The organism is Bacillus cereus group sp. BfR-BA-01350, assembly GCF_022663775.1.
Lineage (GTDB): Bacteria > Bacillota > Bacilli > Bacillales > Bacillaceae_G > Bacillus_A > Bacillus_A paranthracis.
In genome coordinates this window covers 1-199889 of sequence record NZ_JAKUGD010000010.1, presented here as the reverse complement: position 1 = coordinate 199889, position 199889 = coordinate 1, and the positions used below count along the sequence as shown (strand labels likewise).

Genomic DNA, 199889 nt, shown 5'->3' with positions numbered 1-199889 from the left:
ATAAGAGCAAGCTCTTAATCCATTCGCTCGACTTGCATGTATTAGGCACGCCGCCAGCGTTCATCCTGAGCCAGGATCAAACTCTCCAATAAAGTTAGTTTGTCTAGCATCATAAAATAAAAATTGACGTTTCACGTTGTTTGTTTCGTTCAGTTTTCAAAGAACTTGTCCGCCGCTCAGAAGCGACTTCATCATATTAACATCTTCATTTTTCGATGTCAACTAAGTTTTAAAATTTCTTTTTTGTCGTTTTCTGCGTTTCCGCATCAGCGACGTTTATTAATATACCATCATGGTTTTTAAATAACAAGTGTTTTTTATAAAAAATAAAAAAAATTATCTATCCTACTTTCTTCTATAGTAAAACCTTTTATTCTCTCTACTGAAAATAAGTATTTTGATTGTATACCAATACACTCTAATTAACCAAACTGCCTTTCATAATCCCTCCCACCTTTTCATTCTCTTCTACATTAAAGTCCACATTTAAAAAGAAAATAGCTTCGCCACTTCCTAATAATGCGCACATGTTGATTTTTTGTCCCTCCACACAAATCATTACTAATTGAAAGAACCGGTTGTTGGCAGATAGCTCCACCCCAACCGAATTCGAGGTGAGAATTTTATCGTCCGACCAACGGCGGGATAGATAACGAAATTCCAACGAAACATCAACTTAAGATTATTGTTAGAATTTTTTTACATTTAATTAATGAAAAATATCCATTTTTTGTTATATAGTAGAAAGGACGTACTCAACTACAAATAAACCAATGGAGGAATTACTTTATGGATAGGTTAACGAAGTTTTCATTAAAAAACCGCGCCGCTGTTATCATCATGGTTTTTCTCATTTCCATACTCGGTGTTTATTCCGGCTCTAAATTACCTATGGAATTTTTACCTAGCATCGATAATCCCGCAGTCACCGTCACAACTTTATCTCCAGGACTCGACGCTGAAGCAATGACAAAAGAAGTAACCGATCCCCTTGAAAAACAATTTCGCAACTTAGAACACATCGACAACATCACCTCTTCTACTCACGAAGGATTATCACGCATCGATATCGCGTATACATCCAAAGCAAATATGAAAGATGCCGCACGTGAAGTTGAAAAGGCCATTAATACAATTAAATTACCTAAAGATGCAACGAAACCGATAGTTAGCCAATTAAATACTTCTATGATTCCACTCGCTCAAATTGCAATCCAAAAGCAAAACGGATTTTCAAAAGCAGATGAAAAACAAATCGAAAAGGAAATCGTACCACAACTCGAAAGCATTGATGGCGTTGCCAACGTTATGTTTTTTGGAAAATCAACTTCCGAATTATCTATTATACTAGACCCAAACCAATTAAAAGATAAAAACGTAACAACGGAACAAATATTAAAGGTTTTACAAGGAAAAGAAACTTCCACTCCAGCTGGAGCTGTTACCGTTAATAAAGAAGAATATAACCTTCGTGTCATCGGGGATATAAAAAATGTAGATGACATTAAAAACATCACTGTTGCACCTCAAGTTAAATTACAAGATGTTTCTCAAATTGAACTTAAACAACACTACGATACAATCTCACATATAAACGGCGAAGAAGGCACTGGATTAATCATCATGAAAGAGCCAAGTAAAAATGCAGTTGCAACCGGAAAAGAAATCGATAAAAAAATTAAAGATATAAGTAAACAATATAAAGATCAGTTTTCTATTAAACTTTTAGCATCAACTCATGAGCAAGTTGAAAATGCTGTTACTAGTATGGGAAAAGAAGTAATCCTTGGAGCAATTGCGGCAACTCTAATTATCTTAATCTTTTTACGTAACTTCCGAACGACGCTCATTGCTGTTGTCAGTATTCCATTATCTATTTTATTAACACTCTTTTTACTACACCAATCTAACATCACACTTAACACTCTAACACTTGGTGGTTTAGCCGTTGCAGTTGGACGTCTCGTCGATGATAGCATCGTTGTCATTGAGAATATTTTCCGCCGGTTACAAAAGGAATCTTTCTCTAAAGATATTATTCTCGATGCAACGAAAGAGGTCGCCGTCGCAATTACTTCTTCCACCTTAACAACGGTCGCTGTTTTTTTACCTATCGGCCTCGTATCAGGAGTAATCGGAAAATTAATGTTACCTATGGTATTAGCGGTCGTATATTCTATACTATCGTCCTTAATCGTTGCACTAACAGTTGTTCCACTTATGGCTTTTTTACTACTCAAAAAAACAAAACACAAAAAGCCAAGTTCTTCACCACGATATGCGGCTACATTAAAGTGGGCTCTTTCGCATAAATTCATTATTCTACTTACTTCTTTTTTATTATTCGCAGGATCGATTGCTGCCTATGTATTACTACCGAAAGCGAATATAAAATCTGAAGACGACACAATGTTATCTATTAATATGACTTTCCCAGCTGATTACGCTCCTGAAACACAAAAACAAAAAGCCTTTGATTTCGAAAAGAAGCTACTTTCTAATTCAGATGTAACGGATGTTATTTTACGAATGGGATCTAGCGCAGAAGATGCACAATGGGGGCAAACGACCAAAAATAATCTCGCAAGTATATTGGTAGTCTTTAAAAAAGGTTCTGATATTGATCAGTATATTAAAGAGTTAAAGAAAGAACATAAAACTTTTGAACCCGCTGAACTTGATTATATAAAAATGAGTTATTCAAGCTCTGGCGGCGGCAATAATTTGCAATTCAACGTAACAGCCACTAACGAAACGAATTTAAAAGAGGCTGCTACTATCGTCGAAACAAAACTAAAAGATATGGATGATCTTTCTAAAGTAAAAACGAATTTAGAAGACTCTAAGAAAGAATGGCAAATCCATGTTGATCAAACAAAGGCCGAACAACTAGGATTAACACCAGAATTAGCAGCTCAACAAGTAGCATTCCTTATGAAGAAATCACCTATTGGTGAAGTTTCAATCAATAACGAAAAAACTACTATTATGATAGAACATAAAAAAGAAAGCATTACTAAACAAGAAGACATTTTAAACACAAACATACTATCACCTATTAATGGACCAATTCCTTTAAAAGACATTGCAACTATTTCAGAAAAGCAACTTCAAACAGAAATCTTCCATAAAGATGGAAAAGAAACCATTCAAATTACCGCAGAAGCTTCAAATGAAGATTTAAGTAAGGTAAGCGCAGAAGTGAACAAAGCGATAGCCGACTTAGATTTACCTAGCGGAGCCAAAGTAAACATCTCAGGCGCCACTGAATCTATGCAAGAGAACTTCACAGATTTATTCAAGATTATGGGGATTGCAATCGGGATTGTATATTTAATTATGGTTATTACCTTCGGGCAGGCGCGTGCTCCTTTTGCAATCTTGTTCTCCTTGCCATTAGCTGCTGTCGGCGGTATTTTAGGATTAATCATTTCAGGAACACCAGTTGATGTAAATTCCTTGATCGGCGCATTAATGTTAATCGGGATTGTCGTTACAAACGCTATCGTATTAATAGAAAGAGTACAACAAAACCGGGAACACGGTATGGAAACGAGAGAGGCCTTACTTGAAGCAGGTTCCACTAGATTACGCCCAATTATTATGACAGCTATTACAACAATCGTCGCTATGCTACCACTCCTATTTGGTCAATCACAAGCAGGAAGTATGGTATCGAAAAGTTTGGCAGTCGTTGTCATCGGCGGTTTAGCAGTCTCAACTGTCCTTACATTAGTAGTCGTTCCTGTAATGTATGAACTATTAGATAAAATCGGGAGAAAAAGACGCTCTCGTAGAAAAATAAATACTTCTACAGAAACACCTGATATTTAAACGAAAAAGCGTTATCTTCACGAATGAAGATAACGCTTTTTCTCTACCTACTCATATAATCCATCATTTTTTCTGCATATCGCTCTAGAGGTTCACTAGAATTCACAATAAGATATTCACTATTTAGAGGTCTTTTACTACCATTTAACCACTTTTTAAAAGCTACTTCCGACTCTACCTTTTCAATTTGACTGATCAGACGCTTACGTGTTTGTAGTCTCATATTAATCTCTTCCATATCATTCAGATAACACTCAATATATTTATATTTCACACCATGTTTATTAGACAGCTTAATTCCTTTTTCAACCATCCCTTCATATAGACATGGACTATCCAATATCACACTATGTCCTTGTTCTAAATATGAATCAATCAATGCCCATTCAGCATCATACGCAAGTCCACCAATAATCGTTGATTCAATACCTTTCACTTCTAGTGATCTTAACAATGCTGATTTCAAAACGTCATGATCTACAATTATAGCACCTGTTAACTCCCCTATATACTTAGAAACTGTAGATTTTCCCGATCCTGGAAAACCTGACATTTGCAGAAAAAACAAATTAAACCCACTCCCTCATTTTCATCTTTTTATCCCACTATTTGTGAGCAGTAAAACCCCACTGTTTAAAATTTCACTTTACCTATATAACGAATTACAAATTCAACAATTGCTATACCTTTTCCTTCTATATTAAAATACAAAAAGAACCCCCTACTTATAAGTAGAGAGTTCCCCTTTACAGCTTATGCAGCTTTTACCTTCTTCGTCGTTTTACTTTTTCTTTTCGCTCCTGTAAAACGTTTGTGCAATATAGATGCTACTAATCGTGAAATAACATTGAATAGTAATACCATAATAATTAATACAGCTGCAGATTTTGTCGCAATTAACTTCGCATCTGGGATAATCCCTTCAGAATTTAACTTCCAAATGTGAACCGCTAACGTTTCAGCTGGTCTAAATGGATTTAAAGGATGAGCAGGACTTGAGAAGTCCGCTGCTGAATTTAAAATTGGAGATGTTAAACCCGCTGTATAAATTAATGCCGCCGCTTCACCAAATATACGACCTGCCGCTAAAATAACGCCTGTAATAATTTGCGGTAATGACGACGGAATAATAATACGAGTGATCGTTTGCCACTTTGTTGCACCTAATCCAAGACTCGCCTCTTTCACATTAGAAGGAACCTCTGAAATCGCATTTTCACAAACACGAGTTAAACCTGGCAAGTTTAAAATTGTTAAAGCAAGGGCACCACCCATTACTGTGTATCCCCATCCTGTCATTGTAACGAACACTAACAAACCGAATAAACCAACAACAATAGAAGGTAAAGATGCCATTGTCTCAATACATAAACGAACAAAGTTTAAAAAACGTCCTTGTTTTGCATACTCTGCTAAATATATTCCAGCGCCTAATCCAAGTGGAATAGATATAATAAGCGTTATAACAAGCATATAGAATGAATTGAATAACTGCGGACCAATCCCACCACCAGCTCTTGTATTGCTTGGTTCTCCAAACAGGAAATTAGGATCCCAAAAACCCCATCCCTTTTGTAAAATCTCAAATACTAAGAACACTAGTAAAGCTACAACTAAAGCCGCAACCGCATAAAAGATACCTGTCCAAACTTTATTTACCGTCCTTGCATTCATTATTATCGCTCACCTCTTTGCCCAATTGCTCGAATAACTAAAATAAACAGGAATGAAATAACAAGTAAAATCATTGCTAAAGTCCATAGCGCATTGTTCCAAGCAGTTCCGTTTAATGTATTTGTCATATCCATTGTCAAAATACCAGTTAACGTTGCTGTCGGGCTATATATTCCTTCTGGTAATTTAACCGTATTCCCAATTACCATTTGAACCGCTAACGCTTCACCAAAAGCACGCGCTAAACCTAAAACAACACCTGTTAAAATCCCTTTTTTCGCAGCAGGAACAATTACTCGACTAATCGCTTGCCATTTCGTTGATCCTAAACCATAAGAAGCTTCTAAATAATCAAATGGAACAGAGCGTATTGCATCAGAAGCGATACTAGCAATAGTAGGCAAAATCATTATACTTAATACAACAATACCTGCAATTAAACTAAAGCCCACTCCTCCAAACGAATCACGTAATAGCGGTACTAAGATTGTAACCCCTAATAATCCGTATACAACCGAAGGAATACCAACTAATAATTCTAAAACAGGCTTCAATACTTTATTTCCAAACTTCGGCGAAATTAAATTCATGAATATAGCAAGAGCTATAGCAATTGGCGCACTAATAATAACCGCACCTAACGAAACCACCGTTGAACCTACAATAAAAATTACAGCCCCGAAAGTTCCCTCATCAGCATTTGGACTCCATTTTGTCGATGTTAACATTTCAGTAAACGAGATACCACTTTGCGTAAAAGATTGAATTCCTTTACCGCAAATAAACGCAATAATAGCTAATGTAACTAAAACAATAAAAATACCACAAAACGTAACAAGTGATCTTCCTATATATTCACTTTTCACGTAATTAATTTGTTTTTTCCCCTTCATCACAGGACAGACCCCACTTCATAAATTGAAATGAACAGGACTGGCCTTGCAGCCAGCCCCATAAATTTTATTACTTATTTAATTTAGACATTGGAATATAACCCATATCTTCTACTTGCTTTTCAAAATCTTTACCTTTTACATAGTCAATGTAAGCTTTTGTTGCTTCTTTTGCCTCACCTTTCGTTACCATGTACTCGTAAGACCAGAATGGATATTTACCAGACGCAATGTTTTCAACTTTTGGTTCAGCACCATCAATTTTCACTGTTTGTAGCGCACCTTTTTTCTCGCCAACCATGTAAGACATTGCTAAATAACTCACTGAACCTGGAGTAGAGTTAATCGCTTGTTCTACTGCACCGTTAGAATCTTGTGTAGTACCAGTTCCATCATTAATTTTCGCGTCTTTCATAATTGTTTTTTCAAATGTAGCACGTGTACCAGAAGAAGCTGGACGGTTAATTACGTTAATTTTTTCATCTTTCCCGCCTACCTCTTTCCAGTTTGTTACTTTTCCAGTGAAGATATCTTGTACTTGTTGTACTGTTAAATTATCAACTTTTACATCTTTATTTACGACAAGTGCGAATGCAATACCCGCTACCTTGTTATCTACTAATTCTTTCGCCTTATCAGCATCTTTTATTTTATCTGCAGATGGAACATCTGAGTTACCAATTTGGACCGCACCAGAAGCTACTTGGTTAATTCCAGTTCCACTACCGCCACCTTGCACTTGAATAGAAACGTTTGAATTTTTCTCCATAAATTTCTTTCCAGCTTCCTCTGCAAGAGGTTGAAGTGCTGTAGATCCTGCAGCTGCTATCGTACCTGACAATTCTTGTTTTGCATTATCGCTTCCTTTAGCATCTTTACCTGACGTCTCTTCTGCTTTTCCACATCCCACTAATGAACCCGCTACCACTAAAGCTGCTAAAGAAAATTTAATACCCTTTTTCATAACCATGTCTTGTACCCCCATTTGGATTATCACTTTTCACATTTATCTACTTCTTTCGAACACAAATTCATTGTAGGACAATAATATTATGTGAGTGTTAAGCAATTTTTAATTTTAAGTAAATGACGATAATACCCCTTAAAAACTAGGAATCCCAACATTTATAGCTGAAAAACCCAACAAAACCCACACTAATTAGGCTACAATGTAAATTTATTCTTAATAATGTAAATTCAATGTAAATATTTTTCACTCTTTTTTCCTTTTAGTTAAAGTTACATTTACAATTCCGTTGTATTTTGTTACTTTTACGCGCCTAATTTATGTACATTACACAGAATTTCAGTAATATTTTTTAGTACAACTAAATAAATTGGAACAATTCTAAAAATAAATGAATATTTTTAAAGTACCAATTGACAGCATCATCCAATGTAGTCTACTATATTACTAACAAAAAGTTTACCTAAGGAAACTTTTTAAACTTAAACTAACAATATAGAGATGAGGTAACTTTTATGGTATCGGCTAATATAAAACCACTTTCCGAATTTAAGACTGGAGAGTTTGTACAAATTGAGAAGATACAATTAGAAGGAACTATGAAACGACGCTTATTAGATTTAGGATTCATCCCAGGCGCAACAATTAAAGTATTACAACGCAGCCCACTTGGAGATCCGGTCGCTTATCAAGTAAGCAACACAACTATCGCACTACGCAAGGAAGAAAGTTCCCTTATTTTCGGGGTATTAATAGGAGATGATTTCAGATGAGCAAACATCGCATTGCTTTAGCTGGCAACCCAAATACCGGGAAAAGTACATTATTTAATACTTTAACAGGTTTAAAACAACATACTGGAAACTGGACGGGAAAAACTGTTTTAAAAGCTGAAGGAGAATATGAACATAACGGTAGTAAATATACATTAATAGATTTACCTGGGACTTACTCACTATATTCAAATTCTGCGGATGAAGAAGTAGCAAGGGATTATATTATATTTGAAAAACCAGAAGTAACTGTAGTTGTTGTAGATGCAACAGCAATGGAAAGAAATTTAAATTTAGCACTTCAAGTGATGGAAATGACGAGTAACGTAGTCATTTGTATTAACTTAATTGATGAAGCTGAGAAAAAAGGCATCGTTATCGATGAAAAAAAATTAGCAAAATCACTTGGTGTACCTGTAGTTAAGATTTCCGCTCGTAACCGAGTAGGCATCGGTCATTTACTAAATGTCATTGCTAAAGTAGCAAATAAAAAGCTAATTCCAGCACCAATTAAGGTTACTTATAGTGAAAAAATCGAAAATATGATTCGAGAATTAGAACCACAAATTTATAAAGTATTCGGTGATACGCATCCAGCACGTTGGATTGCATTACGTATATTAGATGGAGATAAAAATTTCTTAACTGCACTTGAAAAACATCATAACGAACCACTTGTAAGGGAGGTCGTAATCAATGGAATCTCACTCAGCCAGTAAAGCTCTTCCATTAGACTACATTATTCAACACGCTCAAACACTTTCAAAAGAAGATATACGAGATGATATTGTCGGAGATATTTATCGAACATCTGCAAGCATCTGTAAAGAATCTGTTCAATATACAAATACGGATAAATTATATCGTTCTGAAAAACTAGATAAAATTTTCACATCTCCAATATGGGGATTCCCAATTATGCTCGGTATTTTATCTATCATTTTTTATCTTACAATCGCTGGTGCTAACGTACCATCTGATATGATTGCTGAGTTTTTCGGATGGGCCGAAGGATATTTAACTTCTTGGTTCCAAGCAGCACACGCACCCGAATGGTTACATGGCATTTTAATACTTGGTTTATTCCGTGGTATCGGCGCTGTTATTAGCGTTATGTTACCACCTATGGCCATCTTTTTCCCTATGTTCGCACTATTAGAAAACTATGGATACTTACCACGCGTTGCGTTTAATATGGACCGCTTATTCAAACGCTCTGGTGCACACGGTAAACAATCTTTAACAATGGCAATGGGCTTTGGTTGTAACGCTGCAGCTATTATGTCAACACGTATTATTGAATCACCACGTGAACGTATGCTTGCAATCTTAACAAATAACTTCGTACCTTGTAACGGTCGCTGGCCTATGTTAATTTTAATGGCCTCATTATTTATGGCTGCTGGTTATACAGGTAGTATGCAAACACTTGTTACTGCCGGCGTTGTAGTTGGAATGGTTGTAATTGGTATCATTATGACATTAACTGTTTCTTGGGTACTATCCAAAACAGCTTTAAAAGGCGTTCCAACCCACTACACACTTGAGTTACCGCCGTACCGTAAGCCAAAGGTTTGGAATACAATTGTACGCGCAACACTCGATAAATCAGTTTATGTTTTAAAACGAGCTGTTGTTGTAGCTGCCCCTGCGGCTGCATTAACTTGGTTACTAGCCAATATTTTCATCGGTGACACAAGCTTACTTATGTATTTTGTAAATTTTCTAGATCCATTTGCTAAAATGTTAGGACTTGACGGCTTTATTCTAGCTGCGTTTATTCTTGGACTACCAGCGAATGAAATTGTTATCCCGATTTTATTAATGTCTTACTTATCAACCGGAGCTTTAACTGAAATAGATGATTTTAATCAAATTAAAAATTTATTCTTAGAAAATGGTTGGACTTGGTTAACAGCGTTAAACACAATGTTGTTCTCACTTCTTCATTTCCCATGCGGAACAACACTGGTTAACATATATAAAGAAACAAAAAGTGCAAAATGGACATTCTTATCGTTTGCAATCCCTACCGTTATCGCCATTGTTGTGACATTCCTCTCTACACAATTGGTACATTGGTTAGGGCTTGTATAAAGTAAAGCATACATAGAAGGTATCCCCCTTCACATATGCTTTGCACGAAAGAAACCTGAAATCATTCAGGTTTCTTTTTTTGCACATCAGCATTCCAAGGCTGCGCTCCATACGTTGTGAGTTTCTTATGAATAAAGTATATAGCGCCTGGAAGAATCGCCATTAATATTGTGCAACTAATTCCCAATCCAGTAAACAACTTCCATCACCTTACTTCACTTTCTTTGGTAATGCTGAACCTGAATGTTCAATTGTTGGATCAACGTGAACATTAATTTCAGCATTACTAAAATAATTCTGGCCTTGATCCCAATTCTTACTAACTTTCTTCCACTCTTTATAATTATGCCTCTTATATACCTCTCCTAATTCCAATACATCTACCTTATATTTTTTTTGAACAAGCTGTATAGACTTTTCAATACGCTTCTTCATCTCCTTTGAAATCTCTTTCTTTAAAAACTTTTCATTCATCACTTGTTTTGGTTCATTAAAATGTAACTCAGCTAATATGCCTTCTGTGGACAAATGAATATCAAACTTCGGTTTTGTAGCATTTTCAGTAGACACTCGGATCTTTCGGCGCAACTTATGAATTTCATATGTAATGAGCTGATTCTTTTTACGAACAGTAAAGAAACCTCCAATTTTTTTACCTATTACATAGTTCATTCCTAATGTTTGTTCTCCATTCAAAGTTCCAACGCACTTATTATCCTTTCCACGGATCAATGCCGCTCCTTCCATTTGTACGCCTTGTTTAGTTAACCCTAAGAGAGGTAATGCAAAACTTCGATCTGCAATCATTTTCCCTTGTACTTCACCAATTCTCGCCGCCTCAATCATTTGAGCGTTTTTCGGAGGATGTTCAGCTAACATATCAATGTACTGCGCCGGTAAGTTTTCAGGTTTTGCACTCTATTTTAAAATAGATTCTGCATTTTTCTTGGAAACGAACAAACGAATATTTCTTCTCATTTCATGGTCACGAAAATATACATCTAACGTATTTTGCAAAACATACGGATTTGCTAGTAATTCATCCGAAAAAATAATGACTTGTATATGCGGAAAAAATAATGTTCGACTAATTTTTTTAGCAATTATTCTTATTTGCTCAAAGACGCTATCTGCTTTCGCACTTACGTTAATATAATTTTCACTATCTCCATCGCCCTGTCCACCTTGTTGTGCTAACTTACTGGGAAGTACCATCTGATACGTCCCTTTCATAATCGGATTTGATTTCTTTTTCTTCACAATATCGTAAGCTGCGCCTACTACAAAGCCTCTTTCTTCTATTTCTTCTAGTTCAGAGCACCCACTTATAGATCCAACTAAAACCATAACCATTATCATTTTAAGAAGGTGTTTCATTTCTACCATTCCTTCTTTTCATTTTATATACAATAAAAACTAGCAAAGGAGCTAATACGACAAATCCCATATCTATCCACGCTAAATACGTTCCGTAACTTGATAACGTATTTAAATTACCCGGGAGCATATTCAGCATAAAAATCAGAGGCGCGCTCCCGAAAATAAAAATATGTTTCTTCACTTTCGGAAACATGGCACAAAATAATAAAGAGGCGACGTCATAATACATTGCTGTCGTGTTATAAATAGTAATAATCCAAGTCGTAAAAAAAATCGCGTCGAACCTTTCTAAAAATCCTCCACCAATTTCAATTTCTTTCCCTAATTCAATTGTCGGATATGTCAATCCACGTGTTGTCATATACGTAAAAACACTAATACAAGTTACATAAATTAAAATGTATGACAACACGTTTACCATCACAGCTTTTGCAACTGCCATCGGTGCTTTTTTCGCCGTCTTATCATTCAACAACACAGCATAAAACAGAGCTACCTCAAATCCAATAAATGTGAATATAGAATTTTTAACCCCAACAGCGTATTGACTTACTTCCGTTTGGAAAGCTGGAAACAAATTGTTTATTTCCATTAAATTTATATTTAATAAAGAAAGAAGCACTATTGCAATTAAAACAATAGGTAAGAACATAACATTTAATCGTAATAAAGCTGCTCTCGACCCTGCTATTCCATAGATAACAACTAATAAGAAGAAGAAAGATAGGAGCTGTACCGGCGTATCACTAAATAAATACGTTTGCGAAATAATTGCAATCATCCGCGATTCATATGCTGTCAAAGCCGCAAACGTCAATACTAAAATGCTACTAATTGTATATGCAACAGGCTTCGTCAAATGTATGCTTGTATATTGAACAAAGTTTTGTTTTGGAAATAAAATAGCCACCCTCGTTACAAACCAACCTAAAACTGCACATATCAATCCACCCAAAAGCAAAATAATCCAACCATCTGAAAATAATGTTTGGTTTGCAATATCCCTTGGCATAGATAATGCGCCTATACCAATAATGGTCGATGATACCGCAAACCCAATTTCCCGAGATCCAATTTCTTCATCGCCATACTCAAATGGTTTCAATTATTCTCGCTCCTTTGGACGTACTGTAGAATCTTTCGTTTGTAAATATTCCGGTCTCTCTTTCAACATTGATTTTGGCATGCGAATAAACTCTTCTTTCCAATCTTTATAAAATGCGGGTGCAATTGGAGTTGTATACGGTACACCAACACTTGTTAAATTTGTAATATGAACAGCAAGCGCAATAAGAGCTAGAATGATTCCATACAAACCAAAAGCAGTTGCTGCTAAAACGAAGACGAAAAGTAAAATCCGAAACGTAATTGTGATGCTATACACCGGAAGTGAAAATGTAGCAATAGCTGTAACCGCAATAATGATAACTAAAAATGGATTTACAATTCCTGCATTCACCGCTGCCTCTCCAATTACAAGACCACCTACAATCCCAATTGTTTGTCCCATCGGTTTCGGCAACCTAATTCCTGCTTCTCGTATTAACTCCATCGTTAATGCCATCATTAACGTTTCAATATAGGCAGGAAACGGAACACCTTCTCTTGCTCCAGCAATCGAATAAGCCAATTTAGAAGGAATAAGTCCTTGGTGATATGAGACGAGCGCTACATACATCGCCGGCATTAAAATTGCAACTATACCAGAACCCATCCGCAAAATTCTTAATAACGTTCCGATCACCCAGCGTTCATAATGATCTTCCACAGATTGAAAAATATCGACAAATACTAGCGGAGCTATAAGCGCAAACGGGGATCCATCCACCAAAATAGCTGCCTTTCCTTTCGCTAATGAGGCCACAATATTATCAGGCCTTTCCGTATTCAAAAACTGCGGAAACGGCGACAAATTATTATCTTGAATTAATTGCTCAATTGTACCCGTCTCAAAAACAACATCTGTCACTATGGATTGAAGACGCCGATCTAGCTCTTTTACAATGTAAGGATTAATAATGTCTTCTATATATACTAAAGTCACTTCTTTTTGGGATCTCTTTCCCATAATATAAGATTGAAATCTCAGCTTTGGGTCACGTAAACTACGGCGAATTAACATTTTATTCACGTTAATATCTTCATTTAATCCTATCCTCGGTCCACGTATTAAATCTTCTGTTACTGGCGGTTCTAAACTTCTTTTTTCCCAAGCTCTACTATTAATCACGATAGCAGTTTGAATATTATCAATTAATATAACTGTATCTCCCGCTAAAATCGCATTTATAATATCCGGAAATGTTGTCTTCTTACCAACTTCTGCAATAGAAATAAAGCGATCTAATAATGTTTGAACAACAGCTTCGTCTTTTTGTATCTCTTCATATTGAAGCGTACGAACTACATATTTATAAACGTTATCCTTATCTGTTAACCCACATAAAAAGACAACAGCACAACGTGTAAAACTACCAGCAAGGGCAACTTCCCTAATTGTCAAATCATTAGGCGAACCTAACTCATCTCTAATTTCTTTCATAACTTCAAATAAGTTACCTTTTAGCTCTAACAAATCCCCCACCTAACTTCCTTTTCAACAAGTTTTTAGTTAGATTCCGCTAATAGAAGAAAATATATACAAAAAAAGAGCTATCTCTTTTCAAAGATAGCTCTAGCATACGAATTACTTTTCTACTATTATATTGTCTTTCTTTATAGATACATTTTTGGTGAATCCGCTAACGATAAACATCACAATCATATTCATTAACAGCGCGACTATACCTACATTTAAATCTTTTATATATTGAGGGAAACCCGGAAACATCGTAGCTATAGTTGAACCAGATAAAGTAATATACGCAACCACTAATAACCCAATCCCCATCCCGGCAATTGCTCCTTGCTTCGTAATAGTCTGACGTGGAAACAAACTACATACAAGTGCCGGGAAAAGTTGTGTCACTATACTATATCCCATTAAAAGAAGTGCTCCTATCGTTTCTCCACCTTTAAAAGTAAACAAAACAGCTACAAGCGTTACTACAGGAACAAATAATTTCGCTACTTTTGCCACTTGTCGATCCGAGGCAGATGGGACCATTGTTCGGTAAATATTTTTCGCTAATAATGTAGAAGCGGCCATGACAAGCATAGAACCTGGAACTAATGCCGTTAAAACTCCAGCACTACCAATAATCCCAATAAACCAAGGATCAAAAGTTTGAAGAGCCAGACGGAATAACGAAAGGTCTACATCCCCTCCCTTTAATCCAGGAACTTGCAAAATAGCTGCGAACCCTGCAAAGAACACGAAAAGTAAAACTAAAGAGTACAGTGGCATAATGGCCGCATTTTTACGAAATACTTTTTCATTTTTTGCAGAGAAAGCAGAGGCAAATGTATGGGGCCACATATAGAAACCGAGAGCTGTTAATATAATAGTAGAAACAAACCAAGAAATGCTCATTCCTTCATCAGGTAAAGATAAAAATCCTGGTTTTGCTGCTTCTACAGCTTCAAACATCGGCTGAAATCCTCCGTAATAATGGTACGGTAAATATATACCTAAAAACATAACGATAAACAGGATCATAATATCCTTCAAAGCGGCCGTCCAAGCAGAGCCGTGTATACCTGAAACCATTACATATATCGTTATAACAATTGCGCCAATCCACACTGCGATAACTGGTGATACCCTTCCGTAAGACGCTTCCGAAACGATAATTCCTAATCCTTTTAACTGTAAAACAAGGTATGGGATAATCGAAATAACCCCAATGATAGAAACGATAAGGCCAAGTGCCTGACTCTTATATTTCTTCACAAAAAAATCTGGCTGTGAAACTAGATTATGCTCTTTTGCATACTTCCAAACTGGTGGTAATAAAAAATAAGATAAAATATAAGCTAACGCACCATAACCTAAAATATAAAAAGTAGGTGCTCCTTTACTATATGCCCATCCACTTCCACCTAAAAATGTGAATGTCGTATAAATTTCACCTGCCATAAGAAGAAAAACAAAAATAGTACCAAAGCCTCTTCCTCCAACTGACCATTGCTCTAAATTCATATCTTTTCCATGTTGCGCCCGAATTCCCAAAAATAGTGCGAGAAACAAAAATAAAATAATGATAAGTAATGCGGTCATTTTACATCCCCCTTATTAGCAGGATCAAATACGTATACAATCCCCATACAAAGAGATGTAATAAGCACTGATAATAATATCCAAAATAATAAAAATGGCATCCCTAATATGTAAGGAGTAACTGAATTAGCAAATACGGGGCCAACAACTAAACAAAAAACTGGAATAAGCGCTAATACGTGTATTTTCTTCATCTCATTCTCCTTTACTTATGAAATTCATAATCGATGATACAAAGACTTGCACGCCAATTGGTAATGCATCTTCATCAATCGTAAAACGAGGGTGATGGTGAGGATATATAATTCCTTTCTCTTTATTTCCTGCTCCGATAAAAAAGAATGTCCCTGGTGCTGTTTGTAAAAACGCTGAAAAATCTTCTCCAGCCATCGTCGGCTGTAAACGAGTAACTCGTTCCCTTCCATAAAGCTGTAATGCTGTTTGCTCAATAATCTCTGTCACTTCATAATCATTTACTACTGGACGATATCCATATTCATAAGAAAAAGTATATTTCGCTCCATAAGCTTCCGTCACATGCTTTACAATCTGTTCAATCCTTTTCTCTGTTTCTTCTCGCAACTCATGTCTTAAACTCCGCACTGTCCCTTCAATCTCCGCTTGTTCTGGAATCACATTATGAGTTGTCCCAGCGTGAAATTGCGTAACAGATACTACAAGAGAATCTAACGGATTCGTGAGACGAGATACAATTTGCTGAAGTTGTGAAACGACTTGTGTGCCGATGGCAATACTATCAACCGTTTCATGAGGGATTCCAGCATGTCCACCTTTTCCTTCTATTATAATTTTAAAAACATCTGGAGCAGCCATTGCGGGACCATAAATTACACCTACTTTCCCAACCTCTAATGACGCCCAAAGGTGGGCACCAATAATATAATCCACACCTTCCATTACACCTGCTGCGACCATTTCCTCTGCACCGCCTGGAAAGTTTTCTTCAGCATGTTGGAATAGAAAACGAATCTCCCCTTTAATCTTCTCTCTTGCTTCTACTAACTTATGTACGACTCCAAGTAATATCGCTATATGTCCATCATGGCCACATGCATGCATTACACCTGGATATGCAGAAATAAAATCAAACTCATTTTCTTCATGAATAGGGAGAGCATCCATGTCAGCACGAACCGCAATGGTTTTACCTGGCTGCTTACCAATTAATCTTGCCATTACACTATATTTCGTAGGTCTTGACACTTCTAAATGTGGAATTTTCCGAAGTATGTCGAACACAAACTGTGATGTTTTTTCTTCTTGAAAAGATAACTCTGGATACTTATGAAAATGCCTTCTCCACTCAATCAATTGATTTTTTGATACAACTAGTTCCTTCGCTACATCCATTTCTCTTCTCCCCTTCTTCACCAAGTTAAATGTTATTATAACGTGAATTGTTAACTTTTAAAAGAATCTTCTGAATTTTCTATTATAAATATTTAAAAATAAAAAGCCATCGAAATGATGACTTTTTCATTATTATAAAATAGTAATCGCTTGTTTCCCCATTTGCTCCCACGCTTTCTCAAACTCTGCTCGTGGAACAGCGAAACTCGGATTATTTTTTAGAGGATCATTTACATATACAAAGTTTTGATCGTATCCAACTACTACTACACTATGCTCAAAATATGTAATTTTCACTTCACCAGAACTTGTATTCCATGTTTCAAACCTACTTTCAGCTAGCGGCTTAAACGTCGTATTAATAATAACCCATACTGGAGAACCAGAACTAATTACCTTATATAAATCATTCACGTCTCTATCTGTTAGATTAATTACTTTTTCAGAAACATATTTTTCCGCTAAATTAAAGATTGGTTTATTGTATACACCATATCCTGGTTCAGCTTTCGTATAAATATTTCCAACAAATCCCTCATACGGATTTCCACGCAAACCATTTTGTTCAAATGGAACTCGATGAATTTCACTAGCAAGTTGCATCTTATCTACTTGCACACCTTTATATTGTAGCAACATAGCTAAGCTTGTCACTTCACATCCACGAGGTAATTCTGGTAACTGCTTTATAAACGGAACATTTTCAATCATAGCCGCTTCTTTCATTTCAGATAGAAAATCTAAGCGTAGCACTTGTGCCTTTTGTATAATCTTATCTTTCCCTATAAAAAACGCTGCAGCAAATATAATTCCAAAAACAAAAAGATATTTTAACTTTTTCATTTTAAACAAAACTCCATTAATTATTATTTTACAGACATACCTCTTACCATTGTACCTTTCTTCTTGCTAGTTTGCTAGAAAGATTCTGTGAATTATTGTTCATAACTACGTCGTTATAAAATTCTAATTATTTTTAATAAAAAGAAAAAACAATATACTTTTTAGCAACATTTTGCTAAAATCAAAATTATTAACATGGTGAAGATGTCACCTTGTTAACAAAACCATTCTTAGAGTATTTAGTCATAGTTCGTTTTTTTACATACTCCATTCATTTCATAGCAAATAAACTGAGTATGTGTCACATCCCCCACTAATGATTAAAAACTCAGAATGAAAACCAGTTAATACATATAAGAAAATAACGGGGTGAGGGGCATATGAATCAACAAGTAGAACAAACAGATTTAAAACGTACAATGAAAAGTAGACACCTATTTATGATTGCACTTGGTGGTGTTATCGGAACTGGCCTATTTATGGGATCTGGTCAAATCGTCCATAACGCCGGCCCTGGTGGTGCTATTCTTGCATTTTTAGTCGGTGGATTTGTTATGTATTTAACGATGTTATGTCTTGGTGAATTATCCGTAGCTATGCCAGAAGCAGGTTCATTCCAAAGCTATGCAAGCAAATTTATTTCACCTGGTTTTGGTTTTGTTATCGGTTGGATGTATTGGTTAAATTGGGCTGTTACAGTTGGAGTAGAGTTAACAACTGTAAGTATTTTAATGAAACGATGGTTTCCAGACGTTTCTTCGTGGATTTGGTGTGTTACATTTGCGGCAGCACTCTTTCTTGTAAACGCTTTATCAGCAAAAGCATATGCAGAAGCAGAATTTTGGTTCGCAAGTGTAAAAGTCGCAACTATTGTTGTTTTCATCGTACTCGGTGGTGCAGTTATGTTCGGTTTACTCGACTTTAACGGAAAACCAGCTCCAATGCTTCACAATTTCACTGAGAATGGCGGCCTATTTCCAAATGGTGCATTAGCTGTTCTTCTTACGATGATTACAGTAAATTACTCCTTCCAAGGAACAGAATTAATCGGAATTGCTTCAGGAGAAAGTGAAAATCCTGAAAAAACAATTCCTAAAGCAATCAAAAATACCATTTGGCGCACACTATTCTTCTTCGTCCTAGCAATATCAGTTGTTGTAGGTTTACTCCCGTGGCAAGAAGCTAATCTAGTCGAAAGTCCATTTGTACTTGTATTTGATGTAGCTGGTGTTCCATATGCAGCAGACATTATGAACTTTGTTATTATTACAGCTGTATTATCCGTAGCCAATTCTGGTCTATACGCAAATTCGCGTATGCTTTGGGCGATGGCAAAACAAGGAATGGCAAGTCCAGCATTTACGAAATTAACTAAAAAAGGTGTACCACTAAACGCATTGATTTTCAGTCTAATCTTTGCAAGTCTATCCCTATTAACAAGTGTATTTGCAGCAGATACTGTCTTTTTAGTTTTAACATCTATCGCAGCAATGGCTGCTGTTGTCGTTTGGATGTCAATTGCGGCTTCACAGTTTTTCTTCCGTAGAAACTTCGTGAAAAACGGTGGTGACATAAATGATTTAAAATATCGCACACCACTTTATCCGCTCGTTCCAATCGTAGCGTTCTCACTCAATTTTATTACATTTGTTAGTTTAGCTTTCATTCCAGATCAGAGAATCGCTCTTTATTGCGGCATTCCATTTATGGTCATTTGTTACATTTTATATCAAGTGAAATATAAAAAAATTGTCACATTTGAACAACAACAGACTATTTCACAAGAAATAAACTAAATATACGAAATATTCAGCTATCTTTCTTATGATAAGATAGCTTTTTTCTATTTCTTGGGTATCCTGGTATAACTTTATTTATCTTAAAATTTTCACAATCGCATTTTTCTCTGGAAAATAGTTTACAATGTAATCAAGTTACAAATGATATTCACCTTAAAAAGTGTGCATTTGTGTCTATTTTTTAACAATATCTCAAAAACTATTGCCTTCTATAAATTAATAGGTTTATATTGTTTTATTGGCATAGTTTCAATCCAAGGAGAAAGGAGATTTTCAATCGTGCAACTAAAGAAAGCGTTTTGGAAGTTGGCTTCGCTTCTTCCGTTATCATTACTTCTGTTCCTCGGTGGCTGTGATAAAAAACTCGCAGTATTAAATCCGCAAGGACCTGTTGCAAAAGCACAGTATGATTTAATTGTTTGGTCATTCTTGCTTATGTCATTAATTATCGCAATTGTATTCATCTTGTTTACAGTCATCTTGATTCGTTATCGTGAAAAACCAGAGAATATGGACTATGAGCCACCTGAACAACACGGTAACACATTATTAGAAATCATTTGGACGCTTGTTCCTGTTATTATCGTTATCGCATTATCGATTCCAACAGTAAAAGCAACTTATGCTTCGGAAGAGGTTCCGAAAGAGTCCAAACATATTAAACCAGTGGAGATTTATGTTACATCTGCAAACTGGAAATGGTTATTCAGTTACCCAGAGGAAAAAATTGAAACCGTTAACTATTTAAACATCCCAGCTGGTGTACCAATTCAATTCAAACTGACTTCTGTCGGCCCAATGAATGCTTTCTGGGTACCAGAACTTGGTGGTATGAAGTACACAATGGATGGCATGATTATGGACCTTTATTTACAAGCTGATAAACCAGGTTCTTACCTAGGTCGTAGCGCGAACTTCTCTGGTGAAGGATTTACTCACATGGAGTTCGAAGTTGAAGCGAAAACTAAAGAGAAATATGACAAGTGGGTTAAAGAAGTACAACAAACTGCTCCTAAACTAACAGAAGATAAGTACAACGAAATTGTTAAACCTGGTGTAGTTGGTCGTATGACATTCTCTAGCCATCACTTAAGTTATGTAGATCCAAAATCACTTGAATATTGTGATTACAACTACTACAAAAACAAAAAATAATAGCTATAATTCCAACAGATTGGAGTGAACACAGTGAAGCTTGATGAATTCTTTGTCACAGGTGACCCGATTATTTACGGTGCAGACGCTTCTATCGTTCTTGTGACATTAGCAATCATTTTCGTACTAACTAAGTATAAAAAATGGAAATGGCTTTGGGACGAATGGTTAACAACTGTTGACCATAAAAAGATTGGGGCCATGTATATTATCTCTGCGGTTATTATGTTATTCCGTGGTGGTATGGACGGTTTAATGATCCGTGCACAGTTAACATTCCCTGAAACAACTTATTTAAACGCTGAACACTATAACGGAATCTTCACAACACATGGTACAGTTATGATTCTTTTCATGGCGATGCCATTCGTTATGGGATTAATGAACCTTGTAGTACCATTACAAATTGGTGCTCGTGACGTTGCATATCCGTTCTTAAATGCTTTAAGTTTCTGGTTATTCTTTGTCGGAGCAATGTTATTCAACATCGCTTTCGTAATCGGTGGTTCTCCAGACGCTGGGTGGACTTCTTACTTCCCAATGGCAGGTACAGAGTTTACTTCTGGTGTAGGAAATAACTACTACGCAATTGCATTACAGATTTCAGGTCTCGGTACGTTAATGACAGGTATTAACTTCCTTGTTACTATCTTAAAAATGCGTACACCTGGTATGACTTTAATGAGAATGCCAATGTTTACTTGGTCAATCTTAATTACAACGATTATCATTATTTTCGCGTTCCCAGTATTAACAGTTGCTCTTGCATTAATGACATTTGACCGTCTATTCGATGCTCACTTCTTTACGATGGCGAGCGGCGGTATGCCAATGTTATGGGCCAACCTATTCTGGGTATGGGGTCACCCTGAAGTATATATCGTTATTTTACCGGCATTCGGTATTTTCTCTGAAATCATTAGTACATTCTCACGTAAACGTCTATTCGGTTACAGTGCGATGGTATACTCAATGGTTGCAATTTCTTTACTAAGTTTCGTCGTATGGCTTCACCACTTCTTCACGATGGGTGCAGGTCCAGCGGTTAACTCATTCTTCTCGATTTCGACAATGGCGATTTCGATTCCAACCGGGGTTAAGATCTTTAACTGGTTGTTTACACTGTATAAAGGACGTATTCGTTTTACAGTTCCAATGCTTTGGTCATTGGCATTTATTCCAAACTTCGTAGTCGGTGGGGTTACAGGGGTTATGCTTGGTATGGCAGCAGCTGATTATCAGTATCATAACAGCTACTTCCTAATCGCTCACTTCCACTACGTATTAATCGCAGGTACAGTATTCGCTATGCTTGCTGGATTCACATTCTGGTATCCAAAAATGACTGGTCATATGTTAAATGAACGCCTAGGTAAATGGACATTCTGGATCTTTATGAGCGGATTCAACATCTGTTTCTTCCCAATGTACTTCTTAGGTTTAGACGGTATGACTCGTCGTATGTACACTTACTCTGAAAGTCTTGGATGGGGATGGCTAAACCAAATCGCATCTGTTGGTGCGGTAATGATGGGTATCGGCTTCCTACTTCTTTGCTACAACGTAATTTGGAGTGCTCGTCACGGTGAACGTGACACAACTGGAGATCCATGGGACGGCCGTACACTTGAATGGGCAACTCAATCTCCTGTACAACATTACAACTTCGCGAAACTTCCTGAAATCAAAGAAGCTGATGCTTTCTGGTACATGAAAAAACGCGGAGAAACAGTTACACCAGCAGCAGAAGACATCAAACCAATTCACATGCCAAGTAACTCTGGTGTGCCTATTATTGCGTCTGGATTCTTCGGTCTTGCAGGTTTCGCATTAGTATTTAGCTGGTTCTGGCTTGCAGCAATCGGCGGCATTGGTATTTTAGCTTGCTTAATCTATCGTTCATTCGATTACGATGAAGGTTACTATATTAGTGTTGATGAAATTAAAAAATCAGAACATGTAGCATGAGAGGTGAAATGATATGGCGGCTTTAGATAAAAGCTTACCTTTGGAATATCAATCCGAACAAAGCAGATTGAATATCCTAGGATTCTGGATTTTTCTTGGGGCTGAAATTATGCTGTTCGCAACACTTTTCGCCTCTTATCTAGTACTTGCTGGTCGTACGGCAGATGGCCCAACACCAGCACAACTGTTTGAACTTAAAACGCTTTTAATTCAAACATTATTACTTTTAACAAGTAGTTTCACATGTGGTATCGTGATTCACGAAATGCGTAAGCACAACCAAAAAGCAATGCTTGGATGGTTCGTCCTTACATTACTTTTAGGTGCAGGCTTCCTATTCTTCGAGATTGAAGAGTTCATTATGTATATTGGTGAAGGCGCAACAATTCAAACAAGTGCTTTCCTATCTGGATTCTTCGTTCTTCTTGGAACACACGGAGCCCACGTAACAGGCGGTATCATTTGGGCAATTTGTGTTATTATCCAAATTTTAAAACGAGGTTTAACACCAGTTACAGCTCGTAAAGTATTCATTATCAGCTTATACTGGCATTTCCTTGATTTAGTTTGGGTCTTTATTTACACACTAGTTTACTTGAACGGGATGGTGGCGTAAATGGGTCAAAATAACAATCAAGCAAACGGGCATGCGCATAGCGGATTCCCTTGGTCACACGTTTTCGGATTTATTTTATCGCTTGCACTAACGTTTCTAGCGTTATACGTGGCACTTTATACAAACCTGCCACTATCAACGATCTTAACTACCATTATCATAATGGCTGTTGCGCAAGCGTTGTTACAATTAATTATGTTCATGCATTTAAAAGAAGGAGAAGGAAGAGTTCAAGTTCTTACTATGATTTACAGTTTCTTCGTTGCAACTGCAACAGTTGGTTTAACTGTATGGATCTTCTTCTCAATGTAATGTACATGAAAAAGACTGCTGAGATTCCTCAGCAGTCTTTTTTTATTCCCTCCCCTATTACATCCACATTACGGAATTAACAACAGAATCATGAAAAATATACTTATTATGACAAATGTTAAGAAAACTCTTTCTTTATGAAATCGAATCCATATGCGTTGCTTTTCTACCTATTATATGGCTAAATAAGTACTATATTTATTTGAAGGGAGAGAACGCAATGGAACATCACACTTCTGTTCTATCACTTATGGTTGTCGTTGCAATCGCGTTTTTCGTTCCCCTTTTGTTACAACGCTTTAAATTAAAAGCACTTCCTGTCGTCGTTGCAGAAATCATCGCAGGAATCTTTGTAGGTAAAAGTGGGTTTAATATTATTGAGCCAGATATGTGGCTTCAAGTCTTATCGACACTAGGATTTATCTTTCTTATGTTTTTAAGCGGTTTAGAAATTGATTTTTCTATCTTTAAACAAAAAGGGAAAAAGAATACGACAAACGAACCAAACACATTCCAAGCAGCAAGTGTTATCTTCTTATTTATTTTCATCTTATCTTATGCCCTATCATTACTATTCGTATGGTTAGGATTTGTAGATAATGCAATGTTTATGACTTTAATTATTTCAACAATTTCTTTAGGTGTTGTCGTACCAACATTAAAAGAAAATAACTTAGGAAAAACCGCAATCGGACAAATCATTTTATTAGTCGCTGTTATTGCCGATTTAGTCACAATGATTTTACTCGCTGTATTCGTCGGATTAAATTCTGAAAGCGGCCAAAGCATGTGGCTCCTTCTTCTTCTATTCGGCGCTGGTATTGTTATTTACTTCGTTGCAAAACGTTTTAAAAACATTCCATACTTAGATAGCTTAAAAGCTGGTAGTGTACAAATTGATACAAGAGCTGTTTTTGCACTCATCTTAATATTAGTTGGGTTATCTGAATCCGTTGGAGCCGAAAATATTTTAGGTGCCTTCTTAGCAGGTGTACTCGTATCATTATTATCACCAAATGAAGATATGGTTGAAAAACTGGATTCTATCGGATACGGTTTCTTCATTCCTATTTTCTTCGTAATGGTTGGTGTAAATTTAGAGGTCTGGTCTATTTTCAAAGAACCTTCTAGCATGCTCATGATCCCAATTTTAATTGTAGGACTCTTTATTTCAAAACTGATACCATCACTCGTCTTACGAAAATGGTATCCACGTAATATCGTACTAGGAAGTGCCATCTTATTAACATCGACACTTTCTTTAGTTATTGCAGCTGCACAAATTGGTGAAAAACTAGGAATCATTAGTCCAAGTTTATCTGCCTCCCTTATTTTAAGCGCAGTTATTACTTGTATTTTCGCACCTATATTCTTTAAAAAGATGTTCCCAAAAGTGGAAACACCAAAACCAAAAGTCTCAATTATTGGTGCGAGCAGAATTACCCTTCCGTTATCACTTGATTTAAAACGAGAAGATTATGACGTAACACTATATATGATGCGTCAAAATAAAATAAATGATGAGGAAGCGAAATCGCACGACTTCCCTATTGTGAAATTAGATGACATCACAATTGCATCATTAACTGAACAAACAGCATTTCATGCAGACCGCGTTGTTGTTGCAACAAGTGATGATGAACAAAACTTATTATTAGCAGAACATGCAAAAGAACTAGGTGTTGAACATGTTATTGCAAGTGTAGAAGATCCGCTTCTACAAGAAAAAGCAACACAAGAACATATCGCCGTATTCTCAACCATTAACTCTACACGTATTCTATTACGTGCATTAATTGATAAACCGAGTCTCGTTCGCTTAATTACAACAGCAAACGAAACAGTCCGTGAAGTTGAACTACGAAGCAATAAATATAACGGCGTTGCACTTCGTCGCCTTCCGTTTCTAGGTGATGTACTAGTCATTCAAATTTATCGTGGGAATAAAGCATTAATCCCGCATGGTGATACAAGACTACAACACGGTGACACATTACTTGTAACAGGCTCAAAGGAACATATCGATACACTAAAAAGCATATTAGAATAGAAAAATGCCCCTTACATAATTAAGGGGCATTTTTTTTCATTCCATATGGTAAAATGTTACTATCACATATTATGAGGATGGATTACATTATGTCTATTATAACTTTAGCTCTCTTATTATTAGCAGAAATACTCGTTGCCATTATTCTCATCGGTGTTAGTATTGAAATTTGTAGTTACGGATGGAAAAAATCAAATGGAATAAAATACTCTTGCCTCTTACTTTCACTCCTTCTCGGAACCGCTAGTATACTCGGACTTTTCGCCGCACCTGCCTATTTCTTTATACAATTAACAGAAAAAGCCTTATAAGAAAGGATGTTAATATGATTACCGTGAAAAATATTGATGGATCTGAAACTTACGTATTACGTCAAAAAATTTTGCGCCCAAGTCAAACATTAGCAGATTGTAAATACCCTTCTGACTATGAAACAGATACCTTTCACTTAGGCGCATTTATAAACGATCAACTTATTAGTATCGCTTCTTTCTCAAAGGAAATGCATCCCGACTTACAAGCAGGTATGCATTATCGTCTACGAGGAATGGCCACATTGCCTGAGTTTCGAAACAACCACGCTGGAAGCTCCTTAATTCAGAAAGCAGAACAAATCTTACAAGAGCGTCAAGCAGATATGCTATGGTGTAATGGCCGAATTACTGTAGCTGACTATTACAAGCGTTTAGGCTTCCAAGAACATGGTGAAATCTTTGAAATTGAACCAATTGGCCTTCATAAAGTACTGTATAAAAAAATATAAGAAAAGCTTTCCGCAATACGGGAAAGCTTTTCTTATATTTCAATCTACACTTTTTATCTTTTTCATATATATGTATATAAACAGACTAGGAATTAAAAAACAAGCAAACATAATAAGTCCTGTCATACTAATTTCCTTTATCGAAATATCTGGTGTGACAACGATACAAATAGCTAAAATCCCAATAACAATACTTACAGGAATTAATAATAGTTTCATGAAATAGCTACGTGATACTCCCCCTGTATGCTCATACACTTCCACTGAATTTTTCAGATTTAAAAAGTTAATAACTACAATCCCACCCATAAATACCATTAATAAATCCGAAACACTTTCATATCCTGCATCTTGCAAAACGTAGCGATAAAAAACAATACCTAGTATGACGATATTTTGTAAGATGAAAACGAGTCTAATATGTTTTAACCCCTCAATCATTAAGCTTTCATCTTTCACGATTCTCATCCCTTCACTCCTTTTCCTCCCAAAATAAATCATTCAAAGTTTTATCTACTGCATAACAAATTTTCAAACATAAATCTAAAGATGGGTTGTATTTCCCCTTCTCAATTAAACTAATCGTTTGCCTTGTAACGCCTACTTTTTCTGCTAATTGTTGCTGTGTTAAATCTAACTGAACACGCGCGACTTTTATTTTACTTACAGCCATTCATGTTCCCCCTCCATCCATATTGTAACATATATATTCCATTAAGTAATTTATATTTTGCGTGACTGATTATAGTTTCACTTTATTATACACAAAAAAGGAGCCCCTCATAAGAAGCCCCCTCTCCTATATTATAAGAATAAATGACATCCAAATAAAATTGTAAATAAGTAGAGTAACGGATGTACCTCCATCCCTTTCCCTTTCACAATTTTTAAGACTGGATACACTAAAAATCCAATTGCAATTCCATTCGCAATACTAGACGTTAACGGAATACCAACGAAAATTAAAAATGCTGGTAATGCATCTTCAAATTCATTCCAATTAATATCACGAATACTTTGTGCCATTAAACTACCTACAATAATTAATGAAGGAGCTGTAATAGCGGCTACACTTGATAAAGAAGCAATAACAGGGCTAAAGAATGCCGTTATAATCGTTAGGCCGACTACTACAATACCTGTTAATCCCGTTTTACCACCTGCAGCAATACCAGCTGAAGATTCAATCGTCGCTGCTGTTGGGCTTGTTCCAAAGATAGAGCCTGTAGTCCCACCAATTGCATCTGCAATAAATGCCTTACCAAAACGTTTCTCAGTATTATCCGTAATTAAACCCGCTTGTTTAATTAATCCAAGTAATGCACCTGTCGTATCAAATAAAAGTACAAGTAGAAATGAAAACACAACACCATATAAGCCGTACTCAATTACATCTGAAAAGGCATTGATTGGGTTTGAAACGATAATACCCTCTGGTAAATGAGGCATCGCAACAATTTTATCCGTGAACTTCAGTTGCCCTGTAAAGAAGGCGATAACTCCTGTCACAATCATACTAATAAATAATGCACCGCTCACACGCAATGCCATTAATACCGCCGCTAATATTAAACCAATTAGAGTTAAAATAACGGCTGGAGAATGAAAATCACCAATCGTAACTAAGTTAGATGGATGATCAACAATAATTCCAGATAGACGTAATCCAATAAAAGCAATAAATAACCCAATTCCACCTGCAATTGCATGTTTTAAACTGTCAGGAATTGCGACGATTAGCTTTTGCCTAAATGAAGTGAAAGATAATAAAAGAAAAATAATCCCTGTTACAAATACCGCTGAAAAGGCAATTACATATGTAATCCCTTCTGCTTTCTGTACAACAGAATACGCAAAGTATGCGTTCATCCCCATAGCTGGAGCAATAACAATTGGATAATTAGCAAAAATTGCCATACCAATTGTTCCAACAACAGTTGCAATAATTGTTGCTGTAAACGCTTGGTCAAATGGTACACCTGCATCAGATAATATTTTCGGATTGATGACAAGAATATACGCAAATGTAAAAAAAGTTGTGATGCCAGCTAAAAACTCTTGCTTCACAGAAGTGTTATATTTTTGTAATTGAAACATGCTTATGTACCCTTCCTACACCTGAATTATTATCACACATTCTCTTCTTACTAGTATGCGAGAAAATATAATACTTAATCTTAACAATCAATAAAAAGAAGAGTCAATATATTCTCTAATAGTTCGAATTTTAAGTTTAAGTCTGACAAGTCTAGATGTAGTACAGTTCATTATGATTATTTTTGTAGCATAACAGATAGAAATGTTTTATAATTTGAAATAGTTAAATATTTAGTAAACGCATTCAAACATCGTTCACTCTACAAGGGGGATTCTTCTTATGCAACACTCAAACAAATCTGGAACTTTAAACCGCGGTTTAAAAGAACGACATATTACTTTAATGTCACTCGGTTCAGCTATTGGCGTTGGACTATTTTTAGGATCTGCTTCTGCTATTAAACTAGCTGGGCCCTCTATTTTACTAGGATATATGATTGCTGGACTCGTTATTTTTTTCATTATGCGAGCGCTCGGAGAAATGGCAATTGAACAACCTGTTGCCGGCTCTTTTAGTAAATATGCATATGATTATCTCGGACCGCTAGCTGGTTATATTACAGGTTGGAACTACTGGTTCTTATGGGTTGTTACTTGCATGGCTGAAATTACAGCAGCTGGAATTTACATGCAGTACTGGTTCCCAGATATTCCGCGTTGGACTTGGGCATTACTCGCTCTATTATTAATGAGTGCTTTCAACTTCTTATCCGTAAAAGTATTTGGAGAACTTGAATTTTGGTTTGCTCTCATTAAAATTGTCACAATTATCTGTATGATAGTAGTTGGAGCTGGTATTATTTTATTCGGATTTGGAAACGGTGGTATCGCTACTGGCATTTCAAACCTTTGGTCACATGGTGGCTGGTTTCCAAATGGATTTTCTGGGTTACTACTCTCCATGCAAATGGTATTATTCGCTTATTTAGGCGTTGAATTAATCGGTGTTACAGCTGGTGAAGCTCAAAACCCGAAAAAAACACTCGCAAAAGCAATCGATAACGTATTTTGGAGAATATTACTGTTCTACGTTGGAGCTCTATTCGTTATGATGGCAATTTATCCATGGAACGAACTGGGTGAGAAAGGAAGTCCATTCGTATTAACATTTCAACAAATCGGTATTGCAAAAGCAGCAGGGATTATTAACTTTGTCGTATTAACAGCAGCCCTTTCATCTTGTAATGGTGGTTTATTTAGTACAGGCCGTATGCTGTATACATTGGCTCAGCAGAAGAAAGCACCTGAAAGATTCGGTCGTTTAAATAAAAATGGCATTCCAAGTCAAGGAATTGTAGCAACTGCGATCGTTTTACTCATTGGCGTTATATTAAACTATCTCGTACCTGCAAAAGTATTTACATGGCTCACTAGTATTTCCACTTTCGGCGCGATTTGGACTTGGGGAATCATATTAGTCGCTCAAATTAAATTCCGTAAAAGTTTGCCAACGCAAAACAGACAAAAGTTATCGTATAAAATGCCCTTATACCCATTAAGTTCATATTTCTCACTTGCTTTCCTTGTACTAGTATTAGGTATAATGGCGTATTCAGAAGATACACGAATCGCATTAATCGTCGGTCCTATTTGGCTTATCGGCTTAGCTATCGTGTACTACATGAAAGGGTTTCATAAGATTGATGAAACACCTAATTCAAAAATTAGTTAAACAAAACATCCCTTCCTTATTACTTGGAAGGGATGTTTTTATATCTATATAAATATTTCTCAACAAAATTCACGGTATTTTTACAAATTTTTAATATTTTTTATGTTTTCCGTCTTTATTTTTACAGAAAAATAAATTACATTATTAAAGCACATATATTTATTATTAGGGGGATTCTTCTATGAAGAATAAAAAATGGATTACATTTTCTTTAGCAACAGCAATTACACTAAGTATAGGGGCTTCGTTCATACCATCTACTTATGCCGAAAGCTCTGTAGACCCAGCTCCTGAAATTGCTGCAAAAGTTGTAAATCAAAACAATGGGAAGAAAGTATTATTCGATAATACACACGGTCAAACGGCTGGGACAGCTGACTGGGTTATTGATGGTGGCTTTTCTGATTTCGGAAATGGTATCGCTCAAAACGGCTATCATGTAAAAGAACTACGTAAATCAACACCAATTACATACGAAGATTTAAAAGACTACAATGTGTTTATCGTTCCAGAGGCAAATATTCCTTACAAAAAATCTGAGCAAGATGCTATGTTACAATACGTGAAAAATGGCGGTAGTATTTTCTTCATTGCCGATCATTATAATGCAGATCGTAATAAAAATCGCTGGGACTCTTCTGAAGTATTTAACGGATATAGACGCGGTGCTTGGGATAATCCAGCAAAAGGAATGTCTAACGAAGAAGCCAATTCACAAGCTATGCAAGGAGTAGAAAGCTCTGATTGGCTATCTGACAACTTCGGTATTCGCTTCCGCTATAATGCAATTGGCGATGTTGCAGCTAAAAATATTGTGTCGCCTGAACAATCATTCGGAATTACAGAAGGGGTTTCATCTGTAGCAATGCATGCTGGTTCTACTTTAGCAATTACAAATCCAAAACTAGCAAAAGGACTTGTTTATCTTCCAGAAAACCCGTCAAAATGGAATAACGCTGTTGATAGCGGTGTTTATAACGGCGGTGGTGTTGCAGAAGGTCCTTATGCTGCTATCGCAAAAGTCGGACTTGGAAAAGCTGCCTTTATCGGTGATTCTTCTCCTGTTGAAGATGCTACGCCAAAATACGTTCGTGAAGATTCTGGTCAAACAAAGAAAACTTACGATGGATATAAAGAAGAAAACGATGCTATTTTACTAGAAAACATCGTAAATTGGCTATCGAATAAAGAAACATTTACAAGTTTAGACCAAGTAAATGGTTTACAACTTGATTTACCTACCACTTTACAAACATTTGAACAACCAAGCTTATCAACTGAGCCACAACCTGAACCTTGGAGTGCGCCAAATGCAGGTTATCAATGGTTTAATACAAATACTTTTAAACCTGGTTCATATGGCTATAACGGTGCAGTAACAGCAAATGACTACGTAGTTACACACCCTAGCACTCTACCAAACAATGAAGTGTTCCAAATCAAAATTCAAGTAAATAACTTATTACCAAACACAACATACGATAATTATTCTTTAGGTATCTTCACTACTGGCGGTACACAAGTAGCAAAAGTTCAAAATACAAATGGTACTTGGCCATCTACTTTCGGATATAGCAGTGCTTTTTCTTTCACAACAAACAGCTTAGGTTCTGCTGAAAAAATTGTGAACGTACAAATCAATCCAAATACAACTGGACAAGCAACACTTCGTCTACGCCAAAATACGACAGCGAAATATAGTGAGACTGTAACGATTAATAAGAAATAATGAAAAAGGCAATCCGGATATGGATTGCCTTCTTTTCACTTCTCTTCTTTTGAGAAAAACATTCTTGAAATAACGATACCTATACTACCTACGATTAAGAATAAAACTGCCCTAATCATCATCGATACTTCTGGTAAGTCTAGAAGAAATAGCTTCCCTATCGTTACGACTAACACGACTAATCCAGCATACAATATTTCATTCATATTTTTATTTCGTCCAAACCACACTGCAAATAACGCATATACCATCCATAATAATGATACAGATACGCTTATTATACTTCCATCTGTGGACAAAACTTCACCGATTCTAGTAATTGTAATAAATACAATCACCATAAACCAATAGAGTACTATAGAATACACATACTTGCCAAAGCTCGCTAATACTTCTTTCGCTTGTCTCATGCAATAATAGAGCGTGCCAATTAAAATAAGATGAGCAACAAAGCCTGCCGAAATAAATTGATCAAACGGGCTAAAAATCGTCTGTATCATTCCAATTGCGTAAACCGTCGCACTAACATACAATTTTATCTGTTGTTTTACTTTAATAGAAGTCACCATACCGAGGAAGCCTTGTAATAATAGTACAATCGCTGCATTCACTAAACTATACTCATATAAAATCGCTAAACTAAAGGCCCCCATTGCGAAACCAAATAAAAGATTGGTAAATGTAGAATGTCTATTCTTCCTATATTCAAACACGAACATAATAGCGTGCACGAGTGCACTTATCATTAATCCCCATGTTGTAAATTCGTGTATTTTTGAAATGGCTAATATAAAGAAGACTGCATTCGCACTAAATATCGCCAAGCGTGGCTCTACTATAAAACTTCTCTCCGTAAACATATGCCAAAATAATAGTAAGTGAATTAAACCATAAACTACTGTTAACTGGACTTGCAAATCCTCTACTAACATTGACATAACAGCAAAGAAGACAAAAAGAACAATAGCAGCAACAACATAAGAAATCATATATAAATACTGATAACGATTTTTCAACGCATACCATAATAAGCTGAGCGTTAGTATCGTCTCATATCCAAAGAAAATATACGGATTAGGAGTCGTACTATTTAATAAGAACGGCACGAAGAAAGCTCCTACCGCTACAAAGATAGTAAGATATTCCGATTGATACCTCTTCGCTATATAAATACCTAAAATGACCCATGCGATATTACATAGAAACGCGACACTCGCTGGAATAAATCCATATAAATAATGTGCCGCAAATGTCGTTAAAACTATACCTGTAATGCTTCCTCCTGCTAGTACTAACCCTAATGCTTGCCGCTCGCGTTTAATTTGAATATCCCCTATATAATAAAAACCGATTGATAGGACAATACCAAACACAATTCGTATTGCTGGTGTTAATAATCCCGCATCTACCCCTGCTTTAAATAACCAAATTACTCCAAGCAACATAATACCGACAAATATGCGCGGTAACCACGTTTGGCAAAACTTAATAATATTAAATGGTTCTCGTTTAAAAGCGGATATATCCACTTGTTTTACCTCACGTTCTTGAACAGGTTCTTTTATTGTAACTACTTCTTCTTTTTGTTTTTCTTCCGTCACCGTTTCAATATATTCTTTCTTTTCCTTACTAACATGTTGCTTAGCATTTTCTGCTTCTATTTCTCTTTGTTTTGCTTTCAATTCCAAAAGTGCTTCTTGAATCGTTTCAATTGCCGTTTCGAGTGCTTCTATTTTCTTATTCAAATCCTCTTTCATGAGCTCCCTCCTCATCATCCGTTCGAAACCTATATATTACCAATTACCTTTATCATACTCTTAGTCTATTCATTTTCAATACTATTTTTCCAAAAAAGAAAGGTGTTTTCCGAAATCGGAAAACACCTTTTACCTATTTATTCTTATTTATAACAATACTCACGATAACACCAATACAAGCACCTATAATAGCTGGAACAATCCATCCTACACCTTCTGTATAAAACGGAATGTACTTTAATACTGATGTCCATTGATTCAACATTACATTTTTATTGAAAATATCAACTGCACTAAACACCGCTACAATTCCAACAGTTACTGTATATACGTATGCATACTTTCCAATATACTTATGGAATAACCCTAAAATAATAAGCGTTAGTGCAACTGGATAAATAAATCCAAGAATTGGTACTGATACTTTTAAAATTTGTGTTAATCCTAAATTAGCTAAAATCATACTAACAAAACTTAAGATAAATGCCCACACTTTATACGCTACTTTTGGAAATGCACTTGCGAAAAATTGACTACACGATGTAACAAGTCCGATTGAAACACATAAACATGCGATTGTAAAAATAAGTCCTAATAAAACGACTCCGCCTTGTCCAAATAATGTAGTCATCACTTGTGCTAACACTTGCGCGCCATTATCAAATGTCCCCAATGAACCACTCATTGAACCGATATATCCAAGTATGACATAAATAATAGATAATAATAGTCCTGCACCAATTCCAGCAATACTCATATATTTCGCTAAACCTTTATCATCTTCAATACCTTTTGCACGAAGAGCATTTGCAATCACAATCCCAAAAATTAAAGCTGCTAATGCATCCATCGTTAAATATCCATCTAAAAACCCTTGGAACATAGGCGCTTGTCCATAATTTCCAGCAGCCTCTTTCACACTACCTATTGATGTAAACATGCTTTTTATAAAGATAAGAGCAATCATACCTAATAATAACGGTGTTAAAACTTTTCCGAACAACCCCATTAATTTAGACGGTGATAAACTTAACCAGTACACAATACTAAAGAAAATAACTGTGTAACATAATAAGACTACGCTACCCGCTTCTGGAAATAGTTGACCCGGTCCCATTTCAAAAGCTAGACTTCCTGCACGCGGAATACCAAGGCCTGGTCCAATAAATACATACACGATACACGGAAAAATAATGGCGAATGAAGAATGAACTCTACCCGCTAGCGTTTGAAAACTTCCTGCTTTTGCAATCGCAATAACTCCCAATATCGGAAGACCTGTTGCTGATATAATAAACCCTACTAATGAAATCCACACATGTTCTCCTGCTTCATACCCAAGGAAAGGTGGAAATATAAGATTCCCCGCTCCAAAGAACATCGAGAATAACATAAGACTAATAAGTAAAATTTCTTTTTTTTGTAACAATTTCATTTCTTTCTCCTTCTTTAATTTCATCTTTTATGAAATCAATTTCACATATAAAAAAGTGCAATAAACCGCTTCTTTACAAGGAAAACATAGTCCATAGTCTAACATAAAAGAAACACTCATTCTATAGCTATATCCCTTTTCCAATTTCTTCTGAAAAATCAACCTTTATTGACTTATAATAGTTAATAAAGTAAAATATTAAATGTACAAAATTATTAACTTTGTTTTTGTTTGTGTCAGGAGGAAAATAACATGGAATCAGCGATACAACTAGAAAGAGAACAACAAAGAAAAAAGAAACATCCTCCAGGTTTATACTTACTCTTCTTTACAGAAATGTGGGAAAGATTTAGTTACTATGGATTACGAGGATTATTAACATTATATTTAACGACAGCTTTAGTAAGCGGTGGTCTTGGGTTTAGTCCTGCATGGGCACTCTCCATTTACGGATTTTATACTGGAGCCTGTTATTTCACACCAATGATTGGTGGATACTTAACAGACCGTTTTCTAGGTAGACGAAAAGCGATCACAATTGGTGGTATAACAATGGCAATCGGTAACCTTACACTATTTGCCTTGCAAAACCAAGTCGGCCTATACCTCGGATTAGCGCTTATTATTATCGGTAATGGATTCTTCAAACCGAACATCTCTACACTGGTTGGGGAATTATACGAAGAGAACGATCCAAAACGTGATAGTGCATTTACCATCTTCTATATGGGTATTAACGTTGGGTCATTTTTAGCTCCACTCGTTTGCGGATTTTTATCAGAAAATTTATTCAAAACAACGGTTGATGGCGTTGTACATTACGGATTCCGTTACGGATTCTTAGCCGCTTCAATCGGAATGATCATTGGACAAATTTTATTTACAACACTATCCAACCGCTTCCTTGGTGATATCGGTAAAAAACCAACTCGCGATTTACAAACAACAGATGGACAACCATCAGTAGGAGATACACCTTTAACAAAAAAAGAAAAACAACGTACTGCAGTTATCGTCATTTTAACATGCTTCGTTGTCTTCTTCTGGGCTGGCTTTGAACAAGCTGGTAGTTCATTAACATTATATACAAACAAATTTGTAGACCGCTCTGTGTTCGGATGGGAAGTTCCAACATCTTGGTTCCAATCGGTCAATCCATTATTTATTATTTTACTTGCTCCAGTTATTTCGGCATTATGGGCAAAACTTGCAACTCGCAAGCGTGGAGATTTAAAAATCCCAACTAAAATGGGACTTGGTATGATCTTGCTCGGTATCGGTTATATCATTCTCGTTATTGCTACATTAAAAACAGGTAGTGATGAACATAACATTACAGAAAAAGCAAACTTACTATTTATCGTCTTTACGTATCTTTTCCATACGTTAGGTGAGCTATTCTTATCACCTGTTGGACTATCAATGGTTAGTGCGCTTGCCCCAGTAAAACTTGCTTCTTTATTAATGGGAGTATGGTTAGCAAGCTCAGGAATCGCTAACATTTTAGGTGGACAACTTGCAAGCTTCACAACTTCACTTGGATATGCTGAAGTATTTACAGTAATTGGCGCTGTAGCAATTGTATTAGGCTGTGTTTTATTACTAATTTCTAAGAAGTTAGTGAAATGGATGGATTAAAAAAGATGAGGGGAAGTCCCTCATCTTTTTTATGCATTCTTACCTTTTTCTATCGCTTGTTCGTACAGATTTTTATGTTCTTTATATTCACTTGGCACAAAATTCTTATAGAAGAATGCAAGCCAACTGTCTCCTTTTTTATATCCTTCTTCTCTAATTTCTGCTGCTTTTTTATTTGATTTAAATCCTTCAATAAACCATTTCTTTAACGATTCATTTTTTTCATATTTAGCAGGAACTTTCAAATCATAGTTTTCAAATGCATACTTATAGCCAGCCTTTTCTACTGCTTTTTTTGTAGATTTATAACCCTTTTCATAAGCTGTTTCATACGCCTTCACGTACACATCTTTCTCTCTATTTCCAGGGTTCTTTCCGGCTAATTCCTTACCTGCCTTTTCCCCTAGTTCAGCTTGCTCTTTTTCAATTTTTTCTGTTCTTTCTTTATTCCCTACTTGGAAACCTTCTGCAAAATTCGGCTTAAACTCTGGAGCAATTTGACTATCTTCCATCGTCTCTTGTGCTAAACCTTGCTCTTTTCCTTTTTCAAAATGCGTTTTCTTCTGCTCTTCTAAAGACCAAGATGCAGCATAAGCAGTTTTGAATGCTTCTTTATATGTATCTGATTTCCCAGCTAAATGTGATTCCGCATCATTTTTTCCTGCTTTAAAATCAGTCTCTCCACTTTTTTGTCCCTCAAACTGCCCTTTTTCCATATCAGCTTGACGCTGTGCTTCCTCTCGTTTACGTGCCTCTTCTGCTTTTCTTTGCTCTTCCGCTACACGCTGTCTTTCTTCTTCAGCTTTACGCTGCGCCTCTGCGGCACGTTGTTTTTCAGCTTCAGCATTGCGCTGCGCTTCCGCTTGTCTTTCAGCTTCTACAGCACCATTATTATTTTGACTAGGAGCTGGACTTATTGCACCACTACTAGAAGCTGGCTTATTGTGATAATGATATTCCCCGTACTGCAATCCCCATTTTTCACAATTTGTACGACACGTATGTCCCCCATTAGCATCTGTACGTCCTGGATGCGCATAGGCTGAAATTGGAGCTACCAATAACGCTACACTTGTTGTTAAAAGAAGTTTCTTCACCTGTTGTTTCACTCTTGTTCCTCCCAAAACCTTGAATTCTAACTTTATTATACATAAATAGAAAAATACTTAAATACCAACTAAAATATTCTATTATTTCTCAACATTAGTAAAAAAGAAGGTCAACTCTTTAGAGAGTTGACCTTCTTTTTTATTTCTTCGCCTTTGTTCCTACTAAATCACCAGCAACAACATAACGTTTAGAATTATCTTTTACAGATACACATGTAATAAGCGTTATCTCATCTTTCCCATGATCTTCAACAACCTCCCATTTATCAGGAGTTACTTCAGATACACCAGTAACCGCATATTCATATTCGTTTTCATTATCATACAAATAAATTTTATCGCCTTTTTTTAGAGACGCTATATCACTAAATAAAACACCTTTTTTAGACATGTTATGTCCTGCTAATGCATAATTCCCTTTTCCCATTACTTGATTTTCTTTTACTGTTGCTGCACCTGATAATAGGTTTTTCTCAGTAGAAGACTTTAAAACAGGAAGTTCTAATGAAACACTCGGAATCGAAATACGACCAATTACTTGTTTCTTATCTAAAGATGCGTTCGCTACTTCTGCCAAGTCTGGTTGATTAATTTTTGAAGCATCTACAAATTCCGTCTCATGTTTTTCATAATCCATTTTTTGAACAGCCTGTACATTTTCAGTCTGTTTCTTTTCAGCTTGATATCCATCATAAAATGGTTTGCCGATTAATACACCACCTACAACAAATAGGAGGATTGCTACTATACTATAAATTCTTTGCTTATTCATATACAATTCCTTTCCGTTACAAAATCTTACTCTATTTAAAATGATAAGATAATATTGCTATATGTACAAGTGTAAGCTGAAAAGAAACCTTCTTGCTGATGCAAGAAGGTTTCTTTTTAAGCGATTTTATTTCGATATAAAGATACGTGGAAAATTGTCATTTGAATAAAGAAAATACTAAATGCAATATATATTGGATATGCAGGAACATATAGATTAGCAATTGGAGAAAGCGTTAAAAAACCAACCGCACAAGGCAACACGTACCATAGTGACATAAATGTAGTACGACAAGCCTTTTCTGTAATCGCCTTTTCCCGCTCGTCTTCTTGAGGAAATAACAGTGGAAACATCCAATATGATAGCTCTTTATATTTTTTCTTTTGAATTTTATAAAGAACAGTCGATACAATACCAAATATTAAAAGCAATCCTATTGGCATTAAACTCACCGAAACTTCAAATGGTACCCTCTTCGTTTGAATAAAATTAGCAACTTCGATAGTAAAATAATACAACTCAATAAATGCCCAACCTGCTAATACCATTAAGAGTACATTCAACATATAGGAAAATACAAGTCTATTCATCCTCTTCCCCCTCCTTATTTAAAACAAACACATCTTCCATCTTGAGCTCGAACACATCGCAAATCGTAAGCGCTAATAACAATGAAGGAACATAATCCCCTTTTTCAATTGCCGCGATTGTTTGTCTCGTCACTCCAACCTTTTCTGCTAATACACTTTGCGAAAAATTAAATCGAGCTCTTAATTCCTTCACTCTATTTAAAATGGTCAAATTTACCACCTCTCACCATCATTGTATGCTATCCTTAACAAAATGTAAACTCAACTTAACATTGTTTTTATAAAAAATCCAACTCTACGTATTGTAAAGTTGGATTACGTGTTAGTTTAAAATTGTAACTTTAACGATTTTTCTTCCCCATTGACTAGAAGACCCTTTATCAGGCATTAACACATCAATTCTGTTACCTTTAATCGCTCCACCAGTATCTGCTGCAATTGCGACTCCATAACCTTCAACATTTACAGTTTTACCTAATGGAATAACTTTTGGATCTACAGCAATTAATTTCATTCCTGGATTTGCAGTTAAATTATAGTGTCCCCATGCAGAGAATACTTGTTGACCTGGTGCATAACCATTTTCCGCTGGATCAGCTGTATAAGCTGTAGCTTCTACATAAATTTCTTTCCCACCAGCAGTTGGCTTAGGAGATGGTTCAGGTTGTGGAGGTTCTACCTTCGAATTATTATTAGTAACTGGTTCAGCTGGTTTATCAGCTGGTTTACTAGCTTTTGCTTGCTTTTGCTTTTCAGCAATTTCCGCTTGCGCTTTCGCTAAAGCTTCTTGCTCAGCCTTTGCAGCTGCCTCCGCTTTTGCACGCTCTTCTGCTGCAATTCTTGCTGCTTCTTGCTCACGAGCAATCGTTTCTTGTACTGCCTTCATGTTTGATTCGATTTTAGCCTTTTCTTCTGCAGCTAAATTAAGTTGGCTTGCAACCTGATTATATTTAGCTTGAACTGTTTGTAAGTTAGCTTGACGCTTTTTCAAGTTATCTTGCAAATCAGCTTGTGCTTTTGCTAATTTTTGTTTGTCTACTACTAAAGATGCTTCTTTTTCGTCAATTGTTTTCTTGTCTGCTTCAATTTGACGAAGATCTTGTTCCTGTAGACGTAAAATTTCTTTATCAGCTTCTAAAATAGTAGAAACTGCGTTCATACGTTGTAAGAAATCTGCAAAGTTTTTTGACTCTACTACAACTTCTACTACTAAACTTGTATTTGAACTGTTTTGAACAGAAACCATACGTTTTCTCATAATATCTTTACGAGCAAGGACTTTATCCTCTAAAACGACAATTTCTTCCTTTTTTTGCTCAATCTGCTTATGTGTTTCATCAATTTTACGTTGAATAGCAGCTTGATCCTCTTTATTTTTTGCAATTGTATTATTTAAATTATGTAGTTCGTTTTCGATACCTTGAATTTCTTTACTAACAGCTTGCTTCTCTTGCTCTTTCTTTTGCATTTCTGCATCGTTTTGCTGCAATTGCTGTTGCATGTTGTTAAGTTTCTCGTCGTTTGACTCTGCTTTAACAGCGACTGTACTAGAAAGACCTATAATTCCTGCTAATACTAGACTACTGATTCGCTTAAAATAGTTCATAATCCGACTCCCTTCTTATACAGTTATACATGATTTATTTTACAGTTTGTTTACAATACCATTAAATACAGTTTATTTTTCATGACGAAAAAAAGGGAATTATGCATAAAATGTAATAGATTCTTAAATATTTAACAATTCCTATATTTAAAAATTATAAAAGATGCTAAAATCCAAATATAGAGAAAATATAACTTCTAAAGGCGGTTGAAATAAATATATGTTTACTCAAAAGAAATCACTCCAACATAAAATTGATCAATTAGAAAGTCGTATACAAGAACTAGAAGCAGAATTAAAACAAAAGGATATCGAACAACAAGAGACTATTTCTTCTATCCACGATCGTGTACAAAGCGTTGTTCAAGAGCATCAACTTGTAAATAACCAGCACAATACACTTCAAAATTTAGTTCAACAATTAAGCTCATGTTTCGAAAATGTTTCAACGCGTACGACACATTCCAATGAATTAAATAATGAAATGTTACAAAAAGAACAAAGCTTAATTCAATCTATTGAAGAAATCATTGACTGCTCTAATGAAGGAAAAGAATCTGTTCACCGTTTACTTATTGTAATTAACAAATTAGGCGAACAATCTCAACGTACGTCTAATAGTATGAATCATTTAAGTGAACGCTCAAAAGAAATTGAGCAAATTGTAGAAGTCATCCAAAACATTGCAGCACAAACAAATTTACTTGCTTTAAATGCAAGCATTGAAGCTGCACGTGCTGGTGAACACGGTAAAGGATTCGCTGTCGTTGCCAATGAAGTAAGAAAATTAGCTGAAAGTACAGCTGAAAGTACAAAAAACATTGGCAACTTAACGAAAAAAATTCAAGAAGAAATTGAAAAAGCATACGATAATACAAAAGATAATTTGCATTTAGTCGATGAAGGTGTAGAAATGAGTGCCGATACAAACGCTAGAATTGAAAATATTTTAATTATGATTCAAACGTTACAAAACGGTGCTACTAATGTTATTAAAGCTATTGAAAACCAAAAGTCTTGTAATGATGATATATTACGAGAATTCGCTACTACACAACAAATGTTCCAAAAGTTAAATACTACTATTATGAATCACATTCATGATGCTGAGAAAGTCGATGTTCAATTAACGAAAAGTCTTGAAGAAACAGCAGTTTCTCATTAATAATAAAAATCCCTTATACTGCTATAAGGGATTTTTATTATATTTCGAATATTTATTTCTTCTCAATATTCATCCGTATCTTTGTTATAATGGACAAGTTGTTTCTTTCGACTATTAAACAAGGAGGTTATTATGGAACAATTTTACTACATTTTAAAATATTTAATTCTTGGTCTGTTCCAAGGACTAACAGAACCGATTCCGATTTCTTCAAGTGGTCACCTCGTTTTAGCACAGCATTTGCTAGGACTAAAAATCGAAGGGTTTAGCTTTGAACTACTTGTTAATTCAGCTTCATTATTAGCTGTATTACTTATTTATAGAAATGATTTAATTCGTCTAACGAAGAATGGTCTATCTTATATATTTACAAGAGCAGAAGATGCAAAATCAGATTTCTTCTTTATTATTTATCTTGTTATTGCGACCATTCCAGCAGGTGTTATTGGTGTTTTATTTAAAGATTACATCGATCAATACTTAAAAGGTGTGAAAATGGTTGGGATTTCCCTTCTTATTACCGCTGTCGGTCTTTGGATTATTAGAAACTTGCGTGGACGTAAAAATGATGGCGACCTTTCTATGAAAGACGCAATTATTGTCGGCCTAGCACAAGCTTGCGCACTAATTCCTGGAATAAGCCGATCCGGTGCAACAATCGTAGCAGCGATGTTACTTGGTATGAAGCAAGAAACGGCTCTTCGTTTCTCATTCTTACTATATATCCCTGTTAGCTTAGGTGGTTTATTACTAAGTATTACAGACATTGCAAAAGATCCAAACCTAGATACACTATTCGTACCATATATCGTTGCATTTATCGCAACATTTATCATGACGTATATTTCATTAAAATGGTTTATGAACATTATGGCAAAAGGAAATTTAAAATATTTCTCTTTCTATTGCATTATCGTAGGTGTACTTACTCTTATTTTCTTATAAGGTGAAACTTACAAATCAAAAAGCGAGTCATTCTATTACACTAGAACGACTCGTTTTTTGATGCATATACTTTCTTTTCTTGACAATACAAACGAATAACATGTTTATTTTGTTGAAATACATCATGCGTTAGGCGGATAATAATAAAATTTCGTTTTATTTGATCATCATGAACAAAAATCTGTTCTCCCTCTTGAAAACGCCATGCACTTTCAAAAGTTGTAATATGATCCCCACTTACAGAAAAAAGCTCATATCGCATATTTTGTACCCTCTCTCAACTTATAATAATCATAATATCATTATATTAAATTTAGTATAACTTAATTCCGTTGAAATTTGTAATTTTTTCTATTTCGAAATATTTTAATTTTGTTTTACGCTTCTTTTAACGTTATAATGATAAACGAATTTTCATTGAAAGGAGCTACATTTTGACTGCATATATATTTCCAATAAAAACAGCATTTATTTTATTTCCTATTTTAGCAATGTTCCTCTTAATACCTTTTTTAATATTTAACTACCGAAAGTACGGTTATTTAAATAAATGGCGTTCATTTATTTTGTACTCATTATTACTTTACTTATTAAATGCCTATTTTCTTGTGATTTTGCCGTTACCACAAACATATGATACTTGTAGCCTACAACCGGCTAATACACAACACATGCAACTATCACCATTTTATTTCATACAAGAAATTAGTAATCATACTTCGGCAATTTTAACGAAACCAGCTACTTATTTCTACCTATTAAAAGAATCTGCGTTTTTACAAATAGCATTTAACGTTCTATTAACCGTTCCATTCGGTATTTACTTACGGTATTATTTCCGACGTAGTTTCTTACAAACAATTTGTATTTCTTTTTGTCTTTCACTCTTTTTCGAGCTAACACAAGTGACTGGACTATACGGTATATACAATTGTGCGTACCGCTTATTTGATATAGACGATCTGTTTTTAAATACATTAGGCGGCGTAATCGGCTTTATCATTGCACCAATTTTTACGTACTTCCTTCCGAAAGCAAGCGAATTAGATAGTCATATTGATTTGGAAACGAAACCAGTCGGATTCGTTCGTCGCTTTATCGCGATGCAAATTGATTGGATTTTCTTATCCATCGTTGTACCTGTCATTAAAAACAAAGGAAATTCTTTCTTTGTTTCTAATATTCAATCTTACACGAACATATACGAACTCATTTTCATAACGTGTTCGATCTTTATTTACTTTATTATCATTCCATACTTTACGAATGGAAAGACAATCGGTAAAGCATTGCTTCGTATTTACGTGAAAGGACAATCAGATCGTATTACGTTGAAGGAACTATTCATCCGTTATGGTATATTCTATTTCGTTTTAGGTGGAATCAATTATATTCTTTCTAGTAGCTCTATCTTAAATCTTAAAGAGCCTTTAGTATTAGTAGTTATATTATTATTCCAACTCGTAATTAACGGTCTATTTATTATTCATGTTTTATTACATGTATTTAGTCGTGATAAGTTACTATTTTACGAGCGAATTAGTCAAACAAGAAATGCGATCATACTAAAAAAAGCTGACAAGTAATACTTTGTCAGCTTTTTTTCATAATCGTAAATAACTTTTCTGTGTAAGGATTTGAAAACATTTCTGCTTCATCTAATAATTTCCTCACCTTTAGAAACGAATGCAATTCTGGATATATATTTTGTAATTTTTCATACGTTAACGTATGCATTTTCCCCCAATGCGGGCGTCCTTCATACTTTAGAAAAATTTTCTCCACCTCACCAAAATAAGCAGCATACTTCATACCTTTATACATATGAACAGCTATATACGCAGAATCTCTTCCATACGCTGGACTGAGCCATATGTCATCCCTTTTCACATAACGGCATTCAATTGGGAAGTGTACTTTATACTTTTTCTTTTCAATAAGATTTGAAATTTCTTCTACAACGGCCTGCATATACTTTGAAGGAACACTATACTCCATTTCATAAAATGGAACCGCACGCGATGTAGCAAATACTTCATAACTCGGACCAATTATTTTTGTATTCGGTACAGCTTTAGCAGATAATCGACTTACTCCTTTACTTATAGAAGGAAACCATTTACATCCTTTAGATAACAAAGAAAACATCTTATTTTCTAGTAACTCTACCTTTAGTTTATGCCATTTCAAATCACTTTTTTTACCCGTTGTTTCGTTTGTAACTTTCACTTGCACTTCATCTGAATAAGGAAAAACAAAAAATTCAAAGTGGCGATTCTTCTTATATTCTTCTAGCTTGTTCATTACAGTAGATAATGACTGTTTTTCACTTTTATAAACGAGTGAATAGGCTGGAATAACCTTCAGTTTTATTTTTACAATGATACCTAACATTCCAAGCGACAACTGAAAAGCTCTCCAATATTGTACATTCTCCGTTTCCGAACAAACTATACTCTCACCTGTAGATAAAACTGCCGTAATCTCTATAACTTGTGTTGATAAACTTCCAAAGGTAATACCCGTTCCATGCGTCCCCGTACTAATTGCTCCTGCAATAGATTGCGAATCAATATCCCCTAAATTTTCTTGCGCATAACCTTTTTCCTCAAGTAACTTCCCTAGCTCATGTAACTTTGTTCCTGCCCATACTTCGGCAACCATCTTCTCTGCATCAACATTCACAATACCTTTCAATTCATCTAAAGAGACTAAAATTTCTTCCGTCTGCACAAGAGGGGTAAACGAGTGTCCTGAACCGACAACGCGAATTTTCTTCCCTTCTTTTCGTGCAAGCTCTATAACTTCTACTACATCTTGTATACTTTCTGGATACATCGTATAATGCGGTGTTCCTTCTACATTCCCTGTCCAATTTCTCCATTTTTGTCCCTTTATAGAAAGCATTGGCCATCCCCCCGATATGTTGAATACTCCCCAATAATCTCTCCTTCTTTCACACGATATAAAAACGGAAACCGCTCACATAATTCTCCAGCTTTACTATGGCGAAACAAGATACAATCTCCTATCTCTACTCGTTCCTCACCGTTATAGAAAATCGGTGTTTGCACTTCACCAGCGCCTTCTAAAGCTAATAGTTTTGCACCACCCGGCCTCCAAATCTCAGGTTCTTTATCTTTCCCAATTGCGCCTGAGGCAATATATCCGCCACCTAGACAAGTGTAAATTGTTGGGGCTGGTTTACGCACAACTGGTAAAGCAAATCCGACAGCCGGATGAAATTGCACCTCTTTATAATAATCAAACAGCTTCGGGGCATAAAAAGCCGAACCTATTGTAATCTCTGAAACTGAATGATCTTGCTCAGTTGTTTTTATACTTCCTGTGCCTCCCCCATTTACAAACCTTAGTTCAATACCTAGATTTTGTATTTCTTTTACGATATGTCCTCTTCTTTCTTTAACTTCTAACACTGATTTCTTTTTTAAATATGAAATCACTTTACTTTTCGCTCGTTGATTCGGTATGTGATCTCCTACCCCAGCAATTTGGGCTTCATATCCCATTACACCATCTAGTATTAAAAATGATGATTCTTTCAACCTTTTTACTATTTTCAAAGCACCTTGCACATCTTTTACCGGTGATCTTTTGACCCCAAAATGGAACTTAAAAAAAAGACTACTCATATCAATATCTAAGCAAACACGAAAACATCCTTTAGACTTCTCAGCAATTTTTTCTAAATAAACAATATGATCTTCACAATCCACCATACAAGTTATAATGAGCCCTTGCTTTGTTAGCAAACTTATTTCATGTAACGCTCTTTCATCATAAGCAGGATATCCGAGCAATAAATCATTGAATCCTTGTTCAATTAAAAACAAAGCTTCCCTAGGTGAAAAACACATGATACCTTGAAATCGATCACTTGCAGCCAAAATCTTTTGCATAACCGGAACAGAACGTAACGATTTACTCGCTATACGAATCTTCTTATTGCCACTTAATTCTATAATCAATTGAATATTTCTATCTAAAGCTACTTCATCCAAAAATGCACACGGTAATGGAACTTCTTTAAAAATTCCTCGATCCACATTTTTTCTCTCCTCTTCTCTATATGTCTTATACATATTGGAAAGAAAGTTGGAATCTCCTCTACAAAATAAAAAAGTTTCTTCCTATTTAAGAAGAAACTTTTTTAGGACTACTTCATAGAAATAGTTGCTGCTACTGGATAATGATCAGAATAATCATCATACGTATATTTTTTGAGCCATGATGTAACAGTCCACTGTGGAGATTTCGGTTGTAACACTTTATTCTCTACAAATGACGGGTTCGCATGGTCTTTACTTGCAATAATATAATCTAAATACTCGGCAGGGCTATCAGGGAAATTATATTTTGCAATACTGTTTGTCGTTGCCTCCCAAGTTGCTGTATGTCCTGTATAAGATGGAATAGAAGCGTGCAATGTTTTGAACATTGATGCGTATTCTGAGTCACTATTGTTCTCAGCATTTATTTTATTCACATTCATATCACCACCAAATAGGACGTACTCGTCATTTGGTATATTTTTATTTTTAATAAAATCTTGAATTTCTTTTAACTGGTTTGTACGTACAGATGCAGGTGAAGTTTTTCCGCACATACTATCTTCAGCCTGCAAATGCGTCCCAATTACATGAACGAAACGATCATTTTTCTTAATTTTCGTGTATACAAATCCTTTATTCGATAAATTATCCGGCCCGCATCCATTTGCAAATACATATTGAACCTTTTCAACGATCGGCCATTTGCTCACAATTGCAACGCCCCCATCTTCAGGAGTTGAAGATGAATAACTACCTAACGTTTTATCCCATTCATTTCCGTTACTACGACCTAATACAGCTGTTTGATTTGGGTATTCTTTCTTCAAATTTCCTAAAAGGCGATCTGAAGCACTATTATCAAACACTTCATTTAATATGACAATGTCTTGATTCTTAATATAATCTGCCGCCCCAATTAAATCAGCACGCTCACTTTGTCCCCAATTCGGATATAAGTTAGTTGATAGCATGTACACGTTATGCGTCATCACTTTCAAAGTGTTGTTTTGATCTGTAGACGTATCTGCTTGAGCTGAAGATCCTCCATATAAAACTCCTAAACCAATCCCAAAGCTAAGTACACCTTTTAGCAATTTACCTTTCACGTTCCATACCTCCATGTGTATATTAATAAAAAGGTCAAATACTCTATTGTGAGATTTGACCTTTTTTAAATCCTTAACGATCTCCGTACGTATCAAACCAAAGCTGAATGTATCCAGCAGTAACACGTTGGGCATCCATTAATCGCTTACCTGTCATCGGTGTAACTTCAGCACGCCATTTATCTGCATATTCTTGTGACACAGCTGCTTTTACGAACCAATCTTTCGTATTATCATTTACAATTCCAGAGTAATCTTGTTTCGCCACTACTGCCGCTCCATGGATCCAATCTTCTGGATTTGTACCTTTCCAATTCCAATATCCATTTCCATCCGTTACTTTATAATTATCTTTTATCGTATCTACAAAGTTTTCATATTTAGAATGGAATCCTTGTGGATACGAAAGATTTGTAAAGTTTGCTGCATGCATCGGTTGGTTTACATCTCCTAAATAATGAAGAGATAATCCTAAATAGAAGAATGCTTGTTTCATATCTTTATTTTTATATGATTCACCAGCTAATTTAAAATATTTAGCTCCAGTTTCTTTTGCCTGCTTTGCAAATGGAATATATGTTTTTCCATTGTCTGGATCATAGAAATGTGAAGCAAATGTGCTATTATCATAATAAGGATTTTCATAGTCAGCAGCATAAATACCGTTCTCTAACTCCGTACGCCATTCATTTAATTGTGCAACTCGATCTTGTTTTACAAGTGTTGTATTGCGAGACATAATATCAATCGCACGGTTTACAATCCATAAATGAGAATTTACACCTTCTTTATGTTTATCTTCAGCAGACCAGCGGTGAACTATTTTTATTTTACTTCCCCCATCGTTTTCATGAGCAAATGCAACGCTTTGTAACGGAGCTACTACTGTAATAGCTGCTGCTAAAGCAAGTACTTTCTTTTTCATCTGAAATCCTCCATTTTATAATCGAATTATTGTAAACTTTTTGTTAGGATCCTATGATGTCGTCCGGTTAACCTATGACTAGAATATCCCACCTTTCACGAAATTTCTATCACTAAATTAAAATATGCAGATTTTCATATCATTATAACTTTATACACAGTGAATATAATGAATGAATACACTTTCATTTTAATAAACTATTATTAAGGCTTATCTAAACTAATGTAAAAAAAGAGTAAAGCATCCACATGCTTTACTCTTTTTTTCTATTCGATAATATACTCGGCAGTTGTACATTAACTGCCAACTTATGAATAAATCCAAATACTAATCCAATCCCAATAAATATGTATAAGATTGTAAATATCTTTCCAAAGTCAGTTTGCGGACTAAAATTAGCATCACCGACAGTCGTCAACGTAACCACACTAAAATATAAAGCGTCAAGAGGACGTAATCCTTCAACTGTACTATAAAAAATCGTACCAGATGTTAATGTTAAAAATGTTAATACGAATAATACTTGAAATTCTTTATCTTTCCACGCTCGTAAACAAGCTTTTAGCATCCGTTTCAATGTCAACATAAATGAAAGCATTAGACTTCCCCTTCCAAACAAAATACCTGTAGTTACAGGAAAGTCTATCACCTTTCTGTATAGAAAAAAAGTAGCCCTCTTCTATTTCTAGAAAAGAGCTACTTTTTACTATTCTATATTATTTAGGTGAAACAAGAATTTTCACTTGTGTTTTATCTTTTACAAGTGCTTCAAATCCTTCTTCAACAACTTGATCCACTGTGATTTTTTTCGTAATTAATTTCTCTGCTTGAATTTGACCAGAGCTAATTAATTTAATAACAGCTGGGAAGATATGACGGTATCCTAAAATACCAACCACTTCTTTTTCTTTTAGTACAAGATTGTTTGGAGTAATTGTTGCGTCTTTTTCCCATACACTAACAATTACAGTTTGTCCTTCGAAACTTGTACTTTCAATCGCTTGACGAAGTACTACTTCAACGCCTGTTACTTCAAAGCTCACATTTACACCTAAACCATTTGTTAAGTTACGAATTTCTGCTAATACATCTTGAGTAGCTGGATTTAATACGTAATCCGCACCTGCTAATTTTGCTAACTCTTGACGCTCTTTAGAAAGTTCAACTGCAATAACAGGAGTTGCTCCTGCTGCTTTAGCTGCTTGGATAACAAGAAGTCCAATTGGACCACAACCAAATACTGCTACTGCTTCCCCTTCTTTTAATTTACTTTGACGTACTGCATGAACCGCTACTGCTGCTGGTTCTACAAGAGCACCTTGTTCATACGTCATTTCATCTGGAATATGGTGAACCATATCTTCTGGTACTACTGTATATTCAGAGAAACCGCCGCCTTCTCCGCCAAGACCGTGGAAAACAAGTTGTTCACAAACATTGTAATGTCCATGTTTACAAGCTTCACATTTACCACAAGAATAAATTGGTTCTACAACGACGCGGTCTCCCACTTTATGAGATGTAACACCTTCACCGATTTCAACTACCTCACCGCTAAACTCATGACCTAAAATAACCGGTGCTTTTACATGTGTTAATGGATGCTCTTCTGTCGGAATAAAAATAGGTCCTGCTAAATATTCATGCAGGTCTGTCCCGCAGATACCACACCATTTAACTTTAATCTTAACTGCTCCTGGTTTTACAGTTGGTTCTGGTACTTCTTCTACTCTTACATCACGTTGATTATGCCAAAGTAATGCTTTCATTTTATACATCCCTCTCTATGTATATACTTAACCTGGTGAAGTTTACAAATCTATTATAATACTTCTATCCATATATTTCAAAAAAACAATCTCATTTCCACTAAATTTTAACAAATAACGTTCAATATTTTGTCACTTTGTACTTTTTTCCACATCTGTTAATTCAATTTCATTGCGGTTGAAATTAGCATTATGCCATAATAGCATAGGAGAGGTGAATATCGCTTGAAATATTTTATTTACTTTATTGTTATCGTAGCGTTTCTAGATACATTTTCACAATTACCTATTATGAGTACGTTCGCTCAAAGTCTTGGAGGATCCCCTCTTATTATTGGGCTAGTTGTCGGCATGTACTCATTTGCTAATATGATCGGTAATATTATTGCTGGCGCTGCTGTCGATAAATTTGGTGCAAAAAAAATACTTTATATAAGCATGGGACTTACGAGTTTCATAGTCTTGTTATACACTGTTGTTCAAAGTGGTGAACAACTATTAGTTGTGCGCTTTATGCATGGCTTTAGTGACGGATTTTTAATTCCTGCTGCCTTTACGTTTTTATCAAAACAAACAAATGTAGCAAAGCAAGGTAAGGCAATGGCTCTATCTGGGGCTGCAGTTGGAACAGCGGCAATTGTAGGACCTGCTTTCAGTGGGATTATGAAAGCAACTGCCGGTATAGAGTGGGTGTTCATTACCATTTCTATTTTAATGGTTCTTGGTACAATCGTATCTCTCTTCTTCTTACCAAATAACGTATCAAGAAAAGATACTTCAAGAACACAAATGATGAACAAAGAAGATATGTTTGAACTATTGAAATCAGAACCTTTATTACAGGCATATATTGGTGCTTTCACACTCATGTTTTCACAAGGAATTGTCACGTATATGTTACCAGTGAAAGTTGAGGCATTGGCACTTAAAGCATCTACAACAGGCATGATGTTAAGTGTATTCGGCATTACCGCTATCCTCTTCTTCTTACTGCCAACAAATCGTATTTACGATCGATTTAATCGTTCAAAACTAATGTTAATTGGTATTGCAGTAATGGCATTAGCATTATCTTTACTTGGATTATTCGCAACAAAAGGCATGCTCTTTATCGTTATGATGATTTATGGCATTGGATTCGCTATCCTTTTCCCATCGATAAACGCATTACTGGTTGAAAATACGACAGATGATAAACGTGGAAAAGCATTCGGATTGTTTTATGCTTTCTTCTCATTAGGAGTTGTTGCTGGATCCTTTACAGTTGGAGCAATCGGGGCATCCCCTAGCGTCAGCTTCGTTATTGGAACTGCATTCTTATTAACATTTGCCGGTATGATTTACGTAAGAAGCAAAGTAAAAGGCAAAGACAAAATAAAAAAGACAATGATAGGATAATTCCATCATTGTCTTTTTTTAATGATAAACTTCTATTCAACTTTTAACTTTCAATAAGCCGTATTTAATAAACAAAATGGCATTATATTTTTCATAGAGATAATACAATGGATAACAAAACAAGAAGAAAATAAGTACAGTTGGTACATCGTCTATAATAGAAAAATACTTTACTAATAATTCCTTAATACTCTCTCCAATTATAATAAACAGTGGGATTATACAAATTGCTGCTAATATTAAGCACGGTGTGATCCTCATTTCTTTTAGCCTCACTTTACAATGTGGACACCTGAATGAAAAAGGATGCGGGAGATCCATAATATGTTGCGCAGTAATATTCCCTTCACACTGTGGACATTCAATTACTTCTTTCATTTTACTCACTCCTTTCTATTCATAAAAAGAGCACTATCCAAGTAGCGCTCTTTTATTGCCGAATATATTACTTTTGTGTATAGCCAAGTAACAATGTAAATAAATTAAACTGTAAAGGCAATACTACATTTCTTCTTTTACAAAAAAAGTGTATCAATACCAACGATACTTCGACAATTTCCTCGGAAATATTTCCTTTCCCTACATAATTTGATACACTACATATAAACAGACACTTGTATTACATAAGCTAAAATAATAACTTACTGTACAAATTCAAAAGCACATTCTTCATATGAAGAATGTGCTTTTCTGTTATTAACGTTTAATCCAAACAGCGCCTGCTGATTTATCCTCTGCCTGTCCAACAACTTGGAATTTAAGTCCAAGATTCGGAACTTTTCTTCCTGCGTCTGCAATTTGTTTGTTACTATATACTTTTGAATCATCAAAAGTTGTAACGCCTTGTAATCCAGAATAGTTAAACTGTCCACGTGTTAATGAATTTACACTCCATGCTGGTGTTTGATCAAATGAAAATGCTGCGTCTGCAATTTGCATACCTGTATTACCGTAAGTTGGTTTTCCGTTTAAATTGCCAACAAGTGCCTCTGGATGCGAATCTACAACACCAAGGAATCCTTCACCTGGATGCACCCCAACCCAGTTATCTTTAAAGCTATCATCTGCATACCAAACGACAAGACCTGTATTATACACTGGACCTTTTCCTGCTTTTAATCCATTATCTGACCCTGCATAATTTCTCCACTCTAAGTAGTAATAATGAGCTTTTTTCTCTGTCCCATCAGAAACAACAAAACCATTTACATTCATTTTAGCTGTTCCTTCTGCATCATCAGAAAATACTACTTGTCCATCAACTGTTACATTTACATTGTCCATCGCAAAACCTTTATATGTTACAGCCGGATCTGTAATATAGTCGAATTGTAGTTTCACTTTTTTCCCTTTAAATTGACTTAAATCATATGATTTATCAATCCATTTTCCATCTGTTGTATCTTTATCTCCTTGGACTACTTTTTCTCCAAGTCTATCAATTAATGTTTTCGTTCCATCTTCTGTTACTGCATGAACTTCAACAAAATCGCACTCTGCTTCTAACTCATAATTTGCTTTATAATCAAACTTTGCATTTGTTCCTTTTGTTAAATCAAAGAACGGTGTTTCTAATGTTGTATGCATATCATCGCCTCTTGTACTATAATATGCATGCTTTCCAAACTCCGGTTTAATCGTTTCAACACTTTTGCCTGGTAAGTTAACACGTACAACGCCTGGACGATTTGATTTCGTAACACTTTGATCAATATATGTAGGAACTCCTACACCACGCTTAATTTTATCATAATCTACTTCTAAAATTTTTGCCCAGTTGCCCCCCATATTCTTTTGTAAGAAATCTTTATTTTGTGGTGAAAAACTAGTTGGCTCTGTTCCTGCAATTTTCCCTGTCCAACTACCTCCACTCATTAATGACCAAGCTTCGACAGGTGAACCAGTTCCAGTATATTTCGTATCATATTCATCTGGTAAGCCAAGATCATGTCCAAATTCATGCGCAAATACACCTACTGCTCCATCTTCTGGTTCAATTGTGTAATCATGTGCTGCTACTTTGCCACCAAAGTAATCTACCTTTGATTTTGTCCCTTCAATTGCTACTGGATCTATTGCTAATTTTGAACGATGTGACCAAATAGCATCATCGCCTAATTTACCACCACCAGCTTCTTGACCAACACCAGCATGGATTACCATTAAATGATCAATTACACCGTCAGGTTCATTTTGATTTCCATCACTATTTGTATCATATCTATCAAACTGATCAAATTGAGATAAATCTAAACCTTTCTCAGCAGCTGCATGTAAAGCTTCTTTCACTAAATCACGTGCGCCTTTTGGACCTTTGTTATCATGACCACTGCTACCATCAGCACCGTAGTCAGATGCTTTTCCTGGAACAGTTAACCATTCTGTTACATATCCATCAGTCGTATAACTACCGCCAGACTGCTCTTCATAATATTGTTTAAACGTTTTTACTTTTGAACCATCAAATAATGTGTACGGCTCATTACCAAATAACATCTTTTGATAATGCTCTCTACTAAAGTCATTCGAATACATATACCCTGGTGTTTGATCGATATTATTATGTTTATAATCACTAAATTCAACGAGTAATACTAATACTTTATCCGTTCGAACAGACCCCTTATATGGCGCTTGCTTTGCTTTAGATGTTGGAACTTGTCCATTCAATTGTTTTTTATTTGGTTCAGGCTTTTGCTCAGAGCTAACATTTTTTTCAGGTTTCTTTACTTTCTCCTTTTCTTTCATTTTTTTCTCTTTTACTTTTTTCACGAAATCAGATGCCTCTTTAGCAGTATCCGCTGGAAGAATTTCTTTATTTGCCTGATCTCCTTGTTTCTTTTCAATATATTTCTCTACAGCCTTTTTCGTCTCTTCTTTAGAAGATGCTGGATTAATTGTTCCTCTTTCTTTCAGCGCTTCCGCTAGACGATCTTCTTGAATTAAATTGTAATCAATTGGTGTTGTAGACACATTTTCTTTCTCTTTTGCTGGCGTTTCTGCATACGCTAATGGAGCACTCATTACAGATGTACATCCGATAATTGCCGCAATTGCTAATGACGATAACACTTTAAGTGGCGCTTTTCTTCTCATTCTATTTCTCTCCTTTTATAAAACTTAAAATTCAGATAAGGTGAAACTTAAATCAGTGGGGGTTTTCTTCATCCCCCACTGATTATTAGTTGAACCAATCGGACTTTTATGGGCAGTTGATCCCTCACCTAACTTTTTTGCTTTCGCTGAATTTTGAGGTGGGGGTCTTACTGCCCATTAAAGTGGGATAAATAAGTGCATTTAAATCAAAAGCTCTACTTTCTGCCCTCCCTATATAAAAAGGCATAATTCTATAAACATTAAGCTTTCTGTTATAGAATCATGCCCTCCAGTTTTCTGGTCAGACTCTCTATCTGTCTATATCAAAATATGAAAAATAAAGAGTGATTTGTATATATTAAATAGTTTATATAACAAATTTAAAAGACAATATGCAAAATTGCATGAAAATTCTTTTAAATGCAAAAAAAGAATCCTAGTCACTTAAACTAGGATTCTTGATTTTCTATTATTTCTCTTGTGTTTTTTCCCAATCAGCTAAGAATTTCTCAATTCCTTGATCTGTTAGTGGGTGCTTCACTAATGAAGCAATTACGTTTGCTGGGATTGTTGCAATATGTGCACCATTTAATGCTGCGTCAGTTACGTGAACGCTGTGACGTACAGATGCTGCGATAATTTCTGTTTCGATGCCATGAATTGCAAAGATTTCTGCGATTTGGCGAATTAAGTCCATACCGTTATGACCGATATCATCTAAGCGACCTAAGAATGGTGAAACATATGTTGCACCAGCACGAGCTGCAAGTAATGCTTGAACTGCTGAGAACACTAATGTAACGTTTGTACGAATTCCTAAGTCAGAGAACGCTTTTACTGCTTTTAAACCTTCTGTCGTCATTGGAACTTTTACAACAACGTTTGGAGCAATTTTCGCTAACTCTTTTCCTTCTTCGATCATTTTATCTGCTTCTAAGCTAATTACTTCTGCACTTACAGGTCCTTCTACAACGTTGCAAATTTCACGAATGCGCTCGTGGAAGTCTACGCCTTCTTTTGCTACAAGTGATGGATTTGTCGTTACTCCAGCTAATACGCCTAATGCATTTGCCTCTTTAATTTCGTTAATGTTTGCTGTATCAATAAAGAATTTCATTTGTTATTCTTCCTTCCTAATTTTCATTTTATATTTATTTGTTTTTCTTAATAAGCTCTAATTCAATCGGAATAGATTTGTCCACTTTTTTACCTTGCGTGATCTCTTTTGCTGTTTGCATCGCCTTCTCTCCGATTAATTCCGGTTTTTGAGCAACTGTTGCAGCCATACGCCCATCGTTAACCGCTTTCACAGCATCTTCAGTTGCATCAAATCCAACCACCACTACATCTGTTTTTCCAGCAGACTTCAATGCTTCAAGTGCACCTAATGCCATTTCGTCGTTGTGCGCAAACACGGCTTTAATGTCGCTATTCGCTTGCAAAATGTTTTCCATAACAGATAATCCTTTCGCTCTATCAAAATCAGCCGCTTGTTTAGCAACTACTTTTAAAGACTTATCAGCTACGTTATGGAATCCTTTCCCGCGCTCGCGAGCAGCAGAAGAACCAGGGATTCCTTCTAACTCAGCAACGTTTGCTCCTTCGCCGACTAATTCACGAATGTAATCACTAGCCATTTGACCACCTTCAATGTTATTAGAGGCAATGTGAGAAACAACTTTACCTGAATTTGCAACGCGGTCTACTGTAATAACAGGGACATTCGCTGCATTTGCCGCACTTACTGCTGAAGCAACAGCATCTGAATCGGTTGGATTAATAACAACTACATCGACACCTTTTTGAATTAAATCTTCAACATCATTTGTTTGCTTTGCTGCATCATTTTGTGCATCAACAGCAATCAATTCAATACCACTATCTTTCGCTTTCTTTTCTGCACCTTTTTTCAAAGTTACAAAGAAGGGATTATTTAAAGTTGAAACAGAGAATCCAACTTTAATAGTTTTATTTCGACCTTTATCGCTAGAATCCTTTGCCCATTCTGGTGGTTCCATTGAACAACCAGCAGTAATGACCATAATACATGCAACGAGTATAAGTAACCATTTCTTCATGAACTGTCCCTCCATTACGCTTCTTTTCGGCGATCAATTAATACAGCTAGTAAGATTACAAGTCCTTTTACAACTTGTTGGAAGAAAGAAGATACACCTAATAAATTTAAACCGTTATTTAGTACACCGATAATAAGTACACCGATGAATGTACCAACAATCCATCCTCTTCCCCCAGAAAGACTAGTTCCACCTAATACAACTGCTGCAATTGCATCTAATTCGTAAGAAGTACCTGCAGTCGGCTGTGCAGAATCTAGTCGTGATGTTAAGACAATACCTGCAAGCGCTGCCAAAATTCCGGAAAGACCGTAAATCATTACTTTAATTCTCGTAACATTAATACCTGATAATGCTGCTGCTTCTTCATTTCCACCAATTGCAAATGTACGGCGACCAAATGTCGTTTTCTTCAAAATGAAGTACAGCACTGCGAAAGCGATCATCATTGTAACAGCTGGTACTGGAATACCAAGAAAATAACCGCGGCCAAACATTTGGAACATTAAATGATCACCAAGACCAGTGATCGGACGTCCGTCCATATAAACAAGCGTCAACCCGCGAAAAATAGTCATTGTTGCTAAAGTCGCAATAAATGGAGCTACTTTTCCCTTCGCTATGATGATACCGTTTACAATTCCCATTACAAGACCAGCTAATAATCCAACTGCCATCGCAAGGAACGGGTCCATGCCACTTGCCATCATTCCAGCAACAAGTGCACTTGATAATGCTAAAATAGAACCTACCGATAAGTCAATACCCCCTGTTAAAATTACAAAGGTCATTCCGAATGCAATAAGCGCATTAATCGATACTTGACGCAGTATATTAAATAAATTTGGAATTTCAATAAACGCTGGATTTAAAGCCGTAATTACTACAATAATTAGCGCTAGTCCAATTAAAGACCCAAGTTGTTGTAATACATTCCCCTTCTTAGCCATCCTTACTCTCCCCCTGTAGCTAGTGCCATAATAGACTCTTGCGATGCCTCATCTTTCTCTAAAATGCCGCCGACTTTTCCTTCATGAATAACAAGAACGCGATCACTCATCCCTAAAACTTCTGGAAGCTCAGATGATACCATAATAACGGCATCTCCTTCTTCGGTAAGCTTATTCATAATAGAGTAAATTTCTTTTTTCGCTCCAACATCAACACCCCTTGTTGGCTCATCTAAAATGAGTAATTGCGGGTGGATACCTAACCATTTTGCAATAACAACCTTTTGCTGATTTCCACCAGAAAGAGATTTCACAGCTTGCTCTCCACTAGATGCTTTCACATTAAGAAGTTTCATCATGTCCGCTGTAAACTGTTGTTCTAGTTCGTTACTTAAGACGCTTCCCTTTGAAAGACTTTCTAAATTCGGTAAAGCTAAATTTTCTCGAATTGAGAAATCTAGCACTAACCCTTCAGATTTTCTATCCTCTGTAATGAATGCGATTCTTTGTCTAATCGCATCTATCGGACTATCAATCTTTACTTCTTGCCCATTTATCAAAATTTGGCCAGAATCTAAAGGTTCGTATCCAAATATCGCTTTCATAATATCTGTACGGCCAGCTCCCATCAAGCCAGCTACACCAAGGATTTCACCTTTTCTAACTTGAAACGAAACATTTTCAAACTTCCCTTTTTTCGTTCCATTACGCATTTCAAAAATCACATCGCCAATTTGACTATTTCGTTCTGGGTAACGTTCACCAATGCTGCGCCCCACCATCATACTCACTACCTCATCAAACGATGTTTCCGGAATGGATCTCTTTCCGACGTATTCCCCATCACGTAAAATCGTAATGGCATCGCATATTGAAAAGATTTCTTCCATTCGGTGTGAGATATAAACGAACGAAACGCCTTCTTTACGTAATTTATTAATGACGGTAAACAACGTTTCAATTTCACGATCTGTTAATGCAGCTGTAGGTTCATCCATAATAATAACGCTCGCGTTTGTCATTAGGGCTTTTGCAATTTCGATAATTTGCTGTTGTCCAACCGATAACTCTCCTGCCAACATAGCGCCTTTTACATGTAATCCTAACTCCGCTAGTTGCTGCTGCGCAATCGCGTTCATTTGACGCGTACGTAAAATACCTGTCTTTCCATACATTAACTCTTTACCGAGAAACATATTTTCAGCTACTGTTAAATTCGGTAATATGTTCAATTCTTGATGTATAAATGCAATACCGTACTCTTCAGCTTCTTTCGCATTTTTAAAAGTTCGTTCTTGTCCATCAATCGTGATCGTTCCACCATCTCTTTTGTATACACCTGTTAAAATCTTCATGAGCGTTGATTTACCCGCTCCATTTTCCCCCATCAATGCATGGACTTCTCCTGTTTCAATCATAAACTGTGCATTTTTCAAAACAGGATTGCCATTGAACGCCTTTGAAATATTTTTCATTTCAATACGCATTCCCATCACTTCCCTTTATTAAAAAATCACGCCTGCATGTAAAATTACATTAGCATAAGGCGTAGCCTCACCTGTACGAATAATAGCTTTCGCTTTCTTTGTATGCTCTTTAAATTGTTCATGAGATACATATTCAAACACTGGTTCTATTAATTTTAGTTCAATTTCTTTATTTATTTCCGCATTGTTGTTAATGACTTCTTCTGCTAACGTCACTTTTTCAATTGCCATATCATCCGCTACCACTTGCAATACATCTAAAAAGCTAGGTTTTCCTATTTCAACAGCTAGATCAATTCTCTTTACTCCGTCAGGAATTGGTAAACCGCAATCAGCGATTACAATCGTATCCGTATGCCCAAGTGAAGCAAGCACTGCTGCAATCTCACTGTTTAATACGCCGTGCTTTTTCATCCGACAATCACCTGCACTTCACGTACTCTATCTCTCGTTGGCATACCGCCTTGCGCCCCGAGCTTCGTTACAGAAAGACCACCAGCAATATTCGCAAAACGAATTGCTTTTTGAAGTGTTTCTCCTTCAGAAAGCGCAACTGCTAATGCACCATTAAATGTATCACCAGCTCCAGTCGTATCTACTACATCAACAGCAATGCTAGGAACACGTACAATCTCCGTACCATTATGGAAACGTACACCGTTAGAACCTTCTGTCATCAATAGTTTATTTGGATATTTAGCCAGTAAATCTTCAATTGGCGATGTGAAATCATCTAATACGATGCGGCACTCATGTTCATTTGGTGTAATATAAGTTGCCTTTTCTAAAATATCTTCTGATAACACTTGTGCTGGTGCTGGATTTAACATAACCGGGATTTTGTGTTCCTCACAAATAGCCAATACATATTTTACTGTTTCAAGCGGAATCTCTAGTTGAAGCACAACCATATCAGCTTTTATAAGAAGATCTTTTGAACGATTTACAACCGACTCATTTACAAGAGCATTCGCCCCTTGTACGACAACAATACTGTTATCCTCTTCTGCTAAAACGATATGAGCAATTCCTGTCGCCGCATCTGTAACCGGTACCACATAGTCGATAAAAACGCGTTCGTTCTCTAAATTTTTCTTCACTACAGTTCCATAATTATCGTCTCCTACCGCTCCAACCATCGCTACATTTGCGCCTAATCTAGCTGCAGCAACTGCCTGGTTAGCTCCTTTTCCTCCTGGAATTGTATGAAATGCTTCACCAATTACTGTTTCTCCTGCTTTCGGACGTTTTTTTGAAACGGCCACTAAGTCCATTGAAATACTACCTACTACTGCAATATTTGGCATCTATTTCATCTCCTTACTTCGTTGTATTTCGTTCTATAATTTCAATCGGTAAACGATAGTGTTTCTCTTCTAATACGTTTCCTTCCATCTGCTCTAACAACAGTTCTGTTGCAACTTTCCCCATTTCATAAATTGGCTGTGCAACAGTTGTAATAGATGGATACATCATTTCTGTTAAAGAAATTCCATCGAATCCGATAATTTGTAAATCATCCGGAATAGAAATCCCCTTTTGAAGCGCAGCCTTTACGATACCTATTGCAATTAAATCATTCCCAGCAACAATTCCATCAATATGCGGGTATTCTTCTAATAGTTCCACCGCTACACGCTCACTATTAGCTGGATCAAATGTACTCTCTGCAATCATATAAGAAAGATTATTTTGTGTAATAACGTCTACAAAACCTTCAAAACGTTCATTAGCCGTGCTTACGTCACGCGGTCCACGAATATGTGCAATATGTTTACAGCCCTTATCTATTAATAACTGTGTCGCTCCCTGACTTCCCGCATAGTTATCTGCATACACAGCAGGTATACGCTCATTAAACATACGGTCAATTGCAACGACTGGTACTGACAAGTTCATGTAATTCACACTATTTTGTGGATTTGTCGCTACAATAAATCCATCTACATTATTTTGCCTAAGTACATCAATATATTGCTTTTCTTTCTCTAAACTTTCATCAGAGTTACAAAGTACAACTGTATACCCTTGCTTATGCGCTACATCTTCTACGGCACGTGCAACTTCTGGAAAGAATGGATTCACGATATTTGGAACAACTAAGCCAATTAAACGAGATTTTTTATTATACAGTGAACGCGCTACTGTACTAGGCTTATAGTCTAGCATCTCAATCGCTCGTTCTACTTTCTTTAACGTATCTTCATGAACATATCCATTTTTATTTAACACTCTGGAAACGGTCGCAACAGATACTCCCGCTAATTTTGCAACGTCTTTAATCGTACTCATTCTCTTCTCTCTCCATTTCATGTAACCGTTTACAGAAAATAATATAACGTATTTCTAGAAATACGTCAATCATTTCTCACGAAAAAGCTTTTAAGGTTATACTCAAAAAAGCATCGCCATAAGGCGATGCTTTTTCATTACGAATAGGATACAGTTTGTTCTTTTTCCTCTGCAGCTGGCTCTTCAGCATCCTTTTTACGATCTGACAGTTTAATCTTCTGTAAGAAAATCGTAAAGATAGCACCCACTACAATGAATACTAATCCTGTTAAGAATACAGTATGAAGAGAGTCTACTAAAGAGTTTTTCAAAATTGGTACAATGCTGTTAGCGAATGCTTCTGGCATTTGTTTTAATGCCTCTGGGCTAAATAGCATTGAATATAAGCCTTGCGGATCTGTATGAATCATATCTTTAAATTTCGTTACCATTTGTCCCGCTTCTTTCGGGAACGTATCTAATACAGGTACTAAATTTTTTGTTAATGTTGTACCTGAAGTGTTATTCATAATTGATCCTAAAATTGTAATACCAAATGTTCCACCGATTTGACGGAAGAACTGACTTGATGATGTTACGACACCAAGATCTTTTTTCGGGAAGCTTTCTTGTAACGCTAACGTTAATGTTGGCATTACAAGACCCATTCCTAAACCGATAACCATCATATAAGAAGTAGCAGTCAATTTAGTTGTGTGCATATCCATCGTTGTTAATAACCAGAATCCTCCAGCCATTATAAGCATTCCTGTAATAATTTGTGGTTTTACACCCACTTTTAATACAAGTTGCCCGCCGATAATACTCATCACAATCATTGTAATCATCATTGGCGTCATGATCGTTCCTGATTCAGCAGCACTTACTCCTACAATTCCTTGCATGAAGAATGGGACGAACATAATCGCACCGAACATTCCAATACTCATAAAGAATCCAATCGCATTTAGTAATGTAAATATACGATTTTTAAAGAAATGCATCGGTAAAATGGGTTCTTCTGCTTTCGTTTCAACGATAACAAAGCTAACTATACCAATTAGAGCTAATGCAAATAACCCGATAATTTGCCAAGAATCCCATGCGTAATCTTTTCCACCAAACGTTAATGCAAGTAATAAACTTACAACACCGAGAATCATCGTAAAGATCCCAGCGATATCAATTTTAATTGGTCCTGTTTGTTTATGTGATTTTAATCCCATTGCAATAAAGATTGTTGCTAAAATACCAACTGGTAAGTTAATGTAGAATACCCATCTCCAGTTTACTGCGTCTACAATCCAACCACCCACTTGTGGCCCAATTACAGAAGCAAGACCGTATAACGCACCAAAAATACCTTGCCATTTCGCACGTTCTTTCCCCGTGAACATATCTCCAATAATAATCATAGCCATCGGCATCATAATACCGCCGCCAAGACCTTGAATACCACGGAAAATAATTAATTCTGTCATACCATTTGCCATACCACATAATGCTGAGCCAACCATAAAGATAACTAGCCCTGTTATATATACGTTACGACGGCCAAGTAAATCCGCTAATTTACCTGCGATTGGTACAACTGTCGTTGATGTTAACATATAAGCTGTTGTTAACCACGTCATTAAGCTTAATCCGCCTAGTTCACCGACGATACGCGGCATTGCTGTACCAACGATTGTTCCATCTAAGGCAGCAAATAGCATCGCAATGATTAAACCGATTAACAACAACTTTCTATTTATATTTTCTTGTTGCTCCATGTAATCTCCTCAATTCCTCTTAGTTATTCTCTTTTTTCTCTTGTGTCCCGCAAATAATTGTTTCTAACTTCTCAAAGAGGCGTAACAAATCTTCTCTTTCTTGTAATTCTAAATGTGAGAAATATTTTGCAATGTGCTCATTACGAGCGGTCATTGCCTCTTCTACTCTAGCTTTCCCCTTTTTTGTTAACTCAATGACGACAACACGACGGTCCTCTTTGTCGTGATAACGCTCTACAAGCTCTTGGTCAATTAAGCGATCGATCATCACTGTAATTGCACTAGGCTTTACATACATCTTTTTTGCTAATTTTGTCGCCCTTGAAGCTCCATAATGATCTAAAATCTTTAAAATATAAAACTGCGGTGGTGTAAGTCCTGTTGCTTGCATTTGTTCTAATAACTCTGTCTGCATTTTCTTTCCAATCGAAAAGGCAAGAGCTTGAATTTTATCGATATGCGTCATATCATTTGGCATGTTATCCACCTCTTATTTAAACAATAAAATATTTAATGTATTTAAATATTAATCCGACGAACAAAATCCGTCAACACTTTTTATCCGTAAAAACGTTTACATTTTTGTCACAAAGTTGTATAATTTTCGACGAAGTTAATATTGACAGTCACGGAGAATCGGAGTACACGGCTATGAATCATAAAAAAGGAAACTTTTTTATATTTCATGGCCTTTTTATATTCTCTCTGGCTTACGACACTTCGAATTAATTTGGGGAGGATTTTCATTTTATGTTTTTTACACAATTCTTTAAACCTGCGCCCCACGCGGAACGCTTACCAGCTGACCGCGTTGATAGTGAATACCGTAAACTACGTTTACAAGTATTCTTAGGTATCTTCATCGGCTATGCAGGTTATTACTTTGTTCGAAAAAACTTTTCACTAGCAATGCCATACTTAATTGAACAAGGCTTTAGTAAAGGGGAACTTGGGGTTATCCTTTCAGCAGTTTCTATCGCTTACGGATTAAGTAAATTTCTTATGGGTATCGTATCCGATCGTTGTAATCCTCGCTACTTTTTAGCAGCTGGGCTATTTTTATCAGGTATCATTAATATTATTTTCGGCTCATTTTCTTTCATTACAACGAGCATTATACTTATGTTTGTACTTCAGTTTTTAAACGGATGGGTGCAAGGTATGGGATGGCCTCCTTGTGGGCGTACGATGGTTCACTGGTTCTCTATTAGTGAACGTGGTACAAAAATGTCTATTTGGAACGTCGCTCATAATGTCGGCGGTGCACTTATGCCTTCCCTTGTAACATTAGGGTTATATTTCTTTGCAAATGACTGGAAAAGTATTTTTTACTTCCCAGGTATTCTTTCAATTTTAGTTGGTATTTATGTATTAATTACGATGAGAGATACACCTCAATCTTGCGGATTACCTTCTATTGAAGAACATACTGGAGAATATCCACCAGATGAAAAAGTACAAGATCGCGAACGCGAACTTTCGGTAAAAGAAATTTTATTTAAATACGTATTAAACAATAAATTTTTATGGTACATCGCGATTGCAAACGTTTTTGTTTATTTCGTACGTTACGGTGTTGTAGACTGGGCTCCTACTTATTTAGTAGAAGAAAAAAGCTTTACTCATAGTAGTTCACGTACAGCCTATGCTCTATATGAATGGGCTGGTATTCCAGGTACACTTCTTTGCGGCTGGATGAGTGATAAACTATTTAAAGGACGCCGCGCACCTGCTGGTATTTTATTTATGGTTGGTGTATTTATCGCCGTTCTTGTGTACTGGCTAAACCCTCCTGGTAATCCAATGGTTGATAGTATCGCACTTGTTGCAATTGGATTTTTAATTTACGGACCTGTTATGTTAATTGGTCTACACGCTCTTGACTTAGCACCAAAGAAAGCGGCTGGAACTGCAGCTGGATTAACTGGCTTCTTCGGTTACTTAGGCGGAGCTGCTTTCGCTAGTGCCGCTATGGGCTTTATCGTAGATGCATTCGGATGGGATGGCGGATTCATCTTATTACTTGCATCTTGTGTACTTGCAATGTTCTTCCTTGCTCTTACTTTAAAGACAGGATCTCCAAAACAAAAGCAAGCTTAAGCACTAATATTATTCTTATCAAAAAAAGAGAGACTGTTCTTTCCAGAACGTCTCTCTTTTTTCTACATATAATACTTTTTTCTTACAAAAGATTTATTTCCCTCTCTTATACATGTTAGCGTTTTCAAAGCGCTTCAACTACTTATATACATGCATCCAATCTCTATATAAAAAGATTTTTGAATATTTTATCAACTTATGCTTGTCAAACATTGTCAATTTATATTAAAATAACAACAACATACAAAATATTTAGTCTTTTCAGAAAGATGGAGGGATAGCCATGAAGAATCCACTTCTTCGCATTGAAAACTTACAGACTTCCTTTCGCATACAAGATCAATATCATGCCGCAGTTGATGATGTTTCGTTAACTGTCCATGAAAATGAAATTGTCGCGATAGTTGGTGAATCAGGTTGCGGAAAAAGTGCACTTGCCCTTTCCATTATGCGACTGCATAATGAAGCAAATACAAAATTACAAGGGCAGCTTAACTATAGAGATAAGGATTTACTAACGATGTCAGCCGCAGAGATGAATAAAGTACGCGGATCAAACATCGGTATGATTTTCCAAGAACCTCTTACAGCACTCGATCCTCTTATGACAGTTGGAAAACAAATCGAAGAAAATTTAGACTACCACACAAGCCTTTCAAAAGTTGAAAAGAAAGAACGCACCTTAGAACTACTTCATCAAGTTGGTATTCCAAAACCAGAACTTACATATAAACAATACCCACACGAATTATCTGGCGGAATGAGACAAAGAATTGTTATCGCAATTGCAATTGCTTGTAACCCAGCACTTATTATTGCAGATGAGCCAACAACGGCTCTTGACGTAACCATCCAAGCACAAATTTTAGACTTACTAAAATCTATTCAAGAACAAACGAAAATGGGCATTATTTTAATTACTCACGATTTAAGTGTTGTCGCAGAAACAGCTGATCGTATCGTCGTTATGTACGCTGGACAAGTTGTAGAAACAGGAAAAGTTGAAGAGATTTTTAACAACCCTCTTCACCCATATACTCGTTCTCTATTAAACTCCATTCCATCTGCGTATGCTGAAAAAGAAAAATTGCATGTAATTCAAGGGGTGGTTCCTTCGTTAGCGAAGATGCCTCGCACAGGTTGCCGCTTCCAAGCTCGAATTCCATGGATTAGACCTGATCAGCACGAGGAAAATCCAATTTTACATGAAGTAAAACCAGACCACTGGGTGCGTTGTACTTGCTACAAGCATTTCAACTTCCAAGATAAGAAAGGAGATGACGTAACTCATGGCACTGCTTAAAGTAGAGGATTTAAAAGTACATTTCCCAATTAAAGGTGGTTTCTTCGGTCGCACATTAGATTACGTGCGCGCTGTCGATGGTGTAAGTTTTGAATTACAACCGGGTGAAACATACGGGATTGTTGGTGAATCAGGAAGTGGTAAATCAACAACGGGTAAAGCAATTATGCATTTAACGAAAGCAACAGAGGGTAGCATTCATTTTAATAATAGAGATTTAACAAAGTTAAGTCGCTCTGAGTTACGTGAACAACGAAAAGATATTCAAATGATTTTCCAAGACCCATATTCATCATTAAATCCGAAGAAACGTGTTCTCGACATTATTGCTGAGCCTCTTCGAAATTTTGAGAAGTTCTCACCTGATGAAGAACGTAGAGCAGTTCAAGAATATCTTGATAAAGTTGGTCTAAATCCAGAGTCTATTTATAAATATCCACATGAATTTTCCGGTGGTCAAAGGCAGCGGATTGGTATTGCACGAGCTCTTACTTTAAAACCGAAGCTTATTATTGCGGATGAGCCAGTATCTGCGCTTGACGTCTCTGTACAGGCACAAGTATTAAACTTCTTGCAAGATTTACAAGCTGAGCTCGGACTAACATACTTGTTCATTAGTCATGATTTAGGTGTAATTCGTCATATGTGTGACCGTATCGGTGTTATGTACCGGGGACGCATTGTCGAAGAAGCAACTAGTACAGAAATTTATAATAATCCGCAACATATTTATACGAAGCGCCTAATATCAGCAATTCCTGATATTCGTCCTGAAAACAGAGAGAGACAGCGCAAGCTCCGTCAACAAGTAAGCTCTGAATACGAGAAATCATACGAAAATTATTTCAATGAAAACGGTCGGGCTTATGACTTAAAAGCAATCTCGCCAACGCATCGGGTGGCATTACCATAAGGGAGTGATAAAACATGTGGAAGTTTATATTACGGAGATTTTTAGTAATGATCCCGCAATTATTCGTGTTAAGTGTACTAGTCTTTTTACTAGCTAAAGCGATGCCCGGCGATGCATTAACAGGCAGAGCAATGAATCCGAAAGCGGATCCAAAGGTGATTGAAGAACAACGTGAAAAGCTTGGATTAAATGACCCAGTTACAACACAATATGTTCGCTGGATTAAAAATGCAGTGCAAGGTGACTTCGGTATTTCCTATGCACATAAAATGAAAGTAACTGATTTAATTGGAGAACGACTTGGAAATACAGTATCTTTAGCACTTGTTATTCTTATTCTTACTTATTTAATTGCCATACCACTGGGAGTTATAAGTGGGCGTTGGAACGATACATGGGCTGATCGACTCATTACCATTTACAACTATCTAGGTTTTGCTACACCACTATTTATATTTGCATTAATTATGCTCTTCCTATTCGGATTTAAGTTTGCAATATTCCCAACTGGTGGTAGCGTAGATCCTCAAGTTGCAACAGGTACATTCGCTTACTATTTAAGCAAATTAAATCACATGCTACTACCAGCTTTATCTGGCGCACTTATTGCAACAGTTGGTACTGTACAATATTTACGAAGCGAAATTATTGATACGAAACATAAAGATTTTGTACGTACAGTACGAGCAAAAGGTGTTCCAGAATCAAAAATCTATTCTAGACATATTTTACGAAATTCATTCTTACCAATTGCAGCCTTCTTAGGTTATGAAATTACAGGATTGGTTGGCGGTGCCATCTTCTTAGAAAGTATTTTTAGCTATCCAGGAATTGGACAACTATTTATACAATCTATCTCTCAACGCGATTTTAGTGTAATAACTGCACTCGTTATGTTTACTGGATTTGCAACGTTACTTGGAACTCTCCTTTCAGATATTATTCTAAGCATCGTCGATCCACGTATTCGTATTGATTAAAGAAAGGAGCAGACGTTATGTTAGCAAACCCTGAAAAACAAACTGAAGTTGTTCATTACGAAAAAAGCCCTTCTGGTTTCTCTATTATGTGGCGAGAACTTCGTAAAGATAAATTAGCAATGTTTTCACTTGTTTTCCTAGCAATCTTATTACTAGCGGTCTATGCAACATCTTTTATTATGAAACAAGAAGATATTGTACGAGTTGATTTATTCGCTATTTATGCTCCTCCCTCTGCTGAACATTGGTTAGGAACAGATTATGGAGGACGCGATATTTTCGGCCAACTTATTATTGGTACACGTAACTCTTTTACAATTGGATTAGCAATTACTATTCTTTCTTGTTTAATTGGCCTTTCAATTGGATTAATTGCTGGTTATTTTGGAGGAGCAATTGATAATATGATTATGCGCGTTATCGACTTCGTTATGGTTTTACCATTTTTAATGCTTGTAATTGTATTTATTACACTTGTTCCTACATTCAATATCTTTACTTTCATTTTAATTATGAGCGTGTTCTTATGGACAGGAAAAGCAAGATTAATTCGCTCAAAAGTATTAACTGAAAAAGAACTCGATTATGTCTCTGCATCAAAAACATTAGGAACACCAAACTGGAAGATCATTCTTTTCCAAGTACTACCTAACTTAAGTTCCATTATCATTGTTAGCGTTACATTAAACCTTGCTGGAAACATCGGTATTGAATCTGGGCTAACTTTCTTAGGATTTGGTCTACCAGAAAGTACCCCAAGCCTTGGCACACTTGTTAGTTATGCTAGAAATCCAGATGTATTACAAGAAAAATGGTGGATTTGGTTACCCGCATCAGTCATGATTTTAACATTGATGCTGTGTATAAATTTTATTGGTCAAGCGCTACGCCGTTCGGCCGACGCAAGACAAAGAAAAGGATAAGGGGTGGAAGAAATGACAAATAAGCCAAAGTTTTTCAAAGTATTAAGTACACTTGCAGTTTCAACATTACTACTTTCAGCATGTGGGGGCAGTGGTGGTAGTGAAAAAACGAGTAGCACAAAAAAAGTAGATACAAATAAATTTAGTACAAATGTTAAAAATGATAAAAAGGAAGTTAAAGATGGTTCATTAACATATGGTCTTGTTTCTAACACACCATTTGAAGGACTTTTGAACTTTGCTGTATATGAAGGAGATCCTGATAACCAAGTCATTACCATTTTCGATGAATCTTTATTATCAAATGACGAAAACTGGGAATATACGAATGATGGCGCTGCTACATATGAAATTTCTAAAGATAAAAAGACAATTACATTAAAAATTAAAGATAATGTAAAATGGCATGATGGAAACCCTGTTACCGCTGAGGATTTAGAATACTCTTATCTGGTGATTGGTAGCAAACAATATGCTGGTTCTCGCTATGATTCTCAAATGCAAATGATTGAAGGTATGGAAGATTATCATAATGGAAAAGCCGAAAAAATTTCAGGTATAAAAGTAACGGATCCAAAAACAATTTCGATTACGTTTAAAGAACCAAATCCTTCAGTGAAAACTGGGCTTTGGACATACCCTCTTCATAAGAAATACTTAGGAGATGTACCAATCGATAAATTAGCAGAATCTGATAAAATTCGTAAAAATCCAATTGGTTTCGGACCTTTTAAAGTGAAGAAAATTACTCCTGGAGAATCCGTTGAATTCGAACGTTTTGATGACTATTATGGCGGAAAACCAAAACTGAAAAGCATGGTTTTAAAAGTTGTTAACCCTTCTGTTGTTAACGCGTCCTTAAAAAATGGTGATATTGACATTGCTGAAGTAAGTGCAGATCAATATCCAAATGTAAGTAAATTAAAAAATGCACAATTAGTCGGTAAAACCGATTTATACTATAGTTATATCGGCTTTAAATTAGGCCATATGGATAAAGAAAAAGAAGAAGTAGTAATGGATAAGGATAAATTTAAAGATGTTCGTGTACGTCAAGCGATGGCGTATGCTATTGATCGAAAAGAAATTGGTGAAAAATTATATCATGGCCTACGTTATCCAGCTAACTCACCAATTCCACCATCTCTACCAAAATATCATAACAATAAAATTGGTGCCTATGATAAAGATGTAGAGAAAGCTAAAAAGTTATTAGATGAAGCTGGCTATAAAGATACGAACGGAGATGGATTCCGTGAAGATCCAAATGGTAAAGAATTTAAAGCTAATTTCTTATCAATGAGTGGTAGCGATGTAAGTGAACCACTTGCAAAATTCTTTATTCAATCTTGGAAAGACATCGGCCTAAAAGTAGAACTTCTTGATGGTCGCTTACACGAATTCAACTCATTCTACGATATGATTAAAAAAGATGATCCAAAGGTTGACCTTTTCGCTGCCGCTTGGGGAACTGCATCTGATCCAGACCCTTCTGGTATTTGGGCTAAAAACGCACCGTTCAATTACACACGTTGGGCTACTGACAAAAACACAGAATTATTAAAACAGGGTATTTCTAAAGAAGCTGCTGATGAAAAATACCGTAAAGATGTATACGATAAATGGCAAAAATTAGTTCACGATGAAGTACCATTAATTCCACTTCATTATAAATTTGACTTAAAAGGTGTAAATAATCGCGTAAAAGATTATAAATACACACCAGAAGATCAATACAAGTGGGGTAAAGTTAGCGTAACAAGCGATAAAGCAGAAACAGAAAAATAATAAAATAGCTCCTGGCACTGAGATACATGCCAGGAGCTATTTTTTATTTACAATCCTTCTCTTACTATTTATAACAACCAATTCCTTCCCCACTCTAAGATTAAAAGATTTGATGAATCATCTTTATTACAACAGCTAACGTAACAGACGCAGCAAATCCTCCTAAACAAATAAGACCGACACCTTGGCTATATGATAAATTTTGAAGTGCTTTCATCTTTTTCATCCTCCCTATCTCCCCTTCGTTATTTTTATTTTACCAACGGAATAATTTTTATAACATCGATTTTCCTAACAACAAACTTACAAATTTGTAAGTTAATATTTTCTAAAACTTATGTATCTATTATGTCCACACTCTCCCCTTTTATACGTCAAAAAAGACCTTGAATTATATCAAGGCCCTGCTTACACTACAGAATATCTCACTCAATTTATTTGATAATCATCACTGGACATTTCACACGCTTTGCTATTTTATGACTCACACTACCAAGCACCATCTCTTGCAGTGTATTTAGCCCTCTACTCCCAGCAATAACAAGATCTATATCTCCTGTATTTACATATTGAACAATCGTATCTCCTGGATCGCCATGTAATATCGTAATTTTATAAGAAATGTTCTCTTTCTTTAATAAACCTTCAATCTCTTTTAATTTATCTTTTCGACTAGCTGATACTGTTTCTAAATCTGTCTGACCTTGTATAATATCTGACTTTGCCGTTCTATTATCTACTACGTACACAACTTCAACATTTGTTTCTTCGTTAAATTTTGCAATATGTGTCGCGTGCTCTGCTGCTCGAAGCGCATGTTCAGAACCATCACATGCTAATATAATTTGTTTATACATATGCTGAATCCCCTTTTCGTTATCCTACCCGTATTATATAATAAAGCCCCCTAAAAAGGAGGCTTCTAACTAGCAATTCTTTTATTATACGTAGCTAAATTTGTAACAAGTTTTGCGCTACGTTCATTTAATCCTGTTATACTTACTTTCACACCACTTTGTTCATACTTCATGATAACTTTATCAATTGATGCCACTGCTGAATCATCCCATACATGTGCGTGAGTAAAGTTCATCTCAATTTCTTTCACATCTTCATTAAATGAAAAAGCATTTATAAAATCTGCCGTAGATGCAAAGAAAAGTTGACCGTGAATTTCGTATATTTTCTTATTTTCAATATATAAATGTTTCACGTGAATCTTTGCCATATTGAATGCAAATAACACAGCACTAATTACTGTCCCAATGACTACACCTAATCCTAAATTGTGAGTAATAAGAACGACCACTACTGTTACGATCATAACGAATGCATTCCCTTTTGGTACTTTATGAATCGTTGCTACAGAGTTCCAATCAAATGTTCCGATTGAAACCATAATCATAACTGCAACTAAAGCTGCCATCGGAATATGAACCACATAATCACCTAAAACGAATAGTAATACGATCAAAAATCCGCCCGCTACAAACGTCGATAAGCGACCTCGTCCACCTGATTTAATATTAATAACAGATTGGCCAATCATTGCACATCCTGCCATACCTCCGAAGAAACCAGCGACAATGTTTGCAATACCTTGACCGCGTGCTTCCTTATGTTTATTACTTTCCGTATGCGTCATATCATCTAAAACTGAAGCTGTTAATAATGACTCTAATAAACCGATAATTGCAAGCATAACTGCGTACGGTAAAATAATCCCTAATGTCTCAAGTGTAAAAGGCACGTCTGGAATACTAAAGAACGGTAATTCTTTCGGCAGGCTTCCCATATCCCCTACTGTTTTTAATTGTAATCCACTCATAAGTGCAATACTTGTCACGATGATAATTGCAATAAGTGTGGACGGTACAGCCGTCGTAATACGTGGAAATAAATATATAATTGCAAGTCCTAATGCGACAAGCGCGTACATTTGCCAAGTTGCATTTTTAAATTGTGGCAATTGTGCTGTAAAAACTAAAATCCCAAGTGCATTTAAAAATCCACTCATAACTGATTTCGGAACAAACTTCATAAATGAGCTCAGTTTGAACACGCCAAAAATAATTTGGACAATACCTGTTAATATTGTTGTAGCAAATAAATATTGTAAACCGTGATCTTTAACGAGCGTTACCATTAATAATGCCATTGCACCTGTTGCAGCTGAAATCATCCCAGTTCTTCCGCCAACAAATGAAATGGTAACTGCAATACAAAAGGCTGCGTATAGCCCAACGGTCGGATCCACGCCTGCAATAACGGAGAAAGCGATCGCTTCAGGAATTAATGCTAAAGCAACGACAATTCCTGATAACACGTCCCCTTTTACATTGGAAAACCAGTCATTTTTTATCGTCTGAAACAAAGTACCACTCCTCTACTCTTTTATCATTTGATTTTCTCCGTAAGAAAATCAAGGCCGACTGCACGAAGGTTATTATATAACGAGTAGAGGATTTTGTGCTATGTAAAAGTTTCCTAAAAAAAAAGACACTACCTTAGTAGCATCTTTTCTCATTTCATTAATGTCCACCGTGCCCTTGACCACTTTCTTGTACAATCTCTAACCTCTCATCCAATATACCTTGTGTTTCAAATGAAATATCACTCGTACTTCCTAATAGGAAGCCGTGGTTATACGGTCCAAGTGTTGGGTCATCTTTAAACTTCGGTTGAATACTTGCAAGGAAGTCATACACTGGTTGTGAAGCTTTTCCTTCCTCTAAAAAGATAACAGGTGCATGTTTACCCATATGTGAAAATGGTGCTCCTGCAACTGCTAAATCTAGTGTTTTGCTTGAAACAAATGATACACCGTGGCCTGGTTTTGTGAACCCCCATCCAAATTTTGTTTTTTCATCTTTAAACTTTGCAAATGCAATAGAATTTTCTACTGGAGTCTCTCCACTAATACGCGTTACTTTCCCGTATTTGCTTAACTCTTTTTCTACTTCTTTTGAAATGATTTTTTCTGGTCCTAGTACATATATATTTGCTTTATCTTTTCGCATCTTTAATGCCTCTATCGTCGCTTCTGGCACTTTATTCTTTTCTGCATAAAGTAGTGGTTCTGGCATATGAGAAATCCAGTTTACAGCTGGTGTTGTATATAAACGTCCTTCTTCTTCAGATGAACCGAGAATAACACTATTCGGATAACTACCTGTTATATCGGCATATTCTTTATCCACATCTTTTGCAAATGTAGCTGGATCCGTTTCTTTTATTTGCTTTACTTTATACTCTTTTAATTGCTCAAGGATAGATGCATCGACATCCCCCATCACCATAATTTGTGTTCCATCTTTCGTTCCGAGCGGATTTAATCGTTTTATTTCTTTTAACGTCATTTCGGGTACCTTTTCTTTTTCTATAAATAGAATCGGTCCGTTATTCGGATGATGAATAAGGTCTGCACTTGCAATACCTAATTGCCACTCATTTACTGGTACTAAAATAATAGCACCGGGTTGATTCTCTTTATGCGTTGCTGGCCATATCGTTTGCGAAGTTAATACTGCCATTTGCAAAGGATCATTTGTGTTTAATCTCGTTACATTTTTTAAACTTGTCGTTAATAAATCATTTGATGCCCCTTTGTTCATTTCTTTCGGCGCAGTTACCTCCTGATTCATTTTCATTTCCTTCTGCTCTGTTTCTTTCTCTTTTTTAGGTTCATGTTTTGTATGATCCATATTATTCGTTTGTCCACATGCGGCAAGACCAACTGCTGTAATTATCGTTACACCCAAAATGCAGGTTGCTTTTTTCATTATATCGCCTCCGTATAAATCGTTTTTGAGCCAATATCATTACCTAAAATGGAATTTCAACTTTACAATAACAAGCAATTCTGAAGAAATTATGCAGATGCATTACAATCTGCACCATTTCTTCATGATTTTGCATTACAATTTAAGTAAAGATTACATATGGAGGGCTCTCTATGATTGATATACTGCTCGTAGACGATGAACCGAGAATGCTTGAATTATTAACGCTTTATCTTACTCCAATTGGATATAACTGCATATGTGCACGATCAGGAGAAGAAGCGATTTCACATATAGAAAATCAAAACTTTAAATTTATTTTACTCGATATTATGATGCCAACGATGGACGGATGGGAGACGTGCAAAAAAATCCGCTCATTTAGTAACGTTCCTATTATTATGGTTACCGCTCGTGATCAAACAGTAGATGTCGTCCAAGGGTTAAAACTCGGAGCGGATGATTACGTAACAAAACCTTTCCATGAAGAAGAGCTTTTCGCAAGAATTGAAGCTGTTTTAAGACGAACGAATCAACACGCGCAAATACAATATCATGGCATTTTATGGGATGAGGCAAAGCACTCCGCTTCTGTTCATAATGAAGAGCTTCTTCTTACACCAATTGAATTCTCTTTACTCGGATTATTTTTACGCCATGTAAACTACGTACTAAGCCGTGATCAGCTCATTGAACGAATTTGGGGATTAAATACAAATACAGAAGATAGAACAGTCGATTCACATATTCGTAATTTGCGTGATAAATTACGAAAAGTAAATTTCCCTATTGATGATCATTTAAAAACTGTTTACGGAGTCGGATATCGATGGGTTGATACTTTAGATTAAGGAGCAAAACGATGAAGCGAATTTCTATTCAGCTCGGATTTTATTTTTTGATTGTTACACTTTTAATCGAAAGTGTTCTATTTGTCTCGCTTTATTATAGCCTTGTCAACAATAGAGTAAATGAAGAAATGACAGCTTTATTAAAGCGCGGAAATAGTCACAGAGATGTTCTTGAAAAGTATTTTAATAAGCAAACAATCTCTCATGTTGCACTAATGGAATCCGAAGCCGAAACGACTGTTGTTATTACAAATGCAAATAAGGATGTACTAGCCAAATCCAACGAAATAAATACTACTATAAAAAAGCATATTGAAAAGATGCAAACACGGACAGATCATGAAGGTGCAATTATAGAGAATCATTGGAAAACATCTAGTTATATATGTACAGTTAGTCCCATTGTAGTAGATGGAAAACATGAAGGCTATGTGTACATGTTTCTTGGGACAGAATCTATTGAAAAAATGGTGAATGGGCTAACAAGACAATTTATTATTGCTGGAGTCATTACTTTTCTATTAACAGCCATCACAATCTTTCTATTATCACGTTTGTTAACAAAACCATTGTTACACATGAAACATGCCACTGAAAAAATGAGTAAAGGAGATTTATCAGTTTCATTAACGACTACTCGAAATGATGAAATTGGTGAACTAGCCTCATCTATTCAAACGCTTGCTAATGATTTACATTATATGAAAACAGAGCGAAGTGAATTTCTAGCAAGCGTTGCTCATGAATTACGAACACCTTTGACATACGTAAGAGGTTACGCTGACATTGCTTTAAAAGAAACTACATCTCCCAAGCAACGTTTACGATATTTATCTATTATAAAAGATGAGTCTGATTACATTACAAACTTAGTTCAAGATTTGTTTTCACTTGCACAAATGGAACAACATAACTTTTCTATTCAAGTAAAGGGAGTACATTTACACACTTTCCTTACTCGCATATGTGAAAAAGTAAACGCCATGTATAAAGAAAGATACATTAAAGTTTCTTTCTCTTGTCCTCCTACACTGCTAGTAAACTTAGATGAACAACGATTCGAACAAGTTGTGGTGAACATTTTAAATAACGCTTATAGACATTCAAAAGAATATTCTCATATCCGCATTTCTGTTATAGAAGAAAATAAACGTATCTCCATTACAATGGAAGATGAAGGTGAAGGTATTCCTCCTGAAGACCTCCCTCACATTTTCGAACGCTTTTATCGAGTTGATAAAGCAAGATCACGAGCTACCGGTGGAACTGGGTTAGGGCTATCTATCGTGAAAGAAATTGTAGAACTACACGGCGGGAATATTACTGTAACGAGCGAAGTTGATCGCGGGTCTTGTTTTACAATTTCATTGCCATCTATAAAGAAACACGACTACCATCAGTAGTCGTGTTTCTTTATCATTTTACTTTATAATATAAGTTTACAAATTGCCCAAAACGTTTCGTATCCGTTAAAGTTAAATCAATTTCTGGATTCTTGTCTTGAAATAACGGCACTCCAGAACCTAATATATGCGGTGTAATTGTAACAACATATTCATCAATTAGATTATTCTTAAAGAACTCTCTTAAGAGACTCCCTCCACCGACCATCCATATTTTAGATCCTTCTTGTGCTTTTAACCTTTTTGTAAACTCCACTACATCTTCATTTACAAACCCCACGTGTTCGTTTGAACCTTTTTCTGATTTAGAAAAAACATAACATTTTTTATTTAAATACGGGAATGGTTCTATATGCTCTACTACATAATCGTACGTTCTTTTTCCCATAATTATTGTATCAATTGTTTCATACATTTCTGTATAACCGTTATCTCCCTCTCCTTCCGTTTCCATTAACCACTGTAAATCATCATTTTCTTTCGCAATATATCCATCTAAACTCGCCGCAATAAATAAAACAATTTCACGTGACATATCTTTTCCTCCTTGCATCTCATCTTGATAACATATGATGTAAACAATATACTAACAATAAAACATGACAATTTATGTCACGTTAAAAAGAAAAAAGGTGATACATTTGTCAAAAGCTAAACGCTTATTAGATATTCTTATATTTGCTTCTGCCAAAAAGACATTTACAGCGCAAGAAATAGCTGATGAATTTAATATTTCCGTTCGTACTGTCCATAGATACATTGTAGATTTAAGTGATATGGGTTTACCTATTTATGCAGAACAAGGTCGCAACGGAGGATATAAAGTATTAACAAATAGAGTCATTCCTCCTATTTTATTTACGGAAGAAGAAGCAGTCTCCATCTTTTTTGCATTTCAATCTTTAAGATACTACAGAAACTTACCTTTTAACACAGAAATCACTTCCGTTACACATAAACTGTATAGCTCTCTACAGCATGATGCGAAAGCAAAAGTTGATAAAATACGTTCTTATATCGCTTTTTGGAATCCGAAGAGAACGATTGATACACCTCTTTTAAATGAAGTACTAACCGCGGCTATTGAAAATAAAAATTTACACTTTCAATACGAATCTAAATCGGGGTTAAAAACAAAACATGTTCATCCTATCGGTGTATATGCTCATGACGGGCTATGGTACTTACCATCCTATGACTTCAGTAGAAAAAAAGTATTACTGTATCGCGTTGATCGTATTCTTTCTATATTATCAACGGAAGAAAATGAAGATACATTCATGAATTTAGAAGAGTGGTTTGCCTCTAACTCTAACGTAATACATAGTCCTACTCAGTTACATGTTTTACTAACAACAGAAGGTGTACGCCAATGTAAAAGCGTTCCTTACCTTGAAGAATTCGTAGTAGTAAACGAAGACGGGACAGGATATATACATTCAACAATTGATAAAGGTGAAATAAATTTTATTATCCCTTTATTTTATAGACTTGGAAAAGATGCACGAGTGTTAGAACCGAAAGAATTAATAGATGGTTTACGTATACGTGCGAAAGAAATTTTACATATGTATGAAGACGAAAAAAGCTGCTAAATATAAGCAGCTTTTTAGTCTCTTTGTTACTATTGACGAATATCAATCCACCAACGATTTTTCGCATTCATATTTTCAGTTCCACTAAAACCACTATAACGGAAAGCATCAAGGAAGATTGAATCTAGTTTATCCTCATCTACAAAATAGCCTAAGTTAACTTTTACCGTTTCTCCTGGTCGAATACTGCCAATATTGTAGAAGCTTTTCCCATCTCCATGAGGCTCTAAATAATCAACTTCGCCTGTCATAATATTTTTTTCCGCAATCCCATCTCTTTTAGCATAGTTCCATGCATTCCCTTCAGATTTAAGCAACTTTATGGATGGATGCATATAGATTTCTTCTGTCGACTTTTTCCCAATATTTTTCACTGTTGTTGTTAGGTAGACAAATTTAGGGTGAACTAATTTCGAATCTACTAATTTATCAATAGAATCTTTACCATTTCCAAGTTTATATTCATCCCTTCTATATGGTAACAATTGTCCAGCTTGATCCAAAGCCTGATTCCTGCTTAGTATTCCTAAGCCCATTTCATAAAAGTTCTCTTTTTTAAAATCTTTGATTGAATCAAAAACTTCAACTTTCTCTATCACATATTCAACTTGGCTGTCATCCATCGTTATCGTTACTGGAATCTTTTGTCCTATATGAAATAGTCGTTTACTATCTTTTTTCAAAGGAATAACCTTAGTTTCTTTAGGTTCATCTGCTTTGCTAAAACGATTTTCATCATAATCTACTATATGTGATGCCTTTTCTTTTGACGTAGGCTCAAGTGAAATACTCCCTAACACATCCATCATTTGTTCTTCGTTTACATCGGATCCAATATAACTTTCTAACATAATCCCTTCTTTCTCAAAAAAGAGAAAGACCTTTCTGTCAAACATTACATTGTTGTTTCCTGTTTCTTTATGGACAATTACTGCTTTCCTACCGTTTATTTCTTTTTCTTCATAACTTTTAGAGTACAGCGTTTGAAAATCTGTATTCTCCCCTACTCTCCGAAGAGCGAATGAAAATCCCCCCATTGCGTAGTTATCTTTAAATGAATATTTCATAGCAGAGTCATCAATTGCTTCCATATTGTCTGGTAATTTATCGATTTTCAACTTATACCACTTATCAGCCTTTTTCGATCCCTTGTTTGTTACCGAAACATTTACTTCGTAATTTTGTTTTTGGACAATCATATTATAGACTTTCACTGCACCAAAAACGGTTGTCGGCATACCAATCAATAAGCAAGCAGCAGCGATTAACATACGATGTTTTTTACGCTTTTTCTGTGGCTTCTCGTCTTTCAGCTTCATTTCTTCCATAAACAATTTCTTTTTGCGCGTATATGTATGTGAAAATTCATGTTGTTCTTCGAGTTTATCAAAATCATCTAAAGCAATTTTTTCAGCAAGTTCATATATTTCTTTGGAGTTCTTTGAATTCGTCATGTTGTATACCTCCTATCATATTTTGGACTCGTTTTCGAGCACGCTCAAACTGCTTGCGAACATTAGCCTCCGTTATCCCCATGACACTTGAAATTTCTTGATACGTTAAGTTATAGAAGACTTTGTACTTAAACACCTGTCTATTAGACTCATTTAACTCTTTTAGCAATGTATCAATTTGCACTTCAGACATTTTCCGTTTTTCCCACTCTTCAATATTTTCATCTACTGCTTCTGCTGATTCTCTTTCATATTCTTCTAAAAATGTTTCATGTCGTCTATTTTTCCGGTAGCTATCAATCGCCTTGTTTTTCGCGACCCTCAAAATGTAGCGTTTAAGCTCTTCAGTAGCCAAGCTATGGAGCTTTTCCAAGTTCTTATAAAGAGTAATAAACGTCTCTTGAACCGCATCTTCCGCCTGTTGAATATTATTTAAAATAGAATAAGCTACATAATAAACTTTTTGTTCGTACAACTCATATAGCTCTTCCATCTTTTCATAATCGTTGTCTGTAACTTTCATATAATTCCTCCTCTCACTCTATATAACGAATGAACCATATACTTTGTGACACTATAAAATCTATTTATAAATAAAATTTAATAATAAAATAAATAAAAGCCCAATTTCTCTATTTTAACTGAGAAACTGGGCTTTTTAATATTAGAATTTTCCTGACTGCTACGCCTTTTCAGTAAGCAGCATATGCTCTATCGCTTCTGTTAACAAATTCTGTGTCTCTTCCAATTTATGATTCTGCTTTTCTCCCGGTTGTACCGTATAAAATTCAGCAAACGAGCGCTCTTTATATCTTGGTACGACATGCATATGGTAATGTGTTAACTCGTTAAATACTCCACCATTTTGACAAACTGTAACTCCATCTGGTTTGTATAATGCCTTAATCGCTTTTGCAATAAGCTTAGAAGCATCCATAACGGATTTTGCTACAACATCATTTAATTCATCTACTTCTACAACATGCTGCTTCGGCACAATTAAAGTATGACCTGGATAGAAAGGTTCATGATCTAAAAAACACGTTACATACTCATCTTCGTATACTCTATAAATTTTTTCCTCTTCGTTTGCTAATTTACATCCTAAACATTCCATCATATTTCCCCTCTCTCTAAAACAGAAAAACGTGAGAGCCGTATTCTCACGTTTTTCTGTTTTACTTTATTAGTTCAATTGTTTCCGTAACTTTTATACTACCTTTTACTGATTGAACAATCGTACAATTTTTCACTGCAAGCTGCAGCGCCTTGTCCAACTGCTCTTCTGTAATGTTTTGTGCTTTAATTTTATAGTGCAAATGAACACTTTCAACTGGTTTTGATAAAGCTTCACTTCTACCAATTTCCGTTTCAATTGTAAACGTATCGTATGTAATACGTTTCTTTTCTAAAATTGTTCGAAAGACAATTGCACTACATCCTGCGATAGAAGAAACGAGTAATTGTAACGGTGAATACCCGTTTTCTTTTCCAATCGCTAATTGACCATACGATAAATCTGCCTCAATATCATCGTGTTTGATTGTTAGTTTCATTAGTTGTCTCCACCTTCATCGGTTTCTGCCGTTTCTTATTTATATAATAATATATGTAGCAGAAAATGATAAATGGAATACCACAATATAACGCCATTCTTTGTTCTGGAATAAACGCTAAACTAATAACAACGATACTATTTGTAATTAAAGCTAAAATTGGAACGATTGGGTATAGTGGTGTTCTATACTTTAAGTCCTCTAACTTTCCTCCGCCTTTTATATACTGACTTCTAAAGCGAAGTTGCGATAAAGCAATAATAATCCAACTTGAAACAGCCGATAAACCAGCTATAGATAATAAGTACATGTATACTGTATCTTCTGCAAGGAAGCTTGTTAATAAAGATAACGCAGCTACAGCAATTGTTACAACTAACGCTGTAATTGGAATACCACGTTTATTTACTTTCTGGAAAGACTTTGGTGCCATTCCTTCATTTGCAAGTGACCATAGTATACGAGTTGCCGCATATAACCCTGAATTCGCCACAGATAGTAACGCAGTAATAATAACGAAGTTCATAATATCTGCTGCATACGGAATACCGATTTTATCAAATACGACTACGAATGGACTTTCGATTACCCCTGCTTCTTTCCAAGAAATTAATCCTACTAAAATCGTCATTGTTAAAATGAAGAATAACATAATGCGCCATACTGTATTACGGATCGCGCGTGGAATTGTTTTTTCTGGATTTTCACTTTCTCCCGCTGCAATCCCGATTAACTCTGTTCCTTGGAACGAGAAGTTAACTGTAATCATCGTAAGTAATACGGCAGCTAGTCCATTCGGGAATAATCCACCATCGCTTACAAAGTTAGAAAAAAGAGGTGCTGCTTCTTTTCCGTCATATGATATAAACCCTAATAATGCACTACCACCAAGAACAACAAAGGCAAGAATGGTAACTACTTTAATACTAGAGAACCAAAATTCTAATTCAGCATAACTTTTCGCCGAAATTGCGTTTGACGCATATAAAATAATGCCGAATACGAGACACCATACCCAAACATCAACATTCGGAAACCATCTTTTCATCATTAAACCGATTGACGTTAATTCTAGTCCTACTGTTACTGCCCAGCCAAGCCAATATAGCCAGCCAATCATAAAGCCCGTTCCTGGCCCAATAAACTTCGTCGCATACTTTTGGAAAGAACCTGAAACTGGCATCGCTACCGTTAACTCTCCAAGACAAAGCATTGTTAAATACATAATAAATCCGCCCACTAAATAGGAAAGGATGGCTCCCCCTGGTCCAGCCTGATTAATGGTGTAACCTGAACCTAAGAAAAAACCAGTCCCGATTACACCACCTAGTGCGATCATAAATAAATGTCTACTCTTCATCGTACGATGTAATTTCTCATTCGTTGGTTGCTGCATCTAAATCCTCCCCCTACCAATACCCCTATATCTTGTTAAAATTTTCTGATAATAAAAATATACACGAAAGCGATTACATTTTCTATATAAAATTAAAACTTTTCTGATAAAATAATATAAAAAATCGAATTATCGTGAAGTTTAGATTCTAATTAGAGGAAAATAAGGATAAACAAGGAAAAAACCCTTACATATATTGTAAGGGTTAATGAAGTTCTAACCTTCTGGATAAAATTGATAAACTATAGTTTACAATAAAGTACATACAAGCTACTACTATAAACGTTGGAATCATATAATTTACATTTTGTCCGCTAATAATTTGAGCATTATGCATAAGCTCTGGCAGTGATATAACAACCGCTAATGCTGTATCTTTCAGCAATGAAATAAACTGACTAACAAGCGGCGGAACCATTCTTCTTAATGCTTGCGGTAAAATAATATGCCAAAGCGCTTGCACATACGTTAACCCTGAAGATCTTGCAGCCTCAATCTGTCCTTTCTCAATAGATAATAGGCCACTTCGAACAATTTCAGATATCATTGCTGCTTCAAATATTGTTAAAGCAACAATTACAGCTGTTATAATTTCTAATTTCAAGCCTGCTTCTGGAAGTGCAAAATACGTGAAAAATATAATTAAAAGTAGTGGTAAGTTTCGAATTACTTCAACGATAATTCCTAATATTTGTGAGACGATAGGGATTTTCATGTAGCGCAATATCCCTATTACACTACCAATAATAAAACTAAGTACAATTGCTATGAGTGCTACCTCTAGCGTTATAAGTAATCCTTTTAATAAAAATAGAATATGATCACCTGTTATTGCTCCCTTAAAATCCATTTACACCGCCTCCTTTGCTAAGCGTTTTTCTAAATAACGCACTAGCATACTGAGCGGAATTGTTAATATTAAATAAAACATTCCGACAAATATATACACATCGAACGTAACAAATGTCTTCGTTGAAATTAAGTCTCCTTGATACATTAAATCAGCTCCAGCGATAATTCCGAGTATGGAAGAGTTTTTTACTAAGTTGAGAAATTGGTTTCCTAGAGGAGGGATTACAATTTTCATCGCTTGGGGTAAAACGACATGGTACATCGCTTGCGTATACGTCAATCCTGAAGAACGTGCTGCCTCCATTTGGCCTTTCGCGACTGATAAAATACCAGCGCGAATGACTTCCGCAATAAACGCTGCAGTATATACCGTAAGCGTAACTGTTCCTGCTACAAAACCATTTAAAGTAATTCCTACTACAGGTAAAGCGAAATAAAATATAAAGGCAATTAATACGAGCGGAATATTTCTTACAAATTCTACAATAGCAGCTCCCAACCAATTTAAAATACGAATCGGTGCAATACGCATTACCGCCAAAATTACTCCTAAAATAAAGCTTCCTATTAATGCAAGTACACTAGACATAACTGTATACTTAAAGCCTTCTAAATACATATCCATGTTATTCGTTAATATAGAAAAATCAGGCACATACTCTCCCCTCTTTCTTTACAAGAAGAGGATGAGTACTCTCATCCTCTCACTCTTACTATCTACTTTTCTGGTTTTTGTCCAATCCATTTTTCATACAGTTTATCGTATTCCCCATTCGCCTTCATATCTTTTATCAAGCTATTAATCTCTTTCGTTAAATCATCTGCACCTTTTTGCACTGCAATTCCGTACGGCTCATCCGTAAAAATTTTCCCGACAACTTCATAATTCGAATCTTGTTTTGCCATACCGTAAAGAATTGCATTATCTGTCGTTAACACATCACCTTTTCCTGCTTTTAACGCTGTAAACGCCTCACTGTAATTTTCAAATTCTAATACAGTCGCTTCCGGTGATTTTTGGCGAATGTTATTTGTCGATGTTGAACCTTTTACTGCTAACACTTTTACGCCCTTTTTCACATCATCAATACTTTTAATATCGCTTCCTTTTTTCACGAGTAACGATTGCCCTGCTTTAAAGTATACATCTGAAAAATCGACCTCTTTTTTACGTTCTTCTGTAATTGTCATCGTGGCGATAATTGCATCAATGTCACCATTTTTCAGGAGTGGAATACGTGTTTTAGACGTTACCTCTTTTAATTCTAATTTCTTTTCATCTCCAAGAATTTTTTTCGCAAGCGCCTTTGCAACATCAACATCAAATCCTTCTACCTGCCCTGTTGAAGGGTTTTTCAATCCAAATAAGTTCGTATCATTCTTCACCCCAACTACTAATTTCCCGCGCTTCTTAATTTGCTCAACAGCCCCGCCTTGCTTCGTATTCGTTTCTTTCGCCTCATCTTTTTTACTTCCGCATCCAGCAACGACAAGTACGAATAAACATGAAAATACGATTAACGTAAACAACTTTTTCATTTTAAGCATAAAATTCCTCCTTTAATGATTTAACACTCGACTTAAAAATAAACGTGCTCTTTCTTGTTCAGGGCTCGCAAAAAATTGCGCCGGTGTTGTATCCTCAATGATCTTGCCATCATCCATAAATAAAATCCGATCAGCTACTTCTCGTGCAAATCCCATTTCATGCGTGACAACGACCATCGTCATCCCTTCTTTAGCTAGCTTTTTCATAACATCAAGTACTTCCCCGATCATCTCTGGATCAAGAGCAGACGTAGGCTCATCAAATAGCATAATTTCCGGCTGCATCGCAAGTCCTCTAGCAATTGCCACCCTTTGCTGTTGTCCACCAGATAATTGATGTGGATATACGTTAGCCTTCTCTGGAATTCCTACTTTCTCTAAATAAAACATCGCTGTTTTTTCTGCTTCCTCTTTTGAAATTTTATTTACTTTAATAGGTGCTAGTGTAATATTTTGAAGAACCGTTTTATGTGGATATAAATAAAAATGCTGAAAGACCATCCCAATATTTCGGCGTAATTCATTCATATCTGTTTTTGCATTGTGTACCTCTGTATTTTGTACAATTAACTCTCCATCTGTAATTGTCTCTAGCTGATTTATACAACGAAGCAACGTGCTTTTTCCTGATCCTGAAGGCCCAACAACTACTACCACTTCACCTTTCTTCACTTGCACATTAATATCTTTTAACACTTGAAAGTTGCCATAATATTTATTTACGTTACGAAACTCTATCAACATACTCCCCCCTTCCCCTAACAAAGCATGTACATTCTTTTTATATTCAAAAATAGGCAAAAAAATAACTTACAGCCTCATTTTGTCCATAAAAAAAGCAAAGGGATTTCCCCTTTGCTTTTTCATTTCTATTCCATTAAGATACTTCTTCTTTCTTATCTTTTCCGTATTCATGTTCCCAGAAATCAGCATTTTTAATTCCTAATGGCCCTGGATCGAATACTGGATCTTTTCCTTCTTTCTTCTGCTTTTCATAATCCTTTAATGCAACTAATGCAGGTTTTTGTAACAATAAAATCGCAATGATATTTACCCATGCCATAATTCCTACACCGATATCACCTAAAGCCCAAGCCGTTGCTGCTGTTTTTATACAGCCGTAGAATACAGCACCTAAAAAGACAAATTTTAGTACCATAGACAACCAAGGGCGGTCTTTATCACGGTTTAAGTACGCGATATTCGTTTCTGCAATGTAGTAATACGCCATAATTGTTGTAAATGCAAAGAATAGTAACGAGATTGCAACGAAACCGTTTCCAAATCCAGGGAAAACAGATTCTACTGCTGCCTGTGTATATCCCGGTCCTGGCTGTGCACCATTTAATTTATTTACGATAAAGTTTTTTCCGCTTGCATCAAATACGTTATACATGCCTGTAATAATCATCATAAATGCTGTTGCTGAACAAACAAATAATGTATCAATGTAAACGGAAAATGCTTGCACTAAGCCTTGCTTAGCTGGATGTGATACTTCCGCTGCTGCTGCTGCATGTGGTCCAGTTCCTTGCCCTGCTTCATTAGAATAAATACCACGTTTTACTCCCCAAGAAATTGCTAAACCGATAATACCACCAAATGCTGCTTCTAATGCAAACGCACTTCTTATAATTAACATAAATGCTTCTGGCAGTTTTTCAATATTCATAGCGACAATAACACAAGCTACTAAAATATACCCAACAGCCATAAACGGTACGACAACTTGCGCTACGTTAACAATTCGCTTTACTCCACCGAAAATGATAAGAGCTAATACGACTACTAATAAAGCACCTGATAATGAAGTGTTAATTCCAAAAGCCGTTTCTAAACTTACAGCAATACTATTTGCTTGCACACCTGGTAGTAAAAGCCCCGTTGCAAGAATTGTCGCTGCAACGAATACTAATGCATACCATTTAACCCCTAAACCTTTTTCAATGTAATAAGCAGGTCCACCGCGAAACTGTCCTTGATGTTTCGTCTTATATATTTGTGCGAGTGTTGATTCTACATAAGCTGACCCTGCTCCTAAAAAGGCTACTGCCCACATCCAAAATACAGCCCCTGGTCCACCGAAGGCAACCGCTGTAGCTACCCCAGCGATATTCCCTGTCCCAACGCGCCCTGATAACGAAAGTGCTAACGCTTGGAATGAAGAAACACCAGCCTCTGATTTTTCTCCTTTAAATGTCAGCTTCACCATTTCTCCTACATGCCTTACTTGTAAAAACCTCGTTCGAATAGAAAAATATAAACCTGCTCCTAAACATAAATAAACAAGTGCTGGACTCCAAACAATATTATTTAACCAATTTACGAAAGCTTCCAATATTCCTCCTCCTTTTTATCAAGAATATTCAGAATATATAAAAATTATAAGTGTATACCGAACCTATGACAATATTATTTTAATAAAACAAACATATTTTTGTATAAAAAAACAAAGTATACATTTATTTTGTATACTTTGTTTTGAACAAAATGTATTATATATTCACAATTGATTCTTCGCTTATAATTCTTTCATATAACTCTTCACATAATTTTTGGAAGTTATCTGGCATATCTTTCCCCTTAAACTTCTTTTGGAGTGTGCCGTATAGACCTATGTCACGCAAACGTAAAAATAGTGGTAATGATTCATACCAACTATCCGCCAGTCTGTGCTCATACTCATAGCCTTTCCGTAACACTTGTAGCTGTTTACGAGCAAAATCTGTCTTCTCTTCCGCTGTCCACGGTGTAAATAGAACAGAGTAATAAAGAACCATCGCTAAATCATGTATAAAGTAATTATAAGCCGCATCATCAAAATCAAAGATCGTTAGCTCTTTACCATCATAATGAAAATTGCCTGGATGAATATCCCCATGCATAAGGCCGAACGTTTCTCTTTCAATTGGAAGGGCCTTTATCTCATCCATTAATACCGCAGCGATCTTTTTCACTTGATCATTTTCTAATTCATTAACAATCCCACTCTCATCTTCTTCCCACGTATCACGGTAGTCTGTTTTAGGATAATCCATTGTAAGGCGATGCAGTTGTCCAATCGCTTTTCCCCATGCTTCAAAGTAAGCGTCTCCCCAATAAGACGATTCCGCTCCTTTTACTTGCTCACCTTTTGCATATGTAAATAAAGAAGCAAAAAAGAAAGTCCCATCCTCTGCTACGATTTCTTCTACGAGATTTCGAGACGTTGAATAAAGAGGTCCTGCTACCTTTGCCCCATTCTCCGCAACATATCGTAAAAAATCTAGCTCAGCTTCGACTTCTTTTTTAGAACGATGAGAAGAGTGGGTTAAACGCAATACGTAATCTTCACCACGATCACCCTTTGCCTTAAAAATATAATTCTCAAAATCTCCAAGTGGCTTTTCTTCCACTGTTACATGAAACAAACTCGCTGCTCTTTTTACAATCTCTTTCGTAAAAACACGTTCTACAGCTATTTCCATATGTATCCCTCCTATATATCTTCTTAATTCGACATAAATGTTAAAAGTACTGCTATGAAATTGAATAATACGTGTGCAATCATAGCTGATAAAATAGAATTTGTTTTCTCATATAACCATGCAAATACTACTCCACTCAAAAAATTCACCGGTAATGTGTTATATGTAGGGATATGGACAACGGTAAATATTATGGAACTAATAAACATACCGCTCCATATGCCATATCTATTACGAAAAAATGTATAAAAAACACCTCGATATAAAATCTCTTCATAGATTGGTGATATAATTGCTGCTCCAATTACGGCGATACAGAATGAATAGATTGATTTATCATTTTGGACCGTCTCCGTTTTACTATTTTCAAAGGAAATACCCATTTTCTCCATTATCACTAATACAGCAATACTAGCTACAATTAAGAAAATAACCGCTCCAACTGTCCATAAAAGATCTTTCCATGAAAGCTTCCGAATTCCAATATCTTTCCACGAGAGTTTATATCTTTTGATACAAAAAAGATAAACTACAGTAGTAAATATCACTGCCATTATAAAGCCCATTAATACTCCAGCATATAGTGAGTTACCTATTACTTCTAAAATATATTTATAAAAAAGGGATTCGACAGTTACTGGAACAATAACAAATACAAACATAAATAAATATAAAACTTCTTTCCATCCCCACATATACCTCAAAGTCATTTATATCATCCCCTATATCCTATTTTCTATAGTATAAAAGATGACGTAACGTAACTTTCAAGCTACTTTGTCAAAAATAATCCAAGCATAAATTTCTCACAAAAAGCAAAAATTAACAGGAGTAACTTTATCTAAAAGAGGTGGAAATTATGACAGAGCAAAAAGAACAACAAGAGAGTACGGGCCAAAAGCATATGTTTCCATCACTTCCGGAAAACATTAATTATATCGAAAATAAGCTCTGTCACTCAGACGATATAAAAAAATTAGATCTCCCTTTTCAAAACGGAAAAGGAACAATTTTATATATCGAATCTTTAGCAGACCCAAATTTGATTCACCAATTAGCTCTTGAGCCTTTATTAACTCGGTCGGATTTGTCTTTAGATAAAGCTTTTGCCACATTAAGTATGAAGAAAGAAACAAATTTAAATTACGGTGTGCAACTTTTATTACAAGGCAAATCATTATATTTTCATGAACAAGTCGACAGTTTTTGTATTTTCGAAACAGCTTTATCTTTAAAGAGAGATATAGCTGAGCCTGATAATGAAGGAATTGTGCGCGGTCCACATACTGGTTTTGTAGAAGATTTAGCAACTAATTTAACTTCGATCCGTAAGCTCATAAAAAGCCCAAATATCGTCGTTAAATATTTCACACTTGGTGAAGAAATGCACACGAAAGTGGCAATTGCTTATATGCAAAACATCGCGAATGACGATTTAGTTACAGAAGTGAAAAGAAGATTAGAAACGATTAAAACGGATGCACTTATGCCTCCAGGATATATACAAGAATTTATAGAGGATACGTCTTTCTCACCATTTCCGCAGCAATTAAATACAGAGCGTCCAGATAGAGTCGCAGCAAATTTAATGGAAGGACGAGTTGCTATTTTATCTGATGGAGATCCAACAGCGCTTATCGTTCCTGTTACGTTATTTGCCTTCTATCAATCACCAGACGATTATAATAACCGCTGGATTGTCGGTTCTTTCGTCCGAATGATTCGCTTAGTGAGTTTCTTGATTGCTTTTCTCTTACCAGCTATATATATCGCAACCGTAGCCTTTCATCCTGATGTATTGCCGCTTGAACTTGTGTATACAATTAAAGCTTCATTAGAGAAAGTACCACTTCCTCCTATTTTTGAAGCTCTCTTAATGGAGCTAATTTTCGAGTTATTACGGGAAGCTGGTATTCGCTTGCCGAGCCGAGTTGGACAAACAATCGGTATTGTAGGCGGTTTAGTAATTGGTGATGCAATTGTAAAAGCTGGACTTGTTTCTTATACGATGATTATCGTTGTAGCTTTAACTGCAATCTCATCTTTTCTCGTTCCATCAAACGATATGAGTTCAGCTGTTCGAATTCTTCGTTTTCCATTAATGCTCCTTGCTGCCATATTTGGATATGTAGGAATATCATTCGGTCTCATTATAACTTTCGTTCATTTGTGTCAGCTACATTCATTTCATACACCATATCTTTCTCCTGTTGCACCAATGCGGATTAAAGATATGAAAGATTCTTTTGTAAGACTACCAATTTGGTCATTTTGGGAACGACCACATGATCCAAAACCGAAAAAAATGCAACGACAACATGTAACGAGAGAGGAGGAGGACGGTGACAAACACGCAAAGTAAAATTTCACTTGTTCAATTTACCTTTTTCGTTATTCAATGCCAAATTGGGGTCGGTATACTCTCTCTACCGAACCGTCTTCATCCGATAGCAAAAGGTGGTGGATGGATTTCCGCTCTCATCGCTGGGCTTGCAATTCAGCTTATTATTTTACTTATGTGGCTTTTCTTAAAACGATTTCCTGATGCAGATATGTATGAAAGTGTTTGTATGCTATTTGGTAATACGTTTGGAAAACTATTAGGCTTTGCTTATGTTTTTTATTTTACTCTTATCGGTATGACGGTTATGTTAAACGCTTGTAATGTCATTAAAGTATGGGTTTTGCAAGCGACCCCTTGGTACGCAATTCTCTTACTATTTACGATAGCTTGCTGCTATATAGCCTATAATACGTTTAAAGTTATCGTACGATTTTATGTCATGGCTTCTATTCTCATTTTGCCCATGGCTCTTTTAATTGCACTAGGGTTTTCACGAGCTGATTTTTCTTATATTTTTCCAATTACAGAAGCCGGATGGTGGAATATTATTCAAGCATCAAAAGAAACAATTACAGCTATGTATGGTTTTGAAATTATTCTTATCGCTTTCCCAAAAGTAAACGGGAGTTCTGTAGCCAAACTAAAAGCAATTTCTATCGCTAACGGATTTGTAACCCTTTTTTATGCTTTTACTGTTTGGATTTGCTTTATCGTATTTAGTCCAAAACAAATTGAGCTTATTCCAGAACCAGTCGCTTACTTATTACGCTCCTTGCATATCGGGATTATAGACCGAACTGATTTACTATTCATACCAATTTGGATGATAACAGTTGTAGCTTCTATCGCTAGTTATTACTGCGCTGCTTCTATAGGAATTGGACATATATTCAATCTTGCTAATCATAAAAAGGCTGTCCCAATCGTTGGTATTATTGCCTTTAGTGTAGCTTTATTTATCGATACACCTGAAGAATTAAAAGTAATTGCAACTTTCACTGATAAGTTCACCTATATTTTCATCGTTGTCCTCCCTCTTTTATTTCTACTTTATTCAGTAATAAGAAATAAGAAAGGAGAACAGTATGTTCAAAAAAAGAGTTAAACTACTTTTTATATTATGTACTAGTGCATTCCTTTCTGGCTGCTGGGATCAAGAACCATTAAGAGAAGCAAGGTTAGCTTATAGTATTGGATCTGATATTACGGAAGAGAATAAACTCCAGCAAACAATTGAGCTCGTAAAAAGTTCAAGCGGAGAACAAGCTTCATTCGAGAATGAAATACATTCTGCAACCGGGCATAACATAAGAGATACGAGCGATGCACTGAAAAAAAATGTAACGGGAAATATTCGTTATTTCAAATATGGTGTTCAATTACTAGGAACCAAAATTCTAAAAAAAGGTGTACTACCCTATTTAGATGTCAGCTTTCGGGACCCAACAAACCCAACTGCTTTAGTAAAACTTATTGCAGTAGATGGTGAAACATCCGAGATACTAGAAAAAAAGAAAGTAGGAAATTTACTAATTGGAGATTTTCTAAAGAAAAAAGTGAAAAGCTTAGAAGATATGAGTGTATTTCCAAAAGAAACTTTAGAGACAGCTGCTACAAAAATGTTAGATCCCGGTAAGGACTTTACCCTCCCTTCTATAAAAATAAAAGGAAAGGAAGTAATTACAAACGGATTAGCTTTATTTAACAATGATAAATTAACTGGACATTTACCTTTGAAACAATCTGTTTTATTCGTGTTATTAACCGGAAAAATGGGAACAAGTGCCCGTATAACTCAAAAACTTACTAGCGATGAATCCGAGAAGACATCTGACTATTTAACAATGGAAGTGAGCAATCGGAAATTAAAACGAGATTTAAAAATAACAACAGATAAAAAAGGAAATGTTTATGCTCATATTAAGCTTCAGTTAAAAGTTATAGCGCTTGAAGCTCCAAGAGATAACCTTTATAAAATGGATGAAAGAAAAAAGCTAAATAAAGAATTATCGAAGCAACTTACAAAAGAAGCGAAAAAAATAACAAATAAACTACAAAAGGCAAATTGTGATGCTTTTGGGATTGGTAGACACCTTATCGCGTATCACCCTGATTTATGGAAGAAAAAAAAATGGAATAAAGATTATGCAAAAGTAAAGTTTAAACCAGAAGTAGACGTAAATATTTTGTATAGTGGTGTCTTAAAATAAAAGGTTGAAAATAAAAGGTTGAAAATAAAAGGTTGAAAATAAAAGGTTGTATGCCACGCAGGCATACAACCTTTTATTTCGTATATCGATATACAATTGATTCGTATGGTCTTAAGTTAAGTTTTGCAATATCCTTACTGGAATCTTTATAATTCGACAGAAGTACTTCTTGTTTCATTCCATCTAATTGAACATGAGCTGGTACAGAATACGTTATTTCTTCTCTATAGAAGTTATTGATAACAAGTAGCACTTCACTCTCTGTAGTACGAGTATATGCCCAAATTTTAGGATCATTTTCATCCAAAATAGCATATTCTCCTTCTGTAATTACATTATACGTTTTTCGAAGTTCGATTAACTTTTTATAATGATAAAATACAGACTCTTTATCTTCTAGTGCCTTCTCTACATTTATTTCTTTAAAGTTTTCAGCCACCGAAATCCAAGGTGTACTTGTCGTAAAACCACTGTTCACCTCTTCATTCCACTGCATTGGAGTTCGGGAGTTGTCACGAGATTTTTGTTTTAAAATCCCAATAATCTCTTCTTTTGATAATCCTTCTTCCAGCTTTATATCGTATATATTTAACGATTCTACATCGCGATATTGCTCAATAGACTCGAATTTAGGATTCGTCATACCGATTTCTTCACCTTGATAAATGTAAGGTGTCCCCTGCAACATATGCATAGCTGTCGCTAACATTTTCGCAGATTCATTTCGGTACTCTTTATCATCACCAAAGCGTGACACAATACGAGGCTGGTCATGATTACACCAGAATAACGCATTCCATCCCCCGCCCTTTTGCATTTCAATTTGCCAATTAGACATAATCTCTTTTAATTTAATGAAATCAAAATCAGCCTTCGTCCACTTATCACCATTCGGATAATCAACTTTTAAATGATGGAAACTAAACGTCATACTTAATTCATTACGCTCAGGGTTTGAATATTTAATACAATTATCAATTGTCGTAGATGACATTTCTCCAACTGTAATTACATCTTTCCCTTCAAAAACATTTCGGTTCATTTCTTGTAAATATTCATGCACACGCGGGCCATCTGTATAATATTTACGGCCATCGCTTGTCGCCGTACTTCCATTATCATTTAAAAACTGTTGATCTTTTGAAATTAAATTAATAACATCTAATCGGAATCCAGTTACCCCTTTATCAAGCCAAAAGCGCATCATATCATATACTTCTTCACGAAGTTTTTCATTTTCCCAGTTTAAATCTGCTTGTGTCTCATCAAATAGATGTAAATAATATTGCTCTGTCTTCTCATCATATTTCCAAGCAGACCCACCAAACTTAGATTGCCAATTATTTTTTTCATCACGCCAAATATAGTAATTACGATATGGACTATTTTTATCTTCCTTCGCTTCTTTAAACCACTTATGCTCCGTCGAACTATGATTTACAACGATATCAAGCATAATTTCAATGTTACGTGCTTTTGCTTCTTCTAAAAGCTCTTCAAACTCTTCCATCGTTCCGTAAGATGGATCAATATTGTAGTAATCACTTACATCGTATCCATTATCATTTTGTGGCGATTGGTATATCGGTGTTAACCAAATATAATCTACTCCGAGTTCTTTTAAGTAATCTAGTTTTTCTGTAACCCCTTTTATATCACCGGTTTCTTTATTGTAATAGCTATTAAAGCTCTTCGGATAAATTTGATAAACTACACTTTTATGCCAATCCTTCATGTTTAACTTCCTCCTACTTCTGTTTTACTCTTTTTGCAAATAACCACGTTAACGTGAATGGGATGACAACTGCGATAACCATTCCTACAATAAACATTGGAATCGATTTCGGAATGATAGAAATAAATGCTGGTAATCCACCAATTCCGATAGCAGGTGCTAATACACCATTTAATGTAATGAATATCGCCGCCACAGCCGATCCGATAATCGCTGCATAGAACGGGAATTTATTTCGTAAGTTTACACCAAACATAGCTGGCTCTGTGATACCGAAATATGCCGAGATTGCTGATGTCGATGCCATACTTTTATCATTTTGATTTTTAGAAATCCAGAACATCGCAAGTGCCGCACTACCTTGCGCAATGTTAGAAAGAGCAATCATTGGCCAAATGAATGTACCACCGTGTTGTGCAATTAATTGTAAATCGATAGCAATAAACATATGATGCATACCTGTAATTACAAGTGGTGCATACAATGCTCCAAATAATACTGCTCCAACTACTGGTACTGTTTCATATACACCTACTAATCCTACTGTTAATAAATCTCCAATATGACGTGTAACCGGACCGATAATTCCTAATGCTAATACACCTGTCACAACAATTGTTGTAATTGGTACAACTAATAATTGAATTGCATTTGGTATATGTTTCTTTAAAAAGATTTCTACTTTACTTAATACAAATGCTGCTACTAAAACAGGTAAAATTTGTCCTTGATATCCTACCTTCTCAATTTGGAACAGTCCTAAAATATTGAAGTACTCAATCTTTTGACCATCTAAACCAGTCGCTGCTTTTCCATAGTCCCAGGCATTTAATAAGGCTGGGTGCACAAGCATTAATCCCATAACAATCCCTAGTATTGGACTACCACCAAAACGCTTCGTTGCTGACCACCCGACAAGTGCCGGTAAGAATACGAATGCTGTATTGGCCATCATATTAATTAAATCCCAAAGCCCACCTAAGTTTGGATACACATCTAATAAATTTTTCCCATCAAAAAATAAGTCCTTTGCGCCTAATAGATTGTTAATACCCATTAGTAAACCAGCTGTTACGATTGCTGGTAATATCGGCATAAATACATCTGAAAATACTTTTACAAACTTTTGAGCTGGATTTAACTTTTGGTTTCCGGAATCTTTTACGTCAGCTACTGTCGCTCCCTTCATCCCTGCAAGCGTTATCAATTCAGCATATACTCGATCAACATCTCCTGGACCAATTACAATTTGAAATACCCCAGCGTTATGAAACGCTCCCTTTACTAATGAAACAGACTGCAATTTATCGTTATCTATTTTACTTTCATCTTTTAAAGCGATACGGAGTCTCGTTACACAGTGCGCAGCTTGTTCAATATTGTCTTTCCCACCAATATACTGCAACACTTCCTCTGCTGTTTTACGATAGTCTTTCCCCATATTCCCGTCCCTCTTTTCTTTTTTTGATACCGTTTACAATTACATATTAACTCGTATATATAAGTTAGTCAACACTCGTATATATAAGTTTGTGATTTTTTTATAAAAAAAAGAGATGAAACATTTCGTTCCATCTCCTTATTTTCTCCGCGCCACATCCGAAAAATGAAAAATATCTAAGCGGTGACGTGATTCTGTATATTCGAACTGACTTCCATCATAAAAATGCGTAAAGTTTTTCACGACAACAACATAGTCTGTTCCATTTAAATCTAAATACTTTCTATCGTCCTCTGTACATGGTTGCACTTCAATTACCCTCTGTGAGTAACTAATAGGAAGACCTAGTTCTTTCTCAATATATTTATAAATGGATCCTCCTGCAATTTCACTCGTTAATCCAGGGATATGTTCTGATACAAAATGATTAATATCCAAAATTACTTTTTCTCCATCAATATTTCGTACGCGTTTAATATGATCTACTTCTGTTTTCTCTTTCACATTTAATAGCTTTGCAATCTCTTTTGTCGCTTTTATTTTCTCCATTTCCACGACTTCTGTAATACAATGGCGCCCTAAACGTTCATTTTCTTCTTGGAAACTTACAATGCCACCAAAGTTGAATTCAATGTTTTTACGCTTTAAAACAAAAACACCTTTTCCGTGTATTTTTTGAACATATCCACGTTCTTGTAATAAATCCACTGCTTTTCTTACAGTACCACGGCTCGCTTCATACTGTTTCATTAATTCAGTTTCTGATGGGATTTTGCATCCCTCTTTTAATTGTTTATTATCAATAGACTTGCTGATTGCTGTATAAATTTGTTCATACTTACTCATCATCTACAATAGCCCCTTGTCACCTTCTAGTTCTATATGTATTATACCATGCTACACCCTTCTGCCAATCTCTCACTTATTTTCCAGTATAGGAAAAATACAGGTAAATATTTAATCTCTAAAACGTATTTTTATAAAAATTTTTATATTTTTCTTTTCATTCAAAAAAACATGTAGTATACTAACTTCAAAATCAGAGGAGAAAGGGAGCAAAGAACTATGCTTACTTATACAACAATTGTAGTTACATTTGCACAAAAACATCATCATCATACGTAACCCTTGAAACCTAGCGGAAAAATTACGCGTAGGTACAAGGGTTATTCCCGTTGTACCTACGTTAGGCAAAAGAGCCATGTAGGTATTTTTTATCTACATGGCTCTTTTTTTATTGCCAAAAAGCTAGTAAAAAATGATATTTAAGCAAATCTTACTACAAAGGAGTTAACAAAAATGGAAACGAAAAAATGGGGATTATGGGTTTTAACAGCTTTTGTTATCGGAAATATGGTTGGCGGTGGCGTATTTATGCTTCCAGCAAATTTAGCACAAGTATCAGGTCCAATGGGTTCTACACTTGCATGGAGTATTACAGGACTTGGCGTATTTATGATTGCACTCGTATTTGGAAATTTAGCAATCCGAAAACCAGAATTAAAAGCGGGGCCACAAAGCTATGCTCAAGCGATGTTCCCTTCAAAAAAAGCGGGTAAAGTTGCAGGCTATAGTATGGCATGGGGATATTGGGCTGCGAACTGGGCTGCAACAGCATCTGTTATTATTTCCTTTGCTGGATATTTATCAACATTCTTTCCAGTTTTACAAAGTAAGCAAATTCTCTTTTCAACGAACGGATTTTCACTAGAACTTGGAAAAGGATTAACGTTCCTCGTATGTAGCCTTATGTTATGGGGAATTCAATATATTCTTTCTCAAAATATTGATCGTGCTGGAAATATGAATCTTCTTGCTACTATTGCAAAAATTATTGGATTTACAATGTTTATTGTAATCACATTATTCATTTTCAACGCCTCTAATTTCGGAGACGGGCAAACATTTATGAATGAAGCAGGACAATCAATTTCGTTAGGTGGACAAATCAATTCAGCTGCTATTGCAACACTTTGGGCATTTATCGGTATTGAATCGGCTGTCATGCTTTCTAATCGTGCAAAATCTCAGCGTGATGTTAAAAAAGCGACTATTTTCGGATTAATTATCGCTCTTCTTATTTACATGTCAATTACGCTACTTACAATGGGAGCTCTCTCTCAAGATGCTTTAAAAGACTCTCAAAAACCATTAGTAGACGCATTAAATTTAGCAATTGGCAATAAAGGCGCATATATAATGGCTTTACTTGCACTTGTATCTTTATTTGGATCTACAGTTGGCTGGATCGTTGTTAGTTCAGAGGTTCCTTATCAGGCAGCAAAAAATGGGCTTTTCCCTAAATTTTTCGCGAAAACAAATAAAAAAGGTAGTCCTTCAAAATCATTATTTATTACAAATGTGATGACGCAAATTTTCTTATTCTCAACGATTTCTGGTACCGTATCAGAAGCTTATAATTTCGCTATCGTTGTAGCAACATTAGCTTATTTAATTCCATACCTTGTTTCTACGCTGTACCAATTCAAATTAGTTATTACAGGAGAAACGTATGATATAATGCCTGGCTCTCGAATAAAGGACGGCATCATTACTACATTAGCATTCATATATTCTATTTGGGTTATCAAAACGGGAACTGCTGATTTAAAAACGTTCTTCTTAGGAATCGGATTGTTCGTATTAGGTCTTATTCTTTATCCTGTACTAATGAAAGACTCACAAAAAATGAATTAAAAAAGGAGAAGCTTCTGGCTTCTCTTTTTTATTAGAAGTCTATAATTAACTTTTCCTTTAACTCTGCTACAGATAAAGGTTTTGCATAATAAAATCCTTGTACATAATCACAGCCCATCGATTTTAATAAGCTTTCTTGCTCTACTGTCTCTACCCCTTCAGCAACTACTGCTAAATGTAAGCTATGGGCAATTTCAATAACAGATTTTACAATCGTTCGCTCTGGTTGTGCATGATCATAATGAAATTCACGAATAAAATTACGATCAATTTTTACTATATCCAGCGGTAGTTGTTTTAAATAATATAAGGAAGAATAGCCTGTTCCGAAATCATCTAAAGCAATTAAAATACCCATATTTCTTAATTCTTGTAATGTAGCAATAATATAATCAAAATGACGAACAGCAATGCTTTCCGTTATTTCTAAAATTAAACGATTTGCAGGAAATCCAGTTCTCTTTAAAATGCTACGTACAGACAAAATAAAACGTTTCTGCATTAATTGTTGTATAGATAAATTCACAGATAACTTTAATCCTTCTTGATAATTTGGTAATGTTTTAAATAAGCGACACGACTTTTCTAATACCCAATCTCCTAATTTTATAATAAGTCCTGATTCTTCAGCTATAGGGATAAATTCACTTGGGGAAATAGGCCCTTCTTCTGTCGTACAACGTACTAAAGCCTCGATACCAGTATATTTCTTCGTTTTCAAATCAATAATAGGCTGCAGTGCCACATCTAACTCTTCATCACGAATTGCCTTTTGCAAAGCAAATTCAATTTTCATTCTACGATTTATTTTCGCACGTAACTCATCTGTAAAGAAACACGCTGCATTTCTTCCCTGTTCTTTCGCACTATACATAGCTAAATCTGAATTCTTCAATAGAGTTTCTACATCTTGTCCATCTTGCGGATATGAGCACAGTCCTAGACTAGCTGAAATGTATACTTCATGACCTTCAAGTATAAATGGCGCCTGAAAGCATGACAACACAGATGTCGCTAGCTGCCTCATCTCATCTTGTGTATGATTTTTTGTTAACAACACAAATTCGTCGCCACCCAGCCTAGCCAGAACATCTTTCTCTCCTAGCACATAATGCAACCGTGAAGCAACTTCGCTTAAAAGTAAATCTCCTATCATATGACCTAGCGTATCGTTTACTAATTTAAAACGATCCAAATCAAAATAAATCATACCAAACTCTCTTTTATCTGCAATTAATTCGTTAACAGTCGTTATTAATTGTAAACGGTTCGGTAAACTCGTTAAAGCATCATGATACGCAAGCTCCCTATAACGACTTTCGCTTAACCGTAACCTCTGTTCTGCTTCTTTCCTACTACTAATATCATTTCGAATCGCAATAAATTGATATGGCTCTCCTTTTTCATTTAAAAATGGAACAATTGTTGTTTTAACCCAATAATATGTACCATCTTTTGCTTGATTTCGAATCTCACCTCTCCATACTTTTCCGCTCAAAATACGCTTCCATAGCATTTGAAAAAATGTTTTCGGGTGATATCCTGAATTTAAAATACGATGATCTTTCCCTATTAACTCTTCTCTTGTATATTTGGAGATTTCACAAAACTTATCATTTACATATGTAATAAGACCCTTTCGGTCTGTAATCGCAACAATTGAAGACTCATCTAATGCTAACTTTAAATCTCGCAATGAAGATTCATATAATGCATGACCTCTTTGTTCTAGCATGCGCATCTCTCCTTGCTTCCTATCTGACTAAAACATAACTTGTTTCTTTTTATAGAAATAGAGATATTTCATTTCCTAATAATCGTCCTTTACATAAATCAAATTTTGAAATATGTCGATTAAAATAACATAATATTATTTGTAATAAAAAGCAATATAATACCGTTTCAATTATACATAGCAGTTTCTTATAGCTAACTCTATACAACTCTTCAAGAACATATATATAAAGTGAAACTTTAATCAGTGGGGAGTGTTGATCTCCGCCTAACTTCCTTGCTTCCGCTGAATTTTGAGGTGGGGGGCTTACTGCCTTTTAATGCGGGATAAATTAAAATTATTATATATGTTTTTTGAATTATAATAACAAAATATTAACATATTTTCACCTTAATTTTGGAAGTATTTTATAAATAAATACCGTATTAAACAAAAAAAGAGGATAGCCTCTTTTTTTGTTTAATACGGATATGTTGTTTGTTGATACCCCGGATATGGTGTTGGATATGGAACTGGATATGGCGCTGGATAAGTTACTGGGTACGGTGCTGGATAGTATCCTCCACCTGCTGCACCCGTTAATGCGCCAGCTGTAAGCCCACCTAACACACCTCCAGCAAAACTTCCAGGGAAAAATCCACCGCCCCATGAGCCGCCACTCCAGCCCCATCCACCTCCGTGATGGTGATGATGATTATGATGATTGTGCCCTCCATGGTGGTGATGTCCGCCGTTATGATGGTGCCCTCCATGATGATGATTACGATAATACAATCCGTTATTTTCTATATAATTCATATTTCCCCTCTCCTTCCCCATTTTCTCATCTTAATAGGTATTGTAAGAATAATATGGATCTTGTTGGTAACCTGTATAATAAGAATAATCCGAGTAATACGGATAACCATATCCGCCATAACCAAATCCAGGGCTAAGTAATGCTCCTGCTACAAACCCTGGAAAGAAACCTCCACCAAAAAATGGTGAATGTCCGAAACCACCACCGTGACCAAATCCTCCAATTGGACGACCGTACATTTTATTCACCTTCCTTTTCTCTTTAAAAACGTAACAATACACTGTATGTAGGACAAATGCGGAAAGTATGGGGAAATACCTACATTTTGTAAAAAACAGAAAACACTTTATAATAAAGTGAAACTTTAATCAGTGGGGGGCTTCATCCCCCACTGATTATCAGCCCTCACCAATCGGACTTTTATGGGCAGTTGATCCCCCGCCTAACTTCTTTGCTTCCGCTGAATTTTGAGGTGGGGGGCTTACTGCCCATTAAAGTCGGATAAAAATGTCACAGTACATCTGCTATTTAGGAAATCTATATTGAGGAAAGATTAGAGGAATTATATAGAAATGAAGAAACCTATCATCCAATTACTATTAATATTTACAATTGTATCTATCGTTCTTTTCCTATTAAATACATCTTATATTTCGTTATATACATTTGTCGGCGTTCTCTGGTCCATCACAATTGTAGGAATTTCATTCGTTATTTTTATCGAAAATAGATCTCCTCAAAGTACCTTAGCCTGGTTTTTAGTATTAGCACTTCTTCCCGTTATAGGTGTGCTTTTATACTCTATTTTCGGGCGTAGCCGTTGGAGAAGAAAAAAGCATCTCCATCGTTCAGAAGAGCAAAGAAAGTTATTTCGTGAAATATTAGAAGGAAGACGACTAGAGTTATCACTCAAAGTCCCATTAAGTGAACGCTCTGTCCATTTAACAGAAGTCGTACAAAAATTTGGAGGCGGGCCTGCAGCAGATAGAACAACTGCCAAACTTTTAACAAACGGAGATCAAACATTCTCAGAAATTTTGCAAGCGATCGAGCAAGCAAAACATCATATACATATTCAATACTATATTTATAAATCTGATGAGATTGGTACAAAAGTTCGGGATGCGTTAATCAAAAAGGCAAAAGATGGTGTTATTGTACGCTTCCTTTATGATGGACTCGGAAGTAATACGTTGAGAAGACGGTTTTTACACCCTATGAAAGAAGCTGGAATTGAAATTGTTGAATTTGATCCTATTTTTTCAGCTTGGTTACTTGAAACCGTCAATTATCGTAACCACCGTAAAATCGTCATTGTAGATGGAGAAATCGGTTTTACTGGAGGACTTAACGTCGGTGATGAATATCTTGGTCGTTCAAAAAAATTTCCCGTTTGGCGTGACAGTCATTTAAAAGTAGAAGGAAAAGCGCTATATAAATTACAAGCAATCTTTCTAGAGGATTGGCTCTATGCATCTAGTGGTTTGAAAACCTATTCTTGGGATCCATTTATGAATAGACAATACTTCCCTGGTAAAGAAATTTCAAATGCAGAAGGTGCTGTGCAAATTGTAGCGAGCGGACCAAGCTCAGATGATAAAAGCATTCGCAATACATTATTAGCTGTTATGGGCTCGGCAAAAAAATCTATTTGGATTGCTACGCCATACTTTATTCCAGATCAAGAAACTTTAACATTATTACGTTTAAGTGCAATATCTGGCATAGATGTACGCATTTTATATCCTGGTAAAAGTGATAGTATTATTAGTGACCAAGCATCTCAGTCCTACTTCACTCCACTTTTAAAAGCTGGTGCCTCCATTTATAGTTATAAAGATGGCTTTATGCATGCAAAAATTGTACTTGTTGATGATAAAATCGCAACAATCGGAACAGCAAATATGGACGTACGCAGCTTTGAATTGAATTACGAAATTATTAGCGTACTGTATGAATCAGAAACTGTTCATGATATTAAACGTGATTTTGAAGATGACTTTAAGCATTCTACTGAAATTAAATGGAACGCTTTCCAAAAGAGAAGTATCAAAAAACGAATATTAGAATCTTTTATGAGGCTCATTTCTCCTTTACTATAAGCAATCAATGTATTATTGATTGCTTTTTCTTTTATATTTGTCCCCTCTCCTTTTCTTTGCATACCATATTAAAACAAGTTATCATAAGATGTATTACTTTATGAAAATAATGTTAGGTGGGACATACATGTTAGAACAATTTCATATACATGCTGATTTAAAACAGCAACTTTCTACAATTCACGAAAAGAATAAACAAGAAGCTGGTGAAAATGCACATTTGATCGGTACAAAAATATATAAAGCATCTGATAATAGCATTATCGAAGATGCCATTACAGCACTTCTTCTTGGCAAAAATATTCTATTAAAAGGGCCGACTGGTAGTGGTAAAACAGTACTAGCTGAAACACTTTCTTCTTTATTCCAAAAACCAATGCATAGCATTAACTGTTCTGTCGATTTAGATGTAGAAGGTATTTTAGGATACAACACACTACAAACGAAAGATGGCGCATCTGAAGTTACATTCGTTAACGGTCCTCTTATGAAAGCAATGAAGAACGGCCATTTCCTATATATTGATGAAATCAATATGGCAAAACCTGAAACGTTACCACTTCTTCACGGTGCATTAGATTACCGTAAAATGATTACAAATCCATTTACACAAGAAGTTGTATACGGTGATAATGAGTATCGTGTAATCGCAGCAATTAATGAAGGCTACGTTGGAACAAGTGAACTAAACGAAGCGTTAAAAAACCGTTTCGTTATTATTGAAGTTCCTTACATCCAAGGTGATACATTAAAAGAACTATTATTAGCAGAATCAAAACTAAAAGATGTTGCAACAATTGAAAAGTTCGTTGCATTTGCAAGCGATCTTATGCCTTTAGCTCGTGATGGCCGCGTAAGTGAAGAAGCAGCAAGTATTCGTGGCATTATCGATGCATGTGATTTAGGTGTATATATTCCCGTTATGCGTGCAATTGAACGTAGTATTATCGCAAAATTAAACGATGAAACAGAACAAATGACTGTCCGTGAATTAGCAGAAAGTTATTTCTTTGAGGGATAATTCATGAGACAAATTTTTAGTGACAAAAAAATTGATGCGTCGCTGTTTCTACAAATGGAAAACTTAATGTATGCCCTTCTCAAAGAAGATGATGCCTACCTTGAGTATGGCTATAAAGCATACTACGACGAAATTGAAAAAAAGGTTGTCATTAGTCACTTTTGGGATGATCGAAAAGAAGAGGATACAGTAATCGGATTAAAAAGCGAAGTGTTTTTAAAAGCACTTGGTAATAAACATTACTCGGACATGACTTTAATTCGTTCTTATGCAATTGAATTGCAAGAATCACCCTTAAAAAAGTTTTTAACACAATTATTTGTTCTATTAGAAGATTTACGTGTTGAGGAAATCGTAAAAAACTTACGCCCTGGCACAAAGCATGTTTTTAAAAGAAGAAAAGAAATGTATCGCAATTACTTTAGCTCACAAAATGAAATCAATCGCGTTCGTAACTATCACGGTGATCGTCTATTTTGTCTATGCTATCTTTCATTAACGAGCGATAAATATGAAATGTTTAATAATGAATATTTCGAGCAAATTGAAGCTATTTTGCATGAAACATTCCAAGCTCGTAATACGGAAGATATTATGTATATCGTTGAGAAAATTCGCTATCGTTTAGAGGAGCTTCTTGAAAGTGATATGCTGAACAACTATTTCGGGCATGCACCGCTTTATTTATCTGTCATTGCAGATGAAAAAAACTGTCGCGTCGAAGATTTAGCAAACGATGATACGCAGCTCATAGATGACGATGAAAATAAAAACAAAATGGATGAAAGCTTCTCGACATGGCATCGTGAAAATAAAAACAATGAAAACGAGAACTTTTTACGCTTTGAATTAGAAAGCGGTACAAAAACAAATATGATGGGTGACACTGCTCGCGAATCAGAAGATGGTGACCAAGCACTTGGTTCTGTACAAGGTACTTCTCAAAAAAGTACACAATCTAACTTTGATGGTGCTGATACAGAAGAAGCAAGAGCTTCACACGCTTCTAGTCAAAATGATGGTGCATACGGTAAGTATAACGTTGGTGCTTCTCATACATTTAAAGAAGCTCGCAAATCAACTCCTGACGAGAAAAAGGATTACCAAGCCATCAAATCAGTGGTTAATAAAGATGTAAAAGAATTAAAGAAAATTATCGAAAAAACGATTGAAAATAAGACGAATGCAAATAGTGATAAATATTACGGAAGACTTCGTAAGAAATTCCTTCGTATTTATACTGAAAAGCAGCCGCGCATGTTTTATAAAAAAGGACAAGAATCGCAAGAGCTTGACGTTGCATTCCAACTGTTAGTGGACTGTTCTGGTTCTATGTATAACAAGATGGAAGAAACGAAAAAGAGTGTGGTCCTATTCCATGAAGCGTTAAAATCTTTAAAAATCCCGCACGCTATTAGTGGATTTTGGGAAGATGCTTCTAGTGCGAAACCTGAAGATAAACCGAACGTTATCCATGAAGTTGTAACGTATAAAAACTCAACGTTACCAAACGTTGGTCCCGAAATTATGCAGCTTCGCGAAGAAGAAGATAACCGCGACGGATATATCATTCGTATCGTTTCTGAAAAGCTTGCAAAAAGACCAGAAAAACATAAATTCTTACTTGTCTTCACAGACGGTGAACCTTCTGCGCTAGATTACCAACAAGACGGTATTTTAGATACGCATGAAGCTGTCAAACTTGCTCGTAAAAGTGGTATGGAAGTAATCGGAATTTTCATCGAAGAAGGCGAAGCGAAAGAAGCAACTTATCAATTAATGAAGAACATTTATAACCATCACTTCTTAGTTGCAAATCACGCTGAAGATTTACGTTTGAAGATTAAACCACTACTGAAAAAGTTATTACTGAAGACGATTGAATAGAAAAACAGGAGCTTTGCGCTCCTGTTTTTTCTTTCAATCACTTTGTTTCTGGTTGAAACTTATATGGAATGGCTACTTCTAATAATGAATCGAATCCTCCATCGTAGAATGGGAATCGTTCATTTGCAATTGCTCTGTCCACCCACTCTATTGCGGAAATTTCTCCTTCATCTGCTGCAACAAGTTCACCTTTTACTACATGCGCTCGAAATGTAAATAATAGCGCATGATTCCCTGGCTCTTCAAAGAATTTTTCATTAATCGCAACAAGTCCACCTGCCACAGCAGTTAAACCTGTCTCTTCTTTTACTTCCCTTACTAGAGCTTCCTCTAACGTTTCACCCTTTTCAACAGCCCCACCCGGCAATGACCAAACATTTTGTTCTACATTATGTACCATTAATATTTTATCTGTTTCTTCGTCATGTATTAGTGCGTATACGACATCAACTCTTTGCATGTTGCTTCTCCCCTCTACACACAAATTAACTCATTCTATCACACTTGTAATTATTTGTATATTCCTAAAATACAAATAAAAAGGGTCGATTCCTAAGAATCGACCCTTCCTATTAATTCATCACTAACTCAGCTGTGAGCTTTTTTTTTAACTTAGCCAACATGTCCGTTGTCATTTTGTCTAAATCGTATTCTGCTTTAAAGCCCCACTCTTTCATTGCTGCTGTTGCATCAATAGAGTTTGGCCAACTATCAGCGATTGTTTGACGAGCTGGATCTACAGCGTAGTCCATTGTAAACGTCGGAATATGTTTACGAATTGATGCTGCGATTTGCTCTGGCTCAAAGCTCATTGCTGTAATATTAAATGCATTTCTATGCACAAGTTTACTTGGATCAGCTTCCATTAATGAAATGATCGCTTGTAAAGCATCTGGCATGTACATCATATCCATGTATGTTCCTTCTGCAATGTATGAGGTGTATGTGCCTTTTTTAATCGCCTCATAATAAATTTCAACTGCATAGTCAGTTGTTCCGCCTCCTGGAGGAGCTACGTAAGAAATTAAACCTGGGAAACGGACACCGCGCGTATCAACGCCAAATTTTTGATGATAATAATCACATAATAATTCCCCTGCTACTTTGTTTACCCCATACATCGTAGTAGGACGTTGAATTGTATCTTGTGGTGTATTATCTTTCGGTGTTGATGGACCGAATGCACCGATAGAACTTGGCGTGAAAAACTTACAGTTTAATTCACGAGCTGCTTCTAATGCATTTACAAGTCCGCCCATATTTAAATTCCATGCAAATAACGGATTTTTTTCTGCTGTTGCTGAAAGTAAAGCTGCTAAATGAATAATTGTATCTACTTCATTGCGCTTTGCGATATCATGTAGTTTTTGTCCATCTGTTACATCTAACGTTTCAAATGGACCAGACGTTACTACTTCACTATCTGTTTCACGAATATCTGTTGCAATAACATTTGATGCGCCGTATACATCACGAAGTTTCATTACTAGTTCAGAACCAATTTGCCCTAAAGAACCGGTTACTAGAATTTTTTTCATTTTCCCCACTCCTCATTTGCAAGCTATTCAAAAGATGTCGTTACTTAAATGATGCCCATTTCTTTCCCTACTTTTTCATACTTACGAATTGCTTCATCTAACATTTCTTTCGTATGAGCTGCTGTTGGCATATTACGAACACGTCCTGTTCCTTTAGCTACAGTTGGGAACACGATAGATTTTGCATATACGCCTTCTTCATTTAGACGTTTACTAAATTCTTGTGTTAATACTTCGTCACCAATAATACAAGGTGTAATTGGCGTTTCACTTTCTCCGATGTTAAAGCCAAGTTCTTTTAACCCTTGTTTTAAATAGCGACCATTTTCCCATAAACGATCGTGCAACTCTGTGCTTTCCATTAAGATTTCAATTGATCTCATGCAAGCTGCAGCATCAGCTGGTGTTAATGCTGTAGAGAATAAGAATGGACGTGAACGAACTTTTAACCAGTCAATTAAGTTTTGTTTCCCTGCTACATATCCACCAATTACCCCAATTGCTTTTGATAATGTACCAATTTGGAAATCAACTTTATCAGACAGACCGAAGTGCTTTACAGTTCCTGCCCCTTTACCAAGTACACCTGAACCGTGTGCATCGTCTACGTATGTCATTAAATCTAATTCTTCCGCAATCTCAACAATTTCTGGTAGTTTTGCAACATCTCCATCCATTGAAAAGACACCGTCTGTAATTACCATTAATTTATTGTAAAGTCCTGATTCTTTCGCTGCGATTGCTTTTTGGCGTAAATCTTCCATATCAGAATGTTTATAAACAATAATTTTTGCTTTTGATAGACGACTACCATCAATAATAGAAGCATGGTTTAACTCGTCTGAAAGAATCGCATCATTTTTATCCATAACAGCTGAAATCGCTGCCATATTACAATTAAATCCTGATTGATAAGCAATCGCTGCTTCTGTATGTTTAAACTTTGCAATTGTTTCTTCTAATTTAATATGCAAATCTAAAGTACCGTTAATTGTACGAACCGCTCCTGCTCCAACGCCGTACTTATGAATTGCACCAATTGCAGCTTCTTGCAAACGGCTATCTGTTGCTAATCCAAGATAGTTGTTTGAAGATAAGTTAATATATTCTTTTCCGCCAATTGTAATGATCGGTCCATTTGAACTTTCGAGCGGATCAATTACGTTATAAAGCCCCTTTGATTTTAAATCCTCTAAATTTTCTTCTAAAAATTTCGCAAGTGTTTTACTAGACATCGTGAAGCCTCCCATCGTTCATGTAAGCGAATTATTGTCTTAATAGTTCTAATAATCCCTCTACTAGCTTAACACGTTTTCAGAATTTATTATAGAAAAATAGTTTAAAGTAACCGCTTACAATTCTAGATTATATATGATTCATTACAAGAAATCTATCATTTACTTTTCATATTTGGTAGAATAAAAAAAATATGTAAGGGGGCTTCAATCATGGCATTTACTGAATCTGATGTATATAATAACGAAGCGTTTTTTGAACAATATATGAAACGAAGATACCGAGAAAATAGCCCAAATGAATCACTTGAAAAGCCAGCCTTCTTTCAACTCATTGGTGATGTGAAAGGAAAGAAAATTCTCGATTTAGGCTGCGGTGACGCAAAATTTGGCAAGGATTTATTAGAAAAAGACTGCCACTCTTACACTGGTATTGAAGGCTCCGAACTTATGTATGAAAAAGCTAAAAAACAACTAGAAAATAAAAATGGGATCGTCCATTTTTTAAACCTCAAAGACTACACATACCCTCCTGCTACTTTTGATTTAGTAACATCTAGACTCGCCCTACATTATATCGAACATCTTCCTATCATTTTTCAAAATGTGTACGAAACTTTAAAAACAAATGGAATCTTTACTTTTAGCGTTCAACACCCTATTATTACCTCTTCATTTGAAAGCTTGCAAACGAGCGGAAAGAGAACGAGCTGGCTCGTCGATGAGTATTTTAAAACGGGAAAACGCGTTGAACCTTGGATTGATCAAGAAGTTATTAAATATCATCGTACAACGGAAGAATATGAACGTCGTTTACGTATTCCCCTCTTTCTCTTATTCTCTTGTCAAAAATAAAAAAGACGATGATTCCTCATCGTCTTTTTCTTTATCTCATTGCATGAGCAACCTCTTTACGTACACGTCTTCCTTTTCCATGTGGGATACAAAGTGGCGTCCCAAATAACGGATCCGTACTAATTTGACATTCCATTCGGAATACATCACGTACTAGTTTCTCATCCACTACTTCTTCTGGCTTACCTTGTGCATATATTTGTTTATCTTGAATGGCTACAATATTATCTGCATAACGGCATGCTAAATTTAAATCGTGTAGTACCATAACAATTGTTCTTTGTTCTGTTTCATTTAATTCGAATAATAAATCTAGCACTTCAATTTGGTGAGTCATATCTAAATAGGTAGTAGGCTCATCCAATAAAATAATATCTGTATCTTGTGCAAGCGTCATTGCAATCCAAGCACGTTGACGTTGTCCACCTGAAAGAGCATGTACATCACGCTCAGCAAATTCTGTCATACCTGTTGCTGCAAGTGCTTTCTGTACCATTTCCTCATCTTTTTCTGACCATTGCTTCAGCCATGTTTGATACGGATAACGTCCTTGCTTTACAAGTTGCAATACTGTAAGCCCTTCTGGCGCTTGCGGTCCTTGCGGTAAAATTGCCATTTGACGAGCGATTTGCTTCGTTTGCATATTTTGAATGTCTTGATTATCTAACAAAATGTCACCAGCTGTTGGTTTTAATAATCTAGCTAGTGAACGTAATAAGGTCGATTTCCCGCAACCGTTAGAACCGATAAAGATGGTAATTTCACCTTTTGGAATTTCTAAATTCAACTCATCAATAATAATTGTTTCGCCGTAAGACAACGTCAAACGTTTCGTCTCCAATGCTTTTTGCATATTCATCTTCCTTTATGAATTCCGACTTTTATAAAGTAAATAAATAAAATAAGGTGCACCAATTGCTGATGTAAATACCCCTGCTGGAATTTCAAGTGGGGTGAAAACTGTACGCCCAATTAAATCTGCAGCAAGTACTAAAATCGCACCGACAATAGCCGCAACCGGGAGTAATGCACCGTATAAAGAACCAACTAGTCTTCGTGAAATATGAGGTGCCATTAAACCGACAAATCCAATTCCACCAGCAAAGGCAACTGCTCCACCAATTAAAGCTGTACTAAGTAATAACATAAATATGCGTGACTTCGTTAAAGGAACACCAAGCCCTACCGCAATATCATCCCCTAGCTCTTGCGCATTTAAATGTCTAGCAGCTATAAATGATATTACCGTTAAAATGAGAACCCACGGCGCAAGTACCATGACGTTTTGCCAAGAAGAACCATAAACAGTGCCTGTAATCCATACATTCGCTTGACTCGCTTGGTAAATTGGCGCTAACAACATAAACAAAGTCGTTGCCGCTTTCGTTAATGCCCAAAAACCAACACCAATTAAAACAAGACTAATCGGTGATAATCCGTCATTTCTCCATGCAAATAAATATACAAAAAGTGCTACAATCGTTGCCCCAATAAAAGCTGCTAACGGCATATAATGAATGCTTACAGTTAGCGCATTATTTTTATCACTAAATATAGCTAAAAATAATACCACTGCAACACTTGCACCACCTGTAATCCCGATGATATCCGGAGAAGCAAGTGGATTTCGAACGAGCCCTTGTAAAATACATCCTGCTACAGCAAGTGCGATTCCTACAAGGATAGCAATTAAAATACGAGGCATACGAAACTTATTTACAACCATATTGGACATCGCATCGCCATTTCCAGTAATCGCTTGCCATACATCATAAGGAGCAATTTTCATGTCTCCCATACCTGCACTCGCAAAAAACAATCCTATTAAAACAACTAGTAAACTGAATAAGACGAGACAAGCTCGTTTGTACATTAAAAACGAGAGCCCGCCTTTTCCTATACGAAACGGAATATACTTCTTCATTTGCTAAGCCCTCTCTTACGTGCAATATAAATAAAGAATGGGGCCCCAATAAATGCCGTCATAACCCCTACTGGTACTTCTTGTGGCATAATGACATATCTTGCTGCTATATCAGCTAAAATCAATAGTATTGCACCTAACAAACCACTATACGGTACTCTCCATCTGTGATCGACCCCAACAAGAAATCTGGCAAAATGCGGGGTAACAATACCAATAAACCCAATCGGACCAGCGACCGCAACTGAACCACCGGATAACAGGACAATAATAAGTAGTACGAATGATTTCATTAAAATCGTTCTTTGACCAAGTCCTTTTGCAACGTCTTCCCCCATCATCAATGTATTTACTTTCCCTGCCATCATAATAGATGCAATCCAGCCTATTAATAAATACGGGAATACTGATTGTAAAATTTCTAACTTTCTTCCTTGCACAGATCCGGCAAGCCAAAATAATACTTCTTCAAGCGCCTTTTCATTTAAAACAAGTAATCCTTGTGTTAATGATGAAAATAACGCACTAATTGCCACCCCTGCTAATGTTAACTTAAGAGGTGTTGTCCCCTCTTTTCCTAAAGAACTAGAAGCAAATACAAGTACAGCTGCAACTGCTGCCCCTAAAAAGGCAATCCACGTGAAAGCTGATAATGATGTCACGGAAAAAATAACAATTGCCACAACTATGAAGAAAGCAGCACCTGAATTTAATCCAATAAAATCTGGAGAAGCAAGTGGATTTTTCGTTAAAGTTTGCATAAGACAACCTGCAATGGCTAAACTAGCACCAACACTCGCTGCAATTAATGCCCTTGGTAGACGCACATTTTGAATAATAATATGTTCATTGGACCCATTAAAATGGAAAAAAGCATCTAACGCTAATTTCCAACTCGTATTTGTATATCCGAAAATAATACTTCCCCAAATACAAGTAATGACTGCAATGATCCCAACAAATAATCCAATCCATTTTGCTCGATTTGTTTTTAATAACATGCAGCGTTTCCCCTTCAATGTATAATGATACGTTGTAAGTGTATTTCAACTTAATTCTCATTGTCAACGGAAATGAGAATTATTTTCAGCCGTATGTATTGACAATCTAAAGATAAAGGCTTAATATCATGCTTGCTATTGAAAAAAATTCTCACTATGTAGGGGGTACATAATGAATTTCATGCGAAAGAAATCGTTTACAGTATTTGTATTTTTATTAGCCTTTTCACTACTTTTAAGTGCTTGTGGAAAATCAAATACGAAAGAAGAATCAAAAGAAGATACGAAAAAAGAAATGATTCCTGTGGAACATGCAATGGGTAAAACAGAAGTCCCTGCTAATCCAAAACGTGTAGTTATTTTAACAAACGAAGGAACTGAAGCTTTACTTGAATTAGGTGTTAAACCAGTTGGTGCTGTAAAATCTTGGACTGGTGATCCATGGTATCCACATATTAAAGATAAAATGAAAGATGTAAAAGTTGTTGGTGATGAAGGACAAGTGAACGTAGAAACAATCGCTTCTTTAAAACCAGACTTAATTATCGGTAACAAAATGCGTCACGAAAAAGTGTACGAGCAACTAAAAGCAATTGCACCTACTGTGTTCTCTGAAACATTACGCGGTGAATGGAAAGATAACTTCAAGTTTTATGCGAAAGCATTAAATAAAGAAAAAGAAAGCCAAAAGGTTTTAGCTGATTACGATAAACGTATGAAAGATTTAAAAGCCAAACTAGGTGATAAAGTAAATCAAGAAATCTCTATGGTTCGCTTCATGCCTGGTGATGTTCGTATTTATCATGGTGATACATTCTCTGGTGTTATTTTAAAAGAACTTGGATTTAAACGTCCTGGTGATCAAAATAAAGATGACTTCGCAGAGCGTAACGTATCTAAAGAACGTATTTCTGCAATGGATGGCGATGTATTGTTCTACTTCACATTCGATAAAGGAAATGAGAAAAAAGGCTCTGAATTAGAAAAAGAATATATCAATGATCCACTATTTAAAAATTTAAATGCAGTGAAAAATAATAAAGCATACAAAGTTGACGATGTGATTTGGAATACAGCTGGCGGTGTAATGGCTGCTAACCTACTATTAGATGATATCGAAAAACGCTTTGTTAAATAGTATTTCCTTAACCAGCTCCCCTTCTGTGGAGCTGGTTATTTTTCAATTCACTTAAATGTCACATTATTTCGTTTTGTATTTTTATTCCCAATATGTTATATTATAAAAGTAAATAGAATATATTTTCTCTATATCAGAATAAATATTTTAATCTAAATTTTCTGATTAATCACTATTTTATTTTCTTTTAGAATTCAATTATTACATTTGAAAACGCTTATCATCTCGTTTTCAGGGCAAAATACAGTAACGGTCGAGGAACAATAGAAATTTTTTAGAAATTTTCTTTCTATTTCCATATAATTCTATTGACTTCTAAATATTTTGTAAATTAAAATGATTACATAAATATCCGTTATACAGGATTAGGGGGAAACAAAAATGGATGCAGCTTTAAAATTAGACAAAGCTGGAGAGCAACAATCACCAAAAAAACATCCACCAGGATTGTACTTGTTGTTCTTAACAGAAATGTGGGAAAGATTTAGTTATTATGGAATGCGTGGCCTTTTAGTTCTTTATTTAACGACTGCTGCGGTTAGTGGCGGGTTAGGATTTGATAAGGCGTTTGCAGTGCAATTATATGGTACTTTTACAGCGGCAGTATATTTCATGCCAATTATAGGTGGATGGCTAACGGATCATTATATTACAAGACGTCATGCCATTACTCTCGGCGGAATTATTATGGCAATCGGCAACTTTGTACTATTCTCAATGAATACAAAAACAGGACTATTTCTAGGATTAATACTATTAGTTATTGGTAATGGGTTCTTCAAACCAAATATTTCTACACTGTTAGGTGAATTGTATAGTGAAAATGATTCACGTCGTGACAGTGCATTTACTATCTTCTATATGGGTATTAACGTAGGTGCTTTCTTCGCTCCACTTATTTGTGGATTTTTAGCAGAAGATTTCTTTAAAACAAGCGTTGATGGCGTTATGGTTATGGGATATAAATACGGATTCTTAGCAGCTTGTATCGGTATGATTATTGGACAAATTGTTTTCAACTTATTAGCTCCTCGCTATCTTGGTACAGCAGGAACAACAGTTGTTGGTAAAAAAACAAAAAATCAACCTGCAGTCGAAAAGAAACCTTTAACAAAACAAGAAAAAAACCGCACTTGGGCAATTGTAATTTTAACTTGTTTCGTAGTATTCTTCTGGGCAGGCTTTGAACAAGCTGGTAGTTCTTTAACACTTTATACAGATAAATTTGTTGATCGTACAATTTTTGGATGGGAAATTCCAACATCTTGGTTCCAATCCGTTAATCCAGCGTTCATCGTACTACTTGCACCATTCGTATCTATGCTATGGTTAAAACTTTCTAAATCAAAGCGTGGCGATTTAAAAATACCAACAAAAATGGCATTTGGTATGATTTTACTAGGTATAGGTTACCTTGTTTTAACATTAGCGGTTCTAAAAACTGGAAGTAGTGAAGCTGATATAACTGTTAAAGCAAACTTATTATTCATCGTTATCACTTATATGTTCCATACAATTGGAGAACTATTCTTATCACCAATCGGTCTATCAATGGTAAGTGCAATTGCACCTGTTAAATTAGCATCATTACTAATGGGTGTATGGTTAGCTGGTTCAGGTATGGCTAACTGGTTAGCTGGTAAACTTGCTTCCTTTACACAATCATTAGGATACCTTGAAGTATTTGCAAGTATTGGCATTATCGTTATCGTCTTAGGACTTGTACTCCTTCTCTTCTCTAAAAAAGTTGCGAGTATGATGGAATAATACAAAAACAGACGCTTCTAAAATCAGAAGCGTCTTTTCTATTACTTCTCCTCTAAAGCCGTCACGTTCACGTGAACGCTTTCTCCAGGATTAGATACATCATACACTTGAGCAACCCCGCTCTGCTCGTCACAGCTCTCAATCCATACTGGTACGCCCTCATATGTAACGTCAATCCTACTTGAAGAAGATAAAATTTGTTTCACACGTTTTACATCCATACTACCATTCCTCCTTTTACTTGCTACACTCCTTTCTATCTTTTCTTTTCCCTTTAGAATATATTCCATATAGCAGCATGTTAATTAATAGCCTTTTCTTCCTTACATTCCAACATTTTCTCTCATGTTACCTTTCTGACAAATAAAAAAAGACGTATATCCTATACGTCTTTTTCCATAATATTCAAATTTTAAGAAAATAATGTTTTTACTACTTCACTTACTTTATCATTATGAATTTGATAATACACTTCTAGTCCTCGTCGTTCAAAGCGTACTACTTTATTTTGTTTTAATTTCGTTAAATGTTGCGAAACTGTTGATTGCGGAATTTCTAACACTTCCTGTAATTGTGTTACATTACATGTTCCACGTTGCATTAGTTCCATTACTAGGCGTAGACGCAACGGATGCGCTAACGCTCTTAACATTTGTACATCTTCTTCTGAAATATGACATTCGAATTGATTTTGGCTCATAAAGTTCCCCTCATTTTCGTTTTTATTTTCTTTTTATTTATTTATATATCTGTTCTTATATTTCCTGTTACGACATAACTTTATCAACCTATAAAGCTGAAAATTTTTTCCACCTTAACCAACAAAGAACTCAGGAAAAATTCCTTACTGATTTTGAATATTATACTATATGATATAACGAAAAAGCAAAATAACGGACTGCAAATACTTTGCTTGCAAACGTTGTTTTATCAGGCTTTTTGTTATATTTTCACCTCATTGCAACGTGCAGTAATGATATTGTAAAATACCGTCTATAATTGATAACCTATCGTAACGTATTTGGGTTATATTTAACCTCTTTGTTACGCTAAAAGGAATTTTCAGTAAAAAGAGATATCATAACATTAAATTTTAACTTACTGCTTTTTAAATAGTATTCAATAGCTTAAACTGTGATGAAATCCTTCCTATTAAATGTATTTATTTCCCCTTTCTTACTTGATTAAATGAGGCAAGCTGTACCAACCTAGCAAATATTACATACTTCAACATACTTTCTCATATTCGATAAAAAGACGATCTCTACTAGAGAACTGTAGAATCAATAATATATAAACAACTGAAAGAAAAGAATATGCAAATAATTTATCCCGCCCACTCAAATAGACTTGGGTGGGCTTTTTGTCTACTTTATGAACAAAATGTTTCTTTTAACACTATTATGGAATAATTATACTTTTTCACGTTGACAATAGTGTTGAAGGAGAATATACTAAGCATGTAAGTTGATTGTGAATAGTTTCACAAATAATGTGAATTTCTTCACATAAAATAGATAGGAGTTGTCATTATTATGAGTACTTGGACACAAATTTATGACCCATTAAACAATATTTGGTTATCTGCTCTAATCGCAGCACTTCCAATTTTCTGCTTCATCATTTGTTTAATGGGACTAAAAATGAAAAGTTATATCGCTGGTCTTTACAGTGTGATTGTCGCTATTATTCTTGCTATATTCGTTTATAAAATGCCAGCAACAGTAGCTGTAGCATCTGCCGGATTCGGTATTTTATCTGGATTTTATCCAATATGTACTATCGTTATCGCAGCAATTTTCCTTTACAAATTAACTGTTAAAACAGAACAATTCAACATCATTCGTGATAGCATTTCAAGTATTACAAATGATCAACGTTTACAAGTATTATTAATTGCTTATTCTTTCGGTGCTTTCTTAGAAGGCGCAGCTGGTCTAGGTGTTCCAGTTGCTATTACAGCTGCACTACTTGTAGGTATGGGCTTTAACCCATTAAAAGCAGCAGGTATTTGTTTAGTAGCTAATATCGCTGGTGGTGCTATGGGTGCTATGGGTATCCCAGTTACAGTACCAGCACAATTAACTGAACTTGATGCATTAACTATCGGTCGTCAAACTGTTCTTATTTTACCATTCATTAGTATTGTATTACCTTTCTTACTTGTTTCAATGGTCGATGGAATTAAAGGTATTAAAGAAACTTGGCAAGGTATTCTTGTAAGTGGTATTTCTTTCGCAATTACTCAGTTCGTTGTAACTTACTTCTTAGGTGCAGAACTTACTAATATTTTCGCAGCCGTTGTAAGTATGATCTCTCTTGCATTATTCTTACGTGTTTGGCAGCCAAAATCTTCTACTAAAGAAGAAAAACAAGAAGAAAAAGAATCTCATACATTCAATCAAATTTTATATGCTTGGTCTCCATTCGTATTCTTAACTGCATTCGTAACAATCTTTAATTTAAAACCAATTAAAGCTTTATTTGCTCCGGATGGCGCACTAGCAAACTTAGTATTTAACATTCAATTCCCTGGTCTTCATAATGCTGTTATGAAAACTACACCAATTACAAAAGCTGATACACCTTTCGCAGCTGTTTTCAAATTTGATGTATTCTCATCTACAACTACTGCAATCGTATTAGCAATTATCGTTTCACTTATCGTGTACCGCGTTAAAGGTAAAATGGTTAAAGAATTAATGGTTGAAACAATGAAAGAGCTAAAAGCTCCAGTATATACAATCTGTAGCGTTATCGCGTTAGCTTACGTAGAAAACTACTCTGGTATGTCATCTACACTTGGACTTGCATTCTCTTCTACTGGTAATGCATTCCCAATTCTTTCTCCAATCTTAGGATGGATCGGCGTATTCATTACAGGATCAGTAGTATCAAGTGGTTCATTATTCGCACCGCTTCAAGCAGTAACTGCAGATCAATTAAACATCGTTCCTTCTACTCTTGTTGCCTTAAACGTAGTAGGTGGTACAATGGCAAAAATGGTTTCACCTCAATCTGTAGCAGTTGCTTGTGCAGCAGTTGGACTAGTTGGTAAAGAATCTGCCCTATTTAAAACAGCAATGAAATACAGTTTAATCTTCTTAGCTATCATTAGCTTACTTCAATTAAACGCTGTATTTAATATCTTTTAAAAATAAAACACCGATCCAAATGGATCGGTGTTTTTCACATTACATCTTCTTATCCTTTAATAAAGAAGCCCCAGCAATTTCAGGATGCGTCATTTCGAATGGATCTAAAATAATATCCAATTCTTCTTCTGTCAGTACACCATGCTCTAAACATAGCTCCCTAACAGATTTTCCTGTTTCAATTGCTTCACGTGCAATGCGAGATGCTGCTTCATAACCAATATGAGGGTTAACTGCTGTAATAATTCCAACACTTTTCTCAACATATTGCTTCAGCAGTTCTTCATTTGCTGTAATTCCTTTAATACAATATTCACGGAATACACGGAATCCGTTATTCATAATGCTAATAGATTGAATTAAATTAAATACAAGCACAGGCTCCATTACGTTGAGCTCCAGTTGTCCTGCTTCTGACGCTAAGCAAATTGTATGATCATTACCAATTACTTGGAAAGCGACTTGATTAATTACTTCTGCCATAACAGGATTTACTTTACCCGGCATAATAGATGAACCTGGTTGACGAGCTGGTAATTGAATTTCCGCCAATCCAACACGTGGACCAGATGCCATAATACGAAGGTCGTTCGCAATTTTAGACATATTCATCATACATACTTTTAACGCTGCAGATACTTCTGTGTATGCATCTGTATTTTGTGTTGCATCAACTAAATGCTCTGCACCAACAAGTGGGAATCCGCTAAATGTTCGTAAGTGTTTAACCACTTGTTCAATGTAGGTAGGGTTTGCATTTAATCCCGTACCAACAGCTGTCGCCCCCATATTCACTTCATATAAATGTTGGCGAGATTGTTTAATTCTTTTTATATCACGCGCAAGCACTCTGCTATACGCTTCAAATTCTTGTCCAAGACGAATCGGAACAGCATCTTGTAAATGCGTACGTCCCATTTTAATGACGTGATCGAACTCGTTTGCTTTTGCACGGAAAGCAGCATGAAGTTCTTCCATTGTAATAAGAAGTTCTTCTAACATCATAAGAGTTGCAATATGAATTCCCGTTGGAAACGCATCATTCGTTGACTGAGCCATGTTTACATGCGTATTTGGGCTAATTTTTGCATACTCGCCTTTTTCATATCCCATACGTTCTAACGCTCGATTAGCAATTACTTCGTTTGTATTCATATTAATAGAAGTTCCAGCACCGCCCTGAATTGGATCTACGATAAATTGATCATGGAATTTCCCATCAACAATTTCTTGCGCTGCCTCCGCAATTTCATGTCCAATGTCTTTCGCCAAGTAACCAGTATCGATATTTGCAAGTGCCGCCGCTTTTTTCACAATTGCCATTGCCGTAATGAGTGACGGATGGATGCGATATCCTGTAATCGGGAAGTTTTCTACCGCACGTAATGTTTGTACACCGTAATAAGCTCTACTTGGTACTTCCTTTTCACCTAAAAAATCTTTTTCTATACGTATATCCTTCGTTGCTATCATTTTCATCACCTATACTTTTCATTCTAAATCCCTATTTAAAAAATTCGCCCTCTAAAAATACGAGTATCATTCAGAAGAATTTTTCAGTGTCCACCTTCACTATATAGTACCTCTTTTGAAAGCGCAAACATTTAATTTTCTATATATACCTTTTATAGAAAATCATTCTTCTCCCTTCTTTATTTCCACTCGTTTAATTTGATGCATATCTTTTTCCAGAACTTTAAAAGAAAAGCCGTGTTTTTCAATAATATCTCCTTCAGCAACGATTTGCTTTTGTACCATAATCCACCCACCAATTGTATCTACATCATCAGCGATTAAGTGTATGCCAAATAAATCATTTACTTCACTAATAAGCACTTTCCCCTCTACGATTTTACACCCTTCACTTATATGCTCTATAGGCGGGTGTTCATCTTCATCGTATTCATCTCGAATTTCCCCAACAATTTCTTCTAAAATATCTTCTAATGTAACAATCCCAGCTGTACCACCATATTCATCATACAACACAGCTAATGGAATGTGTTTTCTTTGCATTTGTAATAGTAAATCATGAATTGGAATATTTTCTAGCACTTCAATGACCGGCCTTGTATATGGCATAATCGAGCACTCCTCGTCCCGATTACCATCCATATAACGAATAAATAAATCCTTTACATTAACCATTCCAATGATTTCATCTTTATCTTCACCAAATACAGGATACCTCGTATATTTTTCTTGTGCGATTATTTTAATATGTGTTTCAAATGGTTCGTCCTCATATAAACCTACAACTTCCGTACGAGGCACCATAATTTCCTTTGCCACTCTATTATCAAATTCAAAAATATTATTTACATATTTAAATTCCCTTTGATTAATCTCTCCACTCTCATAACTCTCAGATAAGATTAATCGTAATTCTTCTTCCGAATGAGCAACTTCATGTTCAGAAGCCGGATGTAATCCGAATACCCCTGTTACAAGCCTTGCTGAACCATTTAAAGCCCAAATAAACGGATACATTACTCGGTAAAAATAAATAAGTGGTTTCGATAATAATAAGCTAACTTGCTCTGCTCTTTGTATGGCGAACGTCTTAGGAGCAAGTTCACCAATAACAACATGTAAAAACGTAATAACTGCAAAAGCAATAATAAATGAAACGGTACTTGCAATTGCAGAAGATAGGTGTAGTTTTAAAAACAACGGCTCTAGTAAATGTTTTATAGTCGGCTCGCCTAACCACCCAAGCCCTAAAGCGGTAATGGTAATACCTAACTGACATGCTGATAAATATTCATCTAAATTTGAAGTTACTTTTTTTGCTGCCAATGCTCCTCGTCGTTTCTCACTAACGAGTTGGTCAATACGACTGCTACGCACCTTAATAATTGCAAACTCAACAGCTACAAAAAAACCTGTTAATGCAATAAGAATGACTACCATCAGTAATTTTAAAATATCCACATATATCCTTTAGCTTTCTTAGCTAAAGTGACACCTCCTTTAAAAAAGAAGTTTCACTTTAGTTTCTTCATTTACTCAAAAGCAACCCTATATAAAATTCACCAATTTCAAACCTCATACAATTCTAAAGGTAAACCATCCGGATCTTGGAAAAAAACAAATTTTTTTCCGGTTATTTCATCAATACGTATCGACTCAGTTTCAACACCACATTCGTTTAAATGTTTTACAGCCTCTTCTATATTTGTAACAGCAAATGCTAAATGTCTAAGTCCAGACGCTTCTGGAAAACTCGGGCGCTCAGGCGGACTTGGGAATGAAAATAATTCAATTTGATACTCTCCCCCTACACATAAATCTAACTTATAAGAATCTCGTTCCTTTCTATATACCTCATTTACCTCTTCAAAACCTAATATCCTAGTATAAAAATCTTTTGACACATCATAATTTGAACAAATAATTGCAACGTGGTGTACTCTACATATATTCATACTCTCTCTATTCCTTTCTTTACCAAAGATGCATATTCTCCCTTGAAATGAAAAACATATATAGCAGAATATCTCTATTAGGGGGCTTACTATGAAATTTATTACTTTTTTCGTAGGACTTATCGTTGTTTTCTTCCTTGCTTATATTGCTAGTAACAATAAAAAACATATTAAATTGAAACCTATTTTCATCATGCTTATTATACAGTTAATTTTAACCTATTTATTATTAAATACAGAATTTGGCCTCATACTTATTCGGGTCATTTCTAGTCTGTTTACAAAGCTACTCGAGTATGCTGCTGATGGTATAAACTTCGTATTTGGCGGCCTTGCCAATAAAGGTGAAATGCCATTTTTCCTTACTGTCTTATTACCAATTGTCTTCATTTCCGTCTTAATTGGTATATTGCAACATTTCAAAATACTACCATTTTTCATTCGTTGGATTGGTTACTTCCTTAGCAAAATAAATGGTCTTGGGAAATTAGAGTCTTACAATGCTATCGCATCTGCCATTGTCGGCCAATCAGAAGTTTTTATTACGGTCAAAAAACAATTAGCTCAAATTCCAAAACACCGTCTTTATACACTTTGTGCATCTGCCATGTCAACTGTATCTATGTCTATCGTAGGTGCCTATATGACAATGATCGAACCTAAATATGTAGTAACCGCACTCGTTCTCAATTTATTTAGCGGCTTTATTATCGTACTTATCATTAACCCTTACGACGTGAGGGATGACGAAGATATTTTAGAAATAAAAGGCGAAAAGCAAAGCTTTTTTGAAATGCTTGGAGAGTACATTCTAGATGGCTTTCGAGTAGCTATCGTTGTCGGTGCTATGCTTATCGGATTCGTCGCATTAATTAGCTGCATTAATGATCTATTCCTCATTATATTCGGCATTACTTTCCAGCAATTAATCGGCTACGTCTTTGCACCAATTGCGTTTCTTATCGGTGTACCAAGTTCTGAAATTGTCACAGCTGGTAGCATTATGGCAACGAAGCTTGTAACGAATGAATTTGTAGCAATGATGGATCTTAGTAAAATTTCTAATAGCCTTTCTCCTCGTACAGTTGGTATTATTTCTGTCTTCCTCGTCTCTTTTGCCAACTTTTCTTCTATCGGCATTATTTCAGGTGCGGTAAAAGGATTAAACGAAGAACAAGGAAACGTCGTTGCCAGATTTGGCCTTAAATTACTATACGGAGCGACTCTCGTTAGCATTTTATCTGCAATTATCGTAAGCATTATGTTGTAATTAGGTAAAATTTTATCATTTTCTTATCCCTATCTTTTGTATACAATAACGAATAGATGTCTTTATAAATAATCAAGACATCTATTTTTTATACATGTACAATCGCTTTTATTTAGCGTACAATATTTTTTATGTGTTTAAATGCGCTTCTAGATGTATATACTTTGATAGTTTTAAAGGAGAAAAAATGATGAAATCCGATATGAACAAAGATACTCGAGCCAAAAAAGGACGCTCAAAGAAAAAACGCCTACTTTGGTTCCTGCTTATTCCATTACTGGTTGTAGCACTTGGAGCCGGAGGCTATTCCTTCCATATATACAGTAAAGCAAAGTCTGTGTTAAGTAATGCCTATTCTGAACTGGGCCGTGGAGATAAATCCAGCAAACGTGAAAAAGCCGTTAAACCTATGACTGACAACATTTCCGTACTTATTATGGGTGTTGATGAAAGTGATATTAGGGACAAAAATTATGGGAAAGCAACTCGTACAGATGCACTATTACTTGCAACCATTAATAAAAACGATAAATCTGTTAAGCTTGTCAGTATTCCACGTGATTCACGTGTCTATATTAAATCACGTGATAAATACGATAAAATTACACATGCGCACGTATTCGGTGGTGTAGATAGCACGATTGATACGGTAGAGAACTTTTTAGATGTTCCAGTTGACTACTATGTAAAATTCAACTTTAAATCCTTTATCAAAATTGTTGATTCCCTTGGTGGGATTACTGTAGATGTTCCAGTGGAGTTCACAGAACAAAATAGTAAAGATGAAGCAGATGCAGTTCACCTTAAAAAGGGACGTCAACATTTAAATGGAGAGGAAGCACTGGCACTAGCAAGAACTCGTCATATCGATAGTGATTATATGCGCGGTCAACGACAACAACTTGTTTTAGAAGCTATCGCTCAAAAAGCACTATCACTTAATTCCATTAATAAGATCGGTGGTCTATTAGACGCTGTCGATAAAGACTTAAAAACAAATTTAACTTTTGATGATATGATGACAATTGCAAAAAATTCAATGGATTCCAATTTAAAAATGGACAAAATGCAAGTAGAAGGTACTGATAAATATATAGGTGGTATTTATTATTACGTTCCAAACGAAAAAAGCGTCAATACGATTTCGACAACACTACAAGAACATCTCGGTGTTACGAATAAAAATGAACATAAAAAATTATAATAAAAAGGCTGCTAGAACTTTCTAGACAGCCTTTTTATTATAATTTTCAACATATTTTTCGTACACATTGTGACAAAAAGAGACAATTATTACAACAGTGTAACATTTTTTATAAAAACATTACACACATAGTGAAAATAATAGTATACTAGTACGTACATAATGTTATTTTCATCATTTTTATACAAAAAATGTAATACATATATTTATACAAAAATTTCTGGGGGGAAATAAATGAAGCTAAGTAAAATACTGATCGGTTCTGCAATTGCTGGAGGCATATTACTTTGTGTTGGCGGTGTTGGCGGATATCAATATGTATCCAAACTAAATAATCAATTAGATACTACTGCATTACCCAATACTACATTTGAAGGTATTTCTCTCGATGGAAAAAATAAAAAAGATATTCAAGCTATTATTAATCAAAAAATCACTGAATTAGATCAAAAATCACTTACGTACATATTCCAAAACGATAAACAAACTTACACATGGAAAGATTTAGGGATAAATTATAAAGAAAAAGATATTATCGACAAAATCTTTAAAGAACAAGAAGGCAACGCAATAAATCGTTACAAAATGCGGAAACAAGCTGAGAACGGTGAATTAAAACGTGACTATAAATTAACACCTCAATTAAATACAACTGCTTATAAAAGCTTTATGAAGGATAAATATAATGAAACATTAAAAAATCCTGTTAATGCAGAATTAAGTATTGAAGGCACTACAGTAAATATTAGCCAGAGCCAAAATGGAGAAAAAATCGATAAAGAAAAGTTAACTGATTTAACGCGGCAAGCCATTACTTCTGGCACATCTGACGTTACATTACCCGTTACACTATTAAAGCCTGAACGTTCTACAGAAGATATACAGAAAATGGGGATTAAAGAAGTAATTGCTGAATATTCAACTCCAATGGCTGGCCGTAATGGGAATCAATCCTTTAACGTAAATAAGTCAGCTAATACTTTAAGTGGAGTGATTGTCGCACCTGATGAAACATTTAGTTTTAATGGCCGCGTTGGCGTAACGGATGCTGCTCATGGTTATAAATCCGCAGCTGTATATTCACAAGGTAAGGTTATACAAAGTGCAGGCGGAGGCGTTTGCCAAGTGAGTAGTACTTTATATAGCGCAGCTTTAAGAGCAGATTTAGGAATTGTTTCTCGAAGCAACCATTCTATGCCCGTAAATTATTTACCACTTGGGCAAGATGCAGCAGTAGCAGATTATGGTCCAGATTTAAAATTTAAAAACAATACAGGCAATCATATTTATATTCAAGCATTTTCAAATGGAGGTAGTATTACTACACGTATTTTCGGCACAAATACTGGTAAAAATGTTGAAGTTTCTTCTCAAGTAATTAGTAGGACTAATGATAAAATAACAGCAGTTACATATAAAAAAGTTACACAAAACGGTGAAGTAATATCTAATGGGCAAATTTCAAAAAGCGTATATAAAAGCGCTCCAAAACAATAAGACACTATTAAACGAACAAATTCCAAAAAGAAAAAGGCGTGAGTAGATCACGCCTTTTTCTTTTGCAATAATACTAAAAAGGTTGCAAGATGGTCTTTCGTTTCTTCTAACGACCACATACGATTTCCTTGCTTCGCAGCTAATACGCACGCCTCTTCCCAAGCATCCTTTTTCTTCATATATAATAATTCATCGCGTAATTTCAAAACAATTTCTTCGTCTTCTTGCTCTATAAACTCTTCCATCACGCCTACTATTTCATCTTCATGGATACTTAACGTACAATACGATTTGAAAAAATATTGTAATGTCGTATACATATTTACTCCCCCTTCTTATTTATCAGATGGATAAGAAGTAATGATCTTATATCCTAAATCCCCTGACTTATCTCTTGCTAAAACAGTAACAGTTTTGACTAACTTGTCTTTTACATTCATATTTTTCTTTATTACCGTTTTTCCAACCGGGAATGAATGTGTTGTATTTAATACGAGACGAGCCTCTTTAGAATTTTTTAACCAATCTTGAATTTCCTTATCATGCTGCTTCAAACTATCTTTTACAGCTTTCGTTGCCGTTTCCTTGTCATAGTATGTACTTGCTGCTGATACTTTATCTGTCTTCAAGCGATTCTTCAAATCTTCTTCTGATTTGCCTACATGTCTTTCAATCGTATGACCATTTTTAGGTGGCCCTTCCATTTCATCTAAAATATTATCACTAATTTTTTCTACTGATGTCGATTGATTCCCTGTTTGTTTCTCTGTTTTTTGTTCTTTTCCTGCACATCCACTTAAGATCAGCATGAGTGCCAATAAACTACTCACGAAAAGACTACTTATTCGTTTCATCATATCACCTCTTTCATGATTATTATCGTAACTTCACTAAAAGTCAATTTCACATCGAAAAAACATACACATTTTTCAAATTCCTCATCTATTTTGCCATATTACCACCCGTTTTTCATAAAACCGCTATTTTTGCCTCTTACATAAATATACCCCTATGTTTTTATGATTATTTCCCGAATTAAACCTCCCCATAAAACTATCTATTAACCTTTTAAACAAAGGCTTTATTTTTATTTTTTTAAAAAACAAAATATACCCCTCACTTTATATACCTAATACCCATATGAGGTATAATAATGTTGTTTTTTAACGTTTTTCTACATTATGTAAATTTGCACTTGCCTATACAATGGAAATATGGTGTAATGCAAAAAAAGATAAAGGATTTTAAACAATGGCTGAAACAATTCAAAACTTCTTAACAGACTATTATTCAATCGCAATTCCACTTAGTATCTTAATTAACATCATCATCAGTCTTTTAGGTTTTATCCCTAGTATTTTTTTGACAGCTATTAACATACAGCTCTTCGGTGTAGCAAATGGAACTATTATTTCGATCGCAGGTGAGGCATTAGGGGCTATTATCTCGTTTTATATTTATCGTATAGGCCTTCAGAAATTCACTCACAGCAAAGTAAATAAGTACCCAAAGGTAGAACGCCTACTTTATGTAGAAGGTAGAGAGGCCTTTCTACTCGTCCTATCATTCCGATTGATACCTTTCATCCCATCCAGTATCGTTACTTTATTTGCAGCTCTAGGTAAAATGTCATTACTATCCTTCAGTATTGCCAGTACAATAGGTAAAATACCGGCTTTATTGATTGAAGTATATTCGGCATATCATGTCATGAACGGAACAAATGAAGCGAAGTGGATTGTGACAATCGCAGGTTGTATCGGATTATATTATTTGTGGAAAAAATGGAGAAAAAAATAAAGAAGGAGCATAGGCTCCTTCTTTATTTTTGAGGTATTTTATTAATAGCTATCCTTTAGATCGTTAGTTAATACCAACAGCACTAAATGATTGCTTAACTGCATTTACTTCAGCAGAGTTCGCACCATATAAATCAGCTGCAGCTTGTACTGCACCAGCACGCGCTTGACTAAATGTAGTAGATTGCGTGAAATATTGTGTGTTTGCACGGTAATAGATTGCACCTAGCTTATCTTTACCAATACCAGTTACAGTTACACCGTAATGCGTACCGCCATTTGCTAATAAATAAGCTTGTTTGTTAATAATACCACTGTTTGTATGAACCCCACCGTTATCACTAGTACCAGTGTAACGCTTAGAATAATGATCTGGATCACCATATTTCGTTGGATCACTCATAGAGCGAAGCGCATCTCCTGCTTTACCAGGCGTATAAATATCTTCACCAATTTCCCAATCTGGGTTACGGTTATCATAGAATTCTACTAAAGTACCAAAAACATCTGAAATAGCTTCATTTAATGCTCCTGATTCATTTTGATAGATTAAATCTGAGCTATACTCTGTAACAGCATGCGTTAATTCATGGCCAATTACATCAATTCCACCAGACAATGAAGTGAATGTTACACCATCACCATCTCCGTATACCATTTGAGAGCCATTCCAGAACGCATTATTATATCTACTTCCATAATGAACTGTTGATTTTAATGGCGCTCCTGCATCATTAATAGAGTTTCTATTAAAAGTAGCTTTATAGTAATCATATGTTTTACCCGCATAGTAATGAGCATCTACTGCCGCTGCATCATACGCTGCATTGAAAACATTATCCGCATCTACCCATAACGTACCTGGTAATGTTGAGCGGTTTTTCGCATCATATGTGAAAATCGTTGCTCCGCGCGTATTATCTTGTAAATAGTAAGATGATGCAGATAACGTTGTATTAAGTGACTTCGTATCTCCTAATACACCTTTACCAGTACCCACTGCATTTGTGCCTGTTACAGGCTTTACAGCCGGTTTCGCTTCTTGTTTAGGTGCCTCTTGCTTAACTGGTGACTTATCTTCATTTGCTACATGATCCAATTTATTATATTTATTTAATACTTTACCGCTATCTGCTTCAATAAAATAGTAGTAGTTTCCTGGGCTTGGCTCTAAGAAGTTTAAATTTACAACGTATGCATATGTTGTTTCTTCACCGTTTTGATATACATATAAGTCCGCTTTTGGTTCTACCTCATATTTAGGTGTTACCCCTAAATCTTTTTGCGCAATTTCAATTGCTTTTGCGCCTTCGATCTTATTTTTATTTTTCAACTTTTCTTTTTTGTCTAAATCAGGTGCAACTGTTCCAGACAATACTTTTAAAGAACCATCTTTACTTACGTGAGCTACTTGCGTAGAACCCCATACAGGTACTCCTTCGTATACTTGTTGCAGACGTAATACTGTTGAATCAGTTACAGCATCTTTCTTCGCTTGTTTCACTTTGAAAGAATCTTGCGCACTCTTTTCCCCTAACTTATAATCACCCTTTGCTGCATTTAAGTAATCAAACACAACAGATTCCGCTTTCTTACCAGTTGCTTCAGTTAAATCCCCAGAAACAAACTCCGGTGACTGTACTGTCTCATTGTACTTCTTCGTAGAGAGCACATTTTTAGAATCTGCAAAAGCAGAGCCTGTCCCTCCAAACGTTGTAACTGCCATTCCTGTCGCTAACACTAACGCTAAACTTTTCTTTTTCATGAATCTTCCCCCTAATAAATTATTTTTTGAAAAAGAGTAGTTTCATATTAGCATTATGTTTTCACTATTAATATACTAAAAATTCAATTAATTTATTTCTCAAGTTTTGTAGAATTTTGGGGAACAAATATTGAAAAAACCCCTTTCCGGTTGGAAAGGGGTTTTTATTAAGAATTTATTACTTCTATTACTTCTTTAGCTTGACCGTACATATCTCCAGTCCAAGCATATTGAGGTTCTAACACTACTAATATAGCCACCAATGCTAATGCACCAAAAATCATTTTTTTCATATTCATCTTCCTCCCTTTTCTTCTAATAAATTAATGGTTAGTCTATAGTATCGATTACTTTCTTGGAATTCTAATACTTCCTCATGATATTTTGCTAATTCTAAATATACCTTTTTTAAATCTTTTTTATTTTCCTCTTGCTTAAAAAATGTTAAAGCTTCTGTTTCTAAAAACTTTTTATACACCCCCTTCTCTTCAAAATATTTATATTGAAGTATTAAAAGTGTATATAACATACTTTTATACTTCTCATCTCTTTTCGCAACTTCTATCCCTTTATTAATCCACTCTTTTACTTCTTCAAATTCCTTCAATTCAATACATTGCAATGCAATCTCATATACAGCATCAATGTAATCTAAATCTTCTTCCTTCTTGTATTGCAAACATTGTAAATAATACTCTTTCGCTTTTGCATAATCCTTTAAATGGTAATGTAAATACCCCATGTTATTTAGAGCAATCGCTGTTATGTTATCTTTATCCGCAAAAGAATTAGCCTCTCTTAAAATATTTCTATAAATTCCTAAAGCTTCATTATATTGTTTTTTCTGTATATAACTTAACCCTATCAATAACTGGCAATTAATCACATGACGAAATTTATATTCATTCTTAAAGCCTTCCATAGCTAAATGAGCAAAATGTAAAGCCATATGTTCTATTTCTAATTCATTATAAACGAGAGCTAAATTATAATAGATCCCAGTTTCATAATAGCCTTGTTCTTTCGCCATCACTTCAGTTTGAACTAAATAATCTAGGGCCGTTTTATATTTATGCTGTAAAAAATAATATAGACCTTTACTATACGTATATAATAATTTCTGGAATGGCGAATACTTTTTGTACATCTTTTTTAAGCTCTCTAATTCTTCTTCAACAGCAGGAAAATCTCGTTTCATAATTAAATAACGCGTATAAAGCAGTTTATAATAATTTATAATTTCAAAATCCAAAACATGCTTCATTTCACCTTGTAATTCTTCATATATGCGCTCTACTTGTGGCTTGTCCAAATGAACTAATGCATTTAACCATTCATCCAGCTTCCCCTTCACATCTTCTTCTACATCTCTCAAATCCGTCACGGCAATTTCTAATCTTGCGCAGAGCAATTGTAGAATCTCTTCTGATGCTTCGATCTTTCCATTTTCGATTTTACTTAAGTATGAGACAGAACAAATGCCCTGACATAATTCTTCTTGTGTCATTTTTTGCTGTAGCCGTTTGTAAAAGACTTGTTTGCCTATTTTTTCTAATGTTTGTTGCATTGTCCTCCTCCATTCTCATTTACCCCCATTACTTTAATAATACATAAAATCTTGAGAAATATAAATTGATAAATGTTAATTTTCTAAAAAATATGCATTATTTCATTTTTTTCCCTCTTGACTCTTCTTTCATATCCATTCTTTGCTACGATGGGTGAAAAATTGGTATACTATAACCAAATTATGGAGGTGTTTTCGCGATGACTTATTATAAAGACGATAGCTATGCCTTACATACAGATTTATATCAAATTAATATGGCTTATACATATTGGAAAGATGGTATTCATAACCGCCGCTCGGTGTTTGATTTATACTTTCGAAAGCTTCCATTCGAGAACGGTTATGCTGTTTTTGCTGGCCTTGAAAAAATTGTAGAGTACATAGAAAACTTCAGCTTTACCGAGAGCGATATCGCTTATTTAGCAGAATTACAATTTGAAGAAGAATTTCTTCATTATTTACAAAATATGAAATTCACTGGTACGGTTCGTAGTATGCAAGAAGGTGAAGTTGTGTTTAATAACGAGCCTTTATTACGTGTCGATGCACCGCTCGGTGAAGCACAAATTATTGAAACTGCCCTGTTAAACATTGTGAATTACCAAACATTAATTGCAACGAAAGCAGCTCGTATGAAGCACGCTGCAAATAACGATGAACTTTTAGAGTTCGGCACAAGACGTGCCCACGAGTTCGATGCAGCCCTTTGGGGCACACGCGCTGCCTTTATTGGTGGTTTCTCCTCTACAAGTAACGTACGGGCTGGAAAACGCTTTGGGATACCTGTAGCCGGCACACATGCGCACTCTTTTGTTCAAGCTTATCGCGATGAATATGTTGCCTTTAAGAAATACGCTGAAACTCATAAAAAGTGTGTCTTTCTCGTTGATACATATGACACATTAAAATCTGGTGTTCCAAATGCAATTCGCGTGGCAAAAGAGTTTGGGGATCGCATCGATTTTTACGGAATTCGCCTCGATAGTGGTGATATGGCTTATTTATCTAAAAAGGCAAGAAAACTACTAGATGAAGCCGGGTTTACCAATACAAAAATTATTGCTTCTAGCGATTTAGATGAATACACAATTATGCACTTGAAATCTCAAGGAGCAAAAATTGATGTATGGGGCGTTGGAACAAAATTGATTACGTCCTTTGAGCAACCAGCGTTAGGAGCTGTTTATAAACTAGTTGCGATTGAAGATACTGATGGAAAATTAAATGATACAATTAAAATTTCATCTAACCCTGAAAAAATTACTACTCCAGGACTTAAACGAATTTATCGCATTATCAATCGAGTAAACGATCATGCTGAAGGCGATTATATTGCATTAGATTATGAAGAACCCGGAAAAGAAGAACGCTTAAAAATGTTTCATCCTGTTCACACGTATATAAGTAAATTTGTAACAAACTTTGAAGCTCGCGAACTGCATAAAGACATTTTCGTTAACGGTGAAAGAACATATGAACTACCAGGCATATTAGATATTCAAAAATATAATGAACAAAGTCTCGCACTATTTTGGGAAGAGTATATGCGAACTTTAAATCCTGAAGAGTACCCTGTTGATTTAAGTCAAGAGTGCTGGGATCATAAAATGAATTACATTCAAACTGTTCGAGAACAAGTTGAAAAAAATATACAAAAATAAAACAGAGAAGCTTCTCCTTCTCTGTTTTTCACTACTATATGTATCTTTGTAGAAAATATATCAAAATAATAAGACAAATATTTTTTATTTTTAAATTTTAATATTACATTATTCATTTATAAAATAATATTTGTTATTATTTTATTGAATCAATTTCAACGAAATAGCCAATAAAAAAGAGGACGCGGGTTGCGTCCTCTTTTTTATAAATCTTTCACTCGTAATACACGCATTGCATTTAACACTGCAAGTAGTGTCACGCCCACATCTGAGAAGACAGCTTCCCACATTGTTGCAATACCGAAAGCACCCAGTAATAAAACTAATCCTTTTACACCTAATGCAAAGATAATATTTTGCCATACAATGCGTCGTGTACGTTTTGCAATGTGTACAGCTGTCGCAATTTTTGAAGGCTCATCAGTCATAATAACGATATCTGCCGCTTCAATTGCCGCATCTGACCCTAAACCACCCATCGCAATACCAACGTCTGCACGGGCTAATACTGGTGTATCGTTAATACCGTCACCAACGAAGGCAATTTTTTCTTTTCCGTGCTTCGCTGCATCAATTTTTTCAATCTCTTCTACTTTTTGTTGCGGTAGTAATTCCGCATGAACTTCATCTAAGCCTAATTCTTTACCGACAGCTTCACCAACTGGTTTTGCATCACCAGTTAACATTACTGTCTTTTTAATACCTAGTTCTTTTAACTTTTGAATCGCTTGTTTTGAATCCTCTTTTACCTCATCAGAGATAACAATATAACCTGCATATTTTCCATCTACAGCAACGTGAACTAATGTACCTACTGTTTCTGGTTGCTTAAATGTAATATTTTCTTTTCTCATTAATTTTGCATTACCTGCAAAAATTTCTTTGCCTTGTACTTTTACGACTGTACCGTGACCAGAAATTTCGTTATAATCATCGATTATTTTTTCATCAATTGATTTTCCATATGCCTTTCGAATAGATTGGGCAATTGGATGGTTAGAATATACTTCAGCAAATGCCGCATACTCTAATAACTCTTCACTTGTAGTACCTTCGCTCGGTTCCATTTTTGTAACTTTGAAAACACCTTTTGTCAATGTTCCTGTTTTGTCAAAAACAATATATTTCACATCATTTAAAGCTTCTAAATAGTTACTACCTTTTACTAACACACCACTTTTAGATGCACCGCCGATACCTCCAAAGAATCCAAGAGGAATAGATACAACTAACGCACATGGACAAGAGATTACTAAGAACACTAGAGCTCTATAAATCCAATCAGCAAATGTAGCTCCTTCTAAAATAAGTGGTGGAATAAACGCCATGATTGCCGCTGTAATAACTACAACTGGTGTGTAGTAACGTGCAAACTTCGTAATAAAGTTTTCCGTTGGTGCTTTTTTACTGCTTGCATTTTGAACTAAATCTAAAATTTTTGATACAGTTGATTCACCAAATTCTTTTGTAACTTCAATTGTTAATACACCATTTTGGTTCACAAAACCACTTAATACATCATTTCCAATTTCAACTTCACGTGGTACAGATTCACCAGTCAATGCTGAAGTATCTACCATTGATGTTCCTTCAACTACTTTTCCGTCTAACGGTACTTTCTCACCAGGTTTCACGATAATATAATCGCCGATTTGTACATCTTCTGGTGATACTTGTTTCGTTTTATTTCCAATCTTTACATTCGCGTAATCAGGACGAATATCCATTAATGAAGTAATTGATTTTCGAGAACGGTTTACCGCAATACTTTGGAATAGTTCTCCTACTTGATAGAATAACATTACTGCAACCGCTTCTGGGTATTGTTGAATTGCGAAAGCTCCCAGTGTTGCAATTGCCATTAAGAAGTTCTCATCAAACACTTGGCCACGAGTTATGTTTCTTACTGCTCTCCAAACGATATCTCCACCAATTAATACATACGCAAGGACGAATAACGGAATTGTGATTATTTGTGGTAAGCCAGCTAATGCAGCAATTGCTGTCAAAATTCCGCCAACCACTAATCGTCCTACCATCTTTTTCACATTTGCTTCTCCATGATCGTGACTATGTCCGTGGTCATGACTACCTTTTTCTTCACGAACAACTTTCACATCTGGTTCTAACTTTTGAACGACATTTGTTATATTGGCTACAGTCGTTTCTAATTCTCTTTTATTCGCTACTTCAACTCGTAATTTCTTTGATACGAAATCAACAGTTGCTGCTGAAACCGTCGGCATTTCCTTAACTTTATTTTCAATCTTCATCGCACAATTTGCGCAATCTAAACCTTCTAATATAAACACTTCTTTTGCCATTTTTGTGTTTTTTTCTTCTTGCACTTTAATGTGCGGTTCTAATTTTGTAACAAGTTGTTTTGCTTCTGTAACAACTTCGCTTTCTTTATTTTGCGCTGTTTCTAAAACCATTGTTTTTGTCGCGAAATTTACAGAGCAAGAATTTACTCCTTCTATATTCCCAACGCCTTTTTCAATTTTCATTGCACAGTTCGCACAATCTAAACCTTCTAACATCAGTTTCTTTTTCACTAATGCTTCAGCCATCGTTCTCCCTCCTCGCGCTCTTTTTTATTCTTCCTCGTTTACGTGTTCAAACGCTTGCTCGAAGATATGAATTACGTGTTGGTCAGCTAACGAATAATAAACGACCTTTCCTTCTTTACGATTCTTTACCAGTTTCGCTTGCTTTAACACACGAAGCTGATGTGAAATAGATGATTGTGTCATTCCTAATAAATAAGCTAAATCACAAACGCACATTTCAGCTTCAAATAGCGCATGTAATATTCTCGTACGTGTACGGTCACCTAACACTTTAAATAGTTCTGCTACTTTACTTAAACTTTCATCAGTTGGAATTGTTTGTTTTACTTGATCCACAACTTCTTCATGAATTATCGTTTGAGAACATGTCTCTTGTGGTGTTTCTATTTTATTTCCAGCCATTATAGCTCACCTCTTTATTTGAACATATGAACAATCATTCATATATCTTATACTTTTATTATATGAGCGCCTATTCATATGTGTCAATGAAATCTCATACATTTTTTTGAACATTTCGTTCACATTTTAAAAAGATCTATACATATTTTCCGCATCCATTACATTCTCATACAAAAAAGAATATACACTTTACACAAAAGAAAAAGCCTTGCGCGTTCCCTAGACGCACAAGGCTTACTATACTTATATCCCTTTTAACTAAGCTTTTAATTAGCTTGTTCTAAATTATCCTGCGAACTTCCATCGTCTTTTAAATGACTATGTTTTTTCGAATAAACAAAGTATACAACTACTCCAATTGCTAACCAAATACCGAAGTAGATCCATGTTGTTAATGGTAGGTTAAACATTAAGAATAGACAACATGCGATTGAAATAAGCGGTAGCGTTGGTACAAGTGGTACCATAAAGCCACGTTTTAAGTTCGGATGTGTTTTACGAAGAATAATAACTGACACACCTACCATCGCAAATGTTAACAATGCTCCAATATTCGCTAAATTCGACAATTCTTTTAAATCGATAAATCCAGCAATTAAAGCACTACCAATACCTGTTAACCAAGTTGAGAATACTGGTGCTTCTGTCTTTTTATTAATTTTCGCAAATGATTTTGGTAATAAACCATCACGGCTCATCGCGAAGAATACACGTGTCGTTGCATAAATGTAAGCAAAGATTACAGCCATAATACCAATTACAGCTCCAACTGCGATTACACCCGCTACTTTATCTTGTCCTACAACTTCTAACACATATGCCATAGCTTCTGGTACATCTAATTCTTTATAAGAAACCATACCTGTCATAACGAGACAAACTACAACATAAATAATTGTACAAATAACTAACGAAGCAATAATACCAATTGGTAAATCACGTTGTGGATTTTTTACTTCTTCAGCAGAAGTTGCTAATGCATCAAATCCCAAGAAAGCAAAGAATACTGCTGCTCCGCCGGCAAAGATTCCGCTAATACCGTATGGTGCAAATGGTGTCCAGTTTTCTGGTTGTACGTAGAACGCACCAACTGCAATGAATAAAATAACAATACCAATTTTAATTAATACCATTATGTTATTCACACGCTTACTTTCTTTCGTACCTCTTGATAGTAACCAAGTTAAAACTAATGTAATGACTACTGCTGGTAAATTCACGATCCCACCTTGTGATGGAATCTTTAACAACTCTGTTGGAATTTCTAACCCGAATCCACTCACTAAGTTATTAAAATAACCTGTCCATCCACCTGCTACTGCGGCAGTTGTTACGACATATACAGATAGTAATGTCCATCCCATTAGATGGGCAATAAACTCACCAATTGTCGCATATGAATATGTGTACACACTACCTGAAACCGGAAGTGTAGATGCAACTTCTGCATAACACAACGCTGCAAATCCACAAACGATCGCTGCAATCATGAATGAAAAAATAACTGCTGGACCAGCATCTCTTGCTGCTACTAATCCTGTTAATACTAGTACTCCTGTACCAATTATCGCACCAATCCCTAGCATTGTTAGGTCAAATGCCCCTAGCGTTTTCGTTAAAGTTTTACTTTTACTTTCCCCTAACAATTGCGTAACGGATTTCTTTTTAAATAGGTTGGCCACGATGTATGCCCCCTTTTGCCAAGAAGAGCTAAGAGATATTCACTCTTAGCTCTTATCATGTTGGTTTATATATTGTTCGATTTTGTTTTGTATAATGCTTCTATTAGCAAGATACTGTTTCTGCTTCTAATAATTCTTTAGCACCTTTGTACTCTACACCGTGAGCTTCTGCAACTGCTTCGAATGTTACATAGCCATCTAATGTGTTAATACCTTTTAGTAATGCAGAGTTGCCTAAGCAAGCTTCTTTGTAGCCTTTGTTAGCAATTTGTACTGCGTATGGTACTGTTACGTTTGTTAATGCAAGAGTTGATGTACGTGGAACCGCACCTGGCATGTTTGCAACTGCATAATGAACAACGCCGTGTTTTTCGTAAGTTGGGTTATCATGAGTTGTAATACGGTCAGTTGTTTCGAAAATACCACCTTGGTCAATCGCGATATCTACAACAACAGAACCTGGTTCCATTGATTTAATCATTTCTTCTGTTACAAGTTTTGGCGCTTTTGCACCTGGGATTAATACTGCACCGATTACAAGATCAGACTCTTTTACAGCTTCTGCAATATTGTACGGATTAGACATTAAAGTTTTTACTTGGTTTCCGAAAATGTCATCTAATTGACGAAGACGTTCTGCACTTAAGTCGATGATTGTTACATCCGCACCTAGTCCAACTGCAATTTTAGCAGCATTTGTACCAGCTTGTCCACCACCGATGATTGTTACTTTACCACGTTTAACCCCTGGAACACCTGCAAGTAAGATACCTTTACCGCCTTTGTTTTTCTCAAGGAATTGTGCACCGATTTGTGCAGCCATACGACCAGCTACTTCACTCATAGGTGCAAGTAATGGTAGAGAACGGTTTTCTAATTGTACTGTTTCATATGCAATAGAAACAACTTTCTTTTCGATTAATGCTTTTGTTAATTCTGGTTCTGGAGCTAAGTGTAGGTATGTGAATAAGATCAAACCTTCGCTGAAGTGTTTGTATTCGCTTTCAATTGGTTCCTTAACTTTCATAACCATTTCCATGTTCCAAGCTTCTTCAGCTGTATCAACAATTTTCGCTCCTGCTTCAACATACTGAGCATCTGTGAAACCTGATCCTAAACCTGCACCCTTTTGAATGAATACTTCGTGATTGTTACGAATTAAATGTACAACACCTGCTGGTGTCATTGCCACACGGTTTTCGTTGTTTTTAATTTCTGCTGGTACCCCAATACGCATAATGAAATGCCCCCTTATAATTAACAGAAAAAAGAAAGTCTTTTTTCTTTTTGTAATAATTAATAACTTATGTCCTTATTCTAGCATAACTTAAAAGTTATGAAAACGCTAACATATCATTTTTTTAAAGTTTATATATTTAGAATAGTGTAAATATATAAAACATTGATTCTATTAGGATTCTCGTTTCACCCCATTATCTATCACTCTATTTTTATTATACTCCTTTAAAATAAGTACCAATCATTTATTATTCGACAATAATGTAACAATGTAAGAAACCCTAATGATGTCGTATACATATACAGTTATTAATTTACACAATACTTTAGAGATATATTCTTTTTATAAAAAACAGCTGCTAGCATTTAGCTAGCAGCTGGATAACTTATAAATAACTTGGAAAATAAATCATCTGTTGTTTCCGTAATTTTATCAAACAGATCACTTTCTTCCTCTTCTTGCTCTTTTAACATCTTAATTGTTTCACGTGCCGATTCAGGATAATCGGTAATGATACCATCTACGTTTAATTTATAGTATCCCTTTAAACTTTCCATATCATTTACCGTCCATACGTAAATTGGCTTGTTTAACTTCCTTGCTTCTTTTACTAATTTCTTATTTAGCATGTATTCTTCTGCTACATAAAAATCAGCCTTCACATTCTTTAAGTGAGCTCTACTTGCATACAGTATATATCCTACTTTTATATTTGGATTTGCACGCTTAAATTCTTTTATAAGCGGATAGTGTAACGTTTGAATGACACATTGCTTTTCAAATTCATTATCTTTAATCGTTTTTAATACTTTGTTTACAAAATCTTTTTCGCCCCCATGAAGCTTCACTTCAATATTGAGTTTGATTTTGCCTTTTGACAGCTTAATAATCTCATCAAGTGTACTTATTTGTCCTGAAAACCCATCTTGACTCAGAGTAAGTTGTCTTAACTCGTCCATCGTTAAATCTGACACGTGAACATTAGCATTAGCAAGGCGTTTCAACTTCAAATCATGTATAACTGCTAATTCACCGTCTTTTGTTTGCAGAACATCAATTTCAGCGTAGTCTGCTTTTGCATCAATAGCACCTTGAATGGCTTCTTTCGTATTTTCTACACCTTTTGAAATATAACCGCGATGAGCCATAATAATTGGTTCTTTATACGTATTTGTAATAAAGGTTACAATGAAGGCAACAACCATTCCCGCAGTAATAATTCCTACAATATATACGCCAATAAATTTCCAACGATGTTTTTGGAAGAAACATTTATCTGCCTTCGTCTTTGAATAATCTAATCCTTCTTCTAATAAAACATCTTCGACTGGAACCTTTTGTAAATACAATCTTGTTAACGCCATAATATAGAACGGCGTCATAATAAAGCTAAATAGATACAATGTACTTGTTAGGAAAACTGAAATAGTTGACTCTGCTAGTAGTGCAAATGTCCCTTCTGGGTTTGTAAATTCATATACTCCCCACAGACAAAGTAAATAAACTCCTACACATAAAAGAAAAACAATTCCTACAGATATGAAAAAGCCTACTAAAAAGAACAAAACTTTAAAGAAGCTTTCTTTTACTAAGTTTGCGCTTTTGCGTGCTGCCGTACGGAACGGCTTCTCCTCTAAAACAATAATAGGTAAAACAAAAATCCAACGAAGGTTCAAATAGGCAACTACAGCAAAGAAAGTATAATATCCAACTTGCCCCATTGTTGTCTTAAATAGTTCACCTGTAATAAAATTAGGAATTTGAATTTCAGGAATCAATGCAGATTTATATCCCATACTTAATAGTGGTAATAGTACAACTGCATACAAAACAAAGCCAGGTAAGCAATATGTAAACAGAGAAGGTAAATACGTTACTGTTTTATATAAAATTGGACGTAATCTCACCTTTTGCCTTTTATGAGCGAAGTACGAAATGATAATAAGTACTGCAAACTCTGTAAAGATCAGGAACAATGCCAATATAGATAAAATTACAATCGCCAAAATTCCGTATGGTGTTTTCAAAAATGCTAATAACTCATCATTTGTTGCGTTTGCATACCCACCAAAGTACAACAACTTATTGAAAATAATACCAAAGAGCGGGATAAACACAATCGCTGCTAACAATTTATAAGCAAGTTGGAATGTTAACACATTCCAAAAGGCAAATCTAACAGTTTGAAAGGAATGTCTCATTACTCCTGGTATAGATAGTCTTTTACGGTGTTGCATATATTCCTCCACATTCTAAAACGATATTTGAGATGGATTCCACATTTCCATTTCTAACCCATCCCTTTAATAATAATATATTCCGCTTAACATGAACACTCTTATACATACAATGAAAAAAGTGATGGCTACTTCCCATCACTTTTTCACTTACTCTATTTTTTCTCTAACCCTTGTCCAAATGCTTTCAAGAAGCTAAATCCGAATGTGATGGCTCTATTGATATCTGGATCTTTTAACACTTTAAAGAAGTCCATCACTTTTGTTTTTTTACCACTCTTTAATTCATCTGTTGCAAATTGCAATCCAGTGACTAAACTCGATGTGATTTGCTTTGTTACTTCTGGGTCAACTGAGGACAGTGCTTCCCCCGCCCCCATCATGTTGTTAAGTGCATTTTTAACTGGTTCACGATTTAATTGCTCCACAGCGATTTTTGAAACATCTTCTTTCGCAGCAAGTAAACTAATCGCCGCATCTAATATTCCAGCCTTCTGTAACTGCGCTAACAGCTGCATCGTTTCTTCTACTGCTTCACGATTATTAGATAGCTCATTTAGAAGTTCATCTGCTACTTGCTGTTTCTGTTCTTCCTCTGTTACAACTTTCTTTTTAATTAAAGTAATTTCTTTCGCCACTATCTCCGCCCCCTAGTCCACGAGTGATACGTATTGTTTTCTTTGCCATTTTTGCTCGATTTCAACACCATTTTGCGGATTACGCTTTTTATCTCGCGGGTTTGAAGATGGTAACGGACGATTTCCTTTTTCACGTAATACACGCATTTTCACCATCGTTTGTTTGTACGCCGGTGTACACGTATAAAGGTCTGTTGCCGTCCCAGTTAAAATATTGATCGCTTCTTCATTTATCGTTGCATGCATCGGTAAGTATAGCTCTTTCCCCGTTACACGCTCAGTAATAAGCGCTTGTACTTTAATTTTGCCAAATGGTGATGCTAATTCTACAAGACCACCATCTTTCACATTGCGCTCTATAGCAAGTTCAGGTGAAATTTCAACGAACACTTCAGATACTTTAGATAAAATACCAGCCGACTTATTCGTCATATTCCCTTCATGGAAATGTTCTAGCATACGTCCATTATTTAAAAGTAAATCATACTCATCTGGCGCTACAACTGGTGGTACCCATTCATCTAATGATAAACGAGCTAGTTTATCTGGGAAGTTAAATCCGTCTACATATAATAGCGGTGTATCACTACCATCATGACTACCCCAACATAAACTATTCCATCCTTCTAGACGATCGTACGTTGCTTGAGAGTATAACGGTGCAAGCGATGCGATTTCGTCCATAATTTCACTTGGACTTTCGTAATTCCAATCCCCGCCGAGTGCACGAGCAACTTTTTGTAAAATCCACCAATCCGGTTTTGAATCACCTAGTGGTTTTAATACTTCATATAATCTTTGAATACGTCGCTCTGTATTCGTAAACGTTCCTTCTTTTTCTAAGCTTGGTGCCGCTGGTAAAATAACATCAGCAAAACGAGCTGTTTTTGATAAGAACATATCTTGAACAACGAGGAAGTCTAAATTCGCTAAAATATGTTGCACATGGTTCGCATTGGAATCGACTAAAGCCATTTCTTCCCCCATGACATACATACCACGTAGTTTTCCTTCTTCTGCCGCAAGTAACATTGCGATATTATTTAATCCTGGTGCTTTCGGAATCGTTGTGCCGTATGCTTTTTCAAACTTAGCACGAAGCGTATCATCCGATACTGCTTGATAACCTGGAAGCCAGTTTGGTAATGTCGCCATATCACAAGCACCTTGTACGTTATTATGACCTCGTAATGGATATGCGCCTGCACCAGGACGACGATAGTTCCCCGTAACAAGCAGTAAATTTGAAATGGCAGCAGATGTTGTACTTCCTCCTGTATTTTGCGTTACACCCATTCCCCAAAGTATACAAGTTCCATCTGCTTCATATACCATACGAGCCATTTCTTTCAGGTTTTCTTTCGAAATTCCCGTAATTTCTTCTGTATAATCAAGCGTATACTTTTCTAACATTGTGCTATATTCATCAAAGTTCTTCACATTTTCAGCTATGAACTTTTTATCATGCCAATCTTGATCAATAATATATTTCGTAATACCAGCAAGCCATACGTAATCTGTACCTTGGCGCGGATGAATAAATAAATCCGCACGCTCTGCCATTTCATGTTTACGAAGATCTGCTACAATCAGTTTTTGCTCGTGTAATTTATGAGCACGTTTTACACGCGTCGCGAGTACAGGATGTCCTTCTGTTGGATTCGCACCAACGATAATGACAAGGCCTGCTTCAGCTATATCTTTCACTGTTCCAGCATCGCCGCCCATACCCACAGTTTTAAATAAACCATCAGTTGCTGGAGATTGGCAATAACGCGAGCAGTTATCTACATTATTTGTTCCATATATTTGACGAGCTAGTTTTTGCATAAGGTAATTTTCTTCATTCGTTACTTTCGATGAAGAAATGAATCCAAATGCATCGCTGCCGTATTCAGATTTAATATGTTGCATGTTAGAAGCAACAACTTCTAACGCTTCTTCCCATGAAGCTTCAACAAACATATCTCCTTGGCGAATTAATGGCTTCGTAATTCGATCTTCACTATTTACAAAGTCCCATCCAAATTTACCTTTTACACATGTGGAAATACCATTAACCGGTGCATCTGAAACAGGTTGCACTTTTAATATATGGCGATCTTTCGTCCATACTTCGAATGAACAACCGACACCACAAAATGTACAAACTGTTTTTGTTTTATTCACTTTCGTCTTACGCATCGCAGCCTCTACTTCTGAAACCGCTAAAATACTACTATATCCAGGCTCTACATCCTTTACAAAATCAATCATCGGATCTAACACATCTGGTTTTAATCCTGTCATGAATCCAGCTTCACCTAACATTGATTTCTCCATCAATGCATTACATGGACATACTGTTACACACTGCCCACAACTCACACAAGATGAATCATTTATGCTTACACCATGATCCCATATAACCCGCGGACGATCTAAGCTCCAGTCTATCGATATCGTTTCATTAACCTGTAGGTTTTGACATACTTCTACACACTGTCCACAAGCAATACATTGATTTGGATCATACCGATAAAACGGATGTGACATATCCACTTCACAAGCACTTACTTTCGGCTCATACGGATATTTCTGTTCTTCAATTCCCATCATATGTACTGTATTATGAACCTTACAATTACCATTATTGTTATCACATACGGTACAATACAATAAATGATTCTCTAATATTCGATCCATCGCCTCAGTCTGCGCCTCTTTCGCACGCTGTGACTGTCTTTCAATATGCATACCATTCTCTATTTGCGTTGAACAAGCACGCATTAACTTCCCATCTACTTCTACAATACACGTATCACAAGTTTGAATTGGATCTACTTCTGGTACATGACAAATTTGAGGATGTTCCAAATTACTCTCGTTAAATAATTGTAGTATCGTCTTTTCACCTGATGCTGAAAATTCTTTACCATCTACGGTTACACGGACTGTCTGTTCTGCCATAGTTTCCCCTCTCCTTACAACCAACTGTACAACACATTTGTGAATCCGTTTTCATAAATGAATTACTGTACATATTTTTGAAACGCCCTGCCTAAATACTTTTCTTATGAAGTCGATTCTAGATGTTTATAAGGTATCACTACGAAAGCTTGAAAATTTCACTATTCTACATTTCTATTATATCGTATATATACAATAATAACCAAAATAATCTGATACCTTCCTTCTAATAGATGTTTTTATTTTTTCAATGTTTTATGATGAATGTGGGAGAAAATACATATAAAAGGGGAATTTCATATGGGACCTACGCAAGAGAGTTATACAATTGTACGCTATCACTCTGGTACATTTTCAAAACAAACTGATGAGATTGTTACAGAATCTCCTATTACTATTAAATTGAATGGTGAAGAATATGTAACAGTCGTATGTACACCAAATTATATTGAAGATATGGTAATTGGTTTTTTAATTTCTGAGGGGATTATTTCTTCCTATAAAGATATTGAAGAACTATGGGTTCAAAAAGATAACGGAATTGTCCATGTAACATCATCAAAAATAAATCCGCTCTATCAAAATTTATATAATAAACGATACATCACTTCCTGCTGCGGAAAAGGTAGACAAGGTTTTATTTTCGCTAACGATGCCGCAAAAGCAAAAGATTTACATGATATACATGTAAAAATTACTCCTGAAGAATGCTTTTACTTAATGAATACTTTACAACAATCTTCCACTACCTTTCGCCAAACCGGCGGTGTTCACAATACCGCGCTATGTGATCGAAACAATATCCTCCTATCAAGAATGGATATTGGAAGACATAATGCATTAGATAAAATATATGGACATTGTTTACGTAACGATATATCTGTTAAAGGAAAAATCATTGCATTTAGCGGGCGTATTTCATCCGAAATTTTACTCAAAGTTTCAAAAATCGGATGTGAAATTGTTCTATCTAAATCCGCTCCAACAAAACTAGCATTGCAACTCGCCCATGATTTAGGCATTACAGTCGTAGGGTTTATTAGAAATGAATCCTGCAATATTTACACACATCCACATCGAATTGATGGTTATCAATCGAATAACTAAAATAGCTCCTCGATTGAGGAGCTATTTTAGTTATAAAAATGTAATATATTAAACACTTGAATAGTTAATAAAGTTAATATATAATTTCATTACATATTAAAAAACAAAACATTGTAGCATATATCTTTTCATTCTTTTACAAATTAAAAGAGACTGCTCACAAAACACATACACAATCTTATAAAAGGTTCACTTTATTTGAAATCAACCAAGGAGGTTACAACTATGGAAATTCGCTTATTAACGACAGAGGACGCAGAAATATATTTAAAAGTTTGTATGGAAGGTTTAACGAAGAACCCGGAAGCTTTTAGCTCTTCTTATGAAGATGTTCTGAAACATGAGGATCCTGTAGCTGCTATGGCAAAACGATTAAGCAATCCGGATAAGTATACTCTAGGTGTCTTCAAAGATAACGATTTAATCGGCATTGCTACTTTAGAAACAAAGCCTTTCATTAAACAAGAACATAAAGCAAAAATCGGTTCCGTTTTTGTTTCCCCTAAAGCACGTGGCCTTGGAGCAGGACGAGCTCTTATTAAAGCAATTATTGAAAATGCCAATAAATTACATGTAGAACAACTTATGCTCGATGTTGTAGTTGGTAACGATGCAGCAAAAAAATTATATGAGTCATTAGGTTTCCAAACTTACGGCGTACAAGAGCGTTCATTAAAACATAACGGTCAATATTGGGACGAGGAACATATGGTTCTGTTCTTAAATGATTAATACTTCAATCTAGTTTTCCAAAAGCATCTTTTTATTAAGAAAGATGCTTTTTTCATTACAACAATGTAATCTTCCTGTCACCTTTATCGATCGTACCAAACCTTTCCATTCATTATACTAAAAATATAAAGTGAAACTTTACTCAGTGGGGAACTACATCCCACGCTGATCGCATGTACTTGATATGTAGAGGAGAATGTGACATGAAACAAAACAAGCGAGCTATGCTTTTAATATTTACTACAGCAATTGTAACTTCTGGATTAGCAATTTTACCTTGGTTTATTATATAAAAATACTCCCCCTAACAACAAAAAAAGCTTATTGCTTCTTAAGAAGCAATAAGCTTTTTTTATATTATAAAATCCCCAAAATTTTATTTACACAACTTATAATAATAACCATAGATACGGCAACGCACATGACAACCGTATTACGATCTTGCTTTTCTTTTTTTGAAATTTCTTCTTTTGGATTCATGTGTATGATCTCCTTTTAAAAAAAGTGTGAGATAGGAAATTTTTCTTATCCGATGCGAGGTGAATACGAAAACCCTCTCTATCTCACATACACAATAGAATGGAATTGTCATTTTATAAATAAAATGACATGACGTTATGTCGCAACATAGGGTATTTTGTGTCGCTACGTTTTCTATTATAAAAAATAGTTGTGCAAAACTAGTGCATTTTTTATGTCAATTACTCTGAGCGAGAAATCACTCTCCCACTCAATCACATAAAAAGAGTTTTTTATCATTTTCATGTAAACTATACAAGTAGAATGAACAGTTTGGGGTGCACAAGATTATGGTAAAAATTTTATTAGTAGACGATGAAGAACGTATGTTACGATTATTAGATCTGTTCTTAAGTCCTCGTGGCTATTTTTGTATGAAAGCTACCTCTGGCCTTGAAGCACTAAAGTTAATAGAACAAAAAGACTTCGATATTGTTTTGTTAGATGTAATGATGCCAAATATGGATGGATGGGATACTTGCTATCAAATCCGTCAAATTTCCAACGTTCCAATCATTATGCTAACAGCTCGTAATCAAAATTACGATATGGTAAAAGGCCTTACGATCGGCGCAGATGACTATATTACAAAACCATTTGATGAGCATGTATTAGTTGCACGAATTGAGGCTATATTACGCCGTACAAAGAAAGATGGATTTGTTAGCTTCAATGGTATTGAGTGGGATAAAACGAAACATACTGTCACAGTGTATGATGAAAAAATCTCACTGACTCCTATCGAATTTTCGTTACTTGGACTATTTTTACAAAATACAAACCGTGCTTATAGCCGAGATGATTTAATCGAAAAAATTTGGGGTTATGAAACAGACATCGAATATAGAACAATCGATTCACATATTCGCAATATCCGTGATAAATTACGTAAAAAAGGATTTCCAGTTGAAAATTACTTAGAAACTGTTTATAAGGTCGGATATAAATGGAAAAGTGAATAATTACTTCGGTCAGTGGAAACTAGTATACCACTGACCCTTTATTATGAATAAGGTATGGTGAGAAAATGAGTAAACTTTCACTTAAAATCGGGACATACTTTTTAATATTAGCTTTATGTATTGAAACAATTGCTTTCGTATCTTTTTACAAAAGTATTTCTAAAATGCGCATTGAAGAGGAAACACTCGCTCTCTTAGAAAAAGGTAATCGCTATAGTAACAAAATTACACAACGCGCAAAGTGGAGTGCATTTGCTAAAGAAAAGAAACACGGCGAACGCGCTGAATACAATAAAAATCCTAAGCGTCCTATATACCCAGAGTTCGATATCGCTGATGAGGCTGAACACTTAGTTGAATCAGAATCAATTGCTAACTCTGATATAGCTATCATTATAACGGACAATAATGGAAAAATCATTTCCACTTCAGAACCTGTAACAAAGGCGATGCAAAAACAACTTACTTGTAAAACAGAACATATTCCAGCAAACGGATTAGTTGTCGAAAAGAACTGGAAAAAATCAAAATTCATCACAACGGTAAGCCCACTTAATACAGCAGAGTTTCAAGGAAAGTTATATATGTTATTAAAAACATCTTTTTTAGAAAATATGTTACTTAAACTCATGAACCAATTTCTTATCATTAGTGTTTTGACTGTTATTTTAACGACTATTTCTGTCTTTGTTTTTTCTCGTGTTATTACAGAACCGCTTATAAAAATGAAGAGGGCAACAGAAAAAATGTCAAAATTAAACAAGCCAATTCAATTAGGTATTAAACGGAATGATGAACTTGGAAGCTTAGCAAAAACGATTGAAGATTTGTCCAGTGAACTAACTTATATGAAAAAAGAACGCAATGAATTTCTTGCTAGTGTCGCCCATGAACTATTAACTCCATTGACCTATATGAAAGGTTATGCGAAAGTAGCAAAGAGAGACACTTTAACGAAAGAAGAGCGAGAAGAATACTTGCAAATCATCGAGGATGAAACAGATAGTGTAACCGACCTCGTCCAAGATTTATTTATGCTGGCACAATTAGAACAACACCAGTTTGTTATAAAAAAACAAAAAGTGACCCTTCAACCATTTTTAGAACGAATGATTGAAAAAACAAAAACAACATTAACAAATAAACAAATGCAACTCCATGTATATTGCAAAGATGATTTAGAAGTTTGCATAGACGAAAGACGTATGGAACAAGTTATGTTAAATTTATTACACAATGCTTATCAACACTCACTAGAAAACACTACTATTACGATACGCGTACTCGCAGAAACAAATTCTTTTACAATAAGTGTACAAGATGAAGGTGAAGGTATTCCTGAAGAAGATATTCCGCATATTTTCGATCGTTTTTATCGTGTTGATAAATCTAGAACGAGAGCTACTGGGGGAAAAGGTATCGGGCTAGCTGTTGCTAAAGAAATTGTGGAATTGCATAACGGTGCCATTCTAGTAACAAGCAAATTAGGGGAAGGAACAACCTTTATAATTGAGCTACCTTTTGAATAATATGTGTGTGAAAACACCAGTAGTAGTAAAAACTACTGGTGTTATTTTGTTCATAAAACCAGCTTATATAAGCTAAGCTTTTGAAATTATTCTTATTTCAATATAAAATAAAGATACATTTGTCAAAGATTTGGAGGGTGATATAATTGGATATCCATGTATTAACAAAAGATGAAGCGGAAATTTACTTAGAACTTCGTGTAGAAGGTTTAAAGCAAAACCCTGAAGCTTTCAGCTCTTCTTATGAAGATATTATTAATAAAGAGTGTGCGATTGAATATAAAGCACAAAAATTAGCACAAGATGAAAACTATACGCTAGGCGCATTCAAAGATGGAAAATTAATCGGGGTTGCAACACTGGAAACGAAACCATATGTAAAACAAGAACATAAAGCTAAAATTGGTTCTGTATATGTATCTCCAAAAGCACGCGGACTTGGAGCAGGGAAAGCACTTATTAAAGAATGTCTTGAGCTTGCTAAATCTTTAGAGGTGGAACAAGTTATGCTTGATGTTGTTGTTGGCAACGATGGAGCAAAAAAACTTTATGAATCATTAGGATTTAAAACATTCGGTGTACAAGAACGTTCATTAAAATATAACGGACAATATTGGGACGAAGAGCATATGGTCTTATTCTTAGACGAAAATAAATAATAAAAAACATCCTCTCATGTATGAGGATGTTTTTTTACTTTTTTCTAAACCACGCTGTATTTAATAGTTGAATCGCTTTCGCAATTTCTTCTTCTGATAAGATCGCAAACCCAAGTAAAACGACATTTTCAGGTGCAGTATCGGCTTTGTAATACGTAGAAACAGGATATATTTTAATACTATATTTTGCAGCTTCTTTAATTAATTCTTCTTCTCGCATTCCATTATGCACTTTTAATAAAATGTGTAATCCCGAATCTTCCCCTATCACTTCAACATGATTAGAGAAATACTTCTCTATTTCAAAAACAAGTCGATCCCTCTTTTTCCGGTAGACGACACGCATTTTATGAATATGTTTTTCCCAATAACCTTCATGTAAAAACTTTCTAATCACTTCTTGATCCATTCTTGAAACACTTTGTGTATAAAACAAATATTCTTTTTGATACTTTTTAATTAAATTCTTCGGTAATACTATATAGCTCATCCGTAATGAGGGCAACAAAGCTTTTGATAACGTCCCCATATAAATAACTTTCCCATCTGTATCTAACCCTTGTAGTGCCGGAATTGGCCTTCCTGAATAACGAAATTCACTATCGTAATCATCTTCAATAATATACCTGTCTTCTTCTTTCTTTGCCCATTGTAAAAGCTGCGTCCTTCTCGTAATAGGCATAATCATTCCATATGGGAATTGATGAGAGGGCGTTACAAATACAACATTTGCATCGCTATTTTCTAAATCTGCCATACAAATCCCGTCCCTGTCTAAAGACAACATTTGAACCTTCTTTTCTCCCTGTTCAAAAACGACCATTTTCCTATGGTACCCTGGATTTTCAACAGCATAATTACTTCCCTTCAACAATTGAAAAAGTAACTTCACTAATATTTGTGTTCCCGCCCCTAATACAATTTGACTAGCTGAGCAACGTACACCTCTAGATTCATACAAATAGTTCGCAATTTCCTCTCGTAAGCTTAATTCTCCTTGAGGGTGTCCAAGAAAAAGTAAATCATTATTATGCGGCTGCCATACATCATTAATAAGCTTGCGGTACGTAGTGAACGGAAAAGTATTCGTATCAACCCCTGTTTGTGTGAAATCAAATGTATAGTTCTCCTCCCGAAACGATACTTCTTCTACTTTCGCTTCGCTTCCTTCTACATCCATCATTTGTTCAACTTTACATACAAAATAACCTTTTCTCGATGCCGACTCAATATAACCTTCTGCAAGTAATTGCTCGTAAGCCGCTTCTACTGTATTCTTACTCACTTGTAAATAGCTCGCCAGTTTTCTTTTTGCAGGTAATTTTGTAAAAGCCGGAATCGTTCCATCTTTAATTTCTTTTTTTATATACTCATACAATTGCACGTATAACGCTATTTTACTTTGCGTATTTAAATTAGGCGTTAATTCTAACATAACATCTGACCCCTTAATAAAACTGGAATCTGATACTTTTTACAGTGCCAGATTATATATATAATTCCTTTTATCATGTCACACATAAAAAATCAAATACTCGAGAGGAGATGCATGATTATGAACAATAGTAGACGGATTGGACTCATTATGATTATTACAGGAGCTACCTTATGGGGGTTATCTGGCCCAATGATTCAGTGGCTATTTCAACATACTAACTTATCATCAATTGATTTTTTAACAATTCGATTGCTGCTTGCAGGAATATTTATTTTATCTTTTTTACGGATAAAGAAACAAAACATTTTTCAAATTTGGAAACACACTAGACATTCTATACAACTTATTATTTTCTCTATTCTCGGCATGCTCGGTGCACAATACGCCTTTATCGAAACAGTTCATATTAGTAATGCGGTCACAGCGACGTTATTTCAATTTCTAGGTCCTGTTTTTATTACCATTTATGTCGCATTTGGACAACGAAAATTCCCTGCTTCTATGCAACTACTCGCAATTATAACTGCGCTAACGGGAACGTACTTTATTATTACAAACGGTTCAATTGAAAATATTGTTTTATCGAAAGAAGCCATTATTTTTGGCCTATTAACAGCAATTGGATTTGCATTTTATACCCTCCATCCAGCTTCCCTTATTAAAGAATGCGGAACAACCATAGTAATTGGCTGGGGGATGCTAATCGGCGGCATCGCCCTGCTTATTTGTAATCGCTCGTTTGGATGGAGTCAACTTTCACAAACCTTTACACCAAAAACTTTTTCTATGCTTATCCTTATCATTATAAGTGGCACTCTTTCTTTCCTTCTTTATATCGGTAGTCTGAAATATTTAGCAGCAACAGAAACAAGCATTTTATCTAGCATTGAACCACTTATAGCGGCCATCGTTTCAATCGCTTGGCTAAATGAATCTTTTGGAGCCTATCAATTATTAGGCGGCGTATGTATCATTCTTTCTGTTATTTTCTTAACGATGCCGCAAAAAGAGAATGAGCCAACCTTTACAACTGAACAAGTATAGAAAAATGTCAAAAGAGGTCGTACAAAACTTACGACCTCTTTTTATACTTTAAAGGAATTGTCCCGCTTTCTAGCAAATACAATTACACTAACAATAAAAATTAGGAGTGTGGCACCATGAAAAAAATCGGAACTATGCTACTTTTCTCCTTTCTCATCGCTGGATGCTCGCAATTGCAGCCTGATTCAGAAGCACCTAAAAAAGAAGCTATCGCTACGTCATCCACCCAAGTTAATGCACCTTCCTTCTTTCATCTTAGTGTTTTAAAAGATGTGAATTGGGAAGAAGCTCCATCCTTCGTAGATGGAAAAATACCTTTAAAAGGCATCGAAGGAAAAATCGCAATGGCTGATACCTCTATTATCTCAAATGAACAAAATGAAATAATGTGGTACTTTTTAGATTCTGAAAGGCCAACTGGAAAACTCTCTATTATTGCACTAAAACAAGGGTCAGTAACGCCAACACCAGTCCTCTTTCAACAAGAAAATTCCAAACAAACTTGGACTGCTTCAAATGCAATAGATTCTACTACAAACGAACTCCCTCTCACTATGTCACTACCTTCATCTGGATTATGGGTATTAAATATATATGTGAATGAAAAATATTATGATCAGTTTGTAATCAATGCCACAGAAAATAAATAAAAGGAAGGAGGCTGTTTCAGCCTCCTTCCTTTTATTTACCCATCTTATATGTAACTAATCGCCTGACTCCCCATTTGCACCCATGCCTGTTCAAAACTTTCTCTCGGTACTTTTACATCTAAACTTTCATTAAGAGGATCTCGAATATATACAAATTCCTTATCATATCCAATAAGCACTACACAATGTTCATTATACGTAATAGAAACATCTCCACTATTTGTTTCCCATGTAGTAAATTCATCTTCATCTAATGGCGCAAATGTTGCATTTGTAATCATGACTACCGGTTGCCCTGATTTTACACTCTTATAAAGCTCTTCTATACTCTTCCCTGTTAAGTCCACAGCTTTGTTAGGTAAATACTTTTTCGCTAATTGAAATAGCGGTCCATGATATACACCATATCCAGATTCAGAAAAGGTATAAATATTCCCTACAAATCCTTCATTTGGGTTCCCACGTATACCATCGTTCATAAAATCAACTTTCTTTATTTCGTTTGCTAATTTCATCTTATCCACTGTAATACCTGCGTATTGTAACATCATCGCTAAGCTCGTTACTTCACAGCCTCTATCTAACTCTGGTAACTGCTGAATTAAAGGTACATTTGATAAGATGACCTTTTCACCATTATTACTAAACTCCGCTTCTTTTTCACTTTGTATATTGAAGAATGTTAACTTTTCCATATACTTTGTAATTCCATTTGTATATACATTCCATACTGCTATAGCTAGTAATGCTATGCATATATACCACTTAAACCTTCGTATCACTCTCACGCCCTTCTTAGTTCGTTAAATAAGAATAAAACGCGTCAGCATCCGTGCGAATCACCGGTACAAAATTTAGTTCTTTTCCTTTTTCAGGCTGATCTTTTTTTATTTTTTCTGCTAGTTCTTGAGTGTTCATATTCGTTTTATCCATATTAAGCTCATCTGCCATTTGTAACACCTTTTGTTCATTAATTTCGCTTAATACTTGATATATATCTTTACCATATAAATCAATATGATATTTTTTTGCCTCTTCTTGCACTTTTTGTTCGTACACTTCTTGTGCTAACTCTTCTATCTCTTTTCCTTTTTGTGAAATACCTAACTTCCCTGCTTCCTCTCTTACTTTCGTTCCATAGATTTCTTCCGCAATTTCCTCTATTTCTTTTCCATTTGTTGAAATATCTAATTTATCCGCTTCATCGCTAATTTTAATCGTATTAATTTGAGTAATCAAATTTACAATTGATGTATTTTCTATTGATATGCCTAGCTTTAACGCTTCTTGCTTCACTTTTGTTTCATAGATTTCTTCTGAAAGAGTTCCAACATCTTTTCCTTCAATCAAAATTCCTAACTGTTCTGCTTCTCTTCCTACTTCCGTCTCATGGATTTCTTTTTCTAGCGTAATTTGTTCTTTCCCTGCCGTTTCAATCCCTAAATTCTCCGCCTTTTCTTCTGTATGCACAGCATGTATCTTTCCATTGTTTAATTGTTCTTTGCTGCGCTGCTTGTAATCTGTCTTTCCTTTTGATGTTTCAGAAGGAGAGGCACCCCCTAATATACTTAAACTCATTACTCCAATAGTGAATACCATCATCATTTTCTTTTTCAAAATTAATTCCTCCCTCTTACACTTTCTTTTCCATCATTCCCTATTCATAATCGAAATAACATTATGATCGATGTAATCTACTCAAATACCTTTTTATAATCGCTTCTTTATAGGGCGAACTTTCCGTATACAATACATGTTAAAAATAGTTTCTTAACTTTCCCTTAAAAAAAGACGACCTTGTAAAAACAAGATCGTCTTCTCACTTATATTCTTTGGTGTTTAGGGAAAATCACTTCAAAACAAGTGCCCTCTTCCCATTTGCCCTCTACTGACATTTTTCCGTAATGTTTTTCTACAATCCAATTTGCGATTGAAAGACCTAATCCAGCTCCTTCTGACGTACTTCTTGCTTTATCCCCTTGATAAAAACGATCAAATAATTTCGGAATATCTTCTTCTTTCACTCCTATCCCGTCATCTTTCACCTGTATACGAATTGAACTGCTCGTTTGCGTGCAATTGATTTGAATATGACCGCCTTCGTTCGTATACTTCATCGCATTATCTAACAGTATGACCATCATTTGATGAATCCGCTCTCTATCACCCATAAAAGATACGCCACGTTCTACTTTTAATATCATTTCTTTTTCTTGATAAGAAGCAATCTCCTTATATGGAGCTACTATTTCTTCTAACAATTTATCGAGTTCAAATGTTTTCTTATCCATCTCAATTTGATTAGAATCAGAGCGTGCTAGCAATAATAAATTACTAACGAGTTTTGATAACCGCCTACATTCTTTTGAAATTGTAGAAATATCCATCGCTTTTTCTTCTATCGTAGCGGATGGTGACTGGAATAAAACATCTGTTTTTGATTGAATAACTGCAAGCGGTGTCCTTAGTTCATGTGACGCATCAGAAACGAATTGCTGCTGTTTTTCCCATGAATTTTGAATGGGTACGAGTGCCCTGCCAGCTAAGAAAAAGCCGATTCCTATTGCACATAAACTTCCTACGCTACAACCTATCACAAGAATTAAAAATAAAGTATGTAACATTTCTTTTTCAGCTGTTATATCCCTTGCAATTTGAACTATTTTTGCATCTTTTTGAAATGAAAATATTCTAAAATATTGTCCTTGTACTTCTATATCTTGCAAAGTTCCTAATTTCTTTGGAGAAAACTTTTCCAAATTGTCTTCAAAAATAAAACGACGTTTGCCGTTTTCAATATCTATCTCCACCGTGTTTCCAAGCCAAGTTAACTCCATTATCCTTGGATCCCCAATTGGAGGATATCCTCTAATTTTTTTAGGTAGTTTTTTATCATCTGCATTCTTTCTATGTTGAACGGCTTTTTCTATCGATTCATTTACTCCACTATAAATACGCTTATATGTGTAAGAATAAATGATACTACCTAATACGCCTATCAAAATGATAAATACTAATGAATTCAATATAGTCAATCGAATACGCGTCTTCTGAAACATACTTCCCTTTTTCATTGTTCTTTTAATATATATCCAATACCTCGAACGGTTTGAATATCTTTCTGATAACCGAATGGCTCTAATTTTTTACGTAAATGATGTACATACACTTCTACAATTGCCACTGTCGTATCTGAATCAAATCCCCAAACACGATCAAAAATTTGTTCCCTCATTAAAATCTTTCCGCTATTTTGAACAAGGTACTCTAGAAGCTCATATTGTTTTAATGTTAGCTTCATACTTTGTCCATCTACTTGAACATCTTTATCTTTTCCGAACAGTTCAATCCCTTTATATCGAATAGTCTGCTTTGTTGTTAAACTACCACTTCTGCGTAGTAAAGCACGAATTCTCGCTTTTAATTCAGGGGCCTGAAATGGCTTAACGATATAGTCATCTCCACCAAAGTCCAATCCCTTCACCCGATCTTCTAAAGAATCTCTCGCTGTTAAAAACAGGACTGGTGTTTCAATCTTTTCATCACGTATTCTTTGAATTACTTCAAAACCATCCATCTCTGGCATCATCACATCAAGCAAAATTGCATCATATATATTTTGTAACGCTAGAAATAACCCCTCTTCTCCATTCAATGCTGTATCTACTTCAAATTCATCACGCAAAATTTGTACGATAGACTCTAATAACGAAGCATTATCTTCTACTACGAGTAAGCGCATATTCTCACCTTCCACCATATCGTTCGATTCTATTTATAATCACATTCCTGCTTTTCCTAACAAAAGAATATCATTATATTTTGTAACTTCATTTTTAATTCGTTCTTTCTACACTTTTTCTTGATACAGAATTTTAAAGATTAATTATAAAGACTCTTTCTTAAATTTAGCTTAATAAAAAATTGAAATAAATAAGATTTCCCTTATCTCTTTCAATTTTTTACTACATATACCTTTTTACTTGGCAATTCCAAACAATTTAGCTGACCACCATACACAGCCCCGCCATCAATTCCAATAATTCGATTACTACCAAAATACACGCCACAATTCTCACTACCGTGAAGCGTTTTTGTTTCCGTATGGCCAAATACAACAACCTTTTCGCCACTATATCCATTATGAAACTCATTACGGATCCACATTAACGTATATGGTTCACATTCAGAAACTCGTTTCATAGGCTCAACACCAGCATGTACAAATATGTACTCTTCTGTTTCAATGTAATGATCTAATTCTTGAATAAACTTTACATGATCTTCTAAAACATGCGATTGTAAAATTGGTTTTTGGAAGTCTTCCTCATTAACTACAATATCTTCTTCTACAAATCCATAACTATATAATGTCTTATCTCCACCATTCCTTTTTACCCAATGGTTCCATGAACGTTCCTCATCAGTCGTTAACGCCTTAATCATCATATCTTCATGATTTCCCTTTAGAACGAGGGCTCCATCTTCTTTTAACTCTTTTACCCTTTCAATTACTGCACGTGCATTTGAACCACGATCTACATAATCCCCTAATAAAATTAGTTGATCCTGTTTTGCATCGTATTGAGCTTCTTCTAATAACTGTTCGAACTTTTCTATTTCTCCATGAATATCACTAATAACAAGAATTCTTTTCATATTATCCCCTTCTTTCTAAACCACTCTCTTTCTAATTATATTTCAAAACAACAGAATCCTTTGAACTCATATTCAAAATCACATTTATTACAAATACAACGATTATCCTTACAACAATGTAAGTCTCTTGTCATCCAATTCGATAGTTGCGATTGCTATATTTCCTTATACTAAAAGTAAGAAATGAAACAAAAAACAAGGAGAGATGAGATATGAAAAAAGTGATGGAAGTTATGGTAGCAGTGGCAGAGGTTTTCGTAAATGGCAAACAAGTTGCAATGGAGTTAAACAAATAATGAAAAGGACAAGATTCATTCTAGACCCTTTACTCATATAAAAGAGATAAGACTTCTTCATTTTTTTGATCCCTTATCTCCTAAAGAAAGCCGTATCCTTTTTCGGATACGGCTTTCTCTTATTTTTGACTCGTACGAGCTGAAATGCTAATTGCTCTATCTGTCGCTTTGGCAGCTTCATCTAACGCTTCTTTACTATTCTTTCCGTCATACATTGCTTCTAATGCTTTTACAACTGCATCTCGTGATTCTGGGAATACACTAATTAAAGCGCCTTGTGTTGCTGGAGATTGTTTCGTCGCTTGCAATTGATCTACTGTTACTTTTAACTGTGGATATTTTTCATATTGCTCTTTTACTAATGGTTCATTATATGCATCTGGATTAATAGAGAAATAACCTGTTGCAGTATGCCATTTTGCTTGTACGTCTGGCTTCGTTAAATATTTCATAAAGTCCCAAGCACCTTGTTGTGTTTCTTCTGAAACCATATTCGTCATCCATAATGATGCTCCACCAATAACAACACCATTTTGTTTCGAATCCTCTGGATATGGAATATATGACACGCCTACATTAAACTTAGATGCATCAATTAAGTCGCGAACACCAGCTGAAGAATCTAAATACATAGCAACTTGTCCAGACTGGAACGCGGCACGAATATCATCCCAACTTGCTCCATACTTTCCTAGTGCACCAGCTTTATTTAACTCATCTAGCATCCCAAATACTTTCTGTCCTTCTTTACCGTTAAATACAGCTTTCTTTGCAGCATCTTTACGACCATTTTCATTATCTACATATAAAGTGCCTTGTGTCGCTAACAATTCTTCAAAGAACCAACCATAATTCAGCATTGAAAATCCATATTGTTTTACATTTCCGCCTTCTTTAATCGTTAACTTTTTCGCTGCTTCTTGCAATTCCGCATATGTTTTTGGAGCTTTCTCTGGATCTAAGCCCGCCTTTGCGAAAGCATCTTTATTATAAATTAATACTGGTGTAGATGAATTAAATGGCATAGAATACATTTTTCCATCAACTGAATAATAATTTGTAATTGCTTTTTCCAATTTTGAAGTATCATACTTATCTTTTTTTATCCAACTATCAATTGGCGTAATCTTTTTGCTATCAATCATATATTTTGTTGTAATTTCACTCGACTGAACAAGAGCTGGTGCTTCTTTCGTAGCAGACATCGTTTTAAATTTCGTTAAAGACTCTTCATATGTCCCTTGGAACTCTGCCTTTATCTCATATTTATTTTGTGACTTATTATAGTCTGCAACAAGCCCATCTAGTACGCCTTGTGTTTTTCCACCCATCGCATGCCAAAAACGAATTACAGTTTTATCACCATTTTTTTCAACTGGTGCTACTTTCGCCTGTGCTTCAGGTTTTCCTTCTGTTTTACTATTTGAACAAGCAGCACTAGATAATGCCATTGTTGCTACCATTAGTAGAGCAGCACCTTTTTTAACCAGACCCATTTTAATCTCACCTTCTCTTAATTATTTAATTGCACCTTTTGTTAATCCTTGTTGTAATTGCTTTTGTCCTAAAAATAATAAAATCAATGTTGGTATAACGATAACCGTAACGCCAGCCATTACGCTTCCCCAATCAGTTGCAACTTCTTGAGATTGAAGCTGCTTCACACCAATTTGAACTGTTCTTACCTTTTCATCAGTGGTCACTAAAAGTGGCCATAAGTACATATTCCATGTTGTTAAAAAACTATATACTCCAAGCGTAATAAAACTCGTTTTACAATACGGAATTACAACGCTGAACAAAAATCTTACATTTCCAATCCCTTCAATAAAAGCAGCTTCTTTCAGTTCATTCGGAAGTGTCATAAAATGTTGGCGTAACAAGAAGATACCGAAAGCTGTTGCAAAAAACGGCACTGTCATCCCAGCGAAACTATTGATCCAGCCAAAGTTTTGAATCGTTAAAAAGTTAGGTACCATCGTCGCTTCCCACGGAATAAGCATCGTTGAAATAAACAGGAAAAAAATAAGATTTCTTCCCTTAAACTGAAGAAAGACAAAAGCATACGCCGCTAAGCTTGACACGATAAGTTGTCCAATCATAACAACTGTCGATACAACTAAGCTGTTATATAAATATGTAAAAAGTGGTACTTTCTGAAAAATATTAATGAAATTATCAAAAGTAAATTGAGTTGGAAATATCCTTCTCATTTGAATATCGTCTGGTGTCATAAAGCTTATTAAAAACGCATACAGCACAGGAAAAAATACCATTACTGCACTAATTATGAGCAGCATGTATAGCAGGAAATTTTGTTTCCACTGTTTAACGATCATTTATAATGCACCTTTCTCTCAGCAAACTTAAATTGAAGTAATGTAGCAATGAAAATGAAAACAAATAGTACCATCGCTTGTGCACTTGCTGTCCCAAATTGATGATTCACAAATGCCTCTTTATAAATTGAATATACAATTAAATTTGTTGCATCATTCGGTCCACCGTGCGTTAAAATATCAATCTGTCCAAAGCTTTGGAACGCACTAATTAACGTTACTGTCACGATAAAGAATAAAGTTGGTGATAGCATCGGTAATGTAACACGACGAAGCTTATATAAATAGCTAGCACCATCTATAGATGCACTCTCATATAAAGACGTATCAATATTTTGTAAACCACCTAATATAACTAAAAATGCAAATCCTGTATTCACCCAAACCGTTGTAACTGATACAGAGAACAATGCCCAATCTGGGCTCGTTAACCATGCGATTGCAGGTAGATTCATAGAGGCTAATATATTATTAAATAATCCGACACTTGGATGAAATAAAAATAGCCAAATCACCGCACTAGCAGCTACTGATATTCCCATTGTGGAAGAAAATAACACACGGAATACCCCAATACCCCTTACTTTTCCATTTGCAATCAATGCAAGAAATAAAGCGAGTATAATACTCGTAGGCACTGTATATAAAACAAATAGTAAAGTTGATTTTATACTTTTGTAGAAGGCAGGATCAGAGAATAAATATTGATAATTTTCTAAGCCAACGAAAAGATTAGCTTCTCCATGTATATCGGTTAAATAAAAACTATAGTAAATCGTCCTAAACAATGGATAGAACAGAAAAATTGAAAATAGCAAAATAGATGGCGCCAAAAACAATAATCCTATTCTTAAATCTTTTGTTCTCCCCCATAAATTTTTCTTTTTTGACACTTTTGTTTGAACCGGTAACTTACTTACTTCGATCATTATTTCGCCACCACTTTCAGCTCTTCTTCAGCTACCACTTTTAAGCGTTCATTCGTGTTTTGATTAAAGAAGCATAACTTATCTTGTGAGAATAATAATTTTACTTTGTCACCTTTGTTCAGGATTAGCTGTCCAATGACTTTTGCACTCCAAGTTGTTCCATTTATTGCGAAGTTTAATATAGATTCGTTGCCTAATACTTCTACAGATTGTAGCGTAACTTCTTGTCCTTCCTCAGACAGGGCAATATGCTCAGGACGCATGCCTATGCGAATTATTCCTTCTGGTAATTGCTTTAACTGTCCAATAGATAACGGAATTTGCAATTGCCCTATATGTAATACACCTTTTTCTTTGTTTACTTCTCCATCATTTATATTCATCGAAGGAGACCCTATAAAACTTGCAACAAATTCATTTGCTGGTTCGTTATAGATGTCAAGCGGTGTTCCAACTTGCTGTATGCTTCCTTTATTTAAGACCATAATACGATCTCCCATAGTCATCGCTTCTATTTGATCGTGAGTAACGTAAATCATTGTAATTCCTAAACGCTGCTGAATTTCTCTAATTTCAATCCTCATTTGCGCACGTAATTTCGCATCTAAATTCGAAAGTGGTTCATCCATTAAACAAATCGGCGCTTGACTCACAATCGCCCTAGCAAGCGCAACACGCTGTCTTTGTCCACCTGATAATTGGCCTGGTTTCATTTTCACATACTCTTTCAGTCCCACCATTTCCACAGCTTCCATTAATCTCTTTTGTCGCTCTTCTTTTTGTACTTTCCTTACCTTAAGTCCGAATAAAATATTTTCTTCTACAGATAAGTGTGGATATAGTGCATAATTTTGAAATACCATTGATAGATTACGATCTTTCGGCTCTAAATCATTTGCAACACATTCATTAATAATTAAATCCCCCGAAGAAATTTCTTCTAAACCAGCAATCATTCTTAATAATGTACTTTTTCCACATCCTGAAGGGCCAACTAAAACAAAAAATTCTCCCTTCTTAATATGAACCGATACACCTTTAACCGCTGTCTCCTCTGCATTTTGATATACCTTTGAAACATTTTTCAATTCAATCACAAGATTGCACTCCTTTTTTCTTCTTGTATCCATACTTCATAGTGACTCGTCGAAATCGCGCTCGCTCCCGAACGAATAGCAATTTCTGCATCTTCTCGCGTTTGAATCAATCCGCCTGCAATGATAGGAAATTCTATTTCCTCTGCTAACTGCTTAATAATGGAAGGCATAATACCAGGCATAATCTCTACTGCATTCGGTTTAGTCGTTTTACAATTTTCAATTGATTTTGTAAGAGATAAAGTATCGACAATAAAAATACGTTGGATCGTTTTTAATCCAATTTTATTGGCATTTCGAATTGTCGATCCTTTTGTTGAAATAATGCCTTGTGCTCCAATAACGTCTTGAATATACGAAAGTGCTTCCTCTGTATTCGTATTTAAACCTTGTATAAAATCACAATGAAGAAAGACATCATGTCCATGTTTCTGTAATTCATATACACGCTCTGGTAATTCCAGCATTGAACCGGTCATAAGAAAAACTGTTTTCGGTAACTTTTTGTATGTGTTGTATCCTTTCCAATCCTTTATCATCGCAATATAAGGTTCCTTAAACATTCATTCCACCTAGCTTTTCTATTTTTATCCAAACTAAAAACACCTACTTACATAGAACACCTTTCTCCTTATTTGAACTCTAGGGAATAGAGCACACCTAAGAAAGTGGCACGTTATATGTAAGCGGGTGTTCTCAAATGTTCTCTACCCTAGTTATTTTGTTACCTTTACTATATTACGCATTTATTAAGTCAGTTTTGATAGATTGTTAATTAGCTGTTAATCGAATGTTAATATTCATCATACTTTTTAACAATAATCTAAATATACGGATGAACCCCAACAGCAAACAACTATTTTTAAAATTTAAGTGATATGCAAATCCATTCCATAGTTAATTAGTTTTAGTTTTCTTGCAACTGCTTTTGAAGCATAATTATCCCAAGAAGTGCTATAAAGTGGAATGCGCTTTTCTTCTTGTATGGATATCGCCCAGGCTGTCACAACATCAGTACCATATCCATTCCCTTGAAACTCCGCTAAAGTTTCCACACTCGCCTCAGCAGCTACAGGTGTACTCCTAGCACTACAACATATAGAAACTACTTTTTCATTTTTTACAATTGCAAAGTAAGGTTTCCTCCACTCCATCTGTTCTATTAGATGGGGAAAATTTTCTCGCAAAAGCTCTTTATTCTTCTCTGTTATCTGTATTGTTCTAGTTGGCTTATGTAAATTATTAGAGAACATGAAAGCAGGACCCATCCAAATATTTTTTACTGTTCTTTCTTCATTTAATACATGAATAATCTTTGCTATCTCTATATGATTTGAAGGTTCTCGAATTAATTTCTCAATCTTACCTACCGTTTCATCATCCAGATCACAATGATATCTCGTTATACTCCCTTCACGAGTTCTGCCAAGAAAAAAGCGTGGTGCTTTCGGATTTCCTTGTTCATTTACATATTTCATTTTTCCTACTCGATTATGAACAAATAAAACCTCTACCTGAATTGCTATTAAATCAAGTTCTGAGAGCCTCATTTATATCCTCCTTAGTTACTCCATATACCATTCATAATCTATTTTTCATGCCCAAAACAAAAATCCCATTCAAATACACATTACTGAATCCATCATACTCACTGATTTCTTCATTCTGTCTATCTAAATGGGATTATTTTTCATTTTTTATTCTACTGGTTGTTGTGGTTGTACTACTTCATTTGCACCAGCTGCCCTCAACATATTTGCAATATCTTTAAAACCTCTTTTTTCAGCAAATTGCAGTGGCGTAATATTTTCCTTATTGGCCGTATTTACATCTGCCCCGTGGTCAATAAGCATTTGAATTACTTTCTTGTGATTTTCACTACCATTTCCTAATACAATTGCTTCTACTAAAGCTGTTCCACCACGAGCATTTTTATAATTGACATCAATATCTGTATGCTCTAACAATTCTTTTACGACCTCTACATGACCACGCTCAGATGCAGAAATAAGTGCTGTTCCACCTGACTTAGTCGTTTCTTTCGTATTAACTCCTGCATCAATTAATACCTTTACAATATCTGTATATCCTTCTCTACTTGCATAAAGAAGCGGATTGCTTTGTTTCTCATCTTTAATTTCAATATTAGCACCTGCACCAATTAATGCTTTAACTGTCTCTACATGATTTTGGTACGTTGCTGCAAGGACGGGGGTTTCTCCGTTGTCACCTTCTACGTTTATATTCGCTCCATCTTGAATCAACTTCATAGCTGTTTCTGTGTCTCCAAGAGTGGCAGAAAGTAGCAACTGTTTGTCCATTAAATTTATACTTTTTTCTTCTTTAGATTCTTCCTGTTCTTTATGCTTCTCTTGTTTCTTTTCGTTTTTCACATGAACCGGTTTCGATTCTGGCTCTTCTTGCTTATCGCAAGCCACTACCGTCATTAAAAGTCCTAATAACATACATAATAAAATTTTTTGTTTTCTCACAACTACAGCTCCTATGAAAGATAATGTTTTCTTAACCATTCCTCCATCACATACAATAACTCTTCTTGAGTACATTTATCCATAAGCACTTTATATTCCTTCTTTAATTGGATTATCTTAAACTTATATGATGTTTCTCAACCTATTGGAATGATACGCCTAATGGCCTCATCATTAACATTATGAAGCAATTAGTTTAGCACGTTTTCACCGCATTTGTATACATTTCTAAAAAGTACATAAAGTGAAACTTTAATCAGTGGGAGGATTCACCCCACTGATTATTAGTTGAACCAATCGGGTATTTACGGGCTGTTGATCTCCCACCTAACTTCTTTGCTCCTGCCTAATTCTGAGGTGGGAGTTTTACTGCCCGTTAATACGGGGTAAATGATTGCTTTAGGTCACTACATTCCATTGTAACCGTTCTTCTAAAAATTTTACACCTTTTCTATATTTGCACCTGAGTAATACTAGAAAAAGACAACCATACAGTTGTCTTTTTCTAGTATTAATGATGCCCGCCGTGATTTCCCTTTTTCGGGTTCCCCATCATTTCTTTATTCATTTCCCATTTATGCTCTGCTAGCTCTTTATACGAAAGAACTTTCCCCTTATAGTTAGATACAAAGTTCTCTGCATCTTTTTTGTTTTTAAATGAAATGACATTATAAGCCATTGGTGTTGTAATTGTTTTATCATATACGTAAGTAGCGTCTTCTAACGAAACCCAATCTTTCGAATCATAATCTCGAACAAATTTTTCTTTCGTCTTTTCGCCTTGATTAATCTCCATCCATTTATACATACAACCGATATCATCAAACTTTAATGCTTTTCCATTTTCTAAAATAATTTCCGTTGCAAATTGATTATCCATTACTCCAATTTGGCAAATATCACACTTATCATGTTTCTCATCAATTGCCACTGCCTCTGCTTGTTTCTTACCACATCCTACAATTGTAAAGACAAAGAATAAGCATATAGCAAACATTACATACTTTGTTCTCATTGTATTATTTCCCCCCTAACCCTATCTTCTACAAGGAGCATATCAAAAACTTGTGTGCGATTTGTGAAAAAACAATGTGTCTTTTGTAATATATAGAACAAAAAAGATGTGTAGTCATATCTACACATCTCTCATTATTCACAACCTGTAATTAATAAATCATCTTCCAACCTAACTAATAATGTATCTGTATGAATTTGCTGCCCAACAACTACATTTACTAATCTTATATTTCCACTGATGCCGACTGCAACCTTTTCAAGCTCACCGTTATTTTTTCGGATCATCATTAATTTTTCCCACTCATATACGTAAGAAGATTCATTAACAAAAATCTCTTCTACTCTTCCTTCATAAGAACTACAAATCTCTTCCATTCTTGTTTTCATATAAATCTACTCCCTATTTCACACTTCAATATTGTCATCTTATTCTACCATTCTTATGGAGAGCAGCTTACTTTTTAAAAATTCAAATTAACTCCCGTGAACAAAATGACCAAAATAAAAATTATGCTTCTAATGATGTTATTTTTCAAATTATTTACCATTCGAATGAATGCTTTTATGATAAACAAAAAAACCTTTTTTCTGAATTTTCATTTTATTTTGAAAGCGCAATCATTTTTGAGGGGGAGATTACATGTTAGCACTACTTGGATTTGCGATGGTGTTTGTCTTTATGTTTTTAATTATGACGAAACGTATGTCAGCACTAGTAGCATTAATATTAATTCCAATTACGTTCGCATTAATTGGAGGCTTTTATGCAAACATGGGACCTATGATGTTAGAGGGAATTCAAAAACTAGCACCTACTGGTATTATGCTTATGTTTGCTATTTTATATTTTGGAATTATGATTGATAGCGGTTTATTTGATCCTGTCATTAGTAGGATCTTGAAATTTGTAAAAGGAGATCCTTTAAAAATTGTTGTTGGTACAGCAATTCTTACTATTATCGTTTCATTAGATGGGGATGGAACGACAACGTATATGATTACTGTTTCCGCAATGTACCCACTATATAAACGCCTTGGGATGAATCCACTTATATTAGCTGGGGTTGTTATGTTAGGTGCAGGGGTGACAAATCTTACACCGTGGGGTGGACCGACAGCTCGTGTTATGAGTGCACTTGGACTAGAGGCATCAGAGCTCTTTACACCACTTATACCAGGAATGATTGCTGGTGCACTTTGGGTAGTTTTCGTTGCTTACTATCTTGGAAAAAAAGAAAGAAAACGTTTAGGAATTATGGATATACAATATTTAAAACAAATGCAAACAACAGATGAGCAAGCTGCAACAGTAGAAGCTGCTGTTCATAAGCGCCCTAAACTTCTATGGATTAACTTTTTATTAACTGCTACTTTACTTGTCTGTCTCATACTAGAAGTTATGCCGTTACCCGTTTTATTTACAATCGCTTTCGCTATTGCTGTTATGATTAACTATCCGAACTTAGAGCAACAGAAAGAGCGTATTGCTTCTCACGCAGGAAACGTATTAGCGGTTGTTTCTCTTGTATTTGCCGCTGGGATTTTCACTGGGATTTTATCAGGAACAAAAATGGTAGATGCAATGGCTAAAAGTGTAGTAACTCTTATACCAGACGCTCTTGGCCCACAACTACCAATTATTACAGCTCTTCTTAGTATGCCATTCACATTTTTCATGTCCAATGATGCATTTTACTTCGGAGTATTACCTATTTTGACAAAAGCTGCTGCTACTTATGGAATTAGTGCAGCTGAAATGGGACGCGCTTCCTTACTGGGACAACCTGTTCACTTATTAAGCCCCCTTGTTGCATCCACTTATTTATTAGTTGGGATGGCAAAAGTTGATTTTGGTGAACATCAACGTTTTACTTTATTGTGGGCAGTTGGAACGACAATGGTCATGTTGATTACTGGAATTTTAATTGGGGTTATTCCAATATAAAATAAAAAAACAGTAGCGGACATATATCCTCTACTGTTTTTTATTATGAAGGAATAAGAAAATATCTTCTTTCTGGTCTCCCAACACTCCCATATATAAGCTCCGCATGAACTTTCTTTCCTGATATTAAATATTCTAAATAACGCCTCGCTGTCGATCTGCTTACTCCGACCATTGAGCTTAGCATTTCCGCAGTAATACCTTCTTCATTTACTGTTAACATATGCTTTTTTATTTTTGCTAAAGTTAAGGGGTCTATACCTTTCGGGGCATATTCTATTTCATTTCCCTTTACGCCTCTTTGAGACCATAGATGTTCTATTTGTTCGATAGATAATTGGTTATTTTTCTTTAACTGCACAAGCTTTTTTTGGTAATTTTCCAAACTTGCTTTAAATCGATCAAACATAAGTGGCTTTACGATATAATCTGTTACTCCGCCCCGCAGGGCGTGTCTCACTATATCTGTTTCCGATGCAGCTGTAATCATAATAATATCTGTATCATGCAAGTTATGCCTAATATATGTGACAAGTTCCGTTCCTTGCATATCAGGTAAGTACACGTCTAATAAAACGAGCTGTGGCTTCACAAGATCTAGCCATTCTTTCGCTTGTTCGCCAGTTGTTGCTGTTCCAATTACTTTAAATCCCTCAATCTTTTCAGTAAAACGACGATGAATGTCTGCAATTCGAATATCATCTTCTACAATCAATACTTCAATCTCCTCACCCATTACAATTCGCCTCTCTCTTTTGGTAATGCAATAATAAACAATGCACCACCTAAATCCCCTTTTTCGATTGCGATACTTCCATTTAAATCTTCTACTAACTCTTTCACTTTTGCTAATCCATATCCTCGCTTCTCGCCTTCTTTCGTCGAGAAGCCTTTATAGAATATGCTAGTAATGACCTCATCATGAATCCCTTGTCCTGAGTCTTCCACTTCAATGACTATTTCTTCTCCGATATCAGTTACAAACATTCTTACTTTCTTATCATGTTCTTCATTTCTTTCAATCGCTTCAAATGCATTCGTAATTAAATTTCCTAAAATAGAAACGACATAATTACTCTCAATGTGCGTGCTTAATTTGTCTAAGCTACTTTCTCTATCTAGCATAAAATCAATCTTCAACTCTCTTGCTCTATTATAGAATCCAATTAAAATCCCACCTAACCATGGATTTTGAATTCGTTTCATAATAAATTGAACAAAATCTTGATATACCGCTGTTTCCTTATGAATAAGCTCCAAAGCATCTTCATATAATTCTAGCTGGATAAGACCTGAAAGCGTATACAATAAATTGTTATATTCATGTGTTTGCGCTCTTAATGCCTCTGTATATTGCTTCGTCTGAGATAACTCTGCTGTTAACTGATCCATTTCAGATTTCAAACGCAAGCTCGATACAACGCCAGTTACTTTATTTTTCACTTTAATGGGTAGACGGTTCGCAATAACAGCCTGCCCTTTTATATTTAATTGACGATCAAACTGTTCTTCACCAGTTTGAAGTACATCTAATATCGTTGAATTAGGAATTATATCTAAAATAAATTCTCCAATAATATTTCGTTGTTCATCAAGCGCAAGAATATCATAGGCTGCTTGATTGACTAAACTAATCGTGCCATTTTGATCAATGACAATAATCCCTTCACGTACAGATTGAATCACTGTACTATGCTCTTCATATAAAGATGAAATTTCTTCTGGCTCCATCCCAAACATCATTCTTTTTATACTGCCAGCTAAATATATAGAGCCGATTACTCCAATTAATAGACCTATTATTGTAATCCAAAACACACGCTTTCCATACACTTCTACCGCTCCATGAATATCATCCATTGAAAATCCAACAGACACTACACCAATGATTTCATTTTCCTGATTACGGATTGGAACTTTTCCGCGTAATGAAGGGCCTAATGATCCAGTTGCTTTCGAAACGTAAGATTTCCCTTCTAATAAAACTCCTTTGTTATCTCCGCCAACCATTGCTTCTCCTATTTTATCTTTCCTAGGATGTGCATAACGAATCCCTTCTTTATTTCCAACTACAATGAAGTCCGCCTCTGTATCCATTCGAATTTTTTCCGCAATCGGTTGAATAATAGAAGCTGGATTTTCTGTTTGAAAAGCTTCCTTTATTTCAGGTATAGCAGCAACTGTTTTCGCAACATGCAAAGCTCTTTTGCCAATTTGCTCTTCTACTGTTTCAGATAATATGTAATAAAATAAATAACTCGTTAACATAAGTACAACTAAAATAAGTGCACTAATAGTTAATGTAATTCTCGGTTGTAGTTTTAATTTTTTAAATTTCAAAACCATTCCCCTAACATGATTAAAGATAGAATTTAAAGAATATACAGTCTCTTCAATTATACTTAATCATAACACGGTTACTCTATATTTCTGTCTTTTTCTCTTCATAAAAAAAGAAACGAAGTAAAATTATTACCTCGTTTCTTAACATTTATTATTACACTTTAAACTTACCAATCATCTCTTGTAATTCCTCTGCCATTTGTGATAAGTGAACTGCTGCTGCATTTATTTCATCTACTGAAGCTAATTGTTCTTCAGAGGAACCAGCAATATTTTGAACGCTTGCTGCATTTTCTTCAATCGTAGCTGCAATTTCATTAATGGATGCACTTACTTGTCTTGCATCTACCGTCATTTGCTTCGCTACATCTACCATATTATCAATTTGTACAACTGTATCATCCGTAGATTTCAATATTTCAGCAAAGCTTTGCTTCGTTTCATTTGCAACTACAAGCCCTGATTGTACTTCTGTCCCAACTAGCTTCATAGAACTTACCGTTTCTTTTATATCAAATTGGATTTCTTTCACTAGTTTTCCAATTTCCGTAGAAGACTGTCCTGATTGTTCAGCTAATTTTCGTACTTCATCTGCTACAATTGCAAATCCTCTTCCTTGTTCTCCGGCTCTTGCAGCCTCAATTGCCGCATTTAGCGCTAATAAATTTGTCTGCTCTGCAATATGTTGAATCACCTCAAGGATTGCCCCAATTTGTTTTGATTTATCATCTAACAAAACAATAACCTTATCTGATTGTGAAACAGACTCATGGATTAATTGCATTTGATTTACAGTTTGTTCAACTAACTTCCCACCATCTTCAGCCTTTTTCTTCGTATACATAGATGCTGTGGATACTAATGAAGAGCTGTCTGCAACACGCTGAATTCCTTCTGTAACTTCTTCTAATAATGTTGCGCCTTCTTCAACTTCTTTCGTTTGTATTTCAGCCCCACTCGACACTTGCTCTATTGCTTGTGTAATTTGTTCCGTCGCTTCACTTGTCTGCTTCATACTAGCTGTTAATTCTTCTGAAGATGCCGCCACGTGACTTGCTGAAGTATTTATATTGGAAATGACATGATGTAATGATGCCGCCATCTCGTTAAAACTTTCTCCTAGCTGTCCAATTTCATCTTTAGAATGAACTGTAATTGTTTCTGTTAAATCACCTTCACTAATCTTTTTTGATGATATAACAAGTTGTTTTAACGGACTAATAATAGAAGCAATTATGAAGTAAATTAAAACCCCGCCAATTATTAATGAAATACCAATAACAGTTAGCGTTTTATAGAAAATAGGATTAGCTGCTTCAATAATTTCTTTTGAAGGCATAATTCCTGCTATTTTCCATCCAGTCTGCTTATTTGTTATAAAGGTAATATTGCGATCATCACCATCGAGTTTGAATTTAAAATCACCTGTTTCCTGTTTGTACAATTCTTTCTCCACTTTTTCTTCTATCTTGTCACCTGGTTTTATCGTCGGATGCGCTATTACATGTTTAGATTGGTCGAAGATTGCTACAAATCCTGTTTTGCCGATATTGACCATTTTTGAAGTATTTACAATGTCATTAATAATTAAATCAATACCGAGAACACCGCTCTTATCCTCATTTTGTTTTGCTATTGTAATAACAATATTCCCTGTTGTACTTGACTTATATGGGGCTGTGATAACCACTTCTCCGCTTTTTTTCGCTGCTTCTTTATACCAATCTCTTTCGGTAGGATTATATCCATCTGGCATTTGAATAGACGGTGATTGAATAAATTGCCCCGTACTAGATCCCGTATAAATTGCTTCTATTTCTGGATGTAATTTATTATATTCTTCTAATTTATTTTGCACATTTTGGAGCTGATCAGTTCCGTAACTTACTCCATTAAATAACTTTGTAAAATATACTGCGTCTACCTTTTTACTGTCTATCTCTTTATTAATAACATTATTTAAAATCTTTACGTTATCTTCCGCTGATTGTAAAATTGTTTCATTAAAATTTGTCTTCGCTTGTTGATAAGACGTCCAACCAATTACAATACTTGGAAGAATTAAAACAATAACAAATGATATAAGTAACTTTGCTTTTAAACTACTTCTTCTTAATTTCCCTTGAAACATATCTCTACCCCTCCATACCGTTTTAAATGTAATTGTTTTACATTTAATTTCTTTATATAAATTATACGATTAAAACGTATCAACTCTTTATCTCTTTTTCTATTAAAGAATTAATACATACCTTTTTCATTCTATATAAATTAAATAATTAAAACAATATATTAAAATGTAAATTATTCGAACAATTCACAGAAGAACCTCTAGTATCTCACTTACTAGAGGCTCCATTCACTATACTATTCTTTATCTTTATCTTTTTCTACTTCTTTTTTCTCATCTTCTAATACAGATACAACAGGTTTATCACTTGATAATTGTTGTACTGCTCCTTTTCCTGCAAATCCTTCTAATAGCTCTTTTAAGTCAATTCCAGAAGAAGCTTTTAACGTTTCTTGCATCGTTGCCATTAAATCAGTTGCATAGCCCGCAACTTTTCCGGCGCCGCTATTTTTCCCACCGCCGCCTGTATCGACAACTGTAATTTTATCAATGTTGCTAAGTGGACTTGCAACTTCCTTCGCATAACTTGGAAGCATTTTAAGTACCATATCCATAATTGCCGCTTGGCCATATAATTCAAATGCCTCTGCAATTTTTTGTTTCGCTTCTGCTTCTGCTAAACCTTTTAACCTAATAACATCTGCTTCCGCCGTACCTTGTGCTTTTTGTACTTCTGCTTTCGCTTGACCTTGCGCTTTTTCGATTTCCGCCTTCGCTAAACCTTCCACACGTACTTCTTCCGCACGAGCTCTCGCTTCCGCTTCAATCTTATATTGATCCGCATCTGCCTTTTTCATTTGTTTTACTTTTTCTGCTTCCGCTGATTGCTCAACAGCATAGCGATCTGCATCCGCTTTTTTCTTTACTTCTGCATCGTATTGCTTTTCACGACGCGCAATCTCTTTTTCTTCTAATTCAATTTGTTTCTCACGCTCAATAATTTTAACGCGCATTTGCTCTTCTGTAACACCTTGTTGCGCTTTCGCTTGTTGTAATTCGTAAGAAAGATCCGCATCTGCACGAGCTTGTTCTTGCTCTCTCTTATAAGATTGTACTTTTAATTCTTTATGTTTTTCAGCTTCAGCAATTTGAGCATCACGTTGGTATTCAGCTTCTTTCGCTTCTTTCTCAGCACGAGCTTTTTCAATACGTGCTTCTTTTTCACGCTCTGCATTTGCAATTGTTGCATCACGCTTAACCGTCGCAATTTGCGGCTGACCAAGTGCATCTAAGTAACCGTTCTTATCCATAATTTCTTTAATTGTAAAGGAAACGATACGAAGACCCATTTTCTTTAAATCTGTAGAAGCTACTTCATGTACCTTTTGAGCAAATTGCTCTCTATTACTATACGCATCTTCTACTGTCATAGAAGATAAAATCGCACGTAAATGACCTTCTAAAACTTCTTTCGCTTCTACCTTTAACTCTTCTGTTTCTTTTCCTAAATATTGCTCAGCTGCTGTAGATACTTCTTCAATTGTAGAACCTACTTTAATAATAGAAACACCATTTACTGTAACTGGAACACCTTGCTTCGTATACGTATCACGTGTACCTACTTCTAACTTGTAGTTTAATAGGCTTAAAGGTTCTGCTCTTTGCATAATCGGAACTACGAATGTACCGCCACCGCGAATAATCTTAATCTTCTTTCCATCATCAGTGGTAACTACATTTTTCCCACCACCAAGCCAGTTCCCTGTCACAATTAACGCTTCATCTGGCCCAACTGTTCGATACTTCGTAATGAATACTAAAATGAGTAGAATTAAAATTGCGAGTAAAACTCCACCAATAATTAATGGAATCGTCATGTAAATTCCCCCTTATAATTTTGGTTTTTTTAAAGAATAAGCGATGTTTTGTACAAGCAAAACACCGTCTTGGACTCCCTCGATAATAACTTCAGTTCCTTGTAAAATATCTTTTTTCCCAATTGTTTTAGCTGGAATTGCATTACTTCCAAATTGGGAGGAGATTAATACTTCACCAAATCCTTCTGTAGGAATTGTCGTAATGACTTCCCCCTTGCAACCAATGAATTCATCCATACGTTGCACAGTATTTTGTTCTGCTTCTGCAATCGGCTTTAAAATTAATATTTTCATTATGAATACACCAATAAAGGAAATAGCAAATGCAGCCACGAAAATAAGAATACTATTAAAGGAAAATAAATATTCTCCTATATAACTAAGTCCACATAACATGGCGAAAAAACTAAGTAATAAAGTAACAATGGATACAGATCCGCCTCCAAAACTAAATATGGATTCAAATATATCCCCAAAAAAGATATAAATCACAGTGAGTATAGTAGCAATAATAAATCCATATAAATAAATTGTCTCAAGTGGATAACCAAACAAAACCATTTCTTATCCCCCTCTCTTAAACAATCCCTTTTTTGTTATGTGTATGCCCCACCTCTTTCAAAGATTATTGTTCTTAATTTTCAGTTATTTATCCTTTAAAGAAAAGCCTGCAGTACAGGCCTCTAAAAAAGAACAGGAGAAGCCTATTGTGACAGGCTCCTCCTAGAAAATAACCGATATATTATATATATCTATATAATATACTATTTTCCACAAAAAGTAAAGTTAAACATACATTGGAAAAGCACTTATTTTACTGATAATTCATATGTTCCATTACCATTATCATATTTATATACATACAAGTAATACTTACCTGGTTTTGCATTAAAGTTTGCCTCTATATGATTTCCATTTGCTTGACCGTAGGCAGCATAATTTTGCATATCTGATTCATGGTGAAGTACCCATGTCATCCCGATTCCATATTCATTTAAAACGGAAATATCAATATTTTTCGCTGATGCTACATTAAATGTATAAACATCAGTGTGATCTCCGCCGATAAGACTACCTTTTATCGTATTGTTTAGTCCAATACGATTTGCTTCCTCTGGGCGATTATTTGGTTCTGATTCTGTTAAGCTTCCATCTTTAACCGTAACCGTTGTTTCGCTTTTGCTCTCTTTTCCTTTATCATCTTTTACTATTAACGCTACTTTATATGAACCTTCTCTTTCATATACATGTACCGGATTTACTTCTGCACTTGTGCTTCCGTCTCCAAAGTCCCATAAATAAGAAACGATTTTTCCATCTTCATCTTTTGAGCCGTCGCTTTTAAATTGAATACCTTCTTTTACAAGTCCATTATAAGGGCCATTTATATTAACCGTTGGAGCTTTATTTTCTTCGTCATCTTTTGCGATACCGTGGAAGACTACATCATATTCAAATTCATTTGAGCTATTTACACGATAATTGACGAAATATGCTGTAACAGTTTTGTAGCCACTCCATTCTTTTTGCGCAAGTTGTTCCAAAGTTTCATTTACTTTCTTACTCATTGCGTTCCAATCTTCTGACTCACCTTTTGTTACACTACCTGTATACGTACCTTCTAATATAAATGTATTAAAGAATTGGGAGCTATGTTTTGTCATTTTTGCATCTTTCATCGGCAACGTTTCAGTCATTTCTTTCTCTAATGCCGTTAATGATTTTGGGGCATGTTCAGCTAAATAATCATCTGCTACTTCCGGTACATTATATTTATCTTGATTATCGATTAGGTGCTGCATATACTCTTGATACTCTTCGTTTAGTTTAAGGTCTTTACTTAAATTCTCACGATAGGCATCATAATTTTTCACGTCATTTGCACGAATTAAATCTTGAATTTTATCAAACGTTTCAAATTGATGTGTATATAAGTAAGATTGCAATGCGAACGAGTAATTATAGAAATCCCAAGAACCATATTTAGCAAATAATGTGCGCTCTGCTGTATAACGGCTTGCAGGATCAGATGATAATCCACTAATGATGCTCTTTCTCGGCACTACATTATTTGTTCGAGTAGACCCTGCGAAAAACTCTGCATTGCCTTCTTGGAACCAAGTTAACCTTTCATTTTGATACATATCTCCTCTTCCGAATAAACCTGGCACTTCATATCTCCCTTGAAGATAATGAGTAAACTCATGACGGAATAACTCTTCTAAACTATAAATGCTTTGTTCTGGCGTGCGCTCATATGTAAAGAATGTTCCTGTTTCTTCAATATAAATTCCACCGTTATTTGTTTCGTATCCATACAGTTGTCTATTTAACTGGTACTCTTCTGGACTGTTATAAATTACTATCGTTAATATATCATCTGCATTGCCCGGCTCTAACGCTTTGTCATTCCCAATTACACGATGATACTGTGCTTTTACTTCCTTTGCAGCCCAGTATAGTCTCTTAATTTTTTCTTCCGATACTTTATCTCCTGTTTTAAATACGATAGATCCATCATCAAATGTATACGTTTTTGGTAAGTACTGCTCTTTTCCTTCTTTACGTATTTTCTCTAAATCTACTGTATTCCCGCTATAATCTTTTCCATTATAATTTGTTGTAATTTGTTCTACTGCGACAAAGTACGGCTCACTTAAGCGCGGATACATATGCATTGCTTGTGTAACAACTTCTAAACCTTTATTTGGATTACTGTGAAACTTCCCTAAACGACTTGCAAAATAAATTCCATTATTAACAAGCCATTTATTTTCTTGTGTTACTTCATTTAAAAGAGCAATACGATTTATTTCATTAATAAAACCATCTACTTTCCCGTACCACATCGTTTCATTCGCTTCTTTACGAGCTTCAATTAAGTAAGACTGTATATCATAGTCAATCCCTTGCATAATATCGTATATTGCTTGTCCCTTCATTCGATCATTTACATACGTAGTAAAATTATCATTGTATTGCTTTAAAATATTCGATGCGTATTGAACTGTCTCAACATCGCTTGACGCATTACTAATTAATTTACCATATGCAGATACGACTGTATCTTGTTCAGCTGTACCAAGCTTAAAGTTTGGATTTTTTGCGATTGCTTTTAAAGCAGGTAAACATTTGTCCTGGAAGCTTCTTTCATTTAATTCACTTAATTCGTTATTATAAAATGCCAAATAAAAAGCTGAACGTAGCACTTCCGTAAACGTTTGAATTCCTTTTGAATCATCTTTCGTAAATGTACTACCCCGATGAGCTAATTCATCTATAACGACTTGCATTTTCCTTTTATCTTTATAAAAGGCTTTTGCATCTTCATTAAACTGGAATAAGTCTGTAATTTGGTGCCACTTAATACTGCCTAACGTTTCAACTAATTCTTGATCATTCATTTTGTTTAAATCAGCCATTGAATAGCTTTCTTTAACTTGCTTTACTGTCGCTTTGTTCGTAATAGGTGCTGGTCGCTGTGAAAAGTCTCCTACTTTTAACCGTTCTTGAAACGATAATGTTTCCTCCGCTTTAGAAACGTGTCCAATCTCATCTACTGGTTTTTCAATTCCAACTGGTTTCGTTTTCAACACATTATACGGTACTTTTTCTTCCGCTGATGCAGGAGCTTGAAGCGTCCCTAATGATAGAGCCATTGTACTAATGCTAAGCATAACTTTATTAATCTTTGATTTCTTGTTCATATCCTTGCCCCCTATTCAAATATTCCATTCACGAATTTAACATAAAATCTGGATACAACAATATAAAATGCAATATTTCATATTATTTCTTCTTACATTTTGTACATATCGTGAACAATTTCCCCACTATCTAACTTCCAATAGTTATGAATCTATAGCGATTAAACAGTCCTTTTACACATGTTAAAAATCGAATTTTTTGACAATTACCCCTTCAATTGTTATGATTAATATAATTGTTAACTTTATTAAACAAGGGTGGGATTCTATGATAAAAAAAGAAAACAGCGTATTCTATATCTCCATCTTGCTAACAACATTATTCATCATATGGGGAATTACCCCGGCAAGTTGGATACAAGGCTATGATTTACAAAGCGTTACATCTTCTTTAAACTCATTTATCCTCAATAAATTTGGATGGTTTTACTCTCTACTTATGACTGCAATGATTATTTTAGCCACGTATTTAGCATTCTCTAAATACGGTTCTATTCGTCTTGGTAAAGATGGAGAAAAACCAAAGTATAGTTATCCATCTTGGCTATCCATGTTGTTTGGAGCAGGAATGGGAATTGGACTCCTCTTTTATGGAATCGCTGAACCGATTTCACATTTTACAGATCCATTAACAGGAAAAGCAGGTACAGAGGAAAGTGCCAAACTCGCTATGCAATATTCATTTTTCCACTGGGGCCTCTTTCCATGGGCACTATACGCAATGGTTGCTTTAACAATTGCATATTTCACATTCCGCAAACAAAAAGGTAGCACAATTGGCGCTACAGTTACTCCATTATTTAATCGATCGAAAAATTCTCCTATCGGAAAAACAGTTGATATTTTAGCTGTTTTAGCCACAGTATTTGGTATTGTGCCATCTGTTGGGATTGGTGCTCAACAAATCGCCGGAGGATTAAGCTATTTATTCCCTTCTATTCATAACACTTTACTTACACAGCTCGTACTTATCGCCATCTTCGCTGTTTTATATTTAACAAGTGCACAAACAGGCTTAGATCGTGGGATTAAATATTTGAGTAACTTAAATTTCTCTCTTGCAGGTATATTACTCGTCTCCTTTTTACTTTTAGGACCAACTGTATTTATTATGAAATATTTCACATCTACACTCGGTTCTTATATTGGAGCTTTACCTAGTATGGGATTAAATTTAGGAGCATTTAATGAAAAATCTTCTTCTTGGATAGAAAACTGGACTATTTTCTATTGGGGATGGTGGATCTCCTGGTCTCCATTCGTCGGTACATTCATCGCCCGTATTTCTAAAGGGCGCACAATAAAAGAATTTATTTTTGGAGTTGTATTAGTCCCAACTCTCATCTGCACATTTTGGTTTGCAGTATTTGGCGGCACCGCTATCCATATGGAAATGTTCCAATCCCTTGGAGTAGCTGATGAAATCGCAAAAAACGGGACAGAGATTGGATTATTTGCTGTTATTTCACATCTACCGTTCTCTACATTTTTAACAATTATCGGGTTAATTTTAGTAGCCACATTTTTCGTTACTTCTGCCGACTCGGCAACATTTGTTGTTTCTATGCAAACGAGTAACGGAAGCTTATCACCGAAAAATAGTTTGAAACTTATATGGGGATTAACAATCGCGATAATCGCAGCTATTTTATTACAAGCTGGAGGATTAAATGCACTACAAATTGCAGCTATAATCGCAGCACTACCATTTTCTATCGTAGTCGTTCTTATGGTTACTTCGCTCTTTAAAGAGCTCCGAAAAGAAGATATTAATTCGCAAACGAAAGAAGTTCCGAAAAAAATAAAAAAGGTTATGTAACAATTAGCGCCTCAAATTACTTCTAAATCCGTGATGAATGAGGAAAAAAGTAAATGAATAAAACCCATTCATATGAAATATCATTTTCATATGAATGGGTTTTTTACTCTATTACATAGTGCTGTAAACAGGCTTTCTCTTCAAAACCTACTTTCTTGTACAACTTCATCGCACAATCATTATTCGTATTCAAACATAGTTCTATCTCTCTCATCCCTTGGAACGAGAAAATATACTGAATTGCAACTTGTAATAACCGCTCTCCGACACCTTTTCTTCTACTATTTTCAGCAGTTGCAATAAATGCGATATTCGCTTCTTGAAACTCCGAATTTACTTCAACATATACGTAACCTTCTAACTTCTCTTTCTTCATACTTACAAATAATTTATTCGTATCACTTAAACGTTCAATAATTTCATTTCCTTCATAATATGTATTAGGAAAAACATAATTGTGTAAAGCGACAAACTGCCCAAACACTTTTGGTAAAGCTTCTTCTACATTACATATACTGCGCTCTTCCACAGTATTATAACTTAAACTGAAAATACTATGTCGATCTTGTTCTTTTGCATGTAAATTCTTCATTAAGCGGGCACAATTATTATTTTCCACATGATAAAAACCATAAAACTTTTCAATATGAAAAGGCACCTTTTCTATAAGTTCCTTCCACATATGTACAGCAACTTCTTCCCAATTCTCTGCTTTAATAAACGGTCCCCATATCTCTGCACATTTCTTTACTTCATCTACATCAAACCCTAATACACCAATTATTTTATTATTTTCATAAATAACAACAAAAGATTTTTCCCAACCTATATGAGAAAAATCATGAAGAATTGTATGTAACAACTCCTCTTTCTGATCTCCACAATAGCCAACATGATGAATAGCATCTTTATTCATATTCGCAATAAATGATGCTACGTCTTCAACTTTTGAAATTGAACTAACATACATAATCTCTCCTCCTTCTCTAATATATTCACACCTTTTCCATTTATCTCCTTCTAAAAAAGACATCACCATAAGCATATTTCAAAATGAAATCGCCATGATAATGTCTTCTCAAAAACCCCTATAATCATCTTACGTTATAATAAGATAAAACGTTTTTTATTTCTTAAATAATTTCTTTCTAAATACAAACATACTCATCGCTGAAAGAACTAACGCTATGCCTGAAAGTAATGTTGATGTATTCTCTTGTCCACCTGTTGCTCCTAATGATTTCTTACTTTCTTCTTGCTTATTAACAGCTGGTTTATTTTCTTTCACAACTTGATTATTCACGTCTTGTTCTTGGACTACTGCTGATTGATTTACCACGTCTTTTGAACCTTCAATTTCTTTTTCTGTTTCTTTTACCTTCGCTTTCGATCCTTCAACTCCTGTTGTTGGCTCGTCCACTTCTTCTTTCTTTTCTTCAACTTCTTTTGTTGGTTCTTTTACTTCTTCTTTCGCTTCTTCAACTTCTTTTACCGGTTCTTTCACTTCTTCTTTTGTTTCTTCAACTTCTTTTACCGGTTCTTTCACTTCTTCTTTTGTTTCTTCAACTTCTTTTACCGGTTCTTTCACTTCTTCTTTTGTACCTTCAACTTCTTTTACTGGCTCTTTTACTTCTTCTTTTGTTTCTTCAACTTCTTTTACCGGTTCTTTCACTTCTTCTTTTGCTTCTTCAACTTCTTTTGTTGGTTCTTTCACTTCTTCTTTTTCCACTATACTCTGTATAACTGTTCCGTTAAACCTTATGCTAATTCCATCAGAATCTAAATCAAATTTATATACCTTTTCACCTGGGGTATTCCATTTTATTACTCCGTTATTAAACGTCCCTCCTTCGCTTATCAATTTAATATTCTCAATACTTTCTCCTTCTAAATCATATACAGGAACTTGAATTTCCTCATTTACTTTCGCTTCACTTAAAACGAGTTTTTGTCTTCCCACATCAATTGAAAACCACTGACCTAATTGTATTAACGGCCTTACATCACGAATCTCATTTCCAGATAATTTTAAGCTAAGTAAATCTAGCATGGAACCGAGAACCGATACATCTTTAATATGATTGTCCGCAAGATTTAACCATTGTAGATTTTTTAATGCAGATAGTGGTGTTATATCCTCAATTTGATTATGAGATACATTCACATCGTTCAACTTTTCTAAGTTCGAGATAAATTCGAGATTCTTTAAACCTACTCCTTCTAAAGTGAGTTTTTCTAAGTTCGTCATGTACTCTAAACCTGTTATATCTTTTATCTCTTTTCCTTTTTCTTTAAGTATCTCTAATTTTTTAATCTGTAATAAATCTTCTTTTGTGATAGGAGCGTTTAAATTCTCTCTACCTAAATTCTCTTTATTAATATGTTGTTGTAAAGTTTTATCGAGAATTACACTTTCCTTTTGTTCATTATCCTCTTTTATTTCATCTAACCTTTCAACAATATTTTGAATTACTGTTCCATTAAACTTAATACGATTCTCTTCTGGCTTTATATCTAACATAAATTCGTATGTTTTTTCACCGGTAGTACCCCATTTAACAGAACCATTATTAACTATTCCATCTTCACTATTCAATTGAATAGTATCAATTGGCTCTCCTTGTAAATTATAGATAGGTATTTTAACTTCCTTATCTTTTTCTACATCATCTAAAAAGATTTTTTGTCTTTGAATATCGATATACATCCTTTTTCCTAGCTCTTGAACCGGTCTAACATCACGAATTTCATTTGAACCTAGTTTTAAATCATATAAACTTGTTAATTGACTAAGTGGCGTTATATCTGAAATAAAGTTTTCTTCTAAATTTAGTTTTTGTAATCCTGATAATTTTGATAATGGTGTAAGATCTACTAATTCATTTTTGGAAAGCCCTAATTCAATTAATTTATTCATTCCATTAATATGTTCGACATTACTCAATCCATTATTGCTTATTTCAAATGTCTTTAAATTCTTTAATTGGTGAACTCCTTCAAGACCTGCATTACTAATTTGATTATTTGCTACAGTTAAAGTCCTTAAAGATTTCACTGTAAATAATGGCTTTATATCTTTTATATAATTACTATTTAAATCTAGCAATTTAATCTTCTTCATTTGACTTAGTGGGCTTAAATCTGAAATTTTATTATTTCTCAAGCTTAAACTCTCAATATGTTCTAACTCAGCCAAAGGTCCAATATCTTCAAGTTCGGCATAGGTTATACTTACTGATTTTAATTGCCTCAAATTCGAGATAAATTTTATATTTTCTAACTTAACTTCTTCCAACGTTAAGTTTTCTAAGTTCGTCATATATTCTAGACCGCTTACGTCTTTTATTCCTTTACTTTTAGCTTCAACGACTATTAAAGATTTAACTTTTAATAAATCTTCCTTAGTTATTGGCGCATTTAAATTCTCTCTATTCAAGTTATATTTATTAATATGCCTTTGTAATTGCTTATCTATTATTACATTCGCATCTTGTTGATCCAATTTATCCTCCTTATTTTCCTTTTGTTCTTCTGGAACATCTTTATCTAAATTCAATGTATTTACTTCAAATTGTACTTGGTACTTATTATCATAGGCCATTGTTGGAATATAAATATGCATTCGCATATTATACCTTTTTCCTAATTCTCCTACTTCAAACTGAATCACTTTCGTTCCATTTTTCTTTTTATCTTCTGATATTACTTTCACATCATGAAATACACCAGGAGTATGACTATCTTCTGTTTTTAGATATTGGAAGAAATCACTATCACTTAACGTTGCCGTTACAATTTTCTTTCCATTCTCAATTGTTAATTTCGGATTTTTTATATAAACAGCTGCCATAGATTCTTCATTCGTTTTATCTTTATACGCCTTAATAACAGCGTCATATGTACCATCTTCTAAAACATGTCCAGTTTTATTCGCCTCAATTGCCACTGCCGCTAAAGCAGGTGTTGAATAAACAGCAAACGGCAGTGATAACGCCGCCACTATAACCATTGCATTTATACGTTTTCTTTTATTTTGTTTCAACCTTACATCTCCTCCGAAATATATAATTCGAAATGTAATCATTTCTCGAATAAATGATAATGATTTTCATTATCATTGTCAACTAAAAAAATAAAAAGTTTACAAAAAAATAACCCCTTTTTTAAGGGGTTATGCCATTTTCTCTCCTGATTCTTCTCTAAAGAAGCTCTTCATCGCATGAAATACATCTGCTTTTTGCTTTAAAATATAATATCTGAAATTCTCATCTTTAATATTTTTATAGGCTGACATAAGTGTACTATGGCGGTTGTACTGGTTCACTTCCCCATATCCAAACATATTACACTTCTTCATTAATTCTTCAACAAGTTTTACACATCTAGCATTATCTGATGTTAAATTATCACCGTCTGAAAAATGGAATGGATAAATATTATAGCGGTCTGGTGAATATTTATTATCAATTAGCTCAAGTGCTTTTTTGTATACAGAAGAACAAATTGTTCCGCCACTTTCTCCTTTTGAGAAAAACTCTTCTTCTGGAACTACTTTTGCCTCCGTATGATGGGCAATAAATTCAATATCTACTGTTTCATACTTTGTACGTAGAAATCTCGTCATCCAGAAAAAGAAACTACGTGCCATATATTTCTCCCATATGCCCATCGATCCACTCGTATCCATCATCGCTAATACAACAGCTTTTGAATCTGGCTTTAATACTTCATTCCAAGTGCGGAACTTTAAATCTTCTTGATGAATTGGATGGAAAGATGCTTTACCACGCATCGCATTTCGTTTATATGCGGATATCATCGTTCTTTTCTTATCGATGTTGCCCCATAATCCCGTTTTTCTAATATCATTAAATTCAACATGTTCAATCCTGTTTTCATCCATTTCTTTTCTCTTTAAATTAGGCAGCTCTAACTCTTTGAAAAATGCTTGCTCTAATTCCAAAATAGAGACTTCAGCTTCATAATAATCTTCTCCAGCCGCATCCCCTGCTCCTTGCCCTTTTCCTGGTCCTTTTTGCTTTTGACCACCTGATCCATCTCTCGCAACGACATCACCAACTTTGCTGTCACCATTTCCTTGCCCAACGTGTTTGTTTTTATCATAATTGTACCTAATCTTATATTCATCTAAAGAACGAATTGGTATTTTTACAACATCCTTACCATTAGACATAACAATGCTTTCTTCTGTTACAAGATCGGGTAAATTATTCTTAATTGCCTCTTGTACTTTCTCTTGATGGCGTTGTTGGTCGTCATATCCTTTGCGATGGAGGGACCAGTTTTCCTGTGAGATCGTATAATTTGGTTGGTTTTCTTCACCCATTTCTTTCCCTCCTTACTGTAATTGTCTTCCTATATGAACAGCAAGCTAGAAATTTTGTTTTATACTGTGCAAGCTAGAATGAAAGGTAACTGCCCATCAAAAATCATCCCATAAACATATATAACGTTTTTCATATAATACTCCGAGCATCCTAAACAAAATTTTTCCACTCACATACTAGAAAGAAACATTCAGCCGTTGATAAGAAAGAAACACAATGCATAGTTGCACACATTTACACTTTGCAACATATTGTATTGTGTTGGCTTTTTTCCTATGAATGGTTGGTTACTCTATCATATGCATATTGTAAAAATAATTGACAATAAATTCATGAAATTGCATCTTAATTTATTACATTTGGACAAGGTATGACACTTTACACATATGAACGGATAATAAAACGCTGTCCCGCAAAATACAAGAGACAGCGTTTTGTTATCAAACTATCGGTTTAGCAGGCTACCTACATAGCGTAATAATTCATTTGCTGAAGAAGAATTATAGCCATGCTCATCAATTAAGCGTGCAACAACATCATTGATTTTCTTAAGCTGATTTTCATCCGGTGTTTTCGTTGATGTTGTAATTTTCACTATATCTTTTAAATCAGCAAATAGCTTCTTCTGAATTGCTTCACGAAGACGTTCGTGCGAATTATAATCGAAGCGTTTTCCTTTACGTGCATAAGCAGAGATGCGAATTAATATTTCTTCTCGGAATGCTTTTTTAGCATTTTCTGAGATTCCAATTTGCTCTTCAATTGAGCGCATTAACTTTTCATCCGGGCTCATTTCTTCACCTGTTAACGGATCACGTAATTTCGACTTATTGCAGTACGCTTCAACATTATCTAAGTAATTATCCATAAGTGTCTTAGCGGATTCTTCGTACGAATAAACAAATGCTTTTTGTACTTCTTTTTTAGCAATTTCATCGTATTCTTTTCTCGCTAATGAGATGAAATTCATATAACGCTCCCGGTCTTCATTACTAATCGATGGATGCTGATCCAATCCATCTTTTAACGACCTAAGCACATCTAGTGCGTTAATAGATGGTACCTCTTTTCGAATAATTGTAGAAGAAATGCGGTTAATAACGTAACGAGGATCAATACCTTTCATACCCTCATCTTGATATTCGCGTTGCAACTCCTCTACATCAATCGCATTATAACCTTCTACCGTTTCTCCATCATACAAACGCATCTTTTTAATTAAATCAATATCTGGACGCTTCGGATCTTTTAATCTAGTTAAAATCGTAAACATTGCTGCAACCCGAAGTGTATGCGGTGCAATGTGCACATCGGACACGTCACTTTCACGAATCATTTTTTCATAAATATGTTCTTCCTCACTAACCCGTAAATTGTATGGGACCGGCATTACGATAATACGCGAATGTAATGCTTCATTTTTCTTATTTGCTATGAAAGAACGATACTCCGTTTCGTTCGTATGCGCTACGATTAATTCATCTGCTGAAATAAGCGCAAATCTTCCTGCTTTGAAATTCCCTTCTTGCGTAAGCGATAATAAATGCCACAAAAATTTCTCGTCACATTTTAACATCTCTTGGAACTCCATCATCCCACGGTTTGCCTTATTTAATTCTCCATCGAATCGATACGCTCGTGGATCTGATTCTGAACCATATTCTGCGATTGTTGAAAAGTCCAAACTACCTGTTAAATCGGCAATATCTTGTGATTTAGGATCAGACGGGCTAAACGTACCAATCCCTGTACGGCGATCTTCCGAGAAGAAAATACGCTCTACAACTACATCCTCAATTCTTGAACCATATTCTTGTTCTAAACGCATCACATTTAGTGGTGATAAATTCCCTTCAATTCTTACTCCATACTCATCAAAGAAATCATCTCGTAAATGATGCGGAATTAAATGAAGTGGATCTTCATGCATTGGGCATCCTTTAATTGCAAAAATTGCTCCGCGATCTGTTCTTGAATATGTTTCTAATCCTCGTTTCAACATCGTAACTAATGTTGATTTCCCTCCACTAACAGGGCCCATTAATAATAAAATACGTTTTCTAACATCTAATCGTTTTGCAGACGGATGAAAATATTCCTCTACAAGACGTTCTAAAGCATCCTCTAAACCAAATAGCTGATTACTAAAGAAGTTATACTTTCTTCTACCATCTACTTCTTCAATTCCAGCATCTTTTATCATATTGTAAATGCGAGAGTGTGCTGTTTGAGCCACCCATGGTCTTTCCTTCACAAGCTCCAAATACTCCGCAAACGTACCTTCCCATTGTAAGCGTTCTTCTGCTTCTCGATGCTGTTCAATTTTTTTTAGAATATCCATTATAGCTCCTCCCCCATCTCCTTGTTCAATCGGATTATTATAAAAGGTATGCTAGGATGTCCTCAAACATTCTTTAAATCAAAATGAAATATACAGTAGTGCTATAAAATTCTCTCCAAAATTCAAAGAAAATTCTGTATAATATAGGTATTAAAGTTTTTACACCGCTATTCATTTTAAATAAATTCTTTTCTTCTGAGAACCTTACATACATTTCGATTCATATTTCAGATTCGTAAACTGAAAAAACAGGAGGGATATTAGTATGAAATTATTATTAATTTTAGGTGTATCACTCACATTTCTTACAGCTATTTTTACATCTGGTTACAATGATAAACCCGGTACACATAAAAAGTGATGTGCTTCTTAGCACATCACTTTTTATCAATTATTTATAATACACATTTTCCACATCATATTTTGATAAAGGGCGGCTATAATAATAACCTTGTACAAACTTCACATTCTTTTCCTTCAAAAATTGTATTTGTTCCGCTTTTTCTACCCCTTCTGCAATTACATTCAATTCCAACGTATGAGCTAAATGAATAATTGCAGCCGTAATATTCGTATCTCGTTCATCTACATGTATACCTTCCATAAAAGAACGATCAATCTTCAAAGTATCAATTGGATACGTTTTTAAATAACTTAAAGATGAATACCCTGTCCCAAAATCATCTAAATGAATCTTTAAATTTTGTTCTTTTAATTGTAGCAATACTCTTTTCGATATATCTTTATGTATAAGTGCTCCTTCTGTAATCTCTATCGCTAATAAATGAGCTGGTACATTGTACTTATGTAAAGCTCTTGTAATCATCTCTATTAATGTAATAGAGCGAAAATGTCTGGCTGAAATATTAACTGCAATCGGGACAACTTCATATCCTTTATTTAACCATTCACGTATTTGCCGACACACTTCATTTATTACCCATTCATCAAGCTTAATAATAAATCCTGTTCTTTCTGCTAGCGGAATAAATTGATTGGGAGAGACAAATCCTAATTCTTTATTCTCCCACCTTATTAAAGCCTCCATACTAGCTATTTTTTTCGTTTCAATATTCATTTGCGGCTGATAATATAAGAAGAATTCATTTTTTTCTATAGCACGATGTAATTGGTTTTCTATTATAAATCTTTTTTCACGCTCACAATCTAATCCATTGCCATAAAAATGATAATGCCCTTTTCCTTTTTCTTTTGCTTTTTCCAAAGCAGCATCAACTCTTTGAAATAATATTTTTTCATCTTCTCCATCTGTTGGGGCCATTACAATTCCAATTGACGCACTTAAATACACGTCCTCTTCTTCGATTACAAAATGTTCACTAATCTTTTTTTGTATGCTTTTTGCAAATACTTCTACACGTTCTTTCGTTATATTTTCTATTAACATAACAAATTGATCATCGTGTTCTCTAAATAAGTGCATATCGGGTATTTGAAAACTGCTTAAACATTCTGTAACTTTTTGTAACACTTTATCTCCTTCTTTATGACCAAACGTATCATTAATAAGGTGAAATTCATCTAAATCTATAAAGATAAACGCAAAAGCTACCTTCTCATTTAAAAAATCATTTAACTTATTTGTACATGAAATTCTATTCATTAATCCTGTTAGCTGATCATAATAAGCTAAATATTCCGTTCTCATTTCATTTAATACTTGCTTTGTAACATCCCTTGTAACAATATATACTCCAACAATTTCACCATTTACAATAATCGGGATAGTTCTCAAGGAAATATAGAGCTCGTACCCTTCTTTATGAACATATTTCTTTGAAACAATTTGCTTTGCTCTTCCTTGCATGGCTTCTTTAAATATAATTTGAAAATCTTTTTCATATTCTTTATTAATAAATTCAAAAATAAACTTATTATTTAATTCTTCAAATCGGTATCCAAATATTTCATACGTTGCTGGATTTGCATATGTAATTCTTCCTATAGAATCTATAGATATGATGGAGTCATTATTATATTCTAGTAATGACTTAAACAGCATTTGTTTTTCCTCTATCTCCATCTTCTCCTCTATTTGAGCTGTAATATCCCTTGTAATACAAATAATAAACTGACATACTCCTTCTTCGTCAAATACAGGATTCAGTGAAGATTCATAATGTAGCTCACCCTTTGGTAAACTAACTACATCACAAAAAGTATGTGCTTTCGCTTCGCTCGCTACTTTTGCATATTGCACTTGCAATATTTCCGCCGTATCTTCCGGTAATACTTCTGCAAAAGTTTTTCCATAACATTCTTCACTTAGCTTCGCATAATCCATACCTAATTTATTTACATAAATATATTTAAATGTTTCATCATCAATAACTTTCACAATAAATACTAAATCTTGAATAGCATGTAATAATCCTCTTCTTATTAAATCCATATCTATCATACTTAAAAAGGTATTTTGATTACTATATTGTTCCTTCATATTTATCTCAACCCGTCTGATCTATTTTTATTCATATATCCCATTTTATATGAATATGTACCCTTTTTTAAATGTATGATTACATATTATTTTTATTTTTAGAAAAAAAGTCGCCATATGGCGACTTTTAATAAACAATTTCTAAATCTAATCCTGGATAATTTTGTTGACGGAATGCTTCATAAATTAAAATAGCTGCTGTATTAGATAAATTTAATGAACGCACTTTATCAGTCATTGGAATACGTAAACAATGATCGAAATTTTCTTCGATTACATTAGCTGGTAAGCCGTTCGTTTCTCTTCCAAATACAAAATAGTAATCCTTCTCACGTTTGCTATAATCAAACGCTGTATGAGCTTTCTCGCCATACTTTGTTAAATAGAAGAATTCACCGTCTTTATTTTTCTCATAAAACTCTTCAATTGAATCATAATACGTAATTTTCACGTGCTGCCAATAATCTAATCCTGCACGCTTTAACATTTTATCATCCGTTGAAAATCCAAGCGGTCTAATCAAATGTAATTCTGTTCCAGTTGCTGCACAAGTACGAGCAATATTCCCTGTATTTGCTGGAATTTCTGGTTGATATAAAACAACATGTACTCCCACGCGATATTCACCTCTGTTTTTTGTCTACTACGTATTATACCACTTGAGCGAAAAATCTCTACCCATTAATAATATGAAAGAATTTATATTTCATTTGTGGTGTATATTTACTAGAATCTTCATAGTTCCAATAACGCCGACGGCTATTCGCTGAATGTGCATTTACAAGTGGCATACCATCTGCGTCTTTTGCTACTACAATCGTCGTATGATTCCATCTACTATCATCCTCGAAATCATAAGCGATAACATCACCAAGAATAAGGTCCTCTGGTCTTTCTACTGCTTCTGCTCGAAGCCCTGTTGTAGCACCTGACAAATACCAATAAAAAGAGTGCGCGACAGCCCAGCTCCAACTCCATTGATTCTCCCTTTGCCACCATCCTTTACGAATATTAGGGTATCCATTCATTGGTACTTCTCCAGTATGAAGACATTGAGAAATAAAATTCGTACAATTATCAGGGAAATTACGATATGCAGGGTTTCGATCATCCCACCAACGCTCTGCATATTTAACTGCCTCTAAACGGTTGTACTGATAGGAACCGTACTTCTCTTTTGTAACTTCCCTTTCTAATGTCTCACTCATTTCAACTGCTTCTGGCACTTCAATAGCATAATCACCTATTACCTGGCTATTATTTAAACAAACTCTTCGTTTTAATTGTTCCTCTTCAATATAAAATAATTCTTTATGCTTAATTAAATATTTAAAATGTATTTGATAATCAATTTCTTGATGATTGCTATTATTGAATTGCCTCATAAAAGAAACATCCGCAGTTGCTTTTACTATCTCTGCATTACGCTTTTGAAATAATTGTTTCTTTCTCTTTGCTATTTGTAATAAATCTTCAGCAATACCATCTACATTTGTTCGTTTCTCTGTTACATATGCTAAAAAGTGTTGGACTTGCTTTTCAATATTTATTTTTACAACCATTTCGTCTCCCTCCCATATTACAATATGAAAAAGGGAGATATTATCTACTCTTTTTTCTGCGCTAACAGTTCAAGTCCACGATTCATTTCATGAAGAACCTCTTCGTCTTTCTCACGTTGCATCGCTTTTTCAATAGCTTCGCCCACGCCGTCTCCACCAATTTTCCCAAGCGCCCACGCTGCCGTCCCGCGAAGCACTGGTCTTGGATCATCTTTCATAACACCTATTAAATCTGGAATTGCTGACGCTTCTTTAAAATGTGCAAGTGCCAAAATCGCATTTCGTTGCAACGGTTTTTTACCTCTCCATGAACCAGACATAATTCCATATTTCTCTTTAAAATCACGATTACTAATTGTTAAAAGCGGTGTTAATAACGGCTTAACTAACTCAGGATCTGGTTCCATCTCAGGATGATTATGAAAATCCATTCCTTTATTTTTCGGACAAACTGTCTGACAAGTATCACATCCATAAATACGATTTCCTATTTTGTCGCGATATTCTTCCGGTAGGAATCCTTTCGTCTGTGTTAAAAATGCAATACATTTCTTCGAATCTAACTGTCCTCCTTGTATTAAAGCACCTGTAGGACAAATATCAATACACTTTGTACAGCTCCCGCATTGATCTTCTATCGGCTGATCTGGTGGGAATGGAACGTTTGTAATCATTTCTCCTAAATATACATACGAACCAAATTCAGGTGTAATAATAGAGCAATTCTTACCGCTCCATCCAATACCAGCACGCTCTGAAACAGCTCGATCACTTAATTCACCCGTATCAACCATTGACTTAACTTCTATATCGGGAAGTTTTTCGATTAAATATGCTTCTAATTTCTGCAAACGATCTCGTAAAACTAGATGATAATCTTGTCCCCAAGAAGCACGACAAAAAATCCCACGGCGTTCTCCACGCTTACTTAATGGTGCATTTTTTAATTTTGAAGGATACGCTAATGCAATCGCAATAATTGATTTTGCACCAGGTAATAGAAGCTGTGGGTTCGTTCTCTTTTCTATATCAGGCTCTTCAAATCCAGATTGATAATTTAATTGTTGCTGCTGGATTAACCGCTGCTTTAATTCTTCAAATGGTGAAGCACTAGCAAAGCCTATTTTATCTATACCAATCGTTTTACTATACGCAATGACATCTTGTTTTAATTGTTCAAAATCCATTCCTAATGCCTCCTCAGATGAATTCACCCTTTATGTAACGTCTATATTAGTTAGCAATTCACTTTTGGAATACTATTCTTTACTTCTATTTTCGCATAAAATAATGTTTTCCAAACATTAAAAAACGCAATGCCTCGTTTATCTCGGAAACGAAACACTGCGTTGATCACAATTTATAGAAAAACATTTAATAAAATTTGGAGCGGGTGAAGAGAATCGAACTCTCGACCAGAGCTTGGAAGGCTCTTGTTTTACCACTAAACTACACCCGCAAATATGAAATACATATAAGATATTGGAATAACTTATGTAAAGTAGTATAGCATGTTAGAAAAGTGTAAGCAAGAATTTTATCGAAAAAAGTCGAAAAAGTGATGAGAGGACTCATCACTTTTTCAATTCTTTATCAATTGCCGCCTTCATACTATCAAAATCAGGATTTGCAAGATTTCCATTCACATATACCGAAGGAGCACCTTGAACTTTTAATTTTTGAGCACGATCTGAATCTTTACGTACTTTTTCTTTTATTTCTTTACTGTGTAAATCTTTCTTAAATTGTGCTATATCAACTTTCGGAAGCTTCTCTTTCACAATGTTAAGAAGTAATTCTTCTGTAATCCATTCTTCTGTGTCTTTCTTTTGACTTTGATAAATCTCATCATAGAAAATCCAGAACGAATCTTTATCTTGTTTATAAATTGCTTCACCAGCTGCTGCACCTAAATCAGAGTCTTTTCCGATAAATGGGAAATTAATAAAGTATAACTGCACTTTACCTTTGTCGATATACTCTTCTTTTAATCGTGGTAATACTGTTACATCCCAAGTACGACAAGCGGGACATTTGAAGTCTCCAAATTCAACTACCTTAACTGGTGCATCATCTTTCCCTAAAGATTGTTGTGTGGAATAAGCAAACATCTCATTCCCTTTATCTTTTTTGTCATTTATGATGCTATACGCAATCGTCCCGATTACAATCAATACTGCAATGGAAAAAACTATACCAAGAGCCATGAGTTTGTTCGATGATTTCATATACATTCCTCTTTAAATTCATATTCTGTATACAGCATTGTACACAATACACATAATATCAATACTTACATACGTCACGCAATGAACACGCTCACATAAATTACAAAAATACAACAATTGTGACGATATTGTGTCACAATTTGTCACAATTTATTCAAAAAAAAGAAGCTCCTATGTAGGAACTTCCCTTAGCTTACTGCTTTTTCGCGCGCATGATTTAACATCGACCGCTCTGTTTTTATATCATGACGAATGACTAATTTCTCACTAACCGCTTGCATATACTCATCATGATTGATATAGCCTTCTTTCTCCATTAATCTCAAAACGACGTTTCGTCTCTCAACTGCTTTATCGTAATTTTGTGCAGGTGAGTAATAAGCGGGTGCCTTTACTACAGCAGCCATCATTGCACTTTCAGCCAACGTTAATTGGCTCACCTTTTTACCGAAGTAAAGGTTTGCTGCTTTTTCAATTCCCCATGCTCCTTCTCCGTAATAAATATTACTTACATATAATTTTAAAATTTCATCCTTTGTAAATGTACGTTCAATTTTTTTCGTATAAAAAATTTCTTTCCACTTACGAGAAAATGTACGTTCATTCGTTAAAAAAGCATTTTTTGATAACTGTTGTGTAATTGTGCTACCCCCTTGCACAACACCACCAGCTTTTATATTCTCAACAGACGCCCTAATAATCGCTATATAATCTAAACCGTTATGATGATAAAACCTTTTATCTTCTGTCGCAATAAATGCATGTGTTAATGATTCTGGCACCTCTAACTTAGCCGGTACATGTAATTTACTAATATCACTTTGCTCGATCATTACATTTCCAATGAATAATAACGTAAAACTTAACAATAATAATAAAATAATGGCTTTATAAAAAAACTTAGTCATTGGATTTAATGCAACTTTTTGATGATAGTTCACCCTAGATAATACTCGTTCTTTCATCTTAAACACCTCTTTTCCACACAGCGTATAACTCTTACTTTAAGAATACCTTGTTGTAAAAAAATATCCCATCGATTTCTCTTACACGTACCTTACATCATTGTAAGGTATAAATTGAAACTTTAATCAGACCTCAACAATCTGGCTGCCCGGCGAATAGCAGGATAAAAAAGTATTGTATCACAGTCCTTTTTTATCTACTATTCATCTGAAATATTGAATATAGATTATGTTAAACCCATAACAGGTTACACCTTAAGGCTATTATACTTTCTCTATTAAAGTGCTCTATTTTCATTATATCATCTACAAATATATATACTTTTAAGCATCTAGTAATCTAAATGTATATAATATATCATACATTATACAGAACGAATGTTCTCCAAATCAATACTAACACTACTATTATTTTGACCTTTTTCTTAAACAGTATACAAAAAAGAGTAGTGATTTGACTGTATCTCAAATCGGCTACTCTTTTCTTTACAATCTTCCTATTAGGTTATACGGCTGCACTTCCCACGTTTCATACGGAATAAAATGTTTTGCTCTCATCGCATCAAGCGTTCTGGATTTCATATGAGGACGCGTTACATACTCATCTATGTTCTCTTCATTTAAAGCAACAAATTTAGCCTCTTGTATTTCTTCATGTTGAATTTTTATTTCACCGCTCACATATGCCACTTTAAAAACGACAGCTAAAATATGCATAGAAGCATTATAGTAAACGCCTGTAACTCCAATTGGCTTCACAGTTAAACCCGTTTCCTCAAGCATTTCCCTACAAACAGCTTGATCGAGTGCTTCCCCCTCTTCTACCTGTCCTCCTGGCAACTCCCACGTATCAGCTCGCCAGTGTACCTTTGCTAATAACACTTCATCTTTTTCATTTGTTAAATAGCCTGCTACAGCAACGATATGTTTTGGTGTTTTATGTTCCATGTCAAGCCTCCTAGCAATAATGAATATTTCATATATCCCTATAAGCATATTCCCTGTTTACAATAAAATACCTTTATTAAAAAAGCCCCTATTCGTTAAACGAACAGGGGCTTTTATCGTATTATTCTCCTAAGTCTACGTTGTGATAAACTTGTTGCACATCTTCTAAATCTTCTAATGCATCAACCATTTTTTCAAATTGTGCTTGTGCATCTTCAGGAAGTGTTACATCATTTTGTGCAAGCATTGTTAATTCAGCAACTGTAAATTCTTCAACACCCGCATCTTTAAGAGCAGATTGTACTGCGTGGAATTGATCTGGTTCAGCATACACGATAACAGCATCTTCTTCTTCAAGAATGTCACGTGCATCTACATCTGCTTCCATTAAAATCTCAAGAACTTCATCTGATGTTTTCCCTTCAAGGCCGATAACAGCTGTTGCATCAAACATGTAAGCTACAGAACCGTTCACACCCATGTTACCACCGTTTTTGCTAAATGCAGCTCGTACATCTGCTGCAGTACGGTTTACGTTGTTTGTAAGTGTATCTACAATTACCATAGCTCCATTTGGTCCAAATCCTTCATAACGAAGCTCGTCATAATTTTCTTCTGAACCACCTTTTGCTTTTTCAACTGCACGATCGATAATTGTTCTTGGAACATTGTATGTTTTCGCACGTTCTAATACAACTCTAAGCGCTTGGTTTGATTCCGGATCTGGCTCGCCTTGTTTTGCCGCTACATAAATTTCACGTCCAAATTTCGCGTATATACGGCTAGTATTTGCATCTTTTGATGCTTTTTTATCTTTAATATTATTCCATTTACGACCCATACTTTCCACTCTCTTTCCCGTTTTAAATCTACATAAAAATATTAATATGAAATATCATGTGTGTTCAACACATTTTTAAAAGAAATATAAAAAGTTCATTTTTGATTCATATTACAGACATAATATAAATCACTATCATTTTGTTCTTTCGACAAGTTATATTATACATGAATTCCTACGTTTATTACGAATTTTAGAAGCACATAACATAATTTAGCAAAAAAATTCTACCATTTCACCAACACACTATTTATGCTTATTTTGTAGTGTGATGAAAATATAAAAAGACTCTACACATTTGGTGTAGAGTCTTTTTATTACGCCGTTCGTGATACCGATGGTCGGGGTCGAACCGACACTCCCGAAGGAACACGATTTTGAGTCGTGCGCGTCTGCCAATTCCGCCACATCGGCACAAAAGAAAAGGCGGCAACCGGATTTGAACCGGTGATAAAGGTTTTGCAGACCTCTGCCTTACCACTTGGCTATGCCGCCATATAAAATTTTACTGGAGCGGAAGACGGGATTCGAACCCGCGACCCCAACCTTGGCAAGGTTGTATTCTACCACTGAACTACTTCCGCAAAAATGGCTGGGCTAGCTGGATTCGAACCAGCGCATGACGGAGTCAAAGTCCGTTGCCTTACCGCTTGGCTATAGCCCATCGAATTCTTACTTAATTATATGTAAGTATCCATTAGATTATTTATAATTTTTAAAATAAAAATGGGGCGACTGATGGGAATCGAACCCACGAATGCCGGAGCCACAATCCGGTGCGTTAACCACTTCGCCACAACCGCCATGTTGTGTAAATATATTTGGCAGGGGCAGTAGGAATCGAACCCACACTGGAGGTTTTGGAGACCTCAGTTCTACCTTTAAACTATGCCCCTATGTAAATGGTGGAGGGGGGCAGATTCGAACTGCCGAACCCGAAGGAGCGGATTTACAGTCCGCCGCGTTTAGCCACTTCGCTACCCCTCCGAAACTTACATGGTGCCGGCTAGAGGACTTGAACCCCCAACCTACTGATTACAAGTCAGTTGCTCTACCAATTGAGCTAAGCCGGCGTATTTTATTAAAGTAAATGGTGGCTCGGGACGGAATCGAACCGCCGACACGAGGATTTTCAGTCCTCTGCTCTACCGACTGAGCTACCGAGCCTTATTAAAATGGCGGTCCCGACCGGGGTCGAACCGGCGATCTCCTGCGTGACAGGCAGGCATGTTAACCACTACACCACGGGACCATTTGGTTGCGGGGACAGGATTTGAACCTGCGACCTTCGGGTTATGAGCCCGACGAGCTACCGTGCTGCTCCACCCCGCGATAATATTATTCATATAGTTTATATGGTGGAGGATGACGGGATCGAACCGCCGACCCCCTGCTTGTAAGGCAGGTGCTCTCCCAGCTGAGCTAATCCTCCAAAAGTGGTGACCCGTACGGGATTCGAACCC

172 protein-coding genes, 13 tRNA genes, 1 rRNA gene and 3 pseudogenes are annotated in these 199889 nt (G+C 35.3%); 53 read left to right on the top strand and 136 right to left on the bottom strand.

Annotated features, from left to right (window positions below):
• A 16S ribosomal RNA gene (locus tag MR147_RS20645) occupies positions 1-92 on the bottom strand; the annotation flags it as partial.
• Positions 93-418: 326 nt separating this feature from the next.
• On the bottom strand, positions 419-664 hold the full coding sequence (locus MR147_RS20640) for a hypothetical protein (protein WP_141108656.1): 246 nt from the start codon (positions 662-664) through the stop codon (positions 419-421).
• A gap of 125 nt (positions 665-789) precedes the next feature.
• Here MR147_RS20640 and MR147_RS20635 point away from each other — a divergent pair, with 125 nt between their 5' ends.
• Entirely contained in the window at positions 790-3834 is a 3045-nt protein-coding gene (locus MR147_RS20635; RefSeq protein WP_242304664.1) for an efflux RND transporter permease subunit, read from the top strand.
• A gap of 43 nt (positions 3835-3877) precedes the next feature.
• On the opposite strand, the gene MR147_RS20630 is transcribed toward MR147_RS20635, so the two are convergent.
• The 4 genes from MR147_RS20630 to MR147_RS20615 all read right to left on the bottom strand — a co-directional run bounded on the left by MR147_RS20630 (position 3878) and on the right by MR147_RS20615 (position 7371).
• Positions 3878-4402 (bottom strand): P-loop nucleotide/nucleoside kinase family protein, encoded by a 525-nt coding sequence (locus MR147_RS20630; RefSeq protein WP_242304663.1) that lies wholly within the window; start codon positions 4400-4402, stop codon positions 3878-3880.
• 185 nt (positions 4403-4587) lie between these two features.
• Positions 4588-5508, bottom strand: coding sequence for a phosphate ABC transporter permease PstA (gene pstA / locus MR147_RS20625; protein WP_000994142.1), 921 nt, complete (start codon positions 5506-5508; stop codon positions 4588-4590).
• A gap of 2 nt (positions 5509-5510) precedes the next feature.
• The gene (gene pstC / locus MR147_RS20620) at positions 5511-6401 is read right to left on the bottom strand and encodes a phosphate ABC transporter permease subunit PstC (protein ID WP_074607438.1); all 891 of its coding nucleotides are present in this window, start codon (positions 6399-6401) and stop codon (positions 5511-5513) included.
• 70 nt (positions 6402-6471) lie between these two features.
• On the bottom strand, positions 6472-7371 hold the full coding sequence (locus MR147_RS20615) for a phosphate ABC transporter substrate-binding protein PstS (RefSeq protein WP_000245119.1): 900 nt from the start codon (positions 7369-7371) through the stop codon (positions 6472-6474).
• A gap of 512 nt (positions 7372-7883) precedes the next feature.
• Between MR147_RS20615 and MR147_RS20610 the strand changes: the two genes are divergently transcribed.
• Genes MR147_RS20610 through MR147_RS20600 form a run of 3 tightly spaced genes read left to right on the top strand, consistent with a single transcriptional unit; the run spans position 7884 to position 10238 of the window.
• Positions 7884-8141, top strand: a complete 258-nt coding sequence (locus tag MR147_RS20610; protein ID WP_000252984.1) for a FeoA family protein — start codon at positions 7884-7886, stop codon at positions 8139-8141.
• Entirely contained in the window at positions 8138-8860 is a 723-nt protein-coding gene (locus MR147_RS20605) for a FeoB small GTPase domain-containing protein (protein ID WP_242304662.1), read from the top strand. The genes MR147_RS20610 and MR147_RS20605 overlap by 4 nt, the downstream gene beginning before the upstream one ends.
• Positions 8838-10238: a nucleoside recognition domain-containing protein gene (locus MR147_RS20600; protein ID WP_000443600.1), complete on the top strand. Its 1401-nt coding sequence runs from the start codon at positions 8838-8840 to the stop codon at positions 10236-10238. The genes MR147_RS20605 and MR147_RS20600 overlap by 23 nt, the downstream gene beginning before the upstream one ends.
• A 61-nt stretch (positions 10239-10299) precedes the next feature.
• Here the strand turns inward: MR147_RS20600 and MR147_RS20595 are convergent, their stop codons facing one another.
• From MR147_RS20595 to MR147_RS20560, 8 genes and pseudogenes are all read right to left on the bottom strand, one after another.
• Entirely contained in the window at positions 10300-10437 is a 138-nt protein-coding gene (locus tag MR147_RS20595) for a hypothetical protein (protein ID WP_071742034.1), read from the bottom strand.
• Positions 10438-10448: 11 nt separating this feature from the next.
• Positions 10449-11615 (bottom strand): annotated as a pseudogene (gene gerLC, locus MR147_RS20590) (spore germination protein GerLC).
• Positions 11599-12723, bottom strand: coding sequence for a spore germination protein GerLB (gerLB, locus tag MR147_RS20585; protein WP_074607321.1), 1125 nt, complete (start codon positions 12721-12723; stop codon positions 11599-11601). Before gerLB ends, gerLC begins: the two are co-directional and overlap by 17 nt.
• Positions 12724-14202, bottom strand: coding sequence for a spore germination protein GerLA (gene gerLA / locus MR147_RS20580; RefSeq protein WP_136445391.1), 1479 nt, complete (start codon positions 14200-14202; stop codon positions 12724-12726).
• A 102-nt stretch (positions 14203-14304) separates the two neighbouring features.
• Positions 14305-15777 carry a sodium:solute symporter family protein gene (locus MR147_RS20575; RefSeq protein ID WP_000125912.1) on the bottom strand — a complete coding sequence of 491 codons (1473 nt, stop codon included), beginning with the start codon at positions 15775-15777 and terminating at the stop codon, positions 14305-14307.
• Positions 15774-15971 (bottom strand): DUF3311 domain-containing protein, encoded by a 198-nt coding sequence (locus MR147_RS20570; RefSeq protein ID WP_000719858.1) that lies wholly within the window; start codon positions 15969-15971, stop codon positions 15774-15776. The genes MR147_RS20575 and MR147_RS20570 overlap by 4 nt, the downstream gene beginning before the upstream one ends.
• Position 15972: 1 nt before the next feature.
• Complete coding sequence (locus tag MR147_RS20565; protein WP_074607322.1) at positions 15973-17148, bottom strand: amidohydrolase; 1176 nt, start codon at positions 17146-17148, stop codon at positions 15973-15975.
• Positions 17149-17280: 132 nt separating this feature from the next.
• Positions 17281-17991 (bottom strand): C39 family peptidase, encoded by a 711-nt coding sequence (locus MR147_RS20560; RefSeq protein ID WP_074607324.1) that lies wholly within the window; start codon positions 17989-17991, stop codon positions 17281-17283.
• Positions 17992-18371: 380 nt separating this feature from the next.
• On the opposite strand from MR147_RS20560, the gene MR147_RS20555 reads away from it, so the two are divergent.
• From MR147_RS20555 to MR147_RS20520, 8 genes are all read left to right on the top strand, one after another.
• On the top strand, positions 18372-19787 hold the full coding sequence (locus MR147_RS20555) for an amino acid permease (RefSeq protein WP_074607326.1): 1416 nt from the start codon (positions 18372-18374) through the stop codon (positions 19785-19787).
• A 282-nt stretch (positions 19788-20069) separates the two neighbouring features.
• Positions 20070-20945, top strand: a complete 876-nt coding sequence (locus MR147_RS20550) for a cytochrome aa3 quinol oxidase subunit II (RefSeq protein WP_001176167.1) — start codon at positions 20070-20072, stop codon at positions 20943-20945.
• 33 nt (positions 20946-20978) lie between these two features.
• Positions 20979-22913 carry a cytochrome aa3 quinol oxidase subunit I gene (qoxB, locus tag MR147_RS20545; protein WP_000762372.1) on the top strand — a complete coding sequence of 645 codons (1935 nt, stop codon included), beginning with the start codon at positions 20979-20981 and terminating at the stop codon, positions 22911-22913.
• A gap of 13 nt (positions 22914-22926) precedes the next feature.
• Positions 22927-23529, top strand: a complete 603-nt coding sequence (gene qoxC, locus MR147_RS20540) for a cytochrome aa3 quinol oxidase subunit III (RefSeq protein WP_000729317.1) — start codon at positions 22927-22929, stop codon at positions 23527-23529.
• Positions 23530-23841: a cytochrome aa3 quinol oxidase subunit IV gene (gene qoxD, locus MR147_RS20535; protein ID WP_000531380.1), complete on the top strand. Its 312-nt coding sequence runs from the start codon at positions 23530-23532 to the stop codon at positions 23839-23841.
• A gap of 220 nt (positions 23842-24061) precedes the next feature.
• A complete protein-coding gene (locus MR147_RS20530) occupies positions 24062-25891 on the top strand; it encodes a monovalent cation:proton antiporter family protein (protein WP_242304661.1) in 1830 nt (609 codons plus the stop codon).
• Between the two features lie 53 nt (positions 25892-25944).
• On the top strand, positions 25945-26202 hold the full coding sequence (locus tag MR147_RS20525) for a DUF4022 family protein (RefSeq protein ID WP_003296716.1): 258 nt from the start codon (positions 25945-25947) through the stop codon (positions 26200-26202).
• A 14-nt stretch (positions 26203-26216) separates the two neighbouring features.
• Complete coding sequence (locus tag MR147_RS20520; RefSeq protein ID WP_074607329.1) at positions 26217-26654, top strand: GNAT family N-acetyltransferase; 438 nt, start codon at positions 26217-26219, stop codon at positions 26652-26654.
• Between the two features lie 39 nt (positions 26655-26693).
• Here MR147_RS20520 and MR147_RS20515 read toward each other — a convergent pair whose 3' ends face one another.
• From MR147_RS20515 to MR147_RS20505, 3 genes are all read right to left on the bottom strand, one after another.
• Entirely contained in the window at positions 26694-27122 is a 429-nt protein-coding gene (locus MR147_RS20515; RefSeq protein ID WP_242304660.1) for a hypothetical protein, read from the bottom strand.
• A gap of 4 nt (positions 27123-27126) precedes the next feature.
• Positions 27127-27327, bottom strand: coding sequence for a helix-turn-helix transcriptional regulator (locus MR147_RS20510; protein WP_000301182.1), 201 nt, complete (start codon positions 27325-27327; stop codon positions 27127-27129).
• A gap of 131 nt (positions 27328-27458) precedes the next feature.
• Positions 27459-28751 (bottom strand): NCS2 family permease, encoded by a 1293-nt coding sequence (locus tag MR147_RS20505; RefSeq protein WP_074607333.1) that lies wholly within the window; start codon positions 28749-28751, stop codon positions 27459-27461.
• A 280-nt stretch (positions 28752-29031) separates the two neighbouring features.
• On the opposite strand from MR147_RS20505, the gene MR147_RS20500 reads away from it, so the two are divergent.
• Positions 29032-30423 carry an amino acid permease gene (locus MR147_RS20500; RefSeq protein ID WP_001164821.1) on the top strand — a complete coding sequence of 464 codons (1392 nt, stop codon included), beginning with the start codon at positions 29032-29034 and terminating at the stop codon, positions 30421-30423.
• 181 nt (positions 30424-30604) lie between these two features.
• Positions 30605-32152: a DNA-binding protein gene (locus tag MR147_RS20495; protein WP_074607334.1), complete on the top strand. Its 1548-nt coding sequence runs from the start codon at positions 30605-30607 to the stop codon at positions 32150-32152.
• A gap of 35 nt (positions 32153-32187) precedes the next feature.
• On the opposite strand, the gene MR147_RS20490 is transcribed toward MR147_RS20495, so the two are convergent.
• Both MR147_RS20490 and brnQ1 read right to left on the bottom strand, forming a co-directional pair.
• The gene (locus tag MR147_RS20490) at positions 32188-33909 is read right to left on the bottom strand and encodes a DUF2339 domain-containing protein (RefSeq protein ID WP_074607336.1); all 1722 of its coding nucleotides are present in this window, start codon (positions 33907-33909) and stop codon (positions 32188-32190) included.
• A gap of 133 nt (positions 33910-34042) precedes the next feature.
• Complete coding sequence (gene brnQ1, locus MR147_RS20485; RefSeq protein WP_074607343.1) at positions 34043-35344, bottom strand: branched-chain amino acid transport system II carrier protein BrnQ1; 1302 nt, start codon at positions 35342-35344, stop codon at positions 34043-34045.
• A 252-nt stretch (positions 35345-35596) separates the two neighbouring features.
• Between brnQ1 and MR147_RS20480 the strand changes: the two genes are divergently transcribed.
• Positions 35597-36982 carry a peptide MFS transporter gene (locus MR147_RS20480; RefSeq protein WP_000443147.1) on the top strand — a complete coding sequence of 462 codons (1386 nt, stop codon included), beginning with the start codon at positions 35597-35599 and terminating at the stop codon, positions 36980-36982.
• A gap of 29 nt (positions 36983-37011) precedes the next feature.
• Here the strand turns inward: MR147_RS20480 and MR147_RS20475 are convergent, their stop codons facing one another.
• The 5 genes from MR147_RS20475 to MR147_RS20455 all read right to left on the bottom strand — a co-directional run bounded on the left by MR147_RS20475 (position 37012) and on the right by MR147_RS20455 (position 41059).
• Positions 37012-38091, bottom strand: a complete 1080-nt coding sequence (locus tag MR147_RS20475; RefSeq protein WP_242304659.1) for a YHYH domain-containing protein — start codon at positions 38089-38091, stop codon at positions 37012-37014.
• Positions 38092-38230: 139 nt separating this feature from the next.
• The gene (locus tag MR147_RS20470; protein WP_001041721.1) at positions 38231-38863 is read right to left on the bottom strand and encodes a class A sortase; all 633 of its coding nucleotides are present in this window, start codon (positions 38861-38863) and stop codon (positions 38231-38233) included.
• A 116-nt stretch (positions 38864-38979) separates the two neighbouring features.
• On the bottom strand, positions 38980-39453 hold the full coding sequence (locus MR147_RS20465) for a hypothetical protein (RefSeq protein ID WP_001081111.1): 474 nt from the start codon (positions 39451-39453) through the stop codon (positions 38980-38982).
• Positions 39446-39664, bottom strand: coding sequence for a helix-turn-helix transcriptional regulator (locus MR147_RS20460; protein ID WP_000154009.1), 219 nt, complete (start codon positions 39662-39664; stop codon positions 39446-39448). The genes MR147_RS20465 and MR147_RS20460 overlap by 8 nt, the downstream gene beginning before the upstream one ends.
• A 111-nt stretch (positions 39665-39775) precedes the next feature.
• Positions 39776-41059 (bottom strand): 3D domain-containing protein, encoded by a 1284-nt coding sequence (locus MR147_RS20455; protein WP_001105811.1) that lies wholly within the window; start codon positions 41057-41059, stop codon positions 39776-39778.
• A 631-nt stretch (positions 41060-41690) separates the two neighbouring features.
• Here MR147_RS20455 and MR147_RS27280 point away from each other — a divergent pair.
• Positions 41691-42224, top strand: a pseudogene (locus MR147_RS27280) (methyl-accepting chemotaxis protein); the annotation flags it as partial.
• A gap of 132 nt (positions 42225-42356) precedes the next feature.
• Entirely contained in the window at positions 42357-43169 is an 813-nt protein-coding gene (locus MR147_RS20445; RefSeq protein WP_000434782.1) for an undecaprenyl-diphosphate phosphatase, read from the top strand.
• Between the two features lie 40 nt (positions 43170-43209).
• Here the strand turns inward: MR147_RS20445 and MR147_RS20440 are convergent, their stop codons facing one another.
• Positions 43210-43431 (bottom strand): hypothetical protein, encoded by a 222-nt coding sequence (locus tag MR147_RS20440; RefSeq protein WP_074607345.1) that lies wholly within the window; start codon positions 43429-43431, stop codon positions 43210-43212.
• Positions 43432-43603: 172 nt separating this feature from the next.
• On the opposite strand from MR147_RS20440, the gene MR147_RS20435 reads away from it, so the two are divergent.
• Entirely contained in the window at positions 43604-44755 is a 1152-nt protein-coding gene (locus tag MR147_RS20435) for a VanZ family protein (protein WP_074607346.1), read from the top strand.
• Between the two features lie 7 nt (positions 44756-44762).
• Here MR147_RS20435 and MR147_RS20430 read toward each other — a convergent pair whose 3' ends face one another.
• The 6 genes from MR147_RS20430 to bdhA all read right to left on the bottom strand — a co-directional run bounded on the left by MR147_RS20430 (position 44763) and on the right by bdhA (position 51042).
• Positions 44763-46076 (bottom strand): D-arabinono-1,4-lactone oxidase, encoded by a 1314-nt coding sequence (locus MR147_RS20430; protein ID WP_074607347.1) that lies wholly within the window; start codon positions 46074-46076, stop codon positions 44763-44765.
• A complete protein-coding gene (locus tag MR147_RS20425; protein WP_074607351.1) occupies positions 46064-47236 on the bottom strand; it encodes an amino acid deaminase/aldolase in 1173 nt (390 codons plus the stop codon). The genes MR147_RS20430 and MR147_RS20425 overlap by 13 nt, the downstream gene beginning before the upstream one ends.
• 110 nt (positions 47237-47346) lie before the next feature.
• Entirely contained in the window at positions 47347-48363 is a 1017-nt protein-coding gene (gene sph / locus MR147_RS20420) for a sphingomyelinase C (protein WP_242304658.1), read from the bottom strand.
• A gap of 58 nt (positions 48364-48421) precedes the next feature.
• Positions 48422-49273, bottom strand: a complete 852-nt coding sequence (gene cerA / locus MR147_RS20415) for a phospholipase CerA (RefSeq protein WP_000731013.1) — start codon at positions 49271-49273, stop codon at positions 48422-48424.
• 253 nt (positions 49274-49526) lie between these two features.
• Positions 49527-49871: a potassium channel family protein gene (locus MR147_RS20410; RefSeq protein WP_000948234.1), complete on the bottom strand. Its 345-nt coding sequence runs from the start codon at positions 49869-49871 to the stop codon at positions 49527-49529.
• A gap of 118 nt (positions 49872-49989) precedes the next feature.
• The gene (gene bdhA, locus MR147_RS20405; RefSeq protein WP_000645822.1) at positions 49990-51042 is read right to left on the bottom strand and encodes a (R,R)-butanediol dehydrogenase; all 1053 of its coding nucleotides are present in this window, start codon (positions 51040-51042) and stop codon (positions 49990-49992) included.
• 225 nt (positions 51043-51267) lie between these two features.
• Here bdhA and MR147_RS20400 point away from each other — a divergent pair, with 225 nt between their 5' ends.
• Positions 51268-52440, top strand: coding sequence for an MFS transporter (locus MR147_RS20400; RefSeq protein WP_074607354.1), 1173 nt, complete (start codon positions 51268-51270; stop codon positions 52438-52440).
• A 36-nt stretch (positions 52441-52476) separates the two neighbouring features.
• Here MR147_RS20400 and MR147_RS20395 read toward each other — a convergent pair whose 3' ends face one another.
• The 11 genes from MR147_RS20395 to MR147_RS20345 all read right to left on the bottom strand — a co-directional run bounded on the left by MR147_RS20395 (position 52477) and on the right by MR147_RS20345 (position 64572).
• Positions 52477-52818, bottom strand: coding sequence for a hypothetical protein (locus tag MR147_RS20395; protein ID WP_061131319.1), 342 nt, complete (start codon positions 52816-52818; stop codon positions 52477-52479).
• Positions 52819-53136: 318 nt separating this feature from the next.
• On the bottom strand, positions 53137-55536 hold the full coding sequence (inhA2, locus tag MR147_RS20390) for a M6 family metalloprotease immune inhibitor InhA2 (protein WP_074607356.1): 2400 nt from the start codon (positions 55534-55536) through the stop codon (positions 53137-53139).
• A gap of 469 nt (positions 55537-56005) precedes the next feature.
• The gene (gene fsa, locus MR147_RS20385; protein WP_000667661.1) at positions 56006-56653 is read right to left on the bottom strand and encodes a fructose-6-phosphate aldolase; all 648 of its coding nucleotides are present in this window, start codon (positions 56651-56653) and stop codon (positions 56006-56008) included.
• Between the two features lie 34 nt (positions 56654-56687).
• The gene (gene rbsB, locus MR147_RS20380; protein ID WP_000758976.1) at positions 56688-57614 is read right to left on the bottom strand and encodes a ribose ABC transporter substrate-binding protein RbsB; all 927 of its coding nucleotides are present in this window, start codon (positions 57612-57614) and stop codon (positions 56688-56690) included.
• Positions 57615-57628: 14 nt separating this feature from the next.
• On the bottom strand, positions 57629-58564 hold the full coding sequence (locus MR147_RS20375) for an ABC transporter permease subunit (RefSeq protein ID WP_001074633.1): 936 nt from the start codon (positions 58562-58564) through the stop codon (positions 57629-57631).
• 2 nt (positions 58565-58566) lie between these two features.
• Entirely contained in the window at positions 58567-60051 is a 1485-nt protein-coding gene (gene rbsA / locus MR147_RS20370; protein WP_074607443.1) for a ribose ABC transporter ATP-binding protein RbsA, read from the bottom strand.
• An 18-nt stretch (positions 60052-60069) separates the two neighbouring features.
• Entirely contained in the window at positions 60070-60465 is a 396-nt protein-coding gene (rbsD, locus tag MR147_RS20365; RefSeq protein ID WP_074607358.1) for a D-ribose pyranase, read from the bottom strand.
• Positions 60462-61358 carry a ribokinase gene (gene rbsK / locus MR147_RS20360; RefSeq protein WP_074607360.1) on the bottom strand — a complete coding sequence of 299 codons (897 nt, stop codon included), beginning with the start codon at positions 61356-61358 and terminating at the stop codon, positions 60462-60464. Before rbsK ends, rbsD begins: the two co-directional genes overlap by 4 nt.
• A gap of 13 nt (positions 61359-61371) precedes the next feature.
• The gene (rbsR, locus tag MR147_RS20355) at positions 61372-62364 is read right to left on the bottom strand and encodes a ribose operon transcriptional repressor RbsR (protein ID WP_074607362.1); all 993 of its coding nucleotides are present in this window, start codon (positions 62362-62364) and stop codon (positions 61372-61374) included.
• Between the two features lie 116 nt (positions 62365-62480).
• Positions 62481-64094: an MDR family MFS transporter gene (locus MR147_RS20350; protein ID WP_074607364.1), complete on the bottom strand. Its 1614-nt coding sequence runs from the start codon at positions 64092-64094 to the stop codon at positions 62481-62483.
• 19 nt (positions 64095-64113) lie between these two features.
• Positions 64114-64572, bottom strand: coding sequence for a MarR family winged helix-turn-helix transcriptional regulator (locus tag MR147_RS20345; RefSeq protein WP_001132364.1), 459 nt, complete (start codon positions 64570-64572; stop codon positions 64114-64116).
• Positions 64573-64844: 272 nt separating this feature from the next.
• Between MR147_RS20345 and glpT the strand changes: the two genes are divergently transcribed.
• From glpT to opp4A, 6 genes are all read left to right on the top strand, one after another.
• The gene (glpT, locus tag MR147_RS20340; RefSeq protein ID WP_074607366.1) at positions 64845-66194 is read left to right on the top strand and encodes a glycerol-3-phosphate transporter; all 1350 of its coding nucleotides are present in this window, start codon (positions 64845-64847) and stop codon (positions 66192-66194) included.
• Positions 66195-66477: 283 nt separating this feature from the next.
• Positions 66478-67497 (top strand): ABC transporter ATP-binding protein, encoded by a 1020-nt coding sequence (locus MR147_RS20335; protein ID WP_000795374.1) that lies wholly within the window; start codon positions 66478-66480, stop codon positions 67495-67497.
• Positions 67484-68410, top strand: coding sequence for an ABC transporter ATP-binding protein (locus tag MR147_RS20330; RefSeq protein ID WP_074607368.1), 927 nt, complete (start codon positions 67484-67486; stop codon positions 68408-68410). The genes MR147_RS20335 and MR147_RS20330 overlap by 14 nt, the downstream gene beginning before the upstream one ends.
• Positions 68411-68424: 14 nt before the next feature.
• A complete protein-coding gene (opp4B, locus tag MR147_RS20325) occupies positions 68425-69390 on the top strand; it encodes an oligopeptide ABC transporter permease (RefSeq protein WP_000265439.1) in 966 nt (321 codons plus the stop codon).
• Positions 69391-69407: 17 nt separating this feature from the next.
• Positions 69408-70313: an ABC transporter permease gene (locus tag MR147_RS20320; protein ID WP_000880741.1), complete on the top strand. Its 906-nt coding sequence runs from the start codon at positions 69408-69410 to the stop codon at positions 70311-70313.
• 12 nt (positions 70314-70325) lie between these two features.
• Complete coding sequence (opp4A, locus tag MR147_RS20315) at positions 70326-72101, top strand: oligopeptide ABC transporter substrate-binding protein (RefSeq protein ID WP_000182630.1); 1776 nt, start codon at positions 70326-70328, stop codon at positions 72099-72101.
• A 100-nt stretch (positions 72102-72201) separates the two neighbouring features.
• On the opposite strand, the gene MR147_RS20310 is transcribed toward opp4A, so the two are convergent.
• The 4 genes from MR147_RS20310 to MR147_RS20295 all read right to left on the bottom strand — a co-directional run bounded on the left by MR147_RS20310 (position 72202) and on the right by MR147_RS20295 (position 75883).
• Positions 72202-72327 carry a DUF4027 family protein gene (locus MR147_RS20310; protein ID WP_000738299.1) on the bottom strand — a complete coding sequence of 42 codons (126 nt, stop codon included), beginning with the start codon at positions 72325-72327 and terminating at the stop codon, positions 72202-72204.
• 208 nt (positions 72328-72535) lie between these two features.
• The gene (locus tag MR147_RS20305; RefSeq protein ID WP_000277989.1) at positions 72536-72958 is read right to left on the bottom strand and encodes a universal stress protein; all 423 of its coding nucleotides are present in this window, start codon (positions 72956-72958) and stop codon (positions 72536-72538) included.
• A 65-nt stretch (positions 72959-73023) separates the two neighbouring features.
• The gene (locus MR147_RS20300; protein WP_000487877.1) at positions 73024-74475 is read right to left on the bottom strand and encodes a SulP family inorganic anion transporter; all 1452 of its coding nucleotides are present in this window, start codon (positions 74473-74475) and stop codon (positions 73024-73026) included.
• A gap of 157 nt (positions 74476-74632) precedes the next feature.
• Positions 74633-75883 (bottom strand): cell wall-binding repeat-containing protein, encoded by a 1251-nt coding sequence (locus tag MR147_RS20295; protein WP_074607370.1) that lies wholly within the window; start codon positions 75881-75883, stop codon positions 74633-74635.
• Between the two features lie 173 nt (positions 75884-76056).
• Between MR147_RS20295 and MR147_RS20290 the strand changes: the two genes are divergently transcribed.
• A complete protein-coding gene (locus MR147_RS20290; protein WP_074607371.1) occupies positions 76057-76734 on the top strand; it encodes a response regulator transcription factor in 678 nt (225 codons plus the stop codon).
• A gap of 11 nt (positions 76735-76745) precedes the next feature.
• A complete protein-coding gene (locus tag MR147_RS20285) occupies positions 76746-78137 on the top strand; it encodes a sensor histidine kinase (RefSeq protein ID WP_074607377.1) in 1392 nt (463 codons plus the stop codon).
• A gap of 13 nt (positions 78138-78150) precedes the next feature.
• Here MR147_RS20285 and MR147_RS20280 read toward each other — a convergent pair whose 3' ends face one another.
• Entirely contained in the window at positions 78151-78672 is a 522-nt protein-coding gene (locus tag MR147_RS20280) for a dihydrofolate reductase family protein (RefSeq protein WP_074607381.1), read from the bottom strand.
• 64 nt (positions 78673-78736) lie between these two features.
• On the opposite strand from MR147_RS20280, the gene MR147_RS20275 reads away from it, so the two are divergent.
• Complete coding sequence (locus tag MR147_RS20275) at positions 78737-79732, top strand: helix-turn-helix transcriptional regulator (RefSeq protein WP_139302753.1); 996 nt, start codon at positions 78737-78739, stop codon at positions 79730-79732.
• Between the two features lie 29 nt (positions 79733-79761).
• On the opposite strand, the gene MR147_RS20270 is transcribed toward MR147_RS20275, so the two are convergent.
• The 12 genes from MR147_RS20270 to MR147_RS20215 all read right to left on the bottom strand — a co-directional run bounded on the left by MR147_RS20270 (position 79762) and on the right by MR147_RS20215 (position 90715).
• Complete coding sequence (locus MR147_RS20270; RefSeq protein ID WP_074607385.1) at positions 79762-81186, bottom strand: DUF4367 domain-containing protein; 1425 nt, start codon at positions 81184-81186, stop codon at positions 79762-79764.
• Positions 81152-81709, bottom strand: a complete 558-nt coding sequence (locus MR147_RS20265; protein WP_074607387.1) for an RNA polymerase sigma factor — start codon at positions 81707-81709, stop codon at positions 81152-81154. Before MR147_RS20265 ends, MR147_RS20270 begins: the two co-directional genes overlap by 35 nt.
• 159 nt (positions 81710-81868) lie before the next feature.
• A complete protein-coding gene (locus tag MR147_RS20260) occupies positions 81869-82303 on the bottom strand; it encodes an HIT family protein (protein ID WP_074607389.1) in 435 nt (144 codons plus the stop codon).
• 61 nt (positions 82304-82364) lie between these two features.
• Positions 82365-82742 carry an OsmC family protein gene (locus tag MR147_RS20255; protein ID WP_074607391.1) on the bottom strand — a complete coding sequence of 126 codons (378 nt, stop codon included), beginning with the start codon at positions 82740-82742 and terminating at the stop codon, positions 82365-82367.
• Entirely contained in the window at positions 82717-84138 is a 1422-nt protein-coding gene (locus tag MR147_RS20250; RefSeq protein ID WP_074607392.1) for an amino acid permease, read from the bottom strand. The genes MR147_RS20255 and MR147_RS20250 overlap by 26 nt, the downstream gene beginning before the upstream one ends.
• Positions 84139-84343: 205 nt before the next feature.
• Entirely contained in the window at positions 84344-84988 is a 645-nt protein-coding gene (locus MR147_RS20245; RefSeq protein ID WP_074607394.1) for an amino acid ABC transporter permease, read from the bottom strand.
• Positions 84989-85645 (bottom strand): amino acid ABC transporter permease, encoded by a 657-nt coding sequence (locus MR147_RS20240; RefSeq protein ID WP_074607396.1) that lies wholly within the window; start codon positions 85643-85645, stop codon positions 84989-84991.
• 62 nt (positions 85646-85707) lie between these two features.
• Entirely contained in the window at positions 85708-86538 is an 831-nt protein-coding gene (glnH, locus tag MR147_RS20235) for a glutamine ABC transporter substrate-binding protein GlnH (protein ID WP_000916480.1), read from the bottom strand.
• 12 nt (positions 86539-86550) lie between these two features.
• Positions 86551-87345, bottom strand: coding sequence for an amino acid ABC transporter ATP-binding protein (locus MR147_RS20230; RefSeq protein ID WP_270795597.1), 795 nt, complete (start codon positions 87343-87345; stop codon positions 86551-86553).
• Between the two features lie 70 nt (positions 87346-87415).
• On the bottom strand, positions 87416-88876 hold the full coding sequence (locus MR147_RS20225) for an alanine/glycine:cation symporter family protein (protein ID WP_000387150.1): 1461 nt from the start codon (positions 88874-88876) through the stop codon (positions 87416-87418).
• A 157-nt stretch (positions 88877-89033) separates the two neighbouring features.
• Complete coding sequence (locus tag MR147_RS20220) at positions 89034-90005, bottom strand: phosphotransferase enzyme family protein (RefSeq protein ID WP_074607399.1); 972 nt, start codon at positions 90003-90005, stop codon at positions 89034-89036.
• 23 nt (positions 90006-90028) lie between these two features.
• On the bottom strand, positions 90029-90715 hold the full coding sequence (locus tag MR147_RS20215) for a CPBP family intramembrane glutamic endopeptidase (protein WP_074607401.1): 687 nt from the start codon (positions 90713-90715) through the stop codon (positions 90029-90031).
• Between the two features lie 149 nt (positions 90716-90864).
• Between MR147_RS20215 and gerKA the strand changes: the two genes are divergently transcribed.
• The 3 genes from gerKA to gerKC are packed head-to-tail and all read left to right on the top strand — an operon-like array spanning position 90865 to position 94559.
• Positions 90865-92367, top strand: a complete 1503-nt coding sequence (gene gerKA, locus MR147_RS20210; RefSeq protein WP_074607403.1) for a spore germination protein GerKA — start codon at positions 90865-90867, stop codon at positions 92365-92367.
• Positions 92348-93454 carry a GerAB/ArcD/ProY family transporter gene (locus MR147_RS20205; protein ID WP_074607406.1) on the top strand — a complete coding sequence of 369 codons (1107 nt, stop codon included), beginning with the start codon at positions 92348-92350 and terminating at the stop codon, positions 93452-93454. Before gerKA ends, MR147_RS20205 begins: the two co-directional genes overlap by 20 nt.
• The gene (gene gerKC / locus MR147_RS20200) at positions 93435-94559 is read left to right on the top strand and encodes a spore germination protein GerKC (RefSeq protein ID WP_000474029.1); all 1125 of its coding nucleotides are present in this window, start codon (positions 93435-93437) and stop codon (positions 94557-94559) included. Before MR147_RS20205 ends, gerKC begins: the two co-directional genes overlap by 20 nt.
• A 73-nt stretch (positions 94560-94632) precedes the next feature.
• On the opposite strand, the gene treC is transcribed toward gerKC, so the two are convergent.
• The 3 genes from treC to treR all read right to left on the bottom strand — a co-directional run bounded on the left by treC (position 94633) and on the right by treR (position 98584).
• On the bottom strand, positions 94633-96294 hold the full coding sequence (gene treC / locus MR147_RS20195; RefSeq protein ID WP_074607408.1) for an alpha,alpha-phosphotrehalase: 1662 nt from the start codon (positions 96292-96294) through the stop codon (positions 94633-94635).
• A gap of 13 nt (positions 96295-96307) precedes the next feature.
• Positions 96308-97735: a PTS system trehalose-specific EIIBC component gene (gene treP / locus MR147_RS20190; protein WP_074607410.1), complete on the bottom strand. Its 1428-nt coding sequence runs from the start codon at positions 97733-97735 to the stop codon at positions 96308-96310.
• Between the two features lie 138 nt (positions 97736-97873).
• A complete protein-coding gene (treR, locus tag MR147_RS20185; RefSeq protein ID WP_074607411.1) occupies positions 97874-98584 on the bottom strand; it encodes a trehalose operon repressor in 711 nt (236 codons plus the stop codon).
• Positions 98585-99034: 450 nt separating this feature from the next.
• Between treR and MR147_RS20180 the strand changes: the two genes are divergently transcribed.
• Positions 99035-100432 carry an amino acid permease gene (locus MR147_RS20180; protein WP_000448464.1) on the top strand — a complete coding sequence of 466 codons (1398 nt, stop codon included), beginning with the start codon at positions 99035-99037 and terminating at the stop codon, positions 100430-100432.
• A gap of 31 nt (positions 100433-100463) precedes the next feature.
• Here MR147_RS20180 and MR147_RS20175 read toward each other — a convergent pair whose 3' ends face one another.
• The 3 genes from MR147_RS20175 to MR147_RS20165 all read right to left on the bottom strand — a co-directional run bounded on the left by MR147_RS20175 (position 100464) and on the right by MR147_RS20165 (position 103205).
• Positions 100464-102167, bottom strand: coding sequence for a putative bifunctional diguanylate cyclase/phosphodiesterase (locus tag MR147_RS20175; protein ID WP_074607413.1), 1704 nt, complete (start codon positions 102165-102167; stop codon positions 100464-100466).
• A gap of 459 nt (positions 102168-102626) precedes the next feature.
• Positions 102627-102965 carry a cobalt transporter gene (locus tag MR147_RS20170; protein ID WP_074607415.1) on the bottom strand — a complete coding sequence of 113 codons (339 nt, stop codon included), beginning with the start codon at positions 102963-102965 and terminating at the stop codon, positions 102627-102629.
• A gap of 30 nt (positions 102966-102995) precedes the next feature.
• Positions 102996-103205: a hypothetical protein gene (locus MR147_RS20165; protein ID WP_139302755.1), complete on the bottom strand. Its 210-nt coding sequence runs from the start codon at positions 103203-103205 to the stop codon at positions 102996-102998.
• Positions 103206-103538: 333 nt separating this feature from the next.
• On the opposite strand from MR147_RS20165, the gene MR147_RS20160 reads away from it, so the two are divergent.
• The 3 genes from MR147_RS20160 (at position 103539) to MR147_RS20150 (ending at position 107976) form a co-directional block, all read left to right on the top strand.
• A complete protein-coding gene (locus MR147_RS20160) occupies positions 103539-105068 on the top strand; it encodes a cardiolipin synthase (RefSeq protein ID WP_074607419.1) in 1530 nt (509 codons plus the stop codon).
• 127 nt (positions 105069-105195) lie between these two features.
• Entirely contained in the window at positions 105196-106089 is an 894-nt protein-coding gene (locus tag MR147_RS20155; RefSeq protein ID WP_074607421.1) for an ATP-binding protein, read from the top strand.
• A gap of 3 nt (positions 106090-106092) precedes the next feature.
• A complete protein-coding gene (locus tag MR147_RS20150; RefSeq protein ID WP_074607423.1) occupies positions 106093-107976 on the top strand; it encodes a vWA domain-containing protein in 1884 nt (627 codons plus the stop codon).
• Between the two features lie 37 nt (positions 107977-108013).
• Here the strand turns inward: MR147_RS20150 and MR147_RS20145 are convergent, their stop codons facing one another.
• The 3 genes from MR147_RS20145 to MR147_RS20135 form a co-directional block, all read right to left on the bottom strand.
• The gene (locus tag MR147_RS20145; protein WP_001189952.1) at positions 108014-108436 is read right to left on the bottom strand and encodes an NUDIX hydrolase; all 423 of its coding nucleotides are present in this window, start codon (positions 108434-108436) and stop codon (positions 108014-108016) included.
• 112 nt (positions 108437-108548) lie between these two features.
• Positions 108549-109514 carry an L-threonine 3-dehydrogenase gene (locus MR147_RS20140; RefSeq protein WP_000723139.1) on the bottom strand — a complete coding sequence of 322 codons (966 nt, stop codon included), beginning with the start codon at positions 109512-109514 and terminating at the stop codon, positions 108549-108551.
• A gap of 44 nt (positions 109515-109558) precedes the next feature.
• On the bottom strand, positions 109559-110749 hold the full coding sequence (locus MR147_RS20135; protein WP_000095906.1) for a glycine C-acetyltransferase: 1191 nt from the start codon (positions 110747-110749) through the stop codon (positions 109559-109561).
• Positions 110750-110962: 213 nt separating this feature from the next.
• On the opposite strand from MR147_RS20135, the gene MR147_RS20130 reads away from it, so the two are divergent.
• Entirely contained in the window at positions 110963-111604 is a 642-nt protein-coding gene (locus MR147_RS20130; protein WP_242304657.1) for a class I SAM-dependent DNA methyltransferase, read from the top strand.
• A 31-nt stretch (positions 111605-111635) separates the two neighbouring features.
• Here the strand turns inward: MR147_RS20130 and MR147_RS20125 are convergent, their stop codons facing one another.
• The 3 genes from MR147_RS20125 to MR147_RS20115 are packed head-to-tail and all read right to left on the bottom strand — an operon-like array spanning position 111636 to position 114529.
• Positions 111636-112457 carry an ABC transporter ATP-binding protein gene (locus MR147_RS20125; protein WP_074607427.1) on the bottom strand — a complete coding sequence of 274 codons (822 nt, stop codon included), beginning with the start codon at positions 112455-112457 and terminating at the stop codon, positions 111636-111638.
• Positions 112458-112469: 12 nt separating this feature from the next.
• Positions 112470-113528, bottom strand: a complete 1059-nt coding sequence (locus MR147_RS20120; RefSeq protein ID WP_000760066.1) for a FecCD family ABC transporter permease — start codon at positions 113526-113528, stop codon at positions 112470-112472.
• Complete coding sequence (locus MR147_RS20115; RefSeq protein WP_074607429.1) at positions 113525-114529, bottom strand: FecCD family ABC transporter permease; 1005 nt, start codon at positions 114527-114529, stop codon at positions 113525-113527. The genes MR147_RS20120 and MR147_RS20115 overlap by 4 nt, the downstream gene beginning before the upstream one ends.
• 172 nt (positions 114530-114701) lie before the next feature.
• On the opposite strand from MR147_RS20115, the gene MR147_RS20110 reads away from it, so the two are divergent.
• Both MR147_RS20110 and MR147_RS20105 read left to right on the top strand, forming a co-directional pair.
• Positions 114702-115667 carry an ABC transporter substrate-binding protein gene (locus MR147_RS20110; RefSeq protein ID WP_074607431.1) on the top strand — a complete coding sequence of 322 codons (966 nt, stop codon included), beginning with the start codon at positions 114702-114704 and terminating at the stop codon, positions 115665-115667.
• 381 nt (positions 115668-116048) lie between these two features.
• Positions 116049-117434, top strand: a complete 1386-nt coding sequence (locus MR147_RS20105; RefSeq protein WP_000338322.1) for a peptide MFS transporter — start codon at positions 116049-116051, stop codon at positions 117432-117434.
• 41 nt (positions 117435-117475) lie between these two features.
• Here the strand turns inward: MR147_RS20105 and MR147_RS20100 are convergent, their stop codons facing one another.
• Positions 117476-117655, bottom strand: coding sequence for an acid-soluble spore protein H (locus MR147_RS20100; protein ID WP_000382683.1), 180 nt, complete (start codon positions 117653-117655; stop codon positions 117476-117478).
• A gap of 191 nt (positions 117656-117846) precedes the next feature.
• The gene (locus MR147_RS20095) at positions 117847-118134 is read right to left on the bottom strand and encodes an ArsR/SmtB family transcription factor (protein ID WP_000081427.1); all 288 of its coding nucleotides are present in this window, start codon (positions 118132-118134) and stop codon (positions 117847-117849) included.
• 835 nt (positions 118135-118969) lie between these two features.
• Between MR147_RS20095 and MR147_RS20090 the strand changes: the two genes are divergently transcribed.
• Positions 118970-120589 (top strand): L-lactate permease, encoded by a 1620-nt coding sequence (locus MR147_RS20090; protein ID WP_000109110.1) that lies wholly within the window; start codon positions 118970-118972, stop codon positions 120587-120589.
• 39 nt (positions 120590-120628) lie between these two features.
• On the opposite strand, the gene aspA is transcribed toward MR147_RS20090, so the two are convergent.
• From aspA to gloA2, 3 genes are all read right to left on the bottom strand, one after another.
• Entirely contained in the window at positions 120629-122062 is a 1434-nt protein-coding gene (gene aspA / locus MR147_RS20085; protein WP_074540606.1) for an aspartate ammonia-lyase, read from the bottom strand.
• A 162-nt stretch (positions 122063-122224) separates the two neighbouring features.
• Positions 122225-123523: a hemolysin family protein gene (locus MR147_RS20080; RefSeq protein WP_074607432.1), complete on the bottom strand. Its 1299-nt coding sequence runs from the start codon at positions 123521-123523 to the stop codon at positions 122225-122227.
• A 107-nt stretch (positions 123524-123630) separates the two neighbouring features.
• The gene (gene gloA2, locus MR147_RS20075) at positions 123631-124017 is read right to left on the bottom strand and encodes an SMU1112c/YaeR family gloxylase I-like metalloprotein (RefSeq protein WP_001017665.1); all 387 of its coding nucleotides are present in this window, start codon (positions 124015-124017) and stop codon (positions 123631-123633) included.
• A 91-nt stretch (positions 124018-124108) separates the two neighbouring features.
• Here gloA2 and MR147_RS20070 point away from each other — a divergent pair, with 91 nt between their 5' ends.
• From MR147_RS20070 to MR147_RS20060, 3 genes are all read left to right on the top strand, one after another.
• Complete coding sequence (locus tag MR147_RS20070) at positions 124109-125287, top strand: NupC/NupG family nucleoside CNT transporter (RefSeq protein WP_074607434.1); 1179 nt, start codon at positions 124109-124111, stop codon at positions 125285-125287.
• Positions 125288-125474: 187 nt separating this feature from the next.
• Positions 125475-126491 carry an LCP family protein gene (locus MR147_RS20065; RefSeq protein WP_313897179.1) on the top strand — a complete coding sequence of 339 codons (1017 nt, stop codon included), beginning with the start codon at positions 125475-125477 and terminating at the stop codon, positions 126489-126491.
• Between the two features lie 234 nt (positions 126492-126725).
• Positions 126726-127988 carry a VanW family protein gene (locus MR147_RS20060; RefSeq protein ID WP_000777348.1) on the top strand — a complete coding sequence of 421 codons (1263 nt, stop codon included), beginning with the start codon at positions 126726-126728 and terminating at the stop codon, positions 127986-127988.
• Between the two features lie 47 nt (positions 127989-128035).
• On the opposite strand, the gene MR147_RS20055 is transcribed toward MR147_RS20060, so the two are convergent.
• A complete protein-coding gene (locus MR147_RS20055; protein WP_046198932.1) occupies positions 128036-128308 on the bottom strand; it encodes a hypothetical protein in 273 nt (90 codons plus the stop codon).
• A 15-nt stretch (positions 128309-128323) separates the two neighbouring features.
• Positions 128324-128842: an RNase A-like domain-containing lipoprotein gene (locus MR147_RS20050; RefSeq protein ID WP_070805191.1), complete on the bottom strand. Its 519-nt coding sequence runs from the start codon at positions 128840-128842 to the stop codon at positions 128324-128326.
• 397 nt (positions 128843-129239) lie between these two features.
• Between MR147_RS20050 and MR147_RS20045 the strand changes: the two genes are divergently transcribed.
• Positions 129240-129788, top strand: coding sequence for a TVP38/TMEM64 family protein (locus MR147_RS20045; protein ID WP_074609054.1), 549 nt, complete (start codon positions 129240-129242; stop codon positions 129786-129788).
• Between the two features lie 63 nt (positions 129789-129851).
• On the opposite strand, the gene MR147_RS20040 is transcribed toward MR147_RS20045, so the two are convergent.
• From MR147_RS20040 to MR147_RS20030, 3 genes are all read right to left on the bottom strand, one after another.
• Positions 129852-131552 (bottom strand): M4 family metallopeptidase, encoded by a 1701-nt coding sequence (locus MR147_RS20040; protein ID WP_000730391.1) that lies wholly within the window; start codon positions 131550-131552, stop codon positions 129852-129854.
• A gap of 167 nt (positions 131553-131719) precedes the next feature.
• A complete protein-coding gene (locus MR147_RS20035; protein ID WP_000738188.1) occupies positions 131720-131845 on the bottom strand; it encodes an NprX family peptide pheromone in 126 nt (41 codons plus the stop codon).
• A gap of 2 nt (positions 131846-131847) precedes the next feature.
• On the bottom strand, positions 131848-133119 hold the full coding sequence (locus tag MR147_RS20030; protein WP_016716432.1) for a helix-turn-helix transcriptional regulator: 1272 nt from the start codon (positions 133117-133119) through the stop codon (positions 131848-131850).
• A gap of 200 nt (positions 133120-133319) precedes the next feature.
• On the opposite strand from MR147_RS20030, the gene MR147_RS20025 reads away from it, so the two are divergent.
• Positions 133320-134783: a nicotinate phosphoribosyltransferase gene (locus tag MR147_RS20025; protein ID WP_074609052.1), complete on the top strand. Its 1464-nt coding sequence runs from the start codon at positions 133320-133322 to the stop codon at positions 134781-134783.
• A gap of 203 nt (positions 134784-134986) precedes the next feature.
• Here MR147_RS20025 and MR147_RS20020 read toward each other — a convergent pair whose 3' ends face one another.
• The 7 genes from MR147_RS20020 to fdhF form a co-directional block, all read right to left on the bottom strand.
• Positions 134987-137353, bottom strand: coding sequence for a heavy metal translocating P-type ATPase (locus MR147_RS20020; RefSeq protein ID WP_074609050.1), 2367 nt, complete (start codon positions 137351-137353; stop codon positions 134987-134989).
• 24 nt (positions 137354-137377) lie between these two features.
• Entirely contained in the window at positions 137378-137755 is a 378-nt protein-coding gene (locus MR147_RS20015; RefSeq protein ID WP_074609048.1) for an ArsR/SmtB family transcription factor, read from the bottom strand.
• 266 nt (positions 137756-138021) lie between these two features.
• A complete protein-coding gene (locus MR147_RS20010; RefSeq protein ID WP_001284877.1) occupies positions 138022-139437 on the bottom strand; it encodes an amino acid permease in 1416 nt (471 codons plus the stop codon).
• A gap of 103 nt (positions 139438-139540) precedes the next feature.
• Positions 139541-140674, bottom strand: a complete 1134-nt coding sequence (gene ald / locus MR147_RS20005; protein ID WP_001219742.1) for an alanine dehydrogenase — start codon at positions 140672-140674, stop codon at positions 139541-139543.
• Positions 140675-141042: 368 nt separating this feature from the next.
• Positions 141043-142914 carry a glycerophosphoryl diester phosphodiesterase membrane domain-containing protein gene (locus tag MR147_RS20000; RefSeq protein ID WP_074609046.1) on the bottom strand — a complete coding sequence of 624 codons (1872 nt, stop codon included), beginning with the start codon at positions 142912-142914 and terminating at the stop codon, positions 141043-141045.
• Positions 142915-143069: 155 nt separating this feature from the next.
• Positions 143070-143552 (bottom strand): helical membrane plugin domain-containing protein, encoded by a 483-nt coding sequence (locus MR147_RS19995; protein ID WP_001040528.1) that lies wholly within the window; start codon positions 143550-143552, stop codon positions 143070-143072.
• Positions 143553-143564: 12 nt separating this feature from the next.
• Positions 143565-146501, bottom strand: a complete 2937-nt coding sequence (gene fdhF, locus MR147_RS19990) for a formate dehydrogenase subunit alpha (RefSeq protein WP_000840656.1) — start codon at positions 146499-146501, stop codon at positions 143565-143567.
• Positions 146502-146801: 300 nt separating this feature from the next.
• Between fdhF and fdhD the strand changes: the two genes are divergently transcribed.
• Positions 146802-147608, top strand: coding sequence for a formate dehydrogenase accessory sulfurtransferase FdhD (fdhD, locus tag MR147_RS19985; RefSeq protein WP_000529215.1), 807 nt, complete (start codon positions 146802-146804; stop codon positions 147606-147608).
• 225 nt (positions 147609-147833) lie between these two features.
• Complete coding sequence (locus MR147_RS19980; protein WP_074609044.1) at positions 147834-148340, top strand: GNAT family N-acetyltransferase; 507 nt, start codon at positions 147834-147836, stop codon at positions 148338-148340.
• Positions 148341-148697: 357 nt separating this feature from the next.
• On the opposite strand, the gene MR147_RS27065 is transcribed toward MR147_RS19980, so the two are convergent.
• A complete protein-coding gene (locus MR147_RS27065; RefSeq protein WP_001068392.1) occupies positions 148698-148820 on the bottom strand; it encodes a hypothetical protein in 123 nt (40 codons plus the stop codon).
• A 329-nt stretch (positions 148821-149149) separates the two neighbouring features.
• Here MR147_RS27065 and MR147_RS19975 point away from each other — a divergent pair, with 329 nt between their 5' ends.
• The 3 genes from MR147_RS19975 (at position 149150) to MR147_RS19965 (ending at position 152009) form a co-directional block, all read left to right on the top strand.
• Complete coding sequence (locus MR147_RS19975; protein WP_000238954.1) at positions 149150-149821, top strand: response regulator transcription factor; 672 nt, start codon at positions 149150-149152, stop codon at positions 149819-149821.
• Positions 149822-149886: 65 nt separating this feature from the next.
• Positions 149887-151350, top strand: a complete 1464-nt coding sequence (locus MR147_RS19970; RefSeq protein WP_074608300.1) for a HAMP domain-containing sensor histidine kinase — start codon at positions 149887-149889, stop codon at positions 151348-151350.
• A gap of 146 nt (positions 151351-151496) precedes the next feature.
• The gene (locus MR147_RS19965) at positions 151497-152009 is read left to right on the top strand and encodes a GNAT family N-acetyltransferase (protein ID WP_000351212.1); all 513 of its coding nucleotides are present in this window, start codon (positions 151497-151499) and stop codon (positions 152007-152009) included.
• Positions 152010-152043: 34 nt separating this feature from the next.
• On the opposite strand, the gene pdxR is transcribed toward MR147_RS19965, so the two are convergent.
• Positions 152044-153444 carry a MocR-like pyridoxine biosynthesis transcription factor PdxR gene (gene pdxR, locus MR147_RS19960; RefSeq protein ID WP_074608298.1) on the bottom strand — a complete coding sequence of 467 codons (1401 nt, stop codon included), beginning with the start codon at positions 153442-153444 and terminating at the stop codon, positions 152044-152046.
• 120 nt (positions 153445-153564) lie between these two features.
• On the opposite strand from pdxR, the gene MR147_RS19955 reads away from it, so the two are divergent.
• Both MR147_RS19955 and MR147_RS19950 read left to right on the top strand, forming a co-directional pair.
• Positions 153565-154491 (top strand): DMT family transporter, encoded by a 927-nt coding sequence (locus tag MR147_RS19955; RefSeq protein ID WP_074608297.1) that lies wholly within the window; start codon positions 153565-153567, stop codon positions 154489-154491.
• Positions 154492-154607: 116 nt separating this feature from the next.
• Positions 154608-155141 (top strand): DUF4871 domain-containing protein, encoded by a 534-nt coding sequence (locus tag MR147_RS19950; RefSeq protein ID WP_074608295.1) that lies wholly within the window; start codon positions 154608-154610, stop codon positions 155139-155141.
• 44 nt (positions 155142-155185) lie between these two features.
• Here the strand turns inward: MR147_RS19950 and MR147_RS19945 are convergent, their stop codons facing one another.
• From MR147_RS19945 to MR147_RS19880, 14 genes are all read right to left on the bottom strand, one after another.
• Positions 155186-155923 carry a C39 family peptidase gene (locus MR147_RS19945; RefSeq protein ID WP_139302799.1) on the bottom strand — a complete coding sequence of 246 codons (738 nt, stop codon included), beginning with the start codon at positions 155921-155923 and terminating at the stop codon, positions 155186-155188.
• 13 nt (positions 155924-155936) lie between these two features.
• A complete protein-coding gene (locus MR147_RS19940) occupies positions 155937-156758 on the bottom strand; it encodes a transporter (RefSeq protein ID WP_074608292.1) in 822 nt (273 codons plus the stop codon).
• Between the two features lie 206 nt (positions 156759-156964).
• A complete protein-coding gene (locus tag MR147_RS19935; RefSeq protein WP_074608290.1) occupies positions 156965-158215 on the bottom strand; it encodes a sensor histidine kinase in 1251 nt (416 codons plus the stop codon).
• The gene (locus MR147_RS19930) at positions 158212-158883 is read right to left on the bottom strand and encodes a response regulator transcription factor (protein WP_001238633.1); all 672 of its coding nucleotides are present in this window, start codon (positions 158881-158883) and stop codon (positions 158212-158214) included. The genes MR147_RS19935 and MR147_RS19930 overlap by 4 nt, the downstream gene beginning before the upstream one ends.
• 212 nt (positions 158884-159095) lie before the next feature.
• Complete coding sequence (locus MR147_RS19925; RefSeq protein ID WP_074608289.1) at positions 159096-159800, bottom strand: metallophosphoesterase family protein; 705 nt, start codon at positions 159798-159800, stop codon at positions 159096-159098.
• A 415-nt stretch (positions 159801-160215) separates the two neighbouring features.
• Complete coding sequence (locus MR147_RS19920) at positions 160216-161592, bottom strand: ABC transporter substrate-binding protein (RefSeq protein ID WP_074608287.1); 1377 nt, start codon at positions 161590-161592, stop codon at positions 160216-160218.
• A 21-nt stretch (positions 161593-161613) separates the two neighbouring features.
• The gene (locus MR147_RS19915) at positions 161614-162435 is read right to left on the bottom strand and encodes a carbohydrate ABC transporter permease (RefSeq protein ID WP_000635931.1); all 822 of its coding nucleotides are present in this window, start codon (positions 162433-162435) and stop codon (positions 161614-161616) included.
• Positions 162432-163364, bottom strand: coding sequence for a carbohydrate ABC transporter permease (locus tag MR147_RS19910; RefSeq protein ID WP_074608286.1), 933 nt, complete (start codon positions 163362-163364; stop codon positions 162432-162434). Before MR147_RS19910 ends, MR147_RS19915 begins: the two co-directional genes overlap by 4 nt.
• Positions 163364-164461 (bottom strand): ABC transporter ATP-binding protein, encoded by a 1098-nt coding sequence (locus MR147_RS19905; protein WP_139302798.1) that lies wholly within the window; start codon positions 164459-164461, stop codon positions 163364-163366. Before MR147_RS19905 ends, MR147_RS19910 begins: the two co-directional genes overlap by 1 nt.
• Entirely contained in the window at positions 164458-165024 is a 567-nt protein-coding gene (locus MR147_RS19900) for a glycerol-3-phosphate responsive antiterminator (RefSeq protein WP_000472011.1), read from the bottom strand. The genes MR147_RS19905 and MR147_RS19900 overlap by 4 nt, the downstream gene beginning before the upstream one ends.
• Positions 165025-165330: 306 nt before the next feature.
• Entirely contained in the window at positions 165331-166011 is a 681-nt protein-coding gene (locus MR147_RS19895; RefSeq protein WP_074608282.1) for a GNAT family N-acetyltransferase, read from the bottom strand.
• Positions 166012-166158: 147 nt separating this feature from the next.
• Complete coding sequence (locus tag MR147_RS19890) at positions 166159-167028, bottom strand: ankyrin repeat domain-containing protein (protein WP_002035701.1); 870 nt, start codon at positions 167026-167028, stop codon at positions 166159-166161.
• Positions 167029-167464: 436 nt separating this feature from the next.
• Complete coding sequence (locus MR147_RS19885; RefSeq protein ID WP_001259399.1) at positions 167465-167968, bottom strand: nitrous oxide reductase accessory protein NosL; 504 nt, start codon at positions 167966-167968, stop codon at positions 167465-167467.
• 134 nt (positions 167969-168102) lie between these two features.
• Entirely contained in the window at positions 168103-168357 is a 255-nt protein-coding gene (locus MR147_RS19880) for a hypothetical protein (RefSeq protein ID WP_074608280.1), read from the bottom strand.
• A 253-nt stretch (positions 168358-168610) separates the two neighbouring features.
• Between MR147_RS19880 and MR147_RS19875 the strand changes: the two genes are divergently transcribed.
• On the top strand, positions 168611-169915 hold the full coding sequence (locus tag MR147_RS19875) for a CitMHS family transporter (RefSeq protein ID WP_074608279.1): 1305 nt from the start codon (positions 168611-168613) through the stop codon (positions 169913-169915).
• A gap of 43 nt (positions 169916-169958) precedes the next feature.
• Here the strand turns inward: MR147_RS19875 and MR147_RS19870 are convergent, their stop codons facing one another.
• The 7 genes and pseudogenes from MR147_RS19870 to colA form a co-directional block, all read right to left on the bottom strand.
• Positions 169959-170651, bottom strand: coding sequence for a response regulator (locus MR147_RS19870; RefSeq protein ID WP_074608277.1), 693 nt, complete (start codon positions 170649-170651; stop codon positions 169959-169961).
• Positions 170651-172261: an ATP-binding protein gene (locus MR147_RS19865; protein ID WP_074608275.1), complete on the bottom strand. Its 1611-nt coding sequence runs from the start codon at positions 172259-172261 to the stop codon at positions 170651-170653. Before MR147_RS19865 ends, MR147_RS19870 begins: the two co-directional genes overlap by 1 nt.
• Positions 172262-172412: 151 nt before the next feature.
• Complete coding sequence (locus tag MR147_RS27275) at positions 172413-173273, bottom strand: methyl-accepting chemotaxis protein (protein WP_371746605.1); 861 nt, start codon at positions 173271-173273, stop codon at positions 172413-172415.
• An 81-nt stretch (positions 173274-173354) separates the two neighbouring features.
• Positions 173355-174389: pseudogene (locus tag MR147_RS27270) on the bottom strand (HAMP domain-containing protein); the annotation flags it as partial.
• Between the two features lie 236 nt (positions 174390-174625).
• The gene (locus MR147_RS19855) at positions 174626-176206 is read right to left on the bottom strand and encodes a flotillin family protein (protein ID WP_074608273.1); all 1581 of its coding nucleotides are present in this window, start codon (positions 176204-176206) and stop codon (positions 174626-174628) included.
• 12 nt (positions 176207-176218) lie between these two features.
• Complete coding sequence (locus tag MR147_RS19850) at positions 176219-176767, bottom strand: NfeD family protein (RefSeq protein ID WP_074608271.1); 549 nt, start codon at positions 176765-176767, stop codon at positions 176219-176221.
• A 248-nt stretch (positions 176768-177015) separates the two neighbouring features.
• Positions 177016-179913: a collagenase ColA gene (gene colA / locus MR147_RS19845; protein WP_074608269.1), complete on the bottom strand. Its 2898-nt coding sequence runs from the start codon at positions 179911-179913 to the stop codon at positions 177016-177018.
• Between the two features lie 268 nt (positions 179914-180181).
• On the opposite strand from colA, the gene opuD reads away from it, so the two are divergent.
• Positions 180182-181732 carry a glycine betaine transporter OpuD gene (gene opuD, locus MR147_RS19840; RefSeq protein WP_000591594.1) on the top strand — a complete coding sequence of 517 codons (1551 nt, stop codon included), beginning with the start codon at positions 180182-180184 and terminating at the stop codon, positions 181730-181732.
• A gap of 103 nt (positions 181733-181835) precedes the next feature.
• Here opuD and MR147_RS19835 read toward each other — a convergent pair whose 3' ends face one another.
• The 25 genes from MR147_RS19835 to MR147_RS19715 form a co-directional block, all read right to left on the bottom strand.
• A complete protein-coding gene (locus MR147_RS19835) occupies positions 181836-182702 on the bottom strand; it encodes a GNAT family N-acetyltransferase (protein WP_074608267.1) in 867 nt (288 codons plus the stop codon).
• 156 nt (positions 182703-182858) lie between these two features.
• Entirely contained in the window at positions 182859-185774 is a 2916-nt protein-coding gene (locus MR147_RS19830) for an NEAT domain-containing protein (protein ID WP_242304656.1), read from the bottom strand.
• 129 nt (positions 185775-185903) lie between these two features.
• Positions 185904-187079, bottom strand: a complete 1176-nt coding sequence (gene yhbH / locus MR147_RS19825; RefSeq protein ID WP_000503513.1) for a sporulation protein YhbH — start codon at positions 187077-187079, stop codon at positions 185904-185906.
• 446 nt (positions 187080-187525) lie between these two features.
• Positions 187526-189421 carry a PrkA family serine protein kinase gene (locus tag MR147_RS19820; protein WP_000353280.1) on the bottom strand — a complete coding sequence of 632 codons (1896 nt, stop codon included), beginning with the start codon at positions 189419-189421 and terminating at the stop codon, positions 187526-187528.
• Between the two features lie 391 nt (positions 189422-189812).
• On the bottom strand, positions 189813-191882 hold the full coding sequence (locus tag MR147_RS19815; protein ID WP_074608263.1) for a sensor domain-containing protein: 2070 nt from the start codon (positions 191880-191882) through the stop codon (positions 189813-189815).
• A gap of 127 nt (positions 191883-192009) precedes the next feature.
• On the bottom strand, positions 192010-192498 hold the full coding sequence (gene trmL, locus MR147_RS19810) for a tRNA (uridine(34)/cytosine(34)/5-carboxymethylaminomethyluridine(34)-2'-O)-methyltransferase TrmL (RefSeq protein ID WP_000538147.1): 489 nt from the start codon (positions 192496-192498) through the stop codon (positions 192010-192012).
• Positions 192499-192556: 58 nt separating this feature from the next.
• Entirely contained in the window at positions 192557-193444 is an 888-nt protein-coding gene (locus MR147_RS19805) for an amidase domain-containing protein (RefSeq protein WP_074608261.1), read from the bottom strand.
• 44 nt (positions 193445-193488) lie between these two features.
• Positions 193489-194631 (bottom strand): tRNA epoxyqueuosine(34) reductase QueG, encoded by a 1143-nt coding sequence (gene queG / locus MR147_RS19800; protein ID WP_000345218.1) that lies wholly within the window; start codon positions 194629-194631, stop codon positions 193489-193491.
• Between the two features lie 198 nt (positions 194632-194829).
• A tRNA-Gly gene (locus tag MR147_RS19795) sits at positions 194830-194903 on the bottom strand.
• A gap of 115 nt (positions 194904-195018) precedes the next feature.
• Positions 195019-195672, bottom strand: coding sequence for a DsbA family protein (locus MR147_RS19790; protein WP_000842719.1), 654 nt, complete (start codon positions 195670-195672; stop codon positions 195019-195021).
• Positions 195673-195860: 188 nt separating this feature from the next.
• Positions 195861-196637, bottom strand: a complete 777-nt coding sequence (locus MR147_RS19785) for a transglycosylase domain-containing protein (RefSeq protein ID WP_000664707.1) — start codon at positions 196635-196637, stop codon at positions 195861-195863.
• 486 nt (positions 196638-197123) lie between these two features.
• Entirely contained in the window at positions 197124-197585 is a 462-nt protein-coding gene (locus MR147_RS19780) for an NUDIX hydrolase (RefSeq protein WP_074608259.1), read from the bottom strand.
• Between the two features lie 121 nt (positions 197586-197706).
• A complete protein-coding gene (locus MR147_RS19775) occupies positions 197707-198426 on the bottom strand; it encodes a YebC/PmpR family DNA-binding transcriptional regulator (protein ID WP_000532946.1) in 720 nt (239 codons plus the stop codon).
• A gap of 332 nt (positions 198427-198758) precedes the next feature.
• Positions 198759-198840 (bottom strand) — tRNA-Leu (locus MR147_RS19770).
• A gap of 10 nt (positions 198841-198850) precedes the next feature.
• Positions 198851-198921 (bottom strand) — tRNA-Cys (locus tag MR147_RS19765).
• Between the two features lie 14 nt (positions 198922-198935).
• Positions 198936-199010, bottom strand: a tRNA-Gly gene (locus MR147_RS19760).
• Between the two features lie 5 nt (positions 199011-199015).
• A tRNA-Gln gene (locus MR147_RS19755) sits at positions 199016-199090 on the bottom strand.
• Positions 199091-199153: 63 nt separating this feature from the next.
• Positions 199154-199229 (bottom strand) — tRNA-His (locus tag MR147_RS19750).
• Positions 199230-199248: 19 nt separating this feature from the next.
• A tRNA-Trp gene (locus MR147_RS19745) sits at positions 199249-199322 on the bottom strand.
• A gap of 7 nt (positions 199323-199329) precedes the next feature.
• A tRNA-Tyr gene (locus tag MR147_RS19740) sits at positions 199330-199413 on the bottom strand.
• 10 nt (positions 199414-199423) lie between these two features.
• Positions 199424-199499 (bottom strand) — tRNA-Thr (locus tag MR147_RS19735).
• Positions 199500-199517: 18 nt separating this feature from the next.
• Positions 199518-199593: transfer RNA gene (locus MR147_RS19730), tRNA-Phe, on the bottom strand.
• A 9-nt stretch (positions 199594-199602) separates the two neighbouring features.
• A tRNA-Asp gene (locus MR147_RS19725) sits at positions 199603-199678 on the bottom strand.
• A gap of 3 nt (positions 199679-199681) precedes the next feature.
• A tRNA-Met gene (locus MR147_RS19720) sits at positions 199682-199758 on the bottom strand.
• Between the two features lie 24 nt (positions 199759-199782).
• Positions 199783-199858, bottom strand: a tRNA-Val gene (locus MR147_RS19715).
• Positions 199859-199889 lie beyond the last annotated feature (31 nt).

Coding starts and splice junctions, on each gene's coding strand:
- MR147_RS20635 (WP_242304664.1), top strand. CDS start 790: ATGGATAGGTTAACGAAGTTTTCATTAAAAAACCGCGCCGCTGTTATC.
- pstA (WP_000994142.1), bottom strand. CDS start 5,508: ATGAATGCAAGGACGGTAAATAAAGTTTGGACAGGTATCTTTTATGCG.
- pstC (WP_074607438.1), bottom strand. CDS start 6,401: ATGAAGGGGAAAAAACAAATTAATTACGTGAAAAGTGAATATATAGGA.
- MR147_RS20615 (WP_000245119.1), bottom strand. CDS start 7,371: ATGGTTATGAAAAAGGGTATTAAATTTTCTTTAGCAGCTTTAGTGGTA.
- MR147_RS20610 (WP_000252984.1), top strand. CDS start 7,884: ATGGTATCGGCTAATATAAAACCACTTTCCGAATTTAAGACTGGAGAG.
- MR147_RS20605 (WP_242304662.1), top strand. CDS start 8,138: ATGAGCAAACATCGCATTGCTTTAGCTGGCAACCCAAATACCGGGAAA.
- MR147_RS20600 (WP_000443600.1), top strand. CDS start 8,838: ATGGAATCTCACTCAGCCAGTAAAGCTCTTCCATTAGACTACATTATT.
- MR147_RS20575 (WP_000125912.1), bottom strand. CDS start 15,777: ATGACCGCATTACTTATCATTATTTTATTTTTGTTTCTCGCACTATTT.
- MR147_RS20570 (WP_000719858.1), bottom strand. CDS start 15,971: ATGAAGAAAATACACGTATTAGCGCTTATTCCAGTTTTTTGTTTAGTT.
- MR147_RS20565 (WP_074607322.1), bottom strand. CDS start 17,148: ATGGATGTAGCGAAGGAACTAGTTGTATCAAAAAATCAATTGATTGAG.
- MR147_RS20560 (WP_074607324.1), bottom strand. CDS start 17,991: ATGAAAAAGTTAAAATATCTTTTTGTTTTTGGAATTATATTTGCTGCA.
- MR147_RS20555 (WP_074607326.1), top strand. CDS start 18,372: ATGAATCAACAAGTAGAACAAACAGATTTAAAACGTACAATGAAAAGT.
- qoxC (WP_000729317.1), top strand. CDS start 22,927: ATGGCGGCTTTAGATAAAAGCTTACCTTTGGAATATCAATCCGAACAA.
- qoxD (WP_000531380.1), top strand. CDS start 23,530: ATGGGTCAAAATAACAATCAAGCAAACGGGCATGCGCATAGCGGATTC.
- MR147_RS20530 (WP_242304661.1), top strand. CDS start 24,062: ATGGAACATCACACTTCTGTTCTATCACTTATGGTTGTCGTTGCAATC.
- MR147_RS20525 (WP_003296716.1), top strand. CDS start 25,945: ATGTTACTATCACATATTATGAGGATGGATTACATTATGTCTATTATA.
- MR147_RS20520 (WP_074607329.1), top strand. CDS start 26,217: ATGATTACCGTGAAAAATATTGATGGATCTGAAACTTACGTATTACGT.
- MR147_RS20515 (WP_242304660.1), bottom strand. CDS start 27,122: ATGAGAATCGTGAAAGATGAAAGCTTAATGATTGAGGGGTTAAAACAT.
- MR147_RS20510 (WP_000301182.1), bottom strand. CDS start 27,327: ATGGCTGTAAGTAAAATAAAAGTCGCGCGTGTTCAGTTAGATTTAACA.
- MR147_RS20505 (WP_074607333.1), bottom strand. CDS start 28,751: ATGTTTCAATTACAAAAATATAACACTTCTGTGAAGCAAGAGTTTTTA.
- MR147_RS20500 (WP_001164821.1), top strand. CDS start 29,032: ATGCAACACTCAAACAAATCTGGAACTTTAAACCGCGGTTTAAAAGAA.
- MR147_RS20495 (WP_074607334.1), top strand. CDS start 30,605: ATGAAGAATAAAAAATGGATTACATTTTCTTTAGCAACAGCAATTACA.
- MR147_RS20490 (WP_074607336.1), bottom strand. CDS start 33,909: ATGAAAGAGGATTTGAATAAGAAAATAGAAGCACTCGAAACGGCAATT.
- brnQ1 (WP_074607343.1), bottom strand. CDS start 35,344: ATGAAATTGTTACAAAAAAAAGAAATTTTACTTATTAGTCTTATGTTA.
- MR147_RS20480 (WP_000443147.1), top strand. CDS start 35,597: ATGGAATCAGCGATACAACTAGAAAGAGAACAACAAAGAAAAAAGAAA.
- MR147_RS20470 (WP_001041721.1), bottom strand. CDS start 38,863: ATGAATAAGCAAAGAATTTATAGTATAGTAGCAATCCTCCTATTTGTT.
- MR147_RS20465 (WP_001081111.1), bottom strand. CDS start 39,453: ATGAATAGACTTGTATTTTCCTATATGTTGAATGTACTCTTAATGGTA.
- MR147_RS20455 (WP_001105811.1), bottom strand. CDS start 41,059: ATGAACTATTTTAAGCGAATCAGTAGTCTAGTATTAGCAGGAATTATA.
- MR147_RS20445 (WP_000434782.1), top strand. CDS start 42,357: ATGGAACAATTTTACTACATTTTAAAATATTTAATTCTTGGTCTGTTC.
- MR147_RS20440 (WP_074607345.1), bottom strand. CDS start 43,431: ATGCGATATGAGCTTTTTTCTGTAAGTGGGGATCATATTACAACTTTT.
- MR147_RS20430 (WP_074607347.1), bottom strand. CDS start 46,076: ATGCTTTCTATAAAGGGACAAAAATGGAGAAATTGGACAGGGAATGTA.
- sph (WP_242304658.1), bottom strand. CDS start 48,363: ATGGAGGTATGGAACGTGAAAGGTAAATTGCTAAAAGGTGTACTTAGC.
- cerA (WP_000731013.1), bottom strand. CDS start 49,273: ATGAAAAAGAAAGTACTTGCTTTAGCAGCAGCTATTACAGTAGTAGCT.
- MR147_RS20410 (WP_000948234.1), bottom strand. CDS start 49,871: ATGCTTTCATTTATGTTGACATTGAAACGGATGCTAAAAGCTTGTTTA.
- bdhA (WP_000645822.1), bottom strand. CDS start 51,042: ATGAAAGCATTACTTTGGCATAATCAACGTGATGTAAGAGTAGAAGAA.
- MR147_RS20395 (WP_061131319.1), bottom strand. CDS start 52,818: ATGAAAGAAGTAATTGAATGTCCACAGTGTGAAGGGAATATTACTGCG.
- inhA2 (WP_074607356.1), bottom strand. CDS start 55,536: ATGAGAAGAAAAGCGCCACTTAAAGTGTTATCGTCATTAGCAATTGCG.
- fsa (WP_000667661.1), bottom strand. CDS start 56,653: ATGAAATTCTTTATTGATACAGCAAACATTAACGAAATTAAAGAGGCA.
- rbsB (WP_000758976.1), bottom strand. CDS start 57,614: ATGAAGAAATGGTTACTTATACTCGTTGCATGTATTATGGTCATTACT.
- MR147_RS20375 (WP_001074633.1), bottom strand. CDS start 58,564: ATGGCTAAGAAGGGGAATGTATTACAACAACTTGGGTCTTTAATTGGA.
- rbsA (WP_074607443.1), bottom strand. CDS start 60,051: ATGCGTATTGAAATGAAAAATATTTCAAAGGCGTTCAATGGCAATCCT.
- rbsD (WP_074607358.1), bottom strand. CDS start 60,465: ATGAAAAAGCACGGCGTATTAAACAGTGAGATTGCAGCAGTGCTTGCT.
- rbsK (WP_074607360.1), bottom strand. CDS start 61,358: ATGCCAAATATTGCAGTAGTAGGTAGTATTTCAATGGACTTAGTGGCC.
- rbsR (WP_074607362.1), bottom strand. CDS start 62,364: ATGAAATGGAGAGAGAAGAGAATGAGTACGATTAAAGACGTTGCAAAA.
- MR147_RS20350 (WP_074607364.1), bottom strand. CDS start 64,094: ATGGAGCAACAAGAAAATATAAATAGAAAGTTGTTGTTAATCGGTTTA.
- MR147_RS20345 (WP_001132364.1), bottom strand. CDS start 64,572: ATGCCAAATGATATGACGCATATCGATAAAATTCAAGCTCTTGCCTTT.
- glpT (WP_074607366.1), top strand. CDS start 64,845: ATGTTTTTTACACAATTCTTTAAACCTGCGCCCCACGCGGAACGCTTA.
- MR147_RS20335 (WP_000795374.1), top strand. CDS start 66,478: ATGAAGAATCCACTTCTTCGCATTGAAAACTTACAGACTTCCTTTCGC.
- MR147_RS20330 (WP_074607368.1), top strand. CDS start 67,484: ATGGCACTGCTTAAAGTAGAGGATTTAAAAGTACATTTCCCAATTAAA.
- opp4B (WP_000265439.1), top strand. CDS start 68,425: ATGTGGAAGTTTATATTACGGAGATTTTTAGTAATGATCCCGCAATTA.
- MR147_RS20320 (WP_000880741.1), top strand. CDS start 69,408: ATGTTAGCAAACCCTGAAAAACAAACTGAAGTTGTTCATTACGAAAAA.
- opp4A (WP_000182630.1), top strand. CDS start 70,326: ATGACAAATAAGCCAAAGTTTTTCAAAGTATTAAGTACACTTGCAGTT.
- MR147_RS20310 (WP_000738299.1), bottom strand. CDS start 72,327: ATGAAAAAGATGAAAGCACTTCAAAATTTATCATATAGCCAAGGTGTC.
- MR147_RS20305 (WP_000277989.1), bottom strand. CDS start 72,958: ATGTATAAACAAATTATATTAGCATGTGATGGTTCTGAACATGCGCTT.
- MR147_RS20295 (WP_074607370.1), bottom strand. CDS start 75,883: ATGAAAAAAGCAACCTGCATTTTGGGTGTAACGATAATTACAGCAGTT.
- MR147_RS20290 (WP_074607371.1), top strand. CDS start 76,057: ATGATTGATATACTGCTCGTAGACGATGAACCGAGAATGCTTGAATTA.
- MR147_RS20285 (WP_074607377.1), top strand. CDS start 76,746: ATGAAGCGAATTTCTATTCAGCTCGGATTTTATTTTTTGATTGTTACA.
- MR147_RS20280 (WP_074607381.1), bottom strand. CDS start 78,672: ATGTCACGTGAAATTGTTTTATTTATTGCGGCGAGTTTAGATGGATAT.
- MR147_RS20275 (WP_139302753.1), top strand. CDS start 78,737: ATGACAATTTATGTCACGTTAAAAAGAAAAAAGGTGATACATTTGTCA.
- MR147_RS20270 (WP_074607385.1), bottom strand. CDS start 81,186: ATGACGAATTCAAAGAACTCCAAAGAAATATATGAACTTGCTGAAAAA.
- MR147_RS20265 (WP_074607387.1), bottom strand. CDS start 81,709: ATGAAAGTTACAGACAACGATTATGAAAAGATGGAAGAGCTATATGAG.
- MR147_RS20260 (WP_074607389.1), bottom strand. CDS start 82,303: ATGGAATGTTTAGGATGTAAATTAGCAAACGAAGAGGAAAAAATTTAT.
- MR147_RS20255 (WP_074607391.1), bottom strand. CDS start 82,742: ATGAAACTAACAATCAAACACGATGATATTGAGGCAGATTTATCGTAT.
- MR147_RS20250 (WP_074607392.1), bottom strand. CDS start 84,138: ATGCAGCAACCAACGAATGAGAAATTACATCGTACGATGAAGAGTAGA.
- MR147_RS20245 (WP_074607394.1), bottom strand. CDS start 84,988: ATGGATTTTAAGGGAGCAATAACAGGTGATCATATTCTATTTTTATTA.
- glnH (WP_000916480.1), bottom strand. CDS start 86,538: ATGCTTAAAATGAAAAAGTTGTTTACGTTAATCGTATTTTCATGTTTA.
- MR147_RS20220 (WP_074607399.1), bottom strand. CDS start 90,005: ATGGAAATAGCTGTAGAACGTGTTTTTACGAAAGAGATTGTAAAAAGA.
- MR147_RS20215 (WP_074607401.1), bottom strand. CDS start 90,715: ATGACTTTGAGGTATATGTGGGGATGGAAAGAAGTTTTATATTTATTT.
- gerKA (WP_074607403.1), top strand. CDS start 90,865: ATGACAGAGCAAAAAGAACAACAAGAGAGTACGGGCCAAAAGCATATG.
- gerKC (WP_000474029.1), top strand. CDS start 93,435: ATGTTCAAAAAAAGAGTTAAACTACTTTTTATATTATGTACTAGTGCA.
- treC (WP_074607408.1), bottom strand. CDS start 96,294: ATGAAGGATTGGCATAAAAGTGTAGTTTATCAAATTTATCCGAAGAGC.
- treP (WP_074607410.1), bottom strand. CDS start 97,735: ATGGGGAAAGACTATCGTAAAACAGCAGAGGAAGTGTTGCAGTATATT.
- treR (WP_074607411.1), bottom strand. CDS start 98,584: ATGATGAGTAAGTATGAACAAATTTATACAGCAATCAGCAAGTCTATT.
- MR147_RS20180 (WP_000448464.1), top strand. CDS start 99,035: ATGGAAACGAAAAAATGGGGATTATGGGTTTTAACAGCTTTTGTTATC.
- MR147_RS20175 (WP_074607413.1), bottom strand. CDS start 102,167: ATGCTAGAACAAAGAGGTCATGCATTATATGAATCTTCATTGCGAGAT.
- MR147_RS20170 (WP_074607415.1), bottom strand. CDS start 102,965: ATGAATTATATAGAAAATAACGGATTGTATTATCGTAATCATCATCAT.
- MR147_RS20165 (WP_139302755.1), bottom strand. CDS start 103,205: ATGTACGGTCGTCCAATTGGAGGATTTGGTCACGGTGGTGGTTTCGGA.
- MR147_RS20160 (WP_074607419.1), top strand. CDS start 103,539: ATGAAGAAACCTATCATCCAATTACTATTAATATTTACAATTGTATCT.
- MR147_RS20155 (WP_074607421.1), top strand. CDS start 105,196: ATGTTAGAACAATTTCATATACATGCTGATTTAAAACAGCAACTTTCT.
- MR147_RS20150 (WP_074607423.1), top strand. CDS start 106,093: ATGAGACAAATTTTTAGTGACAAAAAAATTGATGCGTCGCTGTTTCTA.
- MR147_RS20145 (WP_001189952.1), bottom strand. CDS start 108,436: ATGCAAAGAGTTGATGTCGTATACGCACTAATACATGACGAAGAAACA.
- MR147_RS20140 (WP_000723139.1), bottom strand. CDS start 109,514: ATGAAAAAAATTCTAGTAACCGGTTCTTTAGGGCAAATTGGTTCTGAA.
- MR147_RS20135 (WP_000095906.1), bottom strand. CDS start 110,749: ATGTCTAGTAAAACACTTGCGAAATTTTTAGAAGAAAATTTAGAGGAT.
- MR147_RS20130 (WP_242304657.1), top strand. CDS start 110,963: ATGGCATTTACTGAATCTGATGTATATAATAACGAAGCGTTTTTTGAA.
- MR147_RS20125 (WP_074607427.1), bottom strand. CDS start 112,457: ATGCAAAAAGCATTGGAGACGAAACGTTTGACGTTGTCTTACGGCGAA.
- MR147_RS20120 (WP_000760066.1), bottom strand. CDS start 113,528: ATGAAGAAGTATATTCCGTTTCGTATAGGAAAAGGCGGGCTCTCGTTT.
- MR147_RS20115 (WP_074607429.1), bottom strand. CDS start 114,529: ATGTTATTAAAAACAAATCGAGCAAAATGGATTGGATTATTTGTTGGG.
- MR147_RS20110 (WP_074607431.1), top strand. CDS start 114,702: ATGAATTTCATGCGAAAGAAATCGTTTACAGTATTTGTATTTTTATTA.
- MR147_RS20105 (WP_000338322.1), top strand. CDS start 116,049: ATGGATGCAGCTTTAAAATTAGACAAAGCTGGAGAGCAACAATCACCA.
- MR147_RS20100 (WP_000382683.1), bottom strand. CDS start 117,655: ATGGATGTAAAACGTGTGAAACAAATTTTATCTTCTTCAAGTAGGATT.
- MR147_RS20095 (WP_000081427.1), bottom strand. CDS start 118,134: ATGAGCCAAAATCAATTCGAATGTCATATTTCAGAAGAAGATGTACAA.
- MR147_RS20090 (WP_000109110.1), top strand. CDS start 118,970: ATGAGTACTTGGACACAAATTTATGACCCATTAAACAATATTTGGTTA.
- aspA (WP_074540606.1), bottom strand. CDS start 122,062: ATGATAGCAACGAAGGATATACGTATAGAAAAAGATTTTTTAGGTGAA.
- gloA2 (WP_001017665.1), bottom strand. CDS start 124,017: ATGAATATATGTAGAGTACACCACGTTGCAATTATTTGTTCAAATTAT.
- MR147_RS20070 (WP_074607434.1), top strand. CDS start 124,109: ATGAAATTTATTACTTTTTTCGTAGGACTTATCGTTGTTTTCTTCCTT.
- MR147_RS20065 (WP_313897179.1), top strand. CDS start 125,475: ATGATGAAATCCGATATGAACAAAGATACTCGAGCCAAAAAAGGACGC.
- MR147_RS20060 (WP_000777348.1), top strand. CDS start 126,726: ATGAAGCTAAGTAAAATACTGATCGGTTCTGCAATTGCTGGAGGCATA.
- MR147_RS20055 (WP_046198932.1), bottom strand. CDS start 128,308: ATGTATACGACATTACAATATTTTTTCAAATCGTATTGTACGTTAAGT.
- MR147_RS20050 (WP_070805191.1), bottom strand. CDS start 128,842: ATGAAACGAATAAGTAGTCTTTTCGTGAGTAGTTTATTGGCACTCATG.
- MR147_RS20045 (WP_074609054.1), top strand. CDS start 129,240: ATGGCTGAAACAATTCAAAACTTCTTAACAGACTATTATTCAATCGCA.
- MR147_RS20040 (WP_000730391.1), bottom strand. CDS start 131,552: ATGAAAAAGAAAAGTTTAGCGTTAGTGTTAGCGACAGGAATGGCAGTT.
- MR147_RS20035 (WP_000738188.1), bottom strand. CDS start 131,845: ATGAAAAAAATGATTTTTGGTGCATTAGCATTGGTGGCTATATTAGTA.
- MR147_RS20030 (WP_016716432.1), bottom strand. CDS start 133,119: ATGCAACAAACATTAGAAAAAATAGGCAAACAAGTCTTTTACAAACGG.
- MR147_RS20025 (WP_074609052.1), top strand. CDS start 133,320: ATGACTTATTATAAAGACGATAGCTATGCCTTACATACAGATTTATAT.
- MR147_RS20020 (WP_074609050.1), bottom strand. CDS start 137,353: ATGGCTGAAGCATTAGTGAAAAAGAAACTGATGTTAGAAGGTTTAGAT.
- MR147_RS20015 (WP_074609048.1), bottom strand. CDS start 137,755: ATGGCTGGAAATAAAATAGAAACACCACAAGAGACATGTTCTCAAACG.
- ald (WP_001219742.1), bottom strand. CDS start 140,674: ATGCGTATTGGGGTACCAGCAGAAATTAAAAACAACGAAAACCGTGTG.
- MR147_RS20000 (WP_074609046.1), bottom strand. CDS start 142,914: ATGCAACACCGTAAAAGACTATCTATACCAGGAGTAATGAGACATTCC.
- fdhF (WP_000840656.1), bottom strand. CDS start 146,501: ATGGCAGAACAGACAGTCCGTGTAACCGTAGATGGTAAAGAATTTTCA.
- fdhD (WP_000529215.1), top strand. CDS start 146,802: ATGGGACCTACGCAAGAGAGTTATACAATTGTACGCTATCACTCTGGT.
- MR147_RS19980 (WP_074609044.1), top strand. CDS start 147,834: ATGGAAATTCGCTTATTAACGACAGAGGACGCAGAAATATATTTAAAA.
- MR147_RS27065 (WP_001068392.1), bottom strand. CDS start 148,820: ATGAATCCAAAAGAAGAAATTTCAAAAAAAGAAAAGCAAGATCGTAAT.
- MR147_RS19975 (WP_000238954.1), top strand. CDS start 149,150: ATGGTAAAAATTTTATTAGTAGACGATGAAGAACGTATGTTACGATTA.
- MR147_RS19970 (WP_074608300.1), top strand. CDS start 149,887: ATGAGTAAACTTTCACTTAAAATCGGGACATACTTTTTAATATTAGCT.
- pdxR (WP_074608298.1), bottom strand. CDS start 153,444: ATGTTAGAATTAACGCCTAATTTAAATACGCAAAGTAAAATAGCGTTA.
- MR147_RS19955 (WP_074608297.1), top strand. CDS start 153,565: ATGAACAATAGTAGACGGATTGGACTCATTATGATTATTACAGGAGCT.
- MR147_RS19950 (WP_074608295.1), top strand. CDS start 154,608: ATGAAAAAAATCGGAACTATGCTACTTTTCTCCTTTCTCATCGCTGGA.
- MR147_RS19935 (WP_074608290.1), bottom strand. CDS start 158,215: ATGAAAAAGGGAAGTATGTTTCAGAAGACGCGTATTCGATTGACTATA.
- MR147_RS19930 (WP_001238633.1), bottom strand. CDS start 158,883: ATGCGCTTACTCGTAGTAGAAGATAATGCTTCGTTATTAGAGTCTATC.
- MR147_RS19925 (WP_074608289.1), bottom strand. CDS start 159,800: ATGAAAAGAATTCTTGTTATTAGTGATATTCATGGAGAAATAGAAAAG.
- MR147_RS19920 (WP_074608287.1), bottom strand. CDS start 161,592: ATGGGTCTGGTTAAAAAAGGTGCTGCTCTACTAATGGTAGCAACAATG.
- MR147_RS19915 (WP_000635931.1), bottom strand. CDS start 162,435: ATGATCGTTAAACAGTGGAAACAAAATTTCCTGCTATACATGCTGCTC.
- MR147_RS19910 (WP_074608286.1), bottom strand. CDS start 163,364: ATGATCGAAGTAAGTAAGTTACCGGTTCAAACAAAAGTGTCAAAAAAG.
- MR147_RS19900 (WP_000472011.1), bottom strand. CDS start 165,024: ATGTTTAAGGAACCTTATATTGCGATGATAAAGGATTGGAAAGGATAC.
- MR147_RS19895 (WP_074608282.1), bottom strand. CDS start 166,011: ATGAGGCTCTCAGAACTTGATTTAATAGCAATTCAGGTAGAGGTTTTA.
- MR147_RS19890 (WP_002035701.1), bottom strand. CDS start 167,028: ATGTACTCAAGAAGAGTTATTGTATGTGATGGAGGAATGGTTAAGAAA.
- MR147_RS19885 (WP_001259399.1), bottom strand. CDS start 167,968: ATGAGAACAAAGTATGTAATGTTTGCTATATGCTTATTCTTTGTCTTT.
- MR147_RS19880 (WP_074608280.1), bottom strand. CDS start 168,357: ATGAAAACAAGAATGGAAGAGATTTGTAGTTCTTATGAAGGAAGAGTA.
- MR147_RS19875 (WP_074608279.1), top strand. CDS start 168,611: ATGTTAGCACTACTTGGATTTGCGATGGTGTTTGTCTTTATGTTTTTA.
- MR147_RS19870 (WP_074608277.1), bottom strand. CDS start 170,651: ATGGGTGAGGAGATTGAAGTATTGATTGTAGAAGATGATATTCGAATT.
- MR147_RS19865 (WP_074608275.1), bottom strand. CDS start 172,261: ATGGTTTTGAAATTTAAAAAATTAAAACTACAACCGAGAATTACATTA.
- MR147_RS27275 (WP_371746605.1), bottom strand. CDS start 173,273: ATGAAGCAGACAAGTGAAGCGACGGAACAAATTACACAAGCAATAGAG.
- MR147_RS19855 (WP_074608273.1), bottom strand. CDS start 176,206: ATGACGATTCCATTAATTATTGGTGGAGTTTTACTCGCAATTTTAATT.
- MR147_RS19850 (WP_074608271.1), bottom strand. CDS start 176,767: ATGGTTTTGTTTGGTTATCCACTTGAGACAATTTATTTATATGGATTT.
- colA (WP_074608269.1), bottom strand. CDS start 179,913: ATGAACAAGAAATCAAAGATTAATAAAGTTATGCTTAGCATTAGTACA.
- opuD (WP_000591594.1), top strand. CDS start 180,182: ATGATAAAAAAAGAAAACAGCGTATTCTATATCTCCATCTTGCTAACA.
- MR147_RS19835 (WP_074608267.1), bottom strand. CDS start 182,702: ATGTATGTTAGTTCAATTTCAAAAGTTGAAGACGTAGCATCATTTATT.
- yhbH (WP_000503513.1), bottom strand. CDS start 187,079: ATGGGTGAAGAAAACCAACCAAATTATACGATCTCACAGGAAAACTGG.
- MR147_RS19820 (WP_000353280.1), bottom strand. CDS start 189,421: ATGGATATTCTAAAAAAAATTGAACAGCATCGAGAAGCAGAAGAACGC.
- MR147_RS19815 (WP_074608263.1), bottom strand. CDS start 191,882: ATGAAGGAACAATATAGTAATCAAAATACCTTTTTAAGTATGATAGAT.
- MR147_RS19805 (WP_074608261.1), bottom strand. CDS start 193,444: ATGGTTGTAAAAATAAATATTGAAAAGCAAGTCCAACACTTTTTAGCA.
- queG (WP_000345218.1), bottom strand. CDS start 194,631: ATGGATTTTGAACAATTAAAACAAGATGTCATTGCGTATAGTAAAACG.
- MR147_RS19790 (WP_000842719.1), bottom strand. CDS start 195,672: ATGAAATCATCGAACAAACTCATGGCTCTTGGTATAGTTTTTTCCATT.
- MR147_RS19785 (WP_000664707.1), bottom strand. CDS start 196,637: ATGAAAGAACGAGTATTATCTAGGGTGAACTATCATCAAAAAGTTGCA.
- MR147_RS19780 (WP_074608259.1), bottom strand. CDS start 197,585: ATGGAACATAAAACACCAAAACATATCGTTGCTGTAGCAGGCTATTTA.
- MR147_RS19775 (WP_000532946.1), bottom strand. CDS start 198,426: ATGGGTCGTAAATGGAATAATATTAAAGATAAAAAAGCATCAAAAGAT.